At 65.5% G+C, this 223089-nt stretch carries 208 protein-coding genes, 1 pseudogene and 1 riboswitch (1 of these 210 only partly in view); of the genes and pseudogenes, 119 read left to right on the top strand and 90 right to left on the bottom strand.

Annotated features, from left to right (window positions below; genetic code table 11):
• Window positions 1–135, top strand: partial view of a type I restriction endonuclease subunit R gene (locus AC1DHL_RS16720; RefSeq protein WP_478162686.1) — the end only. It extends 3177 nt beyond the left edge of the window; the window shows 135 of its 3312 coding nt (coding positions 3178–3312); its start codon lies beyond the left edge, outside the window; its stop codon occupies window positions 133–135.
• Window positions 132–872, top strand: a complete 741-nt coding sequence (locus AC1DHL_RS16715; RefSeq protein ID WP_478162685.1) for a M48 family metallopeptidase — start codon at window positions 132–134, stop codon at window positions 870–872. Before AC1DHL_RS16720 ends, AC1DHL_RS16715 begins: the two co-directional genes overlap by 4 nt.
• Window positions 873–893: 21 nt before the next feature.
• Here the strand turns inward: AC1DHL_RS16715 and AC1DHL_RS16710 are convergent, their stop codons facing one another.
• Window positions 894–1313, bottom strand: a complete 420-nt coding sequence (locus tag AC1DHL_RS16710; protein WP_478099621.1) for a VOC family protein — start codon at window positions 1311–1313, stop codon at window positions 894–896.
• Window positions 1314–1456: 143 nt separating this feature from the next.
• Between AC1DHL_RS16710 and AC1DHL_RS16705 the strand changes: the two genes are divergently transcribed.
• The 11 genes from AC1DHL_RS16705 to AC1DHL_RS16655 all read left to right on the top strand — a co-directional run bounded on the left by AC1DHL_RS16705 (window position 1457) and on the right by AC1DHL_RS16655 (window position 11856).
• Window positions 1457–2104, top strand: a complete 648-nt coding sequence (locus AC1DHL_RS16705) for a TetR/AcrR family transcriptional regulator (protein WP_478162684.1) — start codon at window positions 1457–1459, stop codon at window positions 2102–2104.
• An 87-nt stretch (window positions 2105–2191) separates the two neighbouring features.
• Complete coding sequence (locus tag AC1DHL_RS16700; RefSeq protein ID WP_478162683.1) at window positions 2192–2938, top strand: PAS domain-containing transcriptional regulator; 747 nt, start codon at window positions 2192–2194, stop codon at window positions 2936–2938.
• 191 nt (window positions 2939–3129) lie between these two features.
• Window positions 3130–3993, top strand: coding sequence for an FAD binding domain-containing protein (locus AC1DHL_RS16695; RefSeq protein WP_478099627.1), 864 nt, complete (start codon window positions 3130–3132; stop codon window positions 3991–3993).
• Window positions 3994–4018: 25 nt separating this feature from the next.
• Window positions 4019–4510, top strand: a complete 492-nt coding sequence (locus AC1DHL_RS16690; RefSeq protein WP_478099629.1) for a (2Fe-2S)-binding protein — start codon at window positions 4019–4021, stop codon at window positions 4508–4510.
• A gap of 67 nt (window positions 4511–4577) precedes the next feature.
• Window positions 4578–6992, top strand: a complete 2415-nt coding sequence (locus AC1DHL_RS16685) for an aerobic carbon-monoxide dehydrogenase large subunit (protein ID WP_478162682.1) — start codon at window positions 4578–4580, stop codon at window positions 6990–6992.
• Window positions 6993–7004: 12 nt separating this feature from the next.
• Window positions 7005–7637: an SRPBCC family protein gene (locus tag AC1DHL_RS16680; RefSeq protein ID WP_478162681.1), complete on the top strand. Its 633-nt coding sequence runs from the start codon at window positions 7005–7007 to the stop codon at window positions 7635–7637.
• Window positions 7638–7709: 72 nt separating this feature from the next.
• Window positions 7710–8615, top strand: coding sequence for an AAA family ATPase (locus tag AC1DHL_RS16675; RefSeq protein WP_478162680.1), 906 nt, complete (start codon window positions 7710–7712; stop codon window positions 8613–8615).
• A complete protein-coding gene (locus AC1DHL_RS16670; RefSeq protein WP_478162679.1) occupies window positions 8612–9778 on the top strand; it encodes a vWA domain-containing protein in 1167 nt (388 codons plus the stop codon). The genes AC1DHL_RS16675 and AC1DHL_RS16670 overlap by 4 nt, the downstream gene beginning before the upstream one ends.
• A gap of 51 nt (window positions 9779–9829) precedes the next feature.
• On the top strand, window positions 9830–10732 hold the full coding sequence (locus tag AC1DHL_RS16665; RefSeq protein WP_478162678.1) for an XdhC family protein: 903 nt from the start codon (window positions 9830–9832) through the stop codon (window positions 10730–10732).
• Window position 10733: 1 nt separating this feature from the next.
• Window positions 10734–11411: a nucleotidyltransferase family protein gene (locus AC1DHL_RS16660; RefSeq protein WP_478162677.1), complete on the top strand. Its 678-nt coding sequence runs from the start codon at window positions 10734–10736 to the stop codon at window positions 11409–11411.
• 97 nt (window positions 11412–11508) lie between these two features.
• Complete coding sequence (locus tag AC1DHL_RS16655; protein ID WP_478099642.1) at window positions 11509–11856, top strand: FHA domain-containing protein; 348 nt, start codon at window positions 11509–11511, stop codon at window positions 11854–11856.
• Between the two features lie 130 nt (window positions 11857–11986).
• On the opposite strand, the gene AC1DHL_RS16650 is transcribed toward AC1DHL_RS16655, so the two are convergent.
• Window positions 11987–13789: an NAD(P)/FAD-dependent oxidoreductase gene (locus tag AC1DHL_RS16650; RefSeq protein ID WP_478162676.1), complete on the bottom strand. Its 1803-nt coding sequence runs from the start codon at window positions 13787–13789 to the stop codon at window positions 11987–11989.
• A 196-nt stretch (window positions 13790–13985) separates the two neighbouring features.
• On the opposite strand from AC1DHL_RS16650, the gene AC1DHL_RS16645 reads away from it, so the two are divergent.
• From AC1DHL_RS16645 to AC1DHL_RS16635, 3 genes are all read left to right on the top strand, one after another.
• Entirely contained in the window at window positions 13986–14438 is a 453-nt protein-coding gene (locus AC1DHL_RS16645) for a ferritin-like domain-containing protein (protein WP_478099646.1), read from the top strand.
• Between the two features lie 48 nt (window positions 14439–14486).
• On the top strand, window positions 14487–18851 hold the full coding sequence (locus tag AC1DHL_RS16640; RefSeq protein WP_478162675.1) for a DEAD/DEAH box helicase: 4365 nt from the start codon (window positions 14487–14489) through the stop codon (window positions 18849–18851).
• Window positions 18852–18936: 85 nt separating this feature from the next.
• Complete coding sequence (locus AC1DHL_RS16635) at window positions 18937–19947, top strand: aldo/keto reductase (protein ID WP_478162674.1); 1011 nt, start codon at window positions 18937–18939, stop codon at window positions 19945–19947.
• Window positions 19948–20068: 121 nt separating this feature from the next.
• Here the strand turns inward: AC1DHL_RS16635 and AC1DHL_RS16630 are convergent, their stop codons facing one another.
• The gene (locus AC1DHL_RS16630) at window positions 20069–21064 is read right to left on the bottom strand and encodes a bile acid:sodium symporter family protein (RefSeq protein ID WP_478162673.1); all 996 of its coding nucleotides are present in this window, start codon (window positions 21062–21064) and stop codon (window positions 20069–20071) included.
• 71 nt (window positions 21065–21135) lie between these two features.
• Here AC1DHL_RS16630 and AC1DHL_RS16625 point away from each other — a divergent pair, with 71 nt between their 5' ends.
• Window positions 21136–22032 (top strand): LysR family transcriptional regulator, encoded by an 897-nt coding sequence (locus AC1DHL_RS16625; protein WP_478099656.1) that lies wholly within the window; start codon window positions 21136–21138, stop codon window positions 22030–22032.
• Between the two features lie 6 nt (window positions 22033–22038).
• On the opposite strand, the gene AC1DHL_RS16620 is transcribed toward AC1DHL_RS16625, so the two are convergent.
• The 6 genes from AC1DHL_RS16620 to AC1DHL_RS16595 all read right to left on the bottom strand — a co-directional run bounded on the left by AC1DHL_RS16620 (window position 22039) and on the right by AC1DHL_RS16595 (window position 26806).
• Window positions 22039–23100 carry a pirin family protein gene (locus AC1DHL_RS16620; protein ID WP_478162672.1) on the bottom strand — a complete coding sequence of 354 codons (1062 nt, stop codon included), beginning with the start codon at window positions 23098–23100 and terminating at the stop codon, window positions 22039–22041.
• A 129-nt stretch (window positions 23101–23229) separates the two neighbouring features.
• Window positions 23230–24453 carry a beta-ketoacyl-[acyl-carrier-protein] synthase family protein gene (locus tag AC1DHL_RS16615; RefSeq protein WP_478162671.1) on the bottom strand — a complete coding sequence of 408 codons (1224 nt, stop codon included), beginning with the start codon at window positions 24451–24453 and terminating at the stop codon, window positions 23230–23232.
• Window positions 24450–24710, bottom strand: coding sequence for an acyl carrier protein (locus AC1DHL_RS16610; protein WP_478162670.1), 261 nt, complete (start codon window positions 24708–24710; stop codon window positions 24450–24452). Before AC1DHL_RS16610 ends, AC1DHL_RS16615 begins: the two co-directional genes overlap by 4 nt.
• Before the next feature lie 9 nt (window positions 24711–24719).
• Complete coding sequence (locus AC1DHL_RS16605) at window positions 24720–25562, bottom strand: alpha/beta hydrolase (RefSeq protein ID WP_478162669.1); 843 nt, start codon at window positions 25560–25562, stop codon at window positions 24720–24722.
• Between the two features lie 191 nt (window positions 25563–25753).
• On the bottom strand, window positions 25754–26599 hold the full coding sequence (locus AC1DHL_RS16600; protein ID WP_478162668.1) for an undecaprenyl-diphosphate phosphatase: 846 nt from the start codon (window positions 26597–26599) through the stop codon (window positions 25754–25756).
• Between the two features lie 81 nt (window positions 26600–26680).
• A complete protein-coding gene (locus AC1DHL_RS16595; RefSeq protein ID WP_478162667.1) occupies window positions 26681–26806 on the bottom strand; it encodes a hypothetical protein in 126 nt (41 codons plus the stop codon).
• 156 nt (window positions 26807–26962) lie between these two features.
• On the opposite strand from AC1DHL_RS16595, the gene AC1DHL_RS16590 reads away from it, so the two are divergent.
• Window positions 26963–28165, top strand: a complete 1203-nt coding sequence (locus AC1DHL_RS16590) for a DUF2252 domain-containing protein (protein WP_478162666.1) — start codon at window positions 26963–26965, stop codon at window positions 28163–28165.
• Window positions 28166–28284: 119 nt separating this feature from the next.
• On the opposite strand, the gene AC1DHL_RS16585 is transcribed toward AC1DHL_RS16590, so the two are convergent.
• A complete protein-coding gene (locus tag AC1DHL_RS16585) occupies window positions 28285–28764 on the bottom strand; it encodes an FKBP-type peptidyl-prolyl cis-trans isomerase (RefSeq protein WP_478162665.1) in 480 nt (159 codons plus the stop codon).
• 165 nt (window positions 28765–28929) lie between these two features.
• Between AC1DHL_RS16585 and AC1DHL_RS16580 the strand changes: the two genes are divergently transcribed.
• The 4 genes from AC1DHL_RS16580 (at window position 28930) to AC1DHL_RS16565 (ending at window position 32673) form a co-directional block, all read left to right on the top strand.
• Window positions 28930–30225, top strand: a complete 1296-nt coding sequence (locus tag AC1DHL_RS16580; protein WP_478099675.1) for an Nramp family divalent metal transporter — start codon at window positions 28930–28932, stop codon at window positions 30223–30225.
• Between the two features lie 113 nt (window positions 30226–30338).
• Window positions 30339–31676, top strand: coding sequence for a DUF1254 domain-containing protein (locus AC1DHL_RS16575; RefSeq protein WP_478162664.1), 1338 nt, complete (start codon window positions 30339–30341; stop codon window positions 31674–31676).
• 92 nt (window positions 31677–31768) lie between these two features.
• A riboswitch (Fluoride riboswitch) is annotated at window positions 31769–31832 on the top strand.
• Between the two features lie 89 nt (window positions 31833–31921).
• Window positions 31922–32311 (top strand): fluoride efflux transporter CrcB, encoded by a 390-nt coding sequence (crcB, locus tag AC1DHL_RS16570; protein WP_478162663.1) that lies wholly within the window; start codon window positions 31922–31924, stop codon window positions 32309–32311.
• Window positions 32312–32349: 38 nt separating this feature from the next.
• Window positions 32350–32673 carry a DUF190 domain-containing protein gene (locus AC1DHL_RS16565; RefSeq protein WP_478099682.1) on the top strand — a complete coding sequence of 108 codons (324 nt, stop codon included), beginning with the start codon at window positions 32350–32352 and terminating at the stop codon, window positions 32671–32673.
• 42 nt (window positions 32674–32715) lie between these two features.
• Here the strand turns inward: AC1DHL_RS16565 and AC1DHL_RS16560 are convergent, their stop codons facing one another.
• Window positions 32716–33687: a LysR family transcriptional regulator gene (locus AC1DHL_RS16560; protein ID WP_478099684.1), complete on the bottom strand. Its 972-nt coding sequence runs from the start codon at window positions 33685–33687 to the stop codon at window positions 32716–32718.
• Between the two features lie 122 nt (window positions 33688–33809).
• Between AC1DHL_RS16560 and AC1DHL_RS16555 the strand changes: the two genes are divergently transcribed.
• From AC1DHL_RS16555 to AC1DHL_RS16545, 3 genes are all read left to right on the top strand, one after another.
• A complete protein-coding gene (locus AC1DHL_RS16555; RefSeq protein WP_478162694.1) occupies window positions 33810–34415 on the top strand; it encodes a 4-hydroxylaminobenzoate lyase in 606 nt (201 codons plus the stop codon).
• Window positions 34416–34647: 232 nt separating this feature from the next.
• A complete protein-coding gene (locus AC1DHL_RS16550; RefSeq protein WP_478162662.1) occupies window positions 34648–36063 on the top strand; it encodes an alkaline phosphatase family protein in 1416 nt (471 codons plus the stop codon).
• Window positions 36064–36110: 47 nt separating this feature from the next.
• On the top strand, window positions 36111–37304 hold the full coding sequence (locus AC1DHL_RS16545) for a cytochrome-c peroxidase (protein ID WP_478162693.1): 1194 nt from the start codon (window positions 36111–36113) through the stop codon (window positions 37302–37304).
• Window positions 37305–37365: 61 nt separating this feature from the next.
• Here AC1DHL_RS16545 and AC1DHL_RS16540 read toward each other — a convergent pair whose 3' ends face one another.
• The gene (locus AC1DHL_RS16540) at window positions 37366–37959 is read right to left on the bottom strand and encodes a TMEM175 family protein (protein WP_478162661.1); all 594 of its coding nucleotides are present in this window, start codon (window positions 37957–37959) and stop codon (window positions 37366–37368) included.
• A 35-nt stretch (window positions 37960–37994) separates the two neighbouring features.
• Window positions 37995–39761, bottom strand: coding sequence for an MOSC domain-containing protein (locus AC1DHL_RS16535; RefSeq protein ID WP_478162660.1), 1767 nt, complete (start codon window positions 39759–39761; stop codon window positions 37995–37997).
• Window positions 39762–39886: 125 nt separating this feature from the next.
• On the opposite strand from AC1DHL_RS16535, the gene AC1DHL_RS16530 reads away from it, so the two are divergent.
• Entirely contained in the window at window positions 39887–42169 is a 2283-nt protein-coding gene (locus tag AC1DHL_RS16530) for a helicase C-terminal domain-containing protein (protein WP_478162659.1), read from the top strand.
• A 12-nt stretch (window positions 42170–42181) separates the two neighbouring features.
• On the opposite strand, the gene AC1DHL_RS16525 is transcribed toward AC1DHL_RS16530, so the two are convergent.
• The gene (locus AC1DHL_RS16525) at window positions 42182–42961 is read right to left on the bottom strand and encodes an SGNH/GDSL hydrolase family protein (protein ID WP_478162658.1); all 780 of its coding nucleotides are present in this window, start codon (window positions 42959–42961) and stop codon (window positions 42182–42184) included.
• Between the two features lie 205 nt (window positions 42962–43166).
• Between AC1DHL_RS16525 and AC1DHL_RS16520 the strand changes: the two genes are divergently transcribed.
• On the top strand, window positions 43167–43478 hold the full coding sequence (locus AC1DHL_RS16520) for a plasmid stabilization protein (RefSeq protein ID WP_478162657.1): 312 nt from the start codon (window positions 43167–43169) through the stop codon (window positions 43476–43478).
• A gap of 18 nt (window positions 43479–43496) precedes the next feature.
• On the opposite strand, the gene AC1DHL_RS16515 is transcribed toward AC1DHL_RS16520, so the two are convergent.
• On the bottom strand, window positions 43497–43676 hold the full coding sequence (locus AC1DHL_RS16515; protein WP_478162656.1) for a hypothetical protein: 180 nt from the start codon (window positions 43674–43676) through the stop codon (window positions 43497–43499).
• An 80-nt stretch (window positions 43677–43756) separates the two neighbouring features.
• Complete coding sequence (locus AC1DHL_RS16510; RefSeq protein ID WP_478162655.1) at window positions 43757–44668, bottom strand: c-type cytochrome; 912 nt, start codon at window positions 44666–44668, stop codon at window positions 43757–43759.
• Between the two features lie 185 nt (window positions 44669–44853).
• On the opposite strand from AC1DHL_RS16510, the gene AC1DHL_RS16505 reads away from it, so the two are divergent.
• Window positions 44854–45558 (top strand): TetR/AcrR family transcriptional regulator, encoded by a 705-nt coding sequence (locus AC1DHL_RS16505; protein ID WP_478162654.1) that lies wholly within the window; start codon window positions 44854–44856, stop codon window positions 45556–45558.
• 6 nt (window positions 45559–45564) lie between these two features.
• Here the strand turns inward: AC1DHL_RS16505 and AC1DHL_RS16500 are convergent, their stop codons facing one another.
• From AC1DHL_RS16500 to AC1DHL_RS16480, 5 genes are all read right to left on the bottom strand, one after another.
• Window positions 45565–45888: a hypothetical protein gene (locus AC1DHL_RS16500; RefSeq protein ID WP_478162653.1), complete on the bottom strand. Its 324-nt coding sequence runs from the start codon at window positions 45886–45888 to the stop codon at window positions 45565–45567.
• Between the two features lie 90 nt (window positions 45889–45978).
• Window positions 45979–46149, bottom strand: coding sequence for a hypothetical protein (locus AC1DHL_RS16495; protein WP_478099707.1), 171 nt, complete (start codon window positions 46147–46149; stop codon window positions 45979–45981).
• A 35-nt stretch (window positions 46150–46184) separates the two neighbouring features.
• Window positions 46185–47591, bottom strand: a complete 1407-nt coding sequence (gene dbpA, locus AC1DHL_RS16490; protein ID WP_478162652.1) for an ATP-dependent RNA helicase DbpA — start codon at window positions 47589–47591, stop codon at window positions 46185–46187.
• Between the two features lie 8 nt (window positions 47592–47599).
• Window positions 47600–47872: a translation initiation factor IF-1 gene (gene infA / locus AC1DHL_RS16485; protein ID WP_286519699.1), complete on the bottom strand. Its 273-nt coding sequence runs from the start codon at window positions 47870–47872 to the stop codon at window positions 47600–47602.
• Between the two features lie 51 nt (window positions 47873–47923).
• Complete coding sequence (locus AC1DHL_RS16480; protein ID WP_478162651.1) at window positions 47924–48172, bottom strand: hypothetical protein; 249 nt, start codon at window positions 48170–48172, stop codon at window positions 47924–47926.
• Window positions 48173–48545: 373 nt separating this feature from the next.
• Between AC1DHL_RS16480 and AC1DHL_RS16475 the strand changes: the two genes are divergently transcribed.
• Window positions 48546–49631: a S1C family serine protease gene (locus AC1DHL_RS16475; RefSeq protein ID WP_478162650.1), complete on the top strand. Its 1086-nt coding sequence runs from the start codon at window positions 48546–48548 to the stop codon at window positions 49629–49631.
• A gap of 115 nt (window positions 49632–49746) precedes the next feature.
• Here the strand turns inward: AC1DHL_RS16475 and AC1DHL_RS16470 are convergent, their stop codons facing one another.
• Window positions 49747–50802, bottom strand: coding sequence for a sugar phosphate isomerase/epimerase family protein (locus AC1DHL_RS16470; protein WP_478162649.1), 1056 nt, complete (start codon window positions 50800–50802; stop codon window positions 49747–49749).
• A 177-nt stretch (window positions 50803–50979) separates the two neighbouring features.
• Between AC1DHL_RS16470 and AC1DHL_RS16465 the strand changes: the two genes are divergently transcribed.
• The gene (locus AC1DHL_RS16465) at window positions 50980–51861 is read left to right on the top strand and encodes a gamma-glutamyl-gamma-aminobutyrate hydrolase family protein (RefSeq protein WP_478099717.1); all 882 of its coding nucleotides are present in this window, start codon (window positions 50980–50982) and stop codon (window positions 51859–51861) included.
• A gap of 4 nt (window positions 51862–51865) precedes the next feature.
• On the opposite strand, the gene AC1DHL_RS16460 is transcribed toward AC1DHL_RS16465, so the two are convergent.
• Complete coding sequence (locus tag AC1DHL_RS16460; protein ID WP_478099719.1) at window positions 51866–52033, bottom strand: hypothetical protein; 168 nt, start codon at window positions 52031–52033, stop codon at window positions 51866–51868.
• 14 nt (window positions 52034–52047) lie between these two features.
• Window positions 52048–54978: a DNA topoisomerase III gene (locus tag AC1DHL_RS16455; protein WP_478162648.1), complete on the bottom strand. Its 2931-nt coding sequence runs from the start codon at window positions 54976–54978 to the stop codon at window positions 52048–52050.
• Window positions 54979–55063: 85 nt separating this feature from the next.
• Between AC1DHL_RS16455 and AC1DHL_RS16450 the strand changes: the two genes are divergently transcribed.
• Genes AC1DHL_RS16450 through AC1DHL_RS16440 form a run of 3 tightly spaced genes read left to right on the top strand, consistent with a single transcriptional unit; the run spans window position 55064 to window position 56669 of the window.
• Window positions 55064–55681, top strand: coding sequence for an SET domain-containing protein (locus tag AC1DHL_RS16450; protein WP_478099724.1), 618 nt, complete (start codon window positions 55064–55066; stop codon window positions 55679–55681).
• 2 nt (window positions 55682–55683) lie between these two features.
• The gene (locus AC1DHL_RS16445; protein WP_478099726.1) at window positions 55684–56481 is read left to right on the top strand and encodes a biotin--[acetyl-CoA-carboxylase] ligase; all 798 of its coding nucleotides are present in this window, start codon (window positions 55684–55686) and stop codon (window positions 56479–56481) included.
• Complete coding sequence (locus AC1DHL_RS16440; protein WP_478099728.1) at window positions 56478–56669, top strand: sporulation protein; 192 nt, start codon at window positions 56478–56480, stop codon at window positions 56667–56669. The genes AC1DHL_RS16445 and AC1DHL_RS16440 overlap by 4 nt, the downstream gene beginning before the upstream one ends.
• On the opposite strand, the gene AC1DHL_RS16435 is transcribed toward AC1DHL_RS16440, so the two are convergent.
• The 3 genes from AC1DHL_RS16435 to AC1DHL_RS16425 are packed head-to-tail and all read right to left on the bottom strand — an operon-like array spanning window position 56666 to window position 59372.
• On the bottom strand, window positions 56666–58129 hold the full coding sequence (locus AC1DHL_RS16435; RefSeq protein ID WP_478099730.1) for a sensor histidine kinase N-terminal domain-containing protein: 1464 nt from the start codon (window positions 58127–58129) through the stop codon (window positions 56666–56668). The two genes, AC1DHL_RS16440 and AC1DHL_RS16435, sit on opposite strands and share 4 nt — an antisense overlap.
• A 31-nt stretch (window positions 58130–58160) precedes the next feature.
• Window positions 58161–58835: a response regulator gene (locus AC1DHL_RS16430; protein ID WP_478099732.1), complete on the bottom strand. Its 675-nt coding sequence runs from the start codon at window positions 58833–58835 to the stop codon at window positions 58161–58163.
• 51 nt (window positions 58836–58886) lie between these two features.
• Complete coding sequence (locus AC1DHL_RS16425; protein WP_478162647.1) at window positions 58887–59372, bottom strand: MarR family winged helix-turn-helix transcriptional regulator; 486 nt, start codon at window positions 59370–59372, stop codon at window positions 58887–58889.
• A gap of 145 nt (window positions 59373–59517) precedes the next feature.
• Here AC1DHL_RS16425 and recA point away from each other — a divergent pair, with 145 nt between their 5' ends.
• Both recA and recX read left to right on the top strand, forming a co-directional pair.
• Window positions 59518–60603, top strand: coding sequence for a recombinase RecA (gene recA, locus AC1DHL_RS16420; protein WP_478162646.1), 1086 nt, complete (start codon window positions 59518–59520; stop codon window positions 60601–60603).
• A gap of 66 nt (window positions 60604–60669) precedes the next feature.
• Entirely contained in the window at window positions 60670–61119 is a 450-nt protein-coding gene (gene recX / locus AC1DHL_RS16415) for a recombination regulator RecX (RefSeq protein WP_478162645.1), read from the top strand.
• Between the two features lie 72 nt (window positions 61120–61191).
• Here recX and argC read toward each other — a convergent pair whose 3' ends face one another.
• Window positions 61192–62115, bottom strand: a complete 924-nt coding sequence (gene argC / locus AC1DHL_RS16410) for an N-acetyl-gamma-glutamyl-phosphate reductase (RefSeq protein WP_478162644.1) — start codon at window positions 62113–62115, stop codon at window positions 61192–61194.
• Between the two features lie 183 nt (window positions 62116–62298).
• Between argC and sucC the strand changes: the two genes are divergently transcribed.
• From sucC to AC1DHL_RS16370, 8 genes are all read left to right on the top strand, one after another.
• The gene (gene sucC, locus AC1DHL_RS16405; protein ID WP_478162643.1) at window positions 62299–63465 is read left to right on the top strand and encodes an ADP-forming succinate--CoA ligase subunit beta; all 1167 of its coding nucleotides are present in this window, start codon (window positions 62299–62301) and stop codon (window positions 63463–63465) included.
• 9 nt (window positions 63466–63474) lie between these two features.
• Window positions 63475–64368, top strand: coding sequence for a succinate--CoA ligase subunit alpha (sucD, locus tag AC1DHL_RS16400; protein ID WP_028249930.1), 894 nt, complete (start codon window positions 63475–63477; stop codon window positions 64366–64368).
• 92 nt (window positions 64369–64460) lie between these two features.
• Window positions 64461–65150 (top strand): TerC family protein, encoded by a 690-nt coding sequence (locus tag AC1DHL_RS16395; RefSeq protein WP_478162642.1) that lies wholly within the window; start codon window positions 64461–64463, stop codon window positions 65148–65150.
• Window positions 65151–65167: 17 nt separating this feature from the next.
• A complete protein-coding gene (locus AC1DHL_RS16390) occupies window positions 65168–65977 on the top strand; it encodes a Stp1/IreP family PP2C-type Ser/Thr phosphatase (protein WP_478099746.1) in 810 nt (269 codons plus the stop codon).
• 67 nt (window positions 65978–66044) lie between these two features.
• Window positions 66045–66707, top strand: coding sequence for an FHA domain-containing protein (locus AC1DHL_RS16385; protein WP_478099748.1), 663 nt, complete (start codon window positions 66045–66047; stop codon window positions 66705–66707).
• Between the two features lie 42 nt (window positions 66708–66749).
• The gene (locus tag AC1DHL_RS16380; RefSeq protein ID WP_478162641.1) at window positions 66750–69017 is read left to right on the top strand and encodes a CHASE2 domain-containing protein; all 2268 of its coding nucleotides are present in this window, start codon (window positions 66750–66752) and stop codon (window positions 69015–69017) included.
• 35 nt (window positions 69018–69052) lie between these two features.
• The gene (locus AC1DHL_RS16375; RefSeq protein WP_478162640.1) at window positions 69053–69859 is read left to right on the top strand and encodes a 3',5'-cyclic-nucleotide phosphodiesterase; all 807 of its coding nucleotides are present in this window, start codon (window positions 69053–69055) and stop codon (window positions 69857–69859) included.
• A gap of 205 nt (window positions 69860–70064) precedes the next feature.
• Entirely contained in the window at window positions 70065–70571 is a 507-nt protein-coding gene (locus tag AC1DHL_RS16370; RefSeq protein WP_478162639.1) for a pilin, read from the top strand.
• A gap of 410 nt (window positions 70572–70981) precedes the next feature.
• Here AC1DHL_RS16370 and AC1DHL_RS16365 read toward each other — a convergent pair whose 3' ends face one another.
• The 8 genes from AC1DHL_RS16365 to moaC all read right to left on the bottom strand — a co-directional run bounded on the left by AC1DHL_RS16365 (window position 70982) and on the right by moaC (window position 79890).
• Window positions 70982–71710, bottom strand: coding sequence for an energy transducer TonB (locus tag AC1DHL_RS16365; protein WP_478162638.1), 729 nt, complete (start codon window positions 71708–71710; stop codon window positions 70982–70984).
• Between the two features lie 7 nt (window positions 71711–71717).
• Window positions 71718–75665, bottom strand: coding sequence for a pilus assembly protein (locus AC1DHL_RS16360; protein ID WP_478162637.1), 3948 nt, complete (start codon window positions 75663–75665; stop codon window positions 71718–71720).
• A gap of 46 nt (window positions 75666–75711) precedes the next feature.
• Entirely contained in the window at window positions 75712–76407 is a 696-nt protein-coding gene (locus AC1DHL_RS16355; protein WP_478162636.1) for a pilus assembly PilX family protein, read from the bottom strand.
• Between the two features lie 7 nt (window positions 76408–76414).
• The gene (locus AC1DHL_RS16350; protein ID WP_478162635.1) at window positions 76415–77563 is read right to left on the bottom strand and encodes a PilW family protein; all 1149 of its coding nucleotides are present in this window, start codon (window positions 77561–77563) and stop codon (window positions 76415–76417) included.
• A 1-nt stretch (window position 77564) separates the two neighbouring features.
• Window positions 77565–78008 (bottom strand): type IV pilus modification PilV family protein, encoded by a 444-nt coding sequence (locus tag AC1DHL_RS16345; RefSeq protein WP_478162634.1) that lies wholly within the window; start codon window positions 78006–78008, stop codon window positions 77565–77567.
• A gap of 13 nt (window positions 78009–78021) precedes the next feature.
• Window positions 78022–78618 carry a GspH/FimT family pseudopilin gene (locus tag AC1DHL_RS16340; RefSeq protein WP_478162633.1) on the bottom strand — a complete coding sequence of 199 codons (597 nt, stop codon included), beginning with the start codon at window positions 78616–78618 and terminating at the stop codon, window positions 78022–78024.
• A 19-nt stretch (window positions 78619–78637) separates the two neighbouring features.
• Complete coding sequence (locus AC1DHL_RS16335) at window positions 78638–79174, bottom strand: type IV pilin protein (RefSeq protein WP_478162632.1); 537 nt, start codon at window positions 79172–79174, stop codon at window positions 78638–78640.
• Between the two features lie 233 nt (window positions 79175–79407).
• Window positions 79408–79890, bottom strand: a complete 483-nt coding sequence (moaC, locus tag AC1DHL_RS16330; RefSeq protein WP_478162631.1) for a cyclic pyranopterin monophosphate synthase MoaC — start codon at window positions 79888–79890, stop codon at window positions 79408–79410.
• A gap of 54 nt (window positions 79891–79944) precedes the next feature.
• Here moaC and AC1DHL_RS16325 point away from each other — a divergent pair, with 54 nt between their 5' ends.
• Window positions 79945–81531, top strand: a complete 1587-nt coding sequence (locus AC1DHL_RS16325) for a M48 family metalloprotease (protein WP_478162630.1) — start codon at window positions 79945–79947, stop codon at window positions 81529–81531.
• A gap of 12 nt (window positions 81532–81543) precedes the next feature.
• Here the strand turns inward: AC1DHL_RS16325 and AC1DHL_RS16320 are convergent, their stop codons facing one another.
• Genes AC1DHL_RS16320 through AC1DHL_RS16310 form a run of 3 tightly spaced genes read right to left on the bottom strand, consistent with a single transcriptional unit; the run spans window position 81544 to window position 83168 of the window.
• Window positions 81544–81897, bottom strand: coding sequence for a phage holin family protein (locus AC1DHL_RS16320; RefSeq protein WP_478162629.1), 354 nt, complete (start codon window positions 81895–81897; stop codon window positions 81544–81546).
• Window positions 81898–81912: 15 nt separating this feature from the next.
• Complete coding sequence (locus AC1DHL_RS16315) at window positions 81913–82380, bottom strand: hypothetical protein (protein ID WP_478162628.1); 468 nt, start codon at window positions 82378–82380, stop codon at window positions 81913–81915.
• Window positions 82381–82430: 50 nt separating this feature from the next.
• Window positions 82431–83168 carry a TerC family protein gene (locus AC1DHL_RS16310; protein WP_478162627.1) on the bottom strand — a complete coding sequence of 246 codons (738 nt, stop codon included), beginning with the start codon at window positions 83166–83168 and terminating at the stop codon, window positions 82431–82433.
• Window positions 83169–83581: 413 nt separating this feature from the next.
• Here AC1DHL_RS16310 and AC1DHL_RS16305 point away from each other — a divergent pair, with 413 nt between their 5' ends.
• Together AC1DHL_RS16305 and AC1DHL_RS16300 are read left to right on the top strand one after the other, a co-directional pair.
• Entirely contained in the window at window positions 83582–84043 is a 462-nt protein-coding gene (locus AC1DHL_RS16305; RefSeq protein ID WP_478162626.1) for a DUF3717 domain-containing protein, read from the top strand.
• Window positions 84044–84047: 4 nt separating this feature from the next.
• Window positions 84048–84353 (top strand): putative signal transducing protein, encoded by a 306-nt coding sequence (locus AC1DHL_RS16300; protein ID WP_478162625.1) that lies wholly within the window; start codon window positions 84048–84050, stop codon window positions 84351–84353.
• Between the two features lie 132 nt (window positions 84354–84485).
• Here the strand turns inward: AC1DHL_RS16300 and AC1DHL_RS16295 are convergent, their stop codons facing one another.
• Window positions 84486–85046 carry a YaeQ family protein gene (locus tag AC1DHL_RS16295; RefSeq protein ID WP_478099787.1) on the bottom strand — a complete coding sequence of 187 codons (561 nt, stop codon included), beginning with the start codon at window positions 85044–85046 and terminating at the stop codon, window positions 84486–84488.
• 82 nt (window positions 85047–85128) lie between these two features.
• Window positions 85129–86508, bottom strand: a complete 1380-nt coding sequence (gene purB, locus AC1DHL_RS16290; protein WP_478099789.1) for an adenylosuccinate lyase — start codon at window positions 86506–86508, stop codon at window positions 85129–85131.
• Between the two features lie 158 nt (window positions 86509–86666).
• Between purB and AC1DHL_RS16285 the strand changes: the two genes are divergently transcribed.
• The gene (locus tag AC1DHL_RS16285) at window positions 86667–87278 is read left to right on the top strand and encodes a glutathione S-transferase N-terminal domain-containing protein (RefSeq protein ID WP_478099791.1); all 612 of its coding nucleotides are present in this window, start codon (window positions 86667–86669) and stop codon (window positions 87276–87278) included.
• Window positions 87279–87562: 284 nt separating this feature from the next.
• Here AC1DHL_RS16285 and AC1DHL_RS16280 read toward each other — a convergent pair whose 3' ends face one another.
• The gene (locus AC1DHL_RS16280) at window positions 87563–88162 is read right to left on the bottom strand and encodes a glutathione peroxidase (RefSeq protein ID WP_478162624.1); all 600 of its coding nucleotides are present in this window, start codon (window positions 88160–88162) and stop codon (window positions 87563–87565) included.
• A 127-nt stretch (window positions 88163–88289) separates the two neighbouring features.
• Between AC1DHL_RS16280 and AC1DHL_RS16275 the strand changes: the two genes are divergently transcribed.
• A complete protein-coding gene (locus AC1DHL_RS16275; RefSeq protein ID WP_478099795.1) occupies window positions 88290–89147 on the top strand; it encodes a ferritin family protein in 858 nt (285 codons plus the stop codon).
• A 28-nt stretch (window positions 89148–89175) separates the two neighbouring features.
• Here the strand turns inward: AC1DHL_RS16275 and AC1DHL_RS16270 are convergent, their stop codons facing one another.
• Window positions 89176–90228, bottom strand: a complete 1053-nt coding sequence (locus tag AC1DHL_RS16270; protein ID WP_478162623.1) for a septal ring lytic transglycosylase RlpA family protein — start codon at window positions 90226–90228, stop codon at window positions 89176–89178.
• On the bottom strand, window positions 90221–93007 hold the full coding sequence (gene glnE / locus AC1DHL_RS16265; RefSeq protein ID WP_478162622.1) for a bifunctional [glutamate--ammonia ligase]-adenylyl-L-tyrosine phosphorylase/[glutamate--ammonia-ligase] adenylyltransferase: 2787 nt from the start codon (window positions 93005–93007) through the stop codon (window positions 90221–90223). The genes AC1DHL_RS16270 and glnE overlap by 8 nt, the downstream gene beginning before the upstream one ends.
• Before the next feature lie 25 nt (window positions 93008–93032).
• Between glnE and AC1DHL_RS16260 the strand changes: the two genes are divergently transcribed.
• From AC1DHL_RS16260 to AC1DHL_RS16245, 4 genes are read left to right on the top strand one after another with little or no spacing between them, the layout of a single operon-like run.
• Window positions 93033–97151, top strand: coding sequence for a YhdP family protein (locus AC1DHL_RS16260; RefSeq protein ID WP_478162621.1), 4119 nt, complete (start codon window positions 93033–93035; stop codon window positions 97149–97151).
• Window positions 97152–97175: 24 nt separating this feature from the next.
• A complete protein-coding gene (locus AC1DHL_RS16255) occupies window positions 97176–97991 on the top strand; it encodes a carbon-nitrogen hydrolase family protein (RefSeq protein ID WP_478162620.1) in 816 nt (271 codons plus the stop codon).
• Window positions 97992–97996: 5 nt separating this feature from the next.
• Window positions 97997–100066, top strand: coding sequence for a two-component system sensor histidine kinase NtrB (locus AC1DHL_RS16250; protein ID WP_478162619.1), 2070 nt, complete (start codon window positions 97997–97999; stop codon window positions 100064–100066).
• 20 nt (window positions 100067–100086) lie between these two features.
• Complete coding sequence (locus tag AC1DHL_RS16245) at window positions 100087–100713, top strand: response regulator transcription factor (protein WP_478162618.1); 627 nt, start codon at window positions 100087–100089, stop codon at window positions 100711–100713.
• A 228-nt stretch (window positions 100714–100941) separates the two neighbouring features.
• Here AC1DHL_RS16245 and AC1DHL_RS16240 read toward each other — a convergent pair whose 3' ends face one another.
• Both AC1DHL_RS16240 and AC1DHL_RS16235 read right to left on the bottom strand, forming a co-directional pair.
• The gene (locus AC1DHL_RS16240) at window positions 100942–101586 is read right to left on the bottom strand and encodes a YiaD family glycine zipper/OmpA-like lipoprotein (protein WP_478162617.1); all 645 of its coding nucleotides are present in this window, start codon (window positions 101584–101586) and stop codon (window positions 100942–100944) included.
• A gap of 172 nt (window positions 101587–101758) precedes the next feature.
• Complete coding sequence (locus tag AC1DHL_RS16235) at window positions 101759–101917, bottom strand: hypothetical protein (protein WP_478099809.1); 159 nt, start codon at window positions 101915–101917, stop codon at window positions 101759–101761.
• Here AC1DHL_RS16235 and mltA point away from each other — a divergent pair.
• Window positions 101916–103055: a murein transglycosylase A gene (gene mltA / locus AC1DHL_RS16230; protein WP_478162616.1), complete on the top strand. Its 1140-nt coding sequence runs from the start codon at window positions 101916–101918 to the stop codon at window positions 103053–103055. The two genes, AC1DHL_RS16235 and mltA, sit on opposite strands and share 2 nt — an antisense overlap.
• Before the next feature lie 133 nt (window positions 103056–103188).
• On the opposite strand, the gene AC1DHL_RS16225 is transcribed toward mltA, so the two are convergent.
• Window positions 103189–105591 (bottom strand): PhoX family protein, encoded by a 2403-nt coding sequence (locus AC1DHL_RS16225; protein WP_478162615.1) that lies wholly within the window; start codon window positions 105589–105591, stop codon window positions 103189–103191.
• A gap of 187 nt (window positions 105592–105778) precedes the next feature.
• Between AC1DHL_RS16225 and AC1DHL_RS16220 the strand changes: the two genes are divergently transcribed.
• A complete protein-coding gene (locus tag AC1DHL_RS16220; protein ID WP_478162614.1) occupies window positions 105779–106750 on the top strand; it encodes a methyltransferase, TIGR04325 family in 972 nt (323 codons plus the stop codon).
• Here AC1DHL_RS16220 and AC1DHL_RS16215 read toward each other — a convergent pair.
• Window positions 106710–107171: an Lrp/AsnC family transcriptional regulator gene (locus AC1DHL_RS16215; RefSeq protein WP_478099817.1), complete on the bottom strand. Its 462-nt coding sequence runs from the start codon at window positions 107169–107171 to the stop codon at window positions 106710–106712. The two genes, AC1DHL_RS16220 and AC1DHL_RS16215, sit on opposite strands and share 41 nt — an antisense overlap.
• Before the next feature lie 106 nt (window positions 107172–107277).
• On the opposite strand from AC1DHL_RS16215, the gene mdeB reads away from it, so the two are divergent.
• The 7 genes from mdeB (at window position 107278) to AC1DHL_RS16180 (ending at window position 115381) form a co-directional block, all read left to right on the top strand.
• Window positions 107278–109935: an alpha-ketoglutarate dehydrogenase gene (mdeB, locus tag AC1DHL_RS16210; protein WP_478162613.1), complete on the top strand. Its 2658-nt coding sequence runs from the start codon at window positions 107278–107280 to the stop codon at window positions 109933–109935.
• Between the two features lie 75 nt (window positions 109936–110010).
• Entirely contained in the window at window positions 110011–110955 is a 945-nt protein-coding gene (ltnD, locus tag AC1DHL_RS16205) for an L-threonate dehydrogenase (RefSeq protein WP_478162692.1), read from the top strand.
• Window positions 110952–112220 (top strand): 3-oxo-tetronate kinase, encoded by a 1269-nt coding sequence (gene otnK / locus AC1DHL_RS16200; protein WP_478162612.1) that lies wholly within the window; start codon window positions 110952–110954, stop codon window positions 112218–112220. The genes ltnD and otnK overlap by 4 nt, the downstream gene beginning before the upstream one ends.
• Window positions 112217–112891 carry a class II aldolase/adducin family protein gene (locus tag AC1DHL_RS16195; protein WP_478162611.1) on the top strand — a complete coding sequence of 225 codons (675 nt, stop codon included), beginning with the start codon at window positions 112217–112219 and terminating at the stop codon, window positions 112889–112891. The genes otnK and AC1DHL_RS16195 overlap by 4 nt, the downstream gene beginning before the upstream one ends.
• Before the next feature lie 32 nt (window positions 112892–112923).
• Complete coding sequence (otnI, locus tag AC1DHL_RS16190; protein ID WP_478162610.1) at window positions 112924–113739, top strand: 2-oxo-tetronate isomerase; 816 nt, start codon at window positions 112924–112926, stop codon at window positions 113737–113739.
• Window positions 113736–114926 carry an amidohydrolase family protein gene (locus AC1DHL_RS16185; protein WP_478162609.1) on the top strand — a complete coding sequence of 397 codons (1191 nt, stop codon included), beginning with the start codon at window positions 113736–113738 and terminating at the stop codon, window positions 114924–114926. The genes otnI and AC1DHL_RS16185 overlap by 4 nt, the downstream gene beginning before the upstream one ends.
• Window positions 114923–115381 carry a RidA family protein gene (locus AC1DHL_RS16180; protein WP_478099828.1) on the top strand — a complete coding sequence of 153 codons (459 nt, stop codon included), beginning with the start codon at window positions 114923–114925 and terminating at the stop codon, window positions 115379–115381. The genes AC1DHL_RS16185 and AC1DHL_RS16180 overlap by 4 nt, the downstream gene beginning before the upstream one ends.
• Window positions 115382–115396: 15 nt before the next feature.
• Here the strand turns inward: AC1DHL_RS16180 and AC1DHL_RS16175 are convergent, their stop codons facing one another.
• The 11 genes from AC1DHL_RS16175 to AC1DHL_RS16125 form a co-directional block, all read right to left on the bottom strand.
• Window positions 115397–115948 (bottom strand): hypothetical protein, encoded by a 552-nt coding sequence (locus tag AC1DHL_RS16175; protein WP_478162608.1) that lies wholly within the window; start codon window positions 115946–115948, stop codon window positions 115397–115399.
• On the bottom strand, window positions 115945–116592 hold the full coding sequence (locus tag AC1DHL_RS16170; protein ID WP_478162607.1) for a hypothetical protein: 648 nt from the start codon (window positions 116590–116592) through the stop codon (window positions 115945–115947). The genes AC1DHL_RS16175 and AC1DHL_RS16170 overlap by 4 nt, the downstream gene beginning before the upstream one ends.
• Window positions 116593–116779: 187 nt before the next feature.
• Window positions 116780–117442 carry a TetR family transcriptional regulator C-terminal domain-containing protein gene (locus AC1DHL_RS16165; RefSeq protein WP_478162606.1) on the bottom strand — a complete coding sequence of 221 codons (663 nt, stop codon included), beginning with the start codon at window positions 117440–117442 and terminating at the stop codon, window positions 116780–116782.
• Window positions 117443–117479: 37 nt separating this feature from the next.
• Entirely contained in the window at window positions 117480–118448 is a 969-nt protein-coding gene (locus tag AC1DHL_RS16160; RefSeq protein ID WP_478162605.1) for a PDR/VanB family oxidoreductase, read from the bottom strand.
• A 15-nt stretch (window positions 118449–118463) separates the two neighbouring features.
• The gene (locus AC1DHL_RS16155; RefSeq protein ID WP_478162604.1) at window positions 118464–119483 is read right to left on the bottom strand and encodes an ABC transporter substrate-binding protein; all 1020 of its coding nucleotides are present in this window, start codon (window positions 119481–119483) and stop codon (window positions 118464–118466) included.
• Between the two features lie 38 nt (window positions 119484–119521).
• A complete protein-coding gene (locus tag AC1DHL_RS16150) occupies window positions 119522–120916 on the bottom strand; it encodes an FAD-binding oxidoreductase (protein WP_478162603.1) in 1395 nt (464 codons plus the stop codon).
• Window positions 120913–121794 (bottom strand): ABC transporter permease, encoded by an 882-nt coding sequence (locus tag AC1DHL_RS16145; RefSeq protein WP_478099840.1) that lies wholly within the window; start codon window positions 121792–121794, stop codon window positions 120913–120915. Before AC1DHL_RS16145 ends, AC1DHL_RS16150 begins: the two co-directional genes overlap by 4 nt.
• Window positions 121772–122575: an ABC transporter ATP-binding protein gene (locus AC1DHL_RS16140; RefSeq protein ID WP_478099842.1), complete on the bottom strand. Its 804-nt coding sequence runs from the start codon at window positions 122573–122575 to the stop codon at window positions 121772–121774. Before AC1DHL_RS16140 ends, AC1DHL_RS16145 begins: the two co-directional genes overlap by 23 nt.
• Window positions 122572–123393: a creatininase family protein gene (locus tag AC1DHL_RS16135; RefSeq protein WP_478162602.1), complete on the bottom strand. Its 822-nt coding sequence runs from the start codon at window positions 123391–123393 to the stop codon at window positions 122572–122574. The genes AC1DHL_RS16140 and AC1DHL_RS16135 overlap by 4 nt, the downstream gene beginning before the upstream one ends.
• Window positions 123394–123557: 164 nt before the next feature.
• On the bottom strand, window positions 123558–125462 hold the full coding sequence (locus tag AC1DHL_RS16130) for an acyl-CoA synthetase (protein WP_478162601.1): 1905 nt from the start codon (window positions 125460–125462) through the stop codon (window positions 123558–123560).
• 85 nt (window positions 125463–125547) lie between these two features.
• A complete protein-coding gene (locus AC1DHL_RS16125; protein ID WP_478162600.1) occupies window positions 125548–126114 on the bottom strand; it encodes an SRPBCC family protein in 567 nt (188 codons plus the stop codon).
• An 81-nt stretch (window positions 126115–126195) separates the two neighbouring features.
• On the opposite strand from AC1DHL_RS16125, the gene AC1DHL_RS16120 reads away from it, so the two are divergent.
• The 8 genes from AC1DHL_RS16120 (at window position 126196) to AC1DHL_RS16085 (ending at window position 133103) form a co-directional block, all read left to right on the top strand.
• Window positions 126196–126579, top strand: a complete 384-nt coding sequence (locus AC1DHL_RS16120; protein WP_478162599.1) for a VOC family protein — start codon at window positions 126196–126198, stop codon at window positions 126577–126579.
• Window positions 126530–127789 (top strand): NAD(P)/FAD-dependent oxidoreductase, encoded by a 1260-nt coding sequence (locus AC1DHL_RS16115; protein ID WP_478162598.1) that lies wholly within the window; start codon window positions 126530–126532, stop codon window positions 127787–127789. Before AC1DHL_RS16120 ends, AC1DHL_RS16115 begins: the two co-directional genes overlap by 50 nt.
• A gap of 94 nt (window positions 127790–127883) precedes the next feature.
• Window positions 127884–128399 carry a DUF1269 domain-containing protein gene (locus AC1DHL_RS16110; RefSeq protein ID WP_478162597.1) on the top strand — a complete coding sequence of 172 codons (516 nt, stop codon included), beginning with the start codon at window positions 127884–127886 and terminating at the stop codon, window positions 128397–128399.
• 48 nt (window positions 128400–128447) lie between these two features.
• Complete coding sequence (locus tag AC1DHL_RS16105; protein ID WP_478162596.1) at window positions 128448–129608, top strand: cytochrome c oxidase subunit II; 1161 nt, start codon at window positions 128448–128450, stop codon at window positions 129606–129608.
• A complete protein-coding gene (ctaD, locus tag AC1DHL_RS16100) occupies window positions 129605–131389 on the top strand; it encodes a cytochrome c oxidase subunit I (protein ID WP_478162595.1) in 1785 nt (594 codons plus the stop codon). The genes AC1DHL_RS16105 and ctaD overlap by 4 nt, the downstream gene beginning before the upstream one ends.
• Window positions 131386–132006: a cytochrome c oxidase subunit 3 gene (locus AC1DHL_RS16095; RefSeq protein WP_478162594.1), complete on the top strand. Its 621-nt coding sequence runs from the start codon at window positions 131386–131388 to the stop codon at window positions 132004–132006. The genes ctaD and AC1DHL_RS16095 overlap by 4 nt, the downstream gene beginning before the upstream one ends.
• Window positions 132007–132081: 75 nt before the next feature.
• Window positions 132082–132780, top strand: coding sequence for a heme-copper oxidase subunit III family protein (locus AC1DHL_RS16090; RefSeq protein ID WP_478162593.1), 699 nt, complete (start codon window positions 132082–132084; stop codon window positions 132778–132780).
• Between the two features lie 8 nt (window positions 132781–132788).
• Window positions 132789–133103, top strand: coding sequence for a cytochrome C oxidase subunit IV family protein (locus AC1DHL_RS16085; RefSeq protein WP_478162592.1), 315 nt, complete (start codon window positions 132789–132791; stop codon window positions 133101–133103).
• 28 nt (window positions 133104–133131) lie between these two features.
• Here AC1DHL_RS16085 and AC1DHL_RS16080 read toward each other — a convergent pair whose 3' ends face one another.
• Complete coding sequence (locus tag AC1DHL_RS16080) at window positions 133132–134754, bottom strand: MFS transporter (protein WP_478162591.1); 1623 nt, start codon at window positions 134752–134754, stop codon at window positions 133132–133134.
• A 34-nt stretch (window positions 134755–134788) separates the two neighbouring features.
• A complete protein-coding gene (locus AC1DHL_RS16075) occupies window positions 134789–135277 on the bottom strand; it encodes an Lrp/AsnC family transcriptional regulator (protein WP_478099866.1) in 489 nt (162 codons plus the stop codon).
• Between the two features lie 179 nt (window positions 135278–135456).
• Between AC1DHL_RS16075 and AC1DHL_RS16070 the strand changes: the two genes are divergently transcribed.
• From AC1DHL_RS16070 to AC1DHL_RS16050, 5 genes are all read left to right on the top strand, one after another.
• Complete coding sequence (locus AC1DHL_RS16070) at window positions 135457–139074, top strand: indolepyruvate ferredoxin oxidoreductase family protein (protein ID WP_478162590.1); 3618 nt, start codon at window positions 135457–135459, stop codon at window positions 139072–139074.
• Between the two features lie 210 nt (window positions 139075–139284).
• Window positions 139285–139614: a preprotein translocase subunit YajC gene (gene yajC, locus AC1DHL_RS16065; protein ID WP_478099870.1), complete on the top strand. Its 330-nt coding sequence runs from the start codon at window positions 139285–139287 to the stop codon at window positions 139612–139614.
• A gap of 220 nt (window positions 139615–139834) precedes the next feature.
• Window positions 139835–141712, top strand: coding sequence for a protein translocase subunit SecD (gene secD, locus AC1DHL_RS16060; protein WP_478162589.1), 1878 nt, complete (start codon window positions 139835–139837; stop codon window positions 141710–141712).
• 12 nt (window positions 141713–141724) lie between these two features.
• Window positions 141725–142678: a protein translocase subunit SecF gene (gene secF, locus AC1DHL_RS16055; protein WP_478162588.1), complete on the top strand. Its 954-nt coding sequence runs from the start codon at window positions 141725–141727 to the stop codon at window positions 142676–142678.
• 131 nt (window positions 142679–142809) lie between these two features.
• Window positions 142810–145224, top strand: a complete 2415-nt coding sequence (locus tag AC1DHL_RS16050) for a DUF1631 family protein (RefSeq protein ID WP_478099876.1) — start codon at window positions 142810–142812, stop codon at window positions 145222–145224.
• A gap of 137 nt (window positions 145225–145361) precedes the next feature.
• On the opposite strand, the gene AC1DHL_RS16045 is transcribed toward AC1DHL_RS16050, so the two are convergent.
• The 3 genes from AC1DHL_RS16045 to AC1DHL_RS16035 all read right to left on the bottom strand — a co-directional run bounded on the left by AC1DHL_RS16045 (window position 145362) and on the right by AC1DHL_RS16035 (window position 148341).
• Entirely contained in the window at window positions 145362–145877 is a 516-nt protein-coding gene (locus tag AC1DHL_RS16045) for a Smg family protein (protein ID WP_478099878.1), read from the bottom strand.
• A gap of 70 nt (window positions 145878–145947) precedes the next feature.
• Window positions 145948–147102 (bottom strand): DNA-processing protein DprA, encoded by a 1155-nt coding sequence (dprA, locus tag AC1DHL_RS16040; RefSeq protein ID WP_478099880.1) that lies wholly within the window; start codon window positions 147100–147102, stop codon window positions 145948–145950.
• 18 nt (window positions 147103–147120) lie between these two features.
• Complete coding sequence (locus AC1DHL_RS16035; protein ID WP_478099882.1) at window positions 147121–148341, bottom strand: LysM peptidoglycan-binding domain-containing protein; 1221 nt, start codon at window positions 148339–148341, stop codon at window positions 147121–147123.
• A gap of 160 nt (window positions 148342–148501) precedes the next feature.
• On the opposite strand from AC1DHL_RS16035, the gene def reads away from it, so the two are divergent.
• The 5 genes from def to AC1DHL_RS16010 are packed head-to-tail and all read left to right on the top strand — an operon-like array spanning window position 148502 to window position 151586.
• Entirely contained in the window at window positions 148502–149035 is a 534-nt protein-coding gene (gene def / locus AC1DHL_RS16030) for a peptide deformylase (protein ID WP_478099884.1), read from the top strand.
• Window positions 149036–149037: 2 nt separating this feature from the next.
• On the top strand, window positions 149038–149532 hold the full coding sequence (locus tag AC1DHL_RS16025; protein ID WP_478099886.1) for a hypothetical protein: 495 nt from the start codon (window positions 149038–149040) through the stop codon (window positions 149530–149532).
• Window positions 149533–149539: 7 nt separating this feature from the next.
• Entirely contained in the window at window positions 149540–150493 is a 954-nt protein-coding gene (gene fmt / locus AC1DHL_RS16020) for a methionyl-tRNA formyltransferase (RefSeq protein WP_478162587.1), read from the top strand.
• Complete coding sequence (locus tag AC1DHL_RS16015; RefSeq protein WP_478162586.1) at window positions 150493–151233, top strand: AzlC family ABC transporter permease; 741 nt, start codon at window positions 150493–150495, stop codon at window positions 151231–151233. Before fmt ends, AC1DHL_RS16015 begins: the two co-directional genes overlap by 1 nt.
• Complete coding sequence (locus tag AC1DHL_RS16010) at window positions 151230–151586, top strand: AzlD domain-containing protein (RefSeq protein WP_478099892.1); 357 nt, start codon at window positions 151230–151232, stop codon at window positions 151584–151586. The genes AC1DHL_RS16015 and AC1DHL_RS16010 overlap by 4 nt, the downstream gene beginning before the upstream one ends.
• 10 nt (window positions 151587–151596) lie before the next feature.
• Here the strand turns inward: AC1DHL_RS16010 and AC1DHL_RS16005 are convergent, their stop codons facing one another.
• Genes AC1DHL_RS16005 through AC1DHL_RS15980 form a run of 6 tightly spaced genes read right to left on the bottom strand, consistent with a single transcriptional unit; the run spans window position 151597 to window position 157134 of the window.
• Entirely contained in the window at window positions 151597–152577 is a 981-nt protein-coding gene (locus AC1DHL_RS16005) for a Bug family tripartite tricarboxylate transporter substrate binding protein (RefSeq protein WP_478162585.1), read from the bottom strand.
• A 42-nt stretch (window positions 152578–152619) separates the two neighbouring features.
• A complete protein-coding gene (locus AC1DHL_RS16000; RefSeq protein WP_478099896.1) occupies window positions 152620–153579 on the bottom strand; it encodes an MBL fold metallo-hydrolase in 960 nt (319 codons plus the stop codon).
• On the bottom strand, window positions 153576–153794 hold the full coding sequence (locus AC1DHL_RS15995; RefSeq protein ID WP_478099898.1) for a DUF2783 domain-containing protein: 219 nt from the start codon (window positions 153792–153794) through the stop codon (window positions 153576–153578). The genes AC1DHL_RS16000 and AC1DHL_RS15995 overlap by 4 nt, the downstream gene beginning before the upstream one ends.
• A 13-nt stretch (window positions 153795–153807) precedes the next feature.
• On the bottom strand, window positions 153808–155448 hold the full coding sequence (locus tag AC1DHL_RS15990) for an FAD-dependent oxidoreductase (RefSeq protein WP_478162584.1): 1641 nt from the start codon (window positions 155446–155448) through the stop codon (window positions 153808–153810).
• 17 nt (window positions 155449–155465) lie between these two features.
• Entirely contained in the window at window positions 155466–156587 is a 1122-nt protein-coding gene (locus AC1DHL_RS15985) for an alpha/beta hydrolase family protein (protein ID WP_478162583.1), read from the bottom strand.
• Window positions 156580–157134 (bottom strand): VOC family protein, encoded by a 555-nt coding sequence (locus tag AC1DHL_RS15980; RefSeq protein WP_478162582.1) that lies wholly within the window; start codon window positions 157132–157134, stop codon window positions 156580–156582. The genes AC1DHL_RS15985 and AC1DHL_RS15980 overlap by 8 nt, the downstream gene beginning before the upstream one ends.
• Before the next feature lie 95 nt (window positions 157135–157229).
• Between AC1DHL_RS15980 and AC1DHL_RS15975 the strand changes: the two genes are divergently transcribed.
• From AC1DHL_RS15975 to AC1DHL_RS15945, 7 genes are all read left to right on the top strand, one after another.
• Window positions 157230–158138: a LysR family transcriptional regulator gene (locus AC1DHL_RS15975; protein ID WP_478162581.1), complete on the top strand. Its 909-nt coding sequence runs from the start codon at window positions 157230–157232 to the stop codon at window positions 158136–158138.
• A gap of 91 nt (window positions 158139–158229) precedes the next feature.
• The gene (locus tag AC1DHL_RS15970; RefSeq protein ID WP_478162580.1) at window positions 158230–159420 is read left to right on the top strand and encodes a phosphoglycerate kinase; all 1191 of its coding nucleotides are present in this window, start codon (window positions 158230–158232) and stop codon (window positions 159418–159420) included.
• Between the two features lie 171 nt (window positions 159421–159591).
• Entirely contained in the window at window positions 159592–161046 is a 1455-nt protein-coding gene (gene pyk, locus AC1DHL_RS15965) for a pyruvate kinase (protein WP_478099909.1), read from the top strand.
• Between the two features lie 201 nt (window positions 161047–161247).
• Window positions 161248–162312: a class II fructose-bisphosphate aldolase gene (gene fba, locus AC1DHL_RS15960; protein ID WP_478162579.1), complete on the top strand. Its 1065-nt coding sequence runs from the start codon at window positions 161248–161250 to the stop codon at window positions 162310–162312.
• A gap of 192 nt (window positions 162313–162504) precedes the next feature.
• The gene (locus AC1DHL_RS15955; protein ID WP_478162578.1) at window positions 162505–163410 is read left to right on the top strand and encodes a phosphoribosylaminoimidazolesuccinocarboxamide synthase; all 906 of its coding nucleotides are present in this window, start codon (window positions 162505–162507) and stop codon (window positions 163408–163410) included.
• Between the two features lie 113 nt (window positions 163411–163523).
• On the top strand, window positions 163524–164195 hold the full coding sequence (locus tag AC1DHL_RS15950) for a helix-turn-helix transcriptional regulator (protein WP_478099915.1): 672 nt from the start codon (window positions 163524–163526) through the stop codon (window positions 164193–164195).
• A 63-nt stretch (window positions 164196–164258) separates the two neighbouring features.
• Window positions 164259–164918, top strand: coding sequence for a Crp/Fnr family transcriptional regulator (locus AC1DHL_RS15945; protein ID WP_478099917.1), 660 nt, complete (start codon window positions 164259–164261; stop codon window positions 164916–164918).
• Window positions 164919–164979: 61 nt separating this feature from the next.
• On the opposite strand, the gene AC1DHL_RS15940 is transcribed toward AC1DHL_RS15945, so the two are convergent.
• Together AC1DHL_RS15940 and AC1DHL_RS15935 are read right to left on the bottom strand one after the other, a co-directional pair.
• Window positions 164980–165444 (bottom strand): META domain-containing protein, encoded by a 465-nt coding sequence (locus AC1DHL_RS15940; protein WP_478162577.1) that lies wholly within the window; start codon window positions 165442–165444, stop codon window positions 164980–164982.
• 59 nt (window positions 165445–165503) lie between these two features.
• The gene (locus AC1DHL_RS15935; protein WP_478162576.1) at window positions 165504–166424 is read right to left on the bottom strand and encodes a tetratricopeptide repeat protein; all 921 of its coding nucleotides are present in this window, start codon (window positions 166422–166424) and stop codon (window positions 165504–165506) included.
• 36 nt (window positions 166425–166460) lie between these two features.
• Here AC1DHL_RS15935 and purE point away from each other — a divergent pair, with 36 nt between their 5' ends.
• The 3 genes from purE to AC1DHL_RS15920 are packed head-to-tail and all read left to right on the top strand — an operon-like array spanning window position 166461 to window position 169174.
• The gene (purE, locus tag AC1DHL_RS15930) at window positions 166461–167003 is read left to right on the top strand and encodes a 5-(carboxyamino)imidazole ribonucleotide mutase (protein WP_478099923.1); all 543 of its coding nucleotides are present in this window, start codon (window positions 166461–166463) and stop codon (window positions 167001–167003) included.
• The gene (locus tag AC1DHL_RS15925) at window positions 167000–168166 is read left to right on the top strand and encodes a 5-(carboxyamino)imidazole ribonucleotide synthase (RefSeq protein ID WP_478099925.1); all 1167 of its coding nucleotides are present in this window, start codon (window positions 167000–167002) and stop codon (window positions 168164–168166) included. The genes purE and AC1DHL_RS15925 overlap by 4 nt, the downstream gene beginning before the upstream one ends.
• 6 nt (window positions 168167–168172) lie before the next feature.
• Entirely contained in the window at window positions 168173–169174 is a 1002-nt protein-coding gene (locus AC1DHL_RS15920; RefSeq protein ID WP_478162575.1) for an L-threonylcarbamoyladenylate synthase, read from the top strand.
• Between the two features lie 134 nt (window positions 169175–169308).
• Here the strand turns inward: AC1DHL_RS15920 and AC1DHL_RS15915 are convergent, their stop codons facing one another.
• Window positions 169309–170859, bottom strand: a complete 1551-nt coding sequence (locus AC1DHL_RS15915) for an alpha/beta hydrolase family protein (protein ID WP_478162574.1) — start codon at window positions 170857–170859, stop codon at window positions 169309–169311.
• Window positions 170860–170972: 113 nt separating this feature from the next.
• On the bottom strand, window positions 170973–172403 hold the full coding sequence (gene dacB, locus AC1DHL_RS15910; RefSeq protein WP_478162573.1) for a D-alanyl-D-alanine carboxypeptidase/D-alanyl-D-alanine endopeptidase: 1431 nt from the start codon (window positions 172401–172403) through the stop codon (window positions 170973–170975).
• 151 nt (window positions 172404–172554) lie between these two features.
• On the opposite strand from dacB, the gene AC1DHL_RS15905 reads away from it, so the two are divergent.
• The 7 genes and pseudogenes from AC1DHL_RS15905 (at window position 172555) to AC1DHL_RS15875 (ending at window position 177011) form a co-directional block, all read left to right on the top strand.
• Window positions 172555–173556: a DMT family transporter gene (locus AC1DHL_RS15905; RefSeq protein ID WP_478162572.1), complete on the top strand. Its 1002-nt coding sequence runs from the start codon at window positions 172555–172557 to the stop codon at window positions 173554–173556.
• Window positions 173549–174238, top strand: coding sequence for a tRNA (adenosine(37)-N6)-threonylcarbamoyltransferase complex dimerization subunit type 1 TsaB (tsaB, locus tag AC1DHL_RS15900; RefSeq protein WP_478099934.1), 690 nt, complete (start codon window positions 173549–173551; stop codon window positions 174236–174238). The genes AC1DHL_RS15905 and tsaB overlap by 8 nt, the downstream gene beginning before the upstream one ends.
• Window positions 174235–174816: a ribosomal protein S18-alanine N-acetyltransferase gene (rimI, locus tag AC1DHL_RS15895; protein WP_478099936.1), complete on the top strand. Its 582-nt coding sequence runs from the start codon at window positions 174235–174237 to the stop codon at window positions 174814–174816. Before tsaB ends, rimI begins: the two co-directional genes overlap by 4 nt.
• Window positions 174813–175577, top strand: coding sequence for a uracil-DNA glycosylase family protein (locus tag AC1DHL_RS15890; RefSeq protein WP_478099938.1), 765 nt, complete (start codon window positions 174813–174815; stop codon window positions 175575–175577). The genes rimI and AC1DHL_RS15890 overlap by 4 nt, the downstream gene beginning before the upstream one ends.
• 29 nt (window positions 175578–175606) lie before the next feature.
• Window positions 175607–176431 carry an orotidine-5'-phosphate decarboxylase gene (pyrF, locus tag AC1DHL_RS15885; RefSeq protein ID WP_478099940.1) on the top strand — a complete coding sequence of 275 codons (825 nt, stop codon included), beginning with the start codon at window positions 175607–175609 and terminating at the stop codon, window positions 176429–176431.
• Window positions 176431–176535, top strand: a pseudogene (locus AC1DHL_RS15880) (GFA family protein); the annotation flags it as partial. The gene pyrF and the pseudogene AC1DHL_RS15880, both read left to right, overlap by 1 nt.
• A gap of 17 nt (window positions 176536–176552) precedes the next feature.
• Window positions 176553–177011 (top strand): GFA family protein, encoded by a 459-nt coding sequence (locus tag AC1DHL_RS15875; protein ID WP_478162691.1) that lies wholly within the window; start codon window positions 176553–176555, stop codon window positions 177009–177011.
• On the opposite strand, the gene AC1DHL_RS15870 is transcribed toward AC1DHL_RS15875, so the two are convergent.
• Window positions 176992–177825, bottom strand: coding sequence for an IclR family transcriptional regulator (locus AC1DHL_RS15870; protein WP_478162571.1), 834 nt, complete (start codon window positions 177823–177825; stop codon window positions 176992–176994). The genes AC1DHL_RS15875 and AC1DHL_RS15870 overlap by 20 nt on opposite strands.
• Window positions 177826–177951: 126 nt before the next feature.
• Here AC1DHL_RS15870 and AC1DHL_RS15865 point away from each other — a divergent pair, with 126 nt between their 5' ends.
• Genes AC1DHL_RS15865 through fahA form a run of 5 tightly spaced genes read left to right on the top strand, consistent with a single transcriptional unit; the run spans window position 177952 to window position 183377 of the window.
• Complete coding sequence (locus AC1DHL_RS15865) at window positions 177952–178911, top strand: MBL fold metallo-hydrolase (RefSeq protein WP_478162570.1); 960 nt, start codon at window positions 177952–177954, stop codon at window positions 178909–178911.
• 4 nt (window positions 178912–178915) lie between these two features.
• Window positions 178916–180580, top strand: a complete 1665-nt coding sequence (locus tag AC1DHL_RS15860) for an FAD-dependent oxidoreductase (RefSeq protein WP_478162569.1) — start codon at window positions 178916–178918, stop codon at window positions 180578–180580.
• 6 nt (window positions 180581–180586) lie between these two features.
• The gene (locus AC1DHL_RS15855; protein ID WP_478099948.1) at window positions 180587–180805 is read left to right on the top strand and encodes a DUF2783 domain-containing protein; all 219 of its coding nucleotides are present in this window, start codon (window positions 180587–180589) and stop codon (window positions 180803–180805) included.
• Window positions 180802–182106 carry a homogentisate 1,2-dioxygenase gene (gene hmgA / locus AC1DHL_RS15850; protein ID WP_478162568.1) on the top strand — a complete coding sequence of 435 codons (1305 nt, stop codon included), beginning with the start codon at window positions 180802–180804 and terminating at the stop codon, window positions 182104–182106. Before AC1DHL_RS15855 ends, hmgA begins: the two co-directional genes overlap by 4 nt.
• Entirely contained in the window at window positions 182103–183377 is a 1275-nt protein-coding gene (gene fahA / locus AC1DHL_RS15845; RefSeq protein ID WP_478162567.1) for a fumarylacetoacetase, read from the top strand. Before hmgA ends, fahA begins: the two co-directional genes overlap by 4 nt.
• Before the next feature lie 19 nt (window positions 183378–183396).
• On the opposite strand, the gene AC1DHL_RS15840 is transcribed toward fahA, so the two are convergent.
• Together AC1DHL_RS15840 and AC1DHL_RS15835 are read right to left on the bottom strand one after the other, a co-directional pair.
• Window positions 183397–183843 (bottom strand): acyl-CoA thioesterase, encoded by a 447-nt coding sequence (locus tag AC1DHL_RS15840; RefSeq protein WP_478099955.1) that lies wholly within the window; start codon window positions 183841–183843, stop codon window positions 183397–183399.
• 44 nt (window positions 183844–183887) lie between these two features.
• The gene (locus tag AC1DHL_RS15835; RefSeq protein WP_478162566.1) at window positions 183888–184802 is read right to left on the bottom strand and encodes a LysR family transcriptional regulator; all 915 of its coding nucleotides are present in this window, start codon (window positions 184800–184802) and stop codon (window positions 183888–183890) included.
• 145 nt (window positions 184803–184947) lie between these two features.
• Here AC1DHL_RS15835 and gtdA point away from each other — a divergent pair, with 145 nt between their 5' ends.
• From gtdA to AC1DHL_RS15805, 6 genes are all read left to right on the top strand, one after another.
• On the top strand, window positions 184948–186018 hold the full coding sequence (gtdA, locus tag AC1DHL_RS15830) for a gentisate 1,2-dioxygenase (protein WP_478099959.1): 1071 nt from the start codon (window positions 184948–184950) through the stop codon (window positions 186016–186018).
• Window positions 186019–186086: 68 nt separating this feature from the next.
• Window positions 186087–186791, top strand: coding sequence for a fumarylacetoacetate hydrolase family protein (locus tag AC1DHL_RS15825; RefSeq protein ID WP_478099961.1), 705 nt, complete (start codon window positions 186087–186089; stop codon window positions 186789–186791).
• Between the two features lie 91 nt (window positions 186792–186882).
• The gene (locus AC1DHL_RS15820; RefSeq protein ID WP_478162565.1) at window positions 186883–187860 is read left to right on the top strand and encodes a Bug family tripartite tricarboxylate transporter substrate binding protein; all 978 of its coding nucleotides are present in this window, start codon (window positions 186883–186885) and stop codon (window positions 187858–187860) included.
• A gap of 147 nt (window positions 187861–188007) precedes the next feature.
• Complete coding sequence (locus tag AC1DHL_RS15815) at window positions 188008–189354, top strand: FAD-dependent oxidoreductase (RefSeq protein ID WP_478162564.1); 1347 nt, start codon at window positions 188008–188010, stop codon at window positions 189352–189354.
• Between the two features lie 78 nt (window positions 189355–189432).
• Window positions 189433–190350 carry an acyl-CoA thioesterase gene (locus tag AC1DHL_RS15810; RefSeq protein WP_478162563.1) on the top strand — a complete coding sequence of 306 codons (918 nt, stop codon included), beginning with the start codon at window positions 189433–189435 and terminating at the stop codon, window positions 190348–190350.
• A gap of 8 nt (window positions 190351–190358) precedes the next feature.
• Window positions 190359–191471, top strand: a complete 1113-nt coding sequence (locus AC1DHL_RS15805) for an NADH:flavin oxidoreductase/NADH oxidase (RefSeq protein ID WP_478162562.1) — start codon at window positions 190359–190361, stop codon at window positions 191469–191471.
• A gap of 132 nt (window positions 191472–191603) precedes the next feature.
• Here the strand turns inward: AC1DHL_RS15805 and atpE are convergent, their stop codons facing one another.
• Window positions 191604–191843 (bottom strand): F0F1 ATP synthase subunit C, encoded by a 240-nt coding sequence (gene atpE / locus AC1DHL_RS15800; protein WP_478099971.1) that lies wholly within the window; start codon window positions 191841–191843, stop codon window positions 191604–191606.
• Window positions 191844–192018: 175 nt separating this feature from the next.
• Between atpE and AC1DHL_RS15795 the strand changes: the two genes are divergently transcribed.
• Window positions 192019–192393: a GFA family protein gene (locus tag AC1DHL_RS15795; RefSeq protein WP_478099973.1), complete on the top strand. Its 375-nt coding sequence runs from the start codon at window positions 192019–192021 to the stop codon at window positions 192391–192393.
• A gap of 13 nt (window positions 192394–192406) precedes the next feature.
• Here AC1DHL_RS15795 and uvrA read toward each other — a convergent pair whose 3' ends face one another.
• Together uvrA and AC1DHL_RS15785 are read right to left on the bottom strand one after the other, a co-directional pair.
• The gene (uvrA, locus tag AC1DHL_RS15790; protein WP_478162561.1) at window positions 192407–195451 is read right to left on the bottom strand and encodes an excinuclease ABC subunit UvrA; all 3045 of its coding nucleotides are present in this window, start codon (window positions 195449–195451) and stop codon (window positions 192407–192409) included.
• A 47-nt stretch (window positions 195452–195498) separates the two neighbouring features.
• Complete coding sequence (locus AC1DHL_RS15785) at window positions 195499–196869, bottom strand: chloride channel protein (protein WP_478162560.1); 1371 nt, start codon at window positions 196867–196869, stop codon at window positions 195499–195501.
• 305 nt (window positions 196870–197174) lie between these two features.
• Here AC1DHL_RS15785 and AC1DHL_RS15780 point away from each other — a divergent pair, with 305 nt between their 5' ends.
• Entirely contained in the window at window positions 197175–197807 is a 633-nt protein-coding gene (locus AC1DHL_RS15780) for a response regulator (RefSeq protein WP_478162559.1), read from the top strand.
• Window positions 197808–197823: 16 nt separating this feature from the next.
• Here AC1DHL_RS15780 and AC1DHL_RS15775 read toward each other — a convergent pair whose 3' ends face one another.
• Window positions 197824–200850, bottom strand: a complete 3027-nt coding sequence (locus AC1DHL_RS15775; RefSeq protein WP_478162558.1) for a PAS domain-containing hybrid sensor histidine kinase/response regulator — start codon at window positions 200848–200850, stop codon at window positions 197824–197826.
• Between the two features lie 442 nt (window positions 200851–201292).
• Here AC1DHL_RS15775 and AC1DHL_RS15770 point away from each other — a divergent pair, with 442 nt between their 5' ends.
• Window positions 201293–202120 carry a hypothetical protein gene (locus AC1DHL_RS15770; RefSeq protein ID WP_478099982.1) on the top strand — a complete coding sequence of 276 codons (828 nt, stop codon included), beginning with the start codon at window positions 201293–201295 and terminating at the stop codon, window positions 202118–202120.
• A complete protein-coding gene (ssb, locus tag AC1DHL_RS15765; RefSeq protein WP_478099984.1) occupies window positions 202104–202607 on the top strand; it encodes a single-stranded DNA-binding protein in 504 nt (167 codons plus the stop codon). Before AC1DHL_RS15770 ends, ssb begins: the two co-directional genes overlap by 17 nt.
• 114 nt (window positions 202608–202721) lie before the next feature.
• On the opposite strand, the gene AC1DHL_RS15760 is transcribed toward ssb, so the two are convergent.
• The 3 genes from AC1DHL_RS15760 to AC1DHL_RS15750 form a co-directional block, all read right to left on the bottom strand.
• The gene (locus AC1DHL_RS15760) at window positions 202722–203732 is read right to left on the bottom strand and encodes a zinc-binding alcohol dehydrogenase family protein (RefSeq protein WP_478162557.1); all 1011 of its coding nucleotides are present in this window, start codon (window positions 203730–203732) and stop codon (window positions 202722–202724) included.
• A gap of 84 nt (window positions 203733–203816) precedes the next feature.
• Entirely contained in the window at window positions 203817–205646 is a 1830-nt protein-coding gene (locus tag AC1DHL_RS15755; protein WP_478162556.1) for an SLC13 family permease, read from the bottom strand.
• A gap of 135 nt (window positions 205647–205781) precedes the next feature.
• Window positions 205782–206225, bottom strand: coding sequence for an outer membrane lipoprotein (locus AC1DHL_RS15750; RefSeq protein WP_478162555.1), 444 nt, complete (start codon window positions 206223–206225; stop codon window positions 205782–205784).
• A gap of 256 nt (window positions 206226–206481) precedes the next feature.
• Between AC1DHL_RS15750 and AC1DHL_RS15745 the strand changes: the two genes are divergently transcribed.
• Genes AC1DHL_RS15745 through AC1DHL_RS15725 form a run of 5 tightly spaced genes read left to right on the top strand, consistent with a single transcriptional unit; the run spans window position 206482 to window position 211346 of the window.
• A complete protein-coding gene (locus AC1DHL_RS15745) occupies window positions 206482–207903 on the top strand; it encodes a basic amino acid/polyamine antiporter (protein WP_478162554.1) in 1422 nt (473 codons plus the stop codon).
• Between the two features lie 33 nt (window positions 207904–207936).
• Complete coding sequence (gene arcA, locus AC1DHL_RS15740; RefSeq protein WP_478162553.1) at window positions 207937–209211, top strand: arginine deiminase; 1275 nt, start codon at window positions 207937–207939, stop codon at window positions 209209–209211.
• A 26-nt stretch (window positions 209212–209237) separates the two neighbouring features.
• Window positions 209238–210668, top strand: a complete 1431-nt coding sequence (locus tag AC1DHL_RS15735; protein ID WP_478162552.1) for a basic amino acid/polyamine antiporter — start codon at window positions 209238–209240, stop codon at window positions 210666–210668.
• Window positions 210669–210706: 38 nt separating this feature from the next.
• Window positions 210707–210934 (top strand): LapA family protein, encoded by a 228-nt coding sequence (locus AC1DHL_RS15730; RefSeq protein ID WP_478162551.1) that lies wholly within the window; start codon window positions 210707–210709, stop codon window positions 210932–210934.
• A gap of 34 nt (window positions 210935–210968) precedes the next feature.
• Window positions 210969–211346: an SHOCT domain-containing protein gene (locus AC1DHL_RS15725; RefSeq protein WP_478099997.1), complete on the top strand. Its 378-nt coding sequence runs from the start codon at window positions 210969–210971 to the stop codon at window positions 211344–211346.
• A 10-nt stretch (window positions 211347–211356) separates the two neighbouring features.
• Here AC1DHL_RS15725 and AC1DHL_RS15720 read toward each other — a convergent pair whose 3' ends face one another.
• On the bottom strand, window positions 211357–212916 hold the full coding sequence (locus tag AC1DHL_RS15720; protein ID WP_478162550.1) for a phospholipase D family protein: 1560 nt from the start codon (window positions 212914–212916) through the stop codon (window positions 211357–211359).
• Between the two features lie 76 nt (window positions 212917–212992).
• On the opposite strand from AC1DHL_RS15720, the gene AC1DHL_RS15715 reads away from it, so the two are divergent.
• Window positions 212993–213991 (top strand): LLM class flavin-dependent oxidoreductase, encoded by a 999-nt coding sequence (locus AC1DHL_RS15715; RefSeq protein ID WP_478100001.1) that lies wholly within the window; start codon window positions 212993–212995, stop codon window positions 213989–213991.
• Between the two features lie 7 nt (window positions 213992–213998).
• On the opposite strand, the gene AC1DHL_RS15710 is transcribed toward AC1DHL_RS15715, so the two are convergent.
• Window positions 213999–215633: a WS/DGAT/MGAT family O-acyltransferase gene (locus tag AC1DHL_RS15710; protein WP_478100003.1), complete on the bottom strand. Its 1635-nt coding sequence runs from the start codon at window positions 215631–215633 to the stop codon at window positions 213999–214001.
• Window positions 215630–217363, bottom strand: a complete 1734-nt coding sequence (locus tag AC1DHL_RS15705; RefSeq protein WP_478100005.1) for a long-chain-fatty-acid--CoA ligase — start codon at window positions 217361–217363, stop codon at window positions 215630–215632. Before AC1DHL_RS15705 ends, AC1DHL_RS15710 begins: the two co-directional genes overlap by 4 nt.
• 119 nt (window positions 217364–217482) lie before the next feature.
• On the opposite strand from AC1DHL_RS15705, the gene mnmA reads away from it, so the two are divergent.
• Window positions 217483–218592: a tRNA 2-thiouridine(34) synthase MnmA gene (mnmA, locus tag AC1DHL_RS15700; RefSeq protein WP_478162549.1), complete on the top strand. Its 1110-nt coding sequence runs from the start codon at window positions 217483–217485 to the stop codon at window positions 218590–218592.
• 21 nt (window positions 218593–218613) lie between these two features.
• Here mnmA and AC1DHL_RS15695 read toward each other — a convergent pair whose 3' ends face one another.
• From AC1DHL_RS15695 to AC1DHL_RS15685, 3 genes are read right to left on the bottom strand one after another with little or no spacing between them, the layout of a single operon-like run.
• Window positions 218614–219090 carry an NUDIX hydrolase gene (locus tag AC1DHL_RS15695; RefSeq protein WP_478100008.1) on the bottom strand — a complete coding sequence of 159 codons (477 nt, stop codon included), beginning with the start codon at window positions 219088–219090 and terminating at the stop codon, window positions 218614–218616.
• Window positions 219091–219095: 5 nt separating this feature from the next.
• Window positions 219096–221426: a CHASE2 domain-containing protein gene (locus tag AC1DHL_RS15690; RefSeq protein WP_478162548.1), complete on the bottom strand. Its 2331-nt coding sequence runs from the start codon at window positions 221424–221426 to the stop codon at window positions 219096–219098.
• A complete protein-coding gene (locus tag AC1DHL_RS15685) occupies window positions 221423–222142 on the bottom strand; it encodes a response regulator transcription factor (protein WP_478162547.1) in 720 nt (239 codons plus the stop codon). Before AC1DHL_RS15685 ends, AC1DHL_RS15690 begins: the two co-directional genes overlap by 4 nt.
• Before the next feature lie 270 nt (window positions 222143–222412).
• Here AC1DHL_RS15685 and AC1DHL_RS15680 point away from each other — a divergent pair.
• The coding region (locus AC1DHL_RS15680) for a Rossmann-fold NAD(P)-binding domain-containing protein (RefSeq protein WP_478162546.1) at window positions 222413–223089 on the top strand (677 nt) is incomplete at its 3' end.

Genomic DNA, 223089 nt, shown 5'->3' with positions numbered 1-223089 from the left:
CCGCAGAGCATCGAGGCTGCCATCCGCAAGGATCTGCTGACTCGTCTCTATGGCACTTTGGGGCTGGACAAGGCGGGCGAGGTGATCGGCCATGTACTCCAGATCACGCGGGTCGGCCTGAGCCGCCGGGAATGAGTACGTCGGCATTTCGCAGCTTTCGCTATGGCGACGAGTTGATTCGTTTCCAAGTCCGCGCTCATGGCGGGCGTACGACGCAGCGCATTTCAATCCACGTGGAGCCCGAGGGCAGCGTCTTGGTGGACGCGCCCGCGCACGCGACGGACGCGGCGATCCTTGCCGCCGTGCAGCGACGCGCCGGCTGGATCGGCCGTCACGTTGCCGACGGTCGCCGGCGCATGGCTCACGTCCTTCCGATGGAGTACGTCAGCGGCGAATCGTTGCTCTATCTGGGGCGACGCTATCGGCTCAAGGTCGTGATCGACACGGATGCCTCCGGCATGGCGCGAATGCGCGGCGGCTGCATCGAAGTCACGACCGCACAACGCGATCCGGAGCAGATTCGTGCGGCGCTCGAAGGTTGGTATGGCATCCGCGCCTGCGAAGTGCTGAACGCCCGGGTCGGTGCCGTTGCAGCATCTTTACGCTGGGTCGGCACGCCGCCGCCCGTGCGCCTGCAGGCCATGAAGCGCCAGTGGGGAAGCTGTTCACCGACCGGCCGCCTGACGCTGAACCCGCATCTCGTCAAGGCGCAGCGCGAGTGCATCGACTACGTGATCGTCCACGAGCTATGCCACCTGAAAGCACACAACCACGGCCCTGGCTTTCATCGTCTGCTCGAAGCGCACATGCCGGGTTGGCGTGAGGTGAAGGCGCGGCTGGACGGGCTGGCCGAACAACTGCTGCGAATGTGACGGCTGCTTCCGGCAGCGCGATCACGCCGGATGCATCACCACCACCATCCACGAGACCCCGAACCGGTCCGCGACCATGCCGAAGGCCGGAGAAAAGAAGGTCTTCCCCAGCGGCATCTGCACCTGCCCGCCGTCACCCAGCGCGGTGAACAGGCGATTGGCTTCGGCCTCGTCAGCGGCAAGCAGCGATAGCGAGATGCCCTGGAACACCGGCTTTCCGCCGTTGTTGCCATCCGATGCCATGAGCGTCGTCTCGCCGATCGTGAAGCTCGAGTGCATCACCTTCTCGGCGGCGCCGGGAGGGCACATCTCTGGCGACTTGGGCTCGGGCATCTCCTTGAAGCGCATCAGCGAGGTGACCTGCGCGCCGACGGCCTTGCGGTAGAACTCAAGCGCTTCTTCGCAACGACCGTCGAACATCAAATAGGGCTGGACTTGCATGAGGATCTCCTTGGGAGGAATGGGTGGGCCAATGGGCAATTGAGGGCGTGCAGGCGACTGCACGGTGCGACGCAGCTTGCTTTGTGTACGACGTCCACAAGACAATAGCAAAGACAATGGACGCTGTCCACATGAAAAGATCGATGACCACGCCCACAGCCCTGGCTCCGGCCGCCCGAAGCACCTATCGCCATGGCGATCTCCGGCGTGCCCTCCTGAAGGCCGGCGTCGAACTGGCGCGCGCCGGCGGCCCTGAAGCGGTGGTGTTGCGCGAGGCGACGCGCCGCGCGGGCGTGGTGCCGAACGCGGCGTATCGGCATTTCGCGAGCCGCCAGGCGCTGTTGCAGGCTGTGCGGGCGGCGGCCCTGTCAGCGGTCGCGCGCGCGATGGAAATTGAACTGGCGGCGCTGCAACCGGCACGGGATCCGGTGGAATTCGCTCGCGCGAGCGTGCGCGCAGTGGGCACTGGCTATCTTCGCTTCGCGCAGGCCGAGACCGGCCTGTTCCGCACTGCCTTTGCAACGCCGGTCGATGTGAACGACGAGCCTGCCGAAGCGAAAAGCGGTCACAGCGGATTGAATCCTTTCGAACTGCTGGGCGCCGCGCTCGACCGTCTCGTGGAGGCAGGGGCGATGCCGGCAGAGCGTCGCCCCGGCGCCGAATTCCTCGCCTGGTCGGCGGTGCATGGACTGGCCCTGCTCATCATCGATGGACCCCTGCGTGGCATGCCCCCGTCGCAAGCTGACGCGCTGGGTCAGCGAGTGATCGACATGGTCGAGAAGGGCCTGTAGCCGCCGGGTCAGCCCTCTGCGCAAGCTTGCGCAAACGGTGCTTCAATCGAGTTCCAGGTCTTCCAAGGCCGGACCATGGAGACACGAATGCAAAGCCGCAGTCCTCTGTATCTGCTCGAGCGCTCGGACGTCGGCGTGGTCCAACTCGACCGCGAACTGAAGGTCGTGGCGATGAACAGCTTCGCGCGCCGCGTGCTGCCCGTGGAGGACAAGCAGCCCTTCGAGAAGATGGTCTTGTCCTTCCACCCGGAGCGTTCGCAGCCCAAGGTCAAGTTCCTGCTCGACCAGGCCGAGTGTCCGGTCAGCAATCCGCCGCCGATGACGATGATCATCAACATCCCCGAGCGGGTGCTGCTGATCAAGGTGGCCAAGCTCTCGGACCTGCGCGGCGACACCGCGAGCTACACGTTGATCTTCTACGACATCACCGAGTTGGTTTCGGGGGAAGAGCCCGCCGTGCAGAAGCCGCAGGCCAAGCGACAGTTGCAGAAGATCCCGACGGTGTCGCAGAACAGGATCGTGCTCGTCGATGTGGAAGCGGTGACTTACATCCGTTCCGAAGGTCACTACACGTGGGTCAGCACCGCGCTGGGGTCGAGCTTCTGCAACCTCAACATCAGCGACCTCGCCGAGCGGCTCGACGGCGAGTCGTTCCTGCGCATTCATCGAAGCTACATCGCGAACCTCGACTTCGCCGAACAGATCCTGCGCGACGACGGCAAGGTCAGCCTCAAGTTGCGCGGCGAAGCCACGCCATTGCCGGTCGCGCGAACCAGCGTGCCGCGCCTGCTGGAACAGCTCGGCATTGCCGAGATCGACGCGTTGCGCAGCTGATCGGGGATAACCCGCAATAGCTTCCGGCTGCGTGCATTTCATGCGCCGATCAACGCGTTTCGTGCGCGTGTCCTCGTCGTTCGTGCGTCGGTCGCCTCGATCCGGTTCAGTGGTCTTAAGTTCGCAAGACGCGAGCCGGAGAGTTCCGCGGCCGGCTGCACGACAGCGAAGCACACAAGGAGACAGCCACGATGATTCCCCCCGGATTCGACTACCACGCGCCCCGCTCGGTGGGCGACGCGATCCAGCTTCTCGGCAGCCTCGGCGGCGACGCGAAGCTGCTGGCTGGCGGCCACAGCCTGCTGCCGATGATGAAGCTGCGCTTTGCGCAGCCGGCGCACTTGATCGACCTCAACCGCATCGACGCGCTGCGCGGCATCCGCGAAGACGGGGCCACCGTCGTGATCGGCGCGATGACTGTCGAGAACGAACTCATCGATTCCGCGGTGCTGCGCGAGAAGGTGCCACTGCTGCCTGAGGCCGCGCGACAGATCGGCGATCCGCAGGTGCGCAATCGCGGCACGATCGGAGGCGACATCGCGCACGGCGATCCGGGTAATGACCATCCGGCGCTCTCCATTGCGCTCGATGCCGTCTTCGTGCTCGAAGGGCCGAAGGGCCGGCGCGAAGTGAAGGCCGACGGCTTTTTCCAGGGCACCTACGTGACCGACATGGCCGAGGACGAGATCCTCGTCGAGATCCGCGTACCCGCCTTGGGTCCGAAGACCGGCTACGCCTACGAGAAGCTCAAGCGCAAGACAGGCGACTGGGCGACGGCCGCCGCCGCCGTGGTGCTGCGCATGGATGGCGGCAACGTGAGCCATGCGCGCATCGCGCTCACCAACGTCGCGCCGACTGCACTGCGCGCTGCCGATGCCGAGGCGGCGCTCCTGGGCAAGCCGCTGAGCGACGCGACCATCGCCGATGCCGCCGCCAAGGCGATGGCGATCTGCGACCCGGCCGAAGACCTGCGCGGCGACCGCGACTACAAGACCGCGATGGCCGGCCAGATGGTGAAGCGTGCCATCGCGAAGGCCGCGGCGCGTTGCAAGTAGCGAACAACAAGACGGAGACACACGCATGGCCAAGCAACTCATTACTGTGAGCATCAACGGCAAGCGCATCGAAAAGGCTGTCGAGCCCCGCATGCTGTTGATTCACTTCCTGCGCGAGGAATGCCAGCTCACCGGCGCGCACATCGGCTGCGAGACCAGTCATTGCGGTGCCTGCACCGTCGACCTCGACGGCCAGTCCGTCAAGAGCTGCACGCATCTCGCGGTGCAGTGCGACGGTTCCGAGGTGCTCACGGTCGAAGGCCTCGCGCAAGGTGCGGTGCTGCACGCGGTGCAGGAAGGCTTCTACAAGGAGCACGGCCTGCAATGCGGCTTCTGCACGCCCGGCATGCTGATGCGGGCCTATCGCTTCCTGCAGGAGAACCCGGATCCCACCGAGGACGAAGTCCGCGTGGGCATGAGCGGCAATCTCTGTCGCTGTACGGGCTACCAGAACATCGTCAAGGCGGTGCTGCATGCGGCCGCGAAGCTGCAGCAGACCGAAAAGGTGGTCGCATGAGCACGCACGGCCGCCCGAAGTGCGAATTCCCCCTTGGGGGGACGGCGCGAAGCGCCAAGGGGGCAGCATGAACGCCCCGATCGACCCCAAGCTGCTCGAACGCAGCGCCGCGCTGCAGGGCCTTGGCGACAGCCGCCTGCGCAAGGAAGACGCCCGCTTCATCCAGGGCAAGGGCAACTATGTCGACGACATCAAGATGCCCGGCATGGTGCACATGGACATCGTGCGCTCGCCCGTCGCGCATGCGCGCATCAAGAAGATCGACAAGACCGAGGCGCTGAAGGTGCCCGGCGTCATCGCGGTGCTGACCGCGGACGACCTCAAGCCGCTCAAGCTGCACTGGATGCCGACGCTCGCGGGCGACGTGCAAGCCGTCCTGGCCGACGAGAAGGTGCACTTCCAAATGCAGGAGGTGGCCGTCGTCATTGCCGAGGACCGCTACGCGGCAGCTGACGGCGTGGAGGCAGTCCTGGTCGAGTACGACGAACTGCCCGTCGTGATCGACCCCTTCGCGGCGCTCGAACCGGACGCGCCCGTGCTGCGCGAAGACCTCGCCGGCAAGACCGACGGTGCGCATGGCAAGCGCGACCACCCCAATCACATCTTCACCTGGGAGGCCGGCGACAAGGCGGCGGCCGATGCTGCCTTTGCCGCCGCACCGGTGACGGTGGCTGAGCGCATCTTCTATCCGCGCGTGCACCCGTGCCCGCTCGAAACCTGCGGCTGCGTCGCCAGCTTCGACCCGGTGCGCGGTGAGTTGACGACGTTCATGACCTCGCAGGCGCCGCACGTCGTGCGCACCGTGGTCTCGCTGCTGTCGGGTTTGCCGGAATCGAAGATACGTATCGTCTCGCCCGACATCGGCGGCGGCTTCGGCAACAAGGTCGGCGTGTACCCGGGCTACGTGTGTGCGATCGTCGCAAGCATCGTGCTGGGCAAGCCGGTCAAGTGGATCGAGGACCGCATCGAGAACATCTCGAGCACCGCCTTTGCGCGCGACTATCACATGGACGGCGAACTCGCCGCCACGGCGGACGGCAAGATCCTGGGTCTGCGCGTCAACGTCGTCGCCGACCACGGCGCCTTCGACGCCTGTGCCGATCCGACCAAGTACCCGGCGGGCATGTTCCACATCTGCTCGGGCTCCTACGACATTCCGGCGGCGTGGTGCAGCGTCAAGGGCGTCTACACGAACAAGGCGCCGGGCGGCGTGGCCTACCGGTGCTCGTTCCGCGTGACCGAGGCCGTGTACGTCATCGAGCGCATGGTGGACATCCTGGCGCAGAAGCTGGGCATGGACAAGGCCGAGATCCGGGCGAAGAACTTCATTCGCAAGGAGCAGTTCCCGTATACCTCGGCCTTCGGCTTCGAGTACGACTCGGGCGACTACCACACGGCGTTGCAGAAGGTGCTCGACGCCTGCGACTACAAGGGCCTGCGCGCGGAGCAGGCCGCGAAGCGCGCAGACCCGAACTGCCCGACGCTCATGGGCATCGGCCTCGTTGCCTTCACCGAAGTGGTCGGCGCGGGACCGAGCAAGATGTGCGACATCCTCGGCGTCGGCATGTTCGACAGTTGCGAGATCCGCGTGCATCCCACCGGCAGTGCGATCGCGCGCATGGGCACGATCAACCAGGGTCAGGGTCATCCGACGACCTACGCGCAGATCATCGCCACCGAACTCGGCCTCCCTTCGGAAGTGATTCAGGTCGAGGAAGGAGATACCTCCACGGCACCCTACGGCCTCGGCACCTATGGCTCGCGCTCGACGCCGGTCGGCGGTGCGGCGGTCGCGATGGCGGCACGGAAGATCCACGCCAAGGCTCGAAAGATCGCCGCGCACCTGCTCGAAGTCGGCGAGAACGACCTCGACTGGGAGATCGACCGCTTCAAGGTCAAGGGTGACGACGCCCGATTCAAGTCGATGAAGGACATCTGCTGGGCCGCCTACCACCAGGCGCCGCCAGGGCTCGAACCCGGGCTGGAGGCCGTGCACTACTACGACCCGCCCAACTTCACCTTCCCCTTCGGCATCTACCTGTGCGTGGTCGACATCGACCGCGGCACCGGCGAGACCAAGGTGCGTCGCTTCTACGCGCTGGACGATTGCGGCACGCGGATCAACCCGATGATCATCGAAGGCCAGATCCACGGCGGGCTCACCGAAGGCTATGCCGTGGCGATGGGCCAGCAGATGCCCTTCGACGCGCAGGGGAACCTGCTCGGCAATACGCTGATGGACTATTTCCTGCCTACGGCGGTGGAAACGCCGAAGTGGGAAACGGACCATACCGTGACGCCGTCGCCGCACCATCCGATCGGCGCCAAGGGCGTGGCCGAGTCCCCGCATGTGGGTTCGATCCCGACCTTCACCTCGGCGGTGGTCGACGCTTTCTCGCACCTCGGCGTGAAGCACATGGTGATGCCGCACAGCGCGTACCGCGTCTGGCAGCAGTTGAAGCAAAGCGGCGTCGCGCTCTGAAGAAGGGACACGATGGAAGTCAAGCTCGACAAACACTATCCGCTCGAAGTCGACCAGGCACGCGCATGGGCTGTGCTGAGCGACGTGAAGTCTGTCGCCGGCTGCATGCCGGGCGCGGCGATCACCGAACAGGTCGACGGCACGCACTACAAGGGCAATGTCAAGGTCAAGGTGGGTCCGGCGACGGCGGCCTTTGCCGGCGACATCGAAGTGCGTGCGCTCGATGAAGCCGCCATGCGGCTGGAGCTGTTCGGCAAAGGCGCCGATCGCGGAGGCTCATCCGCGTCGATGGGCCTGACCGCCACGATCGAAGCCGGTGAAACGCCCGCGACGTCGGTGCTGGTCGGGCAAGCCACGGTCACCGTCAATGGCAAGTTCGCGCAGTTCGGCAGCCGATTGATGGTTCAGGTGTCGGACATGCTGCTTGCGCAATTCGTCGACAACTTCCGTGCGACGGCAGCGGCGTTGTCCGGGCCGGCCGCGGCAGTGAGCGATCCCGCGGCATCCGGTGTTCCGGTCGAATCCGCACCGTCCGCCGCAGCAGCGGCGCCTGTGCCCGTCGCGCCTCGCGAGATCAATGCGCTCGCCATGCTGTGGGGGCTCGTCAAGGGTTGGTTCGCGGGCCTGATCGGCAAGCGCGCCTGATGGCGTCATGAGCGCCGCGCCGGGCCGCCCCAAGCAAGCTCGCACCGCAGTGCGCGGCACGGAGGTTACCCAGTGACCGAAGCCGAGTTGCGCGAATCGCTCTACCGCGCAGGCTATATCGCCGACGAGGCGTTGGCCACCACCTTGTGGCTTGCCGGCGAATTGCAAAGACCATTGCTGGTGGAAGGCGACGCCGGCGTCGGCAAGACCTCGCTGGCAGGTGCCCTGGCGCGCGCGCGGGGACAGGCGCTTGTGCGGCTGCAATGCCACGAAGGCCTGGATCTTTCGCAGGCCGCCTATGAGTGGAACTACGGGCGTCAGCTGCTCGCGATCAGACTGCACGAGACACAGCCGCAGGGCATGAAGGAGGCCGACCTCTTCGCGCGCGACTACCTGCTCGAACGCCCCTTGCTGCAAGCCATATCGAGCGACGCGCCCTGCGTGTTGCTGATCGACGAGATCGACCGCGCCGACGAAGCCTTCGAGGCCTTCCTGCTCGAAGTGCTTGCGGACTATCAGATCACCGTGCCCGAACTCGGCACCGTGCATGCGAAGCACGTACCGCAGGTCGTGCTGACCAGCAACGGCACGCGCGAGCTCTCGGACGCCCTTCGACGCCGCTGCCTCTATCACTACCTCGAATACCCGACGCTCGCGCGCGAGATCGCCATCGTGCGCGCGACGCTGCCACAGGCCGAAGGCGCTCTGGTCGAGCAGGCCGTGGCTTTCGTGCAGCGCCTCCGCCGCGAGGACCTGGAGAAGGTGCCGGGCGTCGCCGAGACGCTGGACTGGGTGCGCGCGCTGCACCGGCTCGATTTCAAGGCAATGCCCGAAGATCCACATGCCCTTGTGGGCACCTTGGCATGCCTGCTCAAGACCCGGGGGGATCGCTTCCAGCTTGGCGAGGAGCGCGTGCGACAACTCATCGAAGGCCGGCGGACGGTCGGCGTAGCCGAGAAGGCGTCGCAGCCCACATGAACACGATCGCGCGCCCCCTCGAAAGCATTGCCGGATTCGCGGCACTGCTGCGCGACCACGGCCTGAAGGTTGGCGTGGCGGAGCAGCAGGCCATGGTGAGCGCCGCGCTGCGCGTGCCGATCGAACGTGCAGCGCGCCTCGATGCGGCCTGGCGTTCGATCGCCTGCCATGACGCGCGCGACTGGCGACGCTGGCCTGAATTGTTCGACCGCTATTGGCATCCTGGCCGCACCAAGGGAAAGACCCGCACCAGCGGCGAGACCCGCCCGAGCCGCAATCTCCAGCAGGTGGTGAAAAGCCTGCATGACAGCCTCGACCGCTCGCCACCGCGTTCGCATCCGTCGATGTCCGACACCGCCTTGCACGCACCTGCCGTCGAACCGAACGAGGACGGCATTTCGCGTGCCCAGGGCGGTGCGAGCCGTGTCGATGCGTTGCACGATCGCTCGCTCTCCCAATGGCTGCCGCAGGATCTTTCCGAACTCGAACGCATGGCCGAACAGATCGCGCAACGGCTGCGCAAACGCCTGACGCGCCGCTGGCACGACAGCGCGCGGGGCCGTCGCCTCGATGTGCGGCGCACGCTGCGGGCGAGCCTTCGCACCGGCGGCCTGCCCGTTCATCCGGTGTGGCGCGCGCCGCGGCGCGAATGGCCGCGTCTCTTCATCCTCGTCGATGTGAGCCGTTCGATGGAAACCCACGCGCAGCTTTTCCTGCGCATCGCGCGGGCCTTCGTGTCCGCGATGAATGCGCGCGTGTTCGTCTTCCACACGCGGTTGGCTGAAGTCACGCCGTTGCTGCGCAGCGATTCGGCGGCGGTGCAGGAAAAGGTCAACGCCGTGACCGCCGGCTTCGGCGGCGGAACGCGCATTGCAACCAGCCTGGCCGACTTCCACGCGGTGCACGCGCGCGCACAGCTCACGCGCAATGCGCGCGTCTGGGTGCTGTCCGACGGCTTCGATGCCGATGAACCGGAGCGGCTGGCCGAAGAACTGGCGCATGTGCGCCGACGCGGCGCGCGCATTCGCTGGTTCCATCCGACCGAGCGGCCGCCAGCGTCGCAGGCGATCCAGGGTGTCTTCGCGCACGGCGGTCTGGTCGAGGGCTTTTCACGCCTGAACAGCCTGCGTGACCTGGCCGAACTCGCGGGCCACCTGCACTGAACACCGGCCGCCGAACGTGATCCAACCATTTCCCGCCGACAAGGAGACCCCATGAACAAGGTCGACACCGTCTTCGATGCCGCCCATCGGCTTCAGCAGGCCGGCACGCCTTACGCACTGGTCAGCGTGATCAAGGCGCTCGCGCCGGCCTCCGCGCATCCGGGTGACAAGGCCGTCGTCACCGCCGATGGCGATTTCCACGGCTGGATCGGCGGCGGCTGCGCGCAGCCGGCGGTGGTGCGCACCGTGCGCCAGGTGCTGGCCGACGGGCACGCGCGGGTGATCCGCATCGCGCCCACCGCCGAGGCGGAAGAGCGCGATCTCGGCGATGTGCTGGAGTTCGGCATGGCGTGCCACTCTGGTGGCACGCTGGAGCTGTTCGTCGACCCGGTTCTGCCGCTGGCGCAACTCGTGGTGATCGGCTCGTCGCCGGTCGCGGCGAGCCTTGCGCAACTCGCACCGCGGGTGGGCTTCGCGGTGACACTGGTCGCGCATGAAGCCGAGGCTGCCGCCTATCCAGACGCACGGCAGGTCATCGCCAGCGACGATCCGGCAGTGGTCGCTCCGCAGATCGCGCCGGGCGCGTGGGTCGTGGTCGCGACGCAGGGCCGTCGCGACGTGCAGGCCTTGCGGCTGGCGCTGGGCATGAAGGCGCGGCAGGTGTCTTTCATCGCCAGTGCGCGGAAGGCGCAGGTGCTGAAGACGTCGCTCGTCACCGGCGGCGCGGACCCTGGCGCGGTGGAAGCGATCGTTGCGCCTGCCGGCTATCCGATGCCGGCGACCACGCCCGAAGAGATCGCGCTCTCGGTGCTGGCGGCGGTTGTATCGCACCGGCACGGCGTCGACGCGGCGCGCGGTGACTCCAAAGTCGGGTCGCCTGCATGGGGGTGCTGCGGCGCGGCGGCTGAGCTTCCGCCACTCCCGGTCGCAAAGTCATCCTGCTGCGAGCACTGACATGGGCTGCATCCTCAAAGGTGGTGGCGGCCTTTACGCCCGCATGGTGATCGGCGCGGTGCTGCTCGCGGCCGGGTCCGGCAGCCGCTTGGGCGGGCGACCGAAATCGCTGCTCGAACTGGGCGGCGTGCCGCTCATCCGCCGCCAACTGATCGCGCTCTCCGGCGCCGGCGTAGATGAGGTGGTGGTCGTGCTCGGGCACCACGCCGAGGCGATCGAGGCCGCGGTGCGCGACTTTCCGGTCACGCTGGCGCGCAATCCGTCGCCCGACGACGGCCAGGCCTCGTCGGTGCGCATCGGGCTGGGGGCGCTGTCGTCCAAGCTCGATGCCGTGATCGTGGCGCTGGCCGACCAACCGATGGTCAATGCGCAGGACATCACCGCGCTGATCGGCGCATTCAAGAAGCGCGGGGACGCCTCGATGGTGGTGCCGCGCGTGGCCGGGGAGCCGGGTAATCCGGTGATCTTCGAGGCCGCGTTGCGGGACGAATGGCTTGCGGGCGACATGAACGCGGCCTGCAGGCGCTGGCGCGAGGCCCATCCCGAGCGCGTGCGCTGGTTCGACAGCGACAACAGCCGCTACCGGGTCGATATCGATACCCCCGAGGACCTGATCGCGTTCACCGAGCGGACGGGCCACGCGCTGAATTGGCCGAAGGAGCGCGCAGCAGCAGCCTGACGCCTGCGCTCAGCGACGCGACGGAATGTAACCAGCTCGCCGTTGAACTTCCGTTCCCGGAACGGTAGTGTGCCAATGCGCCCGGGAGCGCGCGCCGATGGCACTGCTGATCCTGATGACACCCAAGGGCGAGACCACGCAGGTCCCCGTCGCCGAGCCCGTCATGGCCATCGGTCGGGCCGAGCGCAATCATGTCGTGCTCGCATCCATGCGCGTGAGCCGCTTCCATGCGGCGCTGAGGACGGAGGGGCCGTTGGTGACCATCCGTGACCTGGGCAGCAAGAACGGCACGTTCGTGAACGGCAAGCGTATCCATATGCAAGTTCTGCTGAACGGCGACAACATCGACATCGCCGGTTACTGGATGCGCTTTCTCGCGATCGATCAGGAATCCGTCGCTGATGAGGCAATGCGCCTGATGAGCGAACGTGGACCCTTGATGTAGCTCCCCCCCAGGTTGGCTCACTTCGTGTAGCCGCCCACCCCCTGCCGGGGGCAACACCGGCGGCCCGGCGAAGCCGGTTCCGCGGTGTTTCTCGCGTTTGGTGCGCCCCTTTTTTGGGGCGTGCATTGCGTTATCGCTTGTGGTGCGTGGGGGCCAACTCGAAGACGGGTGTCGACAATCCCTCCATGCGGGCCTTGAGTTGCAGGGACAGGAATTGGGAGTAGTGGCGGGACTGGTGCAGATTGCCGCCGTGGACCCAGAGTTGCGGCACTTGGGTGGGCTTCCACATGTTGCGGAGTTCACCTTCCCATGGTCCCGGGTCCTTGGGGGTGTCGGAGCCCAGTCCCCAGACCTTGCCGACCTTGTCGGCGACTTCCGGGGAGATCAGGTCGGCGAGCCAGCCGTTCATGGATCCGTAGCCTGTCGCGTAGACGATGAGGTCCGCCGGCAGTTCGGTGCCGTCGCTCAGCGTCACGGAATTTGGATTGATGCGCTCGATGGTCACGCCGCTGCGCAGCTTGATGCTGCCGTTGGCCACCAGTTCGGATGCGCCGACATCGATGTAGTAGCCCGATCCGCGCCGCAGGTACTTCATGAAGAGGCCCGAGCCGTCGACGCCGAAGTCCAGCAGGAAGCCGGCCTTCTCGAGCCGCGAATACAGATCAGCGTCGCGCTTCTTCATCTCCTCGTAGACCGGCACCTGCATCGGCGCCATGATCTTGTAGGGGATCGACGCGAAGATGAGGTCCGCCTTGTCGGTCGTCACCCCCGCCTTGACGGCGGATTCGGAATACAGGCCCCCGAGCGCCAGCTCCATCAGCGAATCCGACGGCGCGATGTGCGTGGAACTGCGCTGGATCATGGTGACGTCGGCGCCGTTCTCCCACAGTGCGGCGCAGATGTCGTGCGCCGAGTTGTTGGAGCCGAGCACCACGCACTTCTTGCCGCGCCAGGCTTCCGGCCCCGGATGCGCGCTGGAGTGGTGCTGTTCGCCCTTGAAAGTTTCAGCGCCGGGGATCTTCGGCACATTCGGATAGCCCGAGACGCCGAGCGCGAACACCAGCTGCTTCGGCCGCAGCGTGATCTCCTTGCCGTCGCGCTCGACGGTGACTTCCCATTCCTTCTTCGCCTCGTCGTAGCGCGCCTTCTTCGCGGTGGTCGAGCTCCAGTAGTTGAGCTCCATCACCTTGGTGTACATCTCCAGCCAGTCGCCGATCTTGTCCTTGGGCGAGAACACCGGCCAGTCCTCGGGAAACGGCAGGTACGGAAGATGGTCGTACCACACCGGGTCATGCAGGCACAGGCTCTTGTAGCGCTTGCGCCAGGAGTCGCCGGGCCGCGCGTTCTTCTCGACGATGATGGTCGGCACGCCCAGCCGCCGCAGCCGCGCACCGAGCGCGATGCCGCCCTGCCCGCCGCCGACGATCACGACATAGGGCTGCTCGGCGTAGCCCAGCGTCCTGGCTTCTTCGTCGCGCCGCTCCAGCCAGGTCTTGCGCTGCGGATTCGCACCGTGCTCGGCGCCCTTGATGCGGCGATCGCCCTTGCGCTCCTCGAAGCCCTTGAGCTCGGTCATCGTCGTGAGCAGCGTCCAGGCCTTGCCGTTGCGCAGCCGCAGATGGCCGCGTCCGCGCGCCACGGCCGTCTCGAAGGTGAACCATGCGTCGACGATCCCGTCGGCCTCCGTCGCATCGCCTTCGACCGCAAATCCGCTGGGCTTCGTATCGGCCAGGCGCGCCTTCAGCATGGCGCGGATTGCCTCGGGGCCTTCCTGCGTGCGAATGTTCCAGGTGAAGGCGACCAGGTCGCGCCAGTAGGCATCGGGCTCGAACAGCGCCACCGCGGCGTCGATGTCCTGCCGTTCGAGCGCGGAGTTGAAATCGGCCAGCCAGGCGCCGGCGATCTGTGTCGGGTGAGTGGACAGATCCGTCATCTCTCTTGTCTCCTTCGATGGCGTCCCGCGTGCGGTCCGGGCGGCAACCGTACGCCCATCGGCGCCTGGCGTCAAACGCAGTTGGGCGTGTGTTCGAGGGCGCCGTCGGACGCCTCCCGCTTGCGTCGGATCGGCGAACGTGCCAGTCTTCAGCGGGCGTCGCTTGTGGCGCCGCATCGGTCGCGGAGGTGTCCTCATGGCTCAGATCGACAAGGACCAGGTGGTCGCTGTGCTGAACCGGCTGCTGGAAGCAGAGCTGGCCGGCGTTGTGCGCTACACCCACTATTCCTTCCTCGTTTTCGGTTTCTCCCGGATTCCCGTGGTGTCGTGGCTGCGCCAGCAGGCGGACGAATCGCTCCTGCATGCCCAGCAGGTCGGCGAATGGATCACCGCGCTGGGCGCCTATCCGTCGCTCGGCATCGGCGCCTTGCTCGATTCGCACAAGCACGACATGGCGGCGATCCTGCAGGAGTCGCTGGCGACCGAAAGCGCGGCGCTCGACCTGTACCGCCAGTTGCTGGGGCTCGTCGAAGGCCGCTCGGTCGCGCTGGAAGAATTTGCGCGCCAGATGATCTACGCCGAAGAGCTCCACGCCGCGGACGTCGACAAGATGTTGAGGAAGCCTGGCGAGTTGACTCGCACGCCCTGAAGGAATCCCGATGTTCGAAGGCTTGCTGCCGGCCTGATCTCTCTTTCCGTGCTTCACGAATTCCACCCCGCCGTCGCGAACTGGTTCCGTTCGACCTTTCCGGGCCCGACCGAGGCCCAGGCCGCCGCGTGGCCGGTGATTGCCGCGGGGAGACATACGCTGATTGCTGCGCCAACAGGCTCCGGCAAGACGTTGACAGCTTTCCTCGCTGCGCTTGACGGACTGGTGTGCCAGGGGCTCGAATCCCGTGGGCTCGCCGACGAAACCGTCGTCCTCTATGTCTCGCCGCTCAAGGCGCTGTCCAACGACATCGGCCTCAACCTGAAGGCGCCGCTTGCGGGTATCCGGCGCGAACTCGCGAAGCTGGGCCACGCGGACGTCGAGATTCGTACGGCGGTGCGTACCGGCGACACGCCCGCCAAAGAACGCCAGGAGAGCCTGCGCAGGCCGCCGCACATCCTGGTGAGCACGCCCGAGTCGTTGTACGTGCTGCTGGGCTCGGCGTCGGGCCGCAACATGCTTTCGACGGTTCGCACGGTCATCGTCGACGAGATCCACGCCGTCGTCGCGAGCAAGCGCGGAAGCCATCTCGCACTGTCGCTCGAACGGCTGCAATCGAACTGCGAGCGGCCGCTGACGCGCATCGGCGTCTCTGCGACTCAGAAGCCGATCGACGAGATCGCGCGTTTCCTCGTCGGTGCCGGAGCGGTGAAGAACGGCGTGGCCGATTGCGAGATCGTCGACATCGGCTATGCCAAGCAGCGGGATCTCGCGCTGGAGCTGCCGCCCACGCCGCTGGCCGCAGTGATGTCGAGCGAGCAATGGGAGCAGGTCTACGCACGCGTGGCCGCGCTGGTCCATGCGCATCGCACCACGCTGGTCTTCGTCAACACGCGCCGCATGGCCGAACGCGCCGCGCGGCACCTCGGCGAGATCATCGGCAAGGAAGTGGTCGCTGCGCACCACGGCAGCCTCGCCAAGGAGACACGCCTCGATGCCGAACAGCGCCTGAAGCGTGGCGACCTGAAGGTGCTGGTGGCCACAGCCTCCCTGGAGCTGGGCCTGGATATCGGCGACGTCGATCTCGTCTGTCAGCTGGGTTCGCCGCGATCCATCGCATCCTTTCTTCAGCGCGCGGGGCGTGCGGGCCATGCCGTTGGCGGCGTGCCAAAGGCCCGGCTCTTTCCGCAGTCGTGCGACGAACTCGTCGAATGCGCGGCGCTGCTGGACTGCGTGCGCCGTGGCGAGCTCGATGCGCTGCACGTGCTGCCTGCACCGCTCGACGTGCTGGCGCAGCAGATCGTGGCAGAGACCGCAGGCCGCGAATGGGACGAGGACGAACTCTTCGCGCTGGTGCGCCGTGCGTGGCCCTACGCAGAGTTGACGCGCGAGGCCTATGCGTCGGTCGTTCGCATGCTGGCCGATGGCTTCACCACCCGGCAAGGCCAGCGCGCGAGCTATGTGCATCGCGACGCCGTTCATCACCGCCTGCGCGAGCGCAAGGGCGCACGCCTGACCGCCCTGACCTCCGGGGGAACCATTCCGGAGACCGGCGACTACACGGTGATGCTCGAACCGCAGGCGCACAAGATCGGCACGGTCAACGAGGACTTTGCGGTCGAGAGCCTGGCGGGCGACATCTTCCAGCTGGGCAATGCGAGCTACCGCATCTTGCGGATCGAACCCGGCCGCGTGAGGGTCGAGGACGCGCACGGGGTTCCGCCGAACATTCCGTTCTGGCTGGGTGAAGCGCCGGGCCGGACCGACGAGCTTTCCTTCGGCGTGTCGCGTCTTCGCGGCGAGATCGCCGACATGCTGGCGGCGCGCGGCATCGATGCAACCCAGGAGTGGCTCGTCCGCACCACAGGCATGGACACGGCAGCCGTGCGACAGATCGTCGACCATCTCGCGCGCGCTGTGCGTGCGTTGGGCGCATTGCCGACGCAGGAGCGCATCGTGATGGAGCGCTTCTTCGACGAATCCGGCGGCATGCAGCTCGTCATTCACTCGCCTTACGGCAGCCGCCTCAACCGCGCCTGGGGGCTCGCGTTGCGCAAGCGCTTCTGCCGCAAGTTCAATTTCGAGCTGCAGGCCGCGGCGACCGAGGATGCGATCGTGCTGTCGCTGTCGACCAGCCACAGCTTTCCGCTCGATGAAGTCGCACGCTATCTGCATTCGGCGTCTGCGCTCGAGGTGCTCGTGCAGGCGCTGCTGGATGCGCCGCTGTTCGGCGTGCGCTGGCGGTGGAATGCGACCACGGCGCTCGCGCTGCCGCGCTTCGTCGGCGGCCGCAAGGTGGCGCCGCAGTTGCAGCGCATGAAGTCGGAGGACCTGTTGGCCTCCGTCTTCCCGGATCAGGTGGCGTGCGCGGAAAACCTCGCCGGCGCGCGCGAGATTCCCGACCATCCGCTGGTTGCCCAGACCTTGCAGGACTGCCTCTACGACGCGATGGATGCTGAAGGCTGGCTCCGGCTGCTGCGCCGGATGGAATCAGGCGAAGTCGAAGTGCTGGCACGCGATCTGCCCGCGCCCTCGCCGCTCGCCGCCGAGGCGCTGAACGCGCGGCCCTACGCATTCCTCGACGATGCTCCGCTGGAAGAGCGTCGCACGCAGGCCGTGCAGAGTCGCCGCTATGTCGACCCGGAGAGCGCGGACGATTTGGGTCGGCTCGACCTCGATGCGATCGCGAGTGTTCGCGCGGAAGCATGGCCCGGCGTGCGCAGCGTCGACGAAATGCATGAAGCGTTGAACGGCCTTGGCGTCATGACCGACAAGGAGGCATCCGCCAACGCGGAATGGCCGGCATGGCTCGAAGCGCTCGCGAAAGCGGGGCGCGCAACGCGCCTGTTGCCCGCTGGCGCAATCCCTTCCGGCGCTGGGCTGTGGGTCGTGGCCGAGCGCCTTGCGCAGGTTGCCGTGCTATACGCCGATGCTGCACTGCAGCCGGCCATCGAGCCGCCGGCGGAATATGCACAGGTGTTGGGCAGTTCGGAGGAAGCCTTGCGCGAGTTGCTGCGCTCACGCCTGACCGGCCTCGGCCCGATGACGGCGGACGATCTGGCCGCGCAGTTGCAGCTACCGCGATCCAACATCGATGCGGCCTTGTCCGCATTGCAGAGCGAAGGCTACGTGCTTCAGGGCCGATTCACGCCCGGCGGCGAATCGATCGAATGGTGCGAACGGCATCTTCTCGCCCGCATCCATCGCTACACCTTGAAGCGTCTGCGGCGCGAGATCGAGCCCGTCGAGCCGCGCGATTTCGCGCGCTTCCTGTTCGAGTGGCAGCACGTCGGCGCGACCAGCCGCGTCAGCGGCCCCGACGCATTGGCCGGCATCCTGACGCAGCTCGAAGGCTACGAGGCACCGGCCGGCAGTTGGGAGGCCGAACTGCTGCCGGCGCGGGTCAGGGACTACGCCCCGGCATGGCTCGACGACCTGTGCACCGCCGGCCGCATGCTGTGGACGCGGTTGCGCCCGCCTGCGGTCGACGGCCGGCCAGGTGGCGGGGGCACGTCCCTGCGTGCGACACCGGTGCTGTTGCTGCCTCGCCGGACAGCATCGCTCTGGACTGGCCTCGCGCCCGCGCCGATCGACGACGCGGCATTGGGTTCGCGCGCCCAGCGGGTGGCGGCATTTCTGGCCGAGCATGGCGCCTCGTTTTTCGATGAGATCATCCAGGGCACGCATCTGTTGGGCACGGAACTCGAAGACGCGCTGAGCGAACTGGTCGTGCGCGGCCGCGCGCATTGCGACAGTTTTGCCGGGCTGCGCGCATTGCTGATACCGCCATCCAAGCGCTCGTCGACGCATGCGCGCCGCCGCCGGCGCACTTCGCTGTTCGGCATCGAGGACGCTGGTCGCTGGTCGCTCGTGCGGCAGCGCGCGTCGGCCTCTCCCGGTGCGACTCCCAGCGCGGCACCCGACACCATCGAGCAGGTCGCGCGCATTCTGCTGCGCCGCTACGGCGTGGTGTGTTGGCGCGTGTTGGAGCGGGAGGCGGCATGGCTGCCGCCGTGGCGCGACCTCGTGCGCTCCTATCGCCGGCTCGAGGCGCGCGGAGAAATCCGCGGAGGCCGTTTCATCGCGGGCGTGGCCGGAGAGCAGTTCGCACTGCCGGAGGCGATTGGCTTGATGCGCCAAGTGCGGCGCCAGGCGTTGGACGGCAGCCTGATTTGCCTGGCCGCCACCGATCCGGCCAATCTGCTCGGCACGGTCGTGCCGGGGCCGAAGGTCGCGCGCGTCGCGGGTTCGCGCGTGGTCTTTCGAGATGGCGTTCCGCTGGCGACCAGCGTGGCCGGCCAGGTGGAGATCCTGGTGTCGTTGACCCCATCGGAAACGCAGGCCGTGACGCGCGCGTTGATGTCCGAGCCGTCCTTGCGATTCCTTGAAATGGCGGCGCAGGCTTCGGATTGAGTGTCTGCGAGGAAGCGCGTCGGCGCGGGCAAGAAATTGCGCTGCTGACTATGATCCCTGCCAAGCCAGCGATCGGAGTCTTCCCATGAGCATTCCCACAACCCGCCTCGGCCGCACCGGCCTGACCGTCTCGCGCCTCGCGCTTGGCACGATGACCTTCGGCCTGCAGACCGACGAAGCCGTGTCACACCGCATCCTCGACAGGGCGACGGAAGGCGGCATCAATTTCCTCGACACGGCCGATGTGTATCCGCTCGGCGGCACCGTCGAGACCACCGGACGCACCGAAGAGATCATCGGCCGCTGGTTGCGCGTGAAGGGTGCGAGCCGGCGCGGCCAGTTCATCATCGCGACCAAGGCGTGCGGCAAGGTCGGGCCGAACAGCTGGGATCAGGGCGCCTCGCGCAAACACTTGCTGGATGCGATCGATGCATCGCTGAAGCGACTGCAGACGGACCATGTCGATCTCTACCAGTTGCACTCCGACGACCGCGAGACGCCGCTCGACGAAAGCCTCGAAGCGCTCGATGTGATCGTGCGCTCGGGCCGTGCGCGCTACATCGGCGTGTCCAACTTCCTCGCCTATCGACTCGCCCGCGCGATCGGGCGCAGCGAACTGCACAAGCTCACCAGGCTTGTGTCGGTGCAGCCGCGCTACAGCCTGCTGTTCCGCGAGATCGAGCGCGAACTGCTGCCGCTCGCAGGTGAGGAAGGCTTGGGCGTGATTCCGTACAACCCGCTGGCGGGCGGCTTGCTGACAGGCAAGTACAAGGCCGGCGCCAAGCCCGAAGACAACACGCGCTTCACGCTCGGTACCGCCGGCTCGATGTACCAGGACCGCTACTGGAACGAGCGCAGTTTCGCCACGGTCGCGCAGTTGCACAAGATGGCCGATGAAGCCGCTGTGCCGCTCGCGACGCTGGCGGTGGCATGGGTCATGGCCAATCCGCTGATCACCGCGCCCCTGCTCGGCGCCAGCCGGCCGGAGCAACTGGACGCGACGCTCGCCGCCGCGGACTACAAGCTGGATGCGGGCCTCAAGCAGCGGCTTGACGAACTCACCGCTGAATATCGCAAAGGCGACGCAGTAAGGTAGCTCGCCCCCAAGGTTGGCTCACTTCGTGTAGCCGCCCACCCCCTACCGGGGGCAACGCCAGCGGCCCGGCTAAGCCGGTTCCGCGGCGTTTCTGGAATTTGGGTGCGACGGCGCGTTGTGATCAGGCGGCTTTGGCGGGCGCGACTTTAATGGCCTCTTGTCGGCGCGCATAGCGTTGCGCCAGCACTGCGCAGACCATCAGCTGGATCTGGTGGAACAGCATCAGCGGCAGCACGATGGCGCCGACGGCGTGGGAGGCGAAGAGCACCTTTGCCATCGGGATGCCGCTGGCCAGACTCTTCTTCGAGCCGCAGAACACGATCGTGATCTCGTCGGCCTTGTCGAAGCCGAGGCTTCGGGCCGCCCAGGTGGTGATGGCCAGCGCGAGCGCCAGCAGCACGGCGCAGACAACCAGCAGGCCCGCCAGCGCGGACATTGGCACCTGCTTCCACAAGCCCTCGATGACCGCCGCACTGAAGGCGGTGTAGACCACCAGGAGGATGGAGCCGCGGTCGACCAGCGTGAGCACCGATGCATGCCGCTTGATCCAGGCGCCGATCCACGGGCGCATCAAATGGCCGGCGACGAAGGGCACCATCAACTGCAGCAGGATGCGGCCGATCGCGTCGAGCGACGCGCCGGAGCTGCTGTGCTGCACGACGATCAGGTTGACCAGGATGGGCGTCACGAAGACGCCGAGCATCGTCGACGCCGATGCGCTGCACACGGCAGCCGGGATGTTGCCGCGCGCCATCGATGTGAAGGCGATGGCCGATTGCACCGTCGCGGGTAGCACGCAGAGGAACAGCACGCCGGTGTAGAGCTCGGGCGTGACGAGCGGCGTCAGCACGGGCCTGAGCGCCAGACCCAGCAGCGGAAACATGACGAACGTGGCCGCGAACACCAAGACGTGCAGGCGCCAGTGCGTGATGCCGCCGAGGATGGCCTCGCGCGACAGCTTGGCGCCGTGCAGGAAGAACAGCAGTCCGATCGCGACCGTGGTCAGCCGCTCGAAGAAATGCGCCGTCACTCCGCTCGCCGGCCAGAAGCTGGCCAGGGTGACGACGGCGACCAGCGCCAGGGTGAAGTTGTCGGGGAGGTAGCGTGAACGTGCCATGGGGCGGGATTGGACGCCTATTGCATTCAAAAGAGAAATGGATTTATCTGATAGATATATGATTGCGATGCATGAACGTCACGCTTCGGCAACTTCGTGTTTTCCAGGCCGTCGCCGAGGGCCGCAACTTCAGCCGCGCGGGCGATCAGGTCGGCCTCACGCAGCCGGCGGTCAGCCGCTCGATCGTCGAGCTCGAGGCGCAACTGGGGCTCAAGCTCCTCGACCGCACCACGCGCGAGGTCGTGCTGACCGAGGCGGGCCAATCGCTGGCGCTGCGGCTCGATCGGGTTCTCGACGAACTCGACCAAACGCTGGCCGAAGTCCACGGCATGGCCGGTGCGCGGCGCGGCAAGGTGCGTGTCGCGAGCAGTCCCACCCTGTCGGCGAACCTCATGCCCGCCTGCATCGCCGAATGCGCGCGGCGCGATCCGGACATCGAACTCGTGCTGCTCGACCGCATTCAGCAGGACGTGCTCGACAGCGTGCGCGCCGGCGAAGTGGACTTCGGCGTGGTGGTCGAACCGACCGCGGCGGACGATCTGCATTGCGAGGCCATCCTCGACGACCCCTTCTGCCTGGTCATGCCGCCGAGCCACCGCCTGGCGGGGAAGACCTCGGTGCGCTGGTCGATGCTCGAAAGCGAGCCGCTGGTGCTGCTCGACCACGCTTCCGGCAGCCGGCGGCTGATCGACGAGGCGTTGACCCTGCATGGCGTGCACTGCGAGGTGCGGCAGCAGGTGGGCCACCCCACCACCGGCTTCCGCATGGTCGAGCAGGGGATCGGCATCAGCGTCATGCCGGCGCTCGCGATGCCGCCCATGGGGCTGCCGGCGCTGGCCGTGCGGCCGCTGCTGCCGAAGGTGAAGCGCGCGATCATGCTCGTGCACCGCCGCAACCGCGCGCCGGCGCCGCTGGCGCAGCGCGTGTGGGCGTTGATCCGCGAGATGGCGCTGCAGCGCGCCGGCTGAGCGCGTTCAGGCTGTCGCGCGATCCAGCGGTCGTTCCTCCCGCCCGCCGGGATGCCGGGCGAAGCGGCTGGGGTCGCGACCGTGCACCGGCGCGTGATCGGGCCACGGCCAGCCGCCGAACTGGGTGCGGCGGTAGTCCGCCATCGTCTGCGCGATCTCGGCCTGCGTGTTCATCACGAAGGGGCCGTACTGCGCCACGGGTTCGCCGATCGGCCGGCCCTGCAGCACGAGGAACTCGCTCGTCTCGTCGCCGTTCAGCAAATCCACGGCGGCGTCGGCGCGCAGTTCGATGGCTGCGTGGCCGTCGACGCCCTGCCCCGCAATCGACACCGAGCGACCCTTGAAGAAGTAGAGACTCCGGCGCGTGCCCTCGCCGGTGGCAGCCGGCAGTGTCCAGCGTGCGCTGGGCTCCATCCGGATCGTCCAGATCGCGACGTCGGCTTCGGGCCGCGACGCCCACGAATCCGGCGGCGGCGCCAGGGGGCCGCCTTCACCGGGCTTTCCGTCCACGGGGCCGATCCGACCCGCGATGCTCGTGACTTCGGTTTTCAGCCCCTCGGCGTCGGTTGCGGTAAAGCTGGGGACGTCCTCGGCCCAGAGCATCGTGAAATGCGGCTCGGCCATCTTGCTGCGGGCGGGCAGGTTCAACCAGATCTGGAACAGCTCCAGCGGGTTCGGCGCCTTCGTGTCGAGCAGGGGGAACATCTCCGAGTGCACGATGCCCTTGCCGGCCGTGAGCCACTGCACGTCGCCGCCGCCGAAGCGGGCCACTGCGCCGAGCGAATCGGAATGGTCGATCAGGCCCTTGCGCACGATCGTCACCGTCTCGAAGCCACGGTGCGGATGTCCCGGAAAGCCGGGCACGGTGGTGCCGTGGTACATGCTCCAGCCGTCCTTGCGGCTGAAGTCCTGGCCCAGGTCGCGGCCGGCGAGCGGGGTGTCGGGTCCCATCTGCGCATTGGCGCGCGGATAGGCGTCGTCGTGATAAGCGCAGAAGAGGAAGGGGTCGATCGTCTCCCACGGAAAGCCGAGGGCTTTGATCTGGACGATGGGGTTGGCGGTGGTCATGGCGCTCAATTCCTTTGCAGTTCCCTGGTCGATGCGACCGGGGCGATCAAGGAAATATGGGGCCATTCTGCCGCGATGGAAGGCCAAATCGCGCAACGCAGTGGCGTCACGGGCGCAACAGTGGCGCCTTCAGGCTCCGGTCCACCCAGCCACCAGCACGGCGTTAGTGCCGCCGAAGGCGAAGGAATTCGACATGGCCCATTGCAGCCCGGGCGCGATGCGCGCCTCCCCGCGCACGATGTCGATGGCGAAGGCCGGATCAACCTGCCGCAGGTGCGCGGTCGGCGGGTGCCGGCGGTGCGCCAGGGTGCGCAGGGTGGCCACGAGCTCCAGCGCGCCGCCGCCGCCCAGCAGGTGGCCATGGATGGCCTTGGTGGCGCTGACCGGCGTGTTGCTGCCGAACACGTCCTGGATCGATGCCGCTTCGGCCGCGTCGCCGGCCGCGGTCGCGGTGCCGTGCGCGTTGACGTGCCCAATGTCGGCCGGCGACAGCCCGGCATCCGCCAGTGCGGCACGCATGGCGCGCGCCTGGCCGGCCGGATCCGGATTGGTCATGTGGGTGCTGTCGCTGTTGGTGGCGTAGCCAGCCAGCACGAGGTCTGCTTTCGCGCCACGCGCCTTGGCGTGGGCCTCCGATTCGATCACCAGCGCGGCGGCTCCTTCGCCCATCGCGAACCCGGCGCGGTCGGCCGAGAAGGGGCGGCAGGCGCTGGCCGGGTCGTCAGCCGGAGGGAGCGCCATCACGCGCATCGCGTACCAGCCCGCCAGCGTGCCTGGCGTGAGCATGGCCTCATGCCCGCCGACGATGGCCACGTCGATCCAGCCGGCGCGAATGGCGCGCATCGCCTCGCCGATCGCTACCGCGGACGAGGCACAGGCGCACGCATAGGTGAGCGCCGCGCCGCGCGCGCGAAAACGCAGGCCGAGTTCCGCCGCCGCGGCATTGGGCATGGCACTCAGCACCGCGGTGGGGCGTACCCGGCGATGCCCGACGTAGAGCGTCTGCGCACTGTCGTCATAGGTGGCGATGCCCGCCATGCCACTGCCCCAGTAGACGCCGAGCCGCTCGCTTTCCGGCGGTGTCTCGACCAGGCCGGCTTGCGCATAGGCATCGCGCGCGGCGGCCAGCGACATCGCGGTGCCGCGGTCGAGCGGAAGGCGCGAAACGCTGCGCTCGGTATCGTCGAACTTGCAGGCTGCGAGAGACAACGCCATCGGCTCGAGCCCCTCCATTTCGAGCGTGCTCGCGACGACGGCGGAGCGGCCGGCGAACAAGGCCTCGTCGAAAGCCGCCAGCGTGTTGCCCAGCGGCGAGACCAACCCCATGCCGGTGACGCAGATGCGCGGGTTCACGCCGGCATCGCCCCGCGTGGCGCCTGCTCGATCACCTCGCACATCCGTTGCAGCGTGATCCCGGCCTCGCGCGGGTCCAGCTTGTCTTCGGGAATGCGCAGATGGAAGACGTCTTCGACGGCGAACACGAACTCCATCAGCGCCAGCGAATCGAGACCGAGTTCGAGCAGGGGCCGGTCGGGCCGGATGTCGGCGCGGGCGACCTGGAAGTCCTTTTCGAGAATGGAGGAAATGGTTTCGAAGGTAGGGGAACTCATGGAGTGTCTTCAGGGAATGCGGTGCGTGACCGCGGCGGCAAATTCAAGCGTCTCGCGCAGCACCTGCTGACGATCGTTGTCGATGGTGATCATGTGGTAGCTGTTGCCCACCACGACGGTTTGCAGCTCGGGGCGAACAAGGCCCCGTTTCAACAGATCAAGATTGGCGACGCTGGCCACTTCGTCTTGCGCCGCATGGATGGCGAGAACCTGGGGACAGTCGATCTGATCCAGCCCACTGCGCACATGGCGAATCAGGCGGTCGTGCTCGCGCAGGTGCGAGATGCCGATGACCGCAGCACCTGCACGCGACACCTTGCGGTGGCGCAGCTCGCGCTCGATCCAGCTGCGCACGCGCTCGTTCTTGACGCCGTAAGGTGGGTGTTCGCGGTAACGCCAGAAGAGGCCGAGCGGCGTGTACAGCGCCAGCGGAAGCAGCTTGTGTCGGCGCGGAATCGCCCAGCCGTCGAAGCGCAGCGTGGTCGACATCAGGACCAGCGCGTCGATTCGCGCGCCGCAGCGCATGGCGGTGGCGAGGGCCAGCGCTGCGCCGGCGGAAATGCCGACGAGCATGATCCGGTCGTGTTCGTTGCGCAGCGCGTCGACGCGTTGTTCGACCGTGTCGACCCATTGACGCCACGGCGTGGCATGCCGCTCTGGCGCGGCAGCGTCGAACGAATAGCCATCGACAGGCAATGCGTGAACGGAATAGCCGGCACCGCGAAGGCCATTCGCGACCGACGACAACTCGTCCGGCGTGCTGCACAAGCCATGCAGCAACACCACTGCTGTGCGTCGTGCAACGGATGAGTCGACGCGAAGGGCGTCGGCGTCGGGCAGGCGAGCGCTCATGGGAAAGCTTTCAAATCGACGGAGAGGGTGGGACGTGCGGTGTACGCATGCCTGTGCCGAGACAAGCGCGAATCGAGTTCGGTCTTGTCGCGTTCGACAGCGTCGCGACACGTCGCGACCGCGCCTCCCACCTGGCTGAAACAGGTCATCCAACCAATCTATTCCGGCAATATGAATATTGACTGACTCGCTCATCCCACCAGAAAGACCACCAACGAAGCAGCCATGCAATAGAAGCCGAACAGATGCCATCGATCTGTTTCGAGCCACTTCGAGAGCCATCGCAATGCGAGCAGTCCGGCCACGAAACTGAAGACCATCCCCAGCAGGCTCGGCATGACGAGCGACCACGTGTCGCCCGCGTGAATGGCGCTCGCGGCGGCCGGCGTCTTGAGAAGCCGGTAGGCCTCCCTGGCAATCACGACCGGCGTCAGCACCACGGCAAGCGCAAAGCTGAACTCCTCCGCAAGCTTGCGTCCCACGCCGAGCGAGAGACCCGCGGAGATGGTCGCGCCCGAGCGCGAAAGACCCCGAAAAGGAAGGCACAGTCCTTGAACGGCGCCGATCCACATCGCACTGCGAGCTGTCACGTCGCCGCCGCTGACGTTCGCGCGGCGTGACGAATACAGGATCAGCAAACCGGCAGTCATCAGCGCAACGGCAATGATCCTCGAATTGCCGAACAGATCCTCGATCTCGAAGTCGGGGAGGTTCTTCGCGACCAACGCCTTGATCGCCTGCAGCAGAAAGAGCCCGACGATGCCCGTCGCCGCAGTTGCCAGGACGACGTGCAATCCGTTGCGCCGGAAGGCGTCGGCGGAGGTGAAATAGGTCGTGACCCAGGAGCGCCAGAAGTAGGCAATGACGGCGAACATCGTGCCCGTGTGCAGCATCACGAGCAGCATGGTCATCTCGGGCGCGCTCGGATTCAGTCCGAGCAGCTTTTCCGCCATGATCACGTGCGCCGAGCTCGACACGGGAAGCAGTTCGCAAAAACCCTGCACCAGCGCGAGGATCAGGACGTCAAAGGTGTTCATGGCGAGGGCCGTTGGCCGCGCTTACGCAACCTTCGACAAAGGGAGGGAATCCGGATGCGTCGAGACGCAACGCGAAACCCGTCAGCGAAGGATCAGCATCTTGATGGAATGCGCCACGGCAAGGAGCGCCACGGCCACTGCGGCGGAGGCGGCATGCTGCAGGATGAGCGCTGCGGACACTGGCCTCGCACGCTTGATGATCTTCAAACGACTGCTTCTACGGGACAAACGTGGCATGGGCTGAACTGTGCACCGGCAAGGCTGATTGCTCCCTGACGGAGAAGACGCCGGCCCGTTGCGTTTCGCGTATCGTGTCCGCGAACGTGATGGAGGTATCCACACAGCAGGCACAGGAGGCCCGAGATGGACGTCGTACGCGAGATCCGATCCTTCAACGAGGGCCGTGACCCGGATCGCCTGGTGCTCAAGTACCGCAACATGCGCGCGAGCCCGTTCGTGTTCCTGCGCGGCACGTGCCATTTGTTCTACGACCGGCTCTCCCGCTTCGGCGTGCCGCGCTCGGCGCCGCTGACGTGGGTCTGCGGCGACCTCCACCTGGAGAACTTCGGCAGCTTCAAGGGCGACAACCGGCTTGTCTATTTCGACATGAACGATTTCGACGAGGCGGCATTGGCACCGGCGAGCTGGGACCTGGTCCGGTTTCTCACGAGCCTATGGGTCGGCGCCGAGAGCATCTCGGTGGGATCGCGTGAGGCGCGCAAGCTCTGCGAGATCTTCATCGAAAGTTATGCGACGGCCCTTTGCGCCGGCAAGGCCTACTGGGTGGAGCGCGACACTGCGCAAGGGCTGGTGCGCGTGCTGCTCGATGGCCTGCGCGAAAGACAACGTTCGCAGTTTCTCGCGGGCCGCACGGACATCAAGGGCCGTCGTCGCGTGCTGCGCACGGACGGCAAGAAGGCTTTCCCTGCGACCGTCGAGCAACGCGCGACGGTCATGGGAGTCGTCAGTCAATACGCTGCGCTTCAGGCGAACCCCAAGTTCTATGAAGTGCTGGATGTGGCGCGGCGGATCGCCGGCACAGGCAGCCTCGGCGTCGAACGCTACGCGATTCTGGTCGAGGGCAAAGGCTCGCCCGACGGTAACTATGTGCTGGATCTGAAGCAAGCGCTTCCGTCATCCCTGGTGGCGCATCTCAAGGTGGCGCAACCGAAGTGGAAGTCGGAGGCACATCGCGTCGTCGCATTGCAGCGCCGCGTCCAGGCGGTCTCCATGGCCTTCCTGCAGCCGGTGGTCGTGGCTGGGACGCCTTATGTCTTGCGCGCCCTCCAACCGACCGAGGACCGAGTGACGTTGGGCGGCAAGTCCGCGCAAGGCGCAAGCGATCTCGAAGGCGTGATCGCCGTGATGGGAAAGCTGGTCGCGTGGGCGCAGTTGCGAAGCGCCGGGCGCGAAGGTTCAGCCATCGCCGACGAGCTGATCGATTTCGGCCAGCGCAGCAAGTGGAAGGCACGCATTCTCGATGCATCGATCGAGTGCGCCGGGCAAGTCCAGCGGGACTGGTCGACTTACGCGGCCGCGTATGACGACGGCGCGTTTTCCGGCTGATCGACAGAAGCGCCCATGGCAAAGGCCAGGAACCCCGCGGAACCGGCTTTGCCGGGCCGCTGGGGTTGCCCCCGGTAGGGGGTGGGCGGCTACACGAAGTGAGCCAACCTGGGGGCGAGTCAGTGATGATGCCCGTGCTCGCCATGCACATGGCGATGCGCGATCTCTTCCTCGGTCGCGGCGCGAACATCGGTCACGGTGAAACTGAACTTGAGCGCCTTGCCGGCCAGCGGGTGGTTGCCATCGAGGATCACCTGCGGCCCCTTGATCTTCATGACATTGAAGACTTGCGGCTCGCCCTTGTCGTTGCGGCCTTCCAGTTGGCCGCCCACCTTCACGCCGGGCGGGAACTCGCTCTTGGGGATCGTCCGCACCAGTGATTCGTCACGCGCGCCGAAGGCGTCCTCGGGCTGCAGGTTCAGCGTCGCCTGAAAGCCGGACTCCCTGCCTTCCAGTGCGGCTTCGATCTTGGGGAAGGTGTTGTCGTAGCCGCCATGCAGATAGACCATGGGGTCGTGGCCCTCGTCGACGAGCTTCTGGGTGGCGGTATCGGACACCTTGTAGCGCAGGGTGACGACGGTGTTGGCTGTGACTTTCATGGGATGGTCTTGCGGAGTGTGGACAGGGCCCGGATCGGCCGCCCCGAATGGTCCCGAGTCTACGAGCAGACGTCGACGACGTCCCACAACGCGCCGGGGCCGGCACCTATCCCTCGTGATGCGACTTCGCTTCAATGTCCGGACGCTGCGACTTGCGGAGCCCTCATGAGCACCCCTTCGAACCTTGCGACCGGCGGCACCCCGCCATCCAGCGAACGCTGGTGGTCCAAGCTCGGGCCGGGGCTGATCACGGGCGCTGCGGACGACGACCCCAGCGGCATCGCCACTTACTCGCAGGCCGGTGCACAGTTCGGCTACGGGGTGGGGTGGACGCTGCTGATCACCTATCCGCTGATGATGGGCATCCAGCTTGCCAGTGCCCGCATCGGACGCGTCACCGGAAGGAACCTCACCGAGACCTTTGCGCGCTTCTGTCCCCGATGGATGGTGGCCGCGCTGGTGGCGCTGCTGGTGATCGCCAATGTCATCAACCTCGGCGCGGACCTGAGCGCCATGGGCGACTCCGCCGCGCTCGTCCTGCACGGCCATGCGGCCTGGTACGCGGCGGGGTTCGGCGCCCTGTCGTTGTTGCTGCAGGTCTTCATGACCTACGAGCGCTACGTTCGCGTGCTCAAGTGGCTGACGCTGTCGCTCTTCGCCTACGTGGGCGTCGTCTTCGCGGTTGATGTGGACTGGGGCGCGGCGATGCGGGGCGTGTTCGCGCCCTCTTTGCATTGGAGCCGGGAGTACGTGACGACGGTCGTCGCCATCCTCGGGACCACCATCAGCCCCTACCTCTTCTTCTGGCAGGCCTCCCAGGAAGTGCAGGACATCAAGCGCGTCCCCGAAGACCAGCCGCTGCGCATCGCACCCGACCAGGCGCGGCGCCAGTTGCGCCGCCTGCGTATCGACACGGCGGTGGGCATGGGCTTCTCGAACCTGATCGCGTTCTTCGTGATCACCGCAGCGGCCGCGACGCTGCATGCCAACGGCCAGACGCAGATCGACTCCACCGCGCAGGCCGCCGCCGCGCTGCGCCCGATTGCAGGGGATGCCGCCTTCATGCTGTTTGCGCTCGGCATCATCGGTACCGGCATGCTGGCGCTGCCCGTGCTCGCGGGCTCCGCGGCGGAGGCGGTCGCGAGCTACTGCCACGTGCGCAAGGGGCTGGACCTGACGCTGGCGCAGGGCCGCAGCTTCTACGGCATCCTCGCCGCCGCCATGGCGATCGGCGTCGCGATCAGCCTCTCGGGCATCAACCCGATCTCGGCGCTTTATTGGGCCGCTGTGATCAATGCGGTCATCTCGGTGCCGGTGATGGTGGCCGTGATGATGGCGGCTTCGAGCCGCACGGTCATGCGCGAGATGGTGCTGCCGCGGAAGTGGAAGGTGCTGGGGTGGCTTGCCACGGGGGCGATGGGGGCGGCGTCGGTGGCGCTGGGGGTCGTCTCCGTCCTGTGAGTGGCTCATTTGTTACCTTCTCATCGGACGAAGGTTGAATGGTCAACGTCGTCATGGAGTGCTATGTTGCTGCGCTCCACAAGCTCGCTCGCAACCATCGAAAGAGGAAAGCCATGACTTCTGAAACCATTTCTGAACTTGACGTCCACCAGATTGCGGTAGATGCATACCTCTACCTCTATCCGCTCGTGAGCATGGACATCACGCGGTTGCAGTCCACGAACATCGAGGTCGGCAAGGCAATCGGCAAAGGCCCGATGAACATGTTCGTGAACATCCCGGCCTATCCGCCCGCGGATCTGAAAGTGGTCGTGCGCGTCAACTTCGATACGCTCTATTCCATCGCATGGCTGGATCTCACCAAGGAGGCGCAGGTTGTCTCCGTACCAGACACGGCCGGGCGGTTCTACCTTCTTCCGATGCTGGACATGTGGACCGATGTCTTTGCGTCGCCCGGCTGGCGAACGACTGGAACCAGCACGGGCAATTTCCTCGTCACCCCGCCGGGTTGGGTCGGAACGGTCCCCGAGGGGTTCGCGCATATTCCGGCACCAACTTCCTATGTCTGGGTCATCGGCCGCACGAGGACGGACGGACCTGCGGACTACGCTGCGGTGAACAAGATTCAGGCGGGTTACGCGGTCACTCCGCTCTCCGGATGGGGCAAGCCATCGACACCCGTGGCCGTGAAGATCGACCCGGCCGTCGACATGAAGACGCCACCGAAAACCCAGGCCGACACCATGCCGGCCAGCCGCTTCTTCACCTATGCGGCCGAACTCCTCAAGCTGCATCCGCCCCACATCACCGACCAGCCGATCGTCGCGCGGATGAAGCGCATCGGCATCGAGCCGGGCAAAAGCTTTGACTTCGACAAGCTCGACCCCGCCGTGCAGAAGGCACTCGCGAGCGCGCCTGAGGACGCCCAGCAAATCATGAAGTGGAAGATTCCGACGATTGCCCGCGTCGCAAACGGATGGTCAATGAACACCGACACCATGGGTGTCTATGGCAACTACTATCTGAAGCGCGCCATCGTGACGCAGTTGGGTCTTGGGGCCAACCTGCCTGAAGACGCCATCTATCCATTGAATATCGCCGACGACACCGGCAAGCCGCTCACCGGCGCAAACAAGTACACGATTCACTTCAACAAGGGGGCAACACCGCCCGTGAACGCCTTCTGGTCCATCACGCTGTACGACGACGATGGGTTCCAGGTGGCGAACGTGCTCGACCGATTCGCGGTCAGCAGCTGGATGCCCTTCAAGACCAACGCGGACGGTTCGCTCGACTTGTATTTCCAGAACGAGAGTCCCGGCAATGACAAGCAAGCCAACTGGCTACCTGCGCCCAAAGGGACGTTCAATCTGACCATGCGCCTCTATTCGCCGAAGGCAGACGCGCTCACAGGCAAATGGAATCCGCCAGCGGTGACGAAGTCGCCATAGCGTGCGCTGGCCTGCCGCTGTTCCGGCCGCAGCGGCCATATTGGATTGGCCGCTCCACTGCGTTGCCGCCATGCGCCTCGACCGATATACTGCCGCGCTGCGGAGATGGCATTCCTCCCTGAACCGCCCACTCGGGCTGATGATGCCTACCCGGGTCCAGCGTGGGCCGGCGTAGGCATTCTTGACGCGCAATGCGCGCTCGATGGCTGCACTGGTCGCCCTGGCCCGATTGACCAAGGAGCGACATGAGCGGCTTTTCCTTTTTTGCAGTCTTCGGCGGTGCCGGGTGCGGCGCCTTGCTGCGCTGGTGGCTGGGTGGCTGGCTGAACCCGGTGTTCCCGACGATTCCCCTGGGCACATTGGCCGCCAACCTCATCGGAGGCTTGCTGGTCGGCGTGGCCAGCGCCTTCTTCACGCACAACAGCGGCCTCGCCCCTGAATGGCGGCTGCTGGTCATTACCGGCTTCATGGGCGGCCTGACGACGTTCTCGACGTTCTCGGTCGAGGTCGTGACCTTGATCGGCCGACACGAACACTGGTGGGCCCTGGGCGCGGCGAGCGTGCACCTTGTCGGATCGCTGATCCTGACGGGGATTGGCATCCTGATTGCCAACGCCCTCTTCGTCAGAGCGTAGTCGAGTCATCCGAGTCATTCGAGCCGAAGGAGGCCCCCATGCAAGGCATCTACCTCAAGTTCTACGTCCAGGAGAACCACCGTCACCACGGCATCCTCGCCTATGAATGGTTGCTCGAAGAGGCCAAGAAGGTGGGCATCCATGGCGGTTCGGCCTTTCGCGCGATCGCCGGCTTCGGCCGCCACGGCAGGCTGCACGAAGAGCACTTCTTCGAGCTGGCCGGCGATGTGTCGGTGGAAGTCGGATTCGCGCTGACAGAGCAGGAGGCCGAGAGCTTTCTCGCGCACCTGTCTGGCGAGAAGCTCAAGCTGTTCTACATCAAGGTGCCGCTGGAGATGGGGGTCATCGGGGGCGAGCCGTGACTTCCACCAGTGCAGCGGTCAGCCTCGGAGAGAGACCCACTGCTACTGCGCCGCATCGGCAACTGCGGCCACCCGGTCGCGAAGCCATGCGTGTCCGGCGTCGTGTTCGTTGCGTCGATGCCAGACGGCGCGCAGGGTCGACTGGCCCGCGCGATACGGCGGTTGGCGCGACAACAGTTCGCTGCCGCCGTGCGTGAGCGCCTGCGCCAGCGAGGCCGGCACGATCGAAAGCATGTCGCTGTCCCGCAGCAGCGCTGGAATAGCCAGCGAATGCGGCACTGTCACGCGCAACCGCGGCGGCTGCCCGGTTTCGCGCAACGCTTCTTCGAGCGCGTGGCGGTCGAACATCTCGGACTGGCGCGCAAGCCCCCGCTCGAGGATGAAGCCGTCGACCGCCCCCTCTTCCTGGCCGCCGACCGAGATGGTCACCAGTGGATAGCGCGCCAGGTCTTTCACCAGCAGCTTGCGGCGGGAGGCGGGATGGCCCTTGCGCATCAGGATGACCTCGCCCTGCGTCATGAGCGTGCGCGTGTTCAACCTTGCCGGCACCTGGGAGAAGATGCCGATCGCGAGGTCGATGCGGCCAAGGTCGATCTGCTCGGCCAGGTCCAGGCGCGTGGAGGGCCGAATCACCAGGTCCACCCTGGGCGCCGCCTTTTGCAGTTCGCGCGACAACGGCGCGACGATGACCGCGGTGACATGGTCGTTTGCCGCGATCACGAATCGCCGCGATGACGCCTCCGGCGAGAACGGTTCCACGCCGAGCGTGACCTCGACACGGCGCAGCGCGTCGCGCAGGACGGGCGCCATTGCCATCGCACGGCCCGTGGGTGCCATCCCCTTGCCGGTGCGCAGGAAAAGCTCGTCGCCGACCAGTTCGCGCAGCCGCGTGAGCGCATGGCTGACGGCTGACTGGCTCAGGTTCAACCGCCGGCCCGCACGCACGAGGTTGCGGTCTTCGTAGACGGCGTCGAACACTTTCAGCAGGTTGAGATCGATGCGGCCGATGCTCACCGTCCATCTCCATGAGTTGAATCGTGTGCATTGTGCGCTTGCAGAAGCATCAGTTCCATTCAACTCATTCGGCGCCCATCATTCATGCACCACACGCCAGGAATGACCAAGAGGTGACCATGATGATGAAAGATGAACTCAACGCAGACCGTGAAGCACTGATCGAGCGCAGCATTCGTTTTCTCGAAGACGTGAAGGACATGACAGCCGGCACCGAGACCGAACGATGGCTGAACCAGCGCTGCGGGCCGGACAGCGAGCTGTACCAGACGCTTGCGCGGCTGGTGAAGCAAGGCGTGCGCGACGGCTGGGCCGCGAACGTCGAACTCGACGGCTCGATCTACCGCCGCAGTCGCATCGCGGACCCCTCGGAGGGCACGCGGTATTTCAGCGTCACGGCGGTGTACATGGACAGCACCGACAACACGCAGGGCAACCCCGGGAACACCTACCGCGGCCAATACCACGCGCACCCCTACGGCGAGCTCAACATGGTCGTGCCCCTGAACCCAGGCGCAGCACTCAACGGACCCAATGGCTGGTGCGAGGCCGGCTGGACCGCGCCGGCGCCCGGAAGCCATCACTATCCGGAGGCGAAAGGTGGTGCCGTGATTGCGCTGTTCTTCCTTCCCGCGGGGCGCATCGCCTATCACCCTGCGCCGCGTGAACCGGATGGAAATGCCACGGCAACGGGTGGAGGCGTTCGCGCATCACATGGGCTTCGATGATTCGGTCGAATCCCCAAAGAGCATGTAGCGATCGCGGCGCGTGTGACGCAGTCATGACAAATCCATGTCAATGACGAATGATGACTATCCGCTTCAGTGCGCCCGAATGTCACGGGTCGGTCACATGGGTTTCTTACGCTTCCAAACGAAACCAAAAAGCGGGCGTCGCGCCCAATCAACTACATAGGTCTGCGCCAGCGGCGCTTGATCGCTTCACGGGGAAACCTCCTTCATGTTCGAGATCTTTTCCAGCAAACGCTGGACAGTGCGTCGGGTCGCCTGCGCGCTGACCTCTGTCGCCGCGCTTGCAGCCGTGGTCACCATCAGCGCATGCGGAGGCGGCGGAAGCAACAACGACGCGTTGACCGCGCTTGCTCTCCAGCAAGCGGCAGCCGGAAACCAGCAGCCTGCGCCGACCACGCCTGCAACCCAACAGCCGACGGCGCCGCCCGTCACCCAGCAATCCATCAAGCACGTGTTCGTGCTGACGATGGAGAACAAGAATTTCGCCGACACCTTCGGAACGAGCACGCAGGATCCGTTCTTGAAGGATCTCGCGACCAAGGGCGCACTGCTGAACCAGTACTACGGCACCGGTCACGTCAGCCTGGACAACTACATCGCGATGATGAGCGGCCAGCCCTCCACCAAGGAGACCGAGAGCGATTGCTTCCAGGGCTTCAATGACGCGGTCGCGGACGGTTGGGATTTCGCCAATCCCAAGGTGCTCAAGACGAAGGACGGCAAGGGCTGCGTCTATCCCAAGGAAGTGAAGACGCTCCCCAACCAGCTCGACACGGTCGGCGTGACCTGGAAGGGTTACATGGGAGACATGGGTAACGACCCGACCCGTGAATCCGTTACCTGCGGCCATCCGAAGATCGGCGCGATCGACAACACCCAATCGGCCCAGGCGCCCACCGCCGACGTGCCCAAGGGCGACCAGTACGCGACCCGCCACAACCCCTTCGTCTATTTCCACTCGATCATCGACGACCAGGATTACTGCGACAAGCACGTGGTCAACCTGGACGCCAATCTGGAAAACGACCTGAAGTCGATCGACACCACGCCCAACTTCGTGTTCGTCACGCCCAACCTGTGCGATGACGGCCACGACGGCGACGGGACCGGTACTGCGGGCAAGGGCTGTGTGACCGGTGCTCCTGGCGGCCTGGCGTCCATCGATGCGTTCCTGAAGAAGTGGGTCCCGATCATCCAGAATTCGCCCGCCTATCAGCAGGACGGACTCATCATCATCAACTTCGACGAGTCGGCCGGCATCGTGCCGGCAGGCTCGACGACCGATCCGGTCACCCACATGACGACGGTCACCTTGAACCTGCCCGGTGCTTCGTGCTGCGGTCAGCAGACCGGCCCCAACGTGACGCGCCCTGACGATCAGTTCCTACCGGCCGGCGCAAACCTGCAATACAACCTGCACTATGTGGGCGTGGGTGGCGACCGCACTGGCGCGGTGCTGCTGTCGAAGTGGATCAAGCCGGGCACTGTCAGCGACGTGCAGTACAACCACTATTCCCTGCTCAAGAGCCTGGAGGACATCTTCCAGACCAAGGAGTACCTGGGCTACGCCGACGACAAGAACCTCGTGCCCTTCGGCAGCGACATCTTCACCAGCCTGCAGTGAGGATGCTTGGGAGCAAGGCGGCGAGGGCTGCCTTTTTCGTGGCGATCATGCTTTGCGTGGTCGCCTGCAGCCGCGGCCCCGAACCAGGGGCCGTGGCCGTTGCGCCGTCCAACAAGGACATGGCCGAGATCGGAAGGCTGGCCTTCTTCGATCCTTCTCTCTCGGCGTCGGGGCGCATGTCGTGTGCGACTTGCCACAGTCCCGACCACGCCTACGGCCCGCCCAATTCACTGGCCGTGCAACTGGGCGGCGCCGACATGAAAGATGCCGGCACGCGGGCTGTTCCTTCGCTTCGCTACCTGCGGCGAACGCCAATCTGGAGCCATACCTACATCGGCAACCCGCGCGAGCGGATGACCGAGACCGACCACGTGCCGGTGGGTGGATTCACTTGGGATGGCCGCTTCGACACGATGGCCGCGCAAGCCGCCTTTCCGCTGCTGGCCGCCAATGAAATGGCCAACGCGAACGCTGCGGCAGTCGCGCAACGCTTGTCCAAGAGTCCTTACGCGGCGCGCTTTCGCAAGGTGTTTGGCGACGACATCCTTTCCCGTCCTGACGCGGCGCTTGCCGCGCTGGGTCAGGCCCTGCAGCGCTTCCAACTCGATGACGCGAGCTTCCAACCCTACGACAGCAAGTTCGATTTCTACCTCGACGGCAAGGTCGAGTTGAACGAGCAGGAAACGCGCGGCCTGAAACTGTTCAAGGATCGGGACGGCGGCAACTGCGTGGCCTGCCACATCATCGAACCTGGCGCCAACGGCGCGCACCCGCTGCTCACCGACTTCAGCTTCGAGGCCCTCGGCGTGCCCCGCAACCCGGAAATTCCCGCCAACGCGGACGCCCGCTACTACGACCTCGGGCTGTGCGGCCCTGTGCGCACCAACCAGAGCGAGGAAAAGAAGTATTGCGGCTTGTTCAAGACGCCCACCCTGCGCAACGTGGCCACGCGAGGTGCCTTCTTCCACAATGGACGTTTCCATGACCTGGACGAGGCGCTGCGTTTCTACGTGGAGCGCGATGCCATGCCGCACAAGTGGTATCCGCATCCTGACGGCACACAGCAGTTCGATGACCTGCCGCCGCAACTGCAGGACAACGTCGACCACATCGACCCTCCGCTGACGCAGAAGAAGGGCGACAAGCCGGTGTGGTCCGACGAGGACATCCAGGACGTGGTCGTGTTCCTGAAGACCTTGAACGACGGATACGTGCTGCCGGCGGGTGCCAAAACGCCTTGAGAGTCTTCACACCGCGCGGCGTCAGATCCCGCTCTCCCGCAGAGTTGCGCGGTGAAGCCCATCACCTCCGAGCGGCACGGAGGTCAGGCCGCAAGTGCAGGAGCAAGGCCCCGCATATCAGCCCGAAGGCGAAGCGTGGCGCGACGAAGGCGACCGACGTTGCGGTCGCGAAGACTGCGAGCACCGTGAGCGAACGGCGCCGAGCCGCGCGCCGCGCCGCGGCAGGCACTTGCGCTGCGTCGGCTCCCGTCAATACCTCCCGCTCGAAGACGTTGTAGGCAATGTCCACGCACACGAAGAGCGCCGCGTAGAACACGACGGGCGCCGAGGCGAGCTGGGTGCGGGCAATCCATGCGGTCGCGAACGGAAGGAACGACACCATGAACAGATGGGCGAAGTTGATCCATATCAGCCGCAATGTCGGAGGCCCCACGAGGGTCATGAGGTAGTGGTGATTGATCCAGATGATGGCGATGAACAGGTAGCTCACGGCATAGCTGACGACCGTGTGCCACAGGAGCCAGAGGGCAGAGAACGCCGGGTCTTCCGGAGCCTTCAGTTCCAGCACCATCACGGTCATGATCACCGCGATGACCGCGTCCGAAAATGCGCCCAGCCGATGTGCGGTGACCTCGCCAACCTTTTCTTTGTGCATCGCATGACTCCCATGAAGTGAGGTCTCGCCAGTGCTCAGATGTCGATCACCAGATCACCCTTCGGCTGGGAGCAGCAGACGAGGATGTTTCCCTCCGCTGGTGGGTCCAGCGGAGCGGGCTCATAGACGACGGCCCCGGAGATCAATCCGCTCTCGCAGTTGTGGCACACGCCGGTGCGGCATGACCAGCGGACCGGCACGTCACATGCCTCCGCCAGTTCAAGCAGGCTCCGGTCCTGCACTGAACGCCATCGGACCGTAAGGCTGCTGCGCGCGAAGGACACCAGAGGCCCCGCGCCGGGAGCGCCCTCCGGCGGATGGGGTGCGCGCACCGGGCCTGTGACCACGCCGGGCGTCAGCGAAGGGCCACCAGAGAACACCTCGGAATGGATGCGGCCCGCAGGCACGCCCCAGGCGGCCAGGCCTGCCATCAGGTCGACGAGGAAACTCGACGGCCCGCAGAGATAGAAGTCGCCATCTCGCGGTACGTGCAGCGCCTGGAAGGCATCGATCCCGAGACGCCCCGTCGAGTCGTAGTGCTGCCCCTCCTGATCGTCCGCATCGGGTCGGCTGTACCAGATGTGACTTCGCCCGCGAGCCAGCGCGCCCAGAAGTTGCCGCACCTCCGTGGCGAAGGAATGCGACTTGCCGTTGCGCGCACTGTGCAGCCACCAGACCTCCCGAGGCGAAGCGTTCTCAGCCAGGCTGTGCAGCATGGCCAGTACCGGCGTCGCGCCGATGCCCGCACTCAAGAGCACCACCGGCCCATCTCCAGGCTGCAAGGTGAAGCTGCCTCTCGGTTCGCTGACCTCGATGATGTCGCCGGCGCGAACACTGCTGTTCAGGTAGCCGCCCGCGGCGCCGTGTGGCTCGACCTTGACGCTGATGCGATAGTGGTCGTCGGAGAGAGGTCCGGACAGCGAATAGCTCCGGTAGAGCAGCGGACCCTCGGCCTTCGGCCGCAAACGCATTACGACGAATTGGCCCGCGAGTGGCGCCGTGAGCCGCGCTCCATTCACCGGCTGCAGCGACAACGAGATCACATCCACGCATTCATGCGCGATCCCCGAAACCCGCAGTGGCCGAAACCCGGGCGCTGCCGTCCGCGCTGCCGAGGCTGGTGCCAGACCTGCATTGCCTGTCGCGCCTGGGTGGGCGTCCTGGCTTCGAATCATTTCCTCGAAGGACCAACGCCAGCCGGGCGACAGAGCCGGGATTCGCAGCGCCCGCTCGAGCTGGTCGCGGGGATGGTGCGACGAATACAGCAGCGCATTGACCTCGGCAACGGTCATGCGCTCCGAGCCTCGAGTGACGGGCAGGATGGCGTCGCCGGCACCGACCTCGCCTTCCTCGACGACGCGCAGGTAGAAGCCCGGCCGCCCGCTGGAGGTCAGGAGCGCAGCCATTTGAGGTTCGTTCGTGCGAATCCCGACGCGGTAGCAGGTGACCCGGGGCTGGGTCACCTCGAACAGGGCAGTCCCGATCCGATAGCGGTCGCCGATACAGACCTCGTCGTCGGGCAATCCCTCGATGGTGAAGTTCTCGCCGAATTGCCCGTGTGTGAAATCGCTGCGGCCCAGCCGTTGTTCCCAGTAGCGATACGACGCGATCTGATAGACGAAGACGGCCCGCTGCTCGCCGCCGTGGCCGTCGAGATCGCCCTGGCCGTCGCCGTCGACGTTGAGCCGCCGGACGCGCCGACGATCCGGCACGGGCTCCTTCCAGATGCCGGTGTGCACGGTCCTTCCACGCCATTCGATGTCGCGAGGAAGTCCGACGCAAACGGAGAGTAGGTGGGCCATGGAGATGCCTCCGGGTTTGCTGCGCGCGTGTTGGCGATGCGCTGCGAAAGATCCACGCCCCGCGTCGCTAACATGTGCACGTTCATCCAGTGTCCTGACACGCTGGAGAGTACACATCCAGCCTCATGGCCGCCGCAATTTCTTCATCGCCAGCGTTCACGGTTTCGGTCAAGACGCTCTGCGCTTTTGCCGCGAAGGCCGGCGACCTCGATCTGCGCTTCGTTCCGGCGCCGAGCGCGCAGGAAGGTCAGGCGGGCCATCGCATGGTGCAGGCCCGTCGAGGCCCGAGCTACGAAAGCGAGATCACGCTCGCATCGCAGTACGAGCGGCTGCAGGTGCGCGGACGCGCCGACGGCTACGAGCCGCACCGCCGGCGTGTCGAGGAGATCAAGACTTTCCGCGGCGACTTCGAGGCCATCAAGGCCAACCATCGCGCGCTGCACCGGGCACAGGCCCGCACTTACGCCTGGATGCTCTGCGAGCGTGACGCGCTGGAGCGGGTCGAAGTGGCGCTTGTCTACCTCGACCTCGGCACGGAACGGGAGGTGGTGCAGGAAGAGGCCTGCACGCGCGAAGGCCTGCGCGAGCACTTCGAGATGCTCTGCAGCCGCTTCCTCTCGTGGGCCGAGCAGGAAGCCGACCACCGCACGCAACTCGACGAGGCGCTCGGCACGCTGAGCTTCCCCCACGGTGATTTCCGCGCGGGACAGCGCGATCTGGCGCAGGCGGTGTATCGCTCCGCGGTCTCGGGGCGCTGCCTTCTCGCGCAGGCGCCCACGGGCATTGGCAAGACGGTCGCCACCCTCTTCCCCCTGCTCAAGGCACGGCCCGCGCAGAAGCTGGACAAGATCTACTTCCTCACCGCCAAGACATCAGGCCGGTCGATTGCGCTGGATGCGTTGCGAACGCTGGACCGCGAGCGTGCGCCGCTGCGCGTGCTCGAACTCACTGCGCGCGAAAAGGCTTGCGAGTACCCCGGCCGCGCATGCAACGGCGAGGCCTGCCCGCTGGCGCGCGGTTTCTATGACCGGCTTCCAGCGGCGCGCCGCGAGGCCGCGCAGGACGCGTGGCTGGATCGCGCGACGCTGCGACGCATCGCACTGGCGCACGAGGTCTGCCCTTACTTCCTGGCCCAGGAAATGGTGCGATGGAGCGATGTGATCGTCGGCGACTACAACTACTACTTTGACGGAAGCGCCTTCCTCTTCGGGCTGATGAAGGAGGAAGAGTGGCGCGTCGCGCTGCTGGTCGACGAGGCGCACAACCTGCTGGATCGCGCGCGCGGCATGTATTCCGCGCAACTCGAAGTGTCGGCCGTGGATGCCGTGCGCGGAAAGGCCCCGCCTTTCATCAAGAAGGTGCTCGGGCAGTTGCAGCGCGAATGGCAGCTACTGCAGAGAGACCAGCTTGCCGCCTACGAAGCGCATGACGAGATCCCGGAACGCTTCCAACGCGCGCTGCAGGATGCGGTCGGCACGATGGCCGAGCACTTCACGGCGCGGCCGGACGATGCGCAAGGGTGGCTGCAGGAGTGCTTCTTCGGCCTGCTTCGCTTTGCCCGCCTTGCCGATTCTTTCGGCAAGCATTCGGTCTTCGAATGCAGCGTGGGCGACGAGGGCGCGCGCGGCCTGGCGATCCGCAACCTTGTGCCCGCGCCCTTCCTCGAGAGCCGCTTCGCGGACTGCAACTCGGCGGCCTGCTTCTCCGGCACGCTTGCGCCCTTCGCTTTCTATCGCGACACGCTGGGGCTGCCGGAAGACACGGCCACGCTCGACGTGGGATCGCCCTTCCGCAGCGAGCAATTGACGGTGCGCGTCGCCATGGATGTCTCGACCCGCTTCCGGGACCGCGACCGTTCGCTGACGGCGCTCACCGACATCATCGCCAGCCAGTTCGCCGATCGGCCCGGCAACTACCTCGCCTTCTTCAGCAGCTTCGACTACCTGGCGAGCGCATCGGAGGCCTTTGCCGACCGCCACCCCGGGATTGCGGTGTGGTCGCAGTCGCGTGGCATGCGCGAGGCGGATCGCGATGCCTTCCTGGCCCGCTTCGTGGCCGGCGGTCGGGGCATCGGGTTCGCCGTACTGGGCGGCGCTTTCGGCGAAGGCGTCGACCTGCCCGGTGATCGGCTCGTCGGCGCCTTCGTCGCCAGCCTGGGCTTGCCGCAGCACAACGAACCCAACGAGGTCATGCGCGAGCGAATGCAGACCCTCTTCGGCGATGGCTACGAATACACCTACGTCTACCCCGGCCTGCAAAAGGTCGTGCAGGCGGCGGGCCGCGTCATCCGCACCGAGACCGATGCTGGCGTGCTGTATCTGCTGGACGACCGGTTTGCGCGGCGGGAGATCCGCGAGCTGCTGCCCGCGTGGTGGCAGGTGCAGCCGATGTTCGCCGCCGAACGCTGAGACGCGACCGGCTCAGAAGCTCGGCCCACGCACGCTGGCGCTGCGCCCGATCTTGCGCAACCTGGCTGAGAGCTGGACCTGCGTTTCGAGCTCGCGCTGCCAGAGCTCGTAGCCTGCGTCACTCGGATGAAGGCCGTCCCGTGCGGTCAGCCGGTCGGGATGCCGTGCGAAGGGGTCGTAGTCGCGCTCCTCGTAGAGAGAAACGTAGTGGGCGCCGTTGGCCTGCGCCGCCTCGGAGACGATGGCATGGAGCCTGCGCGATCGGTAGCGCATCAACCAGCTCCAGGGCGGCAGGAAGAATCGTGTGTTGCCCAGGTTGCCGGGTGGCATGAAGACCACCAGATCCGCGCAAACCCGCGCGCGCTGCGCGACGCGGCGGACGCTGTCGCGCAGCGCGGCCTCGCCGGCAAGGTGGAAAAGGTCGTTGGCGCCGCCGAGCACCAGCACCGCATCGAAGCGCTCGTCCTCTTCGAGCTGTTGCGCGATGTCCTCGAAGCGCGCTCCGTGGGCGCCCTTGTTGACCACCGTGAGCGTCGGGTTGGCGCGCGCCAGCAGTCCGGGCAGGCTGTATTCGGGGTCGCTCGCACCGGTTCCCTTGGCCGTGCTGTCTCCGACGATCAGCAGGCGGGCGCCCTCCGGCCGTGCTTGCCGGTCGAAGGGATGGCCCGTTCGTGCCCGACGGGCCGATTGCCGGAGCCGGAGGGCGGCATAGCCGGCCGTTCCCGCGACAAAGCCGGCCACCACGGACAGGCCCGCGACCGCTGCGATGTTCTGGCGTTTTTGGCGTTTCACACAGTCTCCTTGAGGCATTCGAAAGCTTAAAGGTAGCGTGAACCGCGAGGTGTAGGAAGCAGCCGAACGGCCACCTCGCGGCGCGTACCCGGCCAACGAGAAATGCCCGTGAAAGTGCCGACTGACGCGCATCGCCCGCGCTCTCCTACCCGCCGGCCGTGCGCACTGCGAAACATGGGATATCCCAACGCACAAGGAGCACGGCATGCCAAGGGGTGATAAATCGTCGTACACCGGCAAGCAGAAACGCCAGGCCGAACACATTGAAAGCGGCTACGAGCACCGCGGGGTCGGCAAGGCGGAGGCGGAGCGCCGCGCGTGGGCGACCGTGAATGCCGAAACCGGCGGCGGCAGGAAGAGTGGCGCCGGCCGCGGCAAGGCGGAGAACCATGCGCCGGCCCGCAAGGGTGGCATCCTGGGCGGCGCCGCGTCAGCCTCCCGCACGGCTGCTCAACGCTCGGCATCGGCCAGGAAGGCCGCGGCAACGCGCAAGCGCAACGCCGAGCACCGCGGCTGAGCGGCCGACGCGCCCGCCTCAAGCGGGGTCTGCGCGCTTGGCGGTTTCGGCGAGCTGAAGCTCGATGCGGAACAAGCGCTCGTTCAGGATGGCTGTCTGGAGCCGCAACGCTTCGATGATTGCCCGCGTCTGCGGGTCGGGAGCGTTGTTCGAAAGCTCTTGCAGCTCGTGCAGTTTGTTGCGCAACTCGTTGCTCATGTGGGGACTCCGTCTGGCGATGGCGTCATCGTAGGGCTTGCGGTCGCTGCGGCCAACCCGCAAAGCCACGACTGGCGTCGTCAGCCGTGCGGCATCGGCGGCAGCGTCTTCAGATAGAGATGCAGCGCTCGCACGTCGATATCGCTCATCTCGCGCAGGGAGCCGAAGGGCATGACCTTGACGGGCGTGCCATCGGCCCGGGTGCCGGTCTTGAAGAGGCGTGCGAACGCTTCGGCGTCCGGGTAGCGGGACATTGCGGATCCGTCGCCCGGCGTGAGGTTGGCTGCCGCCGGCCAGTCGGGCGGACCACCCGGGATCTTGCCGCCGTTGAGCTTGGCGCCGTGGCATCCGAGGCACATGTTCGCCACATAGGCGCCATGAACGACCGTCACGCCATCGGGCACGGGTTGCTCGGGCGGGCGCGAGTGATCGATCTTCGCCGCGGCGTCGTGCATCAAACCGAAGCCGTAAAAGACGCGAACGGGCAAAGGCAGTTCGATCACCGGACCGCCGCCGGTGGCGGGCTCGATGTGACGCAGGTAGGCCACCAGCGAGGCGAGGTCGTCGTCAGTCAGCCGGTTGTAGTCTTCGCTCGGCATGACCATCAGCGCCCTGCCCTGCGGATTGACGCCATGGCGGATCGAACGCTCCCAATCTTCCGGCTTGTAGCCCACGACCACACTGCCGGGACCGGGGCTGATGTTGGGCCCGGCGATGCGCATGCCCTTGCCGTCGTCGAGGAACATCGCGCCGCTCGCCTTGGCCCCGTGGCAATCGACGCAGCCACGGGACGCGAAAAGATAACGCCCGCGTTCGATCGCGGCCGCGTCGTCGCGAAATGGAACGCCCTTCACGGCAACGTCGACCTTGCGCTGCATCTTCTGCCGCGCCAGTTGGTCGCCGGCGAAGAGCGCTGCCGCAGCGAGAGCGATCAAGACCGCGAGCGCCAGGGCGATGCGCTTGAGCCACCGCTTGCCCGGCGAGGTCGTCATGCAGCCTCCTTCGCGTGCCGCGGCGTGGTCCCGCGCGAACGGCGGCGTACCTCAAAGACCAGATGGTCCAGGCGGAGATTGGGAGACATGGCTAGCTCCTGCTAAATTGACGGGTGCTTCAAAATTGCATTGGGTATCCAAAAATGGATGATGGCGTAAATTTTGGCGAAGCGTCAATATCGCTTTTGCCAGGGGCCCTGGCCGAAAGTGTGTGGCGGGCGCAGCCCGGCCTGCTCAAGCGCGAGCGCACCCGCGTGCTGCTGGTGCAAGCCGCCATCAAGGTCTTCGGTGCGCGCGGCTACGTCGAGGCGACGGTGCAGGAAATCGCGGCGGTCGCGGGCATGACGACCGGCACGGTCTACAACCACTTCAAGACGAAGGAAGAATTGGCAAGCGCGGTGGCATTGCTCCTGGCCGACACGCTGTGCCGCCGGATCACGGACAGCCAGCAAGGTGTCCAGGAAGGCGCCCAGCGCATGGCCATCGGCATTCGGCGCTACATCTGGCTGGCCGAAGAAAGCCCGCAATGGGCGCTGATGATGCTGGAGATCGCGGCCGCCGCGCCGCAACTCCTCATCGAGATCCGCGACTACGCGCTGGCCGACCTTCGTCTCGGCGTCAAGCAGAAGGCTTTTCGGGTGCCCAGCGAAACGGCGGCCATGGACATGATCAACGGAACCGTGGAGCAGGCGATGCGCACGGTGGCCTACGGTGCGGCGCCTGCGAATCACGGCCGCGATGTGGCGAACTGCGTTCTGCGAGGCCTCGGCATGGGTCATGCCGAAGCGAAGGCCGTGGCCCTCCGACCGTTGCCGCCCTTTCCACCGATGAGCGAGATGCCTCCCGCACGGACGAAGGCAGCGGCGAAGACGAAGCGCCCGGCGGCCTGAGCCCCCTTATGGGATAGGCGCGTCGTCCATCGGCGGGCAGGCCCATCCGAGAAGTTCGGCGAGACGACGCACGATCCATATCGCTTCGGCGCGCGACACACCGGCATCGGGCGAGTTCAGGCCCGCATGAATCCGCAGCAGGATTTCTTCTTCGGAAGGCACTTCGACGTGGCGCAGGACCTGGGCGTGCTGCACCAGATGGTTGGCAAGGTCCTCGCACACCTCGTAGCGCGAGCGGACGACGGCAATCGGCTCGCTGAGGCGTTTCCTCGCATCGGTGTAGACCGCGAAGAACGAGGGCGGGATGTCGATCTGGTAGTCGTCGGACATGGGGTGCGAGAGATCCAATGAAAAACGCGCCCGGAGGCGCGTTTCGGGGGGATTGCTGCGCGCGTTGGCGCAACGGACCCGGCTGCCCGGTCAGCCGCCCTTCTTGGCGCGCTTGCCCGGGTGCTTCTTGCTGCGGGTCGCGGTGCCGCGCTCCAGGCTCACCTTCTGGCCGCCACCCATCTTGGGAAGGCTGTAGCCGGGCATCGGAACGGGCTTGGGAGTGGCAATGCGGTCTGCCTCGGTGCGGATTTTCTTGGGCATGGAAAGCTCTGGTGAAAAGAAATCGAAGGACGTAATTAAGCCACATCATCGAGCAGCCGCACTTTGACGGTCTTGCCCTTGACGCGGCCGGTGGAAAGCTTGTGCACGGCCTCGCGCGCAATGCGCCGGTCGACCGCCACGTAGGTGGAGAACTCATTGACGTTGATCTTGCCGACCTGCTCGCGGGTGAAGCCGGCCTCGCCGGTCAGCGCGCCCAGTACGTCGCCGGCGCGAATCTTCTCCTTGCGGCCACCGATGATCTGCAGCGTGGCCATCGGCGGCCGTAGGGGGGGCGCATCGCCCGATTGGCCGGCGGTGAGTTCTGACAGCGGATGCCATTCGGATTCGCGGCCCTGCAACTGCTCGATCTTCCCGACGCTGCCCATCTCGTCCATGCTGGCGAGGCTCAGCGCCAGGCCTTCTGCGTCGCCGCGGCCTGTGCGGCCGATTCGGTGGATGTGGATCTCGGGGTCGGGGGTCACGTCGACGTTGATCACCGCTTCGAGCTGGGCAATGTCGAGTCCGCGCGCAGCGACGTCGGTGGCAACCAGGACGGAACAGCTGCGGTTGGCAAACTGGACCAGCACCTGGTCTCGCGCGCGCTGCTCCAGCTCGCCGAACAACGCCAATGCGCTGAAGCCCTGGGCTTGCAGCACCTGGACCAAATCGCGGCACTGCTGCTTGGTATTGCAGAAGGCGAGTGTGCTGAGCGGACGGAAATGGTTGAGCAACAGGCTGACGGCGTGCAGCCGGTCGCTGTCCTCGACCTGGTACCAGCGCTGGCGGATCTTGGTGTCGTCGTGCTGCGCCTCGACCGTGATCTGCTGTGGCGTCCTCATGAACTGCGCGCTGAGCTTGGCAATGCCTTCGGGGTAGGTGGCCGAGAACAACAGCGTCTGCCGCTCCTTGGGGCACAGGCGCGCAACCTTGGCGATGTCGTCGAAGAAGCCCATGTCGAGCATTCGATCGGCTTCGTCGAGCACCAGCGTGTTGAGCGCTTCGAGGTTCAGGCTGCCGCGATCGAGGTGATCCATGATGCGGCCGGGCGTGCCGACCACGATGTGCGCACCGTGCTCGAGGCTGGCGAGCTGTCCGCGCAGTGCGACGCCGCCGCACAGGGTGACCACCTTGATGTTTTCAGCGGCTCGCGCGAGACGGCGGATTTCCGTCGTCACCTGGTCCGCCAGCTCACGCGTGGGGCACAGCACCATGGCTTGCACCGCGAAGCGCCGCGGATTGAGATTGGCGAGCAGCGCCAGGGCGAACGCGGCCGTCTTGCCGCTGCCTGTCTTGGCTTGTGCGATGAGGTCCTTGCCGAGCAACGCCACCGGCAGGCTGGCCGCCTGGATAGGCGTCATCTGCAGGTAGCCAAGCTGCGTCAGGTTCGCCAGTGTTTCTGGCGAAAGCGGCAGCGTGGCGAAGTCGGTGGCCGGACCGGTCACTGCGAGGATCAGCGACGCTGGGAGTTGTTGCCGCCGCTGTTGACCGGCGGGGGACCACGGCGCTCGAGGTGGCGGAACGTGATGCGCCCCTTGGTCAGGTCGTAGGGAGACAGCTCCAGCGACACCTTGTCGCCCGCCAGAATGCGGATGTGGTGCTTGCGCATCTTGCCGCCGCTGTAGGCGATCAGCTGGTGGCCGTTGTCGAGGGTCACGCGGTAGCGGGAATCAGGCAGCACTTCAGTGACTGCGCCGTTCATTTCGATCAGTTCTTCCTTGGGCATGAATTACCTTTGAATGGTTGTCGTGATTGGACAGGAAAATGGTCGGCCGGTTCAAGCAGCGCAACGCGCGCGAGGGGTAGTGCGTTCGCGCACCCAGCCCAGGCCTTCGTCGATGGCGTAACGCACCGCAGCGGCGCGGCTGACGAAGCGTGGCGTGAAGCGCATGACCCGGTCATGCATGCCGCTGCCGCGGCCGGAACGGATCGACACGGAAGCCGAGAAGCGGCCGTCGTCCAGATCCTTGATGAGCGGTGAAACAAGGTACTTGCCCACCGCGATGCTGTGTTGAATGATGTCCATCGAAAGCCTTGCGTACCGCGACGCCGCGGTGCGCTGAAAATATTTGAAAAAACGAGCGCAGGCCGTCCGGAGATGGCGCCCACCGGAGCGGACAGCGCGCTGTTCGCTTCAACAAGTACGAAGGCAGTGGTGGCAATCATGGGCGCCCGGTCTGGCGCACCAACACACTGTTGGAGCCGGCTTGGAAATAAAAGGGCCTGGGAATTCCAGGCCAGCCGGCGATTTTGACGAAATGCTTCGTCGTGGTATCGAAACGAACCTGGCATTCTAGCCGATCTGGCACAACAGTTGCTATTTCAGTCTTGTGACAGGACTTGCGAGTGCGGCGCGAGCGGCGCACCATGGCAAGACCATCGTTCCAAGGAGCGCGGCCATGCAAGTTCAAGGATCAGTCGTCCGACCTTCGTTGGCCCTTTGGATTCCATGCGGCAGCGTTCGATGGTTCGGCTGGATGCTCGTGGCGAGCGTCGCCCTCCTCGGACTTCCCGCCATGCCGGCAACGTCGGTGCCCGACAGCGCCTCGGCGAGCGCGCAGGTGCGTGCGCTCAAGCGCGCCGGTGACGCCGTCGTCGCGCTCAATGTCACCGCGACCGAAGGCGCCACCTCGGCCGACAGCCTGGGCCAGTGGCGGTCGGGTTCGGGCGTGGTGATCGGGCGTGACGGGCTGATCCTCACCATCGGCTACCTGCTGCTCGAAGCCGAAACCATCGAAGTGATCACCCAGGACGAGCGCGTCCTGCCGGCGCGTCAGGTGGCCTACGACCTGGCGACGGGATTCGGCCTGGTTCGGCCCCTGGTGCCGCTGCGCGGCATCGAGCCGGTGCCGCTCGCCGGCATCGCGTCTCTGAAGCAGGGGCAGCCGCTGCTGGTCGCCACCGGCAGCAGCAGCGGAACCGAGGTGGGCTTCACCCGACTGGTCGGAACGCGCCCGTTCTCGGGCTACTGGGAATACCACATCGAGGAGGCGATCTTCACCAGCCCGCCCATTGCCAATCACAGCGGCGCGTCGCTCTTCAACAGTAACGGTGAACTGCTCGGCATCGGCAGCTTGTTCGTCCTGGAAGCCGGCGGGCCGGATCAGACGCTGCCGGGCAACATGTTCGTGCCGGTCGATCTGCTGCGGCCGGTGCTGAAGGAAATGCAGTCCACCGGAACTACCCGAGCGAGCATGCGGCCATGGCTCGGTCTCTCGTCGTCGGAGCGCGGCGGTCATGTGGAGATCGTGCGGGTCGATCGCTCGGGACCGGCGCTTGAAGCGGGCCTTCAGCCCGGCGACGTGGTGCTGGAAATCGACGGCGTTCAGGTCAGCACGCTCGAAGCCTTCTACAAGCAGCTGTGGAAGCGGCCGGGCGCAGAGGGCGACGTGGAGCTCACGGTGCAGCAAGGTTCGGAAGTGCGAAAGATCAAGGTGCACGCGGTCGATCGCATGCAGACTTTGCGCAAACCTCAAGGGATATAAGGCTCCCCCCAGGTTGGCTCACTTCGTGTAGCCGCCCACCCCCTGCCGGGGGCAACACCAGCGGCCCGGCAAAGCCGGTTCCGCGGTGTTTCTGGAAAGGGCGGCTGTGGGGGGCTCAGGGGATGCCCAGGATTTTCTTGTTGGCGGCCTTGTCGATGCTGCCGGCTGCGAAGTCGTCGAAGGCGCGGTCGGCGACTCCGATGATGTGTTGCGCGATGAATTCCGCGCCTTCGCGTGCACCGTCTTCCGGATGCTTGAGGCAGCATTCCCATTCCAGCACCGCCCAGCCGGGGAAGTCGTAGGCCGCCATCTTCGAGAAGATGGCGCCGAAGTCCACCTGTCCATCCCCCAGCGAGCGGAAGCGGCCCGCGCGGTTGATCCAGGACTGGAAGCCGCCGTAGACGCCCTGCTTTCCGGTCGGATTGAACTCCGCGTCCTTCACGTGAAAGATCTTGATGCGCTCGTGGTAGTGGTCGATGTATGCGAGGTAGTCGAGCTGCTGCAGGACGAAGTGGCTCGGGTCGTAGAGCAGGCAGGCGCGCGGATGGTTGCCCACGCGCTCGAGGAACATCTCGTAGGTCACGCCGTCGTGCAGGTCTTCGCCCGGGTGGATCTCGTAGCAGACGTCGACGCCGGCGTCGTCGAAGCGGTCGAGGATCGGCTTCCAGCGCCGCGCGAGTTCGTCGAAGGCTTCCTCGATCAGGCCGGCCGGGCGCGGCGGCCATGAATAGAGATAGGGCCACGCCAGTGCGCCCGAGAAGGTCGCATGCGCCGTCAGCCCCAGGTTGGCCGAAGCCTGGGCGGCGTAGTGCAGTTGTTCGACCGCCCATTTCTGGCGTTTGCCCGGGTCGTTGCGGACTTCGGGCGCGGCGAAGCCGTCGAATCCTGCGTCGTAAGCCGGGTGCACGGCAATCAGCTGGCCCTGGAGATGGGTCGAGAGTTCGGTGATTTCGAGCCCGTGGCCGGCGAGCGTGCCCCTTACTTCATCGCAGTAGGTCTTGCTTTCCGCCGCCTTCCTGAGATCGAAGATGCGGCCATCCCAACTGGGAATCTGGACGCCCTTGTAGCCGAGGCCCGCGGCCCAGCCGGCAATGGCGTCGAGCGAGTTGAAGGGCGCGGCGTCGCCGGCGAACTGGGCCAGAAAAATGGCGGGCCCTTTGATGGTCTTCATGGGTTGTCTCCTGGTCGATCGATGCAAATGATGCACGCGTTTGCGTTAAAGCAACGCAAGGCACCGTCCGACACGTCGCGATGTGGGATGACGTATGCGCTCCGCGACGGAACGTCTCACAATGGAATGCCTGTCCACCCGAGGGCGACGCGGCTCATGCGGCGCCCCGAAAGAGCGATGTCACAAACGGTTTCCGGGCGTCTGAAGATCGGCCTGTCTGCCTGCTTCTTCCATGCCGACCCCGCGCGCTCCTTGTTCACGAACAAGACCCTGCAATACGTGGAGCAGTCGATTGCTCACTGGCTGATGTCCGCCGGGGCGATGGTGGTGATGGTGCCCTGCCCGACCGGCGAAACCGCTCGTGGCGACACCAAGCTCTCACACTACGCGGAGTGGCTCGACGGCGTGGTGATGCACGGCGGTGCCGATGTCTGGCCCGGCAGCTACGGCGAAGTTCCGCTCAAGGATGCATGGGTCGGCGACCGCGTCCGCGACCTCTACGATCTTGCGCTGGTCGAGGCCTTCGAGGAGGCTGGCAAGCCGATCTTCGGCGTGTGCCGTGGCCTGCAACTCATCAACGTGGCTTTCGGCGGCACGCTCTATCAGGACATCGAGGTTCAGCACCCCAACGCGCAGCGGCATCGCGATCCGGTGACCTACGACCGGAACTTCCACGAAATCCGCGTCACGCCGGGATCGCGCCTGTCGATGCTCTATCCGGGCATGGAAACGACGCGCGTCAACAGCATCCATCACCAGGGCGTGAAAGACCTTGCCCCCGGTTTCGAAGTCGATGCGTGGAGCATTCCCGATCATGTGGCCGAAGCCATCCGCCGCCGGTCGGACCGCGGCCGCAGCTACATCGCGGCCACCCAATGGCATCCGGAGTTCCACACGTACGGTGCCACCGACACGCTTGACGACACGGCCATCCTGGAGGACTTCCTGTGGGCCTGCGCCACGGCCAAGGTCAGCCCCAAGGGGCCGCTGCGCACTGCCCCAGGCCGCATCCGCAACCGCGCGGCACGGTTGCTGCGGCAGGCGCTCCTGATGCGCTAGCGGTTTAGCGGTTCTTGTAGCTGCTGACGCCCGCGTCGACCGTACCGAACACCGTCACGCTGCTGCTTCCCGCGCTGGCCGAACCGTCAGCACCGCCGCCGCCCGCTCCTGCGCAGGCCGTGAGCAGGCAGATCCCGGTGGTTGCGAACAGCGCGGCGAAAAATGACTTCATGCGAATCTCCGAGTTCAAGTCAGGTGCTTGCCGACGATGCCGGCCAGCTCGAACATCGTGACCTGGTCCTTGCCGAACACGGGCTTGAGCTTTGCGTCGGCATTGATCGCACGCTTGTTCGCCGCATCCTGCAGGCCGTTGGCCTTGATGTAGTCCCATAGCTTCTTGATGACCTCGGTGCGGGCCACGGGTTCCCCGCCGATCACGGCGGCGAGCGCATCGCTCGGCTTGAGCCCGGCGCCGGGCTTGCGCGGCGCCTTGGGCGCGGCAGCTTTCTTCGCAGCGGTCTTCTTTGTCGCGGCCTTCGCAGGCGCAGCGGCCTTCTTTGCGGCGGCGGGCGCTGCCTTGGTGAAAGCCTTGCGCGGCGGGAACTTGCTGGTCCGGGGCTCGAACTCGAAAGTCACCTTGCCCTCTTCCTTGTTCCACGCCAGGAAGGCCTTGAACGCGCGACGCGTGCGCATCGAGACGAACTTTTCGAGGAGGTCGGTCTTGCCGGTGGCGAGCAGCTTCTCGACCTGCGCGCGCTCCACGGGCTGCTGAAGAATGATCTTGCCGGTCTTGAAGTCGCAACTCGGCGTGGGCTGTTCGTTGGTCGGCACCGACTTCTCGCAAACGTAGTTGCTGCCGTACTCGAACACGCGCGCGCCACATTTCGGGCATGGACCGAGCGATTCCTGGCCGGCGAAGTCGACGATCTCGCCGGTCTCGGCGTTCTTGTCGTCGCCGAAATCGAATTCCAGCTTCCAGTTGTTCGCTTCCTCGTCGAACTTGAGGATGATTTCCGAGGTGAAGGGCCAGCCCGCCTTGGAGCGGAAGCCCTCCAGCGGACCGATCTGCTTGTCGCGCAGCAGCTGCTCGGCTTCCTGCACTTCGAAGGTGCGGCCCGCTGGCGACTTGCCGAAGGAGAAGCCGCAGGGTTCCTGCCCCGGCTTGCCGGTGCAGGAGTAGCGGCGGTAGTTCTCCTTCACGATGCCGCCGCAGTTGGGGCACGGTGTCTCGAGCGTGGCGTAGTCGCCCGGCACGGTGTCGCGGTCGTATTCCTTGGCCTTCTTGACGATGTGCTCCGTCATCTCGGCAATCTCGCGCATGAAGGCTTCGCGGCTGAGCTTGCCGTGTTCCATCTGCGCCAGCTTGTATTCCCACTCGCCGGTGAGTTCGGCCTTGGAGAGTTCCTCCACGCCGAGGCCGCGCAGCAGCGTCATGAGCTGGAACGCCTTGGCGGTCGGGATCAGCTCGCGGCCTTCGCGGTGCATGTACTTTTCCGCCAGCAAGCCTTCGATGATGGCCGCGCGCGTGGCCGGCGTGCCGAGGCCCTTCTCCTGCATCGCCTCGCGCAGTTCATCGTCGTCGATGGTCTTGCCCGCGCCTTCCATCGCGCCGAGCAGCGTGGCTTCCGAATAGCGCGCAGGCGGACGTGTCTTCAGTCCCTTGATTTCGGCGGATTCGACCTTCACCAACTCGCCGGGCTTGACCGGCACCAGGCGCTTGCCGTCCTTGTCGTCTTCCTTTTCATCGTCCTGGGCTTCCTTGCCGTAGATCGCGAGCCAACCCGGCTTCACCAGCACCTTGCCGTCCGTGCGGAACGGATACTTCTTGCCCGCATGCTCGACGGTGCTGATGCGGGTCGTCACCTGGTATTCGGCACTCGGGAAGAACACCGACAGGAAGCGTCGAACGACGAAGTCGTAGAGCTTCTGCTCGGCATCCGACAGGCCACTGGGCGCTTGCAGGGTCGGAATGATCGCAAAGTGATCGCTGACCTTGGCGTTGTCGAAGATACGCTTCGACGGCTTGACGTAGTTGCCGTCGATCGCTTGCTGCGCAAAAGGCGCGAGGTGTCGCATGCCGCTGTTGGCGAGCATCCCCATGGTCTGCTTGACGACCGGGAGATAGTCTTCCGGCAGCGCTCGCGAATCGGTACGCGGATAGGTCAGCGCCTTGTGGCGCTCGTACAGGCTTTGCGCCAGCGCCAGCGTGGTCTTCGCGCTGAAGCCGAAGCGGCTGTTGGCCTCGCGTTGCAGCGAGGTCAGGTCGAACAGCATGGGCGAAGCCGTTGTCGTGGGCTTGCTTTCCTCGGTGACGCTGGCGACCTTGCCCCGCGCGGCCTCGGCGACCTCGCGGGCTTCGCGCTCGTTCCAGACGCGGTCGGCGCGTTGTTCGGGGTCGGGCACGCCGTCAGGGCCGGGCGGCGGCTTCTTCCAGTCGGGGTTGAACCACTTGCCCGGGTACGCGCCGGCTTCGGCAAGGAAGCTGCCATGCACTTCCCAGTAGTCGCGGCTGACGAACTTGCGGATCTTTTCTTCGCGCTCGACAACCACCGAAAGCGTCGGCGTCTGCACGCGGCCCACGGTGGTCAGGAAGAAGCCGCCATCGCGCGAGTTGAACGCCGTCATGGCGCGAGTGCCGTTGATGCCGACCAGCCAGTCGGCCTCGGAGCGCGAGCGCGCGGCGTCGGCGAGGCCCTGCATCTGCTGCTCGCTGCGCAGTTGATCAAAACCGTCCCGAATGGCCTGCGGCGTCATCGACTGCAGCCAGAGCCGCCTGACCGGCTTGCCCAGCGGCGATTTGCCGCCCGCATATTGTTCGATCAGCCGGAAGATCAGCTCGCCCTCGCGGCCCGCGTCGCAGGCGTTCACGAGCTGGGTCACGTCCTTGCGCTTGGCCTGCTTGACCACCGCATTGAGGCGGGTCTTGGTCTTGTCGACCGGCTTCAGGTCGAAGCGCGGCGGAATCACCGGCAGGTTCGCGAAGCTCCACTTGCCCCGCTTGACGTCGAACTCCTCGGGCGCCTGGATCTCGACCAGGTGGCCCACGGCACTCGTGACAACGTACTTGTCGTTCTCGAAGTGCTCCTCGTGCTTGTCGAATTTGCCGGCCACCGGCGTGAGCGCGCGCACGATGTCCTGGGCCACCGACGGCTTCTCTGCAATCACCAAAGTCTTCATTGACAAGTCATCCTTACAATCTGGCGCTTCTCGCGTGCGCACGCGCACGCGCATGCGTACATATTCAAACTATCAGACTTCGCCGATGCCTTCCAAGTCCCTTGTTTCCAGCGGCCGCCGCATTCAGACACGGCGCTCCGCCGTCCATGGCAACGGCGTATTCGCCGTGCAGGATATCGCGGAGGGCGAGACGCTCATCGAATACAAGGGCGAGATCATCACGTGGAAGGAGGCGCTGCGCCGCCATCCGCATGACCCGGCGCAGCCCAACCACACGTTCTACTTCCATATCGATGACGGCCGGGTGATCGACGGCGGCGTCAAGGGCAATGCGGCCCGCTGGATCAATCATTCCTGCGATCCGAGCTGCGAAGCCGACGAGCAGGACGGCCGCGTCTTCATCAAGGCGCTGCGCAATATCGCTGCCGGCGAAGAGCTGAGCTACGACTACGGCCTGATCATCGACGAACCCTACACCAGGAAGCTGAAGGCGGATTTCCCGTGCTGGTGCGGCTCGAAAAACTGCCGAGGCACCCTGCTGGCGCCGAAGTCCGACGAGAAGGACAAGAAGAAGGACAAGAAGGCCAAGAAGAGCGCCAAGAGCGAAAAGAAAAGCGAGAAGAACGAGGCACGCAAGGAACCGAAGAAGAAAAAAGGCAAAGCCGACAAGGCGGCGAAGACTGCAAAGTCCAACAAGGACTGAGCATGGCTGCACCCTGGTTCGAGAACGAGATCACGGACGCGCTGGCACAGCCATTGCCGGGCCTGGACGTGGAAGTCGTCGCCGAGATCGACTCCACCAGCAGTGAGCTGATGCGCCGTGCCCGGGATGGCCGCCGGTCCCCCATGCTGCTGGTGGCCGAGCGGCAAACCGCCGGTCGCGGACGGCTGGGCCGAAATTGGGAAAGCGCGCAGAACGCGGGCGAACCTGCATCACTCACCTTCTCGCTCGGCCTTTCGCTGGCACCCCGCGACTGGTCGGGCCTGTCGCTGGCGGTCGGCGTCAGCGTGGCAGAAAGCCTCGACCCTTCGAATGCGGCAGGTCTTGCGCTGAAGTGGCCCAACGACCTGTGGGTCGGCGACCGCAAGCTCGGCGGCATCCTGATCGAAACCGCCCTGCTCCAGCCCGATTCACCCGAGCGCTACCTGGTGATCGGCATCGGGATCAACATCGGGCCGCGGGAAGCGGCCGGACTCAGCACTGCGCCGGCCTGGCTCCAGGAGTGGCAACCGCTCGCCACCGCGCCCGAGGTGCTTCGCGAAGTCGTGGTGCCGCTGGTGCACAGCGTCCGGCTCTTCGATGAGCGGGGCTTCGTGCCCTTTGCACCTCGATTCGCCGCGCGCGACATCCTTCACGGCCGTGAGGTGCGCCTCAGCGACGGCACCGAAGGGCGCTGCGAGGGCGTCGGCTGGGGCGGCGAGCTGCTTGTTCAGACGGCCGACGGCATGAAGACCATCACCAGCGCCGAAGTCAGCGTGCGGCCTGTTCGCTCGTCGCAATGAAGTTGCGACTGTTGGTGGTGGCGCTGTTGCTGGCCAACCTGGGCTACTACGCGTGGTCTCACGGCGGGCTCGCCGTGTTCGGTGCCAAGCCCGCTCGCTTCGACGAGCGGGAACCTCAGCGTCTGCAGCAGCAGGTGCGGCCGCAGATGCTCGAAATTCGCAAGAACGGGTCTGGAGGCGGCATCTAGCGAGGCCTGACGGCGTGGCGTTCGCTTTCGTTGCCGTCGAAGCGCAAGCTGACGAGCGTGCCGGGCGGATGCTGGCCCGGATGGGCGTCTTCCAGCCGCACCGTCGCGAAGTGCTGCCGCGCGATCTCCCGCACGATCGGCAGGCCGAGGCCCGAGCCGTCCGCCTCGTTGCCGAGGACGCGGTAGAAGGGCTCGAACACCAGCTCGCGCTCGCTCTCGGGAATGCCGGGGCCGTTGTCCTCGACCTGCAGCACGACGATGCGGCCGAAGGGATCTGCCAACACCCGCGCGGTGATCACTCCCGGGCGTTCGGGCGTCGAAGGCGTGTAGTTGATCGCGTTGTCGAGCAGGTTGCGCACCAACTCCTTGAGCAGCGTCGGATTGCCATCGAGCACGACCCCCGGTGCACCTGCCTCGGCGCCTTCGTAGCCGAGGTCGATACGTTTGTCGATCGCACGCGGTACGGCCTCGCGTACGACCTCGATGGTGAGCCGCGCGAGATCGCACGGTTGCCGGCCGATGTTGGCGCCGCTGCTTTCCGCGCGGGCGAGCGACAGGAGCTGGTTCACCGTGTGGGTCGCACGCACGCTCGCGCGGCCGATCTGCTTGAGCGACTGCTTGAGCTCATCCGCGTTGGCGCCCTCGCGCTGCGCCAGGTCGGCCTGCATGCGCAGCCCGGCGAGCGGCGTCTTGAGCTGATGCGCCGCATCGGCCAGGAAGCGCTTCTGCGTGCCGATCGAGTCGTTGAGCTTGCTCAGCAGATCGTTGACCGACAGCACCAGCGGCACCACTTCGAGCGGCACGGAGGATTCGTCCAGTGGACTCAGGTCGCCCGGCCGGCGCTCGCGAATGCGCGCCTCCACCACCGACAGCGGCTTGATGCCGCGCACCAGCGCGAGCCAGATCAGCAGCACCGCCAGCGGCAGGATCGCAAACTGCGGCAGCAACACGCCCTTGATGATTTCCGTGGCGAGAATCGATTGCTTCTCGCGTGTCTCGGCCACCTGCAGCAGCGCCATCGGCGCGTCGGGCGTGCTGCCGGCTATCCAAAGGGAGGCCACCCGCACCGGCTGCCCATGGATCTCGCTGCTGCTCAGGTAGACCACGCCCGGCGACGGCGGATCGTCCGTGCCGGGAAACGGCACGTCCCGCTCGCCGCTGAGCAGCGTGCCGTGTCCGTCGAGCAACTGGTAGTACACGCGGTCCACGTCGTCGCCGCTCAGGATCTCGCGCGCCGGCTGCGGCAGGACGAACTGGACCCGGTCATGCTCGACCTCGACCAGTCGTGCGAGCGTCTGGATATTGGATTCGAGGGCGCGGTCGAACGGCGCGTTGGCAATGCCCTGTGCCACCAACCACGTGACCCCGATGCTGACCGGCACCAGGAGCAGGAGCGGCGTCAGCATCCAGTCGAGGATCTCGCCGAAAAGAGAGCGCTGCGCGCGCTGAAAAAGTTTCACCCGGCTTGCCCAGGCTACGCGCGTTGGCGCATCAGGAGGGAATCTTTTCGAGGCAGTAGCCGAGGCCGCGCACCGTGGCGATGCGAACCGGGCCTTTCTCGATCTTCTTGCGCAGGCGGTGGATATAGACCTCGATGGCGTTGAGGCTGACTTCCTCGCCCCACTCGCACAGGCGTTCAACCAACTGGTCCTTGCTCACCAGGCGGCCTGCACGTTGCAGCAGCACTTCGAGCAGGCCGAGTTCGCGTGCCGAGAGTTCGATCATCTTGCCGTCGATGGTCGCGACACGGCCGGCCTGGTCGTAGACCAGCGGGCCGTGCCTGATGGCGTTGCTGGTGCCGCCCATGCCGCGCCGCGTGAGCGCGCGCACCCTCGCCTCCAGTTCCTGCAACGAAAAAGGCTTGGCCATGTAGTCGTCCGCGCCGTAATCGAGGCCCTTGACCCGTTCCTCGACGCTGTCGGCCGCGGTCAGCACCAGCACCGGCAGTTGCGAGCCGCGGGCGCGCAGTCGCTTGAGGATCTCGAGGCCATGCATGTTGGGCAGGCCGAGATCGAGAATGAGCAGATCGAACTCGCTGTTCGTCATCAGTGCGGCGTCGGCCTGGGACCCCGTTGCCACGTGGTCGACCGCCGAGCCGGAGGTGCGCAGGCTTCGCAGCAGCGCGTCGGCCAGCACTTGGTCATCTTCCGCAATCAGTATTCGCATCCCGTGCCTCCAGACATCGCGGCTTGCACAGGCCGCCGCCCTTCCGGAATTCTAGGACGCGGCATAGGCTTCGAGTCCGATGGTTACCACGGTGGCGACGTCATCGCCGACGCTCGCGCGGAACTCGGCTTCGGCCTGGGCCACCGCGTTTCGGAAGGCTTCCAGCCACGCCAGTCCATCGGTGGTGAACATCACGCGGCGCGCGCGCGCATCGAGCGGATCGGGGCCGCGCGTCACCAGGCCCCAAGCCTCGCACTGGTCGACCAGCGTGCCCATGGCCTGCTTGGTCATTCCTGCGCGTTCAGCCAGGTCCGTGAGGCGCGAGCCTTCGCGCGACAGATGCCGCGTGATGTGGATGTGGGCTGCGCTCACCTGCGCGCGTGCCGCGAGGTTGGAAAGCGCCAGTGGCACCTCGGCGTCGTGGGCCATCAACGCCAGCACGCGTTCGTCGAAGCGGCGCATGGCGTGACCCAGCAACCGGCCCAGATGGGTTTGCCGCCAGGCGTCATGGTCGATTGAGAATGCCGCGTCAGTCATCGTCGATCGATAGTAAAGCAAACTGACCAAAAAACAGACCATCGCCCATTCATCAGCCCCTACACTACTGTTCAAGCATCCAGCCTGTGGTTAAAAGCAGATGGATGAATCCAATACAACCCATTGATATTCAAGGAGTTTTCACATGGACGCAGTCGTCAAGGGCACAAGCATCTCGGTCGCCAGCAGCGAAAAGGCCAAGGCCCTGCAGGCCGCCCTGGCCCAGATCGAAAAGCAGTTCGGCAAGGGCGCGATCATGCGTCTGGGGGAGGGCGAAGCGCTCGAAGACATCCAGGTGGTCTCTACCGGCTCGCTGGGTCTCGACATCGCGCTTGGCGTCGGCGGCCTGCCGCGCGGCCGCGTGATCGAGATCTACGGTCCGGAATCCTCGGGCAAGACCACGCTCACCCTCCAGGTCATCGCCGAAATGCAGCGCCAGGCCGGCACCTGCGCCTTCGTCGATGCCGAACACGCACTCGACGTGCAATACGCCCAGAAGCTCGGCGTGAACCTGTCCGACCTGCTCATCAGTCAGCCCGACACCGGCGAGCAGGCGCTCGAGATCGTCGATTCGCTGGTTCGCTCGGGCGCGGTCGACCTGATCGTGGTCGACTCGGTCGCCGCGCTCACGCCCAAGGCCGAAATCGAAGGTGAAATGGGCGACTCGCTCCCCGGCCTTCAAGCACGCCTCATGAGCCAGGCGCTGCGCAAGCTCACGGCCACCATCAAGAAGACCAACTGCATGGTCATCTTCATCAACCAGATCCGCATGAAGATCGGCGTGATGTTCGGCTCGCCCGAAACCACCACCGGCGGCAATGCGCTGAAGTTCTACGCCTCCGTGCGCCTGGACATCCGTCGCATCGGCACCATCAAGAAGGGCGACGAGGCGATCGGCAACGAGACCAAGGTCAAGGTGGTCAAGAACAAGGTGTCGCCGCCCTTCAAGACTGCGGAGTTCGACATCCTCTTCGGCGAAGGCATCAGTCGGGAGGGCGAGATCATCGACATGGGCGTGACCGCCAAGATCGTCGACAAGTCGGGCGCCTGGTACGCCTACAACGGCGAGAAGATCGGGCAGGGCCGCGATAACGCGCGTGAGTTCCTGCGCGAGAACCGCGAGCTGTCGCGCGAAATCGAGAACAAGGTGCGCGAATCGCTGGGCATCCCGCTGCTGCTGACCGAGGCGGCGGACGCACCGGCCGAGAAGGCCGAGAAAGCCGGGAAGTAAGGCTTCCTGCAGAAGCACCCGCCGACGCGGCGGGCGCGGTTTTGACACGCAGCGATCATTCATGTCATGGCCTTTGCCGCACCATCCCTCAAGGGCCGCGCGCTTCGCCTGCTGAGCCAGCGCGAACACTCACGCGCGGAGCTTGAACGCAAGCTCGCGAAATACGAGGAACAACCCGGCGAGCTGTCGCGCGCGCTGGACGAACTGACCGCCAAGGATTTCATCAGCGAGGCGAGGGTGGTGCAGTCGGTGCTGCATCAGCGCGCAGCGCGGCATGGCGCGGCGCGTGTGCGCCAGGAACTGCTTCACAAAGGCATCGCGCCCGAGGCTGTCGCTGAAGCAGTCGCAAGCCTGCAAGGCAGCGAACTGGACCGGGCTCGTGAAGTGTGGCGCCGCCGCTTCGATGCCCTTCCGCAGGATGGGACGGAGCGAGCGAAGCAGACGCGATTCCTGCTGGCGCGCGGATTCAACGGCGCCGTGGTCTCCAAGGTACTACGCTACGACCCCGATGAATAACACCGGCCCGCTGGTGTTGCCCCCGGTAGGGGGTGGGCGCCCGACACGAAGTGCGGGCAACCTGGGGGCGAGCTAGATCCCCAGCATCAGCTTCATGTTCTGGACGGCCGCGCCGCTCGCACCCTTGCCCAGGTTGTCGAGTCGGGCGATCACGACGGCGTGCCGATGGTCTTCATTCGGAAACACGCGAATCTCGAGTTGATTGGTGTCGTTGAGCGCCACCGCATCGAGCTTGCCGTCCGTGGTGGGCGGAAGCACCTTCACGAATTGCTCCGGCGTATTGCTCTTCGCGTAGTGCGAGGCGAGGGCATCGTGCAGGTCGCCGGCCTTGGGGCGGTCGGGCAGGTCGTCGAGGTGCAGCGGCAACTGAACCAGCATGCCTTGCTTGAAGTTGCCGACCGACGGAATGAACACCGGCCGACGGGTCAGGCCGGTGTATTTCATGATCTCGGGAATGTGCTTGTGCTTGAGTCCGAGCGCGTAGGTTTCAAACGCCGGCGCCTCGCCCTTTTCGTACGCTTCGATCATGGTGCGTCCGCCGCCGGAATAGCCGCTGACGGAGGGGAGGGCGATCGGGAATCCGGGCGGAAGCAGGCCGGCGTCGACCAGAGGGCGAACGATGGCGATGGCGCCCGTTGCATAGCAGCCCGGGTTGGCCACGCGTTCGGCCTTTGCCACCGCGTCTTTCTGGCCTGCCGCGAGTTCAGGAAATCCGAACACCCAGCCTTCTGCCGTGCGGTGCGCGGTGGAGGCATCGATGATCTTGGGGCGGCGGCCTTCGAGCTGATCGATCAGTGCCACCGATTCGCGCGCGGCATCGTCGTGCAGGCACAGGACCACGAGATCGACACCCGCCATCAACTGGCGCTTGGCGGCGACGTCCTTTCGCAACTCGGGGGCGATGCTCACGAGTTCGATGTTCGGCATCGACTGAAGCCGCTCGCGGATCTGGAGGCCGGTGGTGCCGGCTTCGCCATCAATGAAGACCTTGGGCATGGTAGGGCCTCGAAAAGCTCTGGAGTAACTACGTATTGACCACAGCGCAAGGGTCAGACCTTGGTGCGGCGCACCATGATACAGTCCCCTGCTGTTCGCCGCCCCCGCCGTCAGGCGCCGTGGCCCGCGGACAACAGCCAAAATTTCTCCCGATCTCTAAACCCCGTTCCGAGAGACACCCTCATGAAGATTCACGAGTACCAAGGCAAGGAAATTCTTGCCAAGTTCGGCGTGCCTGTGCCCCGTGGCATTCCGGCGTACACAGTGCAGGAGGCGGTCGAGGCCGCTCAGAAGCTCGGCGGCCCGGTCTGGGTTGTCAAAGCCCAGATCCACGCGGGTGGCCGCGGCAAGGGTGGCGGCGTCAAGGTCGCCAAGTCGATCGAAGACGTCAAGAAGCTCGCCAGCGAAATCCTCGGCATGCAGCTCAAGACGCACCAGACCGGCCCTGAAGGCCAGAAGGTCCGCCGCCTCTACATCGAGGACGGCGCCGACATCCAGAAGGAATACTACGTCTCGGTCGTGACCGACCGCGCCACGCAGAAGGTCGCGATCATCGCCTCCAGCGAAGGCGGCATGGACATCGAGGAAGTGGCTCACTCCACGCCCGAGAAGATCGTCACCGAGTTCGTCGATCCGCTCACCGGCCTCGGTGACGCGCAAGCCAAGAAGATCTCGGACGCCATCGGCATCCCGGCCGACTCCACCGCCCAGGCCGTGGATGTCTTCAAGAAGCTCTACACCTGCTACATGGAGACGGACGCCTCGCTGGTCGAGATCAACCCGCTCAACCGCGACAGCAAGGGCAACGTCGTTGCGCTCGACGCCAAGTTCAACTTCGACAGCAACGCGCTGTTCCGCCACCCCGAAATCGTCGCCCTGCGCGACCTCGACGAAGAAGACGCGGCCGAAGTCGAAGCCAGCAAGTTCGACCTCGCGTACATCAGCCTCGACGGCAACATCGGCTGCCTGGTGAACGGCGCCGGCCTCGCGATGGCGACCATGGACACCATCAAGCTCTTCGGCGGCGAGCCCGCCAACTTCCTCGATGTTGGCGGCGGCGCCACCCCCGAGAAGGTCACCGAAGCCTTCAAGATCATGCTGAAGAACAAGAATGTCGAGGCCATCCTCGTCAACATCTTCGGCGGCATCATGAAGTGCGACACCATCGCCACCGGCGTGATCGCAGCCTGCAAGGCCGTGAACCTGCAAGTGCCGCTGGTCGTGCGCATGAAGGGCACCAACGAAGTCGAAGGCAAGAAGCTGCTGGCCGATTCGGGCCTGCCGATCATCAGCGCCGACACCATGGCGGAAGCGGCCCAGAAGGTCGTGGCAGCAGTCAAGAAAGCCTAAGGAAACGTCATGTCGATCTACATCAACAAAGACACCAAAGTCATCACGCAAGGCATCACCGGCAAGACCGGCCAATTCCACACCGAGAAGTGCCAGGAATACGCGAACGGCAAGAACTGCTTCGTGGCCGGCGTGAATCCGAAGAAGGCCGGCGAGTCGATCTTCAACATCCCGATCTTCGGCTCCGTCAAGGAAGCCGCGACGCAGACCGGCGCCACCGTGTCCGTGATCTACGTGCCGCCGGCTGGCGCTGCCGCCGCGATCTGGGAAGCTGTCGAGGCCGACCTGGACATGGCGATCTGCATCACCGAAGGCATCCCGGTGCGCGACATGCTCGAAGTGCGCAACAAGATGAAGGCCAAGGAAGCCGCCGGCGGCAAGAAGACGCTGCTGCTCGGCCCGAACTGCCCCGGCCTGATCACGCCCGACGAAATCAAGATCGGCATCATGCCCGGTCACATCCACCGCAAGGGCCGCATCGGCGTGGTCAGCCGCTCCGGCACGCTGACCTATGAAGCCGTGGCTCAACTGACCGAAATCGGTCTCGGCCAGTCGAGCGCCGTGGGTATCGGCGGTGATCCGATCAACGGCCTCAAGCACATCGACGTGATGAAGGCCTTCAACGACGATCCCGACACCGATGCGGTCATCATGATCGGCGAAATCGGCGGCCCCGACGAGGCCGATGCGGCACGCTGGTGCAAGGACAACATGAAGAAGCCGATCGTCGGTTTCATCGCCGGCGTGACTGCGCCACCCGGCAAGCGCATGGGTCATGCTGGCGCGCTGATTTCCGGCGGCGCCGACACCGCGGACGCCAAGCTCGCCATCATGGAAGAATGCGGATTCACCGTGACGCGTAATTTCTCGGAGCTGGCAAAACGCCTGAAGGCGCTTATCTGATAATCGCGCCAGCGTACTGAACCACACAAGAAAGGGCGCCCGCAATTCAGGTTGCGGGCGCTTTTTCAATCGAATAACAAGTGGCCTGAGACATGGAATATTTGCAAACCGCGGACTTCTGGATCGGTCTTCTCAAGATCGTCTGGATCAACATCATCCTGTCGGGTGACAACGCCGTCGTGATCGCCATGGCGGCGCGTTCGCTCCCGCCTCAGCAGCAGCGCACGGCCGTGCTGTTCGGTTCGGGCGCCGCGGTGGTGCTGCGGATCATCCTTACCGTGGTTGCCGCCAAGTTACTCGCGCTGCCTTATCTGCAGATCGTCGGCGGCGCGTTGCTGCTGTGGATCGGTACGCAATTGCTCGGCGAAGAGGAAGACGACGGCGGCGAAGAGAAGGAATACGGCAGCATGCTTGCCGCCGTGCGAACCATCCTGCTGGCCGACCTGGTCATGAGCCTGGACAACGTGATCGCCGTGGCGGCCGCGGCCCAGGGCAGCATGGTTCTGCTGGTTCTTGGCCTTGCAATCAGTATTCCGCTGGTGATTTTTGGCAGTACGCTCATGATCAAGCTCATGGAACGTTTTCCCATCATCGTCATGCTCGGCGCCGCTCTCATCGGCTGGGTCGGTGGCGAGACGATCGTCAGCGACACCATCCTCACCGATGTCCTGGCGAGCAACCCTTGGCTGCACTACGCCGGCGCGATCACCGGCGCGGTCTTCGTGGTGGTGGTTGGCCGTTGGCTGCAACGCCGCGGACACACTGAAAAGCTGGCCGCCTGATCCTCCAACGAACGACCATGGCGAACCTGGGCGCACCCGCATCTCCGGAAACCGGCGCTCTGACCTGGGATTTCGCCGCCCTGACCGACCCGGGGCGGGTACGCGCCAACAACGAGGACACCATCGCCTTCGATGCCTCCTTGGGCCTGGTTCTCCTGGCCGACGGCATGGGCGGCTACAACGGCGGTGAAGTCGCCAGCGGCATGGCGATCGCGCTGCTCCAGGCCAGCTTCGGCCGGTGGCTCGCCCATGCAGGGCCGCAAGCGCACCCGAAGGCGGTTCGCCGGGCCTTGCAAGCCGGCACCGATGAAGCCAATTCGGCCATCCTCGAGGCAGGCATTGCGAACGTGCAATTGCAGGGCATGGGCACGACCCTGGTGTTGGCTGCCTTCGGCCAGCAACGCGCCATCGTGGGTCACATCGGCGATTCCCGCTGCTACCGGTTGCGCGGCGAAAAATTCGAACTGCTCACGCGCGATCACTCCCTGCTGCAGGAGCAACTCGACGCCGGCGCGATCACGCCGGAGCAGGCCATCCTGTCGCCGCACCGCAATCTTGTAACAAGGGCGCTCGGCATCGAGCGCCATGTCGAACTCGAAATGCACGAGCACAGCGTGCGTGCTGGCGACCTGTTTCTGCTATGTTCCGATGGCTTGAGCGAGATGGTGTCGGACGCGCAGCTTTTCACACTTTTGTTACAGAATATCGATCTCCCAGAAAAAGCAACACTTTTGGTTGCAACTGCGAACGACAATGGGGGACGGGATAACATTTCGGTTGTCCTGGCCCGTGCAAGCGGAGTTGGAGCGTCCGAGGAACCTGGATAGCCAAGATCAAGGAACTTCCGCCGCAGGGGCCTACTGTGAACAGAAAAATGAGATCCAGGAGTCGGCCATGCCGAAATTGATCGTGTCGATCGATGGCGTCGTCATCAAGGAGGTGACGCTTGCCAAGGACCGGACCACGCTGGGTCGCCGGCCGTACAACGACATCGTGGTCGACAATCTCGCCATCAGCGGCGAACATGCCGTGCTGCACATGATCGGCGGCGATGTCTACCTGGAAGATCTCAACAGCACCAACGGTACCTACGTCAACGGCCGTGCCATCAAGAAGCAGGCGCTCGAGCAGAACGACATCATCGAGGTTGGCAAGTACAAGATTCGCTATCTCGCGACCGCGAGTGCGAGCGCGACAGAGAGCACGCCCGCGGTTCGCGCCGTCGTTCCCCCCGCGCCGTCCGGCCCGATCCCGCTTTCTTCCGCGCCCACTGTCCAGGCCCCCCTCGGTGGCGGAACTGCCGGAGTGGCGGTCATCCGTGTTCTTTCCGGCAGCGGTGCCGGACGCGAGCTCTCCCTGCAAAAAGTCGTCACGACCATCGGCAAGCCCGGTGTCGCTGTCGCGGCCGTCACCCGCCGGCTGCACGGCTATGTGGTGGCGCCCATCGACGGCGGTACCGCCCTCAACGGCGAGCCGCTCGGCAGTGAAGCGGTGGCCTTGCAGGACGGCGATGTGCTCGAACTGGGCGGCACGCGGATGCAGTTCGTCGTCAGCTGATCCCTCGCCGCGGTACGCAGCAATCCGCGGCCGCGCGCAACAATGAACGCGCTGCGCCAGCGCTGGGCGCGGGTCGCAGTCACTCTCTTGCCGGTCGCGCTCGCCGTGGCGCATGTGGTGGGCGGCTGGCATCTACCCTTTGTCGAGGCGCTCGACTACTTCATCTATGACACGCGCCTGCGCGCGACGATGCCGAACACGCTCGATCCGCGCATCGTGATCGTCGACGTCGACGATCGCAGCCTGCAACAGCTCGGCCAGTGGCCCTGGAGTCGCGACCTGTTGGCGCAACTCACCACCGAAGTGATGGAGCGGCAGCAGGCCGAGGTGCTGGGCTTCGACGTTCTCTTTGTCGAACCCGATGCGAGTTCCGGCGTCGAGCCCCTTCGACGACTGGCCCAGGGGCCTCTGTCCGCCCGCCCCGATGTGGTCGACGAAATCAAACGCTTCGCATCCGAACTCGACCACGACACCGCCTTCGCGAAGACGCTCACAGGTCGGCGGGTTGCGCTGGGCTTCTATTTCACGCAAACGCGGGAGCCGCGCAACAAAGGGCAGTTGTCGGTCCCGGTCTTGCCCCCGGGGGCCTTTCCCGAGGGACGCACGTATACGACGCGATGGAATGGCTTCGTCGGCAGCATCCCGCAACTCGCGCGTGCCGCGCCGGCGGCCGGCTTTCTCAACGTGGTGTTCGATGCGGACCAGGACGGCATCGTCCGGTCGGTGCCGTTGATCGCCCGCTATACGGGGGAGGTCGCGCAGCCTGGCTATTACGAATCCCTGGCGCTGACCGTGTACCGGATGGCTGTCGGCTCACGTGCCGTTCGCCCGGTCTTCGCGCCAAACGGTCCGCAAGGCGGGCCGCCGCCTCTCGAAGCGCTGGCATTGGCGACGGCCTCGGGAACCGTGCGCATTCCCGTGAACGCGACCGCCAGCATGCTGGTGCCGTTTCGCGGGCCGGGCGGCGCGTCCGGTGGCTCGTTCCAGCACATCTCTGCTGCCGACGTCATCCGCGGCGTGCTGGAGCCCGGCCAGTTGAAGGGCAAGATCGTTCTCGTCGGCTCAACGGCGCCTGGCCTGGAAGACCTGAGATCCACGCCTGGAGGCGCTGCCTTTCCTGGCGTCGAAGTGCATGCCAACATCGTTTCCGGTTTGCTGGACGGCCGCATGCGCGGCATTCCGGACTATGCCCCCGGCTATGAGTTGGTCGTCGTGCTGGTTGCCGGCCTCGTGCTGGCCTTCGGCCTCTCGCTGAGTAGCGCGCCGCGCGCCGTGCTGATTGCCCTGCTCACCATCGGCGCGGCCGTGGGCATCAATACCTGGCTATTCCTCCAGGCCAACCTCGTTCTGCCCTTGGGCTCCACCCTGGTCATGATCGTGTCGGCCTTCATTCTGAATATGAGCTGGGGTTACCTCGTCGAATCGCGCGCGAGCCGGAGGCTGGCCAACCTGTTCGGCACCTACGTGCCCCCCGAACTCGTCGTCGAAATGCGCGCGGACCCCGAGCGCTACAGCATGCGCGCAGAGAGCAAGGAACTCACCGTGATGTTCTGCGACATGCGCGGCTTCACGCAGATGGCCGAACAGATGGCGCCTGTCGAGCTGCAGGATTTTCTGAACACCATCTTCAGCCGCCTGACGGAGATCATCAGCGCGCATCGCGGGACTGTCGACAAATACATGGGTGATTGCGTGATGGCGTTTTGGGGTGCGCCCGTCGACACGCCCGATCACGCCGAATTGGCCGTCCGAGCCGCCTTGGACATGGCTGCGGACGTGCGCGATCTGAACGAGGTCCATCGCAAGACAGGCCGTCCGCAGATCAATGTCGGGATCGGCCTCAACTCCGGCGTCATGAGCGTCGGGGACATGGGCTCCGCCGTGCGCCGCAGCTATACCGTGGTCGGGGACGCGGTGAATCTGGCGTCCAGAATCGAGGGCTTGGGCGTGCACTATGGTGTCGAGATCGTCGCCAGCGAGGCGACGCAATCGTTGGCGCCTTCGTTCGTCTGGCAGGAGCTTGACTGCGTGCGGGTCCAGGGAAAGCTGAAGATGGTTCGGATCTTTACGCCCGTCGGCAGGCGGGACGGCGTGGCCAAATCGCAAGCCGACGAGCTCGAACGCTGGAATTGCGTCCTTTCTGCCTACCGCGCGCAAGACTGGCAGCAAGGTCAAGCCATGCTGGCAAACCTGCACACCACGGATGCGCAAAAAGTCCTTTACCAGCTGTATGCGCAGCGATTAGCCTCGCAATCGTTGCAGCCCAAGGACCCAGACTGGGACGGTGCGACCCGGTTCGAATCGAAATAACAGCCGAAAGGCTGAAAGGTCAAAGGTCTCGCTAAATGCAGGTGCGTGTGTTGGGGTGCTCCGGCGCCATCGCCAAGGACTGCCGCACGACCTCTTTCCTGGTCGACAGCGACCTGCTGGTCGACGCCGGCACCGGCGTTGGTGATCTGACGCTCAAGGAAATGGCTGCCATCGACGACGTGGTGATCACGCATTCGCACCTGGATCACGTCGCCTCTCTTCCCTTGATGCTTGATTCTGTCGCGAACCTTCGTACGCGGCCGTTGCGTGTGCATGCATTGCGGGCCACCATCGAGGCGCTGCGTGCGCATGTCTTCAATAACGTCATCTGGCCGGACTTCGCGAGCATTCCGAGCCGCGAGGCGCCGTTCGTCAGTTTTCATGACCTGGTGATTGGGCAGCAGCTGCAACTGGGGACGGCGGCGCTCAAGCACATTGAAGTGTTGCCTGCCGTGCATACGGTTCCGGCCTGCGGCTATGCGGTTCGCAGCGCGCAAGGCGGGCCGAATTGGGTCTTTAGCGGGGACACGGAGCGCAACGCGCCATTTTGGGATCGGGTGAATCAGCTCGATGTGGCGATGCTGGTGATCGAGACGGCATTCAGCAATCGGGAGCAGGCGCTGGCTCAGCGGAGCCTGCATCTTTCGCCGGCGTCGCTGGCGGGGGAATTGGCGCAGATTGCTGTGGGCAAGAACTATCCGATTTACATCACCCATACCAAGCCGGCGGAGACGGGCGAGATCATGAGCCAGATCGACCTGTTGGCGGATGGATCGCAAGGGCAGGGCAAGAAGGGGTGGGACATTCGGTGGTTGCAGACGGCTGGGATTTTGGCGGTCTGACGAGACTTGTGCGTGGGGTGACAAAAATGTCATCTGCCGTCTGCCAGTTGCAACAGAATTTGTCACACGTTGTAACTCGAACGTGAACAAGTTGGCGGTGCGAGGGGCTTTAGGAGGGATATGGCGGCATGGCATGGATGCTGCGGTTACATGAGCGCACCGAGGGCTCGCCTCGGGCCCTCAAAACCAACCTGGAGTAACTGAAATGAACCGTCGTTCCATCGCACGCAATGTGCAAAAGGGTTTCACCCTTATTGAATTGATGATCGTTGTGGCGATCATCGGCATTTTGGCTGCAGTCGCTCTGCCGGCCTACCAGGACTACACGATTCGCGCGAAAGTGACGGAAGGGCTGTCGCTCGCCAGCGCTGCAAAGACCACGGTGGCCGAGAACTCAGCCAATGGGAAGCAGTATGACCTCGGCTGGACCAAGCCTTCTGCCACGGCCAGCGTCGGTGACATCGCGATTGATCCGAAGACTGGCGACGTCACAATTACCTACACCGCATCCATTCAAACGGGCGGAGGGACGCTGATTCTTCATCCTTACACTGGCGGCATTGCAAATGCAACCGCGCTTCCTGACTCAACCGGCAGCGCGCAAACACCGCCTACCGATGCTCTCTCATGGGCATGTGGCGCGCTTGGTGCTGGCGCACCCGCAACCGCTGGCACTCTGCTCGCGAAGTACGCTCCTTCCAGCTGCCGCTAAGCCAATCAGCCTCAAAAGAGAGCCGCCTTCGGGCGGCTTTTTTGCGTCCGCAGTTCCCCGAGGTTTATTTCATCAGGCGCCACTGCGTCCCGGTGGCGAGGACGGCTGACAAGCGCGCGGCGCGGTGGAGGCCGTACTGACCCGGCAGTAGCAAAGTCGCTTAACCGAGCGGCAGTAGCCGCCCTCACTTTCAACCGCATGATCTGGCAGCCCGTAAGTCTCCGCATGGCTGGCCTTGCCCCCGTGACGCGTCGCCGACGGGTTGATGCAAGACAGCGTGGATGTCGCGAACCCGTGCGGACGCCTTGATGAAGGGCGTGTGGCGAGAGGGCCGGCAGAATGTGCTACTCCACACGGATCGAGATACCCGTGCACAGACGGGCACTTCCAGCGCTTATGGGACTGAGTGCTTACTCAAAAACCACCTCTACCCGCATTCGCGATTTGACCGCTCGCCCGTCGATCCGGCCGGGCGAAAATTGTGCGGCCGTGAACGCCTCGCGTGCGGCTTGTTCGAACGCGGGAGGCAGCCCGGAGTCATTGGCGGCGACGTGCTGCACATGGCCGTTCTCGTCAATGAACAGCGAAAGAATTCCGACTTGTCTGCCCGCGGCGGATTCGCTGTCCGGTGTCGCAATGATCACGGGGGTCTGCGCTACTGGCGGCTTGGACAGCAGAGGGCGCGGCACGTAGTCTTCTTGCGGGGCTGTTACCGTCGACGTGGCAATCAGCGGCGTGTCCGGCTCGGCTGCGGTCGGCGTGTCGATAGGAAACTGCTCTGCTGCTCCCGTACCTGTTGTGCCAGTTGTGGGAATCGAATGCGCCGTAATGTGGGGGCGGGCTGGAGATGTCGGCTCCCGTGTCCTCAACGGTGCAGCAGTCATCGTCTTCTCGATTGGCCGAATACCCGAACTCACGCTCGGCCCCGCCTGAACCAACCGTACCTGCAGCGCCGTCGGCGAGCCAACAGGCCAATGTGCCGCGTGCCTCGGGAGTTCCGAGGGAGTACGCATCGTGATCAGCAGGAGGTGAGCCGCCATAGACACCGCAACGCACAGCGGCAGCGCATGCCGTGCATCAACCGACGACCATCGCAGCGAGCGACGCGGTCCGCCGGTCGCCCGCGCCGCGACCGTCATCGACACCTCAGTCCGTCAATTCGCGCCACGAGGTCCGATGCGCGCTGCCACTGCCCGTCATCGGCTGCGTGGGCGGAATCTCGGTCCTGATATCCCCGTTGCTGCCCTGCTCGATCATGCGCACATTGCCGTTGGTGTCCTTGACCCAACTCAGGCCAACGATCAGCGAGTTGCTGCTCCACAGCTCGCCAGACGGATTGGTGGTCACAACGCCGCCGTTTGTCACATCGAGGAAGTAGCGCCAGGATGAGCCGCCCGACGCGCAGGCGTCGCCATTCGGGATGGCACTTGCAATCGCCAGCGTGTTGAATTGCAGGCCCAGGCTGGTGGCCACGCGTTCGCCCGAATGCGGCAGGTCAATCCACCAACCGCCCTTGACGGTCCAGTCGACAGTGGTGTCCGACACTGCAGCGTTGGTGGCTGTATTTGAAGGCCCGTTCAGCGTGAAGGTCTGCTGCACGAAGTTCGTCGTGTCGGCGCGCACGTCGCCCCATCCGGTCGCTGTCAGATTGTCCTTGATCCCGTACACGCTTTGCTGGGTCGTGTCGGCGATGTCGGAAGTACCAAGGTAGCGCCCTGTCGCCACAATCACTACGGGCTTGCCGGAGGGCTCCGACAACTCAGGTTTGGTCGTGATCGGCTGCGGCGTGCTCGTGTCGATCTGCAGTTTGGCGAGCAACATGGCGGCCTGGTTCGGCGCGACGAGGTTGTCGACGTCGAAGCGCCAGACATTGCCCTTCAGGTCACCGCCGTAGTAGCGCTTGGCCGTGTTGTCGGCCGTGTTGTCGATCCAGGCGTTGATCTTGGCCAGGCCGCTCGGGTCGGTGGCGCTGCCCACGCCAGTCGAGATGTCCAGGAGCTTGGCGCCGGAATTGGCATTGAGCAAATACATATGGCCCTTGCCGTCGCCGCTGGTGTTGTTATAGCCCGAGGTGATTGCGACCGTCCAGGTGCCGTCGGCGCGCTTGGCGATCATCGGGTTGCCGTAGCTCAAGCCCATGTTGGCGTCGGTGAACTCCCAGAGCGCCTGCGGGTTGTTCGGATCGGTGATATCGAGCGCGTAATAACTGCTACCGCCCGAGTTGAGCCCCGCGACGAGAATCGTCTTCCAAGTGCTTCCTACCTTGATATCGGCCATCACCGGCGCGCCGTCCGCGTAGTACAGGTGCTTCGACGCATAGCTCGAGTCCGCGAGCTTGTAGAGATTCGGCATCACCGCGCTGGGCACGTAGGCCCAGAGTTCGGTGCCGCCGTCGGATGGATCGGCCGAGAAGGCGTGCAACATGCCATCGTTCGCGGCGACGTAGACCACGTTCTTGCGGGTACTCTGTGCCGTGACAAAGTCGGCGTAGCCGGCATCGCCGTATTTGAAGGGCGGCACGCCGACGTGGACCGGCGCGCCGTTGATGATGTCGCCGAGCAAGTGGTCGCGCTTGCGATAGAGCGCTGCGCTGGTGGCGCTGATGCCGGTGGTGGCCGTCGTCACGGCCGACTCGTAGCTCCGGACACCCTTCAGGTAGTCGACGAGGTTGGCGCCTGTATTGGCGAGCGCCTTGTCGCTGGTCGAAAGCGTCGCACATTGCGCCGCTACCAAGGCCTGCGAACAAAGGTTGTTGAAGTAGCCCTGCTGTGCCGTGCTCAGGTTGCTGTAGTCGAAGCTCTGTAGTCCGCTCGTTCCCTTGAAGTAGATCTTGCGATTGGCGGCGGCCGTCGTATCGAGCTTGGCCTGCGCCGACCAGGATGCTGTGGTGGCGATCGTGGCGTCCGCCCCGTTGAGCGCGAAAGCCTGGAGGTCGCCGGTCCACGATTCCGTGGTGTAGCTTGCCTTGTAGACCTGATTGTTATTGCCCGCCACGAGTTCGAGCGAACTGGTGGAAGCGGCCGACGCCGAGCCCGAGACTTGTTGGACGGACGTGATGACGCCGTTGATGGCGTCCGCCAAGAGGCCGGCGTTCAGCGCCGAATAGTACTGGCCTCGACCGTTCACGGCGGCGTGCCAGAGGTCGTCGACGTTGGTGGCATTGCCGCCATTGCTCGTTGCCGCAGGAGTGGGCCAATTCAACGCACCGCTGGTCAGATCTACATAGGTGCCGGCGGTCTGCGTCAGGTAGCTTCGATCGTACGGCAAGGTACCGCTCACCCCGAGACCGATGGTGAACGTATTCATGTGCTGCTTGATATTGGTGTCGGCGCCTGCCGGCCGGACGATGTCGGCGCAGACGTCCTGGCTGCTGCCTGAACTCGTAGAAGTGCAATTGTTCAGCGAGGTGTTTCGCAGATCGGTGTTGTAGTAGTAGTCGGCGACGTCGGCCAACGTGTTGGGCGAGCCTCCCGAGGTGGAAGGTGTCGTGACAGTGTTTGACACGTACTGACCAATGACTGGGGAAGTGGTGCCAGTGGTTCCCGCGACCCAAGAGCCATATCCATTGTTGACAGGGTTCGAATAGCTGGGCGTGTCATTGCCGGCAGTGGTTTGCGTGGTGACGACCGGACTTCCGCTGTTCACCCAGGTGCTGCCGGCCTTCGGTGCGCCTTTGTCGGTGCCGGCAACGATATTGGAGGTCGCGGCGGCCGTGTTGGTCCACGAGGAATAGGTCACCGGACTGGTGACAGGAGTGGCGGCCACACCGTCCCTAGTGACGACCGTGACGGTGTAGGTGGCCGTTGCGGACTGGGGAGTGGTATCCGTTCGCGCTTGCGTGTTCTCCGTATAGACCTGCGTCTGTGCCGACACAGAATATTTCGGATTTTTTTTGTTTCCGGTATTCGTCGACGAAGCCGTGGTTGCAGTTCGCGTCCACGTCCATGTGTTCGAGTAATTGGCGATGGAGCTTTGCGTTGCCGGAGCTGTATAGGTTGTGACCGACGTCAGGATGCTCGCGGCGTCGTCCTTCATGGGCCGCAATTCGGTGCTATCGGGACTTCCAACCAGTGTCGAATTGTCGAGTTGGTAAGGACCGAATTTCGGTGAACTCGTACTCTCCAGACCGGTGTTCCAATAACCGTCGGTCGACAACAGCGCGTAGTTCCGCTGGCAGGAATACTGCATCGGGTCGTAGGTCTGCCCGCTGACCTTTTTGGCGAAGTAGCGGCCGGCCTTCGAGAGAGCGCCTCGCAGCGGCGTATTGCCGCTTGGGGATGCGTTGTAGAGGCTGCTGTAGAAGTTCGTCTTTTGCGTGCTATCGAAGTCCTTGACGTCGCGGAAGTTGTTGGTGCCGTCGACCGCCGACCTGTCGCTGATCGTGCTGAAGCCGACCCGGTAACTGGAGTCGAGCGCAGAGATGGCGCGACCCATGGCCGTGCGCATCAACAGATAGCGCTTGCGATAGTACGAATACCAATTCGCATAGTTCTGCGCTTCAGCCGAATTGGCGGTCACCGTGACCTTGGTGAACAGCGTGCTTGTCGTGCCGCTTGAGGTCGTGCACTGTTGGTAGAAGGTGTTGTTGACCGGCCCGCTGGTGTTGTAGACCCAACCCATCTTGGGTTGAGTACCTGAATAGTTGTAGTAGTAGTTGTTGCTGGACTGGGTGAGGTCCGCCGTCGTGCCGCTCGATGTGACGAAGCCATCATCCGGGACGGCCGCGCCGAAAGTGATGTTTGGGTAGGACGTGCCGTCTGCATTGAGGGGCGGTGCGTAGGTGAGCGTCGGGTCGTAGGCGACCCCATTGCATTGCGCCGAGCGGTAGCCATAGGTGCTGGTTCCGCTCATGTCATCGGGCATGTAGGCCGAATCCATACTGCCCGAGTTGTCCAGGATGAACAGCAGATTGGGCTTGGCTTGCACGGTGGGACGCGTGGCCAACGGTTGATTCGACAGATCGGTCACCCCGGCCCGCGCGAGTTGCCCGAACGCAGCAAGCATCAAGGCGCAGACGAGCGTCAATCTCGCCCCTTGATTGGCAAGCCCGTATCGCCCAAGCGCCGTCGAAGCGGCAGTCATTGTGTTCTTCATGGCAGCAGGTTCCTCTCTCCGTTGGCGCCGGACGGCGCACCCCTCGTCAGAAATGCACGATCGTTTCGGTGTAGCTGGCGGTGTTGCGTACGCCCAGGACGCGCACGACGATGCGGTAGTACGCGCTGGTCGTCGAGCAGGACAATGGGTTGTCGCTGTAACTCAAGCCCCCCTTCGATCCGCACGAGCCGGTGCTGGCAGCCCGCTGCGCGCAATTGATGGTCTTGTCGCTCAGGAAGTCGCCCGGCTTGGAGCAAAGCCTGAACACCACGTAGCGGGCTGCGTTGCCGTTGATGGTGCCGGCGCTTGCCGACAGCACGCTGCAGCCGTTGTAGCTGCCGCTGGCCGCACCTTGGCAGTTATTGCCGTCCCAGTCCACCAGCTGACGATTGGCCGTGGTGGCCAACATCTGGCCTGTGACATCGACCGGCGGTTTGATCGTGACTCCGTCCGTCGCGAGTTCCTGCGTGCTGGCGTAGTAGCCGCTGGTGGGGAGGTCGGTATTCAAGGTGGCGTTGTTGAGCGTCAGCCAGTTGATGGCTTGGCGCGCGGCCTGGTCCGCCGCGGAAGTGGCGTCTTGCTTGAAGCCGATGTTGCCCAAGAGCAGCGTGCTGGTATCGACCGAGCGCACCAGCGCAAGGGTTGCAAGCGACAGGGCGACCAGCGCCAGCAGGGCAAACAATAGCGAGACGCCGCGCTGGGAGCGCAGAGTCGGAACGGTGGGCGATGCTTGGAGATGCATGGTGATTTCAGGAATTCCAGAGCACATTGCGCAAGGGCACGATCGCGTCGTAGACCTTGTAGCGGTAGTGCTGCCAATCGGTCAGTTGATTCACCTTGAGCGTGATGCACTTGCTGGCGCCGTTGCACGTCGCCGTGGCGGGGCCGGTGATCGTTGCGGTGGCGCCGACGTCCCATTGCGGCTGTGTCGCAGTCACAATGTCCTTTTCGTATTCGTTGCTGCGCGCGACAACGGCGATGCGGATTGCGACCACGCGCTGCCAGTCGGCGTTGGTGAGCGGCGTGACGTTGTCGTAGGTGTCGACGATGACATTGCCGCTCGGGTCCTTGGTGCCTTTGCCATAGAGCGCTTGCAGGTTGACGATCTGCGGATACAGGGCCTGGAAGGCCGTCAGGCCGTTGACAAGGGAAAGGTCGCCGACCTGCAGGTTGTACGCGTTGTTGGCCGTGTCGATCGAATAGGTGCGCGAAACCATCGAGCCGACGTTCAGCAGGTAGTCGTCCTTGACGTAGCCGCCGGCCGGAAACACGCTGTTCTGGTTCCACTTGCTGGTAGTGGTCAGGACGTGCGGCACGACCGTGGGGCTCAATGTGGTGTTTGCCGAGGCGCTGTCATTGGTGACGCTGAACAAGGTGCACCAGTTGGTGCCGGGATTCTGCAACTGCGGCACGGCAATCATCATGTTGCCGGCGACGGCGCCGAAAGACGAGTTCACGGCGAAGTGGTCGTCGGTATTCGTGTGAGCGCCCGACAGACCGATGGGCGCCGAGAAGCCTGACGTCCGGCCGCGAAGAACCGTGATCGTGTCGGGCGCATCGTTGGCACCGTCGTTGATGACGACTGGGGCCAGTGTGAAGGTGAGCGGGGCGCTTGTGTCGAATTGCGCCTTGACTGAGCAGCCCATCGCATCCGGGCTGGATGCGACGCCGTAGCCCGCCATCTGAATTTCGCGCTGCAGTGTGTAGAGGGCCATCGCGCCGTTGACTTGCGCGTCGCTTCCCATCGACACCGATCGTTTCTTTCCTTCGGCGAGCACTAGAACCTGGGCGATGACCAGTACCGTGAGCATGCCCAGCACGAGGCCGACCATGAGTTCAATCAGGGTGAAGCCGCCCTCACGGGAGGACGCGTAGAGCGATGACTTCATGGTGCGCATATCAGCTCCCGGCCTTCGCGATCGTGGTGCTCGTGACGTACTTGTGGGATTGGCCCCCGGGCATGGTCCAGGTGATGGTGATCGAAACGTCACCGGTCGGAGCGTCGACGGCAATCGCGCCGATGCCGCCCGGAAGGGTGCTGGCCACCTTGCTCTGCCACTCCTTGCACCGGGCCTGCGAGGCGCAACCGCTGCCGCTATAGGTCGCCATGTTCGTCAGGTCTGACCACATGCGGCCCACCACGTCGCCCGCGAGCATGGCAGCGTCAGCACGGACCTTGGACTCGGTCTGCGCGCGTGTCATCGCACCTTGCAGGCCGACCAGCCCGATCACGCCGAGGATGAAGATCAGCATGGCAACAAGGACTTCGAGCAGCGCGATGCCGCGGATGTGGTGTCGGGCACCGACCTGCCGTCTTCTGCGGTTCCTTTGTGGAGCGTGCATCTTCTTTCTCGCTTCAGCACTTGCGCGGATCAGTGTTGCTGGTCACGCGGGGGTCGCACATGCGCACCAACCCCATCGGTGAGACCATGAGGCGCAAATTGACGCTGGATGTGGCGCCCGTGATATCGATCTGGCTGATGGGGCCCGTGGTGGGGTCTGTGTTCGCGACTCTTCCGAAACCATCGAAAGTCACACTCTTTCCGTCCGAGCCGTCGGATCGCACGGAAGCGACTGTGGCTCCAGCGCCTCCGTCACCGACAGCGCGACCGGTGACGAGCATCGGCGAGGAGGTGGTCGAAGGGGCGTCGGCGCAATGGCCCACCGGCGAATTCATGCTCACAACCCACGAACCGCTGGTGCCGGAGAGGGTGCAATCGTTGCTGAGAACGCCAGGATCGTTGAGGGCAACCAGCCAGAAGGACACGTTCTGGTTGCGCCGTATGGCCTCTGCCCGTGCCATTTGGACGCCGTTCTGAATCGAGTCCGCAACATTTCGAATCCGAGCGTTGCCCAACCAGTTGGCCACGCTTGGCACCGCAATGGCGAGGATCGTTGCCAGCACCGCAAGGGTGATGACGAGTTCGACAAGCGAGAAGCCGCGTTGACGCATGGTCTGGCTCGTCCTGTCGTCAGCAGGTGGGTGACTTCATGAGCCAGCACGTCGCTGAGACTGTGCTGCCCTTGAATTGCGTTGTAGCGCGGTCCCCGTTCTGATTGATGGTGTACGTTTGCCCCACCGCGCCTCCGGCATTGCCGGTCGCCGTGACGGTATAGCTTTGCTGAGTGGTGTCGCCGGTGGTGGTGTTGGTGGCGCAGGTGAAGGCAAAATATTTCGCGCTGCTCGGCGCGAAATTGTTCCAGGCGCTAGCGGTCGAGTCGGTTGCGCATGCAGCGCTGGTGCCGTAATTGCGGTTGTCCTGGTAATACTGTTCCAACTTCGTCCGATAGTCGGAAAGAAAGCCGAATGCCTCCTGGATCTGGCCCCTGCGGATGTAGTCGTTGTACGCGGGGAGGGCGATGGCGGCCAGGATTCCGATGATTGCGACCACGATCATGACTTCGATCAAGGTGAAACCTTGAGCACGCGGGTGGCGCGCGGCGAAACGTAAGCTGATCTGTTTTTTCACGATGAGGACTTTCGAAGTACGGACGTGGCCGATTTGCATTCGGACAGGATCGTTTCAGATTGTGTCTGGGCGCCCAGACGCTCAGCACGCCGCCGGTCGGCGATATGGCGCCTTTTGTCAACTTGTTGTTATTGCGGATGCCCGTTGAAAGGCTTGCGGAGCCGCGGCGACGCGCTTCAGGAGCGCCTGTCCTCAGAAAATCGGCTTTGCTGTCCGGAAAGGCTGTGCGAGCGCCACCCTGCGGAGTGGGCGCTATTCCCAAGTCCGGGTGTTCACCCTTCGGCGACGTAGCTCCCCGACTTCCCTCCATGCTTCTCCAGCACGTGAACGTCGGTAATCCGCATCCCCCGATCCACCGCCTTGCACATGTCGTAAATGGTCAGCAACGCCACCTGAACGGCGGTCAATGCCTCCATTTCGACACCGGTCGGCCCGATGGTCTCGACGGTCGCGGTGCACCGGACCTGGGGCGTGGCCTCGCCGGTGGATTCGAATTCAACCGCCACGCGCGTCAGCGCCAACGGATGGCACAGCGGAATCAGATCGCTGGTCTTCTTGGCCGCCTGAATCCCCGCAATCCGGGCGACGCCCAGCACGTCACCTTTTTTCGCCGTGCCGGACTCGATCAAGGCCAGCGTCGAGGCTTGCATTTCGATACGCCCCGTCGCCACGGCCACACGATGGGTCGCGGGTTTGGCCGCCACGTCGACCATGTGCGCCTGGCCCTGGGCATCGAAATGGGTGAGGTTGCTCATCTATGAACGTTCCGCGGAGTGCCGCATCATACGAGCCCGAGCCGTTGATGAGGAATGCCGCGCTTGACTCCGATTTCTGAATCCTCCAGACCGCAGAGACCCGCCCGCCGTCCGCTGCGATCCCTTTGCGCCGCCCTGGTGATCGCCGCCCAGTTGGCGTTGCCGGCCCCCGTCCGCGCCCAGCAGTTGCCTGGCATGGGCGATGGCGGCGAAATGACCGCCGCCGCCGAGCGCCACCTTGGCGACCAGATCGCACGCGAGCTATACCGCGACCCGGATTACATCGACGATCCGGTGCTGGTCGAATACGTGAATGACATCTGGCAGCGCCTGCTCGCGGCGGCGCGCACGCGCGGCGAACTCACGCCCGAACTCGATGAGCGCTTTGCGTGGACGATCATCCTGGGCCGCGACCGAGACGTGAATGCGTTCGCGTTGCCCGGCGGCTATCTCGGCGTGAACCTGGGGCTGATCGCCATTGTCGGCAGCCGCGACGAGCTCGCGACAGTGCTTGGGCATGAAATGTCCCACGTCACCCAGCGCCATATTGCGCGCACGATGACCAAGCAGAGCAAGCAGCTTCCGCTGATGCTCGCGGGCATGATCCTCGGCGTGATCGCCGCGAGCAAGAGTCGCAACCCCGATGCCGGCCAGGCAGTGATGATGGGCAGCCAGGCCGCCTTCACCCAGAACCAGCTCAGTTTTTCGCGCGACATGGAGCGCGAGGCCGACCGCATCGGTTTCGGCGTGATGACCCAGGCGGGCTATGCGCCGCAGGGCGCGGCGTCCATGTTCGAGAAACTCCAGTACGCATCGCGGCTGAACGACAACGGGTCGTACCCCTACCTGCGCAGCCACCCGCTGACCAGCGAGCGGATCGCTGACATGCAGTCGCGCTTCCAGCTTCAGCCCGGCAAGTCGGCCGCCCTCCCGTTGATGATGGATCACGCCATGATTTCCGCCCGCGCAAGGGTGCTGACGCGACCGGGCGTCGATGTGCTGCGGCTCTGGGTCGATGCGGCATCGGCGAGCGAGTTTGTCCGCAGTTCGCCGGCGCAACAGGCCGCCATTCTTTACGCAGCTGCCATGTCCGCGAGCGAACTGCGTGACTTCAAGGCGGCCCGCGCCCTTGCGCAGCGGCTCATCACGCGGACTGCGGACGATGCGCCTTCAGCCCGCCTGGCGCGATTGCTTTCCGCCGAAATCGAACTGACCGCAGGCGCGGCCCCTGCGGCGCAGGCGCTGCTCAATCCCAAGGCCAAGGACCGGCCGGAAATGCTGCTTGCCGCGCAGGCAGCCGTCGCGGTGCGCAACCCGGGGCCGATGATTCCGCCGTTGCGCGATTGGGTCGCCACGCATCCACACGACGCGACCGCTTGGCACACGTTGGCCAATCTGTACGGTGCCCAGAACGACTCGGTTCGCGCCATACGTGCAGACGCGGAATCCAGCGTCGCGATACTGGACTATCCGGCCGCCCGTGACCGGCTCAAGGCGGCGCAGGACTTGATACGCGCCAATGCGCGTGGTGCGGCGGGATCCGAGCCCATCGACAACTACGAGGCGTCGATCATCGACACTCGCGCACGTGTGGTGGAAGCTCTCGTGCGGGAGCAGGCGGCCGAGCCGCCTCTCAAATAGTTGATTGAATATTCAATTCCGGGCGAACAAACCGCCCAGCGCCGATTCGATGATCAGCCCGAGGAGCGAGTAGAGCAGCGACCCGATCAGCGCTGCCAGGAAGCTGTTGACGTGAAAGCCCGACAGCAATCCTGACGCCGCCCAGAAGAGCAGGGCGTTGATGACGAACAGGAACAGCCCGAGAGTGACGATGGTGACCGGCAGCGTGAGCACCACCAGCACCGGCCGCACGAACATGTTGAGCAGGCCGATCACGGCCGCGGCCAGGAGCGCCGAGCCGTAACTCGTCACCTGGACGCCGCTGTAGAGATAGGTGACTGCCAGCAGCGCAAGCGCGCTGAGCAGCCATTTGATGAGGAGGCGCATTCGACCGGCGCGGGCTCAATCGGCAAATTCGTTCGCCAGCATGATCAACGCCCCCATGCCCAACAGCGCACTCGGAAGCGCCCAGCTCTGGCGGCCGGGTGGCGCCACGTCGGCTGCCACTGGCTCGAGGTCGAGTCCCGCCTTCGGGCGGCGCGCATCGATGACTTGCGCCACACCATGCTCCAGCCGCAGCCGCTTGGTCAGTTCGGCCAGCGGCCCCTTGGCAAGAACCGGCGTGACAACATCGCCTGCTTCGCTTTGCATCGCCGGCAGCAACTGCTCCTGCACCTTCGCGAACCATTTGCTGCGCCAGTTCTCGCGCGCGCTGTGGCTGACCCACTTGCTGATGCGATGTGTCATGCGCGGAGCGCAGGCCACCAGCACCCAGTGTCGCGGAGCCCTGCCGTTTCCTTCGGCTGCCATCTTCGCGAGAAACTCGCGCGCGTAGGCTGCATCGTCGACGTACAGAATGACCTTTTCCATGAGTGCTCCTTCTTTCGTTGGTTGGAGTGGCAGAGACATCGAACGTTGGATCAAACAGTGACCGTCTCGGAGGGCTTGGGACGGCGGGCGGCCATCCACTTGCCGATTGCGAGCACCAGCAGCGCGCCGGCGACGCCGGCCCCATAGCGGACCACATCACTCTGCGGCAGCTTGGGCACCCACGTCCACGCTGCGGCATTGGCTACGGCGGGATCCGATACCGCCATGGTGCCGGCAATCCAGCCCAGGAGCATGCCGCCGAGCGTGATGATGATCGGGAAGCGGTCCATCAGCTTGATGACCAGTTGGCTGCCCCAGACGATGATCGGAATGCTCACCAGCAGGCCGAAGATCACCAGCGGCATCTGGTGGCCCTCGCCGGCACCTTCGGCGGCACCGGCGATCGCGATCACGTTGTCGACGCTCATGACCAGGTCGGCAACGATCACGGTCTTGACCGCGGCCCACAGCTTGTCGCTGGCGGCGATGTTCCCGTGTGCGTCGTCATGTTCGGGCACCAGAAGCTTGATACCGATCCACACCAGCAAGATGGCACCTGCCAGTTTCAGGAAAGGAATCGCCAGCAGTGTGAGCGCGAAGAAGATCAGGATCACACGCAGCAGGATCGCCCCTGCGGTGCCCCAGAGAATGCCTTTCGTGCGCTGCGCCGACGGCAGCTTGCGGCACGCCAGCGCTATCACCACGGCGTTGTCGCCGCCGAGCAGGATGTCGATCATGATGATCTGACCGACCGCAACCCAAAACTCGGGCGTCAGAAACTGTTCCATAAAGTCCTCTGTTCGTTTCGATTCCTCCCACGCGGGTCGGATGAAGCGGTCGGATGAGGAACAACGCCCTCGAGGAACACGCAATCGCTTCGATCAAACCCGCACAGGTTCAAATCGAAGGTCTTGCTCGACAGCGCGGGGCTGCCCGACAGGCCGGAAGTGTTGTGCTTCGTATTGACGACCTGGCGATGCCCGCTCATGAATAAGCTGGCGGGAGCTACTCCCCTTCGTGGCGGAATTAGAGCATTGCGCCTGCCGTGTGGCAACCGGGCACCGTCGACGGTTTAAGCAAAAGGCGCCGGAGTGTCGCGCCGGCAAAGAATTTGCTGCTATGAATCCGATAGCGAATCAAATCCTTCGGTCACGACGGGATTTGGCGGGACTATGATCGCCGCTCGCTTTTTTTCGTCCCTATGGCCGCCATTCACATCACCGACATCGAGGCCGCCATCAACTTCTGGCGCGGCCGCAAGCCTTCGCCCGACGGCATCACCCTCGCGCCCGAGTTGCGGGCGTTGGCCGAGGTTTACGCGCTCATGGTGTTCCACCACGAAGACGAGGTCGATGAAGTCGGCTTCCCATCCAAGGCGTGGGACGCTTGGCTGACGTGGTACCAATCCACCCCCGACACGCCCTGCATCGCCATCTGCTCCACCAGTCAGGGCGACGACCAATGCAAGGGCTGCGGGCGCAGCTTCGACGAGGTCCAGCACTGGCCCGCCATGACACCGGCCGAGAAGCGGTCGACCTGGCGCCGCATCACGATGCAGGATTCGGCTTGGCGCTTCAACAAATACGCCGAACGCGCCCGCGAAGCCGAATACGTCTGGCCCGACGACGGTTCCGCCCAGGACGTTTCCGACACTCCGGCCTGAAACCATGCGCCGACTCGTGCAAGCCCCCAATCTGGCCATTGCGACGCTGTGGGTGCACGCACTGCGCGAGGACGGCGTCGAGGCCTCGGTCCAGCGCGAATACCTTGGCGCCGCCGCAGGCCAGTTACCGCCGGACCAGTGTCTGCCCGAGATATGGATCGAGGATGACGCGCAGTTCGAGCTCGCTGAACGGCTCTTGCATGAACTGCGTCATCGCCCGCAGCGCCGTTGGCAGTGCGTCTGTGGCGAACTGATTGAAGGCGGCTTCGAACAGTGCTGGCACTGCGGCGCGATGATGCCGAAGTCATAGGCTCGCCCCCAGGTTGCCCGCACTTCGTGTCGGGCGCCCACCCCCTGCCGGGGGCAACACCAGCGGCCCGGCGAAGCCGGTTCCGCGGTGTTTCACCAAGGGGCCTGGCTTTGCCGGCCGGGGTGCGTTGGGCTACTTGAATCTCACTGGCTCGATGTCGACGTTGTGCGTGCCGTCGCCGAGCATCAGCGCGCCTTCCTGGATCGTGGCCTGCAGTTGCATCGAACGTTGGGCCAGGGCTGCCAGTGCCTGCGAGGCGGCGGTGGGGATGCGGAACACGCTCAGGTTCTGAGGGCGCGTCAGCTTGTTCTCGATGCCGCGCCACCAGATCTCGGCGGCGTGGTTGAAGCAATAGACGATGACCTCGTCCGCTTTGCCGCAGGCCTTGATGATGGGCTTGTCTTCCGGTTGGCCGACTTCGATCCACATCTTCACTTCGCCGGTGAAATCGCGCAGCCAGACGTCTGGTTCGTCCGGATTCGAGAGGCCGGCGCCAAAGGCCAGCGTCCCGTCGCCGTTGCATACGTCCTGCAGCTTGTAGGCGTTGAGGGCCAGCGCAGCCAGCCGGATCATCATCCGCTCGTCGGTTTCACTCGGGTGACGCGCCAGCGTCAGCGTGTGATCCGCGTAGTAGCCATGGTCGATGTCGGCGACAGCGAGGTTGGCCTTGAAGATCGTTGACTTGAGTGCCATCAGATTCGCCGCCAGGCCGCCCCAAGGCGAATCAGCCCACTCAGGAGGCAGCGAGGACACGAAGTGCCGAGTGTGGGGGCCTTCATGCCCGCCGGGCCAGTTCGGCAGCTTTGCCGGTATAGCTGGCCGGCGTCATCGCCAGCAGCCGTTCCTTCTCGGCCTCGGGGATGTCGAGCGAGCGGATCAACCCATGCAATGCCTCGGCCGTGACCGTCTTGCCCCGGGTCACTTCCTTCAATTGCTCGTACGCACCCTGCACGCCGAAGCGACGCATCACGGTCTGGATCGGTTCGGCGAGCACTTCCCACGAGGCGTCGAGGTCTTCGGCGATCGCTTCTTCGTTGAGCTCGAGCTTGCCCAAGCCGGTCGCAAGGCTTGCATAGGCGAGGGTGGCGTAACCGAGCGCGACGCCGATGTTGCGCAACACCGTGCTGTCGGTCAGGTCGCGCTGCCAACGGCTGATGGGTAGCTTTTCGCTCAAATGGCGAAGCACCGCGTTGGCGAGGCCGAGGTTGCCTTCGGCATTCTCGAAATCGATCGGGTTGACCTTGTGCGGCATCGTCGACGAGCCGATTTCGCCCTTCTTCAAGCGTTGCTTGAAGTAGCCCAGGCTCACGTAACCCCAGACGTCGCGCGAGAAGTCGATCAGGATGGTGTTGGCCCGGGCGATCGCGTCGAACAGTTCGGCCATGTAGTCATGCGGCTCGATCTGGATGCTGTACGGCTGGAAGGCGAGCCCCAGGCCCAGCGGCGCGGGCGTCTCGACCACCTTGCGGCTGAACGCCTCCCAGTCGAAATCCGGCCAGGCCGCCATGTGCGCGTTGTAGTTGCCGACAGCGCCGTTCATCTTGCCGAGCAGCTGCACGCCTGCGATCTGCTCGCGTGCCTTGGACAGGCGCACGGTGACGTTCGCGATTTCCTTGCCGACCGTGGTCGGGCTGGCCGTCTGCCCGTGGGTGCGGGAGAGCATCGACACGTCGGCGAACTTCATCGCCATCTCGCGCAGCGTCGCGATCAGTCCGTCGATGGCCGGCAGCATCACCTTTTCGCGCGCCGCCTGGATCTGCAGCGCATGGCTGGTGTTGTTGATGTCCTCGCTGGTGCAGGCGAAATGCACGAATTCGGAAGCAGCAAGCAGTTCGGGCCGGGCTTCGAATTTCGACTTGATCCAGTACTCGACGGCCTTGACGTCGTGGTTGGTGGTCTTCTCGATCTGCTTGATCGCGACCGCATCGGCCTCCGAGAAATTGGAGACCAGCCCGAGCAAATACTTGCGGGCGCCGCCCGTGAGCGGCTTGAATTCGGCGAAGCCGCAATCCGAAAGGGCGATGAACCACGCCACTTCGACCTGCACCCGCCGGTGCATGTAGCCCTGTTCGCTCATCAGCGGCCGCAGCGCTGAGAGCTTGGCCGCATAGCGGCCGTCAAGGGGGGAAAGCGCGGAGACGGTGGAGAAACTCATGGGCGAATTTTAGGTCTCGCCCCGGGCGAAGCAATTTCGGCCCTCGACGGTGGCCGGAAGGGAAGACAAGGCTGGCCCGATGAGATCGAATCTGCAGTGCGTCCGTTACCCTAGAATCAAAGCGCTACAACGATGACCCTGATGGGGGGAAAGCCCGAATGAAACTGATCGGATCCGCTGCCAGTCCTTACGTGCGCAAAGTGCGGGTGGTCATGGCCGAGAAGCGGCTCGACTACCAGTTCGTGATTGAAGACGTCTGGTCTGCCGATACCACGATTTCCAGCGCCAATCCGCTTGGCAAGGTGCCTTGCCTGATCATGGACGGCAGCGAAGCCATGTTCGACTCGCGCGTGATCGTCGAATACCTCGACACGCTCTCGCCGGTCGGCAAGCTGATTCCACAGCAAAGCCGCGAGCGTGCGGAAGTCAAGACCTGGGAGGCGTTGGCCGATGGCGTGATGGATGCCGGGGTCCTCTGGCGTCTCGAAGCCACGTGGGCACATCGCGCCGACGGCGAACGCAGCCAGGCCTGGATGGATCGCCAGCGCGGCAAGGTCCTGACTGGCATCACCGCCATGGCCAAGGGCCTCGGCGACAAGCCCTTCTGCAGCGGCATCCACCTGAGTCTCTCGGACATCGCGGTCGGCTGTGCGCTGGGTTGGGTCGGCTATCGCTTCCCGGACATCGATTGGCGCGGCGACCATGCGAATCTGGCGAAGCTTTACGACAAGCTGATGCTGCGCCCCAGCTTCGCCGATACCCAGCCCTGAGCCATGGAGATTCAGGCCTGCAGAACGACAAAAGCCCCGCATCGCGGGGCTTTTTTGTGGTGGGCTTTTTGGTGGGTAATAAAAACGTTGCGAGGCGCCCCGAAACGAAGGAGGGAGGGAGGGAGGAGGAGAAGAATCGCCTCGGGATTTCAACCAGACGGCAGGCGCCCGGAAGACCTCGCAACATGAAACCGATCGGGTGATCCACACCCGAACCCGTTATGAGCGCAGCCTGCGCGACCGGTTCCCGGGTCAGAGGTAAGCGTTTGTGAACGGCGAGTAAATCAGTTCGGCCCGAGTTGCTTCTCGACGTCCCGGATGAACGATCGGTCTTCCGGCGAGGTCAGGCTCGAGTAGGACGCGACGACCGTCCCGTCCCGGCCGATCAAGTACTTGTAGAAATTCCATTTCGGCGTCGTTCCCGAAGCGCGCGCCAACTCCTTGAACAGCGGGTTGGCATCTGATCCGCGTACCGAGCTTTTCGAGAACATCGGAAATTTGACGCCGAAGGTGCTTTCGCAGAAATCCGCGATTTCCTTGTTGGAGCCGGTTTCCTGCGCGAAATCATTCGATGGAAAGCCAAGCACGACCAGTCCTCGAGCGCGGTATTTGCCGTCGAGTGCTTCCAGCCCCTTGTATTGCGGCGTGAATCCACAGAAGCTTGCCGTATTGACGACCAGCACCACCTTGCCCGTGTACTGGCACAAAGTCTGGGGTTTTTCGTCTTGGAGCCTCGGGAAGGTGTGCTGCAGGATGGCCGGACACGCAGCCGCCGCATTCGCAGTGTTTCGGACGTCCTGAGCACTTGCGTTGTGGGGGAGAAAACAGGCCGCGGCCGCGACGGCCAATAGAAAAGTCATGGACAGCCGGATGTGGACTCGCATGGCGGTTTTCCTGAGTAAACGCGGCATGAATCCGCACGGAAAGGGTACGCCTATTCGCTTCTTCGCGCGCTTGTCATGGACGCGCCAACCCCGCCGTCTAAAATCCAGCGGCTCAAGAAAGATACTAATGCTGTACCCGGAACTCTTCAGACAACTCGAATCCGTCCGCTGGGACATGGACAAGGATATTCCATGGCAGTCTTTTGATGGTACTCGGCTCTCCGAAGAACAGGCCCAGACCATCAAGATGAATGCCATCACGGAATGGGCGGCCTTGCCTGCCACCGAGATGTTCCTGCGCGACAACCGGCATGACAGCGACTTCTCCGCCTTCATGTCGATCTGGTTCTTCGAGGAGCAGAAGCACTCGCTCGTGCTGATGGAATACCTCAAGCGCTTCAGCCCGCAGCACGCGCCAACCGAGCAGGAACTGCACGACGTGCGGTTCGACTTCGATCCTGCCCCGCCGCTCGAAACCCTGATGCTGCATTTCTGCGGCGAAATCCGGCTCAACCACTGGTATCGCCGCGCGGCCGAGTGGCACACCGAGCCGGTCATCAAGCACATCTACACCACGCTCAGCCAGGACGAGGCACGCCACGGCGGCGCCTACCTGCGCTACATGAAGCGTGCACTCGAAAAATTCGGCGACGAGGCGCGTTCCGCATTCACGAAGGTCGGCGTGCTCATGGCCAGCGCGCGTCGCACTGCGCAGGCGCTGCATCCGACCAATCTGCACGTCAACAAGGCGTTGTTCCCCAACGACACCATCCAGAGTCGGGTCCCAGACCCGAACTGGCTCGAGCATTGGCTGGACAAGCAGATCAAGTTCGACACCGTCTGGGAAAACAAGGTTGGCGATCGCATCCTGCACAACCTGAGCCTGTTGATGAACAGGAGCTTCAAGACCGTGCAAGAGCTGAACCGCTATCGCAAGGAACTGGCGGCTTCGCTCGGGCCCAAGCCCGAATACCAAGGGGCCTGACCGGGCTCGGCCGCCCTCCCGCAAAACCTCAGCGCCGCTCGACGATGAGAGGGGTCAACTGGAGGCCGTTGCGCACCTGTTCGGCGGCATCGCGGGCGGAATCGCGTGACGCGTAGGGGCCGACCTGCAGGCGATGGGTGCCGCGTTCACTGAATACGTTCAGGGATGGCGCCAAGGTCGGCAGTTCCCGTGCGACTTGCTGCTGGAAGCGCATTGCGCCGTCCCGCTGGCTGAATGCGCCCAGTTGTACCCAGAACCCGGGCAATGGTGCTGATGCGACGCCTTCCGACGCGGGCAGACGCGAAGCGGTTGAAGGCGACGCTGCCGGGGCTTCAAGCGGGGTCATCGGGGCCAGCGCGACGACTTCCATCGCATCGGTGCGCGATGCGGCCGCGACCGGCACAGTCAACGCCGCTGGCACTGTGACGCTGTCCGACACTGGCGTAACTTCGGCAGGTGGGGGCGGTGGCGAACGCTGTGCGAACTGCGTCGTTTCAACATTCCCCCGCCGCCAGGCACCGGTGCGGATGTCCTCGTTCGTGATGCGCTCGATTTCGACTGGCGCGACGCCGCGCAGCAAGTCGAGCTTGAGTGCAGCCGTGTAGCTCAGGTCGATGATGCGATCCTCGTGGAAAGGCCCGCGATCGTTCACGCGGACGATCACTTCGCGGCCGTTCGCCGGATTGCGCACGCGCACGTAACTCGGCAGCGGCAGGGTCTTGTGCGCCGCCGTCATCGCGTACATGTCGTAGGGCTCTCCGCTGGCAGTCGACTGGCTGTGGAACTTGCGCCCGTACCACGAAGCCAGTCCGGTTTCGCGAAAAGGGCGGTCGTCCGCGATCGGGACGTACGACCGGCCCAGCACGACATAGGGCTTGCTGGTGCCGCCGCTGCTGCGGATCGGTTCGATGCGCGGCTCCGCGTCGGGGACCTGGCTCAGGCCGGCCGGTGGGTTGGCGTCGGCACCGTCGCGTCCGAAGCCGCCGCTTTTCGGGCCACTCGCGCAACCGGCGAGAAAAAGGAGCGTCGCGCCTGCGACCAACGCAAGAGCGCGCTGGATCGGCAGCGGCGTCTCAGCCAAAGACCGCCTTCCACAAGACCAGCATGGCTTCGCGTTCCGCGACCAAGGAACTCATCGGCACCTGGGTCGGCTCTTCGTTGAGTCGCGCCCGATGCTGCACGCGCCGCAGTTCGCGATAGGCTGCCGCAGCGTTCTGGCCAACGCCTTCGGGAAGCAAGCCGGCAGCTTCCGCACGCAAGAGCAGTGCGATGTTGCCGACATTGGGGACCAATTCCGGATGCGCCTTCGCCGCGGAGAGCACGAGAAACTGCACCGCGAATTCGGCATCGACCATGCCGCCGGCGCTGTGCTTGACGTCGAAGCGGTCGGGCTTCACCGGTCGCGCCGCGCGCACCTTCTCGCGCATTGCGACGATCTCGGCCTTGAGGGCCTCGCGATCGCGCGGCGCCGTGATCACGGCTTCACGGATGCGGTCGAAGCGCTCGCCCAGCAAAGGATCACCGAGCACGAAGCGCGCACGCGTCATGGCCTGGTGTTCCCACGTCCAGGCCGTGTTGCTGCCCCGGCCCAACTGGTATTTCTCGTAGGCCTCGAAGCTTGTCGTGAGAAGCCCCGAATTGCCGTTGGGCCGCAGCGCGGTGTCGATCTCGAACAAGTCGCCCTCGCGCGTCTTCACAGTGAGCCAGTTGATGAGCTTGCGCACATACGCCGCATAGACCTCGCCGGCGCGCTCGTCGTCGTCGTCGTAGACAAAGACGATGTCGAGGTCGCTGCCGTAGCCCAGTTCCTTGCCGCCGAGTTTTCCGTAGCCGATGATCGCGAACTGCGGCTGTTCGCGGTGCGGGTTGCGCACGTGCGGCCAGCACCAGCGTGCCGTGGCGCGCAGCACCGCGTCGGCCAGCGCACTGAGATCGTCGGCGACCTGTTCGACGGTGATTCGGCCGTCGACGTCGCGCGCGAGTGTGCGAAACAGCTCCGCGTGGTGGGCGTGGCGCAGAAGATTGAGCAGTCGCTCCTCGTCGGCCTCGCCGGTGCGGGTGAGCGACTGGTGTCGGGCTTCGAGCTCGCGCTCGAACTCGGCTGCGACGAAGCGGCCGGACAGCATCTCGTCGCTGGCAAGCTCGTCGATCACACCGGGATGCTGCATCAGGTAGCGCGCGGGCCATTTGGCGGAGCCCAGCAGCCGCAGCAAGCGTTCTTGCACTGCGGGCCGCTCGACGAGCAAGGCGATGTAGTTCTCGCGCCGCAGCAGCGGCTCGATCCAGTCGGCCCAGCGCAGCGCGCCGTCGATGTGGTGGCCGATCTTGCCCGGTGCTTCGCTGTCGGGCTCGCGCAGCCACTGGCCGGTGCGGTGCACCAACTGGCGCAGGCGAGCGCGCGTTTCGTCGCGCAAGGCCAGCACGCGCGGGTTGTCGCGCCAGGCCTTGAGGCGTTCGGCAAACGGTGCGGGCAGGCCGTCGATCAGGTCGGTCAGGTCCACGGGCGCCGCGCTTGCCGCGCCGCCATTGCAGCGCGTGCAGGGTGCCTTGCCGCCGAGGAGCTTGTCGAATTCCTGGGCGACGAACTCGCGGTGCGTGTCGAGCTGTGCGAGAAAGGCGCAGCAATCCTCATAACCGAGTGTTTGCGCGATCCATCGAATGTCGTCGTCGTTGACCGGGAGCACGTGCGTCTGCTGATCATCCAGGTACTGGATGCGATGTTCGACGCGCCTCAGGAATTCGTAGGCGGCCGCCAATGCATCGGCAGCTTCCTGCGGCATCAGGTTGGCGCGTGCAAGCCGCTGCAGCGCGTCGAGCGTCGGGCGGGTACGCAACTCGGGGAACTGCCCGCCGCGCACCACCTGCAGCAACTGCACCGTGAATTCGATCTCGCGGATGCCGCCGCGCGACAGCTTCACGTCGTTCGCGCGTTCGGGCCGGCCGGCGCTGCGGCGCGATGCCTGTTCGCGGATCTGGCGGTGCAGCGTGCGCAGCGAGTCGAACACGCTGTAGTCCAGGTAGCGCCGGAAGACAAATGGGAGCACCACGCCCCTGAGCGCCTGGGCGGAGCCGCTGGTCACCACGGACCTCGGGGCGACGACGCGGCTCTTGAGCCAGGCGAAGCGCTCCCATTCGCGGCCTTGCACCTGAAAATATTCCTCGAGCGCGTCGAGCGAGACCACGCTGGGTCCCGAGTTGCCGTTGGGGCGCAGCGCCAGGTCCACGCGGAACACGAACCCGTGCTCGGTGGTGTCGCCCACCAATGCATAGATGCGCTTCACCGCCCGCGCGAAATACTCCTGGTTCGACAGCTTGCCCCGACCGTCGACGTCACCGACGGTCTCGCCATCCTGGTCGTAGAGGTAGATGAGGTCGATGTCGCTCGATACGTTCAGTTCTCGAGCACCGAGCTTGCCCATGCCGACAATCCAGATCTGAGCGCGCTGGCCGTCGGCCCCGAGGGGTGCGCCGTGGATCACGTCGAGTTCGGCACAGGCCTCGTGGCATGCGACATCGAGCGCGAATTCGGCGAGCTCGGTCACGGCAGTGGTCACGACGGCGAGCGGCGCTTGCGCGTCGCAATCGAGCGTGACAAGCCGTTCCATCACCAGTTGGCGCACGGTGCGCAGCGCGTCGGCGGCATTGTCCCCGCGACGGCGAAGGGATTCATACGCCTCGGCCATGTGCGCGAGAACGGGCGCGCCAGGGGGCAGCAGCGAAAGCTCGCCCGCATAGCGCCGCCGCAGGCGCTGCACGAAGCGCGAATAGCCCGACAGCGGCGTTGTCGATCCGGATGCTTGCGGCGAACTCTGCGACACGGAGTTGGGGTCGTTGGAACCCGGTTGGGAGCTGGCAGTCATAATTCCCGACACAGCGCGATCCTCAATGAACGACACGACGTCTTCCCCTTCACGTCTGCTCAAGATCACCGCTGTGACGGCGCGCTGGTTGCTGGCATTGCTTTTCGGTGCATGGCTCCTGCTGGTGCTCTCCGTCGTTGTCCTACACGTCTGGATTGTGCCGCGAATCGGCGACTATCGTGGTGCCCTCGAGGCGCAGGCCAGCCGGACCATCGGGGTGCCCGTGCGCATCGGTTCGGTTTCGGCGCAGCCCGGCGGCTTGTTCCCCACCATCGAACTCCGTGATGTCGTGCTTCAGGACGCCAGCGAGCAGGAGGCGCTGCGGCTCATGCGCGTGGTGGCCAGCGTGTCGCCGCGCTCGCTCTGGAACCTCAGCTTCGAGCAGCTCTACATCGAGCAACCGGAGGTGGATGTGCGGCGCGATGCCTCCGGCGAGCTGCACGTCGCGGGGATCCACATGTCGACCGAGACCAGTGGCAAAGGCGACGGAGCCGACTGGTTCTTCGCGCAGCGCGAACTCGTCGTCCAGGGCGGGACGGTCCGCTGGATCGACGATGGCCGCAAGATGGAGCCGCTGCGCCTCACCGATGTGCAGTTCGTGGCTCGCAACAGCGGCCGGCGTCATGCCATGCGACTTGACGCCACGCCGCCTGCCGGTTGGGGCGAGCGGATCACGCTGATCGGCGATTTCCGCCAGCCGTTGCTGTCGGTTCGCAGCGGCAACTGGAAGACCTGGGACGGCCAGATCTTCGCGAACCTTCCCTACATCGATGTCAAGCGCCTTGGCCGTTACGTGGACCTCGACGCGCGGATCCGCGAAGGCAGCGGTGGATTGCGCCTGTGGGCTGACTTCACCGACGGCAGGCTCACCGGAGCCGTCGCCGATCTGGCGCTGGCGAAGGTCGACGCCTCGCTGGCCAAGGATCTCCAGCCGCTGATCCTTCGCGGCGTTACGGGACGCATGGAGGGGCGGCTGAACGACGAGACCTTCGAGTTCTCGACCACCAATCTGCAGTTCGACACGGCCGATGGCAAGCGTTGGCCGGGGGGCAACATCTGGCTGCAGCTCACGCCCGCGAAAGACCGTGCCGCCGAGCGCGGCGCGTTCCGTGCCGACCGGCTCGACCTTGGCGCGCTGGCGTTGATCGCCGATCGCCTGCCGCTCGGCGATGCCACGCGCAAGCTCATTGGCGAGTATGGTCTGAGCGGCCTGGTCGAACGCGTCGATGCGAACTGGCAGGGCCCGCCCGACGCGCCCGGCAAATACCAGCTGCGTGGCCGCGTGAGCGACTTCAGCATTTCGTCGCAGCCGGGCGAACCCGTTGAAGCGTCGCCGTCTCACGAAGGAACTCGCGCCGCGGCAACGGCAGCAGCAGCGGCGGAGCCGCCACCCGTTCCCGTGGGTACTCCCGGCGTGCGCGGCGCCACGGTCGAGTTCGATGCCAGCCAGGCCGGCGGCAGCGCCACGGCCTCGATCACGAAGGGCGCGCTCGACTTTCCGGGCGTTTTCGAAGAGCCCGTGGTCCCGATCGACCAGCTCTCGATGCAGGCGCAGTGGAAGGTCGACGGAGAGGCGGTGCAGGTTCAGGTCTCGAACCTGCGCTTCGCCAATGTCGACGCGGAGGGCGAGGCGCAGGCCAGTTGGCGCACCAGCGATCCGGCGGTGTCGCGCAGCGGTGCGCGCTATCCGGGTGTTCTGGACCTGCAGGGCAAGCTCACCCGCGCCGACGGCACGCGGGTCTACCGCTATCTGCCGCTGCACATACCCAAGCAAACGCGCGACTATGTGCGCGACGCGGTGACGAAGGGCACGGCCAGCTCCGTCGATTTCAAGGTCCGGGGCGATCTGCACGACATGCCCTTCATGGACCCGAAGCAGGGCGACTTCCGCATTGCAGCGCGGGTCGCCGACGTCACCTACGCGTACGTGCCCTCCGCGCCCAATACGCCCAAGTCCTGGCCTGCGCTGAACGGCCTCTCCGGCGAACTTGTCTTCGAGCGGGCCGGCATGCTGGTGCGCAATGCGCGGGGCCGCATCGTCGGCGCGCCCGGCGTCGAGGTGACGAAGGCCGAGGCGCAGATCGCCGACATGTCGAGCCACGCGGCGCTGCTCAAGGTCGACGCCCAGGCCAAGGGCCCGCTCGCCGAGGTGTTGCGGGTCGGCGCACCGCTCGCCGGAGAGGCCGAGAAGACGCTCGCCGACATGCGCGCGACCGGCAACGCGGACTACAAGCTTCGGCTCGAACTTCCGCTCTCGGCCATGGAGAAGTCGAAGGTGCAGGCCAGCATTGCGCTCACCGACAACGATCTGCAACTCGCTCCCACGGCGCCCGCCCTCGCCCAGGCGCGTGGCACGGTGAACTTCACCGAGACCGGCTTTTCGCTGGCGGGCATCCAGGCCAGTGCGTTGGGAGGCGCGGTGCGCATCGAAGGCACCGGCCGATTCGGCAGCACCAACCAGGACCTGACCATTCGCGTGCAAGGGAACGCGACCGCCGAAGGACTGCGCGCGGCGCGCGAGGTCGACTGGCTCGCGCGGCTGGCACGAAGCACGACGGGCGGCACCGCCTATGCCGCCACTTTCTCGGTGCGAGACGGCGTTCCGGAATTTCTGCTCACCAGCAGCCTGCAAGGACTGGGGCTTCAAATGCCGCCGCCGCTGACCAAGGCAGCCGAGGAGTCGATGCCCTTGCGTATCGAGAAGAAAGTCGTGCTGCGCGAATCCCGGTCCACGCCGGTGGTCAACGATCAGATTTCGGTCGAGCTGGGTCGCGCCGTGTCGGCAACGTACGTGCGCGACATTTCGGGCAGCAATGCAAAGGTACTGCGCGGCGGCATCGGCGTCGGGCTGGCGACGGGCGAATCCGCGGCACCGCCGGATCGCGGCGTGTTCGCGAACCTGCGATTCGATCGGCTCGATATCGCCGCCTGGCAGGCGCTCTTCGGCGACACCACCGGCAAGGCGCCCGAAGCGACCGGCGCCACCGACAGCGCCGACGATGCACTCTCCTTCCTGCCCACGCTCATTGCGCTGCGGGCACGGGAACTCGCCCTGGGTGGCAGGACGCTGCACGACGTCGTGCTGGGCGGCACGCGCGAGGGCCCCCTCTGGCGCGCCAACATCGACGCCACCGAACTCAGCGGTTATGCCGAATACCGCCATACGCAGGCCGGGCGCCTGTATGCGCGGTTGGCACGGCTCAAGATCGCGCGCAGCGAAGCCACCGCTGTCGAATCCCTGCTCGACGAACAACCCAGCACGCTGCCTGCGCTCGACATCATCGTCGACGACTTCGAACTCTTCGGACATCAGCTCGGGCGGGCGGAGATTGATGCGGTCAATCGCGGCGGCGTCGGACGCGAATGGCGGCTCAACCGTCTGGCGCTCATCAATCCGGATGCCACCTTCACGGCGCAAGGCGCATGGGCCGCGCCGCCGGGCAGCGGTGCCGCAGCCGGCCGCGATCAGCGCCGCACCAGCATGGATTTCAAGCTCGAGATCGCCGACGCGGGCAACCTTCTCACGCGCTTCGGAATGAAGGACGTGGTGCGGCGCGGCCGTGGCCGGCTCGAAGGCGCCGTGCAGTGGACCGGCTCTCCGTTCTCGATCGACTACCCCAGCCTTGGCGGGCAGTTGCAGATCAACGTCGAATCAGGGCAGTTCCTCAAGGCCGATCCCGGCATCGCCAAGCTGCTGGGCGTACTCAGCCTCCAGGCCTTGCCACGGCGGCTGACCCTCGACTTCCGCGATGTTTTCAGCGAAGGTTTCGCATTCGACTTCCTGCGTGGCGACGTCACGTTTGACCAGGGGGTGGCGACGACGAACAACCTGCAGATGAAGGGCGTCAATGCCGCCGTCCTGATGGACGGTTCGGCCGACCTTGCCCGCGAAACGCAGAGCATCCGCGTGGTCGTCGTGCCCGAGATCAACGCGGGCACGGCCGCCCTGGTGGCGACGGCGATCAATCCCGCCATCGGCCTCGGCACCTTCCTCGCGCAGATGGTGCTGAGCAGGCCGCTGGTTGCGGCGGCCACGCAGGAGTTCAAGATTGACGGCACCTGGACCGATCCCAAAATCACCAAGGTGCCTCGCCGGCTATTGCCGGAGGCCCAAAGCGCGCCGGTGGCGCCCGCCCCGCGCTAGTACGAGCACAAGGAGAGATCCGCCATGAAAGTCGCTGCAATCCAGATGGTGTCGGCCATCGCCCGCGAGGCCAACCTGGCGCGCGCCCACGCGCTGCTGGCCGAAGCCGCGGAGGGAGGCGCCGAACTCGCCGTGCTGCCCGAGTATTTCTGCATGATGGGCGCGCGCGATACCGACAAGCTCGGGCTGCGCGAAACCGCCGGCGCGGGTTCCGTGCAGAGTTTTCTCGCGGATGCCGCACGGGAATTCGGCTTGTGGATCGTCGGCGGCACCCTGCCGCTCGAAACCGACGACGACAACCATGTGTTCAACAGCTCGCTCGTCTACGCGCCCGACGGCGTATGCGTCGCGCGCTACGACAAGATCCACCTCTTCTTCTTCGACAACGGCCGCGAACGCTACGACGAACGCCGCGTGATCGCGCCCGGCAGCGAGCCCGTGATTTTCGATCTGCCCTCGCGGGACGGCCATCTGTGGCGCATCGGCATGAGCGTGTGCTACGACCTGCGCTTTCCCGAGCTCTATCGGGCGCTGGCCCGGGAGGGTGCCGAACTGTTGCTCGTGCCCAGCGCGTTCACGCACACCACTGGCGCCGCGCACTGGGAGGTGCTGCTGCGTGCGCGTGCCATCGAAAACCTCGCCTGGGTGGTTGCGCCCGCGCAGGGCGGCAAGCACGAGAACGGCCGGCGGACCTGGGGCCAGTCGATGGTGGTCGACCCCTGGGGCACCGTCGTCGCGCAACAGGCCCATGACGAGGCCGTGGTTCTGTTCGACATCGACGCGCTGCAGGTCGAGCGTGCGCGCACGCAGCTGCCGGCGTTGTCTCATCGCGTGATCTGAAGACGGTGTCCTCGCCCACGCTGCCTGTCGCACGCGTCCTTCGTCCCGCCTTCGCGCGGCTGCGCTTCCTGCGCTCCGTATGGCGGCGCTGGTTCCTCTGGGTGCTGTTGGCCATCCTCGTTCTTGCATTGCTCGTCACCGTCGTCTGGCTGGCCGGCCGGCACGAGGTCGAGCAGGCGCAGACGGTGCTGGACCGTGACACGGCCGATGCGGTTGCCGACTTGCGCGTCGGCCTGCAGCGCAACGCGCAGACCTTGCGCGCTTCGCTCGCGGACGGCGTGAATCGCGATCAGTGGGACCTCCGCGCCGGGAGCCTGCTGCGCGAGCACCGCGAATGGCTGCGGCTCGAGTGGCGCGACGCCGCATTGCGGCCGCAGGCCGCGGTCGATACGCCTTATCGCAGGCGCATCTTCGACGACGTCGACCGGGGCCAGGCACACCCTGATGTGGATCTCGCCTGCGCGACGGCACGCAAGCTGGGGGCGGTCGCGTACTCACCCAGCCACTATGTCCCGGTCACTCAGGGCAACGGGCTGGAGGTCATGGAAATGTGCCTGCCGGTCGAGGGCGGCGGCTATCTCGTGGCCTCCTATTCGCTGAGGGACATGCTGACCGAACTGGTGGCCCCGACGCTGAGCCGCGGGCAGGAAGTCGCCTTCACCGAGGTCGACGGCACGCGGCTGGTGGCGATCGGCGTGCAGCGCCGCGTCGGCACACGCGTCTTCACTTCGCAGCAGCTGATCGATCTTCCGGGTGCGCCCCTGATGCTGCGCGTCGACGGCTGGCGTGCCGTTCCGGATCTCTTCCCGAACATGCTGACCGCGCTTGTCACGGCGATTTCGATCGCGCTCGTGTCCGTGCTGGTGCTGCTGGCGCGCGATACGCGTCGGCGCCTGCGTGCCGAGCACGATCTGGCCGATGCGCTCGCATTCCGCAAGGCCATGGAAGACTCGGTCATCACGGGCCTTCGGGCGCGCGACCTCCAGGGCCGCATCACCTATGTGAACCCGGCCTTCTGCGAGATGGTGGGCTTCAGCGTCGAGGAGCTCACCGCCAGCGGCGGCGACGAGGCGCCCTACTGGCCGACCGAACTCGCGCACGAATACCAGCGCCGGCAGGCCGTACGCATGGCCGGCGGCGTGCCCCCGCGCGAAGGGTTCGAATCGGTTTTCATGCGCAAGGACGGCAGCCGCTTTCCGGTGCTGATCTTCGAGGCGCCGCTGATCAACGCGCATGGCTCGCAGACGGGCTGGATGAGCGCCTTCATCGACATCAGCGAGCAGCGCCGCATCGAGGAGCTGTCGCGCGCGAGCCAGGAGCGGCTCCAGGCCAGCGCGCGTCTCGCGACCGTCGGCGAAATGGCGTCGCTCCTGAGCCATGAACTCACGCAACCGCTGGCCGCCATCGCGAGTTATGCGAGCGGCTCGCTCAATCTGCTGCATGCCGACGATGAATCGTCGCTGCAGAGCCACCGTGACGATGTCGCCATGGCGGTGCGCCGCATCGCCGAGCAGGCCGACAGGGCGGGCCAGGTGATTCGCAGCGTGCATGACTTCGTGCGGCGGCGCGATCGCACGCGAGAGGCGGTCGCGCCGCATGCCCTGATCGACGCGGTGCTTCCGCTCGTGCTCCTGCAGGCGCGCAAACTGGGCGTGCAGGTCGAAGTCGTTCTCGACGACCACCTCTCCTCGGTGTATTGCGACCGCACGCTGGTCGAGCAGGTTCTGCTCAACCTGGCGCGCAACGGCATGCAGGCCATGGACATGCCGGGGCTGGGCGATCGTGTGCTGCGCCTCAAGGTCGTTCGCGCGGGCGCCGTGGGCCGCGGCCCCGAGACCGTCTCGGCCGCGGACGCACGCCGCTGGCTCGAGTTCTCCGTATCGGACGTCGGCTCGGGCATCAGCGACGATGTGGCCGCTCGCCTGTTCACTCCTTTCTTCACCACGCGATCCGACGGCATGGGCCTGGGCCTCAGCCTGTGTCGCACGGTTGTCGAGCAGCACGGCGGCGTGCTGATGTTCGAGCCGCAGCACCCGCGCGGCACTGTCTTTCGCTTTACCCTGCCGGCTGCCTGAAGGCTCGCTGATTGATCGCCATGCAACCCCTGATCGATGCCCTGATTTTTATCGTCGACGACGATGCGAGCGTTCGCGAGGCGCTGGCCTGGTTGCTGCGTTCGCGACGTCTTTCGAGCGAGAGCTTCGCGAACGCCGAAGCCTTCGAAGCGCGGCTGGCCGACGAACCGCTGAGCGATCGTCCGCATTGCCTGTTGCTCGACGTGCGCATGCCCGGCACCAGCGGCCTCGTGTTGTTCGACCGACTGGCGGAGCGCGGTCTCCTGGACGCGATGCCGGTGATCTTCCTGACCGGCCATGCCGACGTGCCGACGGCTGTCGACGCGGTCAAGCGCGGCGCCTTCGACTTCTGCGAGAAGCCCTTTTCCGACAATGCGTTGGTCGACCGGATCGAGCAGGCGCTCGGCGCCTCGCTGCGCGCCATCGAGGCGGAGCGTGCGCGTCAGGTGTTGAAGCGGCGCATCGGTGAACTGACCGATCGCGAGCGCGACGTGATGCGCTGCGTGATCGAGGGCTTGCCCAACAAGCTGATCGCGGACCAGCTATCGATCAGCGTGCGCACGGTGGAGGTCCATCGTGCGCGCGTGTTCGAAAAGATGGAAGTCAAGTCAGCCGTAGAGTTGGCCAACCTCCTGCGCGGCGTCTGATTGTTGCTCGCCCCCAGGTTGGCTCACTTCGTGGAGCCGCCTCGAGTCGCTGCCTGAGGCAGCGGCTCTTCGGGCCGTCCAAGCCTGCGCAGGCAGGCTTGGAGCCGCAGCCCTCAGCCCCCTGCCGGGGGCAACACCGGCGGCCCAGCGAAGCCGGTTCCGCGGTGTTTCACGAAGGGGCCTGGCTTTGCCGGCCGGGCTCCGATGCCGTGTCTGTTTGGGGTGAGGCTAGCCTTGCGCTCGTTCGCCGACGTAGATTTCCACGCGGCGGTTCTGCGCGCGCCCCGCGGGTGTGCTGTTGTCGGCGATCGGTTCGCGGGAGCCGCGGCCGTCGATCTTGAAGGCGGTCGGCGACACGCCGCGTGCGATCAGGTAGTCGCGCGTGGCCGCGGCACGCTGGATCGACAGCGGGTCGTTGATGGCGTCGGTGCCGGTGCTGTCGGTGTGGCCGATGATGCGGACCTCGGCGTTGGGGTTGTTGCGCAGTCCGGAAGCAAACTGGTCGAGGATCGGAGAGAAGTTGGGCTTGATCACCGAGCGGCCGACGTCGAAGGAAACGTCGCTCGGGATCGCGAGCTTCAGCTCGTTGTTCGGCGTCTGGGTCACGGCGACACCGGTGCCCTTGGTCGCGGCTTCCATCTGGCGCTTCTGGTTTTCCATGCGCTGCGACCACAGGTAGCCGCCCGCCGCACCCGCCAGGGCGCCGATGGCCGCACCAGTGCCAGCGCTGTGGCCGGTGGCGGATCCGATCGCTGCGCCGGCGACCGCACCGACACCGGCGCCGATGCCGGTGCCCTTCTGCGTTGCGGTCATGTCGGCACAGCCCGAAAGTACATATGCCGCGGCACAGGTTGCGAGTACGAGATTTTTCATTGAAGCCCTTTCGGTGGTGAAAACTGACCGCGCCGATTATCCAGAGCGCTCGACGTTTCGAGCCGTGGCGGCGGTTTCAGCATGTAACGCCTGGCGGCCATGCCGCTCCCTGGAAAGGCTTGCCGGATATGGCAAGCGTGCTATTGAAAGCGTAGCGCGCAGGCTCTCTGCCTCAATCGCGCTGCGAAGGCTTGTCGGACGTGGGCGTGTCCTCGGCGTCGGCATCGTCGTCGTGCAACTCGCCACGCTTGCGGCCCGAGAACATGGTCCACCAGATGATCAGGATGAACACGACTCCCGCGCCCAGGGCTTCAAGCAAAATCAGACCCATGAAAAAAGGACTCCAGTGGCTGGTTGGGCTCGCGATCGTAGCAACGCTCGCCGGCTGTTCCACCGGCACCAGGCAGCCCGAGCTCCCTCTCACAGCGCCGAGTGTGAACGCGCCGCCACGCGATCTCGGCCCGCTCACTGGTTCGCTCGCGCATCCAAAGAGCCGCTGGGTGCCCGTCGCGTGGTCGGATCTGCCGGGGTTCAACGACGACGCGCTGCATGAAGGCTGGGTCGCGATGATCTCGAACTGCGCACGCCCCAACGCAGCCTTCGCGCCGCTTTGCCGCGAGGTGCGGGAGTTGTCCCTTGCGGAGACCGACGAGCAGCGCGCATGGATGATGCAGCGACTGCAGCCGTATCGGGTCGAATCGCCGACCGGCCCCACGGACGGCAAGCTCACCAGCTACTACGAACCGGTGTTCGAGGCGACGCGCCGTCCGACCGCGACGAACACCGTGCCGCTCTATCAGGCGCCGGCCGGCCTTGTGCCGAAGCGACCGTGGTACACGCGGCAGGAAATCGATACGCTGCCACAGGCGCAGGCGGCGCTGCGGGGCCGCGAGATCGCATGGCTCGCCGATCCGATCGACGTGCTCATGTTGCACATCCAGGGTTCGGGGCGATTGCGCATGACCGAGGCCGACGGCTCGCAGCACGTGATCCGTGTCGCCTTCGCGGCCACCAACGAGCAGCCTTATCGGAGCGTGCAGCAATGGCTGATCAGCCAGGGTGTGCCGAAGGTCAGCCTTTGGCCAGACGACGTCAAGCTCTGGGTCACGCAGAACCCGCAGCGCCTGTCGCAACTGTTGTGGAGCAATCCGCGCTACGTCTTCTTTCGCGAGGAGCCCATGTCCGAGGTTGATGCCTCGTCCGGCCCGGTGGGCGCGCAGGGCGTACCCCTCACGGCGGGCCGTTCGATCGCGGTCGACCGCGACAGCATTCCGTACGGAACGCCGGTCTGGCTCGCTTCGCCGGGCCCCGCGATACCGCTGGCCAAGCTGGTGGTCGCGCAGGACACGGGCAGTGCGATCGTGGGTGCGGTGAGGGCCGACTATTTCGCCGGCACAGGCGCGGAGGCCGGCCGTATCGCCGCAAAAATGAATCAACCTCTTCGCCTGTGGGCGCTCTGGCCGAAGTAGGGCTGGTCGCCAGGGCTGCGCGCAGCGCACCCCTTCGGGAGCCGCCGCGGAACCGGCTTTGCCGGGCCGCTGGCGGCGCCCCCTGCAAGGGGGTGGGCGGCTACACGAAGTGAGCCAACCTGGGGGTGTGCCTTCAGAGGCCGATGACGCCGCCGTCGTCCTTGGTAATCATCACTGTCGCCGAACGGGGGCGTGCTGTTGCGCCGCCGGGGCCGTAGGCTGCAACGCCTGCGCCGTTGCCTGGCCAGTGGCTTTCGTACTTGCCTGGGTCCGCGATGTTCGCGGCGGCTGTGTTCTCGCCCGGGTGCTGGATGTTGATGAAGAGCGTCTTGCCGTCGGGTGATTCGGCCAGGCCGGTGACTTCGGCGCCGAGTGGTGCGGTGAGGAAGCGCTTGAAGATGGTGTCGTTCATCTTCTTGCCGGCATAGGTGCCTACGGTCACGGGGCCTGTGCCCGCGGCCCCGGGCTTGCCATTGGCTTGGTTGACGACATCGATCTTGCCGCCGTCGCCGTATTCGCCAGGGATCGCCGCCAGCAGCATGCAGTTGGTGACGTCGGTGTAGGCGTTGTCGTCGGTCTCGATCCAGAGGATGCCGCTCGCGCGCGAGAACCAGCAGCCGTCGGGCTTGGACAGGTCGTTGAATTCCGACAGCCCGGACAGGTTCACGTTCTTCTGGTAGTTGACGTCGTCGAGGCCGGCATCGGCCTTCGCCTGGCTGCCGAACAGGAAGATGTCCCAGTCGAAGGTGGTGGCCGATGCGTCGCTGCCGGTTTCGCGGATGCGCATGACCTGGCCGTTGACGTTGCCCTTCGAGGTCGAGGCCGTGGCGTTCTGTGTGGAGACGCCCTTGTTGTCGAGCCAGTAGCGCGGGAAGGCCGGATCCACGTCGGGGTTGGGCACGTTGTTGCTGCTCGTCGTGCCGACCGCGCCGCGGTCCGGGTTCTCGGTCATGGTGATGTAGATCTCGCCGTTCTTCGGGTTCACGGCGGTCCATTCGGGGCGGTCGCACTTGGTGGCGCCAGCAGCGTCGGCGGCGAGGCGCGCGTTGACCAGCACGTCGGCGAGGTCGGCGAAGGCGTACGCAGCGTTGCCGGAAATGGCCGTGTTGCTCAGGTCCAGCTTGAGCCAGGTGCCCGTGCCGTCCGCATTGAACTTCGCCGCATAGAGTGTGCCGTCGTCGAGGTACTTGCTGCCCGTGGCGAGGCGGTCGACCGGGTTTGCGTCGGCCGCGCTCCACACGGCATTGGACACGTACTTGTAGACGTACTCGCTGCGTGAGTCGTCGCCCATGTAGAAGGCCAGCGGCTTGCCGACGACCGGGTTGCTGGGCCATGCGCCTTCGTGCGCGAAGCGTCCGAGCGCCGTGTGCTTGACCGGCTTCGAGCTCGGATCGTAGGGGTCGATCTCGACCACCCAGCCGAAGGTGTTGGCCGTGTTGCGGAAATCATCTGTGCCGTCGGTGGAGGCGCCGAGGCTGCTCGCGTCCCAGCGCGCGTACTCGGTGTTCGTGCCGTCGGCTGGCACGACGGTGGCCCAGCGCTGGCCGCCGCCTGCGCCTTGTGCAAGGCCGATGCGCTTGAAGGCGGCCAGTTCCTTGGCGCTGCGCTTGGTGTCGTCCGTCGCACTGCGCCGGAAGAAGCCGGCGAAGTTCTCCTCGCAGGTCAGGTAGGTGCCCCACGGCGTATAGCCGGATGCGCAGTTGCCGATCATGCCGCGGGTGTCCGTGCCGGCGGGTGAGTATGTGGTTTTCAGCAGGGCCGAACCGCTCGCCGGGCCGCCGAACGCCATCGGCGTGCGCGGCGTGATGCGGCGGTTGAAGGTCGAACCCTTGACCACCGCGAACTTGCCGTTCGACCGCGCGATCTCCACCACGGAGGCGCCGTGCGCTTCCACTTCCTTGAGCGCCTCCGCTTCCGGGCGCGGGCCGGCGCTCGAGCCGGCGTTGGTCTGCCCGCTCGGATGCATGAAGACCACGGTGCCGTTGATGGCCTCGTGGTTGATCGCCATCAGTGCGCGGTCGTTGGCGGTGAGGGACGGCTTGCCGTCGGCGCCGAGACCGAAGTAGTGCATGCCATCGTGTTGGTCACCGCTGCGGCGGTTGAAGGTGTCGTCGCTGCCGTCGTTCTTGTAGTCGGAGACGGCAGGGTCGATCGAATCGCCGGTCGCGTAGAGCACGGTGGCGGTGTAGCCGGCGGGCACGGTGATGCGATCCGCGAGGTCCTTGCCCACTGCCGAGAAGCCGAGCTTGGGCTCGGCCGCGGGGGCTGGTGCGGGTGCCGGCGCCGGTGCCGGGGAAGGCGAGGGCGCGGGCGCGGGCGGGAAGACAGCGCCGTTGCTGCCTCCGCCGCAGGCGCTCAACGCCAGCGGGCCCAGGGTGGCCGCAGTCAGCGCGCCAACGCCGCCGCGCAGCAAGTGGCGGCGGTGCATGCGCGTGGCAATGACCTCGTGAAGGCTGGCATTCGAACTCGGGTTGTTGTCGAGGTCGTCGGGGTCAATGGAATCGACCGGCGCGGGGGGTGCGGAGAGATGTTTCATCGTATGGTTTTGCTGACGGGAGCCTGACCATATCGATGCAATATGAAACTTCTGTTTCCCTGCGATTCCGTGCGGATATACCGGTTGCAGTCGACCGAAAATCCGCTATTGATTAATTCTTTGGTGTTCTTTTTGTGACAGGGCTTTCGCGGCTTGCTAGTGGATTCCGGTAGGGGGACAGGACGCGATGATGATGCTCAATTTGGCGAGGCAGTTGCGTCAGCTGCTGGATGTCCCGATTCGCCCGGCACGGGTCCGATTGAAGCGCAAGCAGTTCTTCACGCCTGAAGGGTTTTGTGACTACTTTGGCGTGTTCGAAAGTTTCGACGCCGCGCGTGCCTGGCTGCCGCACAGTCTGGAATTTGATCATCCGGCCTTGGCCCAAGGCTACGACGAGCACACCCGACACGTGTTTGCCTACGACTACCCCATGATGTGGTGGCTGCAGCAGGCCTTCCGGGGTGGCGCCTCGACGGTGCTGGACATCGGCGGCTCCTTTGGCGTGCACTACTACGCGTACAGGCGCTACCTCCAGATGCCGGACGACTTGATTTGGCAGGTGGTGGAGGTGCCGGCGATGGTGGCCGTCGGCAGGGAGTTTGCCGCCCTCCACGAAGCCATCGCGCTTCGCTTCACGGTCGATCTCAAGGAGGCCGGAAGGTACGCCAGCATCTGGCTTTCCGCTGGCGCCCTTCAATACATCGACGAAGGTCGAATCGATCGCTTGCTTCAAATGTCAGGGGCGCGACCCCCTCATATCCTCATCAACAAGCTTCCAATCTTTGATGGAAGCGCCTTCGTGACGGCCCAGAACATCGGCCACGGCTGCTACGCGCCCGTACAGGTTTTCAGCCGCAAGAGTTTCGTCAGTGAGATCGAGGCACTTGGATACATGCTGATCGAAGAATGGAAGGTGCACGAGCGGTCCTTGCTGATTCCGGGTCATCCGGAACTCTTCATTCAAGCTTTTTCCGGGTTTTATTTTTCTCGCCCAGACTCGACGCTCGAAGCGCCGCTCGACAGTCCGTCAAGAGGCTGCATCGAGCCTGCCCTGCCCGCCGCTCCACTCGTTGGGCGCGTGCACCGCGCGTGGTCGAGAGTTCGGCGCTCGCGTGCGTCTAGGGCAGCGGCAACGCCGTCTTGTATCTCACTTGCTTGAGTGCAAAGCTGGAGCGAATCTTTTCGATGCCGCTGATCGGCGTGAGCTGTTCGAGGATGAATTTCTCCAGCGCCGCGATGTCGGCCACCGCGACGCGGATCAGGTAGTCGCTGTCGCCTGTCATCAGGTAGCACTCCATGACCTCGTCGTGCTCCGCGATGCGCTGCTCGAAGTCGGCCAGCGATTGCTTGCTTTGCGTCTTCAGGCTGATCGAGATGAACACGTTGAGACCGAGCCCGAGCGCGCTCGCGTTGACCAGCGCCACGTAGCGCCGAATGACGCCGGCCATCTCGAGCGCCTTCACGCGCGCGAGGCAGGGCGACGGCGAAAGATGCACGCGGCGCGCGAGTTCCACGTTGGAAAGCGCGCCGTCGCGCTGGAGCTCGTCCAGGATGCGAAGGTCGATCGCGTCGAGTTGCATGAAATGCTTCAATCGGAATGAAGCGCGGCATTTTATGCTGCGAGATTGCGAGCAACGTTGTAGAAACGGCATCTCATGTCGACAATCGCTGCCTAAAGTGCGGCTCATGAACGCCCCGATCTCTCCTGACCAGTTGCGCGCGCTGCTCGACATGTCCTTGCATGACCCAGACCCCGTCGAAACCGCCGAATGGCGCGAAGCCTTCGTCGCGCTGGCGGAGACGCATGGCCCCGAGCGGGCGCGCTGGATGCTCGACGAACTCGCGCGCATGGCCCGTGCCCAGCGCATCGGATGGCAGCCGGAGTTGTCCACGCCGTATGTCAACACCATCGCTGTCGAGGCGCAGCCCGCCTTTCCTGGCGATCTCGCGATCGAAGAGCGGCTTGCTTCGCTGATGCGCTGGAATGCGCTCGCGATGGTGGTGCGCGCCAATCAGGCCTATGGCGAACTCGGCGGCCATATCGCGAGTTACGCCAGCGCGGCGGACCTGTTCGAAACGGGGTTCAACCACTTCTTCCACGCCCGCACGCCATCGCATCGCGGCGACCTCGTGTTCTTCCAGCCGCACAGCGCGCCCGGCGTGTATGCCCGCGCTTACCTCGAAGGCCGCCTCGGCGAAGAGGACCTGATGCACTACCGCCAGGAACTGACGGCGCCGGCCTTCGTCGACGGCAAGGGCGCGCGTGGCCTGAGCAGCTACCCGCACCCGTACCTGATGCCGGACTTCTGGCAGTTCCCGACCGGCTCGATGGGCATCGGCCCCATCAGCTCGATCTACCACGCGCGGTTCATGCGCTACCTCACGCACCGCAATCTGCTTGACTGCGAGGGCCGCAAGGTGTGGGGCGTGTTCGGCGACGGCGAGATGGACGAGCCCGAATCCATGAGCGCGCTGACGCTCGCGGCGCGCGAGAAGCTCGACAACCTTGTGTGGGTCGTCAACTGCAATCTGCAGCGGCTCGATGGGCCGGTACGCGGCAACGGCCGCATCATCGACGAGCTCGAAAAGCTCTTCGCCGGCGCCGGCTGGAACGTGATCAAGCTCGTCTGGGGCAGCGATTGGGACGGCCTCTTCGCGCGAGACGTCAACGGCGCGCTGGTGCGCGCCTTTGCCAACACCGTCGACGGCCAGATGCAGACATTTGCCGCCAAGGATGGCCGCTACAACCGCGACACCTTCTTCGGCCAGGACGAGGAACTCGCGCGTCTCGCGCAAGGCATGACCGACGAGCAGATCGATCGCCTGAAGCGCGGCGGCCATGACCTCGTGAAGATCCACGCCGCCTATGCGGCCGCCGCGGTGCACTCCGGCCAGCCCACCGTGATCCTTGCCCACACCAAGAAAGGCTACGGCATGGGCACCGCCGGCCAGGGCAAGATGACCACGCACTCGCAGAAGAAGCTGGACGACACCGACCTCATCGAGTTTCGCAACCGCTTCAACCTGCCGCTCACGGACGAGCAGGCGACCACCGCTGCTTTCTACAAGCCGGCTGAAGACAGCCCCGAGATGCACTACCTGCTCGGCCGTCGCGCCGCGCTCGGCGGCAGCATGCCGCGCCGGGAGACCGCGTGCGATGCCGTGCCCAAGCCCGATATCGCGGCCTATGCGCAATTCGCCGTCGCCGCGTCCGGCAAGGAGATGAGCACCACCATGGCCTTCGTGCGCATGCTGGGCAACCTCATGAAGGACAAGGCGCTCGGTCCGCGCGTGGTGCCGATCGTCGCCGACGAGGCACGCACCTTCGGCATGGCGAATCTCTTCAAGCAGGTGGGCATTTATTCGAGCGTGGGCCAACGCTACGCGCCGGAAGACATTGGCTCGGTGCTTTCCTACCGCGAGGCCACCGATGGCCAGATTCTCGAAGAGGGCATCAGCGAGGCCGGCGCCATCGCGAGCTGGACGGCCGCGGCGACCAGCTACAGCGTGCACGGGCTGGCGATGCTGCCCTTCTACATCTACTACTCGATGTTCGGCTTCCAGCGCGTGGGCGACCAGATCTGGGCAGCGGCCGACCAGCGTCCGCGCGGCTTCCTGCTGGGCGCCACATCGGGGCGCACCACATTGGGTGGCGAAGGATTGCAGCACCAGGATGGATCGAGCCATCTGATCGCCGCGACCATTCCGAACTGCAAGGCCTACGACCCCGCCTTTGCCGGCGAGATGGCCGTCATCGTCGACGCAGGCATCCGGGAGATGATGGTCGAGCAGAAGGACGCGTTCTATTACGTCACGCTGATGAACGAGAACTACGCGCAGCCCGATCTTCCGGCGGGCGTCGAGAGCGATGTGCTGCGCGGTTGCTATCGCTTCAGCGCCTGGAAGGGCGGAAAGGGCGGGAAGGGCGCGCAGGCGGTCACCCTGCTCGGCTCCGGCGCCATCCTCACGGAAGTCATCAAGGCTGCCGAACTCCTGGCCGGCGAAGGCATCGCGGTGGATGTCTTCAGCATCACGAGCTGGAGTGAACTTGCGCGCGACGGCCGCGCCTGCGAAGAGCGCGCACTGTCGGGCGAAGCCGACCCGGGCACGGCTTTCATCGCGAAGCAGCTTGCCGGCGGGAGCGGCCCCGTCATCGCCGCGACCGACTACGTCCGTGCAGTGCCCGAAAGCATCCGCGCCTTCCTCCCTGAAGGGCGGCGCTACATCACGCTCGGCACCGATGGCTTCGGCCGCAGCGACACGCGCGCAGCGTTGCGCCGCTTCTTCGGCGTCGATGCGCAAAGCATCGTGCGCGCCGCGCGGTATTCGCTGGCATCGCGCTGAAAAAGCCAAGCGGGGTTAGTCCCGTTGTGAAGCGCAGCTGTGGATTCCTAAGATCGCGTCTTCGCGCCGCGCTCGCTGGAGCGCCGGCCATCGTTCGACGCCTCGGGAATTTCCATGAAGAAAGCAGGACTCGTCGGCCTCGGCGCCATGGGCGCGGGCATCGCGGCCACGCTGCGGGCCAAGGGCTATGAAATGCATGTGTGCGACATGCGGCCCGGTGCGGCGTTGCGCTTTGCGGAAGCGGGCGGAGTGGCCTGGGGCACGCCCGCACAGGTCGCTGCCGCATCCAACGTTGTCATCTCGGTCGTGGTCAACGCCTTGCAGACAGAAGCCGTGCTCTTCGGCGAGCACGGCGCCGCCGCAGCGATGAAACCGGGCAGCGTGTTCGTGATGTGCTCGACGGTCGACCCGAACTGGTCGATGGCGCTCGAGGCGCGGCTCGGTGCGATGGGCATTCACTACGTCGACGCGCCGATCTCCGGTGGTGCGGCCAAGGCCGCGAGCGGACAGATGACCGTGATGAGTTCGGCGCGACCCGAAGCCTACGCGCAGGCCGACGCGGTGCTCGACGCGATGGCCGGCAAGGTCTATCGCCTGGGTGATCGCGCCGGCGCGGGCAGCAAGGTGAAGATCATCAATCAGCTGCTTGCCGGCGTGCACATCGCCGCGGCGGCTGAAGCCATGGCGCTCGGCCTGCGTGAGGGCGTGGCGCCCGAAGCGCTCTACGAAGTCATCACGCACAGCGCGGGCAACAGCTGGATGTTCGAGAACCGCATGGCCCACGTGCTGGCCGGCGACTACACGCCGCTGTCGGCGGTCGACATCTTCGTGAAGGACCTGGGCCTGGTACTCGATACGGCGCGCGCGAGCAAGTTTCCGCTCCCGCTCGCCTCCACCGCGCACCAGATGTTCATGCAGGCTTCCACTGCCGGCCATGCGAAGGAAGACGACAGCGCCGTGATCAAGATCTTCCCGGGGATCGAACTCCCCGCGAATTCGAAGACATCATCCAAACCATGAGCATCCTGCTCGGCTGCATCGCCGACGATTTCACGGGCGCGACCGATCTCGCGAACAACCTCGTGCGTGCGGGCATGCGCGTGGTTCAGACCATCGGCGTGCCGGCATCGCCGTTGGCCGCCGATGTCGATGCCGTGGTGGTGGCACTCAAGTCCCGCACCATCGCGCCGGCCGACGCCGTCGCGCAGTCCCTGGACGCGCTGCGCTGGCTTCGCGCGCAAGGCGCACGGCAGATCTACTCCAAGTACTGCTCCACGTTCGACAGTACGGCGGAGGGCAACATCGGGCCGGTGACCGAAGCGCTGATGGATGCGTTGGGCTGCGACTTCACCATCGCGACGCCCGCCTTTCCCGACAACAAGCGCACCGTGTTCAAGGGCTACCTGTTCGCGGGCGACGTGCTGCTCAATGAGAGCGGAATGCAGAACCATCCGCTGACGCCGATGACCGATGCCAACCTCGTGCGCGTGCTGCAGGCGCAGACACGGCGCAAGGTGGGGCTGATCGACTACGCCACGGTGGCTCGCGGCGCGGCGTCGATTCGCGAGCGCATTGCGCAATTGCGCGCGGAAGGCGTGGGCGTCGCCATCGTCGATGCAGTTTCCAACGACGACCTGATGCGCCTTGGCCCTGCCCTTTCCGACATGCCGCTGGTCACCGCCGGTTCGGGCGTGGCGATCGGACTGCCGGCCAACTTCGGCATCGCGCCATCGTCGACGGCGGGCGCGCTGCCGTCGGCGCGTGGGATGCGGGCGGTGGTGTCGGGCAGCTGTTCGCTCGCGACCAACCGGCAGGTCGCGGATTTCATCGCGTCAGGGCGTCCGGCGTTGGCGATCGATCCGCTTCAGATCGCGGCCGGTGCCGACGTTGCGGCGCAGGCACTGGAATGGGCGGCCCCGCTGCTCGAACAGGGTCCGGTGTTGGTCTATTCCACTGCCGATCCCGGCGCCGTGAAATCGGTGCAAGGCCGGCTTGGCGTCGAGGAGGCAGGCGCCATGGTGGAACGTGTCATCGCCGCCATCGCGCGGGGCCTGGTGGAGCGCGGCGTGCGGCAACTCGTGGTTGCGGGCGGCGAGACCTCCGGCGCCTGTGTGCAGGCACTGGGCATTGCGCAATTGCAGATCGGTGCGCAGATCGATCCCGGCGTGCCGTGGTGCCACGCGCACAGCGACGCGGCAGGCGGAGCAGGCCTGCATATTGCGCTCAAGTCCGGCAACTTCGGCACCGACGATTTCTTCACCAAAGCCTTTACATTCCTTGGATGAATGAAGCCCAGGTCCGCGAGGAAATCTGCCGCATCGGCCGCAGCCTCTTCGAGCGAGGCTATGTCCACGCCACAGCCGGCAACATCAGTGTGCGGCTGGACGACGGATTCCTGATCACACCGACTGACGCCTGCCTGGGCCATCTCGATCCGTCGCGCCTCGCGCGGCTGGATGCCAACTTGCGCCAGACGCATGGCGATCTGGCGAGCAAGACCATGGCCCTGCATGCGCGCATCTATGGTTCGGCCCGGCATTTCGACCCTGACACGCGCTGCGTGATCCACACGCACAGCACGCATTGCGTGGCGCTCACGCTGAACGCGCCGGGCGCCGAGCTTCTGCCCGCACTCACGCCCTATTTCGTCATGAAAGTGGGCCATGTGCCGGTGATTCCCTACCACCGGCCCGGCGCGCCCGACGCCGCGGCGCTGGTGGCGCAGATCATCGAGCAATACGGCACGCAGGGCACGCCGATACGCGCCGTGGTGCTCGAGCGTCTTGGCCCCAACGTCTGGCACGCTTCACCGGCCGCGGCGATGGCCACGCTCGAGGAACTGGAAGAAACCGCAAGACTCTGGTTCCTTAGCCGTCAGTCGACGCGGCCCGCGCCCCCGCCGCTGAATGAAACCCAGATCAACGAGCTGCGCCGGAATTTCGGCGCCCGCTGGTAGGTATGCTCACCCCCGGACCATTGGAGCCGTTGATGCCTCGATTTGCCGCCAATCTTTCAATGCTCTATCCGGAGCTTGACTTTCTCGACCGCTTCGAAGCCGCCGCCAAGGACGGCTTCCGCGCCGTCGAATACCTTTTCCCCTATGCCTACAAGCAGCACGAACTCGTGGCGCGCCTGTCGGCCAACGGCCTGGAGCAGGTGCTGTTCAACGGACCGCCCGGCGACTGGGATGGCGGCGATCGCGGACTGGCCTGCCTGCCCGGGCGCGAGGCCGAGTTTCGGGAAGGCATCCTGAAGGCAATCGACTATGCCGTCGCGCTCAACTGCCCGCGCATCCACGTGATGGCGGGCCTCGTGCAGGACGGCGTGGAGCGCGAGACGGTGCAGCCCCTCTACATCGACAACCTGCGCTGGGCCGCGGTCGAGGCGGCGAAGGCCGGGCGGGATCTGCTGATCGAGCCCATCAACACGCGCGACATCCCGCACTTCTTCCTGAACCGGCAGGACCACGCGCACGAGATCATCGATGCCGTCGGCGCGCTGAACGTGCAGGTGCAGATGGACCTCTATCACTGCCAGATCGTCGAGGGTGACGTGGCGATGAAGATCCGCAAATACCTGCCGACCGGCCGTGTCGGGCACTTCCAGATCGCCGGTGTGCCCGAGCGGCATGAACCCGATATCGGGGAACTGAACCACGGCTATCTTTTCGACGTGATCGATGAGGTCTCAGCGCAATGCGGCTGGAAGGGCTGGGTCGGCTGCGAATACCGGCCACAGCGCGGCGCCGTGGCGAACGGGACGACCGCCGGGCTCGCGTGGTTGCGCGCCCTGCCGCGCGCATGAAGCTCGAAGCCGTACGGATCCCTCCGCGACTGCGGGCTTTCGACGCGGGCGCTGCCGAAGTGTTCGATGTCGTGCTGGCGGGGGAACGGGTTGCGTCCATTGTGCCGTCGCAACAGCCCGCGCGCGGCACGCTGCTCAGCGGACTGGTCGACGCGCATGCCCACATCGACAAGAACTACACCGTCCGGGAAGTCGGCGCGGCAGAGGGCAATCTCTTCGCGGCCATCGGACGCATGGCCGCGCACCGTGCAAGCTGGACGGCGGAGGGGCTTCACGCACGCATGCAGCGTGCGTTGGATGAGGCTTGGCGAAGTGGCACGCGCGGTCTTCGCACCCATCTGGACTGGAGCGAGGCCGATGCGCCGACGTCCCTCGCGGTCTTCGCGCGCCTGCGCGACGCGTGGCGCGACCGCATCGAACTCCAGTTTGTCTCGCTCACGCCGCTTGACCTGTTCGCCGACCTGGAGGCCGGCGAACGCATCGCGCGAACGGTGAAGCGCGGGGGCGGCGTGATGGGTGCCTTCGTCTATCGGAACGATGGCATCGTGCACAAGCTGGGGCGCGTGTTCGACCTTGCACAGGAGCTTGGGCTCGCGCTCGACTTCCATGTCGACGAGGGATTGGACAAAGACGCGACCGGCTTGCGCACCATCGCGCAGATCGCCATTGCGCGCGGCATGCAGGGGCGCGTCACGTGCGGCCACGCGTGTTCGCTGTCGGTGCAGGATGATGTGTCCGCCAGCGACACGCTGGCCCTTTGCGCGCAGGCGGGCATTCATCTCGTGTCCCTGCCGACGACGAATCTCTACCTGCAAGGCGCCTGGGACCGCACGCCCCTGCAGCGCGGCATCACGCGCGTTCGCGAGGCTGCGGCCCATGGCATTCGCGCCAGCCTGGCCACCGACAACGTGCAGGACGCCTTCTATCCTTATGGCGGTTATGACCTGATCGAGACCTTCGGCCTCGGCGTGCAAATGGCGCACCTCTCGCCTGCGACCGACTGGCTCGACGCCATCACCGTGAGCCCTGCGAAAGCGCTCCGGCTTGCGTGGGATGGTCGCATCGCGCCGGGCTGCCCCGCCGACCTGGTCTTGTTGGCCGCGACGGACGAGTACGAACTTCTGGACCCGCGTGGACGGCAACGCACCGTCATCCGTGCGGGCCGCATTCTGGAGAGCACCGAATGAGCATGGGCAAACCGATGGCCAACTACGCCGCCGCCAAGCGGGTGGGAGACTTCGTCTTCATGAGCGGCGTGGTCGCGGTCGACCCCACGACACGCCGCGCGGTCGCAAGCTACGAAGACATTCCCGAAGCGGCACGCACGGCACTGCGCACGCTGGGCTACGCCACGGGGCAGATGTCGGTCGACATCTTCGAGGCGCCGATCGTCGCGCAAAGCTGGTTCGTGCTCGAACGCATTCGCCAGATCGCCGCAGAGCATGGCGGCACGATGGACGACGTGGTCAAGCTGGTGCAGTACTTCACGCATCTGCCGAACTACGCGCCGTACAACCGCGTGCGGGGGTTGTTCTACCCGGGTGAGCCGCCGGTCAGCACGGTGGTGGAAGTGTCGCGATTCCTGCCGGGGGATGAAGTGTTGGTCGAGGTGGAAGCGACGATGTACTTGCCGACGCGCTGAAATCGGTCGTTGGCGCTAGCAGAGCGGCAGCCGAAGCGTAATGCCGAGACTGCCCAACGGTGACGGTGCTGCGTAGATGCGCCCGCGGTGATCGCTAACGATCCGCTCGCAGAGCGCTACGCGTGCGATCGAATCCAAGTGGTCGTGATGGCTCCGCGGCAGGTCGCTGGAAAATGCAGCTGTGAAGCATCGTCCGAGTTGGGGCTCCTTAGCCGATCCGTTGTCCATGAAATTGACGACCGCGTGCGCGCCATCCACGCGCGCCAGCAACTTCAGTGTGCCACCCGCGGGCATGACGCGACAGGCCAGATCCCCGATCTGCGAGAAGACCTCGTGCAGGCCCACGTGATCAAGAAGCACGGGTACTGGATGCTGTGGGAGTTTCACGTCCATCGCCACGCCTGCTTCCGCCAGTCGCGTGCGCAAGGACTCCAAGGTATGAAGAAGCAGAAATTCCCGGATGTCGGTGAGGGCGCGAGAACGCTGCTCACGCGCAATGGTACGGATCGTTTTTTTTTCTTCCGAATGTGGCCGGAACACATTCAGCACGCGCGCGACGAGTTTCATAGACTTGCACGCAATTGATTTGCGATGCGTTGCGCGAGCAAGTCGAGGGCGACTTCACAGGCTTCACCGACCTCGTCGGCTCTGTCGACCATGGCTCCAAAATTGTCATACTTGAACTTCGGATCGGCGGGGATGCTCCAGGCCGTGTTGCCACTGGCATCTGCGCCGTAGTAGAAATGGTCGCGGAACAGCCAGTCAAGCGCGTGAGGGTGTGCCATGAGGCAGGCCGCTACATTGATGCGCGGTTCGTATTCGTCCGACCAGTGAGAAGAACACATGCCAACGTCGGCGAAGACCACGTGCAACACAGCATCGCGAGTGGGCAAGGTCTTGTAGTCAATCTTTCCGGCACTCGACCCGCAAGGGACGTCAACCTTCGAGATTGTCAAGTCGGCTTTCGTCAGCTCGTCGTGGAGTGCGGAAGTGAATCTCGAACCCAGCAGCGTGCGTACGGATTCCAGGTTCTGATGGAAGCAGCCGCCCTTGCCGTGGCGGTCCAATACCTCGGACCCCGAAATCGGAAGAAATGGTGCCGCCAAGGTCCGATCTTCGATGCGAAATTCGTGCGGAGGTGTCACCGGTATCAGCGCAATCTTGTCGATCCTGGACCTCACCGCAGTTCGATCTCCCCGCCTATCTTTCATCCACTTTTCTTTCCTAGAGTCACCGTGCCCAGGACCTCAAGCCCAGGTTGTCCGCGCCCTTTTTGACGCGAGCAAATCCGAGGCAGCGCCTTCGAGTGAGGACTTTAGGAATGCGAGACCGCGGCGTCTAGAAGACTGGTCTCGGGGTGTCGTAAGAACAGTCTCGACGTGAGAGCCTTCCGGCGTTCTAGCGAACGCCGGCGCCCTTCAGGAGAAACTCCGTCACCTCGTCGATGAGGTACCGGCGATCCTTCTCGTCAGTCTCGGTGATATTCCGAAAGAACGCCACCTGCGTGGCGTGGTCCGCATAGAACTGCGTCACCGCCCACAGGTGGAAGAGAAACAGCATCGGATCGACCGGGTCCATCAATCCTTGATTGATCCAGTTCTGGATGACTGCCGCCGCCTGGTCCGTTCGCTGCTTGCTCGTGCCCATCATCGACTTGAGCACCGGGGCGCCACGCATCATCTCGGCGGTGAAGATCCGGGAACGCAGGGGATGCTCGAACGAGAACACCATCTTGCGCTGGATCAGGTCGCTCAGCACCTTGCGCGGTCCGAAGGCTTCGTCGCTGAAGCCGAAGACACCGATCCAGTCGTTGATGATGTCCTGCAGCACCTGCCGGTACAGGGATTCCTTGCTCTCGATGTAGTAGTGCAACTGCGCCTTCGACAGGCCTGCCTTGTCGGCAATGGCTTGTGTCGAAGCGCCGGCGAGGCCATCCGCAGCGAACACTTCCACCGCTGACTGATAGATCACGGCCAACACCTGCGTGTACTTGCGCGCGCGGCCGCGCGTCGCCGGTGCTTCGGGGCCTTCTTCGACAGCGTTGTTCTGTGCAGTCGTCATCGGATGTACATGGTGCCAGACTCCCCCGTGGGAAGGCTCACAAGTCGAGCACCAATTCCTCGCCTTTGGCGCGCGAACAACACAGCGCCACCTTGTGGTCGCGTTCGCTGCGAGTGAGGCAGAAATCGCGGTGTTCGGCGTCCTTGCCGGTGCCCTCCACCACGCAGGTGCCGCACAGGCCCTGTTCGCACGACACCGGAATGTCGATGCCGACTTCGTGCAGCGCGTCGACGGCGGTCTGGTCTCCGGCAACGGGCACGGTGATGCCGCGCCGGGCAAGCCGCAGCATGAAAGGCTTTCCGGTGCCGCCGGCTGCGTCCGTGGGCGCAGCGAAGTACTCGGCATGCACGGCATCGTCGGGCCAATGGGCGGCGGCGTTGCGCACGGCCCGCATGAAGCCGCCGGGACCGCACACGTACAGATGCGTGCCGGGCTTGCGCACGGCCAGCAATTGCCGGAGGTTGATCTTTCGCGAGGCGTCGCCGCCGTCGTCGAAGTGAAGACGCAGATGCGGTGCAAGGAGCGGATCGCGCAGCGCGTCGGCCAACGCCAGATGCTGTTCGCCGCGCACGAACAGGCACAACTGGAATTCCGCCCCGGTTCGCGCGAGCGTCTGCGCCATCGCCAGCAGCGGCGTCATGCCGATGCCGCCGGCCAGCAGGATGTGGCGCCTGGCCCCGGCCCGGATCGGAAAGGTGTTTCGCGGTGCGCTGATCGGCAGCAGATCGCCTTCGCGCACCCGCGCATGCATGGAGGCCGAGCCGCCGCGGCTCTCGTTCTCGCGCTTGACGCAGATCAGGTACGAGGATGCGCCTTCGCCCGCGCCGCTGTCCCGGGCCAGCGAATACTGGCGTGTGAAGCCGCCGGGCATGTGCACGTCGATGTGCGCACCGGCCTCGTAGCCGGGCAGCGCACGACCCGCGGGATGCGCGAGCTCGAAGGAGAGAATCTCCGGCGTCTGGCGCGCGACCCGCGCGACCCGCACGGTGAGAGTGCGCTCGACCATCTTCTTGTCGCCTTGCTACTTGGCGAGCGCCTTGCGCACGTCCAGGCCGGTTCCCTTGTCGACGAACTGCGTGGTGTAGGCGTCGCGGTAGTTGAAGTCCGTGGGCTTGTAGAGGCCGGCCGAGACCGCCTTGTCGTAGAAGTCCTTCATGCGCTCGTCGGTGATCGCGCCGATGCCCTTCGTTGTCGCGTCGCCCACGTCGATGTGCGCGCGCAGGATCGGGATCGACTTCTCGATGAACTCGTCGCTGATGTCCGGGTTGATCTTCTGGATCATCGCGTCGGCCGCCTTGCGGTCGCCGTAGAGGTAGTTGTAGTAGCCGATGTTGGTGGCCTCCACGAAGCGGCGCACGACGTCGGGCTTGGTCTTGACCAGGTCCTGGCGCGTCTCGATCACCATGCCGTAGGTCGACCAGCCTGCATCGGCCAGCGACAGAACCACGGGCTTGAAGCCGGCCTGCTTCTCGACCGCGAGAGGCTCCGACGTCGCATAGGCCTGTTGCACCGCCTGCTTGTCCGCCAGGAACTGCGAGAGGCTGTAGTTGTAGGGCCGCACTTGCTCGTCGCGCATGCCATAGGCCTTCTTCATCCACTGCCAGTAGCTGATCTGGCCGTCCTTCGCGAGCAGCACCGTCTTGGCCTTGGCGAGATCGGCGAACTTGTCGAAGCCCTGGCCCGGGTGCGCAATGATGGCCTGCGGGTCTTTCTGGAAATACGCGGCGACGACGACGGTTGGCACCCCCTGCTTGATGTTGTCGAAGGCCATCAGCATGTTGCCGGTCATCAGGAAGTCGATCTTGCCGGCCGGCAGCATCGGGCGGTTGTTGACCTGCGGGCCGCCTTGCTGAATGTCGACGTCGAGTCCGAACTTCTTGTAGGTGCCGTCGGCCAGCGCCTGGTAGAAGCCGCCGTGGCCGGGCTGGGCGCGCCAGTTGGTGGCGAGCACGACCTTGTCCTGCGCGATGGCGGCGAAGGCGGTGCCGGCGAGCAGTGTGGCCAGGAGGGTGCGGGCGATGAAGGGGACTTGGGGTCGCATCGTGGTTCCTTGGGGGTTGTCTCTGTGGGAATGTGAGCTCATGAATCGATGGCCATGTCGGGGCGCCAGCCGCGCGTCTTCCCGGGATTCATCAGTCCCATCGGATCGCTGCGCTTCTTGAATTCGATCTGCTGCGTGTCGATCGTCTTCATGCCGCCGTCCTCGATGGTCACGACGTGCGGGTTGAAGACCTGGCAGCCGCCTTGCGATTCGATCTCTCGGATCACTTCGTACTGGTGCGCCTCGCCCTTCCAGCGCACCAGCAGGATCGAGAACGTGCCGTATTCGCCGCCGGCGCGCGCGAACTCGTGGTGCTGCAACACGTCGTCGCCGAAGATCGCGATGTGGCGATCCACCACCGCCGGGTCGAAGGGCTGCGCGTAGGCCACTTGCAGATAGGTCCACGTGCGGTCGACCTTGAGCGCCTGCAGCGTCGTGTGGTTGTAGGCGCATTCGTAGGCGGGGGGCAGGCCGGACGCGTGGAGTTCGGCCTCCGTGCCTTCGAGCGAGACGGTGCCGCCGTGCGCGGCGACGAGATCGCGGAAGGCCGCCATCGACGACGGCGCAACCATGGCGAACATCGCATGCCGGTCCGGCGGAAAGTGCGCACCCAGCGTCGCGTAGTACGGCGAGAAGCGCGCGTCGACCGCCGAGAGAAGGAACAGCTCGAGCGCGGGCGTGCTCGCCGCGACGCCGAAATCCATCACGCGCCTGTAGGTATCGAAGAGCGCGATGCAGTGCACCCACTCGACGGCCGGGCTCAGCGCCACTTCGACCTCGGTAATGACGCCGTTGGTACCGTAGGCGTGATGCACCTGCTGGATCTCGTCGCCGTACAGTTCGATGATGCGCGGCTCGCGCTCCACCGTCATCACGCGCGCACGCAGCAGATTGCCCGGGTCTCGCAGGATGCCGTGGCGGATCGAGCCGATGCCGCCAAAGCCGCCGGCGATGAAGCCGCCGATCGAGGCGACGTGCCAGGTTGAAGGCCACATGCGCAGCGCCTGGCCGGTCTCGGCGACGGCCATTTCGATGTCGTGCATGCGCGCACCGGCCTGCACACGCACGCTGCCTTCGCCGATGTCGAGCACGCGGCACATCTGCGTGACGTCGAGCACCAGGCCGCCTTCGAGCGGCACGCACTGGCCGTAGTTGCCGGTGCCGCCCGCGCGCACTGTGAGCGGCAGCTTCCACTTCGCTGCGACGGCGGCGGCCTGGCGAACGTCGTCTTCGGTCGACACCTTGACGACCAGATCGGCCACGCAGCCGGCCAGTTGCTGCGTGAGGATCGGGCTGTACCAGTAGAAGTCCTTGGAAAGCTGCTTGCGCTGCCCCGGCGAGACGATCACGTTGAGGCCGTGCAGGTCGCCGCGCACGGCATCCCAGTCAATGGCCGGCGCGGGAGCCTGGCGTTCCATCAGTGCGGAAGTCATCTCTCCCTCCGCATTTCGCTTTCGTGCCAGTGGCCGAGCACCATGCGTGACAAGGCGGCGAACACGAGGAAGATCGCGATGCCCAACAGCGACACCAGCAGCAGCGCCGCGAACATCATCGGGATCTCGGTGCGAAAGCTCGATTCGAGGATGCGCGAGGCCAGTCCGGTTTCACGGCCTGCGGTGCCGGCAGTGAATTCGGCGACAACGGCGCCAATCAGGCTCAGCCCGCCGGCGATCTTCAGGCCCGCCATGAAATACGGCAGCGCGCTCGGCACCAGCAGGTAGCGGAACATCTGCCAGGGCGAGGCCCTGTAGAGGTGGAAAAGGTCGCGCAGGTTGCTGTCGGCGCTCTTCAGGCCGATGACGGTGTTCGACAGGATCGGGAAGAAGGCCACGATCCAAGCGCACAGCAGCAGGGCAGCCGTCGTGCTCGACACATAGATCAGGATCAGCGGCGCGATCGCGATGATCGGCGTCACCTGCAGGATCACCGCGATCGGAAAGAGCCCGATCTCCACCCACTTGAAGAGCGAGAAGGCAATCGCGAGCAGCACTCCGCCGACGATGGCCGAGACCAGCGCGAGCAGCGTGAGCTTGACGGTGAACCAGAGCGCGCTCGACAGCGTGTCCCAGTTGTCGATCAGCGTTGTGAAGATGAGCGAGGGCGCGGGGATGATGTAGTGCGGCACGTGGTTGACGCGCACCAGCACTTCCCACAGCAACAGCAGACCGGCCACGACGGCGGTAGGCACCGCGATGCGAAGCAGGTTTTCGCGGCGCCGCAGGCGGTCGTCGCGTGACTGGAGCTCGGCGGCCGAGGGCGCGTCCTGCAGTTCCGACAGCGCCCGGTTGTCAGTGATCGATGTCGACGCCATGAAGGGCTCCGTGCAGTGATTGCGACACCGCCGTGCAGTGCGCGTTGTAGCGGGTCGAGGTGCGGAAGGCCTCCCCGCGCGGATAGGGCTCGTCAATGCGGATTTCGTCGATCACGCGGCCCGGCCGGGGTGCCATCACGACGATGCGGTTCGACAGGTAGACCGATTCGTAGACGCTGTGCGTGACGAAGATGATCGAAAACCGGTGCTCGCGCCAGATCGCGAGCAAGTCGTTGTTGAGCTTGATGCGCGTCATCTCGTCGAGCGCGGCGAAGGGCTCGTCCATCAGCAGCAGGCGCGGCCGCGTGACCAGCGCCCGCGCGATCGACACGCGCATCTTCATGCCGCCCGACAACTCGCGCGGGTAGACGTCGGCAAAGCGCGAAAGACCGACCATCTCCAGCGCCTGCCTGACGACGGGTGCCGCAGCGTCGCGGCTGGTGCCGGCCAGCTTGAGCGGGAGCCACACGTTGTCGAACACCTTCGCCCAGGGCATCAGCGTCGGCTCCTGGAAGACAAAGCCCAGTTCGCGATCGCTGGTCGATGCGCCGCTGTTGGCGCGCGACCACGCGACTTCGCCCGAGCTGATGCGCGTGAGCCCGGCAATCAGGCGCAGGGCCGTGCTCTTGCCGCAGCCCGAGGGGCCGAGGAAGCTGATGAAGTCATGCTCGCCGCAGTCGAGCGTCATGCCCTGCAGCGCGAGCGTGCCGTTGGCGAAGCGCTTGCTGACGTTGCGCAGGCTGACCAGCGGCGGCGCGGAAGAGACGGGCGAAGAGTTCATGCCCATTCCGGCTGGTTGGCGAGGCGTTCGAGCGGGAAGCGGTCGACCTCCTGCAGCAATTCGACGAATCGCCGTCCGACGTGGTCGAGCACGGCTTCACCCTTCGCGGCCGTGGCGCGCGTCGCATCGCCGGCCGCGCCCGCAGGGTTGATGTCGTGCATCTGCCAGCCGAGCTTGCCGCTGGGGGTGATCGACAGAAACTTGTTTTCCTTCGCGAGGTCTTCCGTCATGGAGCGGAAGTTGCGGAAGCGCTCGGGGCGCACGTGGTCGGGCGTGAGGTGCAGCATCACCGAGCTTTCGAGATCGCCGGCATGCACGCCGTGCTTGCCTTCGTGCGCGGTGAAGAGCCCTTCAGGCAGGCCCAGCGTGTACCAGTTGGCCGCCACGACCATCATGTCGTGCGACTCGCGCAAGTCGCGGGCGACGATGTCCATCACCGCCATCTGGCCGCCGTGGCTGTTGTAGAGCACCAGCTTGCGCACGCCCGCCTTGGCCACGCAGGCGCCGATGTCCTTCCACAGCGAGATCAGTGTGGTGGCTGACACGGTGAGCGTGCCCGGATAACGCGAATGCTCGTTGCTCTTGCCGTAGGCGACCGTGGGCAGGAACAGCACGGGCAGGTCGTCCGGCAGGTGCGGGATGGTCGCCCGCACCATGCCGTCGATGGTGGCCGTGTCCGTAGACATCGGCAGGTGCGGACCATGTTGCTCGGTGGCGCCCACGGGCAGCACAGCGATCAGTCGGGACCGATCGAGGCGGGAAAACTCTTCGCTGGTCAGGTCGGACCAGAATCGGCTGCGCAGGCGGGTGGAAGTCATCAGGCACCTCATTCATCGTGAAGGTGCTTAAATTATCCACTTGGTAAAAAAAGATGGCCTAGCGTTTACCCGAAAGATGCTTGGGGAAGATGAAACTATGAGTGAACGCGGTCTTGGCGGTTGGAGGTTCGCGAGTCAGTTGTGATCAACTGGTCAAATCATGCTCACCGCCAGACGATCTCGTGCCGGGTTTCGAGCCGCCCGATCCGCTCGTCGATCTGCCGTGCAAGGGCGTCCCGCTCTGCTTCGGGCACGCCGCGGATGCCGATCTTGACCAGGCTGCCATGCACCGCGTGTGCGCCCGCCTCGACCTGAAAGTCCCCGGCCTGCGGAAGGTCGGCCAGCAACTGCGTCACCACGCGTCGCGCGGCATCCCACCGTAGCGCCGGCTTGAAGATCTTGCCCACAGCCGTCAGCGGCATCGGGTCGACGAAGAAGATGTTCACCGGCACGGCAGCCCGTTCGGGCGTGCGTTCCCGCACGAACTCGAGCAAGGCCGCCTCGTCGCGCGCCGCGCCGGGTTTCAATTGGACGTACGCGACGGGCATCTCCCCGGCACGCGCATCGGGTTGGCCGACGACTGCCGCCAGCGCAATCGCCGGGTGCTGGAAGAAGACTTCCTCGATTCCCAGCGGATCGATGTTATGGCCGCCCCGGATGATCAGATCCTTGGCGCGTCCCGTGATCCAGAGATAGCCATCCTCGTCCAGCCTGCCGAGATCGCCCGAATTGACCCAGCCGGGTTCGACGAAGGCCTGACGGTTGTGCGTGTCGCTGAGATAACCCTTGAACACGCCGGGTCCCGCCATCGCCACCACGCCGATCTCGTTGGCCGCACAGTCACCCTGCCAACGGCCTTCGGCATCGAGCTTCACGACGCGCACGCGGCTGTAGGGCAATGCGTGGCCCACCGACCCGAGGCGCAGCGGCCGATGGGCATAGCTCATGCAATGAACGCTGGAGGTTTCTGTCATCCCGTAGACCTCCAGCACCGGTCGATGCAGCAAATCGCCGTACGCCTTGCCGACGGCCACCGGAATGGCGGAACCGCCGCCCGAGACGATCTCGATGCTGGAAACGTCGGCGCCACCCATCGGCACGTTGAGAGCGGCTGCGAGCACGGTCGGAACCCCGCCGAACAAGACCGGCCGAAAGCGCTCCACCAGGCGCCACACATTGCGCACCGCCTGGGGGTCGCGCCAGCCGGCGGGCGATATCACCACCAGCGTGCCGCCGGCGCACAGCGTGGCCAGCCCCTGCGTGAGGGCGCCGCCGACGTGGAACAAGGGCAGTCCGAAGAGCAATGCCCGGCCAGCACCCACTGGAAGCATCAGGCTCAGCGCCCAGGCCTGGTAGACCTGGTTGCCGTGGGTGTGGCGAACGAGCTTGGGCGAGCCCGTCGTGCCGCCGGTGTGGAAGTAGCCCGCAATGTCGTCGGCGGCGATGCGGCGCCCACTGAGCAGGCGGTCGGACGGATAGGCATCGATTCGTTGCTTGAAGCTGTGCACTGCCCGGGATTCGTCCGAATCCCCGTGCACGACCACGATGGCCTCGAGATCGGGCAACTCGCCGCGGATGGCCTGCACCTTGTCCCAGATATCGGAGCCCTCGACGGGGCCGAGCGCCACCAGCACCTTGGTCTTCGCTGCCCGCAGGATCTCGGCGATCTGGGCCGACGAAAGCAAGGCATTCACCGGGTTCGCAATGCCGGCCGCCTGGGCGCCGAACAGCGCGTAGAAGCTTTCCGGCACCAGCGGCAGCAGCAGGCTCACCACATCGCCCGGTCCGACGCCCAGGTCGGTGAACAGGTTCGCGGCCTGCGTGACGCGGCCGATGAACTGGCGGCGGGTGACCGTGAATGGCGTTTCCTCCGGGTCGCCCCGCATCAGGAAGTGGACTGCCGACTCGTCAGGCGCGTGCGAAGCGCCGATCCGCAGTGCCTCGTAGGTGCTCTGGGCGGCGACACGCTCGGCGTAGGGTGTGGATTCGAAGGCTTTCACCTCCTCCGCCGTGCGCAGCGAAGGCGGCTCGGCGCCGATCAGACGATCGAGCAAGCATGGACCGACCATGATGTCTCCTCCGAGTAGTTTTGAAGCGGCGGCGAACTGGATGCCTGCGGAATTCTGGGGCGCTGCCTGCGCCGAGGCCACCCAACTAACCCGAACGCTGAACGGGTTCGCCGGCCGATTCCAGGCGCTCCTTCAACTGCCGGACGGCCTGGGCAGACTCGGCCTCGATGCGGCTTCGAAGACTGAGCCGGTTGAGCATGGCAAACAGCAGATTCGGCGTCCGGTACTCGAACTCGCGGACGAAGTGCGTGCCCGTGGCGGTGGCGGTGGCGGCGGGCGCGAGCGAATAGCCGACGGTGCCCGACTCGCGCCCCTCGATGGTCCCGGCGATGCGCCACAGGCGATCCGGTTCGCGGGCGGTGACGCGCCAAGTCACGCGTCCGCGGCGACCGGCGACCTCGAAGTCCTCGACGACGGACTCGCCGACCTGGAGCGGGTGGTCCACGGCGCCGCTGACGGCGAGGGACGAGGGATGCCACTGCGGCCAGTGGCCCGGTGTCGTGACATAGGCGAAGACCTCCGACGGCGGGCGCGCGATGTCGACCGCCGAGACGATCCGGGTACTGCCCAGTTCCACCGGCAAGAAGAGCACGGCAACCAGCAGGGCGGCCGCGAAGACGGTCGCGATGGACAGCTTCCAGGCGCGGCTCATGGGGTCACCTCATCATTCCCCTGCACTTCCCACAAACGGGATGGCAACCGTACTATTTGCGATCTTGCAGGGAGAAGCAACATGCCCATCCAGCTGAATCACACGATCGTCAAGGCCCGCGATCCGCGCGCGTCCGCGGAGTTGCTGGCGGAACTGCTCGGGCGCGGCGCACCGGTCCGGTACGGCCCGTTCCTCGGCGTGGAGATCGACAACGGCGTCACGCTGGATTTCATGCAGGTCCACGGCGAGGTCGACTCGCAGCACTACGCCTTTCTCGTGAGCGAAAGCGAGTTCGACGAGATATTCGGCCGCATTCGCGCGCATGGGATCACTTACTGGGCCGACCCGGGTCAACACCGGCCCGGCGAGATCAACCACGGCGACGGCGGCCGAGGCTTCTACTGGAGCGACCCGGATGGCCACTTCCTCGAGATCCTCACCCGGCCCTATGGCAGCGGCGGCTGAGCCGGCCATCGCGGAAGCGGCCACGTCGTCCTGCGACGTGCTCGTTGTCGGCGCCGGGCCGTCCGGCAGCGCGTGTACGCAGATGCTCGCGCGCGCGGGTTTCGATGTCGTGCTCGCCGACCAGCATGAGTTTCCGCGCGACAAGGTCTGTGGCGACGGGCTGATTCCCGACGCGCACCGCGCGCTCGCAAGGCTCGGGGTGCTGGACGAGGTGCTGGCGCGCGCCCGGAGCGCGAGGCACGTCGGCTGTGTCGGCCCGCGCGGCGGAAGGGTCGAGGTGCCGGCGCGACTGGCCGTGCTGCCGCGCCGCGATCTGGACGACATCCTTCGCCAGTCCGCGCTCGCGTCCGGTGCGCGCTGGCTCGCGCCGGCGCGCTTCGAAGCACCACTTCTCGATGCCGATGAGCGGGTGGCCGGTGCGCGCTTCACGCTGGCAGGCGGCGTCCCGCACGCCGTGCGCGCGCGCTGGACGGTGCTGGCGACCGGCGCGGCAGCCGGGCCGTTGACCGCGGCCGGCGTGTGCGAGCGACGCGCGCCGAGCGGCATCGCGCTTCGCGGCTATGTGAAGAACGACGCCATGATCGATCGCCTGACCAGTCTCGACGTCGTGTGGCACCGTGCGCTGCGGCGCGGTTACGGCTGGATCTTTCCGTGCGCGGGCGGTGTTTTCAACATCGGCGTCGGCGTCATCGGCCAGAACGACGTCAACCTGCGCGATCTTTTCGATGCCTTCACCCGCGTCCATGGGCCGGCCCGCGAACTGATGGCAGGCGGCGCATCACTTGGACCACTCAAGGGCGCGCCCTTGCGCTGCTCGCTCGACGGCGCGCGCTGGTCGCGTCCAGGACTCCTCGTGGCGGGCGAGGCGGCGGGCAGCACCTATCTCTTCACCGGCGAAGGCATCGGCAAGGCGCTGGAGACCGGCATGCTCGCCGCAGCAGCGATCGAGGCGCATCGCGACGAACGCCTGGACGATGCCGAAGCGCGCGCTCGCTACGAATCCGCGCTCGGCGCGCTGAAGCCGCGCTTCGCGGCCTACGAGCAGGCCAATCGCATCAACAACCATCCGTGGCTGGCCGACCTCCTCATCCGGCGAGCGCGCCATAGCGAAAGCATCATGAATCGCCTGAGCGGCGTGCTGGAGGAGACCCACAACCCGGGCAGCCTCGTGACGACCACGGGCGTCCTGCGCCTTCTTCTTCCGTTGTGATGAAGAGTTGGCGGGCGCCGACTTGATAACCACGCTCCTTGAGCATATAAGTCGTCATGGTTCCTTATCGTCGCAAGACGGAAAGGAGGGTGCCATGAGGAGACGCATTTACTGGCTGATGCCGGATCTGGCGAGCGCCAGGCGAGCGATGCATGATCTCGTGCAGGCGCGCGTCGACGTTGCGCACATTCATTTCGCCGGCTCGGAAGACACTGACACGACGGGCCTTCACGCGGCGAACGTGTGGCAGACCTCGGACCTCGTTCACGCGGCCAAGACAGGATGGGTGGTCGGCAGCGCCTGCGGCATGGTCGTCGGCCTGATCGCCGCGTTGATGTTTCCGGTCCTGGGCGACGATCCCGAATGGGAGCTGGCCGTGGTGCTGGGCGTCCTGGGCGGCGTGGTCGGCGCATGGTCGGCCAGCATGATCGGCATCTCGATCCCGAGCCCGCGGCTTCGTCGCTTCGAAGGCGCGTTGGCCCAGGGCTGGATCCTGCTGATGGTGGACTTGCCGCGTTCGCGCGCGCAAGACGTCGAAACGCTGTTGCGGACTGCGCATCCCGAAGCCCTTTTCGAGGGCGAGGAGCAGCAGGTCCCGGCGTTCCGCTAGCAGCGCGCTTGAATGGCGCGATGCCTATGACGAGTCGAGGTACCGCCCATGATCATGGCTGTCGCCCTGCTGCTCATCGTCGTCGGCTCCGTGCTGTTCCATTGGCTCAACCCATGGTGGACGACACCCCTGGCATCCAACTGGCAAGAGATGGACGACACCCTGACCATCACGCTGGTGATCACGGGCATCTTCTTCGTCGCGATCAATCTCTTCGTTGTCTACACACTGCTGCGTTTCCGGCACCGCGAAGGCCGACGCGCGGCGCATGAACCCGAAAACAAGAAACTGGAGCGCTGGCTGATCGGCGGCACCTCCGTCGGCATCATGGCGCTGCTGGCGCCCGGCCTGGTGGTTTACGCCAACTACGTGAGGTCGCCGCACGACGCGATGGAGCTCGAAGTGCTGGGGCAGCAATGGCAATGGCACTTCCGCCTCCCGGGTGCGGACGGCAAGTTCGGCGCGACCGACGCGCGTTTCGTCAAGGGAGGCAATCCGTTCGGGCTCGACCCGGATGATCCGGCCGGACAGGACGACATCCTGGTCGCAGCCAACGAGGTGCACTTGCCGCTCGGCAAGCCGGTGCTGGTGCTGGCGCGCTCGCACGACGTGCTGCATGACTTCTTCGTGCCGCCATTCCGCGCGCGGATGAACACGGTGCCGGGCCAGGTCAGCCGCTTCTGGTTCACGCCGACCTTGGCGGGTCGCTACGAGGCGCTCTGCGCGCAGCTCTGCGGCGTCGGGCATCCCAACATGCGCGGCTTCGTGGTGGTGGAAGACGAGGCCAGCTTCAACGCCTGGCTGGCGGCGCAGCCGACCTTCGCGAAGACGCAGGTCAAGGCGCCGGCCGTCTCACCGGCCGAAGGTGCGGCGGGTGCCGGCGCGCGCGTCGAGCAGGGGCGGGCGCTCGCGGAATCCAAGGGCTGCGTGGCCTGCCACACCATCGACGGCACGCCGCGCGTGGGACCGACCTGGAAGGGCCTCTACGGCAAGACCGAGACGATGGCGGACGGTTCCACCGCACTGGTCGACGAGAACTACTTGCGCAGCTTCATCCGCGATCCGCAGGCCCGACAGGTCAAGGGCTTCGCGCCGGTCATGCCCAAGCTGGACGTGAGCGATGAAGAACTGGCCGCGCTGGTGGCCTATATCCAGAGTCTCGGCAGCCCGCCGGCGCAGGCTGCAACCGAACAGAAGGCGCAGCGATGAACCACGCCAATGTCTTGCCCCAGGATGATGCTTCCGAACACCACCGGCCGCTGACCTTCCTGACGCGCTATGTCTGGAGCCAGGACCACAAGGTGATCGCGGTCCAGTACGCCTGCACCGCCATCGCGGTGGGGCTCGTGGGGGTGGTGCTTTCCAACCTGATGCGCCTGCAACTGGGCTTCCCGGGCGTGTTCGAGTTCATCAACCCCGAGCGCTACTACCAGTTCGTGACGATGCACGGAATGATCATGGTGATCTACCTGCTCACCGCGCTCTTCCTCGGCGGCTTCGGCAACTACATGATCCCGTTGATGGTGGGGGCGCGCGACATGGTGTTCCCCTATCTCAACATGCTGAGCTTCTGGGTGTACCTGCTGTCGGTCGTCGTGCTGATGGCGAGCTTCTTCGTCCCCGGCGGGCCGACCGGCGCGGGCTGGACGCTGTATCCGCCGCAGTCGATCCTGCAAGGGACGCCCGGCTACGACGGCGGCATCGTGCTGATGCTGGTGTCGCTCATCATTTTCATCGTGGCGACCACGATGGGCGGCTTGAACTACGTCACCACCGTGCTGCAGGCGCGCTGCGAAGGCATGACGCTGATGCGCATGCCGCTGACCGTGTGGGGCATCTTCGTCGCGACCATCCTTGCGTTGCTGGGCTTTCCGGCACTGTTCGTCAGCGGCGTGATGCTGCTGCTCGACCGGACGCTCGGCACCAGCTTCTTCATGCCGGCGCTGGTATCGATGGGGCAGGTGACCAACTACAAGGGCGGCAGCCCTCTGCTGTTCCAGCACCTGTTCTGGTTCTTCGGGCATCCGGAGGTCTACATCGTGGCGCTGCCCGCCTTCGGGATCGTGTCCGACCTGATCAGCGTGCACGCGCGCAAGTGCATCTTCGGCTACCGCATGATGGTCTGGGCCATCGTCGCCATCGGTGCACTCAGCGTGGTCGTGTGGGCGCACCACATGTTCGTGAGCGGCATGAATCCGTATTTCGGCTTCTTCTTCGCGACCACCACGCTGATCATCGCGGTGCCGACCGCGATCAAGGTCTACAACTGGCTGCTGACGCTGTGGCGTGGCGACATCCATCTGTCGGTGCCGATGCTCTTCGCGCTGGCTTTCGTCTGCACCTTTGCAATCGGCGGACTCACGGGGCTCTTCCTCGGCAACGTGAGCGTGGACATTCCACTCTCGGGCACCTATTTCGTGGTGGCGCACTTCCACATGGTGATGGGCGTCGCGCCACTGCTGGTGGTGTTCGGCGGCATCTACCACTGGTATCCCAAGATCACCGGCCGCATGCTGGACGACCGGATCGGGCAGTTGCACTTCTGGATCACCTTCATCGGCACCTACCTGATCTATTTCCCGATGCACTACCTCGGCGTCCTGGGCATGCCGCGGCGCTACTACAACTTCGACGGCTACAAGTTCATTCCGCAATCGGCCTTCACGCTCAACACCTTCATCACGGTGGTCGCGCTGATCGTGGGCGTGGCGCAGTTGCTGTTCGTGTTCAATCTCGCCTGGAGCTTCTGGCGAGGCCGGCCTGCGACTTCCAATCCCTGGCGGGCTGCATCGCTCGAATGGCAGACGCCGACCACGCCGCCGGGCCATGGCAACTGGGGGCCGCGGCTGCCGGTGGCCTATCGCTGGGCCTACGCCTATGGCGTGCCGGGCGCGAAGGAAGACTTCATTGCGCAGAATGCGCCCCCCGAGGCCGGTGGCGTGGAGCCCGAACCCCACGGCAAGGGCAGCGCCCAGGGAGCACCGGCATGACCGCGACACTGGCGGCAAGAGGCGTCGATCGTGGCGGCGGACCTCGCGACGCACACGGCGGCGCGGCGAGCATCGGGCTGTGGGTGTTCATGGGCGTTGCGACCGCGCTGTTCTCGCTTTTCGCGATGGCGTACCTGATTCGAATGAACAGCGATGATGCCGTGACGCTCGCGCTGCCATGGCAGTTGTGGCTCAGCACTTCGCTGCTCATTGCCGGCAGCGTGACGTTGCAGCGGGCCACCGCGGCGGCACGCGGCGCGGCGCTGAGGCGGACGCACCGGCTGCTGCTTGCCGGGGGCCTCTTCGCGCTGGCATTCATCGCCGTGCAGTTGTGGGCGTGGGACGCACTGTGGCGTGCGCAGGTGATGCCCGCCGGCAATCCTGCGGGAAGCTTCTTCTATCTGCTGACAGCGATGCACGGACTCCATCTGATCGGCGGCCTGGTCGGCTGGGCCTGGACGATGCGGACCGCCTGGGACAGCCCCTTCGGTTCAGCATGGCGCATCGCACTGTGCGCGCGCTACTGGCACTTCATGCTGGCGGTCTGGCTGGTGCTGTTCGCCTTGCTGGGCTGGGTGACGCCGGAAGTGGCGCGCTTTATCTGCGGCACGGCGTGAAGGAGTAACCATGAGCGCCGCGCCGGGCCGCCCCAAGCAAGCTCGCACCGCAGTGCGAAGCACGGAGGTTATCCAATGAGCACTGCGACCATCGCTCCCCCGTCTTCGGCCCCGATCGTCGCCGTGAGCGGCTGGCGGGGGCTGATCGCCGACTGGTCTTCCGATCGCCAGGCCTTCCACGTCTCGTGGGGCAAGGCGATGATGTGGATCTTCCTGCTGAGCGACACCTTCGTCTTCAGCTGCTTCCTCACCGGCTACATGACGGTGCGGGTGTCGACCACCGCGACCTGGCCGAATCCGAGCGAGGTGTTCGGCCTCAATGTCGGCGGTGCCGACGTGCCACTGTTGCTCATTGCCATCATGACTTTCGTGCTCATCAGCAGCAGCGGCACGATGGCGATGGCCGTCAACTGCGCCTATCGCCGCGACCGCATCAATGCGGCCACGTTGATGATCGTTACCGCGACCTTCGGCGAACTCTTCGTCGGCATGCAGGCCTTCGAATGGTCCAAGCTCATCCTCCACGAAGGCGTGCGGCCCTGGGGCAATCCGATGGGTGCGGCGCAGTTCGGCTCGGCGTTCTTCATGATCACCGGCTTCCACGGTCTGCATGTGACGGCCGGTGTGATCTACCTGTTCACCGTGGCATTCAAGCTGATCCGCGGCGACTACGACAAGACCGGCAACTACCAGATCGTCGAGATCGCGGGCCTGTACTGGCACTTCGTGGATCTGGTGTGGGTGTTCATCTTCGCGCTGTTCTATCTCTGGTGAGGTCGACCATGACTACAGGCACGGGCCAACAACATCCGATCAGCCTCTACCTGAAGATATGGGGGCTGCTGTTCGTGCTGAGCACGATGTCGTACCTGGTCGATTACTTCCACTTCCAGGGCTATCTGCGATGGAGCCTGATCATCATCTTCATGCTGCTGAAGGCGGGGCTGATCGTCGGGGTCTTCATGCACATGGCGTGGGAGAGGCTGGCGCTGGTCTACGCCATCCTGCTGCCGCCGCTTGCCTTGCTGGTGCTGGTCGGGCTGATGTTCGCGGAGGCCGGCCACACTTTCCTGACGCGGCTGCTCTTCTTTCATTAGGCATTGCGCGCAGCCTGGGTGCAGGCTCTTACCGGTGGCTGATGTAGCGAGTGACGACGGGCAGCGACTCGCCCTGGTGAAACGCCAGCCGCCGCTCGCGCAGCGCGATGTCCGCCGCCGTGGCGCGGTGAAATCGCCGCAGATGCTCCGTCCATGACTCGTCGACGATCTGCTCGACGTAGCGCTGCGGGTCCGCGATGTCGTGCAGCAGTTCCCATGCGATCGCGCCCTGGCTCAGGCGGGCGCGGCGGGTCTGGTGCATCACGAGCAGGAAAGCGGCCGCGCGAGCCGGGTCGATGAGGTATTCGACCGTGATCACCACGCGTCCCTGCTCGCCCGGCGCGCTGTTCGGCGGACCCGTGGCCCAGCCCTGCTTGGCGGGACTGGTGTCGTCCTCCTCGCCGGTGCCGTCGGTCACGTAGCGCAGCACCAGCAGCATGCACAGCGTCCCGCTGGCGGCGCCGATGCCCAGGCTGACATAGAGCGACGTGAGCTCCGCCACCTGGCCCCAGAGTGCGGCGCCGAAGGCGCTCGCCCCCATGATCGCCATCTGGTACATCGACATGCCGCGCGCGCGCACCCAGTCGGGCAGCGCAAGCTGCGCCGACACCGAGAGCGAGTTGGCCACCGTGATCCAGGCCATGCCGCAGAGGAACATCGCGGGCACGGCCACCCAGGCGTTGGGCGCGAAGGCCATGATCGCGGCCGCACCCGACTGCAGCAGCGTGCCGCGAAGCACCAGTTGGTCGCGCAGCATCGCCTGCCGCAGACGCGGCAGGAACAGCACCGCCACGATGGCACCCGCGCCCATGGACGCGAGCAGCAGCGTGAATGTGCCGGCCCCGCCGCCGTGCAGGTTGCGCGCCAGCAGCGGCAACAGTGCGAGCAGTGCCGTGGAGTGCAGGAAGGAAACCGCAACGCGCGTGAGCACCGCGCGCATGCGCTGCGACTGACGCACGAACTGCACGCCCACGCGCATCGCGCTGATCAGCTTTTCGCGGCCCAGCGGATTGGGCGTGTGCTCGCGCCGCCAGCGCAGCACGACGAAGCCCGACGCCACGCACAGCACGGCGTTGAGCCCGAACACCCATACGGTCCCCGCGCTCGCGATCAGCGTGCCGGCGAGCAGCGGGCCGACGATGCGCGAGGCGTTCATTGCGATGCCGTTGAGACCGAGCGCCGCCGGCAGGTGCGTGCGCTGTACCAGTTCGGGCACGATGGCCGAGAACACCGGCCAGCGCATCGCCAGGCCGATGCCGTTGGCGAAAGTCAGCGCCAGCAGCAGCGGCGCGTTGATCACGTCGAGCACGACGGCCACGCACAACGCGATCGCGGTGCCCGCGAGCCAGAATTGCGTCGCGACAAGCCAGCGCCGCCGATCCAGGATGTCTGCGAGCGCGCCGCTGGGCAGGCCGAGGAGAAACACCGGAAGGGTCGAGGCCGACTGCACCAGCGCGACCCACATCGGCGACGTCGTGAGCGACGTCATCATCCAGGCCGCTGCCACATCGTTCATCCACATGCAGATGTTGGCGATCAGCCAGGTGCTCCACAGCATGCGGAACACGGGGAGCCCGAGCGGTTCGAGCGGGCCGACGCGCGCTGGTTGCGCGCGGGCGGTGATTGTCTCCTGGGGCGATATCGGTGGCATCGGGCTTATTGTCAGGTGGCGCGCCTGTCGTCCTTCAGCGCGCCGCCTTGGGATCAAGGTGGGCAAGCGGCAGCGCATGGCTCGCCTTGACCTCGCCGAGCGAGAAGCTGGTGTGAATGTCTTTCACGTTGGGCAGGTTGAGCAGATGCTGCAGGGCGAAGCGCGAGAAGGTGTCCAGGTCCTGCGAAACCACCTGCAGCTCGAAAGTACCGGTGCCGCTGATGTAGTGGCACGAGATCACTTCCGGAAGCTTGCGGATCGCGTCTTCGAGCTTGCGGGTGACGTCGCCGGCGGTGCGTTCGGCGTCCACGCGCACGAAGGCGAGCACGCCCAGCCCGATCTTGTGCCGGTCGATCTCCGCGTGGTAGCCCTTGATGAAGCCGGCTTCCTCCAGCGCCCGGACGCGGCGCCAGCACGGCGCGGCCGACAGGCCCACGCGTTGCGCAAGCTCGGCATTGGTGAGCCGCCCATCGGCCTGAAGTTCTTGCAGGATGGCGAGGTCGAACTTGTCAATGCTTTCCATTTGTGCTGATTTTAAGCAAGCTCCTTTCAAAATGCCGTGTCTAACGGGCAAAGAACGCAAACACCTGTCGCTGGAGCAGGCATACACTTTGCGTGATGATGGCCGAGGGGAATCCGACCCGGATGCCTCGCAAGCCACGCCCACAAGGCTCAGCCCACTGGACACTGGAGACAAACACGATGAATGCACCGCTGCCCGAGCACATTCGCAAGGCCCTGGAAACGGTCACGCTCGACGACAAATATTCACTCGATTACGGCCGCGCTTTCATGAGCGGCGTGCAGGCCCTGGTCAAGCTGCCGATGCTGCAGCGCTTGCGCGACCAGCAGCAGGGCAAGAACACGGCGGGCTTCATCAGCGGCTATCGCGGCTCGCCGCTCGGCGGCTACGACCAGGCGCTCTGGAAGGCCAGCAAGTTCCTCAAGGAACAGAACATCGTCTTCCAGCCGGGCGTGAACGAAGAGCTGGCGGCCACCGCGCTATGGGGCACGCAGCAACTCGGCTTCTCACCGGCCGGCACCAACAAGTTCGACGGCGTCTTCGGCATCTGGTACGGCAAGGGCCCCGGCGTGGACCGTTGCTCCGACGTCTTCAAGCACGCCAACATGGCCGGGACCACCGCCTGGGGCGGCGTTATCGCGGTGGCCGGTGACGACCACATCTCCAAGAGTTCGACCGCGGCGCACCAGAGCGACCACATCTTCAAGGCGTGCGGCACGCCCGTGTTCTTCCCGGCGAACGTGCAGGACATCCTGGACCTCGGCATCCACGCCTTCGCGATGAGCCGTTTCGCCGGCATCTGGTCGGGCATGAAGACGATCCAGGAGATCGTCGAATCGAGCGCCACGGCGATGATCGATCCCGAGCGCGTCGAGATCGTGACGCCCACCGACTTCCAGATGCCGCCCGGCGGCCTGCACATCCGCTGGCCCGACCATGCGCTGGAGCAGGAAGCGCGGCTGATGCACTACAAGTGGTACGCCGCGCTCGCCTACATCCGCGCGAACCGCCTCAACCACAACGTGATCGAAGGGCCGAACGACCGCTTCGGCATCATGGCCAGCGGCAAAGCCTTCAACGACACCCGCCAGGCGCTGATCGACCTGGGCCTGGACGATGCGGCCTGCCGCCAACTCGGCATCCGGTTGCACAAGGTGGCGGTGGTGTGGCCGCTGGAGGCGCAGCTCACGCGCGCCTTCGCCACCGGCCTGCAGGAGATCCTCGTGGTCGAGGAAAAGCGCCAGGTCATCGAATACCAGCTCAAGGAAGAGCTCTATAACTGGCGCCCTGATGTGCGGCCCAACGTGGTCGGCAAGTTCGACGAAGGCGAAGTGCATCAGGCCGAAGGCTATTCGGGCGGCGAATGGTCGATGCCCAATCCGACCGCGCACACGCTGCTGCGCGCCAATGCCGACCTGAACCCTGCGCTGATCGCCAAGGCCATTGCCCAGCGTCTCAAGAAGACCGGCATCCTCGCCGCCGCGGGCGCGGACATGGCTGCGCGCATCGACGCGCAGCTCGCGATTCTCGAAGCCAAGGAGCGCGCCATGGCGGCGCCGCAGACGATCGGCGTGGCCGACGCGACGCGTCAGCCCTGGTTCTGCTCGGGCTGCCCGCACAACACCAGCACCGTGGTGCCCGAAGGTTCGCGCGCCATGGCCGGCATCGGCTGCCACTTCATGGCCACCTGGATGGACCGTTCGACCATCGGCTTCACGCAGATGGGCGGCGAGGGCGTGCCGTGGGTCGGCCAGCAACCTTTCACGACGGACCAGCACATCTTCGCCAACCTGGGCGACGGCACCTACTTCCACAGTGGCCTTCTGGCGATCCGCCAGAGCATCGCCGCCGGGGTGAACATCACCTACAAGATCCTCTACAACGACGCGGTCGCCATGACCGGTGGCCAGCAGGTCGGCGAGCGGCCCGAAGGGCATTCGGTGCTGCAGATTGCCGAAAGCCTGCATGCCGAAGGCGCGGTCAAGGTGGTCGTGGTCACCGACGAGCCCGAGAAATACGAGGGCGTGAACGTGCCCGGCGAGAACGTCAAGGTGCGTCATCGCGACGAACTGGACGAGATTCAGCGCGAGTTCCGCGAGATCAAGGGCACGACGGCCATCATCTATGACCAGACTTGTGCGACCGAAAAGCGCCGTCGCCGCAAGCGCGGCACGGCCGTCGATCCGGCCAAGCGCGTCGTCATCAACGAACTGGTCTGTGAAGGCTGCGGCGACTGCAGCGTGCAGAGCAACTGCCTGTCGGTCGAGCCCCTCGAAACCGAGTTCGGCCGCAAGCGCACGATCAACCAGAGCACCTGCAACAAGGACATGAGCTGCCTCAAAGGCTTCTGCCCGAGCTTCGTCACCGTCGAGGGCAGCCAGCTCAAGAAGAAGTCGAAAACCAAGGGCTCGTCGCCGGTCGAACTCGGTGCATTGACAGAGCCGGCGATTCCCTCGCTCGCTGGCGGACAGGTCTGGGGCATCGTGGTGGCGGGCGTCGGCGGCACCGGCGTGATCACCATCGGGCAGCTGCTTGGCATGGCGGCGCACATCGAAGGCAAGGGCATCGTCACGCAGGATGCGGCGGGCCTCGCTCAAAAGGGCGGCGCCACCTGGAGCCACGTGCTGATCGGCGACACGCAGGACGACATCCGCACCACGCGCGTCGGCACGGCGGCGGCCGACCTGATCCTGGCCTGCGACCCGCTGGTCAGCGTCAATGCCGAAACGACGGCGCGCATGCGCGAAGGGCGCACGCACGTGGCCCTCAACAGCCACAGCAGTCCGACGGCGGCCTTCGTGCGCAACGCCAACTGGCAGAACCCGCAGGACACCTGCGCCGCCGAGATCGCCCGTGCGGTCGGCGTCGATGCGGTTGGTGCATTCGATGCCGACGCCGCCGCGACCTCGCTCATGGGCGACAGCATCTACGTCAACCCGATGATCCTGGGCTACGCCTGGCAGAAGGGGTGGATTCCGCTCGAACTCGCTTCGCTGATGCGGGCGATCGAACTCAACGCCGTGGCCGTCGACAACAACAAGGCGGCCTTCGAGTGGGGCCGCCAGGCCGCGCAACGGCCGGTGGAACTGCAAAAGCGCGTCCAGCCGGGCCAGATCATCGAATTCAAGAAGCGCGAGTCGATCGACACCCTGGTGGCGCGCCGCGTCGAATTCCTGACCGGCTACCAGAACGCGGCCTACGCTGAACAGTACAAGACGTACATCGCCAAGGTGCAGAAGGCGGAATCGGCGCTGGGCAAGACCAGCCTGAGCGAAGCCGTCGCACGCTATCTGTTCAAGCTGATGGCTTACAAGGACGAGTACGAAGTCGCCCGCCTGCACACCGACCGCAGCTTCCTCGAACGCGTCGAAGGAATGTTCGAGGGCCAGATGGGCAAGGATTTCAAGCTCAACTACCACCTCGCGCCGCCCATCATCGCCAAGAGGAACGCCAAGGGCGAGTTGCAAAAGCAGAAGTTCGGCCCCGCGATGCTGACCGGCTTCCGGCTGCTCGCAAAGTTGAAGGGCCTGCGCGGAACGGCATTAGACATCTTCGGTCGCACCGACGAGCGCAAGACCGAGCGCGCCCTGATCGGCGAATACCGCGCGAGCATCGACGAAGTGCTCACCAGCCTGAACGCCGCGAACCATGCGGCAGCCGTCGAGATTGCGAGCCTGCCCGAGCAGATTCGCGGCTACGGCCACGTGAAGGACCGTCATTTGGCCGCCGCCCGCGTCCGCTGGGCCGACCTGATGGCCAAGTGGCGCAATCCGCAGGCCGTCAAGGCCGCTGCCTGAGCGTCACGAGCGGCCTCCAGCCGCTGGGCTGAATGCCCTTGATCGCCTCGCCAGGTTCCCCCCGGCGGGTCGGGTGCCGCCGAATACAATGCTCGGTGCTGTGCGCGGCCGGGCCGCGCTGCGCGGCTGGTTTTCGCACTGCTGCGGACCCGCGGGACCTCTTGTATTGGAGGCCGGCGCTCTTATTTCTTCCCTCTGCTGGAGACTCCCTTGTTCATTTCCTCTGCTTTCGCCCAGACCGCACCCGCTGCCGGAGGCGGCGACATGATGTCCTCGCTCGGCAGCATGCTGCCGCTGGTCCTCATGTTCGTGGTGCTGTACTTCGTCATGATCCGTCCGCAGATGAAGCGCCAGAAAGAAGCCCGCGCCATGATCGAGGCCCTCGCCAAGGGCGATGAGGTCGCGACGTCCGGCGGCATCCTCGGCAAGATCACCCAGATCGGCGAGCAATACCTGACCATCGAAATTGCCAAGGGCATCGAAGTGCAGATCCAGCGCAGCGCCGTCGTCCAGGTCCTGCCCAAGGGCGCAATCAAGTAATGGCTCGCCCCCAGGTTGGCTCACTTCGTGTAGCCGCCCACCCCCTACCGGGGGCAACACCAGCGGCCCGGCAAAGCCGGTTCCGCGGTGTTTCACCAACGGGCCTGGCTTTGCCGGCCGAGATCAATGAGCAGTGACTTTTTTCCCCACGCATCGCGCGTCGTGACCCACATATGTGGGCGGCTACACGAAGTGAGCCAACCTGGGGGCGAGTAAAAACATGAACAGATATCCGGTCTGGAAGTACGCGATCATCGTGATCGTGCTGCTCGTGGGGCTGATTTACGCCCTGCCCAATTTCTTCGGCGAGGCGCCTGCGGTGCAGGTGTCGGCGGCCAAGTCGACCGTCAAGGTCGACGCCAGCACCCAGACCCGGGTCGCGGAGGCGCTCAAGGCCGCCGGCCTCGCGCCCGACCTGTTGACGCTCGACGCCACTTCCGTGCGTGCGCGTTTCACCAACACCGACGACCAGCTCAAGGCGCGGGACGTCCTCCAGCACGCGCTGGTGCCGGATCCGAGCGAGCCGCCCTACGTCGTCGCGCTCAACCTGCTTTCGCGCTCGCCGTCCTGGCTATCGGCGCTGCACGCCTTTCCGATGTATCTGGGCCTCGACCTTCGTGGTGGTGTCGACTTCCTGCTGCAGGTCGACATGAAGGGCGCCATGGACAAGAAGGCCGAATCCTTCGCGAGTGACATTCGGACGGGGCTGCGCGACAAGAGCGTGCGCGGCACGTCGGTCACGCGCGTCGACCAGACCATCGACATGCGATTCCGCGACACTGCCGGTCTGCAAGCGGCCAAGGCCCTGTTGCAGGACCAGTTCCCCGATCTCACGACGGTCGAGAGCCAGGAAGGCACCGACTTCAAGCTTGTCGCCTCCATCAAGCCGGAGGCCGCGCGGCGCCTGCAGGACGCGGCGCTCAAGCAGAACATCACGACGCTGCACAACCGGATCAATGAGCTCGGCGTGGCAGAACCGGTGATCCAGCAGCAGGGGCTGGACCGCATCGTGGTGCAGTTGCCCGGCGTGCAGGACACGGCCAAGGCCAAGGACATCCTGGGCCGCACCGCCACCCTCGAAATGCGCCTCGTCGACGAGAGCGCCGAGGGCCGCGCGGCCGAAATGGGCACGGGGCCGGTGCCTTTCGGCTCCGAGAAATTCCTCGATCGCCAGGGCCGCGCCGTGATCGTCAAGAAGCAGGTGCTGGTGACGGGCGAGAACCTCACCGATGCGCAACCCGGCTTCGACTCGCAGACGCAGCAACCCAAGGTCGACCTGACGATGGACGCGAAGGGCGGCCGCATCATGCGCGACGTCAGCCGCGAGAACTATCGCAAGCGCATGGCGATGCTGATCTTCGAAAAGGGCAAGGGCGAAGTGCTGACGGCGCCCTCGATCAACGGCGAACTGGGCAACCGCTTCCAGATCTCGGGTTCGATGAGCGTCGTCGAAGCCAACGACCTCGCGCTGCTGCTGCGCGCCGGTTCGCTCGCTGCGCCGATGGAGATCATCCAGGAACGCACGATCGGTCCGAGCCTGGGCGCCGACAACATCAAGAAGGGCTTCGACAGCGTGATGTACGGCTTCATCGCCATCATGGTGTTCATGTGCCTCTACTACGCGCTCTTCGGCGTGTTCTCGTCGATCGCACTGGCGGTCAACCTGTTGTTGCTGGTGGCGGTCCTTTCGATGCTGCAGGCCACGCTGACCTTGCCCGGTATCGCGGCCATGGCGCTCGCGATCGGCGTGGCGATCGACTCCAACGTGCTGATCAATGAACGGATCCGCGAGGAACTGCGCGGCGGGGCCACGCCGCAGGCGGCGATCCATTCGGGCTATGACCGCGCGTGGGGCACGATTCTCGACTCCAACGTGACCACGCTGATCGCGGGCATTGCCCTGCTGGCCTTCGGTTCAGGACCGATCCGCGGCTTCGCCGTCGTGCATTGCATCGGCATCGTCACATCGATGTTCTCCGCCGTGTTCTTCTCGCGCGGGCTCGTCAACTTCTGGTACGGCAGCAAGAAGAAGCTCAAGACCCTGTCGATCGGCACCGTCTGGAAGCCGGGCAATCAGGTCGTGCACGACGCGAAATAAGAGAGACAGAAAATGGAGTTCTTCCGAATCCACAGGACCATCCCGTTCATGCGCCACGCGCTGGTGCTGAACGCGATCTCCCTCATCACCTTCTTGCTGGCGGTGTTCTTCCTGTTCCATCGCGGCCTGCACCTGTCGGTGGAGTTCACGGGCGGCACGGTGATGGAGGTCGCCTACCAGCAGTCGGTCGATGTCGGCAAGGTGCGCGAGACCATCTCCAAGCTCGGCTACGCGGACGTGCAGGTGCAGAACTTCGGCACCTCGCGCGACGTCCAGATCCGCCTGCCGGTACAAAAGGGCCAGACCTCGGCCCAGCAGAGCACCCAGGTCATGGACGCCCTCAAGGCGGTCGATCCGTCGGCAACGCTGCGCGGCACCGAATTCGTCGGGCCGCAGGTCGGCGAAGAGTTGACCACCAACGGCCTCAAGGCGCTGGGCATGGTGGTGGTCGGCATCATGATCTACCTGGCCTTCCGCTTCGAATGGAAGTTCGCCCTCGCGACCGTGCTGGCCAACCTGCACGATGTGGTGATCATCCTGGGCTTCTTCGCCTTCTTCCAGTGGGAGTTCTCGCTGGCGGTGCTTGCGGCGGTGCTGGCGGTGCTGGGCTACTCGGTCAACGAGTCCGTGGTCATTTTTGACCGGGTCCGCGAGAACTTCCGTCGTTATCGCAAGATGACCACCCGCGAGGTCATCGACAACGCGATCACGTCCACGATCAGCCGAACCATCATCACCCACGGTTCGACCCAGCTCGTGGTGCTCTCGATGTTCTTCTTCGGCGGTCCCACGCTGCACTACTTTGCGCTGGCGCTGACCATCGGGATTCTGTTCGGCATTTATTCGTCAGCCTTCGTGGCGGCCGCCATTGCCATGTGGCTGGGCGTGAAGCGCGAGGATCTGGTGAAGGGGCCGATCAAGCGGGAAGGGGACCCGGACGATCCGAATGCCGGCGCGACCGTGTGAGCTGTCAACTTTTCGGCCCGGCACGTGTGTTGCGTTGGGGTTGCCGAGCATTGCCGGCTCTTGTGCGGTTACGTTTCCCGATGCAAGCTCGCGTGATTGCCCAATCGAATTAATTGCCGTCCTGTTCATCCATGCCCACGCGGTCCCACGCTTCTTCCCTCCAACTTTCCCGCGAAACGCGCGAGCTTTTCGTTGCCGCCACCGAGGGGGTGATCGAGCCGGTGGCCCATGCGATCCGGGAGCGGCTGGTTGCGCTGGCTGCACAAGTCGGCAATGCGCGCGACATGCAGGAGAACCGCGACGGATTCCTGGCGTTCCAGGCGAACGGCTCGAACTGGGTGAAGGAGTCGCAGGCCGCCTGGCGAAAGGCGCTGGCCAGCAGCAGCCCGACCGGAACGGCGTCCAATTCCCTCTCGCGCCTCGAGTTGATTGGCGACGAAGTGGTCGAAACCGGGATCCTTTCGTCGCGGCTCGCGCAGTCCATCCAGGACAAGGCCAATTTCGAACTCAATGACCTGCGCTTGCGGATCCAGCACCTGGAAGGGACCCATGAGCTCGATGCCAAGGACATCCTGAAACCCGAGGCCTTGGCCAAGGTGCTGGTCGACAAATGGCTGGCCGTGGGTTTGAGCCGCGAACTGTGGGGCAAGGTCCAGGATCAGGTGCAGTCGCACATGGTCGATACCGTCGTCAAGGCCTACAAGGATGCCAACGCCTTCCTCGTCGGGAAGGACGTGATGCCCGAGATCGACCTCAAGAGCTTTGTCCGGCGAACAGGCTCGGTCAGTTCGGGCGCCGCCGCTCTTGGCGGCAGCTTCGCTCATGCCGCCAGCGCGCCGATGGGTATTGCGGGGCAACAACAAGCCCAGCCCGTGCGTGGCGGCTTCGGCGCACCGCCAGGGAGTTTCGCGCCGGCCGCGATCGGTGTCGGCATGGGCCGCGGTGCAAGCGGGCAGGGACTGCCCGGCGGCGACACGATGCTCGTGACCGGCGGCTCGCCGCTGCTGATGGCCCGTCAGCGCGCGCAGGGCGTCCTGCTCAATCTCAAGCGATTCGTGACGGCTCGCATCGGCGGTGACATCGCGCAGCAGCGCCTGGCGGCCGGGGGCGAAATGGTGGGTGGCGGCGGGGTCGGCGCCATGGGCGGCGGCGTCGGCGGCGGCGCACCGGCCTTCGCTGCGGCCATCGCAGATGCGGAAGCAGCCTACCAAGTCGCGTCCTCGCAGTACGTCGTGGGCGATCAGGCCGCTGCCGTTCACAACGCCTCGAACGAGCTTCGGCGGCGCAGCACCGAGCTGAAGAAGAAGGCGCCGACGACGGCGGACAAGGCGACCGTGGAGATCGTGGCGCTGATGTTCCAGGCCATCCTCGCCGAGGAGCGCATTCCTTTCTCGGCGCGTGTGTGGTTCGCGCGGCTCCAGATGCCCGTCCTGCGCGTGGCCATCGCCGAGCCCGAGTTCTTCGGCACCCTGCAGCATCCGGCCCGCATGTTGATCGACCGCATGGGTTCGTGCGTGATGGGCTTCGACGCGGCCGCCATTTCCGGCAGCGCCTTGGAAGGCGAGATCCGCCGTGTCGTGCAGGTGATCGAGCAATATCCGGAAACCGGCCAGCGCGTGTTCAAGCTGGTGTTCGACGAATTCGTCGCCTTCCTCAACAAGTACCTCACGCAGAGCGACACCACCCAGAAGGTGATGAGCGTGGCACAGCAGGTCGAGCAGAAGGAGACGATGGCGATCCAGTACACCATCGAGTTGCGCAAGATGCTCAACGACATGCCGGTACGCGAGGAGATCCGCGAATTCCTGTTCAAGGTCTGGGCCGAAGTGCTGGCCATCGCGGCCCTGCGCTACGGGCCGCAGGACGAGCAGACGGTGACACTGAAGCGCTCCGCCTCCGATCTTGTGTGGGCCGCAAGCGCCAAGCCGAACCGCAACGACCGCACCCGCGTGATCCAGGATCTTCCCAAGCTGCTCCAACGCCTGCGCCAGGGCATGACGCTGCTGGGCATCGTCGGTGACCCCCAGGAAGCGCACATCAAGACCATCGGCGCGACCCTGTCCGATGCCTTCATGTCAAAGACCGAAGCCATCCCCCAGGCAAAGATCGAGGCCATGGCCAAGCGGCTCGCCAACCTTGAAGATTTCGTATCTGACGAAAGTGCGACCGACCTGCCCCTGGACGCCGCGAGCATCGAACTCCTGCTCGGCGTCGACGCCGCCTCGATCGAGGTGGTGCCCGACACCGGCACCAAGGTCAGCGAGGACATGCTCGCCTGGGCGCACGAACTCCAGGTCGGCAACTGGTTCATGCTCGACCACAACGACCGCGTGAGCCAAGTCCAATTCGTCTGGCGCAGCGACCGCAAGCAACTGCACCTCTTCGCCTCCAGCGACGGTCGCAGCTTCCTGATCCAGGTCGGAAGGCTAGCGTCTTACCTCCAGGCAGGCCTCCTGGTCCCCGCCGAAGAGGAAACCCTAACGGTGCGCGCAACCCGCGAAGCCCTGGCCAAGCTAGACGCCAACCCCGAACGCCTATTGAACTAGGCGGTTCCGCCCGCGGCCGACGAAGTCAGCCCCGTTCGTGAAACACCGCGGAACCGGCTTAGCCGGGCCGCTGGTGTTGCCCCCGGTAGGGGGTGGGCGCCCGACACGAAGTGCGGGCAACCTGGGGGCGAGCTCAGTCAATGCGCCACGCGCGAACTACTGTCGTCGCACAGTTCGTCAAGCACCAGCGCATCGGGCTCGACGCCGGTGCTCCAATGCACCATCAGCACGATGATCTTGAGTTCGTCGAGCGACAGTGGCTCGCTTGGGGTCGCCATCGCGCGTTCGATCACGATCTCGCGCATGCCGGCAGGCAGGACGCCGGCCGATTCCAGAAAGCTGATGAAGCCCAGGCATTCGGCGCCGATGTGCGTCTGCTCGACGCTCGAATAGACCCGAATCGATCCCGGGGACGGGGCCATCACGTCATCGCTCCGGCTTCGAATGCTCACGGTGGCGGTGGCCCTGTCGGCATGCCTGCTGAGTTGGATACCCTGGGTCGCGAGACTCAGTCCGTCGAGCCATTGCAGCGCATCGCGGATCTCTTCGGCATCGAAGCCTTGCGCGCTGAGCTTGCGCCCCAATTGCTCGGGCTCGGGGCACGCGTCGCCGCGCCAGTAGTTTTCGTAGACAAACACAAGCACTTCGAACATGGGTTCAATATAGCCCACCCGGGCTCTCAAAAGTTGCGTCAACACGACGACATGCAGGCAGCCCAGCGGCTCAAGCAGCGGCGACGCGCTGGAACAACCCTCCAGGCAGGCGGGCGACGCGCCCGTCCAGTTCAAGTTCGAGCAATCGAGCCTGAAGCTCCGCAGCGCTGTAGCCTGTGCGGGCGCAGAGCGCATCGAGGCTCACCGGATCGAAGCCCATTTCGCCCAGCAGACCGGATTCGCCACCGTCCGCAGGTTCCGCGTGAAGCGTTGGCTGGGGGGATGTCCCGGATGAAGGCGCCGGCGATGCATCGAAGCGCAATTCTTCGAGCACATCGCCAACGGACTCGACCAGCTTCGCGCCCTGTCGGATGAGCGCATGGCAGCCGCGCGACTGCGGTGAATGGATCGACCCCGGTATCGCGAACACCTCCCTGCCCTGTTCCGCCGCGAGCCGTGCAGTGATCAGCGAGCCCGATCGAAGGGCAGCCTCCACCACCAGCGTGCCGCGCGACAGGCCGGCGATGATGCGATTGCGCTTGGGGAAGTTCTGGTTGAGCGGCGGTGTTCCTAACGAATACTCGCTCACGATCAGGCCCTGGGCCGCGATGCGATGCGCGAGTTCGCGATGCCGGGCAGGGTAGACGCGATCCAGCCCGGTTCCCACCACCGCAACGGTTGCCAGCCGGTCAGGTCCGCCGCTCGCCTCCAGCGCGCCTGTGTGCGCAGCGCCATCGACACCCAGCGCGAGGCCGGACACAACCGTGATGCCCGCTTCGCCGAAGGCTCGCGCGAAAGCGCGCGCGTTCTCCGCGCCCTGGGCCGTGGGGTTGCGGCTGCCAACCATGGCAATGCTGCGATCGAGTTGCGTCAGGTCGAATTGCGGTGCGCCCAGCAGGTAGAGCATCAACGGCGGATCGGCCATTTCCAGCAGCGACGCCGGATAGCCCGCATCGCCCAGGGTCAGGATGCGTCTGGTCGCACCTTGACTGTCGGTGTGCTGCAGCCATTCGAGCGTCTTGTCGAGGAGCGCAGGCAGTTCCGCCGGCTCCCGAAGCAGCGCTTGCACTTGCGCCTCTGTCGCGACCTGCTGCAGCGCGCCCGGCGTCTGCCGGAAGACCTCGGCAGGCAGGCCGAAAGCCGCGAGCAGCCTCCGGCCCGCTGTACTGCCGATGCCCGGCGTCAGCGATAGCCTCAGCCAGCTTGCTAGCTCTTCACGCTCCACGCGAAAGCAAAGCGACCATCAGGGGTTGACCAGCAGGTCGCCCGGCTTCGGCGCGTCGCTGATCTCGAGCACCAATGCGTAGGAGGCCTTTTCGAATGGGCGGAACACCATCAGCAGGCCGATGCGCTCATTCGGCAGCTTCACGACTTGCTTTCCGGAGTAGGTGGTGTTGGACGCGCGATCGACGACGGTTTCGCCGTTCTTGAGGATCGCAAGCACATGACCGGCTTCGATGCCGTCGCGTGTGCCCTTGTTGATCACCACCACCTGGTTCTGCGCCACGTACTGCACGGCATTGCCGTACACCGAGACGATGCGCCCGTTGATCACCTGTTCCGGTGCGCGCGGTGCATAGCTCATCAGCTGGCGTTGCGGCTCCGGCAGGAGACGGTCGCCGGCGCGCATTTCCTCGCGTGCCGCAACGATGTCGATGGTCGCCGGGACGACATTCGTGACTTCCTTGCCCTCGACCAGTTGGCCTTCGATCGATTGACTGCGCATGAGCTGCGCCCTGCCGAGGTACGCCGCTTCATAGCCGAGGAGTTCGCCCGTGGCGGGGTCGTTCAGCGGCGTCGCGTTGCGGAAGATACGGAAGGTCTGGATCGGGCCGGGCTGCTCGATCAGTGCCGAATTGGCGTCGCCCAGTGCATAGGCACGGTCGCCGCGGGCCAGGAGCACGCGGCTGTCGTTGCCGGCCACGATGTGCGGCGCAGTGTTGAGCGTGTCCTGGTCGATGATGATCGGCTCGCTCAGGTAAGGCTCGATCAGGCTCGGATTGAGCGTCGGCAGCGCCATGCCCGACAGCGATTCGTACCGTGTGCGCGGCGACAGTTTGACGGTCCCATTGGGGGCGCCGCCACGGCGTGTGCTCAGACGGGCACGGCCGCCGGTCTTGTCGAGATAAAGCACCTGGCCCGGGTAGATCCGATGCGGGTTCGAGATCTCGCTGATATTCATGCCCCAGAGCTCGGGCCAGCGCCACGGACTGCGCAGGTAGAGACGGGAAATCGCCCAGAGCGTGTCGCCGGGCTTGACGGTGTATTCGTCGGGCGCATTGGGGGCCAGCTCGCTGACCGGAATTCCGGCCTGGGCGGTTTGCTGGGCGGTGGCGCGCTGTTGCGGTGTGATCGGATAGGTTTGCGCGGAAGCCGTCGTGACGCCCGTGCCGATGGCGGCGAGGGCTGTCAAGGTGGCGAAAAGGCTGGGACGCAGGTGTTCGTTGATTCGGAATTTATTCATGGTTGATGGTGTGCACACACTGCGCCACGCAGAACGTACGAATCCTCACAATTTGCTACGAATTTTGCGCTGAAGCCCTAGATTGGGCAATGTATATCCCCCGTCTCACATTCGCGCGTCGCGGAAATGGCGAAAATAGCGACAACTTTTCCTCGCTTTCATGGCAAAACGAACCATTTTGAGTTACCCCGATGCGCGGTTGCATACGGTGGCCAAACCGGTGCAGGGTGTCGATGCCCGCATCAAGACCCTGGTCGCCGACATGCTGGAGACGATGTACGACGCCAACGGCATCGGCCTCGCCGCCACGCAGATCGATGTGCATGAGCGCCTGGTCGTGATCGACGTGTCGGAAGAACGCGACAAGCCTGTCGTCCTGATCAACCCGGAGATCGTCTGGGCCAGCGACGACAAGATCATCAACGAAGAAGGCTGCCTGTCCGTGCCGGGCATCTACGACGGAGTCGAGCGTTCCACCGCGGTGCGCGTGACGGCGCTCGACACCGAGGGCGAGTTGCAGACCATCGAGGCCGAAGGCCTGCTGGCTGTCTGCATCCAGCATGAACTCGATCACCTGCTCGGCAAGGTGTTCGTCGAATATCTGTCGCCCTTGAAGCGCAATCGCATCAAGAGCAAGTTGCTCAAGCAGCAACGCGAAGACCAGAAGCTCGACCAGCGCGAAGGGCGGCGTTGATCATGAATCGTCGATGGCTATTGGCCGCAGCATTGACGACGGCCTTGGCCGGTTGCGCAAGCGATCCGACACGGACTGCATTGGGAACGCCGCGGGCCCAGGTGCTGCAGCAAGTGGGCACGCCCACGGCGACCTATCCCTTGCCGGATGGCGGTGAACGGTTGCAATACTCGCGCGCGCCGATGGGATTCGAGGTGTCCAACATCGACGTGGACGCGAGCGGAAAAGTCGTTTCCGTGCGGCAGGAGCTTTTCGAAGGACTGTTCGGCAGCACCATCAAGCCCGGTGTCTGGCGAGAGGCCGACATACTGCGCACCTACGGGCGGCCTTACGAAATCACGCGCGTGACCTCCTTCGACGGCAACGTGTGGAGTTGGCGCTACAAGCACATCAATCAACGGCGCCTTCTCTATATCTACGTCAGTCCGGACGGCGTGGTCGATCACTACAACGTCGGCGACGAGTTTTTCCGAGACCAGATCGGCGTCGGCCGGTGAGCGCCACATGAAGGTCGCGTTCGCGGGTACGCCCGACTTCGCCCGCGTCGCGCTGGAGGCGATTGCAGCGGAGCCCGGGTTCGAGATCGTCCTGACGTTGACCCAGCCCGACCGCCCGGCGGGCCGCGGCATGAAACTGCAAGCTTCGCCGGTCAAGCAGTTCGCGGTCAGCCGCGGTTGGCCGGTAGCGCAGCCGCGCAGCCTGCGGCTCGACGGCAAGTATCCCGACGATGCCTCGGCAGCGCGCGATGCCGTCGCCTGCGCGAAAGCCGACGTGATGGTCGTCGCCGCTTACGGGCTCATCCTTCCCCAGTGGGTGCTGGATGCGCCGCGGCTCGGCTGCCTCAACATTCACGCGAGCCTGCTGCCGCGATGGCGCGGCGCTGCGCCGATCCATCGGGCGATCGAGGCGGGCGATGCCGAGACCGGCGTCACCATCATGCAGATGGACGCCGGCCTCGACACCGGCGACATGCTGCTGCGCGAATCGACCCCCATCGGCGACGACACGACCGCGCGGCTGCACGACCGGCTCGCTGCAATGGGCGGTCGCCTGATCGTGGAAGCCTTGAAGCAGGCCGACGCCGGAACGCTCCACGCCGAGCCCCAGCCGTCTGAAGGCGTGACCTACGCGCACAAGGTCGAGAAGAGCGAGGCGCAGGTGGCGTGGTCGCTGGATGCGGCCACGATCGTGCGTCGCATCCGAGCCTTCGATCCTTTCCCCGGTGCGAGCAGCACGCTGGATGGCGAGACCGTCAAGCTCTGGGCGGCGGAGGCCCGAGGCGAGGCTGCCGACGAGCCGCCGGGCACGGTCCGCGCGGTCTCGTCCACCGGCATCCTCGTCGCCGCCAAGGATTCCGTCGTCGTCATTTCCGAACTGCAGCGTGCCGGTGGCAAGCGCCTACCTGTCGCCGAATTCCTGCGCGGCTTCGATGTGAAGCCCGGGCAGGTTTTCGGCTGATGTTCCTCTCAAAATCCATCCGCCGTCAGCCGGAGTTCCGCGAGGGCCTGCGCGACATGCTGCCGGTCGCCCTCGGCATCGGCGCCTGGGGCCTCATGACCGGCGTGGCAATGCTCCAGGCGGGCATGAGCCTGTTCGAGTCGATCGCGATGACGGTCCTCGTCTACGCCGGAAGCTCGCAACTCGCGGCCATTCCGCTGCTGATCGCAGGCGCACCGGCCTGGGTGGTCCTGGCCACGAGCTTCTGCGTCAATCTGCGTTTCGTGGTCTTCAGCCTGCATCTGCGGCCCTACCTCATGCACATGCCGCGCTGGCGCCGCATGACGCACGGCTATCTCACCGCCGACATGAGCTATGCGCTGTTTACCCGCAAGTACGCGCGCCCGCCCGAGTCCGAAGCCGAGCAGCGCGGGCAGGAGGCTTACCTCACCGGCAACTATTGCGTGACCTGGGTGTCGTGGATGGGCCTGAGCCTTCTCGGCATCTTCCTGGCGAACATGATTCCGCCGACCTGGGGCCTGGGCTTCGCCGGCGTGCTGAGCCTGGTCGCGATCGTGTGCTCGATGGCCACGACGCGTCTGCGCATACTGGCCGTGCTGATCGCGGGTGTCACCGCGGTGGCGGCGTATGCATTGCCGCTCAAGCTCAACATCGTCGCCGGCATCGGCGTTGCGGTGCTGCTGTGCTTCTGGCTCGAGAAGCAGTTCGGACTCGACCCTGACGCGGAGGACGACAAGTGAACCTGGCGAACCTGGGCGGGGGCCAGACCGATCTGTGGACGCTCGGCGTGATCGTCGGCATGGCCGGCGTCACGGTGCTGACCCGCTGCTTCTTCTTCATCCTCGACCGCCCCTGGGGCCTGCCGGAATGGGCGCATCGGGCGTTGCACTATGCACCCGCGGCCGCGCTCGCCGCGGTGATCGTTCCCGAGATCGTGATGACGCAAGGCCATCTGACCTCGACCCTGCATGACGCCAGGCTTTACGGCGCCGTGGCCGGCACCGCCTATTTCTTCTGGCGGCGCGGCGTGCTGGGGACGATGCTGGCGGGCATGGCGGTCTATCTGCCGTTGCATCTCGGATTGGGCTGGTAGCGCGGCGATCTCAGTCGAGCTGCACGCCCGAGGTCTTGATGACTTGTCCCCATCTGGCACTCTCGGCACGCGCGAGCTTGTAGAAGCCCTGCGGCGTTCCGGGGAGCGCCTCGAAGCCGAAGTCCGAGAACAGCTTCACCACCTTCGGCGCCTGCATGGCCTTGTTCAGCTCACTGTTGAGCCGGTTGACGACATCCGGGGGCATGCCGGCCGGACCGATCAGCCCGTGGAAGGCATAGGCGTTGACGTCCTTGAAGCCCAGTTCCGAAAAGGTCGGCACATCGGGCAGCGCGCGTGCGCGCTGCGGCAACGCGATCGCCAGCACGCGGACCTTGCCGGACCGGATGATCGGAAGGCCGGAGGCGAGGTCCAACATCATGGTTTGCACCTGGCCGCCCATGATGTCGTTCATTGCGGGTGCGGCGCCCTTGTAGGGGACGTGCTGGATGCTGAGGCCCGCCTTCTGCTTGAAAAGCTCCATGGCCATGTGGTGCGGCGAACCGCTGCCCGGCGAGGCATAGCTGACCGAGTCGGGGTGGGCCTTCACGTAGCTCACGAATTCGGCGACCGTCTTCGCCGGGAAGTCCGGATGCACCACGAGTGCCACCGGAAAGCGGCCGATGGTTCCGATGTACGTGAAGTCGGTCGCCGGCTTGTAGGGCAGCTTCACGAACATGTATTCGTTGAAGAGCAGTGCCGCGTTCTCGGCCTGCATGATCGTGTAGCCGTCGGGCTTGCTCTGCATCATCACCGACACGCCGATGTTGGTCGACGCACCCGGGCGGTTGTCGACGACGATCGGCTGGCCCAGCGAAGGCTGCATCGCCTCCGACAGCGTGCGCGCAAGGTTGTCGGTGCCTCCGCCGGCGGCGTAGGGGACGATCAGGCGAATGGGCTGGTTGGGGTAGGTGGACTGCGCGGCTGCATGGCCGGCTGCCGCCATCGCGAACCCCGCGATGAACAGTTGGAAGATGCGTTTCAGGCGATTCATCGGTCTTGTCTCCGTCATGATGTGATGTGTTGAATGCGGCAATCAGCCGCGCAGCGTCTGCCAGAGCTCGCGGTCGCGCTCGGCGGTCCAGATGACCGGATGCTCGATGCCGCGCAGCTCGTCGTAGGCGCGTGATACGTCGAAGGGCAGCACGTGCTGGAAGACGGGCCAGTCGCCGAAGCGCGGTTTCATTGCTTGCTCGGCGCGCTCGAAGCAGCCGCGAAGGCTGTCGCCCGCGTCGATGCCGGAACGCACGCTGGCGATCAAGGTCGAGAGGAAAGCCTTGGTGAGTTCGATCGCCTCGGCGCACGCTGCCGTGCCTTTCACCACCGCGCCGCGACCGGGCACCAGCACCTCGGGCTTCAGCGCAGCAACGGCCTCCAGCGTGCCCGCCCAATCCTGGATGTAGGCGTCGCCGGCATACACGCCGCAGCGGTTCTCGACGACGTCGCCGGAGAACAGCACGCCGCAGTCGGGCAGCCACGCGACGGTGTCGCCGCCCGAGTGGCCGCGGCCGAGGCACATCAGCCGCACTTCGCGCCGCCCGAGCCACAGGCTCATTTCGCGCTCGAAGCTCATCGTCGGCACCGTGAGGCCGGGAATCTCCTCGACGCCGGCAAAGAGGCGCGGAAAGCGCCCGACCTCCGAATCGAAGTCGGCCTGGCCGCGCTCATGCACCCAGTCGAGCGTGCCCTTGCTGGCGACGATGGCCTGTACATCGTCGAAGGCGCTGGCGCCCATGACGCGGACGGCGTGGTAGTGCGTCAGCACGATGAACTTGATCGGCTTGTCGGTGACGGTGCGGATGTCGGCCAGGAAGTCGCGCGCCATGCGCGGTGTGGGCCGGGTGTCGATCAGCACCACGTGGTCATCGCCGACGATGAAGCCGCAGTTGGGATCGAAGTCGCTGATGTAGCCGTACACGCTGGGCGCAAGCTCGCGCAACTGCGGCTTCTGCTCGCGGGTATCGGAGGCGGAGGCGAAGGAAGCGGATGTGTTCATGCGGGGCTTTGTGAGTTGTTTGGGGAGGCATCGCCGCTTTCGCGCGCGGCGGCGATGCAGTCCAGCAGCACGGCCTGGTCGCCGCACTGGTTGGCCAGCAGCAGGACGAGGCGGGCGTTGAAATCGGCGCTCTGCGCCTCGGTCAGCCCTTCCTGGGCACTGACCCAAGCTGCGTAGAAGCCGTCGGGATCGGGGATGTGGGGTTCGGTGATCATGGTTTTTTGCGTTTCAGCGATGCGCCAGCGCGGCGTGGACGGTGGCTGCGATCGATGCCGGCGTGGGCTCTTCCAGCAAGGCGGCGCGATAGGCATCGGGGCGCACGAGGCACAGGCTGCCGGGCATGGCGTTGCCGAGGTGACGCGCCAGTGCCTCGTCGGGCTGCAGCGTGGGCAGTCCGCTGTCTCCGCCAACGGCCACGAGGCGCAGCGGCAACGACGCGACGGCGTCGGTCAGCGCTTCAGCCTGCGCGCGCGTCGGCGCGAACCAGAGGCCGAGGCATTGCGTGCCGTCGGCCAGCAGTTCCATCAGCGTGGTTGGCGTGCCGTCGCGATCGCGCAACGGCAGGTTCTGCACGGTCCGTCCGCCGTAGGGCAAATGAGGTCCGGCGGGATATTCATTGGCCACCGACATGCGACCCGTATTCACCAGCGCACGGGCGAAAGCATGGCGCGACGCGAGCGCGACCACCGCGCGCCGTAGCGTGTGTTCGGCTGGCGATCGCGGCGCAAGGAAGCGCGCCGAGCGACTGGTGACGCGCAGGTTCTCCGCCGCCGCGGGGCGGCGTTCCGCATCGTAGGTATCGAGCAGCGCGTCGCCGGCGTGGCCCTGCACGACCAGCGCCAGTTTCCAGCCGAGGTTGGCCGCGTCCTGGATGCCGCTGTTGCCGCCGCGCGCGCCGAAGGGGCTCACGACGTGCGCGGAGTCGCCGATGAAGAGGATGCGCCCGTGGCGGAAGTTGTCGAGCAGGTGGTCCCGGTAGCCATACGGCCCGATCCACACGAATTCGAATTCCACGCCCGGCCCGAGTTGTTCGCGCAGCCGCGCGCCGGCCACTTCGGGCTTGCTGATGTAGGCCGTGTCGCAGTCTTCGGGCATCTGGTAGTCGATGCGCCAGACGCCGTCTCCCATCAGGTGCTGCCAGACCGCGCGGCCTTCATTGAAGGGCGCATCGACCCAGGTCCAGCGCTCGGTCGGCAGCGGCTTCTTGAAGCGTACGTCGCTGATGCACCAGCGGTCGGTGCTGCGCGACGGGTGCGCGTCGATGCCAAGCTGCGTGCGGATCGGGCTATTGGCGCCGGTGGCGTCGATGAGATGGTCAGCTTCGATCGTGTAGTTGCCCGCCGGAGTTTCGATGTCCAGGCGAACGCCGTCTGCGAGCGGCGTCACGTGCGTCACGCGGTGCTTCCAGCGCAGGTCGGTCTGGCCCAGTTCGAGGATGCGGTCGACCAGGAACCACTCGACGTAGAACTGCTGCAGATTGATGAAGGGCGGCTGCACCGAAATGCTGTCGGTCTTCAGGTTGAAGTTGTAGACCTCCTGCTCGCCGGAGAAGGTGCGGCCGAAAGACCAGGTGATGCCCTTGTCGGCGACGCGCTCGTAGATGCCGAGGCGCGCGAAGATCTCCAGGGACTTCTGCGCGTAGCAGATACCGCGCGACGAAGCGCCGCGCACGCCGACCGTGTCGTCCTCGTCCAGCAGCGCGGCGCGGACGCCGCGGCGGGCAAGGTCGCAGGCCAGCGTCAACCCCGCCGGGCCCGCGCCGACGATCACGATCGGATGGCGTGCGACGCTCTCATTGTTCAGTTCGGGCGGCGGCACGAACGGCCAGTGCGGCAATTCGTAGTCGGATGCGAAGGTGTAGCTTTCCATCGGTGTCTTCGGCCTGTTCAGAGTGCATGCGCCCATTCGGCGATCGCATCGGCGGCGCGCAGCACGAGTTCCGGCTGGCCCGCGAGGTAGTGGTTGCCGCCGACGATGTCGACATTGCGAATGCGCGCGCCGCCCGCCGCCATCCACGCATCGCGCGTGCTCGGGAACGTGGACTGGTCGCCGGTGTAGGTCAGCAGCAGCTTGGGCACCGTCGTTCGCGCGAGGTTCGAGGGACCGTCGGCCTGCGAGCGCGACGACCATTGCGACAGGAAGGCCGTCAATGAAGTGACGCGGCCCATCGCGTTGGCCGAATAGTTCACCTGCCGCGCATCGCCCCAGACGCTGCCCGCTGCGCGATCGTTCGTGTCGATCGACAAGTCCACGCAGCGCGGATCGGCGTGCGTGCGGTAGACGATGAAGGCCTGGTCGCGCGGCGCGCCCGGCGTGCTGCGCAACTGCCGCAGGCGCTCCAGCGCCCAATGCTCGATGCGGTCGAGGCGCGCCTTCTGCGCCGCGCTGAAGCGCGCGAGGAACTCGACGCTGTAGGGCATCTCGTGGCGCGCGTCGTACATGTCCAGCTCGGCGTCCACGGACATCGGGTCGTGTTCGTCGGTGACCGAGGGATCGATCCAGTCACGCATCAGCTTCGAGCGGCCCTGGTGCGCAGCGCACAGCGCGATGCCATCCACCGGCGGCAGGTCGTCGGAGTGCAGGTGCGTTGGGTCGCCGTCCGGAAAATGGTGCGCCGTGAGCTTCTCGGCCTGTGCCTGATAGAAGCTGGACAGCGCGGCGCCGCCCGAATTGCCGATCAGCATCACTTTCTCGTAGCCCGCCGCCCGCAGGAACTGCACGCCGGCGCCCAGGTCCTGGATCGCGCGTTCCATGAGCAGCACCGTGTCGTTGCCCATGTAGCGCGAGTTCAGGCCCATGCAGCAGATGCCGCGCTCGGCCAGCGGGCCGATCAGATAGTGGCCCATGAAATTGCTCGTGGGGTGCATCACGATGGCTGCGACCCTCTTCGGGCCGTTCGGCGCGCGGTAAGCGCCGTAGATGCGCGGGCGCAACATCTGCAAGCCCGATTGGCTCTCCAGCGCCGCGCCCGGCTTCACGTCGATGACCGCAAGTTGCAATTCAGCCATGCTTTGCCGCCTTTCGCAGTTCGGCCTTGCGCACCGTCCATGCGTCCAGTTCGGCACGGGCGCGGCGGGCATGCGCGTCCATCTCAGCCTTCGGCACCGTGGGTGTGGTGAGTTCGAGGCGGATGCCGTTCGGATCGAAGAAATAGATCGACTGGATGATGTGATGGTCGGTCGGCCCGAGCACTTCGACGCCCGCCGCTTCGAGCCGCGCCTTGGCCGCCATGAGCTCTGCCGCCGAATCGACGCGCAGCGCGAGGTGATTGACCCATGCCGGCGTATTGGGCGAAGGCAGTGCCGCGATATCGTCGCCGAGATCGAAGAACGCGATGGACGAACCATCGCGCATCTGGAAAAAGATGTGGACGTAGGGGCAGAACTCGCCGGTGCTCGGAACGTGGTCGCTCTTGATCACGTGGGTCAGCGGCAGGCCTAGCAGGTCCTCGTAGAAGCGGCGGGTTTCCTCGCTGTCGCGGCAGCGCCAGGCGAAGTGGTGAAGTCCCTGAACGGGCACGGGCGGCGGTGCGAGAGGCAAGGTCTCGGCGGGCATGATCGTCTCCAACTTGGGGGCTCAGGGGACGCATTGGGCCGTCGTTCTTCTTATGATTCAATCGAAATAAATTCATTGATTGATGAAATAGTGAAATGAATCTGACCCTTCGCCAGTTGCGCGCCTTTGCCGCGGTCGCCGAAACCGGCAGCTTCACCGCCGCCGCTGCGAGCCTGCATCTCACACAGTCGGCATTGAGCGTGCTGGTGCGCGAACTGGAACGCGAGATGGGCGTGCAGCTGTTCGACCGCCACACGCGGCGCGTGCAGCTCTCCGAGGCCGGCCGCGAGTTCCAGCCCTCGGTGCAGCGCCTGTTGGCCGACCTGGCCGGTGCGGTGGCCGGTGTGACCGATCTTCGCGACAAGAAGAAGGGGGTTCTGCGGCTCGCCGCGCCGCAGTTGATGGCCTGCACGCTGATGCCGCGCGTCATCGCCGCTTACCGCGCACGCCATCCGGACGTCGACGTGCGGCTGGCCGACACGCTGCCCGAGCATCTGCTGGACGGGGTGCTCTCGGGCGAGGTCGAGCTGGCCGTGGGGCAGGACGTCGCGGTCGACGCGGCGATCGAGCGCCGCACGCTGTTCCGCGACCGCCATTGGCTGATCTGCCCGCCCGACCATTCCTTTGCGCACCGCCGCAAGGTGCGTTGGCGCGAACTGGGGCCCTACACCTTCATCGCGCCGACGCGCGACTTCCGCCAGCGCGTGCTGCCCGAACTCGATGCCGATGCGCGCGAGTTCATGCTGCGCGCGACCACGCAGGAGGTGTCGTACATGACGACCGCGCTGGGCATGGTTGCTTCCGGACTGGGGCTGACGGTCTGCCCGACTTACTCCACATCGCTGGTGCGTGCGCACGGGCTGCAGATGGTGCGGCTCGACCAGCCCGACTTTCATCGCGAAGTCTGTGTGTATGGCGCATCCCGGCGCTCGCTTTCGCCGGCGGCGGCGAGCTTCGTGGAACTGCTGGAAGAGTTCGTGCGCAAACCGGGCCTGGGCGGTTGACGGCTGACATTCGTCTGAAAGGGACTGATACCTACAATGTCCGGTGCTGCCCGTCGAGGCACTTCCATCCGCATTTCATCTGCCTACTCCCATGAACGTTCTTCGATTCACCGACCTCTGTGCGCAAGGCAAGGTTGCCGGCCAGCGCGTGTTCATCCGAGCCGACCTCAACGTGCCGCAAGACGATGCGGGACGCATCACCGAAGACACGCGCATCCGCGCCTCGGTGCCGTGCATCCAGCAGGCGCTCGACGCCGGCGCCGCGGTGATGGTCACCTCGCACCTCGGCCGGCCGACCGAAGGCCAGTTCAAGCCGGAGGACTCGCTGGCGCCGGTCGCCAAGCGCCTGGGCGAACTGCTCGGACGTGAAGTGCCGCTGGTGTCCGACTGGGTCGACGGCGTGCAGGTCGCGCCCGGCCAGGTCGTGCTGCTCGAAAACTGCCGCCTCAACAAGGGCGAGAAAAAGAACGACGAGGCGCTTTCCCGCAAGCTCGCGGCACTGACCGACATCTACGTCAACGACGCCTTCGGCACCGCGCACCGTGCCGAGGCCACCACCTACGGCATCGCGCAGTTCGCCAAGATTGCTTGTGCGGGCCCGTTGCTGGCGGCCGAGATCGACGCGATCACCAAGGCGCTGGCTCAGCCGAAGCGGCCGCTGGTCGCGATCGTCGCGGGCTCCAAGGTCAGCACCAAGCTCACCATCCTGAAGAGCCTGGCCGACAAGGTCGACCAACTGATCGTGGGCGGCGGCATCGCCAATACCTTCATGCTGGCCTCGGGCCTCAAGATCGGCAAGTCGCTGGCCGAGCCCGATCTTCTGGATGAAGCCAAGGCCGTGATCGAGGCCATGCGCGCGCGCGGCGCCGCGGTGCCGATCCCGGTCGACGTCGTCACGGCCAAGACTTTCGCTGCCGATGCGCCCGCGACGGTGAAGGACGCGAGCGACGTGGCCGACGACGACCTGATCCTCGACATCGGCCCGAAGACGGCGGAACTGCTGGCCGCGCAATTGCGTGAAGCCGGCACCGTGGTCTGGAACGGCCCCGTGGGCGTGTTCGAGTTCGATGCCTTCGCCAATGGCACGAAGACGATCGCTCGCGCCATCGCCGACAGCAAGGCTTTCTCGATCGCCGGTGGCGGCGACACGCTGGCCGCCATCGCCAAATATGGCATCGAGGACAAGATCGGCTACATCTCGACCGGCGGCGGCGCTTTCCTGGAAGTGCTGGAAGGCAAGACGCTCCCCGCGTTCGAAATTCTCTCGAAACGAGCTGGATGAGGCTCGCCCCCAGGTTGGCTCACTTCGTGTAGCCGCCCACCCCCTGCCGGGGGCAACACCGGCGGCCCGGCCAAGCCGGTTCCGCGGTGTTCTGGAAAGGGGCGTCGTGATAAATCGCTGGCGGCTGACCGGCAAAGTGTATACAGTGCGGAATACAAACTGGAGACTTGAATGAGCACGCCAAGCCTGCGCCTTCCCCGACATGCCACCAAGATCGTCGCGACGCTGGGTCCGGCATCGAGTTCGCCCGATCTGCTGGAGCAGATGATCAACCACAAGGTCAGCGTAGTGCGGCTGAACTTCAGCCACGGAAGCGCGCAGGACCACATCAACCGTGCCGCGATGGTGCGAGAAGCAGCGCGCCGCACCGGCCGCGAGGTGGCGATCATGGCCGACCTGCAGGGGCCGAAGATCCGGGTCGGCAAGTTCGCCGAAGGAAAGGTCTGGCTGGAGCCGGGCGCGAAGTTCGTGCTCGACGCATCGCGTACCGAGCCGGGCGACATCGACGCCGTCGGCCTGGATTACAAGGACCTTCCGCGCGACGTGAAGCCCGGTGACAGCCTGCTGCTGAACGACGGCCTCATCGTGCTGACGGTCGATGCCGTCAAGGGTGATTCCGTCTACACCACGGTGCGACTGGGCGGCGAGCTCTCGAACAACAAGGGCATCAACAAGCAGGGCGGCGGCCTCACGGCGCCGGCGCTGACGGCCAAGGACATGGAAGACATCAAGACCGCGATGAGCTTCCAGGCTGACTATGTGGCCGTGAGCTTTCCGAAGAACGCCACCGACATGGAAATGGCGCGGCAGCTCTGCAACGTGGCGGCTGCGGAATTCGGCCACAAGCCCGGCATGATCGCCAAGATCGAGCGCGCCGAGGCAATCCCGAAGCTGGAGGAGATCCTGCGGGCCAGCGACGGCATCATGGTCGCGCGGGGTGACCTGGCCGTCGAGGTCGGCAACGCTGCCGTCCCGGCGCTGCAGAAGAAGATGATCCGCATGGCGCGTGAAATGGACAAGGTCGTCATCACCGCCACGCAGATGATGGAATCGATGATCACCAACCCGGTGCCGACGCGCGCCGAGGTCAGCGACGTTGCCAATGCAGTGCTCGACGGCACGGATGCCGTGATGCTTTCCGCCGAAACCGCTTCGGGCCGCTATCCGCTGGAAACCGTTCAGGAGATGAGCCGCATCTGCGAAGCCGCGGAGGCAGCGGAAGATCTGCAACTCGACGCCGACTTCAGCGGCCAGGCCTACAGCCGCATCGACCAGTCGATCGCCATGGGGGCGCTTTTTACGGCGCACCACCTGGGCGCCAAGGCGATCGTCGCGCTGACTGAATCGGGCTCCACACCGCTGTGGATGAGTCGCCACCGGGCGCATATCCCGATGTACGCACTGACATCGCGCCTCTCGACGCAGCGCAAGATGGCGCTCTACCGCAATGTGCGGCCGCTGCTGATGGATTCCGAGAGCGATCGCGACACGGCGCTCGAACAGGCCGAGGCCCATCTGAAGAAGCGCGGCATCGTGCAGACCGGCGATGTCTACGCGATCACCTGCGGCGAGCCGATGGGGGCGCCGGGTGGCACGAACATGCTCAAGATCTGTAGGGTCACTTGACTCGCCCCCAGGTTGGCTCACTTCGTGTAGCCGCCCACCCCCTACCGGGGGCAACACCGGCGGCCCGGCGAAGCCGGTTCCGCGGTGTTTCTGGAATGGATCGGCGGGTATTGGGGGGTGAGGGCCCTCTGGCAAGGGTGGTTAGTAGAATCGTCGCAGTTTTTTCTCGATCCATCCCTAGATTTCCTGCGAGGTATTCCCATGGCACTCGTCTCGATGCGCGAACTGCTCGACCACGCCGCCGCCAACGGTTACGGCATTCCGGCGTTCAACGTCAACAATCTCGAACAGGTGCAGGCCGTGATGGAGGCCGCGAAGGAAGTCGGTGCTCCGGTCATCCTGCAGGCGAGCGCCGGGGCGCGGAAGTACGCGGGTGAATCGTTCATCAAGCACCTGATCCAGGCCGCGATCGAAGCCTATCCGACCATTCCGCTGGTGATGCACCAGGATCACGGCCAGAGCCCCGATGTGTGCCGCGGCGCGATCGATCTCGGCTTCAGCTCGGTGATGATGGATGGCTCGCTCGAAGCCGACGGCAAGACCATCGCAAGCTACGACTACAACGTCGATGTCACGAAGAAGGTGGCCGACATGGCCCACAAGGTCGGCGTGACGGTCGAGGGCGAACTCGGCTGCCTGGGTTCGCTCGAAACCATGAAGGGCGACAAGGAAGACGGCCACGGCACCGACGCCACGATGACCCGCGAGCAGCTGCTGACCGACCCGGAACAGGCCGCCGACTTCGTCAAGAAGACGCAGATCGATGCGCTCGCCATTGCCATCGGCACCAGCCACGGCGCTTACAAGTTCACCCGCAAGCCCACCGGCGACATCCTCGCGATCGACCGCATCAAGGAAATCCACCGCCGCATTCCCAATACCCACCTGGTGATGCACGGCTCGTCGAGCGTGCCGCAAGACCTGCTGGCGATCATCCGCCAGTACGGCGGCAACATGAAGGAAACCTACGGCGTGCCGGTCGAGGAAATCCAGGAAGCCATCAAGCACGGCGTGCGCAAGATCAACATCGACACCGACATCCGCCTCGCGATGACCGGCGCGGTGCGCCAGTTCCTGGCAGAGAATCCCGAGAAGTTCGATGCGCGCGAATGGCTCAAGCCGGCGCGCGAGGCCGCCAAGCAGATCTGCAAGCAGCGTTACCTCGAATTCGGCTGCGAAGGCCAGGGCCTCAAGATCAAGGGCGACAACCTGCAGGTCGTCGCCGCAAAGTACGCCAAGGGCGACTTGGCGCAAGAAGTCATTTAGGCTCACCCCCAGGTCGCGCGCACTTCGTGTCGCGCTCCCACCCCCTCTCCGGGGGCAACCCCAGCGGCCCGGCAAAGCCGGTTCCGCGGGGTTTCCCGAACGGGCCTCGCTGCGCTGGCCGGTTTGTTTCGCGCGGCACGCGCCGCGCGCACAATCTCCGAAATTCTCCGCACCGCCCATCTTCCATTCGCCATGACCACCGTCCACACCTCCTCCATCAAGAGCCTTCCGCTGCTCGCACGCGGCAAGGTGCGCGACAACTATGCGGTCGGCAATGACCGCATCCTGATGGTCGCGAGCGATCGCCTCTCGGCTTTCGACGTGATCATGGGCGAGCCCATCCCGGGCAAGGGCGTGATCCTCACGCAGATGGCGCTCTGGTGGTTCGACCGGTTGGGCCACCTGTGCCCCAACCACCTGACCGGCGAAGCGCCCGAAAGCGTCGTCACGCCGGACGAGGTGCCGCAGGTCAAGGACCGTTCCATGCTGGTCAAGCGGCTCAAGCCGATTCCCGTCGAGGCGGTCGTGCGTGGCTACCTCGCGGGCAGCGGCTGGAAGGAATACCAGGAAAACCGGGCCGTCTGCGGCGTGCCGCTGCCCGAAGGGCTGACCAACGCGAGCAAGCTGCCGCGGCCCATCTTCACGCCGGCGGCCAAGGCGGCGGCTGGCGCGCACGACGAGAACATCAGCTACGACCAGGTGGTCGAAGTCGTCGGCCCCAAGCTCGCGCAGCAGATTCGGGAGACCAGCATCGCCATCTATGAGGCAGCCGCTGAGATTGCGCTGGCCAAGGGGATGATCATTGCCGACACCAAGTTCGAGTTTGGCCTCGACGATGCCGGCACGCTGGTGCTGATGGATGAAGTGCTCACGCCCGACAGTTCGAGGTACTGGCCGGTCGAGGGCTACGAGGCGGCGCTCGCCGCGGGCGCGAATCCGCCCAGCTACGACAAGCAGTTCGTGCGCGACTGGCTCGAGGCGGCCCGGATCAACGGCAAACCCTGGGACAAGACGCCGCCGGCACCGCGCCTGCCCGCCGAAGTCGTCGAAAAGACCGCGGCAAAGTACCGCGAGGCGCTGGAGAGGCTCACGGGCTGACGGACCGGGGCCTGGATGTGAATAAGTCACAAGGCTGGCGGCAATAGTCACGACCTGAAAACGACACTGTCTTCCAAACTTGGCGCATCCCCCGGATAGATGAGGAGTGCGAGATGGATACGGCAGTTGACTTTCAGATTCGATACGTACAGGACGAGGCGCCTGTCTCCGCACCACCGCCTGATGCGCTTCATCCCGCCATGATGGCTCGCGTGCTCGACGAGATCGACCACGGCCTGCTCTTGCTCGACCTGACGGGCCGCATCCTGCACGCGAACTTCCCTGCTCGCCGCGAACTGGCGGCGGCACGCGCGGTGCGCAGCGTCGACGGCATGCTGTGCGCCGGCCAGGCGGACTCGCAGTTGAAGATCCGTCATGCGCTCAAGGATGCCGAGCGCGACTGCCGCAGCATTGTCGAGCTCGACCATGCGGGGGAGTCGCTGTCGCTGGCCTTCATACCGCTTGCCGCGCTGCACGGCGGCGACACCGTCGACACGGTGCTCGTCATGTGCAGCCGTCGATCCGGCTGTGAAAGTCTCACGATGCAGATGTTCGCCCGGTCCAAGCACCTGACGCGGGCCGAGCAGAACGTGCTGGCGCGGCTGTGTGCCGGCCATGATGCCGAGGAAATCGCCTGCCTGGAGGGCATCCGGATGTCCACGGTGCGCACGCATATCAAGAACGTGCGGCAGAAGACCGGCAGCAACAGCATTCGCGAGGTGGTCTACCGGGTGTCGCGCATGCCGCAGATCGTCTCTGCACTGCGGCTGGTCGGCGAAGACTGATCGGGGCGCATCCGACAAACGCTCACGCTACGCATATCGAGGGGCGGGCCGTATAGTCCGCGCATGCCGCTCCACACAGCCGCATGGCGCCTCGATCGCGCAGCCGTCGCCCTGCCGCCGCACGTGCAGAAGCTCGCGGCGCTGGGCGTGCAGCGGCGCTTTCGGACGCGTTCCCTGCTGATCCAGGAGGGCGACGAAGGCAGCGTCATCTTCATCGTCCTGTCCGGGCGCCTGCGCGCTTTCGTTTCGGATTCGCGTGGGCGCGAAGTCACACTGGCGCTGCACGGACCCGGCGAGTACGTTGGCGAAATGTCGCTCGATGGCGGCCGGCGCTCCGCCAGCGTGGAGGCCGCGGAGCCGTCAGTTTGCGCCGTCGTCACACGCGAAACCTTGCTGCGCCACATCGCGAGCGATCCGGAATTCACGATGGCGTTGATCCTCCGGCTGATCCGCAGGGCACGGTTGGCCACCGAAAGCGCGCGCAGCATGGCGCTTCTGGACGTCTACAGCCGACTGAAGCGTCTGCTCGAGGATCGGGCCGCCGCGCAGCCTGACGGAACACGCCGGATCGCGGAGCGTCTGACGCACCAGGCGATCGCGAGCGAGATCGGCTGCTCCCGCGAAATGGTGAGCCGGCTGATGAAGGATCTCGAATCCGGCGGTTACCTCGCGCGGGTGCAGCTTCGGTTCGTGCTCGCGCGTGAGCTGCCTGCGCGCTGGTGAGGCGTACGCCGCAGCGGCCCCGCCGAGCGCCCGGGACCCTGTGGGTCAGGCCGAGAGGGGCTTAGCGCGTTTGCGTGCCCAGGATGGCCAGGGTCCGGCCGCTGGAATCCAGGAGCGACATTCGCGCGGGGCCCTGGAGGCGATAGCTGGCGGTGGACTGGAGCGCGGCAAAAAACTGGGCTTCACTGGCGCCGCGGGCGGGATCGGCGCAGGCCATCCGGGTCGAGGCAAGCTGGCTCATCTTGAGCGTGGTTCCGGTGCGCTCGAAGGTGCCCGACACCCGGTTGCAACCGCCGGAACCGCTCACACGTCCGTTGCGCCGGTCGAACTGGAGTTGGGGGTCGCGCTGGGGGTCGCCAGTCGATGACACAGGCTCGCCGCCGAGTTGTTCGAGGCGCCAGACAGGGCCTTCGATCGGTTCGTCCAGGCTGATGCCGCTGCCGCAACCGGCCAGCAGGCCGGTGGCAAGCAACGCGGTGGCCACAAAGTGAGCGCCATTCGGGCGGGCAGCGGGGCGAAAACGCATGGCCAGTCTTTCTTTCTGCGACATCTTGAAATACCGCGCCATCGTATGCGAGACGGCCCTCAGCTCAAGACCACGCTGCTGAGCCGGCGCCGGTAGCTCGCCACGGTCGGGTCGTCGGGTGGGATCTGCCCGTCGGCGACCTTGACTTTCGGGGGCTCGATGATGTCGAGGATGGCGATGTAGGCCTTGCGGGCAAGGTCTTCGTTCCAGCTCTTGTCGCGCATCAGGATGTCGAGCAACTCGTCCATGGCGTCGGTCCACCGCTGCGCCGCCATGAGGAGGCGTGCACGGTCGAAGCGGGCTTCAAAGTCGCGCTTGTTGGCTGCGATGCGCGCATCGAGCCCAGCCATTTCGGGTGCGGCGCCCGTGGCGGGCTGCGCGAAATCGATGGCGTCCATCCAGCGCTGGAGCGAGTCGAAGCGGCGCACCAGCGATGTCTTGGCGATCACCGGCGCGAAGGCGACCTTGGCGTCGTCCACGCGGCCTTCCTGCAGCAGCAGCTTGACGTAGTCGAAGCGCATGTCGTCGTTGGAAGGATCGGTGGCGACCGCATGCTGCAGCTTCTCGAGGGCGCCCTGGGTGTCGCCTTCGGCGAGCGCTGCCTGGGCGGATTCTTCCTGTTCCTGCGCCTCGACCTCGTCCGCGCCCGGCACGTGCTTGTCGAGGAACTCCCTGATCTGCTGCCCAGGGATGGCGCCGACGAAGCCGTCCACCGGCTGGCCGTCCTTGAACATCACGCAGAACGGAATGCTGCGCACGCCGAACATCTCGCTCAGCTGTTGCGAAATCTGCGGCACCTTGTCGGCGTCGAGCTTGGCCAGCGTGAATCGACCGGCGTATTCGACTTCGAGCTTTTCGAGCACCGGGCCGAGCTGTTTGCAGGGTCCGCACCATTCGGCCCAGATGTCGAGCAGCACCGGGGTGGTCATCGAGCCGTCGATCAGCTCGGTCTGGAAGTTTTCGAGGGTGATGTCGATCATCGCGGGAAGTTGAGGGTGAAACGTAAAATTCGAACCATGAAGCAAGCAATTCAGGTCGGCGTGGTGATGGGATCGAACTCCGACTGGGAGACGATGCGCAACGCCGTCGAGATTCTCCAGCAATTCGGTGTCTCCCACGAAGCACGGGTGGTCTCGGCCCACCGGATGCCCGACGAATTGTTCGCCTACGCCGAAAGCGCCGCGCCGCGGGGGCTGACCGCGATCATCGCGGGCGCGGGCGGTGCCGCCCACCTGCCCGGCATGCTGGCGGCCAAGACGACCGTCCCGGTGCTGGGCGTGCCTGTCGCCAGCCGACATCTCCAGGGCGTGGATTCGCTCTACAGCATCGTTCAGATGCCCAAGGGCGTGCCGGTCGCCACCTTCGCGATTGGCAACGCCGGCGCGGCGAACGCGGCCTTGTTCGCGGTCGCGATGCTGGCCGTGGGCGACCCGGCGCTGCGGGCGCAACTCGACGCCTTTCGCGAAAAGCAGACCCAGGCCGCGCAGGCCATGACCCTGCCGCCCGTCGAGGCGGAGTCCGTGTCGCCCTTCTCGCCCCAGGGCGGGGGCGCCTTGTGATCGCGATCCTTCCCGGTGCCACGCTGGGCGTGCTCGGGGGCGGCCAGCTGGGGCGAATGTTCGTCCATGCGGCCCAGCAGATGGGCTATTTCACGGCGGTGCTCGATCCCGATCCCGACAGCCCGGCCGGGCGCGTGTGCCACCACCACATCCATACCGATTACACCGATGTCGACGGCCTGGCGAGGCTCGCGGGTCTGGCCGATGCCGTCACCACCGAATTCGAGAACGTGCCGGCCCCGTCGCTCGAACACCTTGCCGTCGCGCGGCCGGTCTCTCCCGGCGCGGACGCCGTGGCCATCGCGCAGGACCGCATCCGGGAGAAGGGCCACTTCGTGCGCTGCGGGGTTGAATGCGCGCCCTATGCGGTCATCGAGACCGCCGACCACCTGGCTGCCGTGCAGCCGGATCTTCTCCCCGGCATCCTGAAGACCGCGCGACTCGGCTATGACGGCAAGGGCCAGCGCCGGGTGGCGACGCAGGCCGAGCTGGCCGCAGCCTGGGAGGATGCCGGCGGCGTGCCCTGCGTGCTCGAAAAACTCCTGCCGCTGGATTTCGAGTGCTCGGTGATCGTCGCCCGCGCAGAGGATGGGCAAATGGTGCACTTCCCGGCGCAGCGCAACCTGCACCGCGACGGCGTCCTGGCCGTGACCGAGGTCCATGCGAACAACATGCCCGAATCGACGGCCCGGCGCGCGGTGGCTGCCGCCCGGTCGATCGCGGAGGGCCTGTCCTATGTCGGCGTTCTGTGCGTGGAGTTCTTCGTGCTGGCCGATGGCGCGCTGGTCGTCAACGAGATGGCGCCACGGCCGCACAACAGCGGCCACTGGACCATGGACGCCTCCGACGTTTCGCAATTCGAGCTGCAGGTGCGCACGCTCGCGAGCCTGCCGCTGAATCCGCCGCGACAGCACAGCGCCGTGATCATGCTCAACCTGCTGGGCGATCTCTGGTTCGTCGATGGCGACACGCAGGTCGAGCCGCGCTGGGCCGACGTGCTCGCGCTGCCCGGCACGCATCTGCACCTCTACGGCAAGACCGAGGCGCGCCCGGGTCGCAAGATGGGGCACTTGAACATCACCGGCGACACCATCGAAGCGGTGCGCAGCACGGCCGATTTCGCCGCCGCGCTGCTCGGCCTGCCGATCCCGCTTTCCGAGTAGCGCGCGATGATCCGTGACGGCAAGACGCCCGAAGCCATCGAAGAAGCCGCTCGCGTATTGCATGCCGGCGGCCTGGTCGCATTCCCGACCGAAACCGTCTACGGCCTGGGTGCCGACGCCGCCAGCGACGCCGCCGTGGCCGGCATTTTTTCGGCGAAGGGCCGGCCTGCAGACCATCCGTTGATCGTGCACGTCGCGGCCGGCGCAAAGGGAACCGAGGCCCTGTCCTTGTTCGCGCAACCGCTCCCGGGCTTTGCCCAGAAGTTGGTGCACGCTTTCTGGCCCGGCCCGCTGACCCTGATCGTCGCGCGACGGCCCGGGATGGCCGCCGCGGCTGCCGGCGGGCAGGACACCATCGGCCTGCGCTGTCCCTCGCATCCTGTGGCCCAGACGCTGCTTGCGGCGTGCGCCGAGCGCGGCGTCCACGGCGTCGCCGGGCCGAGCGCCAACCGCTTCGGCCGCGTGAGCCCGACCACCGCGCGACACGTGCAGGAGGAGTTCGGCGATGACCTTCTCGTGATCGACGGCGGACCGTGCGAAGTCGGCATCGAATCGACCATCGTCGACTGCAGCCGCGGTGTGCCGGTGCTTCTGCGTCCGGGCGCGATCACGCGTGCGCAGGTCGAAGCGGCCTGCGGCGAGGTGCTGCGCGACAAGGAAGATCTCGCAGCCCCCGATCCGCGCGCCTCCGGCACCCTCGAAGCCCACTACGCGCCGAGCGCCAAGGTGCGCCTGATGGACGCCAAGGCCCTGCAAGCGGGCCTCGACGTGCTCGGTGCCAATGCGGCGCACATCGCCGTGTGGTCGCGCACCACGCTCAAGAGCCGCTCGCAGCGCATCGTCCAGCGGCGCATGCCGGACGACGCGGCCGCGACGGCCCAGCAACTTTTCGCTGTGCTGCGCGCCTTCGACGCCGATGGCGTCAAATTGATCTGGATCGAAACCCCGCCTGACACACCCGAGTGGGAAGGCGTGCGCGACCGCCTTCAGCGCGCCGCGGCGGCTTGACCGTTGCTCGCCCCCAGGTTGGCTCACTGCGTGTAGCCGCCCACCCCCTACCGGGGGCAACACCAGCGGGCCGGCGAAGCCGGTTCCGCGGTGCTTCACGAAGGGGCCTGGCTTCGCCGGCCGAGCGGACTCCGCTATCCACCTGCTGCCAGGACGCCCTGGAAGAACCCTCGCGCCGACGCCATGCAGAAGGGCGCCACAAGGGTGCCGTGATAGGCCTGGAACACGGCCGACGCCTGATCTGCCGGCGTGCCAGGCGTGCTGGCTGCCAAGCTCGCCTTGGCCTGCGCAAAGCCGGCGCGGGCGGCCGAGAAAGCGTCGGTGGTGCTCGTGTCTTCGAGATCCACCACAGTCAAAAGACTTGCGGGCATGCCGCTGGCGCGGAAGTAGCCTGCAGTTGCGCGCGTGCTCACGAAGTTCACGGTCGGATCATTGGCGCCGCCGCACATCAGCATCGGCCGCAGCGGCAGCCAGTTGCGCAGGTCGTTCGCCACGGCTGCCTTGCGGAAGCCCAGCAATGGATTGCAGTTGAGCGGCGAGGTGGTGTTGAGCGAGGTGGCCGTCGCCGGCAATGCGTTGCCGGGGCACGGCGTGGCCAAGAGGTCATTGGCCGCTTGCGTCAGGTAGCTTTGCCGGATCAGGTTGTTGGGCCCGTAGAAGATCGACAGCGCAGGATCGACCGGTCCCGGCACGGCGTTGGCCGGATACAGCGCGAGCGGCGGCAGCTTGCCTGTCGCGAACAGGGTGTTGATCGGCGTCAGGCTGGGCAGCAGCGTGTCGATGCCGTTGGCATATTGGGCTTCATAGATGTCGCCGGTCGATGTGTAGACATTTCCGAACTGTTTCTGCCAGCTTGTGGAAAGCAGCGGGGTGAACAGCGTCGCGCCGAGCGCCGGCCAGCCGCTGAAGCTGTAGTCGGTCAGCAGGCTGATGGCCGAGGGCGCCGATAGCGGGGCCGATGCAGTCACCGTCTTGCCGGTCGCCTGCATTTCGCGGTGCGCAGCCATCGCGACGTAGCCACCCTGCGAGTAGCCCGTGATGAACAGCGATCCGCTGTCGCTCGCGCCGATCAACGTGAAGGTCTTGCGGGCTGCGGTCAGCGCGTCGACCATGTCCTTGCCCTGTTGATCGCCATTGAGGTAGGGGTGGTAAGTGAGCGTGGACTTGTCGTAGCCGGCATAGTTGGGGGCCACCACGATGAAGCCCTGCGCCGCGAACATCGCAGCGACGGACAACCCTTCAGCGGCAGCGGGCTGCGTGGCATCGGTCCACTGGGCCAGGTTGTAGTTCTTCGCGGGCGTGGTGCCGTGCGCATACAGCACGACCGGACGCGCGCCGGTGCAGGCGGGGTCGCTTCCGTTCGGCACCATGATGGCGGCGGTCGCGTTGGTGGCTTCGCCCTGGCCGCCGATCGTGCGGTATTCGAGGTAGCGAAGCACGATGCCGCACTTGGGCGCACCTGTCACTTGCATCAATTGCTTGCCCAGGGCATTGGCGTTCAGCAGCGAGGTGAAGTCGGTGACCGAGAGCTGGGCCGTCTGCTGGGGCGGCACCGTCACCACGGAGCCTCGGCCCGAATCGACCACGGAGGGCACATTCAGGGCAAACCCGCCGCCACCGCCGCCCCCGCAGCCGGAAAGCATCAGGACGGCGCCAGCGAGGGCGATGGCTGTGAGGCGGATCATGCGGTTGTCTCCTGCGGGGTTTGGATATCGCGGTTGCGCGATTCTGGTCAGGGGCCGTGATGCGCGCAAGCGGAGCTTCCTGCAGGGACGAAGTCAGCCGCCAGTCAGTCGCATCAGTCCTGCGAGGCCCAGTCGACCAGCGCATCGAAGGCAGGCCGCGCTGCCGCCGCATTGGCGTGATTGGCGATCGCGATCACCACGTAGCGCCGTCCGCTCGCGCCGTGCACGAAGCCGGCCACGCCCGCCGCATCGCGCAGCGTGCCGGTCTTGAGATGGGCCGCGCCACCCGATCGCAGCGCGCGCTTGCGCAGCGTGCCGTCGACGCCCGAAACCGGCAACGACGACACCAGTTCGGGCATCACCGGCGAACGCCACGCCACCTGGAGCATCTTCGCGAGTTCGGCTGCCGTGATGCGCTCGTCGCGCGAGAGTCCGGAGCCGTTGTCCAGCAGGGGCTGGCCCTCGCCCGTGCCGATGCGGTTGTTCCACCACTGTTGCACCGCGGCGCGCGAAGCTTCGAGATTGCCACGCTTCATTTGCTGCAGGCCCAGCGTGAGGAAGAGCTGCTGCGCCATCACGTTGTTGCTGTACTTGTTGATGTCGCGGATCACCTCTGCCAGCGGCGGCGAGGCGACCTCGAAGGCAGGCTTGAGTTCGGCAGGCACGCGGCCCTCGCGCACCACGCCCTTGATGTGGCCGCCCATCTCCACCCACAGGCCACCGACCGCGCGTGCCGCAAAGCTGCGCGGATCGGCATAGGCCACGGGCCACACCTTCTCGCCGCAGGCGGCCGGGTAGCTGCCGGTGAAGCCGATGCGCGACGGATCGGCGAAGTCGGCGGCCAGTGTGGCGCGCCAATCGCCACATTCGGCGGCAGAGAGCGGCACCGTGGCCTGCATGGCCACGCCGGCCAGCGGCGGTTCGAAGTTCACTTGCGCCGTCTGCGTCGTGCGGTTGGGCACGAAGGTCATCACGACCGACTTGAAGTTGATCAGCAGCGCATCGGGCGCCGCGTTGTAGGGGCGCCGCCCTTCGCCGTCGAAGGCTGACGGATCGGTGTCGGTCACCTCGAATGCACTGCGGTCGAGCACGATGTCGCCGCTGATGGTCTGGATGCCCAGCCCCTGGACGCGACGCAGCAGCAGCCACAACCGTTCGAGCACCAGCTTGGGATCGCCCTGGCCCTTGATGTAGAGATTGCCTTCGAGCACCCCGTTGCGCACCGGACCATCGACGTAGACCGGCGTAGTCCACGTGAAAGCCGGCCCCAGCAGGTCGAGCGCCGCGTAAGTGGTGACCAGCTTCATGATCGATGCCGGATTGACTTGCGCCTGGGTGCGCCATGCCAGCCGCGGCCGCCCGACGCCCTCCGCGTCGACCACCAGCATCGTGACCGCGTCGCGCGGCACCTTGGCGCGGGCCAGCGCGGCATCGACTTCGTTGGGAAGCGCCTGGGCGGCTGCGTGGAGCGGGGCCAGCGTCAGGGCAATAGCGATCGGGAGAAGGCGGCAGACGCGGCCCAGGGCGAGAAGCGGTGAGAACATCGGCGGATTATCCCGGCCCCAATACCAGAAACACCGCGGAACCGGCTTGGCCGGGCCGCTGGTGTTGCCCCCGGCAGGGGGTGGACGGCTACACGAAGTGAGCCAACCTGGGGGCGAGCAACATGAAGTGGGGTGAACGGATAATCCCCCGATGCCCCCCCGATTTTCTGCCCGCACCATCGGCCTCGGCGCGGCCGTCGTCACCGTCCTGGTCTGGACGGCCTTCATCGTCATCGCGCGCGCCTCCGCGGGGCGGTCGCTGACGCCCTTCGACATCGCGTTCGCGCGCATCTGCGGCGCCAGCCTGGTACTGATCCCCTGGGGCGCCTGGCTGGTGATGCGCTCGCGGCAGCGCGATCCGCCGGCAGAGAGCTCGCTCTTCGGCCTCTCGCCGCTCCGGCTGCGGCTGACCGTCCTCGCCGGCATCCTCGGCGGACTGGGCTATGCCCTGCTGGCCTACCTGGGCTTCTTCTTCGCGCCCGCCACCCATGCTTCCGTGCTGATGCCGGGCAGCCTGCCGCTGTGGACCGCGCTGCTCGCGGCCATCGTGCTGCGGGACCGGATCACGCCGGGCCGGGCGATCGGTCTGGCGCTGATCGTCCTGGGCGACCTCTTCGTCGGCGGAGCCAGCCTGCTTCATGCCCTGGAAGGCGGCTCGATCTGGAAGGGCGACCTGCTCTTCATGGCCGCCGCCATGTGCTGGGCCAGCTACAGCGTGCTGGTGCGCAAGCACGCGCTCGAGGCCGTGAGGGCGACCATTGCAATCACGGTGTTCGCCTTCATGACCTATGTGCCGGCCTATGCGCTGCTGGCGGCCTCCGGTGCGGTCACGAGCCGACTCGACAGCGCCCCGATCGGCGAAATCCTGTTCCAGATGCTGTTCCAGGGGGTCGGCTCGGTCGTGATTTCCGGCATCACCTTCACGCGGATGATCCAGTACTTCGGTCCGGTGCGTTCCACGATGATCACGGCGCTGGTGCCCGGCCTGTCGGCGCTCGGCGCGGTGATCTTCCTGGGCGAGCCGCTCTATTGGAACTTGATCGCGGGGCTGCTGCTCGTGACTGCGGGCATCCTGTTCGGCGTGCAGCGCAGTCGGGCGGCGAATCCGACGCCTCAGGGCCCGGTGTCCGTGAGAGGATGCGCCGATGCATAAATTGCTCGCTTTCGACACCAGCACCGAGGCGCTCTCGATCGCTGTGCGTCATGGCGATGTGCTGCTCGAACACAGCGGCATCGGCGGCGCGCAGTCCTCGTCGACCTTGATTCCGCTGATCCAGCAATTGCTTGCCGACGCCGGCCTCTCGTTGCGCGAACTCGACGCCATTGCGTTCGGGCGTGGGCCCGGTTCCTTCACCGGCCTGCGCACCGCCTGCTCGGTCGCGCAGGGCCTGGGCTTCGGCGCCGGTGTGCGGCTGCTGCCCATCGATACGCTGCACGCCGTCGCCGAAGAGGCGCGCCATCGTTTCGGCGCCACGCGCGTGATCGTGGCACTCGATGCGCGGATGGACCAGGTCTACACGGCCAGCTACGACCTCGGCGTCGAGGTCGTTGCCAGCGAGGCCGAACTGCTGGCGCCCGAGACCGTTGCCGTGCCGACCGGCTGGGCGCTGGCCGGCAATGCTTTCGCCGCCTATGGCGACCGTCTGCCGCATGCCGCGTCCCGCCACGAGGTGCTGCCGACGGCTGCCGCCATGCTGCGCTTGGCGCCCGCGCTGCTCGCGGCAGGCCGCACCGTCGCACCGGCCGAAGCATGGCCTCTCTACGTTCGCGATAAAGTGGCGCAGACTACGGAAGAGCGCGCCGCCATCAAGGCGGCGGCCACCATCCCGCCATGAGTGCAGTCCTTCTTCAACCGCTTGAAGCCCGCCTCGAGCCGATGACGATCGAGCGCGTTCCTGCCGTCTGCGCGATCGAGCAGGCGGCTTACACGCACCCGTGGACGGTCGCCAATTTCACCGATTCGCTGGCCGCCGGTTACCACTGCCAGTGCCTCGTGGGCCCGGCGCCCGACGAAGGACCCACACCGACGCCGCGTGGCGTGCGTGCGCTGTGGAGCCGCGCCGCTTTCCGAACGGTCGACGAGACCATCATTGGTTATTTCGTTGCCATGAAAGGCGTCGACGAGGTCCATCTGCTCAACATCACAGTCACCCCCGCGTTTCAACGCCAGGGATGGGCGCCATTGATGCTGGAGGCGCTCGCCGGCTGGTCGCGCGGGCTGGACGCCCAATGGCTCTGGCTCGAAGTGCGCGCGAGCAATGTGCGCGCGCTCACCATCTATGAACGCCACGGCTTTCGCCGCGTCGGCATCCGCAAGGGCTACTACCCGGCGCACGTCAACGCCCGCGAGGATGCCGTGGTGATGAGCCTGCGGCTCAATGAATCCAACAGCGCCTGGGGAGGGCTGACATGACGCCACGCCAACGCGCGATGCTGGACGAGATGGGAATCAAGCTCTTCTGGTGGCCGAAAACGGAAGCCGGCGAGGCCCAGGCCGTGCCAGAGGTCCATCCGCCGGTCGTGGCCGACGCCGGCGAGCCGACCCGTTCCCGGCTCGACGTCGCGGCGATACCCGTCCAGCGGGCACCGGTGATCCCGCCGGTCGCTCCCGCTGTGGCGACCCGCGCGCCGGTTGCGGCAACGCACGGCGCAGCAGCAGTTCTGTCGGACGCGCCGCGGCGCCTCTACGCCAGCGAGGCCGCGCCGCAGGGCGGCTGGCTGGTCATTGCCGACACGCCCCCCGAACTCGACGGCCGCCACGGCGATCCCTTCTCGGGCGATGCGGGCCGGCTGCTCGACAACATGTTGCGTGCGCTGCAACTGCACGACGGCGGAACCCCGGTCCACCTGATGCGCACGCATCGCGGCGTGGCCTCGGGACAGCCCGAGAGTCCGCGGCCGCTCGGCGAGGCGCTGGCTGACTGCGTCCCGGTCCTGGCGCCGCGGCTCGTCCTCGCCCTGGGGCCGCTGGCGGCGCAGAGCCTGATGCAGAGTGGCGATCCGCTCGGCAAGCTTCGTGGCCGCGTGGTCCCCGTGGCGCTCCTGCCGGGCCTCGAGGCAGTGCCGATCGTCGCGTCCTACCATCCGGTGTATCTGTTGCGCAATCCGGTCGACAAGGCCCGCGCATGGGCTGACCTGTGCCTTGCCGCCGAGGAAGTCGCGCGCCGAAGCTGAAACCCCGCGGCGGCCTAAAATTCCGCCCCATGACCTTCCTGGACAAGCTGCGCGCCGCCGAGCGCCAAAACGGCTCGCTGCTGTGCGTCGGCCTCGACCCCGAACCGATGAAATTCCCCGCCCATCTCCAGGGCGACGCCAGCAAGATCTATGACTTCTGCGCGCGCATCGTCGATGCCACCGCCGATCTCGTCATCGCCTTCAAGCCCCAGATCGCCTATTTCGCCGCACATCGCGCCGAAGGGCAGCTGGAGCAGCTCATGGAGCACATGCGCCGCAATGCGCCGCACGTGCCAACGATCCTCGACGCCAAGCGCGGGGACATCGGTTCCACCGCCGAGCAGTACGCCCGGGAGGCTTTCGAACGCTACGGGGCCGACGCCGTCACGCTCTCGCCCTTCATGGGCTTCGATTCGGTCGAGCCCTATCTGCGCCACCAGGGCAAGGGCGCCTTCCTGCTTTGCCGCACCAGCAATCCGGGCGGTGCCGACCTGCAGGGGCAGCGTCTTGCTGGCTTGCCGGGCGAGCCCTTTCTGTACGAACACGTCGCACGGCTGGCCCAGGGTCCATGGAACCTGAACGGGCAACTGGGGCTGGTGGTCGGCGCCACCTATCCGGCGGAGATCGAGCGCGTCCGGGCGCTCGCGCCGACGGTGCCGCTTCTGATTCCCGGTGTCGGCGCCCAGGGCGGCGACGCGGTCGCGACCGTGCGTGCAGGCTGGCGTGCCGATGCGCCGATCGTGGTCAATTCGTCGCGAGCCATCTGCTATGCGTCGTCCGGCGACGACTTCGCCGAAGCCGCGCGGCGGGAAGCGATCCGCACCCGTGACGGGCTCGAAGCAGCCAAGGCCTGACCGACCCGAAGGGCAACCCGATGGCAGCGATCAACATCCGTTGTCTCGAAGGCATCGATCTCGACGCGGTGCCGGTCAAGCACTTCGACGGGCGATCGATGTGAGCGCCGACGCGTTCCCGATGGAAGGCGGCTGCACCTGCCGCGCGGTGCGCTACCGGATGGCGACGCGGCCTTTGTTCGTGAACTGCTGCCATTGCCGCTGGTGCCAGCGCGAGTCGGGCGCTTCGTTTGCGCTCAACGCGATGATTGAAAGCGATCGCGTGCAATTGCTGGAAGGCGAGGTCGAGATGGTCGACACCCCTTCGCTGAGCGGCAAGGGCCAGAAGATCGCGCGCTGCCCGCGCTGCCGGGTCGCGCTCTGGAGCCACTACGCGGGCGCGGGCGAGGCGGTGAAGTTCCTGCGCGTCGGCACGCTCGACACGCCCGACGCGCTGCCGCCCGACATCCACATCTTCACGACCACGAAGCAGCCCTGGGTGGTGCTGCCGCCGGGCGTGCCGGTGATGGAGGAGTACTACAGCCGCTCGCAGTACTGGCCGGCGGAAAGCCTGGAGCGTCTCAAGGCCTTGAAGCGGTAGCGCCCAGCCGTTGCGACACCTGATCCGCGCACGCCTTGAGGGCGAGAGCGATCTCGCCATCCCATTGCGTGTCGAAGATGGCCGACGGGCCGATGGCCGTGATTGCCAGCGAGATCGCGCCCGTGTGATCGAAGGCCGGCGCCGACATCGCGCTCACGCCGGGCAGGATCTCTCCTTCCGAACGGCTGAGGCCGTGGCTGCGTACCTCGCGCAGTTGCGCCTCGAAGTCCTGCCAGCTCGGTAGCGGATGCGCGGGCGGCATGCCGCGTCGAGGGGTTGGGGCGGCAGCCGCGCCCCTGCGTTCACGCTGGCGTTCGTTTTCGAGCAATTGCTTGACGACCGCTGAATCCAGATAGGCGCCGAAAAGCCGCCCCGATGCCGTGTTGGTGAGCGAGAACACCGTGCCATGCCGCATGTTCACGTGCAGCGGCGCAGGCGATTCCGCGATCCGCACGATGGTGGCGCCCCGGTCGCCCCACACCGCGATCGCCACTGTCTGCCCGATCTGCTGCGCGAGTTCGGCGGTCAGCGGCGTGGCGACGTGAACCGGGTTCGCCTGCTGCAGGCTGATCAACCCCAGTTGCAACGCGAGCGGACCGAGCAGATAGTGACCGCTGGTGCGGTCCTGCTCGATCAGCCCCAGGCGGCCGAAACTGACCATGTAGGGGTGCGCCTTGGCGGGGGACATCTCGGCCTCGCGCGCCAGGTCCTTCAGAGCCATGGGGCGGCCGTGATGGACCAGCGCGCGAAGCAGTTGCCCGCCCACTTCGATGCTCTGGATGCCCCGTTGGCCGCGATCGTTGTCTGTGCTCATCGCCAATCCCCCGATATTTGTTCATGCAGAAGGCATTAGACATTAACTGATTTTCGATCTAGACTGCGCACATTCGTTAACAGCGAATCGATTTACGTTAGACAAATTTTTACAAGGAGACCCCCGATGACCGAGGTCAAGAAGTTCGCCAGCCAGGCCGATCTGGAAGAAAAGAAGATCACCTTCAGCCAGATCTCCGAGCACGCCTGGGCCTACACGGCCGAGGGCGACCCCAACACCGGCATCATCGTTGGCGACGACTGCGTGCTGGTGGCCGACACCCAGGCCACGCCTGCGATGGCAGCCGACGTCGTCCGCCGTATCCGCGAAGTGACCGACAAGCCCATCAAGTACGTCGTGCTCACGCACTACCACGCGGTGCGCGTGCTGGGCGCTGCCGCCTACAAGCCCGAGCACATCATTGCCAGCCAGGACACGCGCGACCTCATCGTCGAGCGCGGCGAGCAGGACAAGGCGAGCGAGATCGGCCGCTTCCCGCGCCTGTTCCAGAACGTCGAGACCGTGCCGCCCGGAATGACCTGGCCGACCATGACCTTCGCGGGCAAGATGACCCTGTGGCTCGGCAAGCTCGAAGTGCAGTTGATCCAGCTCGGTCGTGGCCACACCAAGGGCGACACGGTCGTTTGGCTTCCCGAGGAACGCACGCTGCTCAGCGGCGATCTGGTCGAGTTCGACGCCACGCCGTACGCGGGCGACGCCTACTTCAAGGACTGGCCGCAGACGCTGGACAACATCGCCGCGCTCGAGCCGAAGGCGCTCGTGCCCGGCCGCGGCGCAGCGCTCACGACGCCCGATGAAGTCGCCAAGGGCCTCGCGGGCACGCGCAGCTTCATCGCCGACGTCTACGCCAACGTTCAGAAAGGCGTCGCGCAGGGCAAGGACCTGAACGCCGTCTACAAGGACACCTACGCAGCGATGAAACCCAAGTACGGCCACTGGGTGATCTTCGACCACTGCATGCCCTTCGACGTCACGCGCTGCTACGACGAGGCGACCCAGTACGCCGACCCGCGCATCTGGACGGCAGAGCGCGACATCGAGATGTGGAAGGCCCTGGAAGGCTGAAGCCATGCAAGGCGTCGACTATCAGTCGCTGCGTTTCGACTACAAGCGCCACGCGGACCAGGACGCCGCGCCGCCGGCGCGCCATCCCGTCGTGGTGGTCGGCGCCGGCCCGGTGGGGCTTGCGCTCGCGATCGATCTCGCGCAACGGCAGGTCCCGGTGGTCCTGCTCGACAACGACAACACGCTGTCCACCGGATCGCGCGCAATCTGCTTCGCGAAGCGCACGCTGGAGGTCTTCGATCGCCTGGGCTGCGCCGACCGCATGGTGGCCAAGGGTGTGTCGTGGCAAGTCGGCAGGGTGTTCTTCAAGGACGAGCAGGTCTATCAATTCGACCTGCAGCCCGAAGCGGGACACGAGCGTCCGGCCTTCATCAATCTGCAGCAGTACTACGTCGAAGGCTATCTGTCGGAGCGCGCCGCCGAACTGCCGCTGATCGACGTTCGCTGGAGCAACAAGGTCGTCGGCATCGCGCAGCACGCAGACCACGCGCTGCTCACGATCGAGACGCCTGACGGCAACTACGAACTTGCCGCCGACTACGTGGCGGCCTGCGACGGTTCGCGCTCAAGCCTGCGGCAACTGCTCGGGCAGGAAGCCAAGGGCCGTGTCTTCCGGGATCGCTTCCTGATCGCCGACGTGAACATGGACGCGGATCTCCCGACCGAGCGCCGCTTCTGGTTCGACCCGCCCTTCCATCCTGGGCAGAGCGTGTTGCTGCACAAGCAGGCCGACAACGTGTGGCGAGTCGACTTCCAACTCGGCTGGGACGCCGATCCGGTGGAGGAGCGCAAGCACGAGAACATCATCCCGCGCGTGCGTGCCCTGCTCGACAGCATCGGCCACGAACGTGTGCAGTTCAGTATCGGCTGGGCCAGCGTCTACACCTTTGCCTGCCAGCGCATGGAGCGCTTCCGCCACGGCCGTGTGCTGTTTGCGGGGGATTCGGCGCATGGCGTCTCGCCATTCGGCGCGCGCGGGGCGAACTCCGGTGTGCAGGACGCCGACAACCTTGCCTGGAAGCTGGCTGCCGTGGTTCGGCACGAAGCCCCCGATGTGCTGCTCGACAGCTATGCGAGCGAGCGCGAGTACGCGGCCGACGAGAACATCCGCAACTCGACGCGCGCTACCGACTTCATCACGCCGAAGAGCGAGGTCAGCCGTCTGTTCCGCGACGCAGTGCTCGAACTCTCCAAGCGCCACGCCTTCGCGCGGGCGCTGGTCAACAGTGGCCGCCTGTCGGTGCCGAGCACCCTGAGCGGGTCGCCGTTGAACACGGCCGACGTCGATGCGTTCGGCGGACCGATGGTGCCCGGCGCACCCGCTGCCGATGCGCCCATCGTCCGCGCCGACGGCAGCACCGGCTGGTTGCTGCGCGAACTGTGTCCCGCGCCCTCCACGGGCGCCGCATGTTTCACAGCCGTCGTGTTCGGCGACGGCGAGCCAGCCGAGCGCAGCCGGCAGGCGCTCGCAACGGCCGACGTGCCGCTGCACGTCGTGCAGGTCGCCGCGACGGACGAAGGCGAGGTCGCGGCCCGGCGCTATGACGCGCGGCCCGGGACCGTCTACCTGCTGCGTCCCGATCAGCATGTGTGCGCACGTTGGCGCCATCCCACATCCCACGACGTGCGTTCCGCGCGCGATCGTGCGCTGGCAAAGGCAAAGGCATAGAAGGCCATGGAACTCATCACCACGCCGAACCTCGATGCGCCCGACGACTTTTACGAGGCGCTGATCGAAGCCCACCAGGGCTTGTCGACCGAAGAGAGTCACGCCTTCAACGCGCGCCTCGTGCTCGTGCTGGCCAACCACATCGGCTCGACGGCCGTGCTGCGACAGGCCTTCGATGCAGCCTCGTGCACCACCGAACATCCAGGAAGAGAAAGGACATCATGACAACCGCATCCGCCGCCGAACGCCGCTACCAGAGCGGCTTCGGCAACGAATACGTGACGGAAGCCGTCGCAGGCGCGCTGCCGCAAGGCCGCAACAGCCCGCAGCGTGCGCCCTTCGACCTTTATCCAGAATTGATTTCCGGCACGGCCTTCACCGCACCGCGCCACGAGAACCGCCGCACGTGGATGTACCGGCGACAGCCCTCGGTGGTCTCCGGCCGCTACAAGCCCTACGCGCAGGCGCAATGGAAGACCGGTGCCGACCGCGAGATCCCGCTGCCGCCCGAGCCGCTGCGCTGGGCGCCGATCCCGTTGGACAACGCCGACGTCGATTTCATCGATGGCGTGCGCACGCTGGCCGCCAACGGCGATGCCGAAGCGCAGACCGGCTTGGCCGCGCATGTCTATGTCGCGAGCCGCTCGATGGAGCGCCGCGCCTTCGTCAATGCCGACGGCGAGATGCTCTTCGTGCCGCAGCAGGGTCGCCTCGAGATCACCACCGAAATGGGCGTGCTGGACGTCAAGCCCGGTGAGATCGCGCTGGTGCCGCGCGGCGTGGTCTTCAAGGTCGCCTTACCGGATGGCTTGTCGCGCGGCTACCTCTGCGAAAACTACGGCGCGCAGTTCCGCCTGCCGGAGCTGGGCCCGATCGGTTCCAACGGGCTGGCCAACTCGCGCGACTTTCAAGCCCCTGTGGCCGCGTTCGAGGATGCGACCGTCGCCTACGAACTCGTCAAGAAGTCCGGCGGCCGCTTCTGGTCGGCGCCCACGAAGCAGTCGCCCTTCAACGTCGTCGCGTGGCACGGCAACCTGTCGCCAGTGAAGTACGACACGGCGCATTTCATGACCATCGGCTCGATCAGCTTCGACCATCCGGACCCGTCGATCTTCACCGTGCTCACCTCGCCGAGCGACACCCCCGGCACCGCCAACTGCGACTTCGTGATCTTCCCGCCGCGCTGGCTCGTCATGGAAGACACCTTCCGTCCGCCCTGGTACCACCGCAACCTCATGAGCGAGTTCATGGGGCTGGTCTACGGCGAGTACGACGCCAAGCCCGGCGGCTTCAAGCCGGGCGGTGCGAGCCTGCACAACTGCATGGTGCCGCACGGCCCCGACGAGGAAGCCTTCGAGAAGGCGAGCCACAGCGACCTCAAGCCGCAGAAGCTCGACAACACGCTGGCCTTCATGTTCGAGAGCCGCTATCGCTTCATTCCCACCGAGTTCGCGATGAAAAGCCCCGCGCTCGACCAGAACTACGCCGACTGCTGGGCCGGCCTTCAAGACAAGTACAAGCCATGAACACATTGAACGCCACACACGATCCGAAGCTGCGCAGCTGGGTGCCTTCGGCCAATGAAGCCGGTTGTGACTTCCCGATCCAGAACCTGCCCTTCGGTCGCTTCCGGCCCGCCGGCAGCAGCGAAGGCTTCCGCATCGGCGTCGCGATCGGCGACCAGGTGCTCGACCTGAAGGCGGCGGGACTCGTCGACACCGATGACATGAATGTGCTGCTGGCGCAAGGCGCCACCGAGCGTCGAGCCCTGCGCAACGCCATCTCCGAAGGCCTGCGCGAAGGCAGCCCGAAGCAGTCGGCATGGAACAAGGCCCTCTCGGCGCAATCGGCCGTCGAGATGACCGTGCCTTGCCGCATCGGCGATTACACCGACTTCTACACCGGCATCCACCATGCCACCACCGTCGGCAAGCTGTTCCGTCCCGACCAGCCGCTGATGCCCAACTACAAGTGGGTGCCGATCGGCTACCACGGCCGGGCTTCGTCCATCGGCGTGAGCGGCCAGCGATTCAAGCGTCCCCAAGGTCAGACCAAGGCGCCGGATGCCGAGATGCCGAGCTTCGGCCCGTCGAAGCGGCTCGACTACGAACTGGAGCTCGGCTTTGTCGTCGGCCGCGGCAATGCACTCGGCGAGCCCATCGCCATCGCCGACGCCGAGCAGCATCTGTTCGGCGTGACGCTGCTCAACGACTGGTCGGCGCGCGACCTGCAAGCGTGGGAATATCAGCCGCTCGGCCCCTTCCTCGCGAAGAACTTTGCGACCACGCTGTCGCCATGGATCGTCACGATGGAGGCGCTCGCGCCCTTCCGCGCGAAGTTCGAGCGCGCGGCTGGCGAACCGCAGCCGCTGCCCTACCTCGATGCACCTGCCAACCGCGAAAGCGGTGCGCTCGACATCACGCTCGAGGTGTGGCTGCAGACCGCCAAGATGCGCGAAGCCGGCGAGCCGGCCGTGCGCCTCACGCGCGGCAACACCACCGAGGCCGCGTATTGGACGGCCGCGCAGCTTGTCACGCACCACACGGTGAATGGCTGCAACCTGCAGCCGGGCGACCTGCTCGGCTCCGGCACGCTGTCGGGCCCGAAGCCCGACGAGGCGGGCTCGCTGCTCGAACTCACGCTGGGTGGCAAGCAACCGATCACGCTGCCCAACGGCGAGCGGCGCACTTTCCTGGAAGACGGCGACACGCTCAGCCTGCGCGGCTATTGCGAGCGTGCAGGGGCTGTGCGCATCGGGTTGGGCGAAGTCAGCGGCACGGTGATGGCGGCGGGCTGATCGCGCCACGACGAAGCGTTTACGTGCCGGCGGCCGCCCGCGACGCCTCCAGGTGCGACCGCGCGCGCTCTGCCAGCGCCATCTCCCCCGGCGTGCCCGGCGTGAAGGCGTCGACCGGCAGCGGGCGGCCGTGCGAATCGACGGAGACGAAGACGATCAGGCACTCGGTCGTCTTCTGCATCTCGCCGCCCTTCATGTCGCCGCTGCGCACTTCGACGGAGATGTTCATGCTGCTGTTGCCTGTGTAGGCCAGTCGCGCCTCCACCTCCACCAGGTCGCCGATCATGATCGGGCGGTGGAAGCGGATGCTGCCGAGGAACACCGTCACGCAATAGCGCTTGGACCAGCTCGTCGCGCAGGCGTAGCCGGCTTCGTCGATCCACTTCATGACGGTGCCGCCGTGGACCTTTCCGCCGAAGTTCACGGTGCTGGGTTCGGCCAGAAATCGCAGGGTGATGGACGACATGGAATGCCTGGGCGAGGAGTTGATCGAAAAGGCGCCCTCGCCAATTATGCGAGCGCCGCGCCGGTCTTGGGGCCAAAGAGTTGCGCCACGGTGCGCCGCAGCCATGCGTTGCCGGCATCCGCGTGGAAGCGCTCGTGCCAGTGCTGCTTGACGGCATAGGCGGGCAGGGCGAAAGGCGGGTCCATCATCTTCACCGGCTCTTGGGTGACGAGCACTTCGCCGAGGATGCGGGGCACGATCACGAGCAGTTCGGTATGCGCCACGATGCGCGCCACGCTCAGGAAGCTCGAAAGCCGCACCACGACGTTGCGCGTGAGGCCGAGCCGCGCGATCGTCTTGTCGATGATCGCGTGGCCGGTGCCCGATGACGAGATCACCGCATGGGCCTCGGCCTCGAAGCGCTTGAGCGTGAGGCGCGCGCCGATGCGCGGGTGGTTCTGCGCCACCAGGCAGACGAAGTTCTGCGCGAAGAGCGTCTGCTGGTAGAAGCCGGCGTCCAGTTGCGGCATGAAGCCCACCGCCAGGTCGACTTCGCCGTCTTCCAGCCGGCGCCCACTGTCGTTCGAGATGATCTCGGTCTCGATGTGCACGCCCGGCGCAGCTCGTCGCAGGTGGTCCAGCAACCCTGGCAGCAGCACCACCTCGCTGATGTCGGTCATGCAGATTCGGAAGTTGCGCCGCGCCTCGCCGGGATCGAAGCCGCTGCGGCTGCCGCGCGCTTGCTCCAGCTGGGAGAGCACCTCGCGCACGTGAATGCACAAGCGCTGTGCATAAGGCGTGGGCTGCATGCCCTGCGCGGTGCGCGCGAACAGCCGGTCGTCGAAATGCGTGCGCAGCTTGTTCAGCATGGTGCTGGCCGCCGCCTGCGCGATGCCGAGGCGGTCGGCGGCCTTGGAGACGCTGCCGGTCTTGTAGACCTCGTCGAACACGGCCAGCCATTCGAGATCGAGTTTGGACATGGGTCTTCCCTGGAAATATCGGAAACAGGACCATTATCGAAAAACGAAATTGCGAGTATCGATATGTCGGTCTTGAACAAATAGTAGTGACGTCCAACAATGGCGTCCAGGCATCCTTTGCCACATTGCCAGGAGACAAAGCCTCATGAATACCGCCACGCAAGCCGCGCATAGCGATGCCGCCGAACGCCGTGCCTACTACGAGCGCATCCGCCCGCTGAACCTCACGCCGCTGTGGGAATCGCTGCACGCCCTGGTGCCGCGCGAACCGCAGACACCTTGCGTACCGGCGCTCTGGCGGTACGACGAGATCCGTCCGCTGCTGATGGAGTCGGCCGAGCTCATTACCGCAGAAGAAGCCGTGCGCCGCGTGTTGGTTCTGGAGAACCCGGCCATCCCGGGCCGTTCGTCGATCACGCAATCGCTCTATGCCGGCCTGCAACTCATCATGCCGGGCGAGGTGGCGCCGTCGCACCGCCATGTGCAGTCTGCCTTGCGCTTCATCGTCGATGGCAAGGGTGCCTACACCACCGTGGCCGGCGAGCGCACCACCATGTACCCGGGCGACTTCATCATCACGCCGTCCTGGGCCTGGCACGACCATGGCAACGAAGGCATCGAAGGCGTGAGCGAGCCGGTGGTCTGGCTCGACGGCCTCGACATCCCGATGCTTCGCTTCTTCGACGCCGGCTTTGCCGAGAACGACGATGCCAAGGTACAGCACGTCGCACGGCCCGAAGGCAACAGCCTCGCGCGCTTCGGCCACAACATGGTGCCTGTGCGGCATGACCACGGTTCGCCGACCTCGCCGATCTTCAACTACCCTTACGCGCGCAGCCGCGAAGCCCTTGCGCAGCTGCAAAAGCAGGAAGCGCCCGACGCCTGGCTGGGCCACAAGCTGCGCTACATCAATCCGCTGACGGGCGGCTCGCCGATGCCCACCATCGCGACCAACCTGCAGTTGCTTCCGGCTGGTTTCGCCGGCAAGACCCATCGCGCGACCGACGGCGCTGTCTACAACGTGGTCGAAGGCCACGGCACGGCCGAGATCGGCGGACAGCGTTTCACCTTCGGCCCGCGCGACACCTTCGTCGTGCCGTCGTGGGCGCCGCTGCGCCTCTCGGCGAGCGAAGACACCGTGCTGTTCAGCTTCTCGGACCGGCCGGTGCAACAGGCCATGGGCATCCTGCGCGAGGCCTTTCTCCAGGATTCCTGATCCTCCGCTGCGCCCCGCAGCATTTTTCCCTGACCCCCCAGATGCCGCATTGGCGGCAGGAGCCTTTCATGTCCTTCGTCGTTTCTCCTCCGGCCGTCGTCGGCCTTCCCATCGCCGGCTCGACCGACTTGTTCCCGGTCCGCCGCGTCTATTGCGTTGGCCGCAACTACGCGGCGCATGCGCGCGAAATGGGCTTCGATCCCGATCGCGAGCCGCCTTTCTTCTTCTGCAAGCCCAATGACGACGCATCGATCGTCCCCGTGGCCGCCGGCAAGACAGCGACCATCCCGTACCCACCGCAGACCGCCAACTATCACTACGAGGCCGAACTGGTCGTCCTGATTGGCAAGGGCGGACGCAACATCGCCGTCGAGGACGCCGCCAGGCACATCTACGGCTACGCCGTGGGCCTGGACATGACGCGCCGCGACCTGCAGATGAAGATGCGCGAGCAAGGCCGCCCGTGGGAAATCGGCAAGGCCTTCGACCTTTCCGCGCCGGTCGGCGCGGTGCGGCCGCTCGCTGATGCGGGAGAGATCACCGAAGGTGCCATCACGCTCGAAGTGGACGGCGAAATTCGCCAGAAGAGCGATCTGCGTCACCTGATCTGGTCGGTCAACGAAGTCATCGCCAATCTGTCGACGCTCTTCGCGCTCCAGCCCGGCGACCTCATCTTCACCGGCACGCCGGAAGGCGTGGGCGCCGTGAAGCCTGGGCAGACCATGAAGGTCCACATCGACGGACTCGAGCCCATCGTCGTTCGCGTCGATTGACGCTCCGAGGGGATACACGGGCCCTCGTAACGTCTGGACACAGCCGGGCGTATCCTTGGGCCCTTTGCTTTTTCAATCCCCTTTCAACTTTATGCACGCATCGAAGAGAGCTCTCCTTGCCGCTGCCTGTGGCCTCGCCGCCGGCGTTCTGCCGCTGGCTTCCATGGCACAGGGCACCGCATGGCCGACCAAGCCCATCCGTCTCGTCGTCGGCTTTCCTGGCGGCTCGACGCCCGACATCGCGGCACGCACCATCGCCGAGCCTCTGGCCAAGGCCCTCGGGCAGCCGGTCATCGTCGACAACAAGCCCGGTGCGTCGGGCAACATCGCGGCGGACTTCGTCGCGAAGGCCACCGACGATCACACCATCGGCATCGTGATCAACGGCAACCTGACCTCGTCGAAGATGCTGTATCCGAAGCTGCCCTATGACCCGGCCAAGGACTTCACTTACCTGTCGCTGATCGCCACCGCACCGCTGATCCTGGTTGCGCCGAACAACCTGCCCGCCGGCGCTGCCTTCTTCGATGCGGCGCGCAAAGGGGGCGACAAATGGAGCTACGGTTCGGTCGGCGTCGGTTCGGTCGGCCATCTGGGCATGGAGTTGCTCAAGAGCCGCGTTCCGGGCCTCAAGGCCGAGCACGTGCCCTACCAGGGCAACCCGCAGGTCGTGACCGGTCTGTTGGGCGATCAGGTGCAGATGGCGCTCATCCCGCCGGGCGTGGCCTGGCCGCAGGTGCATGCCGGCAAGCTCAAGGCGGTCGGCCTCACGAGTGGACGCAGCACGCTGGCACCGGAAGTGCCCTCGCTGTCCGAAGCCGGCGTTCGCGATTTCAACCTCGAAGTCTGGACCGCGCTGCTCGGCCCCGCGAACCTGTCGAAGGCTGCGCAGGCCCGCATCACGAAGGAACTCGCGGTCATCATGAAATCGCCCGAAGTGCGTCAGCGGCTGTTCGATCAGGGCTGGCAGGCAGTCGGTACTTCGCCGGATGGTATGCGCGAGCGCGTGAAGGAAGAGGCGACGATCATGAGTCGGATCATCTCCACGAACGGAATCAAGCTTCAGTAGCTCGCCCCCAGGTTGGCTCACTTCGTGTAGCCGCCCACCCCCTGCCGGGGGCAACACCAACGGCCCGGCAAAGCCGGTTCCGCGGTGTTTCCCTAATGGGCGAACGGCCTGATGTGATGTGGGGCGCCGAACTCAATGGAGAAGCAGATGAATTCGATCTTGCGTGAGCCTGCGCGCGACTTGCCGGTCTTCGGGGAGTACGACGTCGTCGTGGTCGGCGGCGGCCCGGCCGGCATCGCGGCGAGCGTGAGCGCTGCCCGTCATGGCGCGCGCACGCTGCTGGTGGAGCGCTACGGGTTCCTCGGCGGCATGGGCACGGCCGGCGGCGTGACGAACTTCGCGGGCCTCTACGGAAAGCGCGACGGCGAGATGACGCAACTCGTGCACGGCGTGGCCGACGACCTGCTCGCCCGCATCGACGCCATGGGTGGTCTCAACAAGCCGCAGGACGGCATGCAGGGGCGCATCCGCGTGCGTTCGTACGACACCTCGGTCTACAAGTGCGCGGCCGATCAACTGTTGCTGGATGCGGGCGTGCATCTGTTGTTCCACTCGCTGGCGGCCGCGGTGGTCATGGAGGGCGATCGCATCGTCGCGCTCATGGTCGAGACCAAGTCCGGTCGCCAGGCCATCCGTGCCAATGCCTTCATCGACGGCAGCGGCGATGCGGACGTCGCCGCTTTCGCGGGCGTGCCCTTCGCGGTCGGCGACGGCCACGGCAGCGGGCTGTTTCCGTCCACCATGTTCCGCGTCGGCCACGTCGATGCACAGCGCGCGCTGGCGGCTGTGGGCGAATTCAAGGCGATCAACGACCTGATGGCGAAGGCGCGGGAGCGCGACCCGCAGGCCTACCGCTTTCCCCGCGAAGGCGCGATCCTGCGGCCGCAGATCGATCCGCGCGAGTGGCGCGCCAATGTCACGCAGATCCGCAATGCTGAAGGCGGCGCGATGAACGGCGTCGACGCGCGACAGTTGAGTGATGGCGAGGTCGAAGGCCGTCGCCAGATCGGTGAATACTTCCGCTTTCTCAAGGCCGAAGTGCCAGGCTTCGAACAATCGGCCATCGTCGAGATCGCGCCGCAGGTGGGCATCCGCGAAACGCGGCGCATCGAAGGCCTCTATGCGCTGACGGGCGAGGACATCCTGTCGTCGGCGCGCTTCGACGACAGCATCGGCGTCAATGCCTGGCCGATGGAGATGCATGCGGCCGGCAAGATCGAGTGGGCATTCCCCCGCGACGGCAACCGCACCTACAACCAGCTTCCATGGCGCATGCTCGTGCCGCGCGGCGTGGACAACCTGCTGGTCGCCGGCCGTTGCGCCTCGATGACGCATGAGGGCCAGTCGGCGGCACGCGCCAGCGGAGGCTGCTTCGTCATGGGGCAGGCGGCTGGGATCGCCGCGGCGTCGCTGGGCAGCGGCAGTTTTGCGACGGTCGACGTGCCGGCGCTTCAGCGCAAGCTGACCGCGGACGGCGCCGACCTCGATCGCTGACAGGCGCGAGACACCGAGTCGGCGCGCTCTTTGCTATCGTTGTGGGCTCGTTTTTCCGGCGCTCCCCGCGCTCCCCCGATGACCGACCCCACCACCGCCCGCCGACTCGTCGACACGCTCGTCGATCTGATGAGCCTCGAACCCCTGGGCAACGACCGCTTCCTGGCCCAGAGCGAAGACATCGGCACGCCGGCCGTCTTCGGCGGGCAGGTGCTCGGACAGGCGCTGATGGCCGCCTGCCGCACCGTGGGTGCCGAACGCCCGGTGCATTCGATGCATGCCTACTTCCTGCTGCCCGGGGAGCATGCACCCATCGAATACGCGGTCGACCGCGTGCGCGACGGCCGCAGCTTCACGATGCGGCACGTGGTCGCGCGACAGCAGGACCGCGTCATTTTCGAGATGGCAGCTTCGTTCCAGACAGTGGATGAGGGCATCGAGCACCAGCTCCCCATGCCCGAAGCCGCCGGTCCGGAAGGCCTGCCGAGCGAACTGGACCAGCGCATGGCGCTCGGCGACCGCCTGCCCGCGATGTGGCGCCCGAAGGCGCTGATGCCGCACGGCATCGAATACCGCCGCGTCGAGCCCGATGACCTGCTGGCGCCGGCACCTCGATCCTCGGAAAGCGGCGTCTGGATGCGCGCGATCGCCCCGCTGCCGGACGATCCCCTCGTGCATCGCGCCTTGCTGGCCTATGCGTCCGATCACGGACTGTTGCGCGCCGCGATGCTGCCGCACGGCCTGAGCTTCATGAGCGGCCAGGTGCGGCCCGCCAGCCTCGACCATGCGATGTGGTTCCACCGCGATTTCCGCATGGACGAGTGGCTGCTCTACTGCGTCGACTCGCCGAGCGCGAACGGCGCGCGCGGCCTGTGCCGCGGCAGCATCTTCACGCGCGACGGTCGGCTCGTCGCCTCCACGGCGCAGGAAGGCATGCTGCGGATCCGACCCAAGGGAAGCCCCTTGTCGAGCGCCGGGCGCGCGGCACCGATATAACGGGCGCGATGAGTGCCCTGTTCTCTCCCTTCGCCCTCGGTCCCTTGACGCTGCGCAATCGGATCGTCATCGCTCCGATGTGCCAGTACTCCGCCGAAGACGGCAATGCCGTCGACTGGCACATGATCCATCTCGGGCAGCTTGCGCTTTCGGGCGCCGGCTTGCTCACCATCGAGGCGACGGCGGTCGAGGAGATCGGGCGCATCACGCCCGGAGATCTCGGGCTCTATTCCGACGACAACCAGGCAGCGCTGGCGCGCGTGCTGGCCGCGATCCGTCGCTATTCGCGCATCCCGGTCGCCATTCAGCTCGCCCATGCGGGGCGCAAGGCATCGAGCCACACGCCATGGGAAGGCGGTCAATGCCTGACGCCGGACGAAGGCGCATGGCAGACGGTGGCCCCCTCCGCCATTCCGCATGCCCCGGGCGAACCGCCGCCGATGGCGCTCGACACCGAAGGGCTCGCACGCGTGAAGGCGGCCTTCGTGCGTGCGGCGCAGCGTGCGGATGCGCTCGGTCTCGATGCGATCGAGCTGCATGCGGCGCATGGCTACCTGCTGCATCAGTTCCTTTCGCCGCTTGCCAACCAGCGTGACGATGCCTACGGCGGTTCGCTGGAAAACCGCATGCGCTTTCCGCTGGAAGTTTTCGATGCGGTGCGTGCCGCCGTGCCCTCTCGAACGCCCGTCGGCGTGCGAATCTCCGCGACCGACTGGGTCGATGGGGGCTGGGACGTCGAGCAGAGCATCGCCTTTGCCCGGGCGCTCTCGTCGCGCGCCTGCAGCTTCGTGCACGTCTCCTCGGGCGGCGTGTCGCCGCAGCAGAAGATCCCGCTCTCGCCCGGCTACCAGGTGCCGTTGGCCGAGCGGATCAAGGCAGCGGTCGATCTGCCGGTCATTGCCGTCGGCCTCGTCACCGAGCCGTCGCAGGCCGAGGCGATCGTCGCAGCCGGGCAAGCCGACCTGGTGGCGCTGGCGCGGGCGATGCTGTTCGAGCCGCACTGGCCGTGGCGTGCCGCTGCAGAGCTCGGTGCCCAGGTCGAGGCGCCCCCGCAATACTGGCGCTCCCAGCCGCGCGAACTGAAGGCGCTGTTCGGCGACGTCCGCATCGGCCAGCGATAGCCGCCCCGATTGCCGAGGCCGGCGCAGCCAGGCCCGTTCGTGAAACACCGCGGAACCGGCTTCGCCGGGCCGCTGGTGTTGCCCCCGGTAGGGGGTGGGCGGCTACACGAAGTGAGCCAACCTGGGGGCGAGCTACCGGAACGGATTGGCCGTCGCGAACCACAGCCCGATGCCCGTGGCGATGATGAAGGCGCCGTCCGTGACGCCCGCGATCAGGAAGAACAGCGTCTGCAGCGTGTCCTTGAGTTCCGGCTGCCGCGCCGTGCCTTCGAGAAGCTTCGACCCGACGATGCCGATGCCGATGCATGAGCCCACGGCGGCGATGCCGATGAGGAGGGCCACAGCGAGGGGAAGGATGTCGAAGCCGTTCATGATGCTCTTTCGTTGGCCTTGAGATGTCGGCCTGGTTGCTGCCGGCACCACCGCGGTACCGGCTTGCATCCAATGTCGTCGAGCGCGCGCGCAGCGTCGATGACCTCGCAGGTCATGCCGCACAGGAAGCGCGGAATGAATTAAGGTCAGCCTCTCGTCCTTGCGGAGCACCAAGATGTCGCGCTACCTCGGAAGCTGTCACTGCGGAGCCATCCGCTTCGAGATCGAATCGACCATCGATCGCGTGACGCAGTGCAATTGCTCGGTCTGCACCAAGAAGGGCATCCTGCATCACCGCGTCGGCGCGGATCGCTTCCGTCTTCTCTCGGGCGAGGAAAGCCTGGGCACCTATCAGTTCGGAACCATGGTGGCCAAGCATCATTTCTGCAGGCACTGCGGCATCCACACCTTCACGCGCCCGCGAGCCGCACCCGACCTCTACACAGTCAACGTGCGCTGCCTCGACAACTACGACCTGCAGAAAGAGGCCCCCGAAGTCCTGGCATTCGATGGCCGGAACTGGGAGGCCGAAGTCGGCAAGCTCTCCTGAGCGCGCGTCGTCGTCAGCCCGGCAACAGGCGCTTCAGGTAGCGACCCGTATGGCTGGCCTCGTTCGCCGCGATCGCTTCCGGCGTACCGACGCCCACCACCGTGCCGCCGCCGGCACCGCCTTCGGGGCCCATGTCGATGAGCCAGTCGGCGGTCTTGATCACGTCGAGGTTGTGCTCGATGACGACGATCGTGTTGCCCGCGTCACGCAACTGGTGCAGCACCTTGAGCAACAGCTCGATGTCGGCAAAGTGCAGGCCGGTGGTCGGCTCGTCGAGGATGTAAAGCGTGCGGCCGGTGTCGCGCTTGCTGAGTTCGAGCGCGAGCTTCACGCGTTGCGCCTCGCCGCCGGACAGCGTCGTTGCCGCCTGTCCGAGCTTGATGTAGCTCAGGCCGACGTCGAGCAGCGTGCGCAGCTTGCGCTCGATGGTCGGCACGGCCTTGAGAAACTCGTGTGCCGTCTCGACCGTCATGTCGAGGATCTGCGCGATGTTGCGGCCCTTGTACTGAACTTCCAGCGTCTCGCGGTTGTAGCGCTGGCCGTGGCACACCTCGCAAGGAACGTACACGTCGGGCAGGAAGTGCATCTCGACCTTGACGACGCCGTCGCCCTGGCAGGCTTCGCAGCGTCCGCCCGCGACGTTGAAGCTGAAGCGGCCAGGGCCGTAGCCGCGCTCGCGGGCGGTGTTGGTCTCGGCCATCAGCTCGCGGATCGGCGTGAAGAGGCCGGTGTAGGTCGCCGGATTGCTGCGCGGCGTGCGGCCGATGGGCGACTGGTCGACGTTGATGACCTTGTCGAAATATTCGATGCCTTCGATCGCCTCGTGCTCGGCCGGCTCCTCATGGGCGCGATAGAGCGTGCGCGCCACCGCTGCGTAGAGCGTGTCGTTGACCAGCGTCGACTTGCCCGACCCGGACACGCCCGTCACGCAAGTCAGCAGGCCGACCGGGAAGGCCACGTTCACGTTCCTGAGGTTGTTGCCGGTGGCGCCGATGACGCGGATTTCCTGAACGTCGGACTGCGTCGCGAGGTGCGCTGCCTCGCGAGCGGCACGCCGTTCGGCGGCGCCGCTCGGCGGAAAACGTGATGGCTTCTTGCCTTCGTCGAAGGCCGGCTTGGTGACCACGGGCAGCCACGGCGTGCGGCGCACGGGGACGGCAATCTTCTTGACGCCCGAGAGGTATTGCCCTGTCAGCGAATCCGGACTGGCTGCCACTTGCGCGTAGGTCCCCTGCGCCATCACGCGCCCGCCGTGAACGCCGGCCCCGGGCCCCATGTCGATCACGTGGTCGGCCGCGTGGATCATGTCCTCGTCGTGCTCGACCACGATCACGCTGTTGCCAATGTCGCGCAGATGCTTCAGCGTGCCGATAAGCCGATCGTTGTCCCGCTGGTGCAGGCCGATGCTCGGCTCGTCGAGCACGTACATCACGCCGGTGAGCCCCGAGCCGATCTGCGAGGCGAGCCGGATGCGCTGCGCCTCGCCGCCGGACAGCGTCTCGGCGCTGCGGTCCAGGCTCAGGTAGTTGAGGCCCACGTCGTTCAGGAACTTCAGTCGCAGTCCGATCTCGCGCACCACCTTGTCGGCGATTTCCGCCTTGGCGCCACGCAGGTGCAAGTCCTGGAAGTACGCAAAGCTCTCGCGCAGCGTGGCGCGGCTGATCTCGTAGATCGCCATGCGGCGGGGCTCCGCACCGGTCTCGTCGACCAGGAAGACGTTGCGCGCCTCGCGACGCAGACGCGTGCCGTGGCAGTCGGGGCAGGGCTGCATGTTGCGGAAACGCGAGAGGTCTTCGCGCACCATCGTCGAATCGGTCTCGCGATAGCGCCGCTCCATGTTCGGGATGATCCCTTCGAAGGGATGCTTGCGCACCAGCTTCTTGCCGGCCTGCTGGCCGCTGTCCATCACATAGGTGAACTTGATCTCTTCCTGCGCCGAGCCCTGCAGCACCGTCTGCTGGACCGAAGCAGGAAGCGATTCGAAGGGTGTGTCGATGTCGAACTTGTAGTGCTTCGCCACGCTCTCCAGCATGCTGAAGTAATAGCCGTTGCGGCGGTCCCAGCCCTTCACGGCACCGCTGGCGAGGCTCAGCGACGGAAACGCGACCACGCGTGCCGGGTCGAAGAACTCGCGATGGCCGAGGCCGTCGCAGCTCGGACATGCACCCACGGGCGAGTTGAAGGAGAACAGGCGCGGTTCGAGTTCGGCCAGCGAGTAGTGGCAGATCGGGCAGGCGAACTTCGCGTTGAACAGGTGCTCGCGCGCAGCCGGTGGCGTGCTCGTTTCGGATGCGGGCGCGTCCATCTCCAACGCGATCGCGCGGCCGTCAGCCAATCGCAGCGCGGCCTCGAAGCTCTCGGCGAGTCGCTGCTGCATGTCGGGGCGTGCACGCAGGCGATCGATCACCACGTCGATGTCGTGCTTCTCGGTCTTCTTGAGCTTGGGCAGGTCGTTGTATTCATAGGTCTGCCCGTCGACCCGGAAGCGGATGTAGCCATGCGCCTGCATCTCGGCGAAGAGTTCGAGGAATTCGCCCTTTTTCTCGCGGGCCACGGGGGCCAGGATCATCAAGCGCGGCTCGTTGGGGATGGCGAGCACCGCATCCACCATCTGCGACACCGTCTGCGCCTGCAGCGGCAGATCGTGATCGGGGCAGTAGGGCGTACCGGCGCGCGCGTACAGCAGCCGCAGGTAGTCATGAATCTCGGTGACCGTGCCGACGGTCGAGCGCGGGTTGTGGCTGGTCGCCTTCTGCTCGATGCTGATCGCCGGGGAGAGCCCTTCGATCACGTCGACGTCGGGCTTGTCCATCAACTGCAGGAACTGCCGCGCATAGGCGGACAGGCTCTCCACGTAACGGCGCTGGCCCTCGGCGTAGAGCGTGTCGAACGCCAGGCTCGATTTGCCCGAACCGGACAGGCCGGTGATCACCACCAGCCTGTTGCGCGGAATGTCGAGGTCGACGTTCTTGAGGTTGTGGGTGCGCGCGCCGCGGATGCTGATGCGTTGCTGCGCGAGCACGGCGCCGAGGTAGGCGTCATCGGAGGGGGAATTCACGGGGCGGTCGGTTTTGGGCAACCGGACATGATAAATGCCCGCGTGTTTCAGGGCTTGGCGGGGGATTCGCCCGGCCCGAGCGGGTCGTCCGGGTCCGGCGGCACCAGCGGGCCGATTGCCATCGTCAGCATGTGTTCGGCCAGCGATTCGTAGAGCGGCCTGCTGATCATCCGTGAGACCAGGCTGGCCAGCATGGCGCAGGCCATGAGGCTCAGGACCATCGAGTGGCCGTCGACCATTTCCATCACGATGATGAAGGCTGTCAGCGGCGCCTGCGTCACGGCGGCCAGGAAGCCGGCCATGCCCATGGCGATCAGCGCCGGACCGAGTCCCGGCCCCGCGAGTCGCGCGATCCCTTCGCCGATGCCGGCGCCGATCGAGAGCGCCGGTGCGAAGATTCCGCCGGGCACACCGCACCAGGCGGTCAGCCAGGTCGCGATGAACTTGAGCAGCGTGTAAAGCGGCGTGAGTTCGTCATGCCCCGCCAGCATTTGCTTGACCGTTTCCGAGCCCGAACCGAAGGTCGCGCCATTCGTCGCGAGGCCGATCACCGCAACCGCGAGACCGCCGACGGCGGCAAAGCGAATGGGCCAGCGTGCACGAAGACGGTTCAGTCGCTGGGGTGCGCCGGTCAGCGAGGCTGCCAACAGCCTCGAGAAGAGGCCACCGCCCACGCCAGTCATCAGGGCCACCATCAGGCCCGGCCCCATCACTTCCCAGCCGAAGCTTGGCACCTTGATGATCCCGAAGTAGCTGAGATTGCCGAAGGCGGATACCGCGACCAGGCCCGCCAGCACGATGGCCGTGATGATCAGGCCGCTCGCCCGTGCTTCGATGCGGCCCGACAGTTCCTCGATCGCGAACACCACGCCCGCGAGCGGTGCATTGAAGGCAGCCGCGATCCCGGCCGCACCCCCGGCAAGGAGGAGACCGCGCGCATCGATTGTCGTGCGAGGCGAAAGCCAACGGCGCGCGTGCTGCATGACGCCGGCGGCGACCTGCACGGCAGGGCCTTCGCGCCCAATCGAGAGGCCGGCCGCAAAGCCCGCCACAGCCAGTCCGATCTTGGCGACGGTGAGCCTGAGCGCCACGAACTGGCTTCGTTCTTCAGGCGAGAGGGCCGGATTCAGCGCCGCCTTGACCTGCGGGATGCCCGAGCCTCGCGCACCAGGCGCCCAGCGCCGTGTCGCCCAGACGATCGCGGCCGTGACGGCAGGCGTCCAGACCAGGACAGCCCATGGGTAGGACCGGTACAGGCCGAGGAACAGCGCGAAGGCCCGATCGCTTGCAATGGTGAAGACCACCACGAACAGGCCTGCTGCGATCGCGTAGCCGAGAACGATGGCCCGATCGAGCCACATACGTCCGCTCGACAGCTCGGCGCGCAGGTTCTCGAAGAAGTCGGGTTCGCGATTCATTGAAGTGCGTCATTGTCTCAGCGGTCGTGTGCGGCACAGGAACAGTGTCCGCGACCGCGTTTTTCTACTTTCAGTCTAGGAAACGTCTGAAAAGGAGCCGCGAAAGCGGTGTAGTACTACAGATTGCAAATGGCGCCGCTATGCTTCGCGCCTTTCGATCCGTGGGGCCTGCATTTCAGGGCGCCCGAGGAAGCCTCTCCACACTGTCACGAGGCCATCGAAACGACCGCGAATCGGCGGAACGAATCGAACGGCTTCTGTGGGGAGGTCCCATCCAGGATCGGTATCAACACAGGGGAAAAGTTATGCAATCAGTAGTCGTCGTGGACGACCATCCGGCCATTCGACTGGCCGTGCGCACGGCCTTGGAGGCCGCTGGCCAGTTCGAAGTCGTTGGCGAGGCCAGCGATGGCCCGTCGGCACTGGCCGTCATCCGCGAGCGCCAGCCGAAGCTGGTGATCCTCGATCTCGATCTGCCGCGCTTGAACGGTCTCGATGTGATCGAGCGCGTGAGAAAACTGCACCGCGACACGAAGCTTCTGGTGCTCTCCGGGCAACAGGAATCGATCTTCGGTGCACGGGCGGTGAAGGCCGGGGCCAACGCATTCATCAGCAAGACCGAGGACTTGCAGCGCCTGATCCAGGCGGCCCACACTGTCCTCGCCGGCTACAGCATGTTCGCGACCTCGGTCCTGGCTTCGCAATCGGCGATTGCGGACAGCACGCGAACGGGCTCCTTGATCAAGAGTCTTTCCGATCGGGAATTGACCGTGCTGCAATACCTGGCCCGCGGCCTGAGCAACAAGGAAATCGCCGAGACGCTTCTGATCAGCAACAAGACCATCAGCGGCTACAAGGCGCGAATCTTTCAAAAGCTGGGCATCTCCAGCCTCGTGGAACTGGTGGATTTTTCGCGAGCTCATCAACTCGTGGCGTGACAGGCGCGGGCGGAACTCAGGTTGGCGGGCGGGTGAATTCGGCGGCGCGAGCGAGCACTGCAACGAGCTCATCCCTCGCTGATCGATAGGCCTCGCGGGTGGCCATTCTGAGTTGCGCTTCGTCATCTGCACGCATGTGTTCGACAGCCTGGAAGGCCGTGACCGCATCGTCCTCGTCGAGCTGGTGGCAGGCCGAGCTCAGCCGATGGGCCAACTTTCGAAGCTTGATGTAGTCGTCGGCCTCGGCCGCCCGGTCCATCGCCTTCATGTCCTCCTCGGTGGCCGCCACGAAGATGCCGACCAGCTCCGCGACCTTGCCGATGTCACCACCGCACAAATCCGACAATTGCGCATAGGGTGCCACCTGGGTGGGTTTCGCGCCATCGAGGGCGCCAGGTGTCATTCCTGTCGCTTGCTTCGGCTTCTGCGACATAACCGTGACCAGCGCATCACGCAGATCGTTCAGCTGCAGCGGCTTGGACAGATAGGCATCCATCCCCAACGCCAGACAGCGCTCGGCTTCGCCCTGCAGCGCATTGGCCGTCAACGCGATGATCGGCAGTCCTGGCAGACCTTGCGCCGACTCCCGCTCGCGCAAGCGCGTGGTGAGCTCATAGCCGTCGAGCCGTGGCATGTGGCAATCCGTCAGCAGCAACGCATAGTCCGCTCCGGGCGCCATCAGCATCTCCCACGCCTCCTGCCCATCCAGCGCGCAGTCGCAAGCGCAGCCGAGCTTGAAGAGCTGCCTTGTGATGACCTCGCGATTGATCGGATGATCCTCGGCCAGCAGCACCTTGTAGCCGAGATCGCCCGGCGCAACGTCATACCCGGCCTTCGCCGCGCCGACGACTGCGTGAGGCGCGGCGCTGCGCCCCGGCACCGGGCCGACGCTCGGAATCCACGCCCGCAGAGGCAGGGTCACGATGAAGCGGCTGCCCACGCCCGGCGTGCTTTCGCAGCGCACGCTGCCGTGCATCAACTCCACCAACTGCTTGACGATGGACAACCCCAGGCCCGTGCCGCCGTAGCGCCGCGTGGTGGCCACGTCGGCTTGCTTGAAAGGTTGGAACAGCGACTTCGTGAAGCGCGGGTCGATGCCGATGCCGGTGTCCTCGACGGTCAGCTCCACCAGGCCGCTCGTTGTCTGCCGCGCCTCGACCCGCACGCGGCCCTGCTGCGTGAACTTGACGGCATTGCCGATCAGATTCGTCAGCACCTGCCGCAGGCGCACCGAGTCGCCGACGACGTACTGTGGAATTGCCGTATCGACATGGAACTCCAAGCCGATCGCCTTGCGTGTCGTCGGCGCGGCGAAGGTCGCGCAGACGTCGTCGACGAGCCCTGCCAATGAAAGCGGACGGCTTTCCAGGGCGAGCATGCGCGCCTCGATCTTCGAGAAGTCCAGGATGTCGTTGATGATCGTGAGCAGCGAGACCGACGACTCGCGGCAGCGCATCAGCATGTTTCGCTGGTCCTCCGTGAGCGACGTATCGATGACCAGGTCTATCATCCCGAGCACGCCGTTGAGGGGGGTGCGGACCTCGTGGCTCATCATGGCGAGGAAGTGGGCCTTGGCGTCAACCGCCGCTCGCGCTTCTTCGGCCTTGGTCACCAGGTTCGCCTTCAGCGCTTCTTCATCCGTGATGTCCTTCGCGATGCCGGTGAAATCAATGACGACCGAGTCCGCCTCATCCCGCACCGCCATGTTGCCCCGCACCTCGATCACGCGAATGGCCCCACTGGGTCTGCACACGCGGTACTGTTCGCTATAGACCTCCAGGCGCTCATCGAACATCTGCGTCAGCTTTGCGAGCACTCTTTGAAAGTCTTCCGGATGAACGAGCGTGCCCAGCTTCCGCCAAGTGAAGGCTTCTTCGTCTGCATGGTCGCCGATCCCCAGGATCTCGCGAATCTTTTCATCCGCGGCGATCACGGTTTCCCGAAATGCGGGATCGGTCAGGTCCGCATGCTTGGGCAGCCTGATGATCGAGTGCCACACTCCCAGCCCGCCGATGGCCAAGGCCAGTTCGAGGTCGATCCGTGATTGCTCGAGTTCGGCGAGTACGCGGTCCGCGTGCAACTTCGCCTCGCTGAGTTCGAGTTCACTCTGGCGGCGCTCGGTGATGTCGCGGTTGACGCCGATCAGGTAGTCCTCGCTCGCGCGCACGCGATCGGGCGATGAGAAGCCCTCCGCCCACCGCACCTCGCCCGAGTCGTCGATGACGCGGAATTCGTAGTTGGCAACCTCCTTGCGGGCGCGCCCGAGGTCGATGCGGTTCCGGACCTCGTCCAGGTCGTCGGGGTGAAACCTGGCGAAGACCGAAGCGATGTCATGGTCGCTGTCTTTCATGCCAAGGATCTGGCGGGCGCGTGCGTCGGCGCGGATCTCGCCCGTGGCGACGTTCCATTCCCAGAATCCCATGCGGGCTGCATCCAGGGCGATGCCCAGGCGCACGTTGGCGTCTTCGAGTTGGCGCTGTATCGCCTTCTCGGCAGTGACGTCCAGGGCCACGCCGACGATGCCGCGCAGATTCCCGTGGCGGTCGTACACCGGCTGCTTGCGGGCCTGGATGTTGCGCATGGCCCCCCGAATGACGAACTCCTCGTCATAGGTGCGGGCCATGCCGGAAGCCATCAGCTCCCGGTCCTGGGCCACGAACCTTTCATGAAGTTGGGGCCCGAAGAGCTCCCGGTCGGTCTTGCCGACGGAGGCGTCCGGATCAAGGTTGAAGGCGCAACTGAATTCGGCGTTGAAAAGTTGATAGCGGAACTGGGTGTCCTTGAAGAACACGACGTGCGGCACGGCGTCCACGATCGCGCGAAGTTCGTCATCCCTATGCTGGAGGCCGCGCAGCCGGATGATCTGCAGTGCCGACAGGCTCACGATGCACAGCGAGATCAAGGCGACCCAGAACCAGTGCAATTGGATGGACATGGACTGGCCGAACAAATAGCTCGCCGCGGCCAGAAGGCCGGTCAAGACCATCGTGGCGGCACCGCCACGGTCGACTCTTTGCGTGACTCTACTGATTGGGGTTGCCATGAGGGCCTCCGCGCTGAAGGAACGAATACAGCCGGGCTGATTCGTCGACCCAGTGCTGTTGACAGGGCGTATGTCAGCTCGCCGGAAGGCATTCTTGCCGATGTCTTCGTCCAGCATTTTGAGCCGCAGGCGCGGCGGCGTCGGGGGGCCAAGGCGACGCGCGAGGTCTTTTCTTTGACCGGTAGACCTAAAGATCTAAACTTTAGCCTCTTCGAAATCATTAAAACAGTGCACGCGCAATGCGTAGTGCACAAGGGAAGCTACATGTCTGTCTTGATCACTGCGGCCTTGGCTCGCGGCGCCGTTGCGCGCGGCGCGCCGGACCGGAGCGCGCTCCATTCCTCGTTCCACCGGAACACCGCCTCCTCCAACTTTGCATCTCCCGATTGCGCTCGCGGACCTCTGTCCGTGGTCGCTTCGGACTGACCACCGCCGAGTCGTCATGTCTCGCATTGCCGCCAAGCGGCGGGTCGGTGTGCTCGCCTATACGTTGCGCACGCGCGAATTTGCGCGTCGCGTTTTTCGCTCGCTCGGGTATGCGCCGCGCGTGTTCCTGGGTCTCGACGAACTCGCGGCCATGGGGTCCGATGCGTCCACGCTGGACATGTTGCTCCTCGGAGACGTGCCCCCGGCGGATACGCACGGACGCGTCTTCGAGAGAGTCCGTGAGGTCGTCGGTCCGAGCGTTCCGGTGTTCCATGTCGAAATGCAGAAGCCTGTCTGCCTGGATGCGCTCGTCGCACTGAATGGCGTGGTCACCGCCTCGCCCCGGTTCTTCGGCGATCTCTTCCTGGACATCCGCTCCTTCCTCGATGCTGTCGGACTGGAGCAGCCTCGGCCTCTCCTTTCCTGGGGCGAGTATTCGTTTGACCCGGTTCGCACCGTGGTCGCTTTCGCGAACCGCGAGACCCGCCTCGATGCTGTCGCTTTCGATATCGCCCTGGAGTTGTTCTTTCACGCCGGCAAGACCGTCACGAAGAGCGCGCTGCTGCTGATGCTGCCGTCGAATGAGGAAGGCGAGACGCGGTTCCGGATCGACAGTATCGGGAGCGTGATCAAGGAACTGCGATCTTCGCTCCGATTGCGCGACCTTCACGGGTGGCGACTTGAAACCCTCCCGTACGCCGGCTACCGTCTGATGCGTGCAGGAATACCGCCCCGGACGAGGGAACCCAGCCGCGGCGAGTTAGACTCGATCGCTTTCGCGAACCCGCGAACCACGGAATTACTGGCATCTCCCAGGGGCAGTACATATGGCATCGGTCAATAAAGTCATCCTCGTCGGCAATCTCGGACGAGATCCGGAAACGCGCACCTTCCCGAGCGGCGATCAGGTCTGCAACGCGACCTTGGCCACCACTGACAAGTGGAAGGACAAGCAAAGCGGCGAAATGCGCGAGGCCACCGAGTGGCACCGTCTCGTGTTCAACGGCCGGCTCGCCGAAATCGCCGCCCAGTACCTGCGCAAGGGCTCGCAGATCTACGTCGAAGGCCAGATTCGTACCCGCAAGTACACCGACAAGGATGGCGTCGAGAAGTACGCCACCGACATCCGCGTCGATCAGATGCAGATGCTCGGCAGCCGCCAGGGACAGGGCGCCCCGTCGGGCGACGACGACGGTGGCTACTCGCAAGGCGGCGGCTACTCGCGTCCGCCTGCTGCGGCGGCACCCCGTGCACCCGCGCCCGCACCGCGCCAGGCGCCCTCGAAGTCGTCCTCGGGCTTCGACGACATGGACGACGACATTCCGTTCTGACCCGGGCTCGATCAGGTCCCGACAAAAAGGGCCGGCTGCCGAAAGGAGCCGGCCCTTTGTGCTTTGTGTCTTGTCCTGTCCTTGTGTATGACGGATCGAAGCGAGTGCGCTTGCTCAGAACCCTTCAAGAATGACCTTGCCTTGCGCCTTGCCGCTTTCGATGAGCGCATGAGCCTTGCGCAGGTTCACCGCGTTGATCGTGCCGAAATTGGCGTTGACCGTGGTGCGGATGCGGCCGGCGTCGACCAGTTGCGCGACTTCGGCCAGCAGTTCGCCCTGGCGCTCCATGTCCGGCGTCTCGAACCTCGAACGCGTGAACATCAATTCCCAGTGCAGCGAGATGCACTTCGTCTTGAGTGCCATCGCATTCAACTCCGGCATGTCGTCGATCACCGCGAGCTGGCCTTGGGGCTTGAGGCTTTCGATGATCTGCGCGTAGTGTTGCTGGGTCTGCGTCAGGCTCGCCACCATGTCGACCTCGCCGAGGCCCGCAGCCTTCAGCTCCGCGGCCAGCGGCTTCGAATGGTCGATCACCGCGTGTGCGCCCAGCGCCAGGCACCATTGGTGCGTCTCGGGGCGTGATGCCGTCGCAATCACTCGCAACTGAGTAAGCTGGCGCGCCAGCTGAATCAGGATGGAGCCGACCCCGCCGGCGCCGCCGGTGATGAGGAGGGTCTGGCCCGCGCCGCCGCCCTTGGGCACGCGCAAGCGGTCGAAAAGCAACTCGTACGCCGTGATCGTGGTGAGCGGCAATGCCGCCGCCTGCGCGTCGTCGAGGCTCCGGGGCGCCAGCGCGGCGATGCGTTCGTCGACGGCATGCAGTTCGCTGTTGGCGCCTGGCCGAGTGATCGAGCCGGCGTAGTACACGCGATCGCCCGGCTTGAAATTCGTGACCTCCGGGCCAATGGCCTCGACGGTGCCGACGGCGTCCCAGCCCAGCACCTTCGCATGGCCGGCCTCCGGGGCGACGCCCTTGCGCACCTTCGTGTCGACCGGGTTCACGGAGATCGACTTCACCCTCACGAGCAGATCGCGCAGATGTGCTTCGGGAGCCGGCAGGTCGAGATCCTCGAGCGCGGCGGGGTTGTCGATAGGGAGTGGTTGGCGGTAGCCGACGGCTTTCATGGAAGTCCCTTCAGTGAAATGATCGCGTGAATGTAGGTGCACAAGCCGGCGCTGCCTGCACAGTGATCAGCGCCGATCGGCTCCCTAGAAAGGAAGCAGCCACGGTACCAGCGCGATGCTGAGCAGCAGCGCGAGCAGAACCAGCGGCACGCCGACGCGCACGAAGTCCATGAAGCTGTAGTCGCCCGGCCCCACCACGAGCGTGTTCACCGGCGACGACACTGGCGTCATGAAAGCCGCGGAGGATGCCAACGCCACAGTCATCGCAAACGGCAGGGGCGACGCGTGCAACTCCGTGGCGATGGCAATGGCGACCGGCGCCATCAGCACCGCCGTGGCCGTGTTCGAGATGAACATGCCCAAGAGCGCAGTGACCACGAAGATGGCGGCCAGCACCATGCGCGGGCTCGCGTCGCCGACCACGCTCACCAGCGCCTGCGCTGCGAGATCGACCCCGCCAGTTCGCTGAAGCGCCAGCGAGAACGGAAGCATGCCGACGATCAGCAACAGGCTTTGCCAATAGATCGACCGGTAGGCGCTCTGGAGGTCGATGCACCCGAACAATCCCATCAACAGGCAACCGATCAGCGCGGCATGCACATTGGGCAGCAGGCCGCTCACCATCAGCGTCACGACCAGCGCCAGCGAGAACAGCGCGAAAGGCGCGCGTGTGCCGGCCGGTGCGACCTCGTCGAATTCCGTCGGCAAGCTGAAGACGACGAGGTCCATGTCCGACTGGAGCTTGCTGATCGACTTCCAGATGCCGACGACCAGCAGGGAGTCGCCGGCTTTCAGCCGCTTGGTGTGCATGTTCTCCGCGCTCTTCACGCGTCCCGAGCGGCCACGCTTCAGGCCGATCACGGTGACGTCGTGCAGCGAGCGCATGCGCGTCTCGGACACCGTTTTCCCCTCCAGGTTCGATCCCGGCGGAATCAGCACTTCAGCCATGCCGATGGATTGCGAGTGTTCGGAGAAATAGGCGCCAGCGAGCGGCACCCTCTCCAGGCCGAATCTGCGCGTCAGTTCGTCCACGTCGACCGCGGGGTTCGACACGTCGACGAACAGCACGTCGCCTGTCTCGATGCGCGTACCCGGGGGCAGCAGGCGGGTGATGAAGCGGTCACGGCGCTCGATCGCCAGCACATTCACGCCCAGTACGTCCTCGAGCCCGACCTCGTCGACCATTCGGCCCGCAGCCGGGGAGTTCGGTGCGATGCGCAGGCGGTGCTCGCGGCCGGCCAACGCGTATTCCTCGATCCAGTGTCCGAGCCCGGTTCGCCGGCTTGATGCCGCAACCTCCGGCGTTGTCACTTTGAGCAGCCTGCGCGTGAGCAGCATGTAGGCAATGGCCAGCACGAGCAGCGGTACGCCGAAGGGTGTGAAGCTGAAGAAACTGAAGCCCTTGAACCCCTCGCGCACCAGCTCGCCATGGATCACAAGATTCGGCGTGGTCGCCACCAGTGTCATGGTGCCGCTCACCAGCGCCGCGACACTGAGCGGCATCATCAGCCGCCGCGGCGAGATCCTGGTGTTGCGCGCGATGCGAATCACGATGGGTACGAAGATCGCGACCACTGCCGTTGAACTCATGATGGCGCCGACGCCGGCGACGACGACCATCAACAGCACGATCAGCCGAGTCTCATCGGGGCCCGCGCGCACCACGAGGATGTCACCCAGCCGCTGCGCCACACCGGTGCGCACCAGGCCTTGGCCGATCACGAACAGCATCGCGATCAGTACCACGTTGGGGTCCGAAAAGCCGGCGAGGACTTCCGTCATGCTCACTACGCCGGTGAAGGGCAGGGCGGCCATCATGATCAGCGCGACGACGTCCGTGCGTGGACGATTGATCGCGAACATCGCGACCGCGCTGGCGAGAAGGATGAGAACGATGCCGAGTTGGACGGTCATGAGTGCGGGCTCAGGCCCGGTCTGGGGACGGCTGGCGCCTCACCCGGGCGCCGTGTCGCCGCGAATCGTACCGTCCTTCGGGAGGATCTGAAAGCGCTTGCGGAGGCCGCACCCGGCCTCGTCTTGGGCTTCGTCCTACTGGGGCATCACGCGCGCGCCGTCGCCGTTGCCTTGGATGTAGACGCGCTGACCCACGCGCAAGCCCGGCGTGACGGGTTGCGTCACCTCGACCAGCACGCCGCTGTTGGTGCGCACGAAGATCTGCTGGCCCTCGAGCGGGCGGTCGTACCTGCGCGCAACCTCGGCGCCTGCCACCGTGCCGCCGATGGCGCCCACCACCATGGCGACATCGCGTCCCGTGCCGCCGCCGATCAGGCTGCCGATACCCACGCCCGTGAGGCCGCCGAGCACCGCGCCGACACCCGTGTGTTGCGACGTCTGGATCTGTGTCGGCGTGATCTGCTCGATCACACCCTGGCGAATGGCCATGGTGTCGGTTTGCGAGCCGGGCGCCGCGCACGCGGCGAGGACGAGGGTCATCGCAAATGCTGCGATGCGAGAGAGAAGTCGGGATGTCATTGGAATATCTCCTTCCACAAGAATGAAAAAAGATGATGGCATCCGTCGCGCAATGGGCAATTGAACCAACGTGCAACAGCCGTTGCACCTTGGGGCAGTGCGCTTCGATCAGCGATTGCATCGCACATCCTTCGTCGACTTGACAAAGATTTGGGGCGCACTGATGCTGAGTCTGACCTGTCGAGCGGCGCACCTGCCGGTGCGCGCACAGGCAACAACAATCCGCAGGTCGTACGCGACCATCGAGAGGAGACTCATGGCAACAGAACAAAAGATGTCCCGCCTGCAGCTCACCGCGATGGTGGTGGGCGGGATGGTGGGGGCGGGGATCTTCTCCTTGCCGCGGACCTTTGCGAATGCCACCGGGCCTTTCGGCGCGGTCATAGCGTGGCTCATAGCGGGCACCGGCATGTACATGCTGGCGCGGGTCTTCCAGTCACTCGCCGAGCGCAAGCCCCACCTCGATGCCGGCGTTTTTGCGTACGCGAAAGAAGGCTTTGGCGACTACCCGGGTTTTCTGTCGGCCTTCGGCTACTGGATCGGCAGCTGTATAGGCAACGTCTCCTACTGGGTGCTGATCAAGTCCACTCTCGGCGCCTTCTTCCCCGTCTTCGGTGATGGAAACACAGTCGTCGCCATCGTCGTCGCCTCGGTGGGCATCTGGCTCTTCCACTTCATGATCCTGCGCGGGGTTCAGCAAGCCGCCTTCATCAACACCATCGTGACGGTTGCCAAGGTGATTCCGATTGTGGTCTTCATCGTGATCCTGATCTTCGCCTTCAAGATGGATCTGTTTCGTTTCAATTTCTATGGCGCAGGCTTGGAAGGGGGCATCTTCGAGCAGGTACGCGCGACCATGCTGGTGACCGTGTTCGTCTTCCTGGGCATCGAAGGCGCCAGCGTCTATTCGCGCTACGCGAAGGAGCGTTCGGACGTGGGCGCGGCGACGATCACCGGCTTCATCGTCGTCACCACGCTCATGGTGCTGGTGACGCTGCTCCCCTACGCCGTATTGGAGCGACCCGACGTAGCCGGCATGCGCCAACCCTCGATGGCCACCGTGCTCGAAGCCGTGGTCGGACCCTGGGGCGCGGTGTTCGTGAGCGTTGGGCTGCTGGTCTCGGTGCTGGGCGCCTACCTTGCCTGGTCGTTGATCTGCGCCGAAGTGCTCTTCGCCGCGGCAAAGACCAAGGACATGCCGAAAGCCTTCGCCACGGAGAACAAGAACAAGGTTCCGGTGGTGGCCCTGTGGGCGACCAACATCATCGTGCAGCTGATCGTCATCACCACCTACTGGTCGCGCGATGCCTTCTCGCTGATGCTGAACCTGACCAGCGCAATGGCCTTGATCCCCTTCCTGCTGGTTGCCGCCTACGGTCTGCAGCTCACAAAACGCGGAGAAAGCTACGAGGTACGACCCCATGAGCGCACGCGCGACCTCGTCATTGCGGCCGTCGCGACAGCCTATACGGCTTTCCTGCTCTACGCCGGCGGCATGAAGTTCATCGTCCTGTCCGCGGTCCTCTACGCACCCGGCACGGCGCTTTACTTCTGGTGCCGACGCGAGCAGAACCTTCCGGTATTCACCAAGGCGTCGGACTGGATCATCTTCATCCTCGCCGTCATCGGCGCCGTCGTCGGCATCTATTGGCTCGCGACGGGCTACATCACCATCTAGCCGGCGCGCTGGATACAACCACTGGAGATCATCATGGCGAAAGCAAGTGCAGCAAGTGCAAACGTGAAAGAGACCGCGTTCGGTGTGCATTCGGAAGTTGGCCAGTTGCGAAAGGTGATGGTCTGCGCGCCCGGCCTGGCGCACTCCCGCCTGACCCCGAGCAACTGCGACGAACTCCTCTTCGACGATGTCCTGTGGGTCGAGAACGCCAAGCGCGATCACTTCGACTTCGTCACCAAGATGCGCGACCGCGGCGTCGAAGTGCTCGAGATGCACAACCTGCTGGCCGAGACGGTGGCCGTGCCCGAAGGCAAGAAATGGATCCTGGACAATCAGGTCGTGCCCAACCAGGTCGGCCTGGGCTTCGTCGACGAGCTGCGCAGCTACCTCGAAGGCCTGGACAACCGCCAGCTTGCCGAAACCCTCATCGGAGGTCTCTCCACCCACGACTTCCCCGAAGCCCACGGCGGCGAGGCGCTCAAGGTCGCCAAGGAAGCCGCAGGCGCCACCGAATACCTCTTGCCGCCGTTGCCCAACACGCTCTACACGCGCGACACCACCTGCTGGATCTACGGCGGCGTCACGCTCAACCCGCTGTATTGGCCCGCGCGCCATGAGGAAACCATCCTCACCACCTCCATCTACAAGTTCCACCCCGACTTCGCTGGAAAGGTCAACGTGTGGTGGGGCGACCCGACCCAGGACCATGGACTGGCGACGCTCGAAGGCGGGGACGTCATGCCCATCGGCAAGGGGGTCGTGCTCATCGGCATGAGCGAGCGCACGTCGCGCCAGGCCATCAGCCAGCTTGCGGCCACGCTGTTCAAGAAGGGCGCGGCCGAGCGCGTCATCGTCGCGGCCATGCCCAAGATTCGCGCGGCGATGCACCTGGACACCGTCTTCACCTTCGCCGACCGCGACTGTGTGCTGTTGGCGCCGGACTTCATGAACAAGACCAGCACCTTCTCCTACCACCCGAGCAGCCACCCGAGCGGGGTCGAACTGCGCAAGGAGAACAAGTCCTTCGTGGACGTCGTGGCCCAGGCGCTGGGGCTGAAGAAGCTGCGCGTGGTGGAGGCCGGCGGCAGCGACTACCAGCGCGAGCGCACCCAGTGGGACAGCGGCGCGAACCTGGTGTGCGCTTCGCCGGGCGTGGTCTATGCGTATGACCGCAACACCTACACCAACACGCTGCTCCGCAAGGAGGGCATCGAGGTGATCACCATCGTCGGCGCCGAGCTCGGCCGCGGCCGTGGTGGCGGCCACTGCATGACCTGCCCCATCAGCCGCGATCCCGTGGATTACTGATCCCCAGGACGACGCGCTGAACCGGCATGACCACCCCGAAGGACCAGCAACTTTCGCTCGGCGCGCTCATCGCCCTCGTGGTCGGCTCGATGATCGGGTCGGGCATCTTTGCCCTGCCGTCAGCGTTCGGTCGATCGACGGGTGTCGCCGGTGCGCTGATTGCGTGGTCGATTGCCGGCGCCGGGATGCTCATGCTGGCATTCGTCTTCCAGACCTTGTCGCGTCGCCGGCCCGATCTCGACGCCGGCATCTATGCCTATGCGAAGGCCGGGTTCGGCAACTACCTCGGCTTCGCTTCCGCGGTCGGCTACTGGATCGGATGCTGTCTCGCCGACACCGCTTGCCTGATTCTCATCAAGGCGACGCTCGGCCAGTTCTTTCCGGTCTTCGGCGATGGAACGACCGTCGTCGCGATCGTCTCGGCAACCATCCTGCTGTGGGCAGTGCACTTCCTGGTCCTGCGCGGCGTCAAGTCGGCCGCGGCACTGAACACCATCGCGACCGTCGCCAAGATCGTGCCGATCGTCGTCTTCATCGTGGTCGCCATCGTCGGATTCAGGGCGGACATCTTTGCGTGGAATTTCTGGGGCGGCGAAGAGCGCAGCTTGTCGAGCGTTGCCAATCAGGCGCGCAGCACCATGCTGGTCACGGTCTTCGTGTTCGTCGGCATCGAAGGGGCGAGCGTCTACTCGCGCTATGCGAAGCGGCGCGAGGACGTGGGCCTTGCCACGGTGCTGGGATTCCTGGGCGTGCTGTGCCTGCTCATCCTCGTCACCATCCTTTCGTACGGCGTGCTGCTGCGCCCGGATCTCGCCGCACTCCCCACCCCGGCGATGGCGGGCGTGATGGCGGCGCTGGTCGGGCCGTGGGGGCTGGTCTTCATCAGCATCGGCCTGCTCATCTCGATACTCGGCAACTACCTGGCCTGGTCGCTGCTTGCCGCGGAAGTTCTCCATTCCGCGGCCAAGAACCAGACAATGCCTGCCTTCCTAGCGCGGGAAAACAAGAACCAGGTTCCTGCTGCCGCGCTGTGGCTGTCGAATATCGTCATCCAGATTTTCTTGCTCATCACCTGGTTCGCCGAATACGCATTCACACTCGCGCTGAAGATGACGAGCTCGATGACGCTGATTCCCTATCTGCTCGTCGCTGCGTATGGATTGAAGCTCGCCTGGACCGGCGAAACCTACGCCGGCGACGGCCGGGGCCGCACTGGCGACTGGGTCCGCGGCGCGATCGCGACCATCTATGCGGCCGGAATGATCTACGCCGGCGGGATGAAATTCCTCCTGCTCTCGGCAGTGCTCTACGCGCCCGGGACCCTCCTTTATTTCGTCGCACGGCGCGAGCAGAAGGAGCGAATCTTCACGCCGCCCGAGTGGGTCTTCTTCGTGGTGGTGGCGCTGGCTGCGGTTGCGGCTGTTGTTGCGCTCAATTCCGGCGCGATCGCGGTCTAGATGCGTGCAGCCACCTTCCTTGACATGGAGAAAGTCGTATGACCCGTTACCTCTACATAGCGCTGATCGTGATCTTTGCCGGCATCGTTGTGCTCTTCAAAGTGCAGAACATGGACTCGGTGACGGTCTCGCTGTTTTCGATGAGCGTCACGTTGCCGACCTCTGTCATGGTCCTGCTGGTCTACGTCCTCGGCATGTTCACCGGAGGCTTCGTCCTCGGGCTCTTGCGGACATGGACAAACAAGGCTACATCCCGTTCGTACTAGTTTTTCAATCTCAACAACATCAAGAGGAAATGAAATGAGCAATTTCTGGGACCTGATTCAACTCCTGCTGTCGACCTTCGTCCTCATCGTCTACCTCCTCATCCTGTTTCAGATCATCGGGGACCTGTTCCGCGACTCGGAACTGGGCGGCGGATTCAAGGTGTTGTGGATCGTCGGGCTCATCTTCATCCCGGGCCTGACGGCGATCATCTACATCATCGCGCGCGGCCGGGGCATGGCGGAAAGACAACGGGCCAGCCTGCAGCGCGCCAAGTCCGACACCGACGCCTACATCCGCCAGGTGGCCGGCAAGTCGCCCGCGGAACAGATCACGGAGGCCAAGGCACTTCTCGACGCGGGAACCATCAGCCAGGAAGAGTTCGCGCGGCTCAAGGCCAAGGCGCTGTCCTGATGCTGATTCGTCAGAGGTAGTCTTCGGGGACTAGCGGCTGCAGCAGCAGCCGCTGCAAGGCGTTCAGGACCGAGATGCCCGGCTCATGGTCGAGGGCCTGGTCGTCGTCCTCGTCGGGCGGCACCCACGCCAGCATGCCTCCTTCAGGTGCCTGGCGGATGCGATAGGCCTCCGACTTCATGGCCTCCACGATGCGCAGCGCCTGTTTCGCCAGCGCCGGGCTGTCGATGGCCACGCCAAGCTCCGTGTTCTTGCGCGCCGAACGGGGGTCGAGATTCAATGATCCGAGCAGTACCACCTCTTCGTCGATGACCGCCAGCTTGGCGTGGAGGCGCCCTTTCGACGAGCCGCCGATGCCGAAGATCGACTTGCTGTCTGGCTTGGTGGTCGCACTGACTTCGTAGAGGTCGACGCCCGCCTTGACGATGCCTGGCCGGTAGCGGGCATAGCCGAAGTAGACGAGGGTCGAATCGTTGGCAGGCAGCGAATTGGTCACCAGCGTCACGTGGACCCCTTTGTGTTGGAGACTCTGCAAGACCGCCATGCCTCGTTTGCCCGGCACCAGATACGGCGAACTCACCACGAGTTCCGAGCGTGCGCCGAGCATCTGGCTCACCGCGCCGGACATGAGGCTGGTGTTCTCGACATCGTCGGGCGTCTGCAGCCGTTTCGAGGGACGATCCGCCACCGCATAGGCCAGTCCCGGAACCAACGTCAGCCGCTGGGCCCGGAGTTCCTTGCTGACCGGCTCCAGGCCGAGGATGTCCTTGTCTGGAAGATCGATCTCGATGCGCGCCGCGCTGGCCGGGAGCAGTTCCCGCAGGCGCGCGTCGCGCACGCCGGCCGGCGGGCGAGGGCCTGAGAAGTACGCGGCGGGAAAGGACTCCTCGCTGTTCCAGTAGCGATCGAAGAGAACCCCCAGTTGCGGCACCACGCGCCCCGCCGCGATGGCGTCGAGGTCGATGAAGTTGGCGACCAGGTTGCGGGCAAAGTATTCGTCCGCGATGTTGCGGCCGCCGACGATCGCGAGCGCACCGTCGGCGATCAGCAGCTTGTTGTGCATCCGGTGATCGAGCCGTGGCAGGTCTCCCAGCGACGTCGCAATTCGGCCTGAAAGGCTGGAGCGAGCGCAACAGAAGGGATTGAACAGGCGGATTTCCAGGTTCGGAACGTCTGCAAGCGCCTCGATGAGGGGTTCGGCGCCTGTGGTGCTCAGGTCGTCGAGCAACAGTCGCACGCGCACGCCGCGCTCGGCCGCGTCCCGCAGGGCGCCGAACATCGCGCGCCCGGTCTCGTCGTTCTGCATGATGTAGTACTGCACATCCAGCGTCCGTGTCGCACGTTCGATGAGCGCAAGCCGCGCGTCCAGTGCGTAGGAGCCCAGGGGCAGCAACCGGAAGCCCGATTGGGCGTCGACCGGAAGCTGCGAGGCGGCGAGCTGCGCGAGTGGGCTTTCCGCCGGGGACGCCTGAAGGCTGTGCGACTCCGGTCGCTGCACGTCGACGGGAAGCGAGCCGCAAGCGCTCAGCGCCAGAGCCAAAAACGCGATCCACAAAAAGCGCAGTGCCATATCTGCGAGCCTAACTGTTGTCGGGCCAATATCCCTTCGCGAGTTGAAGATGGCCGTTCCGGGCCAAGATAGCGGGATGGTCCCGTTTTCCATCCTCGATCTTTCCCCTATTACCGAAGGCAGCGACGCCGCGCAGTCGTTCCGCAATTCGCTCAGCCTTGCGCGGCACGGCGAAAAGCTGGGCTACCGCCGCTACTGGCTGGCGGAACACCACGGCATGCCGGGCATCGCGAGCGCGGCGACGGCGGTGCTGCTGGCCCACATTGGCGCGGGCACTTCGACCATCAGGATCGGCGCGGGCGGTGTGATGCTGCCCAACCACTCGCCGCTCGTCATCGCCGAGCAGTTCGGCACGCTGGAGTCGCTCTACCCCGGCCGCATCGACCTCGGGCTCGGCCGCGCGCCGGGGTCGGACCAGCGCACCGCACAGGCGCTGCGGCGCGATCTCCAGTCTGACGCAGACCAGTTTCCGCAGGACGTCATCGAGCTGATGGACTTCATGTCGAAGGAGCCCCGCCAAGCGGTGCGTGCCGTGCCCGGCATGGGGCTTGAAGTGCCGGTGTGGATTCTGGGATCGAGCACCTTCGGCGCGCAGCTGGCCGCGCACCTGGGCCTTCCCTATGCCTTCGCTTCGCATTTCGCGCCGCAGCAGCTGATGCAGGCGATCCGGATCTATCGCGAGACCTTCAAGCCCTCCGCACAGCTGGCCAAGCCCTGCGTGATGCTGGGCTTCAATGTCTTCGCGGCCGAGACGGATGAAGAGGCCGCGTTCCGCGCGACATCGTGGCAGCAGGCTTTCGTGAACCTGCGCAGCGGGCGTCCGGGGCGCTTGCCGCCACCGGTCGCGGGCTATCGCGAGCGCGTGGGCCCGGCGGAAAACGCCCTGCTCGATTCGGTGTTGTCGTGCTCTGCCGTGGGTTCGCGCGATACGGTCCGCGCGCGGCTGCAGGCCTTCGTTGATCAAACCGGCGCGGACGAACTCATGATCACCTCGCAGGTCTTCGATCATGAGGCGCGGCTGCGGTCGTACGAGATCGCGGCCGAATTGCGTGAAGAGATCGCCGCGGCTCGCTGAGCGCCCGTCAGCTCAGAGCAGACCCTTGCTTCGCAGCGGGCTTGCGTGCCGGCGCGACGGCACGCGGCGCGCGCGGGCGAACAGCCTTGGCCGCCACTTTCTTGGCTGGCGCTTTGGCCGTCGCGCGTTTCTTGGCCGCCGGCCTGGGTTTGGCAGTTGCTCTTGCCGGCTTCGGTTCGGAGGCCTTCAAGGCCTTCGCTGCCTCCGCCGGAGCCGGGGTGATGCCCTCGCGCTGCTGGATCAGCGACAGCAGCTTCTTGTGCTCCGCCACGACATAGTCCCCCAGCTCCGCGATGTCCGGCACCGCCCTGCGGCATGCCGTGAGTCCGAATTCGAGCGATCCGTTGTAGCTCTGCACGGTCATGTTCAGCGCCAGCCCGTGGCCCGGGATCGATACCGGAAAGTAGGTCGCGAGCTTGGCCCCGGCGAAGTAGAGCGGGAACGAGGGACCCGGCACATTGGAGATCGCCACGTTCGCCATCGGCGGCAGCTTGTCGGCGAGACCCGAGCGGCCGTAGAGCGACGCGAACCCCGACACCAGCGACGGCATGCCCAGCGAAGGAAAGTCCATCGGTATCGCGGCCTTGACGTTGCCTGTGAGCTTCTTGCCTTCGCTCGACGATTCGTGAATGGCCGCCAGCCTTTCGAGCGGGTCCGAGATATCGGTGGCCAGGCTGACAAGCATGGTCGACACCTGGTTGTTGAGGTCGGTATTGCCTTCACTGCGCAACGACACCGGCACCGCCGCGATGAGCGGCTTGGAAGGCTTGCAACCGTAGTCCGCCAGATAGCGCCTGAGCGCGCCGGCGCAGATCGCCAGGACGATGTCGTTCAGGCTGGTGTTCGTGGCCTTGGACATCTGCTTGATCTCGGCCATCGGCACGGAGCGTCCGGCGAATGAGCGCTGGTTGGTGATCGACACGTTCAGCGGCGTCTTGGGTGCGGTCTTCACACCTTTGGGCAACTCAAAACTGCGTTGACCGGTGGTTTCGGAAACAGGCATCAGCACGCTCGAGATGGCCTTCGCGGTCGTCGGGATCGACTGAATCAGCTTGATGTACTGCTCCACGCTGTTGCTGATCGCGGCGCTGGCGAGTTCGGCCATGCCGAGTTGCGACGAATCGCGGCGGCGCGTGGCGCGCGGCGCCTTCACGACCGATGGCGTTTCTGAAATGTCGAACAGTGCCTTGGCCACCGCGACGCCGGCCTGGCCGTCGATTGCGGCGTGATGCATCTTGGTGTAGAGCGCCACCTGGCCCGTCTGCAGGCCTTCGATGATGTGGATTTCCCAGAGCGGGCGGCTGCGGTCGAGCAGCGACGAATGCAGGCGGCCGACCAGTCTTTCAAGCTGCGCCATCGTGCCGGGTCTGGGCATGATCACGTGGTGGATGTGATGGTCGAGATCCACGTCGTCGTCGTCCACCCAGACCGGGTTGGCAAGGTCGAAGGGCATCATCGTCAGCTTGCGCACGAACACCGATGCCAGGTGCAGCCGGCCGCTCAGGTACTTCTTCGCGTCCTCGGCAAAGTCGCCTTCATAGCCCGCAGGCAGGTCGAGCAACTGCAGGCTGCCCACGTGCATCGGTGATTCGGGTGTTTCCAGATGCAGGAACGATGCGTCCATGCCGCTGAGGTGAATCATGACGTGCTCCTTGCAGGCGCTGCCTCGCGCTTGCGTTCTTCCTCGTCGACCAGATCCTTCTTGGACAGCTTGCCCACCGCCGTCTTGGGCAGTTCGCTCCGGATCTCCATCGCGCCCACCATCTCGTGCTTGCCCAGCCGGTCCTTGAGGAACAGCTTGAGCTCGTCCAGTGTGAACCCCGATGCGCCTTCTTTCAACTTGATGAAGGCCTTGGGTGACTGGCCACGGTATTCGTCGGGGATGCCGATCACGCACACCTCGGCGATGTCCGGGTGCTCGTACATCGCCTCCTCGATCACGCGCGGATAGACGTTGTAGCCGCCGCACAGCAGCATGTCCTTGGTGCGGTCGACGATGTAGAAGAAGCCGTCGGCGTCCATCTTCGCCACGTCGCCGCTCTTGAAGTAGCCGTCGGGCGTCATCGACGCGGCGGTGGCGGCCTCGTTGTTCCAGTAGCCCTTCATGACGTTGGGGCCCTTGATGCACAACTCGCCCGGTTCGCCGATGGCGACCTCTTTCGACGGATCGTCCAGGCTCATCAGCTTGAAGTGGATGCCCGGCAGCGGCATGCCGCAGGAGCCGGCCTTGCGCATGCCGCGCGCGGGCGTGAAGGTGCCGGTCGGCGAGGTCTCAGTCATGCCCCAGCCCTCGTTGAGGTGGCAGCCGGTGAGTTCGAAGAAGCGTTGCTCCACTTCGACCGGCAAAGGCGCTCCGCCGGAGCCGCAGAACTTGAGCGAACGCAGGTCGGTCTCGCGCGCCTTCGGGTGGTTGATGATCGCCGTGAACATCGTCGGCACGCCGGGAAACACGGTGATCTTCTTGGCCGCAAGGTCGTGCATCACCGCATCGAGATCGAAGCGCGTGTGGAGCACCAGCAGCGCGCCCAGCCGGATGCCGAGCATCATGTTCACGCTGAGCGCATAGATGTGGAACAGCGGCAGAACGGCCAGGACGCGTTCCACGCCATGGTCCAGGATCGGCGGATCGCCGCCGGTCGATTCGAGGTATTGCGCACAGGCCGACGACAGGTTGGCGTGCGTCAGCATCGCGCCCTTCGGCAGCCCGGTCGTGCCGCCGGTGTACTGCAGCACCACGATCTCGTCATCGACCGAGCGCACGACGTGTGGCTGGTAGCGGCCATCGTTGTCCAGGAGCTGCGCGAACGACATGTGCCGATCGTCCGTCGGCACCGCCGCCAGTTGGCCCGCGCCCTGCAAATGCGCCCGCACCGCGTCGCGCGCGGCGCCATAGTCCGTGAGGCTGCCGACGATGAGCTTCTTCAGCCGCGAATTGCCGATCAGGCGCGCCATCTGCGGATAGAGCGTGACGAGGTCCAGCGTCACGAGAAAGTCGGTTCGGCTGTCCTCGATCTTGTGGGCCAGCACACGCTCGGCATCCAGTGGCGAATAGTTCACCACCGTGCCGCCGGCCTTCAGGATCGCGAAGAAGGCGATGGGATAGTGCGGCGTATTCGGCAGGTACAGCCCGACGTGAACGCCCGGCTTGACGCCCAGCGCCTGCAGGCCTTTGGCCGCGTGATCCACGGCCTCGCCGAATTCGCGATAGCTGATGACCTGGCCCATGAATTCGATGGCAGGCCGGTCGGGCCATTGGGTCACAGCCTCGTCGAGGATCTGCTGCAGCGGTCGGGTGGGGAGTTCGGCATCCCAGCGCATGCCGCTCGGATAGCACTTCGTCCAGGGCGTGGCGCTGGAGGGGGAAGAAACCATGTTTGTCTCCGGTTGGGCAGTCCATTGTGGGAGCCGGCCAGCCGCCCGCGCGCCTCCGCTTCTCGGTGATTTCCCGGATGCGGGCACCGGCTTGCGGGTGCTGGGACAATCCGTGCCCTATGGAAAAGCAGCGCATCGTGGTGGGCCTGAGCGGCGGAGTCGATTCCGCGGTCACGGCGCACCTGCTGAAAGAGCAAGGCCACGAAGTGGTCGGCATCTTCATGAAGAACTGGGAAGACGACGACGACAGCGAATACTGCTCGTCGAACATTGACTTCGTCGACGCGGCCAGCGTGGCCGACGTGCTGGGCATCGAGATCGAGCACGTCAACTTCGCGGCCGACTACAAGGATCGCGTCTTCGCCGAATTCCTGCGCGAATACCAGGCCGGCCGCACGCCAAACCCCGACGTGCTGTGCAACGCCGAAATCAAGTTCAAGGCCTTCCTCGACCACGCGATGCGCCTGGGCGCGGAGAAGATCGCCACCGGGCACTACGCCCGCGTGCGGCTCAACGAGGCCACCGGGCGGCATGAGCTTCTCAAGGGGCTCGATCCGGCCAAGGACCAGAGCTACTTCCTCCATCGCCTGAACCAGCAGCAGTTGTCGAAGACGCTGTTTCCGGTTGGCGAACTGCGCAAGACCGAAGTGCGGCGCATCGCCGACGAGATCGGCCTGCCCAACGCGAAGAAGAAGGACTCGACCGGCATCTGCTTCATCGGCGAGCGGCCGTTTCGCGAGTTCCTCAATCGCTACATCTCGAAGGAGCCCGGACCGATCCGCGACGAACGTGGCCGACGCATCGGCGAGCACCAGGGCTTGAGCTTCTACACGCTGGGGCAGCGGCAGGGACTGGGGATCGGCGGCATCAAGGAAAAAGGCGCAGTGCGGGGCGCGGGCGAGCATGCACCGTGGTTCGTGGCTCGCAAGGACGTCGAGAGCAATACGTTGTGGGTGGTGCAGGGGCATGACCATCCGTGGTTGCTGTCGCCGGCGCTGGAGGCTGACGATGCCAGTTGGGTTGCGGGTGATGCGCCTTCGAGCGGGGCTTATGCGGCGAAGGCTCGCTACCGACAGGCCGATGCCGGTTGCCGGCTGGGTGATGGCGCCAATGGGGCATTCCGGCTGGACTTTGCTGAACCCCAGTGGGCGGTGACGCCGGGGCAGTCAGCGGTGCTCTACGACGGCGACGTCTGCCTGGGTGGCGGCGTGATCGCGAGAGCTGGATAGGGAAGGCCGTTCCTCGGCGTCTCACGAAATCGCGGGTTGAACTGATTCGTCAATGTGGATCAGTTCGAGCGGATAGCGCTTGCCCGCGAGATAGTCTTCCACGCATTGCAGCAGCAACGGGCTGCGATGACGCCCCTTGCTGGCGCGGATTTCCTCTGCCGTCATCCACAGGGTGCGCACGATGCCTTCATCGAGCGCGCGCTCCGGCTCAAATGCACCCAACGTTCCGGCGAAGGCGAAGCGCATGTAGGTGATGTCCTCTTCGCGCACCGTGCGGGCCATGTAGATGCCGATGAGCGCGGTCGGCGTGAAGTGGTGCGCGGTTTCTTCCAGCGTCTCGCGCACGCAGCCTTCGGCCGGCGATTCGCCGGGGTCGAGATGGCCGGCCGGCGTGTTGAGCATGAGCCCGTCGGTCGTGTCTTCCTCGACCAGCAGAAACCGTCCGTCCTGCTCGATCACCGCCGCAACCGTGACGTTGGGCTTCCAGCGAATTGCCATGTTCGTTACTCCTCAACAGATGTCGGTGCCAACGCCTCGATCTCGGCGGTCGTGGGCTTCGGCAGCACCAGCGTGACAGTGCAGCCTGCACCGGCGGCGCTGTCGATCTCCACCGTTCCGCCGTGGCGCTGCGTCACGGTTCGCACCAGCAGCAGCCCGAGGCCGACGCCATGAACTTCCGGGTGTCCTTCATGGTGCAAGCGGTGGAAGGGCTGGAACAGCTGAGACTGTAGCTCGACCGCAATGCCTGGCCCGTGGTCCTTGAACGCTACGCGCCAATGCCGTTCCTCCTCGTCGACGCTGCTTTCGAGGTCGGCGCCCTGCGGCGAATATTTGAGCGCGTTGCCCAGCACATTGGTCAACGCGCGAGTCAGCAGGTTTCGGTCCGCAATGCAAAGCGCTTCTTCGAGCCTGGTGACGACCAGTACGCGTACCTGCAGACGCCGCGCGCGCGCCCAGGCGTTGTCGATTGTCTGCTGCAGCAGGTCGATCAAGTCGAGCACTTCGGGGTGAAACGGTTCGGCCTCCGCGCGAGCAAGGTTCACGAAGCCATCAGCCAGTTCGAGGCCGGTTTGCGCCTGGCGCTCGATGCTCGCCAGCAGCGAAGCATCCGTGAACGCATCGGGCCGCTCGCGCGCCAGTTCGAGGATGGTAAGGATCGCCGCGCTCGGCTCGCGCGCGTCGTGCGAGATGAAGCGCAGCGCCTCGTCGCGCTGGCTTTGCGCGCGCCGCATCTCCGAGATGTCGACCAGCGCGATCATCCAACCGGCATGCGCGTTGTCCGCGTTGAAGAACGGAACGCAGCGCAACAGCGGTGCGCGACCCTGAGAATCCACGCCCTCGCCCGCGATGGGCTGCAGGTCGCCGAGCAATGCGCCCCTGGGGACCATCGGCGCGCCGGTCGTGCGTCGGCGGATGTCGGCCATCAGGTCGTGCGCATCCTGGCCCATCGTTTCCACGAGGCTTCGCTGCCAGTAGCGCAGTGCCGCGACATTGGCGAGCACCACGCGGCCTTCGGTGTCGAGCGTCATCGTTGCGTCGGGCAGTTGATCGAGGCCGTCGCGCACGAAGCGGTGCATGTCACGCATGTGATTGATCGCAGCCCGCGTCGCATCGATCTGGCGGTCGAGAAAATCGCCCGCCGATCGCGGCGCCGGCAGCAGAGCGCTGCGGCCGACCTCCCGCGTCAGTTCCTCGGTTCCTTTGCGCAGATAGCCGAAGGCTGCCGAAAGACGCATCAGGCTCCACAGCGGGTACAGCAGCAGCAACCCGAAGACGCCGGCGGCCGGGGCGAACAACACGCTGATCGAGGGGCGCCCAAGATGAATGGCGAGCTGGAGCAAGAGCATGGCACCGATCAGCCCGATCACGCCAAGCGGCCGCAGCCACAGGACGCCCAGCAGCGCCACCGCCAGAGGGACGAGATTGAAGAGCAGGTCCTGCCAAGGCTTGGCGACGGCGACGTGTCGCCCGGAAATCAGGGTCTGCAGCACGTTGGCATAGATCTCGACGCCGGACATGAGTCCCGGTACGTCGGGCGACGCGTTGGCATGGAGGTCGCCCAGCCCCGGCGCCGTCGCGCCGATCAGCACATAGCGATCGCGAAACAGGTCGGAGGGCACCTTGCCCTGCAACACGTCGATGTGGGAGACGGTCTTGAAGCGGTCGGGGCCACGCTTGAAGACGATGGTCTCCGGGTCGCCGCGCAGCCAGGTTTGCGGCGCGGCGCTGGCTTCGAGCGACGTGGGCGGCGTGTGGCGACCCTCGGCCGCGTCGCGCAGCGCCAGGACGAAATGCGGTCGCATGCGTCCCGCGAAGCCCTCGTGCAGATAGACGCTGCGAGCGATGCCGTCCCCGTCGAGCGCGAGGCGCGTATGGCCGATGCCGTCGGCAGCTTCAGCCAGTGCGGGCGCGGGGAGGAGTTCCTGTACGTTCTGCGGGCCCAGCGTACGGACTCTGATCGGCAGGACGACGCAGCCGCTGTCGACCATGGCGTCCGCCAGTGCCGCGTCGTCTTCCGGATGATCGAGGTCGGGTTCCATCACGGGCAGGTTCAGGCCGATGCATCGGGGCGACTGCGCGGCAATGCGGCTCAGCAGTTCGGCGTGGAGCGAGCGTCGCCAGGGCCAGCGGCCGATCGCGGCGAGGCTTTTTTCGTCGATCGCGACGATGACGATGTCTTGCGACGGCGGCGAAGCCAGCGCCGCACGGGCGCTGTCCTGCAAGACCCGGTCGATGCGCGGCATGGGCTTGGTGAGACTGAGCACGGTGACCAGCGAGAGCAGGCCCGTGGCAAGCAACAACCAGAATCCCCTCTGCTGGATCCAGCGCTTCATTTCTCTGTGGAATAGAGCGGGCGAAGCACGTTGTCGTCGATGGATTCGAGCCTGTAGCCCAATCTGTACACGGCCGACAGCAGGAAGCCGTTCGATGGCACCAGGTTGAGCTTCACCCGAAGGCGCGACACATGCGTGTCGAGCGAACGCGAGGGCGACTCGTTGCCCACGCCCCATACAGCCTCGCGCAAATGCTCGCGCGACAGCAGGCGGCCCATGTTCTGGAACAGGAAGAAGGCCAGTTCGTACTCGCGGTAGCTGAGTTCGACGAGTTCGCCCTTGATGCCGAGCGTGCGGGTAGCGTGGGTGAAGCGGTAATCGCCAAAGACCAGGTCCGCTTCGTGCTGGGCGGGGTAGGAGCGGCGCAGGAGCGCCTGGACGCGCGCTTGCAATTCTGCGACCCGGATCGGCTTGACCATGAAGTCGTCCGCGCCGGCGGCCAGTCCTTCGACCATGTCCTGCTCTTCGCGACGATTTGTCACGAAGAGAATCGGAATCCGGCTCTTGAGCTCCTCGCGGATCCTGCGGACGATGCAGGGCCCTTCGACGTCCGGCAGGCTCCAGTCGAGGATCAACAGGTCGTATGTCTGTTGGCGGAGATCCCGTAACAATGTCTTGCCTTCGTAAAAGGCGTGGCATTCGTGCCCGGCGTCCACCATCGTGTGCCGGATGAGGTCGAGCTGGCTCGCCTCATCGTCGAGCGCTGCAATTCGCATGGTCCATTCCCTGTATCTCGTTATGGCCCACGCTGGAATCTGCGTCACGGTCGTGGGCGGCTTGAGTGTACATATTGATGTAATACGGGCGTTACCACGCGGCCGTCGGACATCGACCTTGCGTGTGCTGAATCTGCTATTGATTTGGTAGCGCTACGTGTAGAGCTGACGTGTCGCGGCTCGTTGCCGGCGGCGCCTGGGGGACAACTTGAAGGGCTTTTCTTCATGTAAGCTCTGGCGCCAATTCAAAGCTACCCCGAGGAGACCTCCATGCTGATAGGCGTGCCGGCCGAAACTGCGCCAGGCGAGACAAGAGTGGCCGTGACTGCGGAGACCGCGAAGAAGCTGGTTGCGCAGGGCCACACCGTGCGAGTGCAATCGGGCGCGGGCATTGCGGCCAGCCTCACCGATGGCGCCTACGAGGCCGCTGGTGCGCAGATCACCGATGTCGCGGGGGCCTTCGGCTGCGAGATCGTGCTGAAGGTGCGCAGTCCTGACGATGGCGAGACGGCGCTGATGAAGCCGGGCACGGTCCTCGTGGGCATGCTCAATCCCTTCGATGTGCCGGGGCTGCAGCGCCTGGCCACAGCCGGCCTGACCGCCTTCGCGCTGGAGGCTGCTCCGCGCACCACCCGCGCCCAGAGCATGGATGTGCTCTCCTCCCAGGCCAACATCGCCGGCTACAAGGCCGTCATGATGGCCGCGGACAAGTACCAGCGCTTCTTCCCGATGCTGATGACCGCGGCCGGCACCGTGAAGGCGGCGCGCGTCGTGATCCTGGGCGTGGGCGTCGCGGGGTTGCAGGCGATTGCCACCGCCAAGCGCCTGGGCGCCGTCATCGAGGCTTCCGATGTACGTCCCAGCGTCAAGGAACAGATCGAGTCCCTGGGCGGCAAGTTCATCGACGTGCCCTACGAGACCGCCGAGGAGAAGGAAGCCGCCGAAGG

It is taken from the genome of Variovorax sp. 10L426 (assembly GCF_056395305.1).
Note: the sequence above shows the minus strand (reverse complement) of the source record. Positions and strands in the feature narration are given on the sequence as shown.

What these genes read in the sequence shown, in the direction of transcription:
- AC1DHL_RS16715 (WP_478162685.1), top strand. Translation starts at nt 132, where the DNA reads ATGAGTACGTCGGCATTTCGCAGCTTTCGCTATGGCGACGAGTTGATT.
- AC1DHL_RS16710 (WP_478099621.1), bottom strand. Translation starts at nt 1,313, where the DNA reads ATGCAAGTCCAGCCCTATTTGATGTTCGACGGTCGTTGCGAAGAAGCG.
- AC1DHL_RS16705 (WP_478162684.1), top strand. Translation starts at nt 1,457, where the DNA reads ATGACCACGCCCACAGCCCTGGCTCCGGCCGCCCGAAGCACCTATCGC.
- AC1DHL_RS16700 (WP_478162683.1), top strand. Translation starts at nt 2,192, where the DNA reads ATGCAAAGCCGCAGTCCTCTGTATCTGCTCGAGCGCTCGGACGTCGGC.
- AC1DHL_RS16695 (WP_478099627.1), top strand. Translation starts at nt 3,130, where the DNA reads ATGATTCCCCCCGGATTCGACTACCACGCGCCCCGCTCGGTGGGCGAC.
- AC1DHL_RS16690 (WP_478099629.1), top strand. Translation starts at nt 4,019, where the DNA reads ATGGCCAAGCAACTCATTACTGTGAGCATCAACGGCAAGCGCATCGAA.
- AC1DHL_RS16685 (WP_478162682.1), top strand. Translation starts at nt 4,578, where the DNA reads ATGAACGCCCCGATCGACCCCAAGCTGCTCGAACGCAGCGCCGCGCTG.
- AC1DHL_RS16680 (WP_478162681.1), top strand. Translation starts at nt 7,005, where the DNA reads ATGGAAGTCAAGCTCGACAAACACTATCCGCTCGAAGTCGACCAGGCA.
- AC1DHL_RS16670 (WP_478162679.1), top strand. Translation starts at nt 8,612, where the DNA reads ATGAACACGATCGCGCGCCCCCTCGAAAGCATTGCCGGATTCGCGGCA.
- AC1DHL_RS16665 (WP_478162678.1), top strand. Translation starts at nt 9,830, where the DNA reads ATGAACAAGGTCGACACCGTCTTCGATGCCGCCCATCGGCTTCAGCAG.
- AC1DHL_RS16660 (WP_478162677.1), top strand. Translation starts at nt 10,734, where the DNA reads ATGGGCTGCATCCTCAAAGGTGGTGGCGGCCTTTACGCCCGCATGGTG.
- AC1DHL_RS16655 (WP_478099642.1), top strand. Translation starts at nt 11,509, where the DNA reads ATGGCACTGCTGATCCTGATGACACCCAAGGGCGAGACCACGCAGGTC.
- AC1DHL_RS16650 (WP_478162676.1), bottom strand. Translation starts at nt 13,789, where the DNA reads ATGACGGATCTGTCCACTCACCCGACACAGATCGCCGGCGCCTGGCTG.
- AC1DHL_RS16645 (WP_478099646.1), top strand. Translation starts at nt 13,986, where the DNA reads ATGGCTCAGATCGACAAGGACCAGGTGGTCGCTGTGCTGAACCGGCTG.
- AC1DHL_RS16635 (WP_478162674.1), top strand. Translation starts at nt 18,937, where the DNA reads ATGAGCATTCCCACAACCCGCCTCGGCCGCACCGGCCTGACCGTCTCG.
- AC1DHL_RS16630 (WP_478162673.1), bottom strand. Translation starts at nt 21,064, where the DNA reads ATGGCACGTTCACGCTACCTCCCCGACAACTTCACCCTGGCGCTGGTC.
- AC1DHL_RS16625 (WP_478099656.1), top strand. Translation starts at nt 21,136, where the DNA reads ATGAACGTCACGCTTCGGCAACTTCGTGTTTTCCAGGCCGTCGCCGAG.
- AC1DHL_RS16620 (WP_478162672.1), bottom strand. Translation starts at nt 23,100, where the DNA reads ATGACCACCGCCAACCCCATCGTCCAGATCAAAGCCCTCGGCTTTCCG.
- AC1DHL_RS16610 (WP_478162670.1), bottom strand. Translation starts at nt 24,710, where the DNA reads ATGAGTTCCCCTACCTTCGAAACCATTTCCTCCATTCTCGAAAAGGAC.
- AC1DHL_RS16605 (WP_478162669.1), bottom strand. Translation starts at nt 25,562, where the DNA reads ATGAGCGCTCGCCTGCCCGACGCCGACGCCCTTCGCGTCGACTCATCC.
- AC1DHL_RS16600 (WP_478162668.1), bottom strand. Translation starts at nt 26,599, where the DNA reads ATGAACACCTTTGACGTCCTGATCCTCGCGCTGGTGCAGGGTTTTTGC.
- AC1DHL_RS16590 (WP_478162666.1), top strand. Translation starts at nt 26,963, where the DNA reads ATGGACGTCGTACGCGAGATCCGATCCTTCAACGAGGGCCGTGACCCG.
- AC1DHL_RS16585 (WP_478162665.1), bottom strand. Translation starts at nt 28,764, where the DNA reads ATGAAAGTCACAGCCAACACCGTCGTCACCCTGCGCTACAAGGTGTCC.
- AC1DHL_RS16580 (WP_478099675.1), top strand. Translation starts at nt 28,930, where the DNA reads ATGAGCACCCCTTCGAACCTTGCGACCGGCGGCACCCCGCCATCCAGC.
- AC1DHL_RS16575 (WP_478162664.1), top strand. Translation starts at nt 30,339, where the DNA reads ATGACTTCTGAAACCATTTCTGAACTTGACGTCCACCAGATTGCGGTA.
- crcB (WP_478162663.1), top strand. Translation starts at nt 31,922, where the DNA reads ATGAGCGGCTTTTCCTTTTTTGCAGTCTTCGGCGGTGCCGGGTGCGGC.
- AC1DHL_RS16565 (WP_478099682.1), top strand. Translation starts at nt 32,350, where the DNA reads ATGCAAGGCATCTACCTCAAGTTCTACGTCCAGGAGAACCACCGTCAC.
- AC1DHL_RS16555 (WP_478162694.1), top strand. Translation starts at nt 33,810, where the DNA reads ATGATGAAAGATGAACTCAACGCAGACCGTGAAGCACTGATCGAGCGC.
- AC1DHL_RS16550 (WP_478162662.1), top strand. Translation starts at nt 34,648, where the DNA reads ATGTTCGAGATCTTTTCCAGCAAACGCTGGACAGTGCGTCGGGTCGCC.
- AC1DHL_RS16545 (WP_478162693.1), top strand. Translation starts at nt 36,111, where the DNA reads ATGCTTTGCGTGGTCGCCTGCAGCCGCGGCCCCGAACCAGGGGCCGTG.
- AC1DHL_RS16540 (WP_478162661.1), bottom strand. Translation starts at nt 37,959, where the DNA reads ATGCACAAAGAAAAGGTTGGCGAGGTCACCGCACATCGGCTGGGCGCA.
- AC1DHL_RS16535 (WP_478162660.1), bottom strand. Translation starts at nt 39,761, where the DNA reads ATGGCCCACCTACTCTCCGTTTGCGTCGGACTTCCTCGCGACATCGAA.
- AC1DHL_RS16530 (WP_478162659.1), top strand. Translation starts at nt 39,887, where the DNA reads ATGGCCGCCGCAATTTCTTCATCGCCAGCGTTCACGGTTTCGGTCAAG.
- AC1DHL_RS16520 (WP_478162657.1), top strand. Translation starts at nt 43,167, where the DNA reads ATGCCAAGGGGTGATAAATCGTCGTACACCGGCAAGCAGAAACGCCAG.
- AC1DHL_RS16515 (WP_478162656.1), bottom strand. Translation starts at nt 43,676, where the DNA reads ATGAGCAACGAGTTGCGCAACAAACTGCACGAGCTGCAAGAGCTTTCG.
- AC1DHL_RS16510 (WP_478162655.1), bottom strand. Translation starts at nt 44,668, where the DNA reads ATGACGACCTCGCCGGGCAAGCGGTGGCTCAAGCGCATCGCCCTGGCG.
- AC1DHL_RS16500 (WP_478162653.1), bottom strand. Translation starts at nt 45,888, where the DNA reads ATGTCCGACGACTACCAGATCGACATCCCGCCCTCGTTCTTCGCGGTC.
- AC1DHL_RS16495 (WP_478099707.1), bottom strand. Translation starts at nt 46,149, where the DNA reads ATGCCCAAGAAAATCCGCACCGAGGCAGACCGCATTGCCACTCCCAAG.
- infA (WP_286519699.1), bottom strand. Translation starts at nt 47,872, where the DNA reads ATGCCCAAGGAAGAACTGATCGAAATGAACGGCGCAGTCACTGAAGTG.
- AC1DHL_RS16480 (WP_478162651.1), bottom strand. Translation starts at nt 48,172, where the DNA reads ATGGACATCATTCAACACAGCATCGCGGTGGGCAAGTACCTTGTTTCA.
- AC1DHL_RS16475 (WP_478162650.1), top strand. Translation starts at nt 48,546, where the DNA reads ATGCAAGTTCAAGGATCAGTCGTCCGACCTTCGTTGGCCCTTTGGATT.
- AC1DHL_RS16470 (WP_478162649.1), bottom strand. Translation starts at nt 50,802, where the DNA reads ATGAAGACCATCAAAGGGCCCGCCATTTTTCTGGCCCAGTTCGCCGGC.
- AC1DHL_RS16465 (WP_478099717.1), top strand. Translation starts at nt 50,980, where the DNA reads ATGTCACAAACGGTTTCCGGGCGTCTGAAGATCGGCCTGTCTGCCTGC.
- AC1DHL_RS16460 (WP_478099719.1), bottom strand. Translation starts at nt 52,033, where the DNA reads ATGAAGTCATTTTTCGCCGCGCTGTTCGCAACCACCGGGATCTGCCTG.
- AC1DHL_RS16455 (WP_478162648.1), bottom strand. Translation starts at nt 54,978, where the DNA reads ATGAAGACTTTGGTGATTGCAGAGAAGCCGTCGGTGGCCCAGGACATC.
- AC1DHL_RS16450 (WP_478099724.1), top strand. Translation starts at nt 55,064, where the DNA reads ATGCCTTCCAAGTCCCTTGTTTCCAGCGGCCGCCGCATTCAGACACGG.
- AC1DHL_RS16445 (WP_478099726.1), top strand. Translation starts at nt 55,684, where the DNA reads ATGGCTGCACCCTGGTTCGAGAACGAGATCACGGACGCGCTGGCACAG.
- AC1DHL_RS16440 (WP_478099728.1), top strand. Translation starts at nt 56,478, where the DNA reads ATGAAGTTGCGACTGTTGGTGGTGGCGCTGTTGCTGGCCAACCTGGGC.
- AC1DHL_RS16430 (WP_478099732.1), bottom strand. Translation starts at nt 58,835, where the DNA reads ATGCGAATACTGATTGCGGAAGATGACCAAGTGCTGGCCGACGCGCTG.
- AC1DHL_RS16425 (WP_478162647.1), bottom strand. Translation starts at nt 59,372, where the DNA reads ATGACTGACGCGGCATTCTCAATCGACCATGACGCCTGGCGGCAAACC.
- recA (WP_478162646.1), top strand. Translation starts at nt 59,518, where the DNA reads ATGGACGCAGTCGTCAAGGGCACAAGCATCTCGGTCGCCAGCAGCGAA.
- recX (WP_478162645.1), top strand. Translation starts at nt 60,670, where the DNA reads ATGGCCTTTGCCGCACCATCCCTCAAGGGCCGCGCGCTTCGCCTGCTG.
- argC (WP_478162644.1), bottom strand. Translation starts at nt 62,115, where the DNA reads ATGCCCAAGGTCTTCATTGATGGCGAAGCCGGCACCACCGGCCTCCAG.
- sucC (WP_478162643.1), top strand. Translation starts at nt 62,299, where the DNA reads ATGAAGATTCACGAGTACCAAGGCAAGGAAATTCTTGCCAAGTTCGGC.
- sucD (WP_028249930.1), top strand. Translation starts at nt 63,475, where the DNA reads ATGTCGATCTACATCAACAAAGACACCAAAGTCATCACGCAAGGCATC.
- AC1DHL_RS16395 (WP_478162642.1), top strand. Translation starts at nt 64,461, where the DNA reads ATGGAATATTTGCAAACCGCGGACTTCTGGATCGGTCTTCTCAAGATC.
- AC1DHL_RS16390 (WP_478099746.1), top strand. Translation starts at nt 65,168, where the DNA reads ATGGCGAACCTGGGCGCACCCGCATCTCCGGAAACCGGCGCTCTGACC.
- AC1DHL_RS16385 (WP_478099748.1), top strand. Translation starts at nt 66,045, where the DNA reads ATGCCGAAATTGATCGTGTCGATCGATGGCGTCGTCATCAAGGAGGTG.
- AC1DHL_RS16380 (WP_478162641.1), top strand. Translation starts at nt 66,750, where the DNA reads ATGAACGCGCTGCGCCAGCGCTGGGCGCGGGTCGCAGTCACTCTCTTG.
- AC1DHL_RS16375 (WP_478162640.1), top strand. Translation starts at nt 69,053, where the DNA reads ATGCAGGTGCGTGTGTTGGGGTGCTCCGGCGCCATCGCCAAGGACTGC.
- AC1DHL_RS16370 (WP_478162639.1), top strand. Translation starts at nt 70,065, where the DNA reads ATGAACCGTCGTTCCATCGCACGCAATGTGCAAAAGGGTTTCACCCTT.
- AC1DHL_RS16365 (WP_478162638.1), bottom strand. Translation starts at nt 71,710, where the DNA reads ATGACGGTCGCGGCGCGGGCGACCGGCGGACCGCGTCGCTCGCTGCGA.
- AC1DHL_RS16360 (WP_478162637.1), bottom strand. Translation starts at nt 75,665, where the DNA reads ATGAAGAACACAATGACTGCCGCTTCGACGGCGCTTGGGCGATACGGG.
- AC1DHL_RS16355 (WP_478162636.1), bottom strand. Translation starts at nt 76,407, where the DNA reads ATGCATCTCCAAGCATCGCCCACCGTTCCGACTCTGCGCTCCCAGCGC.
- AC1DHL_RS16350 (WP_478162635.1), bottom strand. Translation starts at nt 77,563, where the DNA reads ATGCGCACCATGAAGTCATCGCTCTACGCGTCCTCCCGTGAGGGCGGC.
- AC1DHL_RS16345 (WP_478162634.1), bottom strand. Translation starts at nt 78,008, where the DNA reads ATGCACGCTCCACAAAGGAACCGCAGAAGACGGCAGGTCGGTGCCCGA.
- AC1DHL_RS16340 (WP_478162633.1), bottom strand. Translation starts at nt 78,618, where the DNA reads ATGCGTCAACGCGGCTTCTCGCTTGTCGAACTCGTCATCACCCTTGCG.
- AC1DHL_RS16335 (WP_478162632.1), bottom strand. Translation starts at nt 79,174, where the DNA reads ATGCAAATCGGCCACGTCCGTACTTCGAAAGTCCTCATCGTGAAAAAA.
- moaC (WP_478162631.1), bottom strand. Translation starts at nt 79,890, where the DNA reads ATGAGCAACCTCACCCATTTCGATGCCCAGGGCCAGGCGCACATGGTC.
- AC1DHL_RS16325 (WP_478162630.1), top strand. Translation starts at nt 79,945, where the DNA reads ATGCCGCGCTTGACTCCGATTTCTGAATCCTCCAGACCGCAGAGACCC.
- AC1DHL_RS16320 (WP_478162629.1), bottom strand. Translation starts at nt 81,897, where the DNA reads ATGCGCCTCCTCATCAAATGGCTGCTCAGCGCGCTTGCGCTGCTGGCA.
- AC1DHL_RS16315 (WP_478162628.1), bottom strand. Translation starts at nt 82,380, where the DNA reads ATGGAAAAGGTCATTCTGTACGTCGACGATGCAGCCTACGCGCGCGAG.
- AC1DHL_RS16310 (WP_478162627.1), bottom strand. Translation starts at nt 83,168, where the DNA reads ATGGAACAGTTTCTGACGCCCGAGTTTTGGGTTGCGGTCGGTCAGATC.
- AC1DHL_RS16305 (WP_478162626.1), top strand. Translation starts at nt 83,582, where the DNA reads ATGGCCGCCATTCACATCACCGACATCGAGGCCGCCATCAACTTCTGG.
- AC1DHL_RS16300 (WP_478162625.1), top strand. Translation starts at nt 84,048, where the DNA reads ATGCGCCGACTCGTGCAAGCCCCCAATCTGGCCATTGCGACGCTGTGG.
- AC1DHL_RS16295 (WP_478099787.1), bottom strand. Translation starts at nt 85,046, where the DNA reads ATGGCACTCAAGTCAACGATCTTCAAGGCCAACCTCGCTGTCGCCGAC.
- purB (WP_478099789.1), bottom strand. Translation starts at nt 86,508, where the DNA reads ATGAGTTTCTCCACCGTCTCCGCGCTTTCCCCCCTTGACGGCCGCTAT.
- AC1DHL_RS16285 (WP_478099791.1), top strand. Translation starts at nt 86,667, where the DNA reads ATGAAACTGATCGGATCCGCTGCCAGTCCTTACGTGCGCAAAGTGCGG.
- AC1DHL_RS16280 (WP_478162624.1), bottom strand. Translation starts at nt 88,162, where the DNA reads ATGCGAGTCCACATCCGGCTGTCCATGACTTTTCTATTGGCCGTCGCG.
- AC1DHL_RS16275 (WP_478099795.1), top strand. Translation starts at nt 88,290, where the DNA reads ATGCTGTACCCGGAACTCTTCAGACAACTCGAATCCGTCCGCTGGGAC.
- glnE (WP_478162622.1), bottom strand. Translation starts at nt 93,007, where the DNA reads ATGACTGCCAGCTCCCAACCGGGTTCCAACGACCCCAACTCCGTGTCG.
- AC1DHL_RS16260 (WP_478162621.1), top strand. Translation starts at nt 93,033, where the DNA reads ATGAACGACACGACGTCTTCCCCTTCACGTCTGCTCAAGATCACCGCT.
- AC1DHL_RS16255 (WP_478162620.1), top strand. Translation starts at nt 97,176, where the DNA reads ATGAAAGTCGCTGCAATCCAGATGGTGTCGGCCATCGCCCGCGAGGCC.
- AC1DHL_RS16245 (WP_478162618.1), top strand. Translation starts at nt 100,087, where the DNA reads ATGCAACCCCTGATCGATGCCCTGATTTTTATCGTCGACGACGATGCG.
- AC1DHL_RS16240 (WP_478162617.1), bottom strand. Translation starts at nt 101,586, where the DNA reads ATGAAAAATCTCGTACTCGCAACCTGTGCCGCGGCATATGTACTTTCG.
- mltA (WP_478162616.1), top strand. Translation starts at nt 101,916, where the DNA reads ATGAAAAAAGGACTCCAGTGGCTGGTTGGGCTCGCGATCGTAGCAACG.
- AC1DHL_RS16235 (WP_478099809.1), bottom strand. Translation starts at nt 101,917, where the DNA reads ATGGGTCTGATTTTGCTTGAAGCCCTGGGCGCGGGAGTCGTGTTCATC.
- AC1DHL_RS16225 (WP_478162615.1), bottom strand. Translation starts at nt 105,591, where the DNA reads ATGAAACATCTCTCCGCACCCCCCGCGCCGGTCGATTCCATTGACCCC.
- AC1DHL_RS16220 (WP_478162614.1), top strand. Translation starts at nt 105,779, where the DNA reads ATGATGATGCTCAATTTGGCGAGGCAGTTGCGTCAGCTGCTGGATGTC.
- AC1DHL_RS16215 (WP_478099817.1), bottom strand. Translation starts at nt 107,171, where the DNA reads ATGCAACTCGACGCGATCGACCTTCGCATCCTGGACGAGCTCCAGCGC.
- mdeB (WP_478162613.1), top strand. Translation starts at nt 107,278, where the DNA reads ATGAACGCCCCGATCTCTCCTGACCAGTTGCGCGCGCTGCTCGACATG.
- otnK (WP_478162612.1), top strand. Translation starts at nt 110,952, where the DNA reads ATGAGCATCCTGCTCGGCTGCATCGCCGACGATTTCACGGGCGCGACC.
- AC1DHL_RS16195 (WP_478162611.1), top strand. Translation starts at nt 112,217, where the DNA reads ATGAATGAAGCCCAGGTCCGCGAGGAAATCTGCCGCATCGGCCGCAGC.
- otnI (WP_478162610.1), top strand. Translation starts at nt 112,924, where the DNA reads ATGCCTCGATTTGCCGCCAATCTTTCAATGCTCTATCCGGAGCTTGAC.
- AC1DHL_RS16185 (WP_478162609.1), top strand. Translation starts at nt 113,736, where the DNA reads ATGAAGCTCGAAGCCGTACGGATCCCTCCGCGACTGCGGGCTTTCGAC.
- AC1DHL_RS16180 (WP_478099828.1), top strand. Translation starts at nt 114,923, where the DNA reads ATGAGCATGGGCAAACCGATGGCCAACTACGCCGCCGCCAAGCGGGTG.
- AC1DHL_RS16175 (WP_478162608.1), bottom strand. Translation starts at nt 115,948, where the DNA reads ATGAAACTCGTCGCGCGCGTGCTGAATGTGTTCCGGCCACATTCGGAA.
- AC1DHL_RS16170 (WP_478162607.1), bottom strand. Translation starts at nt 116,592, where the DNA reads ATGAAAGATAGGCGGGGAGATCGAACTGCGGTGAGGTCCAGGATCGAC.
- AC1DHL_RS16165 (WP_478162606.1), bottom strand. Translation starts at nt 117,442, where the DNA reads ATGACGACTGCACAGAACAACGCTGTCGAAGAAGGCCCCGAAGCACCG.
- AC1DHL_RS16160 (WP_478162605.1), bottom strand. Translation starts at nt 118,448, where the DNA reads ATGGTCGAGCGCACTCTCACCGTGCGGGTCGCGCGGGTCGCGCGCCAG.
- AC1DHL_RS16155 (WP_478162604.1), bottom strand. Translation starts at nt 119,483, where the DNA reads ATGCGACCCCAAGTCCCCTTCATCGCCCGCACCCTCCTGGCCACACTG.
- AC1DHL_RS16150 (WP_478162603.1), bottom strand. Translation starts at nt 120,916, where the DNA reads ATGACTTCCGCACTGATGGAACGCCAGGCTCCCGCGCCGGCCATTGAC.
- AC1DHL_RS16145 (WP_478099840.1), bottom strand. Translation starts at nt 121,794, where the DNA reads ATGGCGTCGACATCGATCACTGACAACCGGGCGCTGTCGGAACTGCAG.
- AC1DHL_RS16140 (WP_478099842.1), bottom strand. Translation starts at nt 122,575, where the DNA reads ATGAACTCTTCGCCCGTCTCTTCCGCGCCGCCGCTGGTCAGCCTGCGC.
- AC1DHL_RS16135 (WP_478162602.1), bottom strand. Translation starts at nt 123,393, where the DNA reads ATGACTTCCACCCGCCTGCGCAGCCGATTCTGGTCCGACCTGACCAGC.
- AC1DHL_RS16130 (WP_478162601.1), bottom strand. Translation starts at nt 125,462, where the DNA reads ATGGTCGGTCCATGCTTGCTCGATCGTCTGATCGGCGCCGAGCCGCCT.
- AC1DHL_RS16125 (WP_478162600.1), bottom strand. Translation starts at nt 126,114, where the DNA reads ATGAGCCGCGCCTGGAAGCTGTCCATCGCGACCGTCTTCGCGGCCGCC.
- AC1DHL_RS16120 (WP_478162599.1), top strand. Translation starts at nt 126,196, where the DNA reads ATGCCCATCCAGCTGAATCACACGATCGTCAAGGCCCGCGATCCGCGC.
- AC1DHL_RS16115 (WP_478162598.1), top strand. Translation starts at nt 126,530, where the DNA reads ATGGCCACTTCCTCGAGATCCTCACCCGGCCCTATGGCAGCGGCGGCT.
- AC1DHL_RS16110 (WP_478162597.1), top strand. Translation starts at nt 127,884, where the DNA reads ATGAGGAGACGCATTTACTGGCTGATGCCGGATCTGGCGAGCGCCAGG.
- AC1DHL_RS16105 (WP_478162596.1), top strand. Translation starts at nt 128,448, where the DNA reads ATGATCATGGCTGTCGCCCTGCTGCTCATCGTCGTCGGCTCCGTGCTG.
- ctaD (WP_478162595.1), top strand. Translation starts at nt 129,605, where the DNA reads ATGAACCACGCCAATGTCTTGCCCCAGGATGATGCTTCCGAACACCAC.
- AC1DHL_RS16095 (WP_478162594.1), top strand. Translation starts at nt 131,386, where the DNA reads ATGACCGCGACACTGGCGGCAAGAGGCGTCGATCGTGGCGGCGGACCT.
- AC1DHL_RS16090 (WP_478162593.1), top strand. Translation starts at nt 132,082, where the DNA reads ATGAGCACTGCGACCATCGCTCCCCCGTCTTCGGCCCCGATCGTCGCC.
- AC1DHL_RS16085 (WP_478162592.1), top strand. Translation starts at nt 132,789, where the DNA reads ATGACTACAGGCACGGGCCAACAACATCCGATCAGCCTCTACCTGAAG.
- AC1DHL_RS16080 (WP_478162591.1), bottom strand. Translation starts at nt 134,754, where the DNA reads ATGCCACCGATATCGCCCCAGGAGACAATCACCGCCCGCGCGCAACCA.
- AC1DHL_RS16075 (WP_478099866.1), bottom strand. Translation starts at nt 135,277, where the DNA reads ATGGAAAGCATTGACAAGTTCGACCTCGCCATCCTGCAAGAACTTCAG.
- AC1DHL_RS16070 (WP_478162590.1), top strand. Translation starts at nt 135,457, where the DNA reads ATGAATGCACCGCTGCCCGAGCACATTCGCAAGGCCCTGGAAACGGTC.
- secD (WP_478162589.1), top strand. Translation starts at nt 139,835, where the DNA reads ATGAACAGATATCCGGTCTGGAAGTACGCGATCATCGTGATCGTGCTG.
- secF (WP_478162588.1), top strand. Translation starts at nt 141,725, where the DNA reads ATGGAGTTCTTCCGAATCCACAGGACCATCCCGTTCATGCGCCACGCG.
- AC1DHL_RS16050 (WP_478099876.1), top strand. Translation starts at nt 142,810, where the DNA reads ATGCCCACGCGGTCCCACGCTTCTTCCCTCCAACTTTCCCGCGAAACG.
- AC1DHL_RS16045 (WP_478099878.1), bottom strand. Translation starts at nt 145,877, where the DNA reads ATGTTCGAAGTGCTTGTGTTTGTCTACGAAAACTACTGGCGCGGCGAC.
- AC1DHL_RS16035 (WP_478099882.1), bottom strand. Translation starts at nt 148,341, where the DNA reads ATGAATAAATTCCGAATCAACGAACACCTGCGTCCCAGCCTTTTCGCC.
- def (WP_478099884.1), top strand. Translation starts at nt 148,502, where the DNA reads ATGGCAAAACGAACCATTTTGAGTTACCCCGATGCGCGGTTGCATACG.
- AC1DHL_RS16025 (WP_478099886.1), top strand. Translation starts at nt 149,038, where the DNA reads ATGAATCGTCGATGGCTATTGGCCGCAGCATTGACGACGGCCTTGGCC.
- fmt (WP_478162587.1), top strand. Translation starts at nt 149,540, where the DNA reads ATGAAGGTCGCGTTCGCGGGTACGCCCGACTTCGCCCGCGTCGCGCTG.
- AC1DHL_RS16015 (WP_478162586.1), top strand. Translation starts at nt 150,493, where the DNA reads ATGTTCCTCTCAAAATCCATCCGCCGTCAGCCGGAGTTCCGCGAGGGC.
- AC1DHL_RS16005 (WP_478162585.1), bottom strand. Translation starts at nt 152,577, where the DNA reads ATGAATCGCCTGAAACGCATCTTCCAACTGTTCATCGCGGGGTTCGCG.
- AC1DHL_RS16000 (WP_478099896.1), bottom strand. Translation starts at nt 153,579, where the DNA reads ATGAACACATCCGCTTCCTTCGCCTCCGCCTCCGATACCCGCGAGCAG.
- AC1DHL_RS15995 (WP_478099898.1), bottom strand. Translation starts at nt 153,794, where the DNA reads ATGATCACCGAACCCCACATCCCCGATCCCGACGGCTTCTACGCAGCT.
- AC1DHL_RS15990 (WP_478162584.1), bottom strand. Translation starts at nt 155,448, where the DNA reads ATGGAAAGCTACACCTTCGCATCCGACTACGAATTGCCGCACTGGCCG.
- AC1DHL_RS15985 (WP_478162583.1), bottom strand. Translation starts at nt 156,587, where the DNA reads ATGGCTGAATTGCAACTTGCGGTCATCGACGTGAAGCCGGGCGCGGCG.
- AC1DHL_RS15980 (WP_478162582.1), bottom strand. Translation starts at nt 157,134, where the DNA reads ATGCCCGCCGAGACCTTGCCTCTCGCACCGCCGCCCGTGCCCGTTCAG.
- AC1DHL_RS15975 (WP_478162581.1), top strand. Translation starts at nt 157,230, where the DNA reads ATGAATCTGACCCTTCGCCAGTTGCGCGCCTTTGCCGCGGTCGCCGAA.
- AC1DHL_RS15970 (WP_478162580.1), top strand. Translation starts at nt 158,230, where the DNA reads ATGAACGTTCTTCGATTCACCGACCTCTGTGCGCAAGGCAAGGTTGCC.
- pyk (WP_478099909.1), top strand. Translation starts at nt 159,592, where the DNA reads ATGAGCACGCCAAGCCTGCGCCTTCCCCGACATGCCACCAAGATCGTC.
- fba (WP_478162579.1), top strand. Translation starts at nt 161,248, where the DNA reads ATGGCACTCGTCTCGATGCGCGAACTGCTCGACCACGCCGCCGCCAAC.
- AC1DHL_RS15955 (WP_478162578.1), top strand. Translation starts at nt 162,505, where the DNA reads ATGACCACCGTCCACACCTCCTCCATCAAGAGCCTTCCGCTGCTCGCA.
- AC1DHL_RS15950 (WP_478099915.1), top strand. Translation starts at nt 163,524, where the DNA reads ATGGATACGGCAGTTGACTTTCAGATTCGATACGTACAGGACGAGGCG.
- AC1DHL_RS15945 (WP_478099917.1), top strand. Translation starts at nt 164,259, where the DNA reads ATGCCGCTCCACACAGCCGCATGGCGCCTCGATCGCGCAGCCGTCGCC.
- AC1DHL_RS15940 (WP_478162577.1), bottom strand. Translation starts at nt 165,444, where the DNA reads ATGCGTTTTCGCCCCGCTGCCCGCCCGAATGGCGCTCACTTTGTGGCC.
- AC1DHL_RS15935 (WP_478162576.1), bottom strand. Translation starts at nt 166,424, where the DNA reads ATGATCGACATCACCCTCGAAAACTTCCAGACCGAGCTGATCGACGGC.
- purE (WP_478099923.1), top strand. Translation starts at nt 166,461, where the DNA reads ATGAAGCAAGCAATTCAGGTCGGCGTGGTGATGGGATCGAACTCCGAC.
- AC1DHL_RS15920 (WP_478162575.1), top strand. Translation starts at nt 168,173, where the DNA reads ATGATCCGTGACGGCAAGACGCCCGAAGCCATCGAAGAAGCCGCTCGC.
- AC1DHL_RS15915 (WP_478162574.1), bottom strand. Translation starts at nt 170,859, where the DNA reads ATGATCCGCCTCACAGCCATCGCCCTCGCTGGCGCCGTCCTGATGCTT.
- dacB (WP_478162573.1), bottom strand. Translation starts at nt 172,403, where the DNA reads ATGTTCTCACCGCTTCTCGCCCTGGGCCGCGTCTGCCGCCTTCTCCCG.
- AC1DHL_RS15905 (WP_478162572.1), top strand. Translation starts at nt 172,555, where the DNA reads ATGCCCCCCCGATTTTCTGCCCGCACCATCGGCCTCGGCGCGGCCGTC.
- tsaB (WP_478099934.1), top strand. Translation starts at nt 173,549, where the DNA reads ATGCATAAATTGCTCGCTTTCGACACCAGCACCGAGGCGCTCTCGATC.
- rimI (WP_478099936.1), top strand. Translation starts at nt 174,235, where the DNA reads ATGAGTGCAGTCCTTCTTCAACCGCTTGAAGCCCGCCTCGAGCCGATG.
- AC1DHL_RS15890 (WP_478099938.1), top strand. Translation starts at nt 174,813, where the DNA reads ATGACGCCACGCCAACGCGCGATGCTGGACGAGATGGGAATCAAGCTC.
- pyrF (WP_478099940.1), top strand. Translation starts at nt 175,607, where the DNA reads ATGACCTTCCTGGACAAGCTGCGCGCCGCCGAGCGCCAAAACGGCTCG.
- AC1DHL_RS15875 (WP_478162691.1), top strand. Translation starts at nt 176,553, where the DNA reads ATGGAAGGCGGCTGCACCTGCCGCGCGGTGCGCTACCGGATGGCGACG.
- AC1DHL_RS15870 (WP_478162571.1), bottom strand. Translation starts at nt 177,825, where the DNA reads ATGAGCACAGACAACGATCGCGGCCAACGGGGCATCCAGAGCATCGAA.
- AC1DHL_RS15865 (WP_478162570.1), top strand. Translation starts at nt 177,952, where the DNA reads ATGACCGAGGTCAAGAAGTTCGCCAGCCAGGCCGATCTGGAAGAAAAG.
- AC1DHL_RS15860 (WP_478162569.1), top strand. Translation starts at nt 178,916, where the DNA reads ATGCAAGGCGTCGACTATCAGTCGCTGCGTTTCGACTACAAGCGCCAC.
- AC1DHL_RS15855 (WP_478099948.1), top strand. Translation starts at nt 180,587, where the DNA reads ATGGAACTCATCACCACGCCGAACCTCGATGCGCCCGACGACTTTTAC.
- hmgA (WP_478162568.1), top strand. Translation starts at nt 180,802, where the DNA reads ATGACAACCGCATCCGCCGCCGAACGCCGCTACCAGAGCGGCTTCGGC.
- fahA (WP_478162567.1), top strand. Translation starts at nt 182,103, where the DNA reads ATGAACACATTGAACGCCACACACGATCCGAAGCTGCGCAGCTGGGTG.
- AC1DHL_RS15840 (WP_478099955.1), bottom strand. Translation starts at nt 183,843, where the DNA reads ATGTCGTCCATCACCCTGCGATTTCTGGCCGAACCCAGCACCGTGAAC.
- AC1DHL_RS15835 (WP_478162566.1), bottom strand. Translation starts at nt 184,802, where the DNA reads ATGTCCAAACTCGATCTCGAATGGCTGGCCGTGTTCGACGAGGTCTAC.
- gtdA (WP_478099959.1), top strand. Translation starts at nt 184,948, where the DNA reads ATGAATACCGCCACGCAAGCCGCGCATAGCGATGCCGCCGAACGCCGT.
- AC1DHL_RS15825 (WP_478099961.1), top strand. Translation starts at nt 186,087, where the DNA reads ATGTCCTTCGTCGTTTCTCCTCCGGCCGTCGTCGGCCTTCCCATCGCC.
- AC1DHL_RS15820 (WP_478162565.1), top strand. Translation starts at nt 186,883, where the DNA reads ATGCACGCATCGAAGAGAGCTCTCCTTGCCGCTGCCTGTGGCCTCGCC.
- AC1DHL_RS15815 (WP_478162564.1), top strand. Translation starts at nt 188,008, where the DNA reads ATGAATTCGATCTTGCGTGAGCCTGCGCGCGACTTGCCGGTCTTCGGG.
- AC1DHL_RS15810 (WP_478162563.1), top strand. Translation starts at nt 189,433, where the DNA reads ATGACCGACCCCACCACCGCCCGCCGACTCGTCGACACGCTCGTCGAT.
- AC1DHL_RS15805 (WP_478162562.1), top strand. Translation starts at nt 190,359, where the DNA reads ATGAGTGCCCTGTTCTCTCCCTTCGCCCTCGGTCCCTTGACGCTGCGC.
- atpE (WP_478099971.1), bottom strand. Translation starts at nt 191,843, where the DNA reads ATGAACGGCTTCGACATCCTTCCCCTCGCTGTGGCCCTCCTCATCGGC.
- AC1DHL_RS15795 (WP_478099973.1), top strand. Translation starts at nt 192,019, where the DNA reads ATGTCGCGCTACCTCGGAAGCTGTCACTGCGGAGCCATCCGCTTCGAG.
- AC1DHL_RS15785 (WP_478162560.1), bottom strand. Translation starts at nt 196,869, where the DNA reads ATGAATCGCGAACCCGACTTCTTCGAGAACCTGCGCGCCGAGCTGTCG.
- AC1DHL_RS15780 (WP_478162559.1), top strand. Translation starts at nt 197,175, where the DNA reads ATGCAATCAGTAGTCGTCGTGGACGACCATCCGGCCATTCGACTGGCC.
- AC1DHL_RS15775 (WP_478162558.1), bottom strand. Translation starts at nt 200,850, where the DNA reads ATGGCAACCCCAATCAGTAGAGTCACGCAAAGAGTCGACCGTGGCGGT.
- AC1DHL_RS15770 (WP_478099982.1), top strand. Translation starts at nt 201,293, where the DNA reads ATGTCTCGCATTGCCGCCAAGCGGCGGGTCGGTGTGCTCGCCTATACG.
- ssb (WP_478099984.1), top strand. Translation starts at nt 202,104, where the DNA reads ATGGCATCGGTCAATAAAGTCATCCTCGTCGGCAATCTCGGACGAGAT.
- AC1DHL_RS15760 (WP_478162557.1), bottom strand. Translation starts at nt 203,732, where the DNA reads ATGAAAGCCGTCGGCTACCGCCAACCACTCCCTATCGACAACCCCGCC.
- AC1DHL_RS15755 (WP_478162556.1), bottom strand. Translation starts at nt 205,646, where the DNA reads ATGACCGTCCAACTCGGCATCGTTCTCATCCTTCTCGCCAGCGCGGTC.
- AC1DHL_RS15750 (WP_478162555.1), bottom strand. Translation starts at nt 206,225, where the DNA reads ATGACATCCCGACTTCTCTCTCGCATCGCAGCATTTGCGATGACCCTC.
- AC1DHL_RS15745 (WP_478162554.1), top strand. Translation starts at nt 206,482, where the DNA reads ATGGCAACAGAACAAAAGATGTCCCGCCTGCAGCTCACCGCGATGGTG.
- arcA (WP_478162553.1), top strand. Translation starts at nt 207,937, where the DNA reads ATGGCGAAAGCAAGTGCAGCAAGTGCAAACGTGAAAGAGACCGCGTTC.
- AC1DHL_RS15735 (WP_478162552.1), top strand. Translation starts at nt 209,238, where the DNA reads ATGACCACCCCGAAGGACCAGCAACTTTCGCTCGGCGCGCTCATCGCC.
- AC1DHL_RS15730 (WP_478162551.1), top strand. Translation starts at nt 210,707, where the DNA reads ATGACCCGTTACCTCTACATAGCGCTGATCGTGATCTTTGCCGGCATC.
- AC1DHL_RS15725 (WP_478099997.1), top strand. Translation starts at nt 210,969, where the DNA reads ATGAGCAATTTCTGGGACCTGATTCAACTCCTGCTGTCGACCTTCGTC.
- AC1DHL_RS15720 (WP_478162550.1), bottom strand. Translation starts at nt 212,916, where the DNA reads ATGGCACTGCGCTTTTTGTGGATCGCGTTTTTGGCTCTGGCGCTGAGC.
- AC1DHL_RS15715 (WP_478100001.1), top strand. Translation starts at nt 212,993, where the DNA reads ATGGTCCCGTTTTCCATCCTCGATCTTTCCCCTATTACCGAAGGCAGC.
- AC1DHL_RS15710 (WP_478100003.1), bottom strand. Translation starts at nt 215,633, where the DNA reads ATGATTCACCTCAGCGGCATGGACGCATCGTTCCTGCATCTGGAAACA.
- AC1DHL_RS15705 (WP_478100005.1), bottom strand. Translation starts at nt 217,363, where the DNA reads ATGGTTTCTTCCCCCTCCAGCGCCACGCCCTGGACGAAGTGCTATCCG.
- mnmA (WP_478162549.1), top strand. Translation starts at nt 217,483, where the DNA reads ATGGAAAAGCAGCGCATCGTGGTGGGCCTGAGCGGCGGAGTCGATTCC.
- AC1DHL_RS15695 (WP_478100008.1), bottom strand. Translation starts at nt 219,090, where the DNA reads ATGGCAATTCGCTGGAAGCCCAACGTCACGGTTGCGGCGGTGATCGAG.
- AC1DHL_RS15690 (WP_478162548.1), bottom strand. Translation starts at nt 221,426, where the DNA reads ATGAAGCGCTGGATCCAGCAGAGGGGATTCTGGTTGTTGCTTGCCACG.
- AC1DHL_RS15685 (WP_478162547.1), bottom strand. Translation starts at nt 222,142, where the DNA reads ATGCGAATTGCAGCGCTCGACGATGAGGCGAGCCAGCTCGACCTCATC.